Source organism: Streptomyces sp. NPDC051677 (genome assembly GCF_044453465.1).
Taxonomy (GTDB): Bacteria; Actinomycetota; Actinomycetes; order Streptomycetales; family Streptomycetaceae; genus Streptomyces.
Window position 1 is genome coordinate 163,210 of sequence record NZ_JBITCT010000003.1, and the last position, 165,136, is coordinate 328,345.

General features: G+C 72.7%; 133 protein-coding genes, 1 rRNA gene and 2 pseudogenes. 54 read left to right on the forward strand and 82 right to left on the reverse strand.

Annotated elements, in window-relative coordinates; translation table 11 throughout:
• The 4 genes from ACIBAF_RS05185 to ACIBAF_RS05200 all read right to left on the reverse strand — a co-directional run.
• Positions 1–3,276: tubulin-like doman-containing protein (locus ACIBAF_RS05185; RefSeq protein WP_399461726.1), on the reverse strand; the 3,276-nt coding region annotated here is incomplete at its 3' end.
• Between the two features lie 213 nt (positions 3,277–3,489).
• Positions 3,490–5,853: a VWA domain-containing protein gene (locus tag ACIBAF_RS05190; RefSeq protein WP_399461727.1), complete on the reverse strand. Its 2,364-nt coding sequence runs from the start codon at positions 5,851–5,853 to the stop codon at positions 3,490–3,492.
• 247 nt (positions 5,854–6,100) lie between these two features.
• On the reverse strand, positions 6,101–7,192 hold the full coding sequence (locus ACIBAF_RS05195; RefSeq protein WP_399461728.1) for a hypothetical protein: 1,092 nt from the start codon (positions 7,190–7,192) through the stop codon (positions 6,101–6,103).
• Positions 7,189–10,275 carry a hypothetical protein gene (locus ACIBAF_RS05200; RefSeq protein ID WP_399461729.1) on the reverse strand — a complete coding sequence of 1,029 codons (3,087 nt, stop codon included), beginning with the start codon at positions 10,273–10,275 and terminating at the stop codon, positions 7,189–7,191. The genes ACIBAF_RS05195 and ACIBAF_RS05200 overlap by 4 nt, the downstream gene beginning before the upstream one ends.
• Before the next feature lie 643 nt (positions 10,276–10,918).
• On the opposite strand from ACIBAF_RS05200, the gene ACIBAF_RS05205 reads away from it, so the two are divergent.
• The 4 genes from ACIBAF_RS05205 (at position 10,919) to ACIBAF_RS05220 (ending at position 17,387) form a co-directional block, all read left to right on the forward strand.
• On the forward strand, positions 10,919–14,785 hold the full coding sequence (locus ACIBAF_RS05205; protein WP_399461730.1) for a Pls/PosA family non-ribosomal peptide synthetase: 3,867 nt from the start codon (positions 10,919–10,921) through the stop codon (positions 14,783–14,785).
• Positions 14,786–14,862: 77 nt separating this feature from the next.
• Positions 14,863–16,215, forward strand: coding sequence for a M1 family metallopeptidase (locus ACIBAF_RS05210; protein ID WP_399461731.1), 1,353 nt, complete (start codon positions 14,863–14,865; stop codon positions 16,213–16,215).
• A 249-nt stretch (positions 16,216–16,464) separates the two neighbouring features.
• On the forward strand, positions 16,465–16,893 hold the full coding sequence (locus ACIBAF_RS05215; protein WP_399461732.1) for a VOC family protein: 429 nt from the start codon (positions 16,465–16,467) through the stop codon (positions 16,891–16,893).
• A gap of 62 nt (positions 16,894–16,955) precedes the next feature.
• Entirely contained in the window at positions 16,956–17,387 is a 432-nt protein-coding gene (locus ACIBAF_RS05220) for a YchJ family protein (RefSeq protein ID WP_399461733.1), read from the forward strand.
• Between the two features lie 53 nt (positions 17,388–17,440).
• Here ACIBAF_RS05220 and ACIBAF_RS05225 read toward each other — a convergent pair whose 3' ends face one another.
• A complete protein-coding gene (locus ACIBAF_RS05225) occupies positions 17,441–18,142 on the reverse strand; it encodes a FadR/GntR family transcriptional regulator (protein WP_399461734.1) in 702 nt (233 codons plus the stop codon).
• A gap of 141 nt (positions 18,143–18,283) precedes the next feature.
• Between ACIBAF_RS05225 and ACIBAF_RS05230 the strand changes: the two genes are divergently transcribed.
• The 4 genes from ACIBAF_RS05230 (at position 18,284) to ACIBAF_RS05245 (ending at position 22,118) form a co-directional block, all read left to right on the forward strand.
• Entirely contained in the window at positions 18,284–18,805 is a 522-nt protein-coding gene (locus ACIBAF_RS05230) for a gluconokinase (protein WP_399461735.1), read from the forward strand.
• 99 nt (positions 18,806–18,904) lie between these two features.
• On the forward strand, positions 18,905–20,302 hold the full coding sequence (locus ACIBAF_RS05235) for a GntP family permease (RefSeq protein ID WP_399461736.1): 1,398 nt from the start codon (positions 18,905–18,907) through the stop codon (positions 20,300–20,302).
• 10 nt (positions 20,303–20,312) lie between these two features.
• Positions 20,313–21,074, forward strand: coding sequence for an SDR family oxidoreductase (locus ACIBAF_RS05240; RefSeq protein ID WP_399461737.1), 762 nt, complete (start codon positions 20,313–20,315; stop codon positions 21,072–21,074).
• 15 nt (positions 21,075–21,089) lie between these two features.
• Positions 21,090–22,118: an L-idonate 5-dehydrogenase gene (locus ACIBAF_RS05245; protein WP_399461738.1), complete on the forward strand. Its 1,029-nt coding sequence runs from the start codon at positions 21,090–21,092 to the stop codon at positions 22,116–22,118.
• 208 nt (positions 22,119–22,326) lie between these two features.
• Here the strand turns inward: ACIBAF_RS05245 and ACIBAF_RS05250 are convergent, their stop codons facing one another.
• The 3 genes from ACIBAF_RS05250 to ACIBAF_RS05260 all read right to left on the reverse strand — a co-directional run bounded on the left by ACIBAF_RS05250 (position 22,327) and on the right by ACIBAF_RS05260 (position 24,989).
• Positions 22,327–22,950, reverse strand: coding sequence for a cytochrome b/b6 domain-containing protein (locus ACIBAF_RS05250; RefSeq protein WP_399461739.1), 624 nt, complete (start codon positions 22,948–22,950; stop codon positions 22,327–22,329).
• Positions 22,934–23,722 carry a molybdopterin-dependent oxidoreductase gene (locus tag ACIBAF_RS05255; RefSeq protein ID WP_399461740.1) on the reverse strand — a complete coding sequence of 263 codons (789 nt, stop codon included), beginning with the start codon at positions 23,720–23,722 and terminating at the stop codon, positions 22,934–22,936. Before ACIBAF_RS05255 ends, ACIBAF_RS05250 begins: the two co-directional genes overlap by 17 nt.
• Before the next feature lie 346 nt (positions 23,723–24,068).
• Entirely contained in the window at positions 24,069–24,989 is a 921-nt protein-coding gene (locus ACIBAF_RS05260) for a hypothetical protein (RefSeq protein WP_399461741.1), read from the reverse strand.
• Positions 24,990–25,444: 455 nt separating this feature from the next.
• On the opposite strand from ACIBAF_RS05260, the gene ACIBAF_RS05265 reads away from it, so the two are divergent.
• Genes ACIBAF_RS05265 through ACIBAF_RS05280 form a run of 4 tightly spaced genes read left to right on the forward strand, consistent with a single transcriptional unit; the run spans position 25,445 to position 27,639 of the window.
• Positions 25,445–26,338, forward strand: a complete 894-nt coding sequence (locus ACIBAF_RS05265; protein ID WP_399461742.1) for a DMT family transporter — start codon at positions 25,445–25,447, stop codon at positions 26,336–26,338.
• Positions 26,339–26,377: 39 nt separating this feature from the next.
• Positions 26,378–26,893 (forward strand): NUDIX hydrolase, encoded by a 516-nt coding sequence (locus ACIBAF_RS05270; RefSeq protein WP_399461743.1) that lies wholly within the window; start codon positions 26,378–26,380, stop codon positions 26,891–26,893.
• A 30-nt stretch (positions 26,894–26,923) separates the two neighbouring features.
• Positions 26,924–27,316, forward strand: a complete 393-nt coding sequence (locus ACIBAF_RS05275; RefSeq protein WP_319670274.1) for a DUF202 domain-containing protein — start codon at positions 26,924–26,926, stop codon at positions 27,314–27,316.
• Positions 27,313–27,639 carry a DUF202 domain-containing protein gene (locus ACIBAF_RS05280; RefSeq protein WP_399461744.1) on the forward strand — a complete coding sequence of 109 codons (327 nt, stop codon included), beginning with the start codon at positions 27,313–27,315 and terminating at the stop codon, positions 27,637–27,639. Before ACIBAF_RS05275 ends, ACIBAF_RS05280 begins: the two co-directional genes overlap by 4 nt.
• Before the next feature lie 145 nt (positions 27,640–27,784).
• On the opposite strand, the gene ACIBAF_RS05285 is transcribed toward ACIBAF_RS05280, so the two are convergent.
• Positions 27,785–28,750: an NADP-dependent oxidoreductase gene (locus ACIBAF_RS05285; protein WP_399461745.1), complete on the reverse strand. Its 966-nt coding sequence runs from the start codon at positions 28,748–28,750 to the stop codon at positions 27,785–27,787.
• 133 nt (positions 28,751–28,883) lie between these two features.
• Between ACIBAF_RS05285 and ACIBAF_RS05290 the strand changes: the two genes are divergently transcribed.
• Positions 28,884–29,915, forward strand: coding sequence for a phosphotransferase family protein (locus tag ACIBAF_RS05290; RefSeq protein ID WP_399461746.1), 1,032 nt, complete (start codon positions 28,884–28,886; stop codon positions 29,913–29,915).
• Positions 29,916–29,920: 5 nt separating this feature from the next.
• Positions 29,921–31,135 (forward strand): acyl-CoA dehydrogenase family protein, encoded by a 1,215-nt coding sequence (locus tag ACIBAF_RS05295; protein ID WP_399461747.1) that lies wholly within the window; start codon positions 29,921–29,923, stop codon positions 31,133–31,135.
• A gap of 88 nt (positions 31,136–31,223) precedes the next feature.
• On the opposite strand, the gene ACIBAF_RS05300 is transcribed toward ACIBAF_RS05295, so the two are convergent.
• From ACIBAF_RS05300 to ACIBAF_RS05325, 6 genes are all read right to left on the reverse strand, one after another.
• Positions 31,224–31,538: a hypothetical protein gene (locus ACIBAF_RS05300; RefSeq protein ID WP_399461748.1), complete on the reverse strand. Its 315-nt coding sequence runs from the start codon at positions 31,536–31,538 to the stop codon at positions 31,224–31,226.
• On the reverse strand, positions 31,535–38,314 hold the full coding sequence (locus ACIBAF_RS05305) for a polymorphic toxin-type HINT domain-containing protein (RefSeq protein WP_399461855.1): 6,780 nt from the start codon (positions 38,312–38,314) through the stop codon (positions 31,535–31,537). Before ACIBAF_RS05305 ends, ACIBAF_RS05300 begins: the two co-directional genes overlap by 4 nt.
• A gap of 215 nt (positions 38,315–38,529) precedes the next feature.
• On the reverse strand, positions 38,530–42,912 hold the full coding sequence (locus ACIBAF_RS05310) for a LamG domain-containing protein (RefSeq protein WP_399461749.1): 4,383 nt from the start codon (positions 42,910–42,912) through the stop codon (positions 38,530–38,532).
• 187 nt (positions 42,913–43,099) lie between these two features.
• Positions 43,100–43,693 carry a TetR/AcrR family transcriptional regulator gene (locus ACIBAF_RS05315; RefSeq protein ID WP_399461750.1) on the reverse strand — a complete coding sequence of 198 codons (594 nt, stop codon included), beginning with the start codon at positions 43,691–43,693 and terminating at the stop codon, positions 43,100–43,102.
• Between the two features lie 40 nt (positions 43,694–43,733).
• The gene (locus tag ACIBAF_RS05320; RefSeq protein WP_399461751.1) at positions 43,734–45,407 is read right to left on the reverse strand and encodes a class I adenylate-forming enzyme family protein; all 1,674 of its coding nucleotides are present in this window, start codon (positions 45,405–45,407) and stop codon (positions 43,734–43,736) included.
• Positions 45,404–46,168, reverse strand: coding sequence for an SDR family oxidoreductase (locus ACIBAF_RS05325; protein ID WP_399461752.1), 765 nt, complete (start codon positions 46,166–46,168; stop codon positions 45,404–45,406). The genes ACIBAF_RS05320 and ACIBAF_RS05325 overlap by 4 nt, the downstream gene beginning before the upstream one ends.
• A gap of 158 nt (positions 46,169–46,326) precedes the next feature.
• On the opposite strand from ACIBAF_RS05325, the gene ACIBAF_RS05330 reads away from it, so the two are divergent.
• Positions 46,327–47,646, forward strand: coding sequence for a serine-threonine protein kinase (locus tag ACIBAF_RS05330; RefSeq protein WP_399461753.1), 1,320 nt, complete (start codon positions 46,327–46,329; stop codon positions 47,644–47,646).
• 25 nt (positions 47,647–47,671) lie between these two features.
• Here ACIBAF_RS05330 and ACIBAF_RS05335 read toward each other — a convergent pair whose 3' ends face one another.
• On the reverse strand, positions 47,672–50,458 hold the full coding sequence (locus ACIBAF_RS05335; RefSeq protein ID WP_399461755.1) for a penicillin acylase family protein: 2,787 nt from the start codon (positions 50,456–50,458) through the stop codon (positions 47,672–47,674).
• Between the two features lie 220 nt (positions 50,459–50,678).
• Between ACIBAF_RS05335 and ACIBAF_RS05340 the strand changes: the two genes are divergently transcribed.
• Positions 50,679–51,281: a hypothetical protein gene (locus ACIBAF_RS05340; protein ID WP_399461756.1), complete on the forward strand. Its 603-nt coding sequence runs from the start codon at positions 50,679–50,681 to the stop codon at positions 51,279–51,281.
• A gap of 213 nt (positions 51,282–51,494) precedes the next feature.
• Positions 51,495–52,562, forward strand: coding sequence for an RNA ligase (ATP) (locus ACIBAF_RS05345; protein ID WP_399461757.1), 1,068 nt, complete (start codon positions 51,495–51,497; stop codon positions 52,560–52,562).
• 227 nt (positions 52,563–52,789) lie between these two features.
• On the opposite strand, the gene soxR is transcribed toward ACIBAF_RS05345, so the two are convergent.
• Positions 52,790–53,278 (reverse strand): redox-sensitive transcriptional activator SoxR, encoded by a 489-nt coding sequence (gene soxR / locus ACIBAF_RS05350; RefSeq protein ID WP_399461758.1) that lies wholly within the window; start codon positions 53,276–53,278, stop codon positions 52,790–52,792.
• An 86-nt stretch (positions 53,279–53,364) separates the two neighbouring features.
• On the opposite strand from soxR, the gene ACIBAF_RS05355 reads away from it, so the two are divergent.
• Positions 53,365–53,826 (forward strand): MaoC family dehydratase, encoded by a 462-nt coding sequence (locus ACIBAF_RS05355; RefSeq protein WP_399461760.1) that lies wholly within the window; start codon positions 53,365–53,367, stop codon positions 53,824–53,826.
• 19 nt (positions 53,827–53,845) lie between these two features.
• Here the strand turns inward: ACIBAF_RS05355 and ACIBAF_RS05360 are convergent, their stop codons facing one another.
• From ACIBAF_RS05360 to ACIBAF_RS05370, 3 genes are all read right to left on the reverse strand, one after another.
• A complete protein-coding gene (locus tag ACIBAF_RS05360; protein WP_399461761.1) occupies positions 53,846–54,472 on the reverse strand; it encodes a TetR/AcrR family transcriptional regulator in 627 nt (208 codons plus the stop codon).
• Positions 54,473–54,562: 90 nt separating this feature from the next.
• A complete protein-coding gene (locus ACIBAF_RS05365) occupies positions 54,563–54,805 on the reverse strand; it encodes a YiaA/YiaB family inner membrane protein (RefSeq protein WP_079663292.1) in 243 nt (80 codons plus the stop codon).
• 59 nt (positions 54,806–54,864) lie between these two features.
• On the reverse strand, positions 54,865–56,016 hold the full coding sequence (locus ACIBAF_RS05370) for an acyl-CoA dehydrogenase family protein (RefSeq protein ID WP_399461856.1): 1,152 nt from the start codon (positions 56,014–56,016) through the stop codon (positions 54,865–54,867).
• Positions 56,017–56,096: 80 nt separating this feature from the next.
• On the opposite strand from ACIBAF_RS05370, the gene ACIBAF_RS05375 reads away from it, so the two are divergent.
• From ACIBAF_RS05375 to ACIBAF_RS05385, 3 genes are all read left to right on the forward strand, one after another.
• Positions 56,097–56,738 (forward strand): TetR/AcrR family transcriptional regulator, encoded by a 642-nt coding sequence (locus tag ACIBAF_RS05375; protein ID WP_399461762.1) that lies wholly within the window; start codon positions 56,097–56,099, stop codon positions 56,736–56,738.
• 34 nt (positions 56,739–56,772) lie between these two features.
• Entirely contained in the window at positions 56,773–57,495 is a 723-nt protein-coding gene (locus ACIBAF_RS05380) for an ArsR/SmtB family transcription factor (RefSeq protein WP_399461763.1), read from the forward strand.
• Positions 57,496–57,593: 98 nt separating this feature from the next.
• Positions 57,594–58,520 carry a DMT family transporter gene (locus tag ACIBAF_RS05385; RefSeq protein WP_399461857.1) on the forward strand — a complete coding sequence of 309 codons (927 nt, stop codon included), beginning with the start codon at positions 57,594–57,596 and terminating at the stop codon, positions 58,518–58,520.
• Between the two features lie 4 nt (positions 58,521–58,524).
• Here ACIBAF_RS05385 and ACIBAF_RS05390 read toward each other — a convergent pair whose 3' ends face one another.
• From ACIBAF_RS05390 to ACIBAF_RS05430, 9 genes are all read right to left on the reverse strand, one after another.
• Entirely contained in the window at positions 58,525–59,616 is a 1,092-nt protein-coding gene (locus ACIBAF_RS05390; RefSeq protein ID WP_399461764.1) for a Zn-dependent alcohol dehydrogenase, read from the reverse strand.
• A 25-nt stretch (positions 59,617–59,641) separates the two neighbouring features.
• Entirely contained in the window at positions 59,642–61,030 is a 1,389-nt protein-coding gene (locus ACIBAF_RS05395; protein ID WP_399461765.1) for an aldehyde dehydrogenase family protein, read from the reverse strand.
• Positions 61,031–61,446: 416 nt separating this feature from the next.
• Positions 61,447–62,166 (reverse strand): class F sortase, encoded by a 720-nt coding sequence (locus tag ACIBAF_RS05400; protein WP_399461766.1) that lies wholly within the window; start codon positions 62,164–62,166, stop codon positions 61,447–61,449.
• Positions 62,153–62,923, reverse strand: a complete 771-nt coding sequence (locus ACIBAF_RS05405) for a hypothetical protein (protein ID WP_399461767.1) — start codon at positions 62,921–62,923, stop codon at positions 62,153–62,155. Before ACIBAF_RS05405 ends, ACIBAF_RS05400 begins: the two co-directional genes overlap by 14 nt.
• Before the next feature lie 104 nt (positions 62,924–63,027).
• Positions 63,028–64,278, reverse strand: coding sequence for an MFS transporter (locus tag ACIBAF_RS05410; RefSeq protein WP_399461768.1), 1,251 nt, complete (start codon positions 64,276–64,278; stop codon positions 63,028–63,030).
• 28 nt (positions 64,279–64,306) lie between these two features.
• Entirely contained in the window at positions 64,307–65,734 is a 1,428-nt protein-coding gene (locus tag ACIBAF_RS05415) for a CitMHS family transporter (RefSeq protein ID WP_399461769.1), read from the reverse strand.
• A 124-nt stretch (positions 65,735–65,858) separates the two neighbouring features.
• Positions 65,859–68,099, reverse strand: a complete 2,241-nt coding sequence (locus tag ACIBAF_RS05420; protein WP_399461770.1) for a molybdopterin oxidoreductase family protein — start codon at positions 68,097–68,099, stop codon at positions 65,859–65,861.
• Positions 68,100–68,181: 82 nt separating this feature from the next.
• Positions 68,182–68,799 carry a TetR family transcriptional regulator gene (locus tag ACIBAF_RS05425; protein WP_399461771.1) on the reverse strand — a complete coding sequence of 206 codons (618 nt, stop codon included), beginning with the start codon at positions 68,797–68,799 and terminating at the stop codon, positions 68,182–68,184.
• A gap of 64 nt (positions 68,800–68,863) precedes the next feature.
• Positions 68,864–69,412 (reverse strand): hypothetical protein, encoded by a 549-nt coding sequence (locus tag ACIBAF_RS05430; protein WP_399461772.1) that lies wholly within the window; start codon positions 69,410–69,412, stop codon positions 68,864–68,866.
• 161 nt (positions 69,413–69,573) lie between these two features.
• On the opposite strand from ACIBAF_RS05430, the gene hmgA reads away from it, so the two are divergent.
• From hmgA to ACIBAF_RS05450, 4 genes are read left to right on the forward strand one after another with little or no spacing between them, the layout of a single operon-like run.
• Positions 69,574–70,914 (forward strand): homogentisate 1,2-dioxygenase, encoded by a 1,341-nt coding sequence (gene hmgA / locus ACIBAF_RS05435; protein WP_399461773.1) that lies wholly within the window; start codon positions 69,574–69,576, stop codon positions 70,912–70,914.
• A 26-nt stretch (positions 70,915–70,940) separates the two neighbouring features.
• The gene (locus tag ACIBAF_RS05440) at positions 70,941–71,690 is read left to right on the forward strand and encodes a GntR family transcriptional regulator (RefSeq protein ID WP_399461774.1); all 750 of its coding nucleotides are present in this window, start codon (positions 70,941–70,943) and stop codon (positions 71,688–71,690) included.
• Positions 71,691–71,715: 25 nt separating this feature from the next.
• Complete coding sequence (locus ACIBAF_RS05445; protein ID WP_399461775.1) at positions 71,716–72,888, forward strand: type ISP restriction/modification enzyme; 1,173 nt, start codon at positions 71,716–71,718, stop codon at positions 72,886–72,888.
• A gap of 10 nt (positions 72,889–72,898) precedes the next feature.
• Entirely contained in the window at positions 72,899–74,155 is a 1,257-nt protein-coding gene (locus tag ACIBAF_RS05450; protein WP_399461776.1) for a CaiB/BaiF CoA transferase family protein, read from the forward strand.
• 73 nt (positions 74,156–74,228) lie between these two features.
• Here ACIBAF_RS05450 and ACIBAF_RS05455 read toward each other — a convergent pair whose 3' ends face one another.
• From ACIBAF_RS05455 to ACIBAF_RS05465, 3 genes are all read right to left on the reverse strand, one after another.
• Entirely contained in the window at positions 74,229–74,510 is a 282-nt protein-coding gene (locus ACIBAF_RS05455) for a hypothetical protein (protein ID WP_399461777.1), read from the reverse strand.
• Positions 74,511–74,636: 126 nt separating this feature from the next.
• Entirely contained in the window at positions 74,637–75,455 is an 819-nt protein-coding gene (locus ACIBAF_RS05460; protein ID WP_399461778.1) for an anti-sigma factor domain-containing protein, read from the reverse strand.
• A complete protein-coding gene (locus tag ACIBAF_RS05465) occupies positions 75,452–75,994 on the reverse strand; it encodes a sigma-70 family RNA polymerase sigma factor (RefSeq protein WP_399461779.1) in 543 nt (180 codons plus the stop codon). The genes ACIBAF_RS05460 and ACIBAF_RS05465 overlap by 4 nt, the downstream gene beginning before the upstream one ends.
• Before the next feature lie 210 nt (positions 75,995–76,204).
• Here ACIBAF_RS05465 and ACIBAF_RS05470 point away from each other — a divergent pair, with 210 nt between their 5' ends.
• The 4 genes from ACIBAF_RS05470 to ACIBAF_RS05485 all read left to right on the forward strand — a co-directional run bounded on the left by ACIBAF_RS05470 (position 76,205) and on the right by ACIBAF_RS05485 (position 82,982).
• On the forward strand, positions 76,205–77,713 hold the full coding sequence (locus tag ACIBAF_RS05470; RefSeq protein WP_399461780.1) for a DUF4331 domain-containing protein: 1,509 nt from the start codon (positions 76,205–76,207) through the stop codon (positions 77,711–77,713).
• Positions 77,714–77,861: 148 nt separating this feature from the next.
• Positions 77,862–79,607 (forward strand): tetratricopeptide repeat protein, encoded by a 1,746-nt coding sequence (locus ACIBAF_RS05475; RefSeq protein WP_399461781.1) that lies wholly within the window; start codon positions 77,862–77,864, stop codon positions 79,605–79,607.
• Positions 79,604–81,310, forward strand: coding sequence for a sulfite exporter TauE/SafE family protein (locus ACIBAF_RS05480; protein WP_399461782.1), 1,707 nt, complete (start codon positions 79,604–79,606; stop codon positions 81,308–81,310). Before ACIBAF_RS05475 ends, ACIBAF_RS05480 begins: the two co-directional genes overlap by 4 nt.
• A gap of 61 nt (positions 81,311–81,371) precedes the next feature.
• Complete coding sequence (locus ACIBAF_RS05485) at positions 81,372–82,982, forward strand: serine/threonine-protein kinase (RefSeq protein WP_399461783.1); 1,611 nt, start codon at positions 81,372–81,374, stop codon at positions 82,980–82,982.
• 4 nt (positions 82,983–82,986) lie between these two features.
• On the opposite strand, the gene ACIBAF_RS05490 is transcribed toward ACIBAF_RS05485, so the two are convergent.
• On the reverse strand, positions 82,987–83,793 hold the full coding sequence (locus ACIBAF_RS05490) for an SGNH/GDSL hydrolase family protein (protein WP_399461784.1): 807 nt from the start codon (positions 83,791–83,793) through the stop codon (positions 82,987–82,989).
• Between the two features lie 623 nt (positions 83,794–84,416).
• Between ACIBAF_RS05490 and ACIBAF_RS05495 the strand changes: the two genes are divergently transcribed.
• The 5 genes from ACIBAF_RS05495 to ACIBAF_RS05515 all read left to right on the forward strand — a co-directional run bounded on the left by ACIBAF_RS05495 (position 84,417) and on the right by ACIBAF_RS05515 (position 89,072).
• Complete coding sequence (locus ACIBAF_RS05495) at positions 84,417–85,247, forward strand: glycosyltransferase family 2 protein (RefSeq protein ID WP_399461785.1); 831 nt, start codon at positions 84,417–84,419, stop codon at positions 85,245–85,247.
• Positions 85,244–86,242 (forward strand): glycosyltransferase family 2 protein, encoded by a 999-nt coding sequence (locus tag ACIBAF_RS05500; RefSeq protein ID WP_399461786.1) that lies wholly within the window; start codon positions 85,244–85,246, stop codon positions 86,240–86,242. Before ACIBAF_RS05495 ends, ACIBAF_RS05500 begins: the two co-directional genes overlap by 4 nt.
• Positions 86,239–87,024, forward strand: a complete 786-nt coding sequence (locus tag ACIBAF_RS05505; protein ID WP_399461787.1) for a polysaccharide deacetylase family protein — start codon at positions 86,239–86,241, stop codon at positions 87,022–87,024. The genes ACIBAF_RS05500 and ACIBAF_RS05505 overlap by 4 nt, the downstream gene beginning before the upstream one ends.
• A gap of 163 nt (positions 87,025–87,187) precedes the next feature.
• The gene (locus ACIBAF_RS05510) at positions 87,188–88,282 is read left to right on the forward strand and encodes a DUF5925 domain-containing protein (RefSeq protein WP_399461788.1); all 1,095 of its coding nucleotides are present in this window, start codon (positions 87,188–87,190) and stop codon (positions 88,280–88,282) included.
• Between the two features lie 16 nt (positions 88,283–88,298).
• Positions 88,299–89,072 carry a DUF72 domain-containing protein gene (locus tag ACIBAF_RS05515; protein ID WP_399461789.1) on the forward strand — a complete coding sequence of 258 codons (774 nt, stop codon included), beginning with the start codon at positions 88,299–88,301 and terminating at the stop codon, positions 89,070–89,072.
• Positions 89,073–89,128: 56 nt separating this feature from the next.
• Here the strand turns inward: ACIBAF_RS05515 and ACIBAF_RS05520 are convergent, their stop codons facing one another.
• Positions 89,129–89,497 (reverse strand): GntR family transcriptional regulator, encoded by a 369-nt coding sequence (locus ACIBAF_RS05520; protein WP_399461790.1) that lies wholly within the window; start codon positions 89,495–89,497, stop codon positions 89,129–89,131.
• A gap of 72 nt (positions 89,498–89,569) precedes the next feature.
• Between ACIBAF_RS05520 and ACIBAF_RS05525 the strand changes: the two genes are divergently transcribed.
• Positions 89,570–90,496: a GNAT family N-acetyltransferase gene (locus ACIBAF_RS05525; RefSeq protein ID WP_399461791.1), complete on the forward strand. Its 927-nt coding sequence runs from the start codon at positions 89,570–89,572 to the stop codon at positions 90,494–90,496.
• Positions 90,477–90,986 (forward strand): DUF402 domain-containing protein, encoded by a 510-nt coding sequence (locus ACIBAF_RS05530; RefSeq protein ID WP_399461792.1) that lies wholly within the window; start codon positions 90,477–90,479, stop codon positions 90,984–90,986. Before ACIBAF_RS05525 ends, ACIBAF_RS05530 begins: the two co-directional genes overlap by 20 nt.
• 95 nt (positions 90,987–91,081) lie before the next feature.
• Here the strand turns inward: ACIBAF_RS05530 and ACIBAF_RS05535 are convergent, their stop codons facing one another.
• Complete coding sequence (locus ACIBAF_RS05535; RefSeq protein ID WP_399461793.1) at positions 91,082–91,696, reverse strand: class I SAM-dependent methyltransferase; 615 nt, start codon at positions 91,694–91,696, stop codon at positions 91,082–91,084.
• A 138-nt stretch (positions 91,697–91,834) separates the two neighbouring features.
• Between ACIBAF_RS05535 and ACIBAF_RS05540 the strand changes: the two genes are divergently transcribed.
• Positions 91,835–91,969, forward strand: a complete 135-nt coding sequence (locus ACIBAF_RS05540; protein ID WP_099937639.1) for a hypothetical protein — start codon at positions 91,835–91,837, stop codon at positions 91,967–91,969.
• A gap of 196 nt (positions 91,970–92,165) precedes the next feature.
• On the opposite strand, the pseudogene ACIBAF_RS05545 reads toward ACIBAF_RS05540, so the two are convergent.
• The 11 genes and pseudogenes from ACIBAF_RS05545 to ACIBAF_RS05595 form a co-directional block, all read right to left on the reverse strand.
• A pseudogene (locus ACIBAF_RS05545) lies at positions 92,166–92,426 on the reverse strand (GNAT family N-acetyltransferase); the annotation flags it as partial.
• 168 nt (positions 92,427–92,594) lie between these two features.
• Entirely contained in the window at positions 92,595–93,464 is an 870-nt protein-coding gene (locus tag ACIBAF_RS05550; RefSeq protein WP_399461794.1) for an esterase/lipase family protein, read from the reverse strand.
• Positions 93,465–93,630: 166 nt separating this feature from the next.
• Positions 93,631–94,605, reverse strand: coding sequence for a DNA polymerase thumb domain-containing protein (locus ACIBAF_RS05555; protein WP_399461795.1), 975 nt, complete (start codon positions 94,603–94,605; stop codon positions 93,631–93,633).
• The gene (locus ACIBAF_RS05560) at positions 94,602–98,090 is read right to left on the reverse strand and encodes a DNA polymerase III subunit alpha (protein WP_399461796.1); all 3,489 of its coding nucleotides are present in this window, start codon (positions 98,088–98,090) and stop codon (positions 94,602–94,604) included. Before ACIBAF_RS05560 ends, ACIBAF_RS05555 begins: the two co-directional genes overlap by 4 nt.
• A 216-nt stretch (positions 98,091–98,306) precedes the next feature.
• Entirely contained in the window at positions 98,307–99,389 is a 1,083-nt protein-coding gene (locus tag ACIBAF_RS05565) for a S1 family peptidase (RefSeq protein ID WP_399461797.1), read from the reverse strand.
• Between the two features lie 299 nt (positions 99,390–99,688).
• Positions 99,689–100,579: a slipin family protein gene (locus ACIBAF_RS05570; RefSeq protein WP_399461798.1), complete on the reverse strand. Its 891-nt coding sequence runs from the start codon at positions 100,577–100,579 to the stop codon at positions 99,689–99,691.
• 174 nt (positions 100,580–100,753) lie between these two features.
• Positions 100,754–101,662 carry a S1 family peptidase gene (locus ACIBAF_RS05575; RefSeq protein ID WP_399461799.1) on the reverse strand — a complete coding sequence of 303 codons (909 nt, stop codon included), beginning with the start codon at positions 101,660–101,662 and terminating at the stop codon, positions 100,754–100,756.
• A gap of 493 nt (positions 101,663–102,155) precedes the next feature.
• A complete protein-coding gene (locus tag ACIBAF_RS05580) occupies positions 102,156–103,190 on the reverse strand; it encodes an LLM class flavin-dependent oxidoreductase (protein WP_399461800.1) in 1,035 nt (344 codons plus the stop codon).
• 90 nt (positions 103,191–103,280) lie between these two features.
• The gene (locus tag ACIBAF_RS05585) at positions 103,281–105,032 is read right to left on the reverse strand and encodes an FAD/NAD(P)-binding protein (protein WP_399461801.1); all 1,752 of its coding nucleotides are present in this window, start codon (positions 105,030–105,032) and stop codon (positions 103,281–103,283) included.
• Between the two features lie 447 nt (positions 105,033–105,479).
• Positions 105,480–106,079 carry a GTP-binding protein gene (locus tag ACIBAF_RS05590; protein ID WP_399461802.1) on the reverse strand — a complete coding sequence of 200 codons (600 nt, stop codon included), beginning with the start codon at positions 106,077–106,079 and terminating at the stop codon, positions 105,480–105,482.
• A 123-nt stretch (positions 106,080–106,202) separates the two neighbouring features.
• The gene (locus ACIBAF_RS05595; RefSeq protein ID WP_399461804.1) at positions 106,203–107,411 is read right to left on the reverse strand and encodes a DUF5685 family protein; all 1,209 of its coding nucleotides are present in this window, start codon (positions 107,409–107,411) and stop codon (positions 106,203–106,205) included.
• A gap of 323 nt (positions 107,412–107,734) precedes the next feature.
• Between ACIBAF_RS05595 and ACIBAF_RS05600 the strand changes: the two genes are divergently transcribed.
• The gene (locus ACIBAF_RS05600; protein ID WP_079663254.1) at positions 107,735–108,172 is read left to right on the forward strand and encodes a cell division protein SepF; all 438 of its coding nucleotides are present in this window, start codon (positions 107,735–107,737) and stop codon (positions 108,170–108,172) included.
• 43 nt (positions 108,173–108,215) lie between these two features.
• Here the strand turns inward: ACIBAF_RS05600 and ACIBAF_RS05605 are convergent, their stop codons facing one another.
• Positions 108,216–109,406 carry an acyl-CoA dehydrogenase family protein gene (locus ACIBAF_RS05605; protein WP_399461805.1) on the reverse strand — a complete coding sequence of 397 codons (1,191 nt, stop codon included), beginning with the start codon at positions 109,404–109,406 and terminating at the stop codon, positions 108,216–108,218.
• A gap of 641 nt (positions 109,407–110,047) precedes the next feature.
• The gene (locus ACIBAF_RS05610) at positions 110,048–111,649 is read right to left on the reverse strand and encodes an MFS transporter (RefSeq protein WP_399461806.1); all 1,602 of its coding nucleotides are present in this window, start codon (positions 111,647–111,649) and stop codon (positions 110,048–110,050) included.
• A gap of 253 nt (positions 111,650–111,902) precedes the next feature.
• On the opposite strand from ACIBAF_RS05610, the gene ACIBAF_RS05615 reads away from it, so the two are divergent.
• Both ACIBAF_RS05615 and ACIBAF_RS05620 read left to right on the forward strand, forming a co-directional pair.
• Positions 111,903–113,069, forward strand: a complete 1,167-nt coding sequence (locus tag ACIBAF_RS05615) for a mannosyltransferase family protein (protein WP_399461807.1) — start codon at positions 111,903–111,905, stop codon at positions 113,067–113,069.
• A 216-nt stretch (positions 113,070–113,285) separates the two neighbouring features.
• Positions 113,286–114,338 carry a phosphatase PAP2 family protein gene (locus ACIBAF_RS05620; RefSeq protein WP_399461808.1) on the forward strand — a complete coding sequence of 351 codons (1,053 nt, stop codon included), beginning with the start codon at positions 113,286–113,288 and terminating at the stop codon, positions 114,336–114,338.
• Between the two features lie 164 nt (positions 114,339–114,502).
• Here ACIBAF_RS05620 and ACIBAF_RS05625 read toward each other — a convergent pair whose 3' ends face one another.
• From ACIBAF_RS05625 to ACIBAF_RS05635, 3 genes are all read right to left on the reverse strand, one after another.
• Positions 114,503–114,718 (reverse strand): I78 family peptidase inhibitor, encoded by a 216-nt coding sequence (locus ACIBAF_RS05625; protein ID WP_399461809.1) that lies wholly within the window; start codon positions 114,716–114,718, stop codon positions 114,503–114,505.
• Between the two features lie 391 nt (positions 114,719–115,109).
• Positions 115,110–116,399: an ABC transporter substrate-binding protein gene (locus ACIBAF_RS05630; protein ID WP_399461810.1), complete on the reverse strand. Its 1,290-nt coding sequence runs from the start codon at positions 116,397–116,399 to the stop codon at positions 115,110–115,112.
• Positions 116,371–116,925, reverse strand: a complete 555-nt coding sequence (locus tag ACIBAF_RS05635; RefSeq protein ID WP_399461811.1) for a hypothetical protein — start codon at positions 116,923–116,925, stop codon at positions 116,371–116,373. The genes ACIBAF_RS05630 and ACIBAF_RS05635 overlap by 29 nt, the downstream gene beginning before the upstream one ends.
• A gap of 135 nt (positions 116,926–117,060) precedes the next feature.
• On the opposite strand from ACIBAF_RS05635, the gene ACIBAF_RS05640 reads away from it, so the two are divergent.
• The 3 genes from ACIBAF_RS05640 to ACIBAF_RS05650 are packed head-to-tail and all read left to right on the forward strand — an operon-like array spanning position 117,061 to position 121,315.
• Complete coding sequence (locus tag ACIBAF_RS05640) at positions 117,061–117,531, forward strand: hypothetical protein (RefSeq protein WP_399461812.1); 471 nt, start codon at positions 117,061–117,063, stop codon at positions 117,529–117,531.
• Positions 117,531–120,650 carry an ATP-binding cassette domain-containing protein gene (locus ACIBAF_RS05645; protein ID WP_399461813.1) on the forward strand — a complete coding sequence of 1,040 codons (3,120 nt, stop codon included), beginning with the start codon at positions 117,531–117,533 and terminating at the stop codon, positions 120,648–120,650. Before ACIBAF_RS05640 ends, ACIBAF_RS05645 begins: the two co-directional genes overlap by 1 nt.
• Entirely contained in the window at positions 120,647–121,315 is a 669-nt protein-coding gene (locus ACIBAF_RS05650) for an ABC transporter ATP-binding protein (RefSeq protein ID WP_399461815.1), read from the forward strand. Before ACIBAF_RS05645 ends, ACIBAF_RS05650 begins: the two co-directional genes overlap by 4 nt.
• A gap of 57 nt (positions 121,316–121,372) precedes the next feature.
• Here ACIBAF_RS05650 and ACIBAF_RS05655 read toward each other — a convergent pair whose 3' ends face one another.
• Positions 121,373–122,083: a transglycosylase family protein gene (locus ACIBAF_RS05655; RefSeq protein WP_399461816.1), complete on the reverse strand. Its 711-nt coding sequence runs from the start codon at positions 122,081–122,083 to the stop codon at positions 121,373–121,375.
• A gap of 540 nt (positions 122,084–122,623) precedes the next feature.
• Here ACIBAF_RS05655 and ACIBAF_RS05660 point away from each other — a divergent pair.
• Positions 122,624–123,406, forward strand: a complete 783-nt coding sequence (locus ACIBAF_RS05660; protein WP_079663247.1) for a hypothetical protein — start codon at positions 122,624–122,626, stop codon at positions 123,404–123,406.
• A gap of 123 nt (positions 123,407–123,529) precedes the next feature.
• Positions 123,530–123,937 (forward strand): hypothetical protein, encoded by a 408-nt coding sequence (locus ACIBAF_RS05665; protein ID WP_399461817.1) that lies wholly within the window; start codon positions 123,530–123,532, stop codon positions 123,935–123,937.
• Between the two features lie 84 nt (positions 123,938–124,021).
• Here ACIBAF_RS05665 and der read toward each other — a convergent pair whose 3' ends face one another.
• The 5 genes from der to aroH all read right to left on the reverse strand — a co-directional run bounded on the left by der (position 124,022) and on the right by aroH (position 128,533).
• Positions 124,022–125,506, reverse strand: a complete 1,485-nt coding sequence (der, locus tag ACIBAF_RS05670) for a ribosome biogenesis GTPase Der (RefSeq protein WP_399461818.1) — start codon at positions 125,504–125,506, stop codon at positions 124,022–124,024.
• An 87-nt stretch (positions 125,507–125,593) separates the two neighbouring features.
• Positions 125,594–126,181: a lysophospholipid acyltransferase family protein gene (locus ACIBAF_RS05675; RefSeq protein WP_399461858.1), complete on the reverse strand. Its 588-nt coding sequence runs from the start codon at positions 126,179–126,181 to the stop codon at positions 125,594–125,596.
• Positions 126,182–126,237: 56 nt separating this feature from the next.
• Positions 126,238–126,924, reverse strand: coding sequence for a (d)CMP kinase (cmk, locus tag ACIBAF_RS05680; RefSeq protein WP_399461819.1), 687 nt, complete (start codon positions 126,922–126,924; stop codon positions 126,238–126,240).
• A 164-nt stretch (positions 126,925–127,088) separates the two neighbouring features.
• Positions 127,089–128,174 (reverse strand): prephenate dehydrogenase, encoded by a 1,086-nt coding sequence (locus ACIBAF_RS05685; protein ID WP_399461820.1) that lies wholly within the window; start codon positions 128,172–128,174, stop codon positions 127,089–127,091.
• Positions 128,171–128,533, reverse strand: coding sequence for a chorismate mutase (aroH, locus tag ACIBAF_RS05690; RefSeq protein ID WP_399461821.1), 363 nt, complete (start codon positions 128,531–128,533; stop codon positions 128,171–128,173). Before aroH ends, ACIBAF_RS05685 begins: the two co-directional genes overlap by 4 nt.
• Positions 128,534–128,638: 105 nt before the next feature.
• Here aroH and ACIBAF_RS05695 point away from each other — a divergent pair.
• Together ACIBAF_RS05695 and ACIBAF_RS05700 are read left to right on the forward strand one after the other, a co-directional pair.
• Positions 128,639–128,778 (forward strand): annotated as a pseudogene (locus ACIBAF_RS05695) (DUF6529 family protein); the annotation flags it as partial.
• A complete protein-coding gene (locus ACIBAF_RS05700) occupies positions 128,775–129,197 on the forward strand; it encodes a Rieske (2Fe-2S) protein (RefSeq protein WP_399461822.1) in 423 nt (140 codons plus the stop codon). The pseudogene ACIBAF_RS05695 and the gene ACIBAF_RS05700, both read left to right, overlap by 4 nt.
• Here the strand turns inward: ACIBAF_RS05700 and ACIBAF_RS05705 are convergent, their stop codons facing one another.
• The 11 genes from ACIBAF_RS05705 to ACIBAF_RS05755 all read right to left on the reverse strand — a co-directional run bounded on the left by ACIBAF_RS05705 (position 129,198) and on the right by ACIBAF_RS05755 (position 142,005).
• A complete protein-coding gene (locus tag ACIBAF_RS05705; RefSeq protein WP_399461823.1) occupies positions 129,198–130,220 on the reverse strand; it encodes an ADP-ribosylglycohydrolase family protein in 1,023 nt (340 codons plus the stop codon).
• The gene (locus ACIBAF_RS05710; protein WP_399461824.1) at positions 130,217–130,936 is read right to left on the reverse strand and encodes an NUDIX hydrolase; all 720 of its coding nucleotides are present in this window, start codon (positions 130,934–130,936) and stop codon (positions 130,217–130,219) included. Before ACIBAF_RS05710 ends, ACIBAF_RS05705 begins: the two co-directional genes overlap by 4 nt.
• A 102-nt stretch (positions 130,937–131,038) precedes the next feature.
• Entirely contained in the window at positions 131,039–132,196 is a 1,158-nt protein-coding gene (locus tag ACIBAF_RS05715; protein WP_399461825.1) for a pseudouridine synthase, read from the reverse strand.
• Entirely contained in the window at positions 132,196–132,765 is a 570-nt protein-coding gene (gene scpB / locus ACIBAF_RS05720; protein WP_399461859.1) for an SMC-Scp complex subunit ScpB, read from the reverse strand. The genes ACIBAF_RS05715 and scpB overlap by 1 nt, the downstream gene beginning before the upstream one ends.
• Before the next feature lie 53 nt (positions 132,766–132,818).
• Complete coding sequence (locus tag ACIBAF_RS05725; RefSeq protein WP_399461826.1) at positions 132,819–133,901, reverse strand: segregation and condensation protein A; 1,083 nt, start codon at positions 133,899–133,901, stop codon at positions 132,819–132,821.
• Between the two features lie 18 nt (positions 133,902–133,919).
• Entirely contained in the window at positions 133,920–134,510 is a 591-nt protein-coding gene (locus ACIBAF_RS05730; protein WP_399461827.1) for a hypothetical protein, read from the reverse strand.
• A complete protein-coding gene (locus ACIBAF_RS05735; protein WP_399461828.1) occupies positions 134,495–135,631 on the reverse strand; it encodes a ParA family protein in 1,137 nt (378 codons plus the stop codon). Before ACIBAF_RS05735 ends, ACIBAF_RS05730 begins: the two co-directional genes overlap by 16 nt.
• A gap of 414 nt (positions 135,632–136,045) precedes the next feature.
• Positions 136,046–137,170 (reverse strand): alanine dehydrogenase, encoded by a 1,125-nt coding sequence (gene ald, locus ACIBAF_RS05740; RefSeq protein ID WP_399461829.1) that lies wholly within the window; start codon positions 137,168–137,170, stop codon positions 136,046–136,048.
• A gap of 135 nt (positions 137,171–137,305) precedes the next feature.
• A complete protein-coding gene (locus tag ACIBAF_RS05745; protein WP_399461830.1) occupies positions 137,306–139,417 on the reverse strand; it encodes a tetratricopeptide repeat protein in 2,112 nt (703 codons plus the stop codon).
• Between the two features lie 186 nt (positions 139,418–139,603).
• Positions 139,604–140,230, reverse strand: a complete 627-nt coding sequence (locus ACIBAF_RS05750) for an NUDIX domain-containing protein (protein WP_399461831.1) — start codon at positions 140,228–140,230, stop codon at positions 139,604–139,606.
• A 92-nt stretch (positions 140,231–140,322) separates the two neighbouring features.
• Positions 140,323–142,005: a CTP synthase gene (locus ACIBAF_RS05755; protein ID WP_399461860.1), complete on the reverse strand. Its 1,683-nt coding sequence runs from the start codon at positions 142,003–142,005 to the stop codon at positions 140,323–140,325.
• A gap of 471 nt (positions 142,006–142,476) precedes the next feature.
• On the opposite strand from ACIBAF_RS05755, the gene ACIBAF_RS05760 reads away from it, so the two are divergent.
• Together ACIBAF_RS05760 and ACIBAF_RS05765 are read left to right on the forward strand one after the other, a co-directional pair.
• Positions 142,477–144,279 (forward strand): glycoside hydrolase family 15 protein, encoded by a 1,803-nt coding sequence (locus ACIBAF_RS05760; RefSeq protein WP_399461861.1) that lies wholly within the window; start codon positions 142,477–142,479, stop codon positions 144,277–144,279.
• Positions 144,280–144,544: 265 nt separating this feature from the next.
• Positions 144,545–145,927, forward strand: a complete 1,383-nt coding sequence (locus ACIBAF_RS05765; protein ID WP_399461833.1) for an FAD-binding protein — start codon at positions 144,545–144,547, stop codon at positions 145,925–145,927.
• On the opposite strand, the gene ACIBAF_RS05770 is transcribed toward ACIBAF_RS05765, so the two are convergent.
• Entirely contained in the window at positions 145,914–146,873 is a 960-nt protein-coding gene (locus ACIBAF_RS05770) for an LLM class F420-dependent oxidoreductase (protein ID WP_399461834.1), read from the reverse strand. The genes ACIBAF_RS05765 and ACIBAF_RS05770 overlap by 14 nt on opposite strands.
• A gap of 81 nt (positions 146,874–146,954) precedes the next feature.
• On the opposite strand from ACIBAF_RS05770, the gene ACIBAF_RS05775 reads away from it, so the two are divergent.
• The gene (locus tag ACIBAF_RS05775; RefSeq protein WP_399461835.1) at positions 146,955–148,598 is read left to right on the forward strand and encodes a PucR family transcriptional regulator; all 1,644 of its coding nucleotides are present in this window, start codon (positions 146,955–146,957) and stop codon (positions 148,596–148,598) included.
• Positions 148,599–149,025: 427 nt separating this feature from the next.
• Here ACIBAF_RS05775 and ACIBAF_RS05780 read toward each other — a convergent pair whose 3' ends face one another.
• Both ACIBAF_RS05780 and ACIBAF_RS05785 read right to left on the reverse strand, forming a co-directional pair.
• A complete protein-coding gene (locus ACIBAF_RS05780; RefSeq protein WP_399461836.1) occupies positions 149,026–150,144 on the reverse strand; it encodes a glycosyltransferase family 4 protein in 1,119 nt (372 codons plus the stop codon).
• Between the two features lie 208 nt (positions 150,145–150,352).
• Complete coding sequence (locus ACIBAF_RS05785) at positions 150,353–151,114, reverse strand: hypothetical protein (protein WP_399461837.1); 762 nt, start codon at positions 151,112–151,114, stop codon at positions 150,353–150,355.
• A gap of 120 nt (positions 151,115–151,234) precedes the next feature.
• Here ACIBAF_RS05785 and ACIBAF_RS05790 point away from each other — a divergent pair, with 120 nt between their 5' ends.
• Positions 151,235–152,440 (forward strand): NAD(P)/FAD-dependent oxidoreductase, encoded by a 1,206-nt coding sequence (locus ACIBAF_RS05790; RefSeq protein ID WP_399461838.1) that lies wholly within the window; start codon positions 151,235–151,237, stop codon positions 152,438–152,440.
• Positions 152,441–152,470: 30 nt separating this feature from the next.
• Entirely contained in the window at positions 152,471–153,367 is an 897-nt protein-coding gene (locus ACIBAF_RS05795; RefSeq protein WP_399461840.1) for an RNA polymerase sigma-70 factor, read from the forward strand.
• A gap of 39 nt (positions 153,368–153,406) precedes the next feature.
• On the opposite strand, the gene recN is transcribed toward ACIBAF_RS05795, so the two are convergent.
• From recN to ACIBAF_RS05815, 4 genes are all read right to left on the reverse strand, one after another.
• Positions 153,407–155,125 carry a DNA repair protein RecN gene (gene recN, locus ACIBAF_RS05800; RefSeq protein ID WP_399461862.1) on the reverse strand — a complete coding sequence of 573 codons (1,719 nt, stop codon included), beginning with the start codon at positions 155,123–155,125 and terminating at the stop codon, positions 153,407–153,409.
• 104 nt (positions 155,126–155,229) lie between these two features.
• A complete protein-coding gene (locus ACIBAF_RS05805) occupies positions 155,230–156,135 on the reverse strand; it encodes an NAD kinase (protein WP_079663221.1) in 906 nt (301 codons plus the stop codon).
• Positions 156,132–156,947 carry a TlyA family RNA methyltransferase gene (locus ACIBAF_RS05810; RefSeq protein WP_399461841.1) on the reverse strand — a complete coding sequence of 272 codons (816 nt, stop codon included), beginning with the start codon at positions 156,945–156,947 and terminating at the stop codon, positions 156,132–156,134. Before ACIBAF_RS05810 ends, ACIBAF_RS05805 begins: the two co-directional genes overlap by 4 nt.
• 7 nt (positions 156,948–156,954) lie before the next feature.
• On the reverse strand, positions 156,955–157,263 hold the full coding sequence (locus tag ACIBAF_RS05815) for a hypothetical protein (RefSeq protein WP_399461842.1): 309 nt from the start codon (positions 157,261–157,263) through the stop codon (positions 156,955–156,957).
• A gap of 42 nt (positions 157,264–157,305) precedes the next feature.
• Here ACIBAF_RS05815 and ACIBAF_RS05820 point away from each other — a divergent pair, with 42 nt between their 5' ends.
• Entirely contained in the window at positions 157,306–157,653 is a 348-nt protein-coding gene (locus tag ACIBAF_RS05820; RefSeq protein WP_399461843.1) for an SCP2 sterol-binding domain-containing protein, read from the forward strand.
• On the opposite strand, the gene ACIBAF_RS05825 is transcribed toward ACIBAF_RS05820, so the two are convergent.
• The 4 genes from ACIBAF_RS05825 to ACIBAF_RS05840 all read right to left on the reverse strand — a co-directional run bounded on the left by ACIBAF_RS05825 (position 157,637) and on the right by ACIBAF_RS05840 (position 161,766).
• Positions 157,637–158,503, reverse strand: coding sequence for an ABC transporter ATP-binding protein (locus ACIBAF_RS05825; RefSeq protein WP_399461844.1), 867 nt, complete (start codon positions 158,501–158,503; stop codon positions 157,637–157,639). The two genes, ACIBAF_RS05820 and ACIBAF_RS05825, sit on opposite strands and share 17 nt — an antisense overlap.
• Positions 158,500–159,558, reverse strand: coding sequence for a FecCD family ABC transporter permease (locus ACIBAF_RS05830; protein WP_399461845.1), 1,059 nt, complete (start codon positions 159,556–159,558; stop codon positions 158,500–158,502). The genes ACIBAF_RS05825 and ACIBAF_RS05830 overlap by 4 nt, the downstream gene beginning before the upstream one ends.
• On the reverse strand, positions 159,555–160,598 hold the full coding sequence (locus ACIBAF_RS05835; RefSeq protein ID WP_399461846.1) for a FecCD family ABC transporter permease: 1,044 nt from the start codon (positions 160,596–160,598) through the stop codon (positions 159,555–159,557). The genes ACIBAF_RS05830 and ACIBAF_RS05835 overlap by 4 nt, the downstream gene beginning before the upstream one ends.
• Before the next feature lie 139 nt (positions 160,599–160,737).
• Positions 160,738–161,766: an HAD hydrolase-like protein gene (locus ACIBAF_RS05840; RefSeq protein ID WP_399461847.1), complete on the reverse strand. Its 1,029-nt coding sequence runs from the start codon at positions 161,764–161,766 to the stop codon at positions 160,738–160,740.
• A gap of 73 nt (positions 161,767–161,839) precedes the next feature.
• On the opposite strand from ACIBAF_RS05840, the gene ACIBAF_RS05845 reads away from it, so the two are divergent.
• Positions 161,840–163,123 carry a DUF1015 domain-containing protein gene (locus ACIBAF_RS05845; protein ID WP_399461848.1) on the forward strand — a complete coding sequence of 428 codons (1,284 nt, stop codon included), beginning with the start codon at positions 161,840–161,842 and terminating at the stop codon, positions 163,121–163,123.
• 109 nt (positions 163,124–163,232) lie between these two features.
• Here ACIBAF_RS05845 and ACIBAF_RS05850 read toward each other — a convergent pair whose 3' ends face one another.
• The 3 genes from ACIBAF_RS05850 to rrf form a co-directional block, all read right to left on the reverse strand.
• Positions 163,233–163,988 (reverse strand): hypothetical protein, encoded by a 756-nt coding sequence (locus tag ACIBAF_RS05850; protein WP_399461863.1) that lies wholly within the window; start codon positions 163,986–163,988, stop codon positions 163,233–163,235.
• A complete protein-coding gene (locus ACIBAF_RS05855) occupies positions 163,880–164,647 on the reverse strand; it encodes a hypothetical protein (RefSeq protein ID WP_399461864.1) in 768 nt (255 codons plus the stop codon). Before ACIBAF_RS05855 ends, ACIBAF_RS05850 begins: the two co-directional genes overlap by 109 nt.
• Positions 164,648–164,844: 197 nt before the next feature.
• A 5S ribosomal RNA gene (gene rrf, locus ACIBAF_RS05860) occupies positions 164,845–164,961 on the reverse strand.
• Between the last annotated feature and the right edge of the window lie 175 nt (positions 164,962–165,136).

Consider the following 165,136-nt stretch of genomic DNA (forward strand, 5'->3'; position numbering starts at 1 on the left):
CCACTGGGGTGTGCCGGTCGCCGCCTCGGCGGGGGCCGGGCGGTGCCAGGGGTCCGGGGGCGCGGACGCCGGTCCGGGTCCGGGCTGGGGGGCGGGGTCGGGCGGGGTCTCGCCGGGGCGGTCGCGGACGGGTGCGGCGCCGCCGGTGAGGCGGCCCATGCGGGTCCACTCCTCCAGGGCGCGCAGCGTCGACTGGACGGCGTGGGCCTCGTTGGGGAACGCGAGGTCGAGGGCGCCGGGCAGGGACACAGACCAGAACTCCCGCAGCGGGCGCAGCCATTCGGCGATCCGGCCGCCGTACATCCGCTCCCGCTCGGCCAGCAGGTCGAGTTGGCGCGGCGCCACCTCGTGGACGAGCTTGAGGTAGAGGGGCGAGGGGCGGCTGCCGGAGGTGCCGAGGCCGTTGGGGAGGGTGTTCATCAGGACCCGGCAGTAGTCCTCGACGATGGCGTCCTCCTCCAGCAGCGCCCAGCGCTCGTAGGCGCGCAGCAGACTCGCCCAGCTGGAGACGCCGTCGCGGTGGTCGTCCAGCCGGAGGGTGAGGCCGGGGGCCTCGGGGCCCATCTCGTCGTGCAGGCGCAGGGTCACGCGCTGCGGGGACGCGGGGTCGCCCTGGACGTCGACCCGCCCGTTCCAGATCACGCACAGCAGGCGCTGCAGGATGTGCCTGCGGTCGTCGGGGGTGCAGGCCAGCCAGTCGTCCTGGTGGCCGAGCCGCTGCCGCCAGCGCAGGACGTCGTCGTCGCGGCGGTCCTCCTGGGCGCGGGCCCACTGCCGCATGACCTCGCGGGCGCCGGGCACCTCGGTCAGGCTCATCTCGCTGCGGAACAGCACGACGGTGATGGAGTCGGTGTCGACGGGCCGGAAGACGATGCTGCGGCGGCCCTTGGGCAGGTGGAGGGCCTTCTCCAGGTAGTCCTCCAGGACGGTGCGGCGGCCGTGGGTGCTGGGGTAGGTGATGAGGACCTTCAGGGGGCCGTTGCCCTCGGGGGTGAAGCCGGCCGGGAGGAGTCCGGCCAGCTTGTAGGTGAACTGCTCCAGCGCGGGCTTGCTGACGTTGCGGGCGGCCTGGCCCTCGCCGACGGCCGCGGACAGGAGCGTGCCCATGCTGGGCAGCAGCGGCTGGGCCCGCTGCTGGGCTCCGGGCTCGGCGAAGAGCTGCTCGACCCGCTTCTGCAGGACGGTCTTGACCTCCGAGACGGCGGCGGCCGGGTTGCGCCGCCCCGCGGTGAAGGCCGCCTCCCAGCGGTCGGCCGAGACCAGATGCGTCAGCAGGTCGGCCTCGTCGCCGCCGCGGCCGAGCTGGGCGCTCTCCACGAGCCGGTCGATGAGGTCCTCGTAGAAGTCGCGCAGGCTGTTCTGCGGGGGCAGCAGGTAGGAGACGCCGGCCCGGTCGTCGTAGAGCTCCTTCAGTCCGGCGGCCCAGGCCCGGGGTTCCTCCTCCAGGTGTTTGTCGAAGGCGTCGGCGAGCTGGCCGATGTCGTGCCGGAGGTCTTCCGCTGAGCGGCGCCAGCGGGGTTCCTGTTCGTCCCAGGCGCGGTGCCAGATGTCCTTGGCCCGCCACGCGTACCAGCGGTCCTGCTCGTCGAGGGCGGCGCGGACCTCCTCGTCGCCCCAGCGGGCCCGGGACAGTCCGCCGGCCCGGCGGCGGATGCGGGGCACGGACGGGGGCTGTACGTCGACGCCAGCCGGGCGGGACGGTTCCTGACGGCGGTTCTCCAGCATGCCGAGGAAGCCGAGTCCGGCGGCGCCGGGCTGTCCGGGCACGCCCTTGACGACCGCCTCCAGGCTCAACAGGTCGACCTTGCGCAGCAGTTGCTCGGCGGCCACCCGCGGCACGAACGCGTCGGCCAGCGCGGGCACCTGCCGCTTGAGGCGGGTTTCGAGGTCGCCGAGCAGGCGCTGCATCTCCTCCAGCCGGTCGCGCAGCGCCTGCTGGATCTCCGAGGTCCCCTTGGGCACCGGGTCCGGGTCGGGCACGGGCAGCGCCTCGCGCCGCCAGAGGGGCGCGATGCCGGCGGCGGTGAACATCTCGTGCACCAGGGAGCGGACGTCCAGGGCGGTGTGGGCGCTCGCGTCGGTGAGCCGTCGGACGGCCAGGGCGAGCATCCGGGCCGCGACCAGTTCGGCGAGCTCGTCGAGCGGGGAGGTCATAGCGGCGACCAGGCTGGTGGAGATGCCCCGGTGGCCGATGCCGGTGGCGGAGCGGGTGCGGCGGTCGACCTCGGCGTTGATGAAGTTGGAGGAGAACGTCTGGTCGTCGTGGTCGGTGCCTCTGGCGGTGTCGCCGAGGTCGGTGCCGATCAGCGACATCACCAGGGAGACCATGGAGCGGCGCAGGTCGTCGGGGCGGATGCCCGCGGTGGGGCTGAACAGGAAGGCCGTCGGGACGGTGCCGGTGCGCAGTCGGACCGGGTGCATCTGCGGGTAGCGCATGGCGGTCGGGTCGGGCCGGCCGGTGTCCCCCAGGTTGGCCTTGGGGTCCGGCACGTTCTGCTCGTCCACCAGCCGGGACAGGTCCACCACGGCGCGGGCGGCGTTGAGTTCGGCCCGGCGTCCGCCGCCCTTGCCCGGCGGGAAGGCCTTCGGCATGACGACCAGCGGGTAGACGCGGGCGGACAGCCGCTTCTCCTTGAAGACCTGACCGATCAGGTACAGGTAGTCCAGGAAGATCCCGGCGCCGGTGCCGCCCGCCACCGAGAACGCGACGAAGACGTCACAGCCGTTGAGGGGTCCGCCGCCCAGTTCGCTGAGTTCGCCGCCGGACAGGCCGATCGCGTCGATGGCCCGGCGCAGCGGGTCGAGCACCGGGGCCGGGCCGTCGCGCAGGGTGGCGAACAGGGCGGCGCGGCCGACGGTCGGCAGCTGTCCGGCGCCGCTGCGCAGCGGGGTGACCTTCGGTTCGTCCTCCACCGGGGGCAGCCAGCCGGCCACCTCCGTGCGGAGCACGGCCCGCAGCATCTGGGTGACCTCGGGCGAGCTGTCGAACTCGGCGGGCAGCAGGTCGTGGGTGGCGCGCGCGGTGCGGGAGTACGCCTGCCGCAGTGCCGGGTCGGCGCTGAGGTGGGGCAGCTTGGCGAGTTCGGCCTCGCTGTAGTCGGCGTACACGAACTGGACGCAGTCGGGCAGTTGGTGCGGGAGCCGGCGGCCGTCGCCGGTGAGGGCGGTGCCGTCGGGCCCGCAGAGTTCGGCGCGGAGACGGCGTTCGAGTTCGGCCCCTACCAGGCCGCCCGTGCCGCCCAGGCCGACGAACAGCATCGGCTGGAATATCTTCATCGGTGCGATCCCCTCCGCCCGGGCGGCGGTTGACGGCCCGGCAGCGTGTCTGTGTGGCCCGGCCGCCTGGGCGGGGCCGGTGGTGTGGTGTGCGCGGGAAGGCGGGACTGCCAGGGCTCCCGAGGACCCCGAGGCCCGAAAGCCTCAAGGGCCTCGGGACCTCGTGGCTTCAAGGGCCTCAAGGGCCTCAAGAGCGGGCGATCCGCCGTCCGGTCACAGATCGGGGTCGTAGGCGTCGGCTCCGGCGGCGGGCACCCGGGGGGTGTCGTCGTGGACGGCGCGTGCGGGGGTCTGCCCGTGCGCGTCCCGGCGCGGCCCGGGGGCCGTGCGTGCGGGACGGCCCGGGCGGGCGGGACGGTCGGCGGGTTCGGAGCGGCCGGGCCGGGGGAACGGCAGGCGCAGGCCCAGGCCGGCCGAGGGGCGCCGGACGCGGCTGCGGGTCGAGTCGACCTTCAGCCGCAGCTCGCCGGTGAGCGGCGCCGTCTTGCCGTACGCGATCGCGGTCCCGGAGTTCTCCGGGGTCCGCAGCCGGGCCATGCGCTGGGCGTCCCGGCGGACGGCGAAGCGGCCCTGCCGGTCCGGCACCAGCCGGGGGTCGGTGCCGACGCCCGCGACGACGCCGAAGCGGTACTCGGGGCCGTCCGTGCGCACCTGGATGGTGCTGACGGGCCGTTCGCCCTGGCCGTCCTCGTCCGGGACGAGCAGGGTGAGGACCAGGCCGCGCACGTTGTGGACGCGCTTGCGCTCCAGCAGCCGCCAGCCGGTCCAGGCAGCCGCGGCGACCAGCAGCAGGCCCAGGGTCAGCAGCAGTTTCCAGTGCTGTTCCGGCCAGCCCGGCATCGGTGTCACGCGCAGGGTCAGCAGCCGGGCGTCCAGCACCCGCGCCGGCTGCCCGGTGTCGTACACCACGAGCTTGGCCGAGACCGGGCCGGGGCGTACGCCGGATCCGACGCGCACCTCGGCCTGCACGGTCCGGGTCTGCCCCGGGTCGAGGTGCACCCGGGCCGGTGTAACGGTGAGGTCGCCCCGCGAGCTGTCCTCCAGGATGAGGTGCAGGACCCGTGCGCTCGTGGAGTCGTCGGACGCCTTCAGGGTCACCGGCACGCTCGCGCCCGGGTGCACGGTCGCGTCGGAGACGCCGACGTGGGCCTGCACCTGCGCGTTCTCCGCGGCCACGCCCGTCACGAAGGGCCGGTGGTCGGCGGTGAGCCCGATGGCGGTGAGCACGCCGGTCACCTTGAGGCGGTCGGTCGCCGTCCGCGGGATCGTGACGGCGCCGGTGAACCGGCCGTCGCCCGCGTGTTCGTCGTTGCCACGCCCGTCGTCGGCGAGCCGGACGGGCCGGGGGGTGAAGCCGGCGCCGTCGAGCGTGGCCGAGACCTTCAGTACGTCGAGGTCGGCCGGGTCGGCCACCGGCTCGCCGTTCCAGGTCTGGAGCTGGAGGCCGACGGTGGCCTGCTCGCCGGGGTGCGGGGTCGCGGGCGTCATGACGATCGACGAGCGCAGCGCGCCGCGCCACTGCACGCCCACGCTGGCGAGCCGGTCGCGGTGTCCTTCGGGCGCGCTCAGGTCGACCGTCCAGGTGCCGGGGCGCGGGGCGACGATGCGCAGCGACTCCACCTCCTGCTCGGCGCCGGTGAGGTCGTAGGAGGACACGCCGTCGTCGCGGGCCCCGTCGATCTCCTGGCCGCCGGGGGCGCGGATGCGCACCCTGACCGCCGGGTCGCCCTTGGAGACCACGATGGTGGCCAGCGTCGCCAGCGGGGAGATCCGCAGCTTGATCGTGGCGGGCGGGGTGTCCTGGGCGGTGGCCTCGTAGATCATGCAGCGGGCGCTCGCGAACGCCTTCTGGACCGCCTCGCCCAGCGCCGTGGAGTCCTTGACGACCTGGGACGTGGGCCTGGCCTGCGCCAGGTCGACGCAGGCGCCCTGGTAGCCGCCGGCGGCCATGGCGCGCAGCGCGTCCGGGTCGGGCGAGCCGAAGCCGAGCGGCCAGATCTGCACCTTGGCCGCCCGGGCCTCGGCGAGGGCCGCTCGCAGTTCCCGGCTGCCGTTGGCCTTGCGGCTGTCGGCGTCCGCGCCGTAGGCGGGGCTGTCCGAGACGTCCAGGACGCCGTCGGTGAGCAGGAAGAGGATCCGCGGGCCGGCGACCGACTCCTCGGAGAGGCGGGCGATGCCCTGCCGGATCGCGGCCGGGAAGTCGGTGCCGGTGCCCTCGCCCTTGCCGCGCCGGTCGAGCTTTCCGACGCAGTCGCCGATCTTCTCGCGGGCCACCGTGTTCAGGGCCGTGGGCGGGCACACCTCGTCGACGGCCTGCTGCTCGTCGTTGTCGGCGCTGGCGAAGCCGAGCACCGTCAGCCGCGAGCGGGGGGATATCTCGGCGAGCGCGATGCGCTGTGCGGCGTCCCGCTCCCGTTCCACGTCGGCGGCGCTCAGGCTGCTCGACTCGTCGACGGCGACGGCCAGGTTGATCGTGTCGGACGCGTCGCCGGCGGCCCGGCCTGCCGCCCCGGCAGCCCCGGGCGCGCCGGACGCCGGGACGCCGGCGCCGATCAGCAGCACCGCGGCGAGGAGCACGGCCGCGGCGCGGGCGGAGCGGCGCGCATGACCTCGCGTGCGCGCCGCGGGCGTGGCCCGATGCGCAGGACTGCGCGCAGGACGCTCGGGAAGCCCGGAAAGCTCGGGACGCGCACGAAAACCTCTCGAACATTTGCTTAGATATCGGACATCACCGCTGGACAGGTTCCCCACGTTCCCCACTTCGCCTTTCGACTGTGTCCCGCCGTACCCCGACCCCGGCCGCAGCGCGCCGCGGCCGGGTTGATCACCCCTGCGGACCCGGCGAACCCGGCGCCCCCGGCGTCGTGTTCCAGTAGTCGTCGTCGCGCCGCCTGCGCCGGTTTCCGCCGTCCGGGGCGGGCCGCTCGTCCGTCTCGCCGTCGAGGTCCGGCCACGGCGGGACGACGTCCTGGGGCTCCGGGCGGGCGCGCGGCGCCGGAGGCGGCGCCGGGAGTTCCCTCGGCGGCGGCACGAAGGGGCCGGGCACGGCCGGGGGCGGCTGGCCGCCCGGGGTCAGCGAGGCGAGGACCCTGGTCCGCAGGAACCCCTCCAGCTCTGGGCTGGTGATCCGGCCCTGGTCGAGCATGCGGAGGAAGAACTCCTGTGTCTCGCGGCGCCCCTGGGCCTCGTCCTCGCGCATCATGGCGATGACGTCGGCCACCTCCTCCCTGTTGCCCATGGCCATCAGGTAGGCGAGGCGGCCCTCCGCCGAACTGGTCGTCACCTGGTAGAAGTCCGCGAGGCGTTCGGTCACCGCCTGGTGCTGCGCGGCTTGTCTGCGCGCCTCGGCGACCTGGCTCTTGCGCATGTCGTCGGTGTCCACCTCGACGAACAGCTGGGTGCGCAGGCCCACATCGGCCCCGAGGCCGGCCCAGCGTTCGGCCTCGGTCTCCGCCAGGATGGCCTGGTTGGCCCGCTGCGCGTCCTCCACCGCGAACCGGCCGGAGACCTGCCGCAGCCGGGAGACGATCTCCGGTCCCAGGTCGCGCTCGACGCTGGCCAGACGCACCTCCGCGACGCGCTGGTAGTCCGTCACCTCCCAGCGCAGCGTCACCTTCGTCCGGAAGAAGGTGGCCCCGTCGGCCGCCGGCAGGTCGACGGTGAAGACCGTGGTGTGCCGCCCGCGGGCTATCTCGCAGACGCTGACGGGCCGCGCCCAGTAACGCCGGGGCACGAGTATCTGCGTGCCCTGCGAGGTCATCAGGCTGCATCCGCCTCCGTCGTAGTAGACGACCGAGGCGATCTCGGCGCTCGTCTGCTGGAACCTGCCGCTCCCCTGCAACACGCGTGCGCGCAGATAGGGCCCGGCGATGATGTCCGGCAGACCGTCGGTCCCCGGCTGCCCGTTGTCGGTCACGGCTGCTCCCCTCCTCGGCCACGCAGGCCTGCCCCCACCGCGTCGAGCACATGGCCGACGAAGCGTTCGTCCATCGGCTCGCCCGGGTCGGCGGCCAGCGCCTCCAGGACCCAGGTGAGCCGTTGCCAGTCCCGCTCCTCGCGGACGAGGAGGGGGAGGAACCACACGAGCGCTCGCAGCAGTTCGCCGCCCGCCGCCGACGCCGCGTCCTGTTCCGCCGCGCGCAGCCAGGACGACAGTCCGTCCTGGGCGCGCTCACCGGACAGGTGGCTGTCGAAGACCCGCCAGAGCAGTGCGGCCAGCGGACCGGCCGCCTCCGGCACCGTGACGGCGATCGCGAGCGCCAGGGGCCAGTCGCGCAGCCGGCCCAGCTCCGCGTCCACGGCCACGACGTCGGCGCGCGGCACGGCCGGGCGGCCCGGGACCGTCCGCCACAGCCCGGGGAACCGGACCCCGGCGGCCCTGCCCGTCGACGGCCCGACGCCCACCCGGCCCGGTCGGCGGGGCCTGCGGGCCCGGCCGGAGGGGTCGACCGGCGCCGTCGCGCCCTCGCTCGGCTCACCGTCTCGGTCGCCGTCGACGTCGCCCTCGACCTCGCCACCGCCGTCTCCGTCGCGCCGATCGCCGTGCGGGTCGAGGTCCGGGCCGGGGCCCTCGGGTTCCCAGTAGTCGTCGCAGGGCGCGGTGCACAGGCGTACGCCGGTCAGCAGGGCGAGCTCGCGGCGGTCTCCGGACGCCTCGACGGCCCATTCGCCCAGCAGGGTCAGCGTCTCGGCGGCCCTGCTGCCCGCGGCCAGCCGGGCCAGGGCGTAGGACGCGACCTGGAGGTGCCTGCCCTCGTCCCTGACGCCGAGGCGGCCGAGGAGTTCCACCGCGGTGCGGGTGTCGGGTTCGATCCTGCCGTGGCCGAGGGCCACTGCGGCCGTCCAGCGCAGACCGGCGTCGTCGGCGTGCGCCCACTCGTCCACGACGGCCCGGACCGCCGTCCGGTACGGCTCGCGGCGGCCGGCCTGGTCCAGGGCGGTGGCGGCGGCGTACCGCCTGCGGGCGGAGCGCGCGGAGGCGAGCGGGGAGAGGAGCCCGACGAAGCCGTATCCGGGGTCGGCGGTGCACAGTTCGCCGGCCGCGAGGGCGGCGCGGACCCAGACCTGGGGCCGGGGGTCGTCGGCGAGGGCGCGCAGCCAGCGGACGATCGGCGCGCGGGCCGCGTGGTGGCTCTGCCACACCTCGGCGAGCACCGCGCCGGCGAAGGCCTCCCCGCGGTAGCGGACCGTGCGCACCGGCAGCGGCACCCCGGCCAGGCTCTCGTCCTCGGTCTCGCCGAACTCGGCGCGGGCGGCGGCGAGAAGGCCGTCCCAGTCCTCTGCGAAGACCGGGCGTCCGGGTTCCTGGCCGGGGGTCCGGGCGGTCAGCAGTTCTCGGGCCAGCAGGTCGGCGGCGTCGGCGACCGCGCTGAACGCCTCGCCGTCCAGGACCGCCAGGGCCACCCGGAAGGCCGCCTGCCGCAGCAGGGCGCGGGTCGCCTCGTCGGGGCCGTCCGCGGCGGTCGGCCGGTGGCGGGCGTCGGCGAACCAGGCCCGGACCTGGGCGCGCGCCATGTCGCCGCAGTGGTCCAGGAGTTCGGCCCTGGTCAGCTCGCCGCGAAGGTGCCGTACGACGAGCGCCGCCAGGGCGTCGGTCTCGGCGGGACGGAGGTCGTCGAGGGGGATGCCCAGCGCCTGGCGCAGGAGGGGATGGCGCAGGATCCGCTCGCCCCTGTCCAGGGTCTCCGGGTCCGCCGCTTTCCCCTCTTCTCCCTCTTCTCCGTCTTTCCCCTCTTTCCCCTCTGCCGCCGGGCCGTCGGCGAGGCGTCGCGTCAGATGCCAGGACAGCAGCTCCGACGCGGGTGCGCAGGGGCAGCGCAGGGCGTGCCGGCCGGTCAGCAGGGCGCCGGCCGGGGTGGACGGGGAGGCGACCAGGACCGCGTACGCGTCCCGCCGGGCCAGGGCCGCGGCCAGGGCGTCCAGGTGTGCCTCGCTCGGCGGGGTCCAGTCGCCGGGCGCGTCGGGCAGGTGCAGGACGAATCCGCCGCCGGGCGCCACACGTCGGGCGACGGTGGCGGGGTCGCGGAGGATGTGGCCCAGCGAGGATGCGTCCAGGCGGGTCACCTGGCCGGGGGTCAGGTCGGGCGTGAGGCCGGGCGTGAGGCCGGTGTCCACGGGTCCGCCGGGAAGGGTGTCCCCGCCCGGGACGGCGCTCTCGTCGCCCTCGTCCGGGCGCGGGTTCCCCTCCGGGTCGGCGGGGACGGTGAGCCCGGTTCCGGCGGTGGGGCGGGCGGCCTTGCGGACGGCGCCGGTCAGCTCCTCCAGCAGGCACAGCGCGGTGGTCCGGCGTCCGGTGCCGGGCGGTCCCACGACGACGAGCACCCTGCGCTCCAGCAGCGCCTCCTTCAGGGCCTGGTAGCCCTCGGGGGCGCGAAAGGCGCTGCCGAGCCGTACGAGTTCCTCCTCCGGCACCTCGCCGAGGACGGCTGAGCCACTGTCGCCGGTGCCCACATAGACGTCGCCGAAGTGCGCGTGGCCGAAGCGGGAGCGGTCGAACACGCTGTTGTTGCCCCGGACGGTGAACCGGGCGCGCCCTTCGGAGCGGGACCGGTTGGCGGCCCGGGCGCCACCCGCGCCGCCGTCCGCCGCGAGGGGGTCCCGCATGGCCTCCCTGAAGCGCTCCCCCTCCCGCCGCTGCCTCTCCTCCCACTCGGCCCGTGCTCGCTCGGCAGCCTCGTCCTTGCCCTCGACGCCCCCGGACCCCTCACCCCGGTCACCGCGCCCGGCGTCACGGCTCCCCTGGCCGTCACGCCCGTCGCGGCCGTCACGTGCGGCGTCGCGGCCGTCACGTGCGGTGTCGTGGTCGTCGCGCCTGCCGTCCCGGTCGCCGCGTGCTCGGTCGCCGTCGGCACGCTCGTCGGCCCGGTCACGGTCGGCGTACCGCTCTTCGCCGGGCGGCCCGAGTCGGTCCCGTCCGGCCGGCTGTTGCTGCGGGACCTGCGCGGGGCCCGCGTGCGCCGCGCCCGCGTGCGCCGCCCCGCCGTAGCCCTCCGCCCTCACGCGGGCGCTCCGTCAGCACCCGCGCCCCATGTCTCTCGGCGCATGCGCGGTTTCGCGCCATCGGGCAGACCCCCCGGGGCCCGGCCCCGTACGTCCGCCCCCGTCAAGAACTGGTAGACAGCCCCGCCCGCCACCCGCATCGCCCCCGTCCTGCGTGAATGGGCATCAGCATTCCGGAATCCGGAGGGGCTGGATGCAGCCGTTCACACAATGCGATGCTCGCGCGGGAGCATTACCGGGAACGCGCGCCCCGGGCGCACGGACCGTCCCCGTCCGCACCACCTCACGCCCCTGGAAAAGCGGGCGCACGCACCGCCGATGACAGTGCGTCAAACCGAGGGCCGAACCGTGCGTCGAACCGTGTGGCGAGGCGCTGGCCAAACCGGTGCCATCCGGCTGAAACGGGCGTCCTCCCGCCGATGTGGGGCAACTCTCGCCGTCGCATTGATCATGCAGGTCAGAGCACTGGGGCCGGTCTGTTCCCGAGCCCCGAACGGCCTCCTCGAGTGGCCGGAGCAAACCGGCGACATTAGCGTCGTACTAAAATTTCCGGCTTGTTACGGAGCTGGACCGGACAACCCCAGGCAGACCTGCGGGCCCGCCGGCGCCCCGGAGGCTTCCGGGAACGAGACGCGAGGACCCGATGGCAGCGATTCACGAGGGCAGTGCTCTCGGCCTGCTCGACGACGAAATCCGCGCACAACTCGGTGACAGGGCACGTTTCTCGGGCGGCCCCGCCGCCTCTCCGCGCACGCTCGTCGACGTCTTCGACGCGTCCGTGCGGTCGTACCCGGACGAGCTCGCCCTGGACGACGGCGCCACGCCCCTCACCTACCGCGCCCTCGCCGTCGAGGTGGAGAACCTCCGGCGCCGGCTCGCCGCCGCCGGGGTCGGCCTCGGCGACCGGGTGGGCGTCCGCGTCCCCTCGGGCACCAACGACCTCTATGCAGCGATCCTGGCCGTCCTCGCCGTCGGCGCGGCCTACGTCCCGGTGGACGCCGAGGACCCCGACGAGCGGGCCGAGCTGGTGTTCGGCGAGGCGGACGTGCGGGCCGTCATCGGGGCGGAGCACGCGATCGCCGTCCACGGCACGTCCACGGCGGCCGCCGGCCGGCCGGGCACCGAGCACGACGCGTGGATCATCTTCACGTCGGGCTCCACCGGGAAGCCGAAGGGCGTCGCCGTCAGTCACCGCAGCGCCGCCGCCTTCGTGGACGCCGAGGCCGCGCTGTTCCTCACCGAGGAGCCGATCGGCCCCGGCGACCGGGTCATGGCCGGGCTGTCGGTGGCCTTCGACGCCTCCTGCGAGGAGATGTGGCTGGCCTGGCGGTACGGGGCCTGTCTGGTGCCCGTGCCCCGCTCTCAGGTCCGCAGCGGCGCCGACCTGGGGCCCTGGCTGGTCGAGCAGGAGATCACCGTCGTCTCCACGGTGCCGACGCTGGCCGCGCTCTGGGAGCCGGAGACCCTCAACGACGTACGGCTGCTGATCTTCGGCGGCGAGGCCTGCCCGCCCGAGCTGGTGCAGCGGCTGGTGACGGAGGGGCGGGAGGTCTGGAACACGTACGGGCCGACCGAGGCGACCGTCGTCGCCTGCGCCTCCCTGATGTCCGGCGAGGAGCCGATCCGGATCGGGCTGCCGCTGAAGGGCTGGGAACTGGCCGTCGTGGACGAGGCCGGGGAGCCCGTGCCGATGGGCGCCAGCGGTCAGCTGGTGATCGGCGGGGTCGGGCTCGCCCGGTATCTCGACGCCGAGAAGGACGCGGAGAAGTACGCCCCGCTCCCGTCGCTGGGCTGGGAGCGGGCGTACCGCAGCGGTGACCTGGTGCGGGCCGACGCCGAGGGGCTCGTCTTCCTCGGGCGGGCCGACGAGCAGATCAAGCTGGGCGGGCGGCGCATCGAGCTGGGCGAGGTGGACGCGGCGCTCCAGGCGCTGCCGGGCGTCGCGGGCGCCGCTGCCGCCGTGCGGACCGCGCGCAGCGGCAACCAGCTCCTCGTCGGCTATGTCGTCACACAGGACGGCTGGGACCAGGCGGCGGCCGTGGAGCGGCTGCGGGCCGAACTGCCGGCGGCCCTGGTGCCGCTCCTCGCGCCCGTGCAGGACCTGCCGACCCGTACGTCGGGCAAGGTCGACCGCAACGCCCTGCCGTGGCCCCTGGAAGGTCTGGAGACGGGCGGCCCGGCCGAGCAGCTCTACGGCACCGAGGCGTGGCTGGCGGAGCAGTGGACGGAAGTCCTCGGCATCCCCGTGTCCAGCGCCCGGGACGACTTCTTCGCGATCGGCGGCAGCAGCCTCGCCGCCGCCCAGCTGACGACGCGGCTGCGCACCCGCTACCCGAGCGCGGCCGTCCTCGACATCTACCAGCAGCCCACGCTGCGCAAGCTGGCCCGGCACCTGGAGGAGTCCGCGCAGGACGACGGGGCGGCCCGGGTCGTCGCCCCGGTGCCGCTGCGCGCCAAGGTCCTGCAGCTCCTGCTGCTCGTTCCGCTGTTCACGCTGCTGGGGCTGCGCTGGACGGTGCCGCTGACGATCGTCGGGAACCTGCTGCCCGCGTACGGCTGGCTGCCGACCGCCCCCTGGTGGCTGGTCGGCTCCGGCGCCCTGCTGCTGTTCAGCCCGCCCGGACGGCTCGCGATCGCCGCGGGCGGTGCGCGGCTGCTGCTGCGCGGTGTGCAGCCGGGCCGGTACCCGCGCGGCGGCAGCGTGCACCTGCGGCTGTGGACGGCGGAGCGGCTGGCCGAGTTCAGCGGGGCGACCTCGCTGACCGGGTCCTGGCTGGAGCGGTATGCGCGGGCGCTGGGCGCCAAGGTCGGTCCGGACGTGGACCTGCACTCGCTGCCGCCGGTCACCGGCCTGCTGAAGCTGGGCCGGGGCGCGGCGGTGGAGTCCGAGGTGGACCTGTCCGGCCACTGGCTGGACGGTGACCGGCTGGAGATCGGCCAGGTCAAGGTGGGTGCGCACGCCGTGGTCGGCACGCGCAGCATGCTGTTCCCGGGCGCCCGCGTCGGCAAGCGCGCCGAGGTGGCCCCCGGCTCGGCGGTCACCGGCCAGATCCCGACCGGGCAGCGCTGGGCGGGCGCCCCGGCCGTGAAGCTCGGCAAGGCCAAGCGCAACTGGCCCAAGGAACGGCCCGCGCGGGGCACGTACTGGCGGGTGATGTACGGCCTGACGGGTTTCGCGCTGACCTCGCTGCCGGTGCTGGCGGCGGGTGCGGCCCTGCTGGCGGCGAGCCGGTTCGTGGCGCCGGGCGACGGGCTCGGCGAGGCGCTGCGGGGCGCCGCGCTCGCCCTGGTGCCGGCCACGCTCGCCTTCGGGCTGGCGTACGCGGTGATGCTGCTGATCGCCGTACGGCTGCTGAGCCTCGGTCTGCGCGAGGGCACGCATCCCACGCACAGCAGGATCGGCTGGCAGGCCTGGACGGTCACGCAGCTCATGGACCGCTCGCGGGAGACGCTCTTCCCGCTGTACGCCGGGCTGGTCACGCCGGTGTGGCTGCGGCTGCTCGGGATGCGGATCGGCAAGGGCGCCGAGGTGTCGACCGTGCTGGCGCTGCCCAGCCTGACCACGGTCGGCGAGGGCGCGTTCCTGGCCGACGACACGCTGACCGCGCCGTACGAGCTCGGCGGCGGCTGGATGCGGATCGGGCGCGCGGAGATCGGGCGGCGGGCGTTCCTCGGCAACTCGGGGATGACCGCGCCGGGGCGCAGCGTCCCGGACGGCGGTCTGGTGGGCGTGCTGTCGGCGACGCCGAAGAAGGCGAAGAAGGGCAGTTCCTACCTGGGGCTGCCGCCGGTGAAGCTGCCGCGGAACACGACCGACGGCGACCAGAGCCGGACCTACGAGCCGCCCGCGCGGCTGCTGTGGGCGCGCGCGCTGGTGGAGCTGTGCCGGATCGTGCCGGTGTTCTGCTCGGCGGGACTGGCCGTGCTGACGGTGGCGGCGCTGTGCGCGCTGGGCGCCTGGGCGCCGCTGCTGGCCGGGTTCGTGCTGCTCGGGGCGGGTGCGGCGGGCGCGCTGCTCTCGATCGTCGCCAAGTGGCTGCTCGTCGGGCGGCACCGCAGCGGGGAGCATCCGCTGTGGAGCTCCTTCGTGTGGCGCAACGAGCTGGCGGACACGTTCGTCGAGGTGGTGGCCGTGCCGTGGCTGGCGGGCGCCGTGCCGGGCACGCCGGTGCTGACGGCCTGGCTGCGCGGGCTCGGGGCGCGGATCGGCCGGGGCACGTGGGTGGAGAGCTACTGGCTGCCCGAGTCGGACCTGGTGACCCTGGAGGACGGGGCGACGGTCAACCGTGGGTGCGTCCTGCAGACTCACCTCTTCCACGACCGGATCTTGCGGACGGATACTGTTGTTCTCCGTGAGGGCGCCACGCTGGGCCCGGGCGGGATCGTGCTGCCCGGCAGCACGATCGGGGCCCGTACGACCCTGGGTCCCGCGTCGCTCGTCATGGCCGCGGAGTCCGTCCCGGACGACACCCGCTGGCTCGGCAATCCGATCGAGGCATGGCGTCCCTGAGGGCGGGCCACCCGGCGTCGGCGGGCGGTGCGCCGGCACGGGGTGGTTCGAGCACAGGTCAGGGAGCGGACGGGGAAGTGGCAGTTCAGCAGGCGGTAGGTCCGGACCCGTACTTTCCGGGCAACGGTGACTCCCGGTATCGGGTGCACCGCTACGAGCTCGCGCTGGACTACCGGCCCGGGCCGAACCGGCTGTCCGGCACGGCGCGGATCAACGCGATAGCCGGGCGGTCGCCGCTCGCCGAATTCCAGCTGAATCTGGCCGACTTCAAGATCGGCCGGGTCCGGGTGGACGGGCGGCAGCCGCACTACACGCACCGGGGCGGCAGACTGCGCGTCCGTCCCGCGAAGCCGATCCGCGCCGGAGCGGCCTTCACGGTGGAGGTGCACTGGTCGGGCAATCCGAAGCCGGTGAGCAGCCCCTGGGGCGGGATCGGCTGGGAGGAGCTGGGCGACGGGGCGCTGGTGGCGAGCCAGCCCGTCGGGGCGCCGTCCTGGTACCCGTGCAACGACCGGCCGGCGGACAAGGCGTCGTACCTGATCTCGATCACGACGCCGTCGTCGTACTCGGTGGTGGCGGGCGGCCGGCTGCTGACGCGGACCACGAAGGCCTCGACGACCACGTGGGTGTACGAGCAGGCGGCGCCGACGTCGAGCTATCTCGTCGGGCTGTCGATCGGCAAGTACCAGACGGTGCTGCTGGGCGATCCGGGGCTCGGCGGCGTCCCGCAGCACGGGCACATTCCGGCGCAGCTGCTGGCGGAGTTCTCGCGGGACTTCGCGCGCCAGCCCGGGATGATGCATCTCTTCCAACAGCTCTTCGGGCCCTACCCGTTCGACGAGTACGCGGTGGTGGTGACGGAGGAGGAGCTCGATGTCCCCGTCGAAGCACAGGGGTTGTCGCTGTTCGGCGCCAACCACGTGGACGGGGCGCGGGGTTCGGAGCGGCTGGTGGCGCACGAGCTGGCACACCAGTGGTTCGGCAACAGCGTGTCCATCGCCGACTGGCGGCACATCTGGCTGAACGAGGGGTTCGCGAAGTACGCGGAGTGGCTGTGGTCGGAGCGGTCGGGCGGTCGCAGCGCGCAGCAACTCGCCGCCGCCGCCCACCGGTTGCTGTCCTCGCTGCCGCAGGACCTGCGCCTGGCCGACCCCGGCCGCAAGTCGATGTTCGACGACCGGCTCTACGAGCGCGGCGGCCTCACCGTGCACGCGCTGCGCTGCGCGATGGGCGACGACGCGTTCTTCCGGATGCTGCGCGCCTGGCTCGGCCTGCACCGCGGCGGGTCGGTGACGACCTCGACGTTCACCGCCCACGCGGCACGCTTCGCACCGGAGCCGCTGGACGACCTGTTCGACGCGTGGGTGTACGGGACGTCGCTGCCGCCGCTGCCGGTCCCGTCGGCGCCACGGGGCGCGGAGTCGGCCTAGAGCAGGCTGAGAACAGGCCTGGAACAGGCTTAGAACAGGCCTGGAACGGCGTTGTCTCGGCCCGTGGTGATCACTAGGGTCGGTCGGGTGACTGCCGGGTCGGCCATGGGCCATGCACGAGTGGGGTTCCCGGCCTCGGCGTGAGCGCGAGGCGGGCAAGGGCCCCGCCCCCGTTTCCGAGTCTTTCTGCCCGGCGCCCGTCGCGGCGCCCGTCCCAGCGGATCCCCAGACCCGGAGACACACACCCGCATGCCGAACGAACAGCAGTATCCGTACGCGCCCGAACAGCCGGCGGCCTCCGTCCAGTTGAACCACACGGCCGTCTACGCCAGGGACCGGCAGCTGTCCGCCGAGTTCCTGGCCGTGATCCTGGGGTTGGAGGTCGGCGCTCCCTTCGGGCCGTTCCTCCCCGTCGACCTCGGCAACGGCGTGACGCTCGACTACTACGAGAAGCGTGACGAGCCGATCCAGTCGCAGCACTACGCGTTCCTCGTGCCCGACGAGCGGTTCGACACCATGATCGCCCGGCTGGCAGCGGTCGGCGTCACCTACTACGCCGACCCCGGCCACACCGAACCCGGGCAGATCAACCGCCTGTTCGGCGGTCGCGGCGCGTACTTCGACGACCCGGACGGCCACAACATGGAGATCATGACCCGGCCCTACGCCCGCCCCTAGCCGAGGTCCGTCAGGCCCCGCCGTCCCCCCCGGCCGGTCCGGGGTGCGTCCCGACCGGCACAATGACGACCATGTCCCGACGCACCGCCCGGCCGCGACAGCGGGCCTCCGCCGCACCCACCGCCTGCCCCTGTGGTCTGGGCGAGCCGTACGAGGCCTGCTGCCGCCGCTACCACTCGGGCGCCGAAGCCGCCCCCACCGCCGAGGCGCTCATGCGGTCGCGGTACAGCGCGTTCGTGAAGGGGGACGCGGGGTATCTGCTGCGGACCTGGCATCCGCGGACGCGGCCGGAGCGGCTCGAGCTCGATCCGGGGATGCGGTGGACGGGGCTGGAGATCCTCGGCACGGCCGACGGGAGCGCGTTCCACACCACCGGGACGGTGGAGTTCCGGGCGTCCTACCGGGGCGGTGCGCTGCACGAGCGCAGCCGGTTCGAACGGGTGGCCGGGGCGTGGGCGTACGTGGACGGGGAGTTCCCCGAAGAGCTCGCATGACCGGATAGGCCGAACTGCCCGAACAGCCCGAACAGCGCCCCGTCAGGCCGGTGTCACGGCGCCAGGATGTCCAGTTCGTGGAGGGCGCCGACCGTGATCTCGCGGGTGAGGTGCTCCGCGCGGGCCGCGTCGCCCTCGCGGACCGCCTCCGCGACCTGGACGTGCAGGGTGACGGCGGCCGGGTCGGGGTCCTCGAACATGACCTCGTGGTGGGTGCGGCCGGCCAGGACCTCCGCGACGACGTCGCCCAGGCGGGCGAACATCTCGTTGCCGGAGGCGGCCAGGATCACCCGGTGGAAGGCCATGTCGTGGACGAGGTAGCCGTCCAGTCTGTGGCCGCGTGAGTTCGCCACCATGCCGAGCGCGCACTCGGTCAGCTCGGCGCACTGCTCCGCCGTGGCGTGCTTCGCCGCCAGCCCCGCCGCGACCGGCTCGATCGCCGAGCGCAGGACGGTGAGCGAGCGCAGCTGGTGCGGGCGGTCGGCGCCGGCCAGGCGCCAGCGGATGACCTGCGGGTCGTAGACGTTCCACTCGGCTTTCGGACGTACCGTCACGCCCACCCGGCGGCGGGACTCGACCAGGTGCATGGACTCCAGGACGCGGACCGCCTCGCGCATCACCGAGCGGGAGACGTCGAAGCGTTGGGCCAGCTCGTCGGTGCGCAGGACGCTGCCCGGCGGGTATTCGCCCGCGGTGATGGCGGGACCCAGGGCGTCGAGTACTTGGCCGTGCAGACCCCGGCCCGGAGTGGTCATGCACTCAGAGTACGGGGTAGATCACGGAGCCAAAAAGTCAGACTTATTCGTCACAGACTCTTGAATTGGTCGTACCTAATCGGATTCAGTGTCGTCGGCGTCCAACGACGTCAGGTGTCGAGGAAGACAGCGAGGCAACAGATGCGTACCCCCCACGTCGTCGTGGTGATGGGCGTCGCCGGCACGGGCAAGACCACCATCGGTCCGCTGCTCGCCGCCCGGCTCGGCGTCCCGTATGCCGAGGGCGACGACTTCCACCCGCCGGCCAACATCGCCAAGATGTCGGCCGGCACCCCGCTCGACGACGACGACCGGTGGCCGTGGCTGGACGCCATCGGCGCCTGGGCGGACGGGCGGGCCGGGCTCGGTGGGGTGGTCAGCTGCTCGGCGCTGAAGCGGTCGTACCGCGACCGGCTCAGGGCCGCCGCCCCCGGCGTCGTCTTCGTGCACCTGGCGGGCGACCGCGCGCTGATCGAGGACCGCATGGCGCACCGTCAGGGTCACTTCATGCCGACCGCGCTGCTGGACTCGCAGTTCGCCACGCTCCAGCCCCTCCAGGCGGACGAGGCGGGCGTCGCGGTCGACGTCCGCGGCACGCCCGAGGAGATCACCGACCGGGCCGCGAGGGCGCTCGACGAGCTGCCCGACGCCCGGCCCCGGTAACCACCCCCCGAACCACCCCGCACCACCCGCACCACCCGCTCCACCCGCTCCACCCCGGCAACACCCCTCCCCCATCCCCATACCTGCAAGGGAACTCCCGTGACCAGACTCAGCGTCGAGATGCTGGCAGCGGACACCGCCGAGCCCATCACCTCGGCCGGCCACGCACAGCTGGGCATCGCCGTCCTGGCGGGCATCGCTGTGATCGTCCTGCTCATCACCAAGTTCAAGCTGCACGCCTTCCTGGCGCTGACCATCGGCTCGCTCGCGCTGGGCGCGTTCGCCGGGGCGCCGCTCGACAAGGCCATCGCCTCCTTCACCACCGGCCTCGGCTCCACCGTCGCCGGCGTGGGCGTACTGATCGCGCTGGGCGCGATCCTCGGCAAGCTGCTCGCGGACTCCGGCGGCGCCGACCAGATCGTCGACACCATCCTCGCCAAGGCCGGCGGGCGCTCGATGCCGTGGGCGATGGTGCTGATCGCCTCGGTGATCGGTCTGCCGCTGTTCTTCGAGGTCGGCGTGGTGCTGCTGATACCGGTCGTGCTGATGGTCGCCAAGCGCGGCAACTACTCGCTGATGCGGATCGGCATCCCGGCGCTGGCCGGTCTGTCGGTGATGCACGGCCTCGTCCCGCCGCACCCCGGCCCGCTGGTCGCGATCGACGCGGTCGGCGCCAACCTGGGCGTCACCCTGGCGCTCGGCGTGCTCATCGCCGTCCCGACGGTCGTCATCGCCGGTCCGCTGTTCTCCCGGATCGCCGCCCGCTGGGTGGACGTCCCCGCCCCCGAGCGCATGATCCCCCAGCGCCCGTCGGAGGACCTGGAGAGAAGGCCCGGCTTCAAGGCCACGCTCGCCACGATCCTCCTGCCGGTCGTGCTGATGCTGTCCAAGGCGCTGGTCGACATCGTCGTGGACGACAAAGAGAACACCGTGCAGCGCGTCTTCGACGTCGTCGGCTCGCCCCTGATCGCGCTGCTGGCCGCCGTCCTCGTCGGCATCTTCACGCTGGGCCGGCCCGCGGGCTTCAGCAAGGAGCGGATCTCTCAGCTCGTCGAGAAGGGGCTCGCGCCGATCGCGGGCATCCTGCTGATCGTCGGCGCGGGCGGCGGCTTCAAGCAGACGCTGATCGACTCCGGTGTGGGCCAGATGGTCCTGGACATCTCCAAGGACTGGTCGATCCCGGCCCTGCTGCTGGCCTGGCTGATCGCGGTGGCGATCCGGCTGGCGACCGGCTCGGCGACCGTGGCGACGATCTCCGCGGCCGGCCTGGTCGCGCCGCTCGCCGCCGACATGTCGACGACGCACGCGGCCCTGCTCGTCCTGGCCATCGGCGCCGGCTCGCTCTTCTTCAGTCATGTCAACGACGCCGGGTTCTGGCTGGTGAAGGAGTACTTCGGGCTCAGCGTCGGCCAGAACATCAAGACCTGGTCGGTCATGGAGACCATCATCTCCGTGGTCGCGGGCGGCCTGGTCCTGCTCCTCTCCCTCGTCGTCTAGGGGGACGGGGATGAGTCACCCGCTGTTCGACATCAGCGGCCGGACCGCCCTGGTCACCGGCTCCAGCCGGGGCATCGGCCTCGCGCTGGCCCGGGGCCTGGCGGAGGCCGGCTGCACGGTGGTCCTCAACGGACGCGACGCCGAGCGCCTGGCGCGGGCCGCCGCGGAGCTGCCCGGCGACCGGGTCCACGTGGCCGCCTTCGACGTCACCGACGGCCCGTCGGTGGCCGCCGGGATAGCGGACGTCGAGGACCGGGTCGGCCCGCTCGACATCCTGGTCAACAACGCGGGCATGCAACTGCGCGCCCCGCTCCTGGAGTTCACCGACTCCGACTGGCACCGGATCCTCGACACCAACCTCACCAGCGCGTTCCTGGTCGGCCGGGAAGCTGCCCGCCGGATGACGGAACGCGGCCACGGGAAGATCGTCAACATCTGCTCGCTGCAGAGCGAGGTGACCCGCCCCGGCATCGCGCCCTACGCGGCTGCCAAGGGCGCGCTGAAGATGCTCACCAAGGGCATGTGCGCCGACTGGGGGCCGCACGGCGTGCAGGTCAACGGTCTCGGCCCCGGCTACATCGAGACGGAGTTGACGCGGCCTCTCGTCCGGGACGAGGAGTTCAGCGCGTGGGTGCGGCGCCGCACCCCGGCCGGACGCTGGGGCCGCACCGAGGACCTGGTGGGCGGGGTGCTGTTCCTCGTCTCTCCCGCGGCGGACTTCGTCAGCGGGCAGGTGCTGTACGTGGACGGCGGTATGACGAGTGTGCTCTGAAGGGGCGTGAGACGGATGCTGGGTTGTGTGATCCACGGTCGGGGCGACCTGCGCGTCGAGGAGTTGGCGTCCCCGGCGCCCGGCCCGGGCGAGGTGCTCGTCGCCATCCGCTACGGCGGGGTCTGCGGCTCCGACCTGCACTACTGGCGGCACGGCGGGGTCGGCGACTTCCGGCTGACGGAGCCGATGGTGCTGGGGCACGAGGTGGTGGGGACGGTGGTCGCCCACGGCTCGGCCGGCCCGCCGGGCCTGCGTCCCGGCACGGCCGTCGCCGTGCACCCCGCCACCCCGTGCGGGGTGTGCCCGGAGTGCGCTGACGGGCGGCGCAACGTCTGCCGCGACACCCGCTACCTCGGCAGTGCGGCCCGGACGCCGCACGTCCAGGGCGGGTTCGCGGCAGAGATCGTCGTCCCCGCCGAACAGGTGCGGGCGCTGCCGCCGGGGCTGGATCCGCGGCGGGCCGCGCTCGCCGAGCCCCTGTCGGTGGCGTTGCACGCGGTGCGGCGGGCCGGGCCGGTGGCCGGCCGGCATGTGCTGGTCACCGGCGCCGGGCCGATCGGCTGCCTGGTGGTCGCGGCGGCGAAGGCGGCCGGCGCGGCCCGGGTGACCGTGACCGACCTGCTGCCCGCCGCCCTCGGGTACGCGCGGACGGCCGGCGCCGACACCGTCGTACGGGCCGACGAGCCGGGGGATCCCGGGTGGCCGGCGGAGGTGGACGTGGCCGTCGAGGCGTCCGGGGTGGCCGCCGGGCTCGACACCTGCCTGCGGCTGGTGCGGCGCGGCGGGGTCGTGGTGCAGCTCGGCATGCTGCCGCCGGGACAGAGCCCGTTCGCGGGGAACCTGGTGGTCAGCCGGGAGATCGAGCTGCGCGGGGCGTTCCGCTTCGACGCCGAGTTCGACGACGCCCTGGCCCTGCTGGCGGCGGAGTCCGCCTTCGACGGGCTGGTCAGCGCGGTGGTTCCGGTACGGGAGGCGGAGTCGGCGTTCGCGCTGGCCGCCGACCGGGGGCGCTCGTGCAAGGTGCTGCTGGACTTCGGCGGCTGAAGGTCACCTCGCGTGCCGGGGGCGGCCCACGAGGGAGTCGAGGATGTCACGGGCGGCGGTCAGGTCATCGATCGTCGCCGTGACCCGCGCCCGTTCCCGCGCGATCGGGTCGAGGAGTTCCGGGCGCCTGCCGACCAGGACGACGTCCGGGCCGGCGGCGCAGCGGACGATCTCCGCGAAGGAGCGCCGGCCAGGGCGGGTTTCGCCCTCAGGGGCGCCACAGGCGGTGTTCCCGTTCGGCCCAGGTGCGGCTCACCGAGCCGGTGCGCATGCCGCGGCGGGCCTCCGGGTCGCCCAGGGCCATGCCGATGTGGCCGGCCAGGACGACACCGACGGTCAGGGCCAGCCAGTCGTGGACGAAGGTCGCGCTGGTGCGCCACATGATCGGGGTGAGATGGGTGAACCACATCAGCAGACCCGTGCCGAGCATCACGAGGGTCGCCCCGGCGATCCAGGCCGCGTAGATCTTCTGCCCGGCGTTGAACTTGGCCGCGGGACGCGACTCCCGGCGTTTGTCCCTGCGCAGGGCCGCGCCCAGCCAGCGGCGGTCGTGCGGGCCGAAGCGGTTGAGGTGTCCGAGGTCGGCGCGGAAGGCGCGGGAGGCGAGGCCCGCGAGGACGGGCACGGGCAGGGCGAGGCCCGCCCACTCGTGGACGCGGACCACCAGCTCACGGCGGCCCACGAGCTGCGCGAACTCGGGGATGTACAGGAAGGCGGCCGTCACCACGCACACGCCCATCAGCAGGGCCGTGGTGCGGTGCACCCACCGCTCGGCGCGGGTGAAACGGCGCACGGTCGGGGCGCCGGGCGGCGCCTCAGCTCGTAGGCTCATCGTCCCGTCCGTTCGACCGGCCGACCCAGGCGTCGACGTCGTAGCCGCGGTTCTCCCAGTAGCCGGGCTTCACCTTCTCGGTGACGGTGATGCCGGAGAGCCACTTGGCGGACTTGTAGAAGTACATGGGCGCGACGTAGAGGCGGACGGGGCCGCCGTGGTCGTGGCCGAGGTCCTTGTCCTGCATGCGCAGCGCGACGAGGACGTCGGCGCGGCGGGCCTGGGCCAGGGTGAGGCTCTCGGTGTAGGCGCCGTCGAAGCAGGTGAAGCGGATCGCGCCGGCCGTGGCCTGCACGCCGGCCGCGTCGAGGAGGGCGGAGAGCCGGACGCCCTCGAAGGGGGTGCCGGGGACCCGCCAGCCGGTGACGCACTGGACGTCCTTGACCATCCGGGTCTGCGGCAGGGCCTTGAGGTCGGCCAGGGTGTAGGCGGTGGGGCGGTCGACCAGGCCGTCGACGGTGAGCCGGTAGTTCGTGGCGTTCCTGTGCGGGACGGAGGAGGTCACCGAGTAGTAGCGGAAGCCGCCGCCGTTGGGGAGCAGGCCGGTGAGGCCGGTGGGGTCCTTGTCGGCGGCGCTGCCGAGGAAGGCCTCCAGGCCGCGCTGGAGCGGGGGCGCGGCGACGACCCCCACGGCGCCGAGGGCGAGGGTGCCAAGGAAGACACGGCGCCCGACGGGGGCGCCCCGGTCGCGGGACGCCGCGGGGCCTCCGGACGGCTCTGGCGGACCGGCCGGCTCGGGCGGACCGGCGGGCCCGGGCGGACCGGACGCCACGGGGGCTCCGGACGGCTCGGGCGGACCTGCGGGCCCGGGCGGACCGGACGCCACGGGGGCTCCGGACGGCTCGGGCGGACCTGCGGGCCCGGGCGGGCCGGACGCCACGGGGGCTCCGGACGGCTCGGGCGGACCTGCGGGCCCGGGCGGGCCGGACGCCACGGGGGCTCCGGACGGCTCGGGCGGACCTGCGGGCCCGGGCGGGCCGGACGCCACGGGGGCTCCGGACGGCTCGGGCGGGCCGGATGGTTCGGGGTTCACCTTTCCATTCGAGCACTCGGGGGCCCGGCGGGGCCAGCGATCCAGGGTGGCCGTCAGAATTCCGTCATCACTTCTCACCCCGTTTTCAGACGTCGCGGACGGCGGCGGCGCGGGCCGCGTGGAACGCCGCGTACGGGTCGCGGTGCGGGTAGGACCAGGGCTCGGGGGTGGCGTGCCGTCCGATGCGGTGGAAGAGGGCGGCGGCCTCGGCGCCGCTGCCCTCGCAGACCTTGGCGTGGGCGAGGAAGTTCAGGTCGATCAGATGGCGGGGGTGGCCGTCGTGCTCCCGGCCGTCGTGCTCCCACTCCAGCCACCAGTCGAAGGCGGCCTTCATCACGTCCCGGGCCCGGCCGTCGCGCCAGTGCCCGCAGGCGGCGGGGTCGGCGGGCGCGAAGCCGTGCGCGGCCAGGACGCGGTAGCGCTCGGCGTGGGCGACGACCGGGAGGATGGCCAACGGGGAGTCGGCGGGCGCCTGCTCGGCGGCCCAGGCGGCGAACTCGTAGACCTCGTGCAGCGGGTCCGGGCCGCCGTCCGCGCGGCGCTCGGCGAGCCGGGCGACCATCAGGTGGTGGGCGTGGTGGTGGTCGCGGTGCCGGGAGCGGACCTCCTCGAAGATCCGGACGGTCTGCGGCCCGGCGTCCCGCTCCAGCAGGAGGAGGCCGAGCCAGGGCGTGGGGTCGGCGGGCGCGAGCGCGGCGGCCCCCCGGCAGGCCGCCCGGGCGACGGCTGGGTCCTCCTTGCCGCGCAGCGCCCGGGTGACCCGGGCCAGGGCGAGCAGGACGGCGGCGTCGGCGCAGCCGGGTTCGTCGAGCAGCCACTCGTGGGCCCAGGCGGCCGCGTACGGATCGAGGGCGAGGACGGCGACCCGGTGTGCGCGGCGGTCCCAGTCGTCGCCGGTGCGGGCGAGCAGGGCGCGGGCGGGCTGTCGGCGGCCCTGGGCCAACGCGGCGCGGGCGGCGCCGAGTCGGGTGTCGTCGAGGGCCGGGTCGGAGGTCGGTAAGGGCACCGCGGGACTTCCTCGTGTTTCCTCGGCGGCTGCTCTGGCGTCGGCCCGCGAGCGGCCGATCACTCACAGCAAATCCGTAGCCAGCGCTTACCGTCAAGCGCAGGAAATCCGTGACAGGTGTCAACTACCGTTCAGTGCGGGGAACTTGAGGATTCTCCACCCCAGATGGGACCCGCCGCGGCCGAGGGGCGACGGTCTCGGTGTGGCGTACGCCATGGCGTGGCACGGCCGCAGCGCACACCATGGTCGTACGGCCGCCGCGCACCCCCGGCCCCGCCCCCGGGTGCCCGCGGCCGAGTCAACCGCCCGGTTCCGGGTACTCCCGGAAGCAGGCGACCGGATAAACCCCGGAGCACAGTTCTGGGCACTCCCAGGGGCACTGAGGGCGCCGGGACGCTACAGTCGGCCCCTACGCACCCCGTCCGTGGTCCGACCGGATGATCGAGGTACGCAGCGTGTCGGTTCTGGTTCTGGTACTCGCCGTGAGCGCCGCCTGCTGCCTGGGCTTCGGGTTCGTGCTCCAGCAGAACGCGGCGCAGAAGGCGCCGCTCGGCGACTTCCTCTCGCCGCGGCTGCTGCTCGACCTCATGAAGGTGCCGCGCTGGCTCGGCGGCATCGGCCTGATGGTGGCCGGCATGGTGCTGGGCGCGATCGCGCTCGGTCAGGGCGAGATCTCCCTGGTGGAACCGCTGCTCGCGACGAACCTGCTCTTCGCCCTCGCGCTCTCCCGCCACCAGACGAAGCAGTCGCTGGGCCGCCAGGGCTGGGCGGGCCTGGCCCTGCTCGCGGGCGGGGTGACCACCTTCATCGTGGCGGGCGAGCCACGCGGCGGCAGCGCCGTCACGGATCCGCTGCGGCACTGGCTGATCATCGGCGTGATGATCGGAACGGCCCTGCTGCTCACCACGTACGCCAAGCGCTCCCGGCTGAGCGCGGGCCCGGTGCTGCTGTCCCTCGCGGCCGGCCTGCTGTACGGCGTCCAGGACGCGCTGACCCGGGTCAGCGGTCAGCGTTTCTCCGCCGACGGCCTCGCCGAGCTGCTGACTGGCTGGCAGCCGTACGCGGTGCTCGCCCTCGGGGTGACCGGGCTGGTGCTGGTGCAGAGCGCCTTCGAGACGGCGCCCCTGCGGATGTCGCTGCCCGCGCTGACCGCGGCCCAGCCGCTCGCCGGGATCATCTGCGGGGTCGGCTTCCTCGGCGACCGGCTGCACACCGACACCGGCGCGCTGGCCTGGGAGGCGGCGGGGCTGGCGGCGATCGTCGCGGGCATCGTGCTCCTCGGACTGCACCCGGCGATGCCGCGCGGCACGGCGCCGCGCGAGCAGGTGCCGGACTTCCAGGCGCAGTAGCCCAGTAGCCCGAGGCCGGGCAGCTGCTTGGATGGGTCCATGAGCGCTGCTGACGAGATCCTCGACATCGTCGACGAGAACGACCGCGTCGTCGGACAGGCCCCGCGCGGGCAGGCGTACGCCGAGGGGCTGCGCCACCGCTGTGTGTTCATCCAGGCCAGGGACGCCGAGGGCCGGATCTTCGTGCACCGCCGCACCCCGACGAAGCTGGTCTTCCCCTCCCTGTACGACATGTTCGTCGGCGGGGTGGTCGGCGCGGGCGAGAGCTACGACGACGCGGCCCTGCGGGAGGCCGAGGAGGAGCTGGGCGTGAGCGGTCTGCCCCGCCCGGAGTTCCTCTTCTCCTTCCTGTACGAGGACGGCGCCGCCGGGAGCTGGTGGTCGGCCGTCTACCAGGTCCGCTGTGCGCTGCCGGTGAACCCGCAGGCGGAGGAGGTGGCCTGGCACGACTTCCTGCCCGAGGAGGAGGTCGAACGGCGCCTGTCCGGATGGGCGTGGGTGCCGGACGGGCTCGCGGCGTACCACCGGCTCCGGGAGCACCGTGCGGCGCGCTGAGCCGGGCGGGCGACGGGTAGGGTCCTGCGGGTGATCGAGTTCGTACAGAACGTCCGGTTGTGGTTCGCGCCCGAGCAGATCCGGGAGGAGGGCAGCACGCCCGACTACCGGTTCTCGCTGGCGAACGAGCGCACGTTCCTGGCCTGGCTGCGCACCGCGCTCGCGCTGATCGGCGGGGGCTTCGCGGTGGACCAGTTCCTGCCGGACCTGCGCTGGGGCTGGCGGGTCGGGCTGGCGCTCGCGCTGCTGGCGGCGGGCGTGCTGTGCTCCCTGCGTGCGGTGAACCACTGGATGCGCTGCGAGCGGGCGATGCGCCGGGGCGAGGACCTGCCCGCCTCCCGTTTCCCGGCGCTGCTGGGCGTGCTGGTCGCGGTGGTGGCCGTGGCGATGGTCGTGGTGGTGCTGGTGGGGTGGGAGGGGTGAGCGGCGAGGTGCTGCCTCCGGCGCGCGACCCCGGGCTGCAGCCCGAGCGGACCCGGCTCGCCTGGCGGCGGACGACGCTCGCGAGCACCGTGGCCGCCGTGCTCGCCCTGAAGGCCGCGCTGCACGGCGGCGCGTCGGTGCTGGGGATCCTCGCCGGGGCGCTGGCCTGCGGTCTGTGGCTGGCCTTTCTGCTGCTCGCCCATCGCCGGATCCACGCCCTCGCCGCCACGTCGAGTCCGGCGGCCCTCGCCCCGCGGCACGCCACGGCGGCGGCGCTGTGCGCGGTGGCCACGGCGGTGTGCGCCGTGGCGCTGGTCCTCTGAACGGCACCCCTTCTACCCGACGCCCGCCCCCGCCCCCGCGTCTTCCTCGTCCCAGTCCACCGTGACCACGATCTTGCCCCGGGCACGGCCCCGCCGACTCGGCCCGTGGGCGTCGGCCGCGCGCTGAATCTGAACCGCGCCCCCTCTACCCGACGCCCGCCCCCGCCCCCGCGTCTTCCTCGTCCCAGTCCACCGTGACCACGATCTTGCCCCGGGCACGGCCCCGCCGGCTCAGCCGGTGGGCGTCGGCCGCGTGCTGGAGCGGGAAGGTCTCGCTGACGTGCACGGACACCACGCCCTGTTCCGCCAGTTCCGCCAGTCGGGTGAGGTCCTCGGCGTCGGGCCGCACCCAGTAGTACCGGCCGCCGTAGCCGAGGACGTCGCCGTCGACGATCGACACCAGCCGCCCTTCCGGGGCCAGCAGGTTGGCGGAGACCTTCAGGGTGTCGCCGCCGACCGTGTCGAAGGCCGCGTCCACGCCCTCGGGGGCCAGCCCGCGCACCCGTTCGGACAGTCCCTCGCCGTAGGTCACGGGCTCGCCGCCCAGCGAGCATACGAAGCCGTGGTTGACCTCGCTCGCCGTACCGATCACCCGGGCGCCCAGATGCCGCGCGAGCTGCACGGCGATGGAGCCGACGCCGCCCGCCGCCGCGTGCACCAGCACGGTCTCGCCCCGCTTCACCCGCAGGGCCCGGGTCAGCACCTGGTAGGCGGTGAGCCCGGCCAGCGGCAGGCCCGCGGCCTCCTCCCAGGTGAGGTTGCGCGGCTTGCGGGCGAGGGTGCGCACGGGGGCGGCGACGTACTCGGCGAAGGTGCCGCGGGAGAGGAAGTCCTCGCGGACGTAGCCGATGACCTCGTCGCCGGCCGCGTACTCCGTGACGGACGCCCCGAGCTGGACGACGACCCCCGAGACGTCCCAGCCGGGCACCACCGGGAACACGGCGTCGAGGATCGGGTCAAGGCTCCCCTCGCGGCACCTCCAGTCGACGGGGTTGACGGCCGCCGCCCGGACCTTCACCAGCACGGCGTCGGGGCCGACCTTGGGGTCGCGGACGTCCCCGTACACGAGCGTCTCGGGGCCGCCGTAGCGGGCGTAGCTGATGGCCTTCATGGGTCCGACCCTCCGGGGCGCCGGCGCGCCGCGCAAGCCGGGTCACCCGATATGTTGGGTGCTACCACTGGACTCCATACCGACCGGTCGGCATGATGGGCAGGTCCCGTTCACCCGTCCGTAGGAGCGACGCATGAGCCCCGACCACCCACCCGGACTCGACCTCGACCGGCTGCGCGCCCTCCTGGAGCGCGAGCGTCCCGGTCTGGTGCACGGCCCTCTCACCGGCCGGCTGATCGAGGGCGGACGGTCGAACCTCACCTACGCGGTCTCCGACGGCGAGGCGAAGTGGGTCGTACGGCGGCCTCCGCTCGGGCACGTCCTGGCCACCGCGCACGACATGAAGCGCGAGCACCGGGTGATCAGCGCCCTGCATCCGACGAGCGTGCCGGTGCCGCGTCCGGTGCTGCTGTGCGAGGACCCCGAGAACGAGGCGGCGCCCGGGGCGTCCTTCTACGTCATGGAGTTCGTCGACGGCACCCCGTACCGCACGGCCGACGAGCTCGTCCCGCTCGGCGAGCAGCGCACCCGGGACGCGGTGCTGTCGCTGGTGGACACACTGGTCGAACTGCACGCGGTGGACCCCGCCGAGGTGGGCCTGGCCGACTTCGGCCGGCCCGAGGGCTTCCTGGACCGGCAGCTGCGCCGCTGGGGCAAGCAGCTGGACGCGTCCCGCAGCCGCGACCTGGCCGGGATCGACGAGCTGCACGCGGCGCTCGGCCGGGCGCTGCCCTCCTCCCCCGCGCCGGCCGTCGTGCACGGCGACTACCGGCTCGACAACGTCCTGATCGGCTCCGACGACCGCATCAAGGCCATCCTCGACTGGGAGATGTCGACGCTCGGCGACCCGCTGACCGACCTGGGCCTGCTGGTGATGTACAGCGTCCCGCTGGAGCTGCCGGACTCCCCCGTCTCCACGACCGCCTCGGCCCCCGGGCACCCGTCGCCGGCCGAGCTGGTCGAGCGGTACGCGGCGCGCTCCGGGCGGGACGTCTCGGCGGTGTCCTGGTACACGGCGTTCGCCTGGTTCAAGCTCGCCGTGATCCTGGAGGGCATCCACTACCGCTACACGCTCGGCCAGACCGTCGGGCGCGGCTTCGACCGCATCGGGGACCTCGTCCCCGTCTTCATCGAGCACGGCACGACCACTCTCCAGGAAGGCTGACCGGCATGGACTTCGCGTTCGACGCCCGCACCGAGGAACTCCGCGCCAAGCTGCTCGCCTTCATGGACGAGTACGTCTACCCGGCCGAGGCCGTAGCCGAGGAGCAGCGCGCGCTGCTGGCCTCGCCGTGGGACACCCCGGCGGTGGTCGGGGAGCTGAAGGCCGAGGCGCGCAGGCAGGGCCTGTGGAACCTCTTCCTGCCCGACGCCGAGCACGGCGCGGGTCTGACGAATCTCCAGTACGCGCCGCTGGCCGAGATCACCGGCCGCTCCCCGCAGCTCGCGCCCACGGCGCTGAACTGCGCCGCGCCGGACACCGGCAACATGGAGGTGCTCGCGCAGTTCGGCGACGACCGGCAGCAGAAGCAGTGGCTGGAGCCGCTGCTGGCGGGCGAGATCCGCTCGGCGTTCGCGATGACCGAGCCGGAGGTCGCCTCCTCGGACGCCACCAACATCACCACACTGATCGAGCGCGACGGCGACGACTACGTCATCACCGGCCGCAAGTGGTACATCTCGGGGGCGATGAACCCGGACTGCAGGATCTTCATCGTGATGGGCAAGACGGACCCCGAGGGCGCCGACCTCCGCCGTCAGCAGTCCATGGTGCTGGTCCCGCGCGACACCCCGGGCGTCACGGTCGAACGGGCCATGAAGGTCTTCGGGTACGAGGACCACTCCCACGGCGGCCACGCCGAGGTGGTCTTCGACCACGCGCGCGTGCCGGTGACGAACCTGGTCGGCGAGGAGGGCGGCGGCTTCGCCATCGCTCAGGCCCGGCTCGGCCCCGGCCGGATCCACCACTGCATGCGGCTGATCGGCATGGCGGAGCGGGCGATCGAGCTGATGTGCCGCCGGGCCGTGTCCCGGGACGCCTTCGGCAAGGCGCTGGCCCAGCAGGGCGTGGTCCACAACTGGATCGCGGACGCGCGCGTGACGGTCGAGCAGCTGCGGCTGCTGGTGCTGAAGACCGCCTGGATGATGGACACCGTCGGCAACCGGGGCGCCCACTCGGAGATCCAGGCCATCAAGATCGCGACGCCGCGCGCGGTCGTCGACATCATCGACCGGGCGATCCAGCTGCACGGGGCGGGCGGCGTCAGCCAGGACTTCCCGCTGGCCGAGCTGTACGCCGGGGCCCGCACGCTGATGATCGCCGACGGTCCGGACGAGGTGCACCAGCGGTCGCTGGCGCGACGGGAGCTGAAGAAGTACCTGTGAGCGGAGGTACCTGCGAGAACCAGGTACCCGTGAGCGGGAGGAGCCCCGCCGGAACCTCTTGGGTTCCGGCGGGGCTCCTCCCGCTTTCTCAGACCGCGAGCAGGGCGCTCTCGATCGCGTGCCGAAGGTGCGGCCGCGCGTCGCCCGCGTCGGCCTTCTCCAGCAGCACCGACAGGAAGTCCGCATCGGGGTATCCCTGCGCCCCGTCGTCCTTCAGCGCCCGCACCTGCGACCAGATGGCGATCATCATCTCGTTGCAGGCCTGGGCCTGCCGCATCCCTTGCGGCTGGTCCCCGACGAACGCATCACGTGCCGAGATGCCGAGACGGTGGCCCATGACCAGCAGGAACGTCTCCTTGGACGCCGAGTTCAGAACCTCGAGGAACCTCTCTCGGATGTTCACTGGTCCATGTCCCAGAAGTCCTCGTCCGACATGGGCCGAGAGCTGCCGTAGGTCTCGCGCGGCAGCGAGTCGACGTCGTACCCACGTGAGCGCAGCACCGCGATTCTGGTGTTTCCGTTCATGATCGTTCCATCCGGCTTCGCGATCAGCGGCTCGTGCGCTCCCGGCCTGAGCGAGTGGACGATGTCCTTGGTGTCCTGCTTGTGCCAGAAGTCGAGCGAGCTCCTGTCGAGCGAGCTGTCCGGGTGCAGCGACTTCAGCGGCGGGTCGCACGGGGTGGCGTTGTGCACGAGCACCGGCGTCTTCCCGGCCAGCACATAGTACGTGTGCAGGTCGGCGACGGTGACGTTGTGCACCGTGGCCTGCTCGGTCCACCGCCGGACCGCGGTGATCCGTACCTCGGTCCCCTTGGAGGTGCGGAGCAGTTCGCCCGCGGTGAGGTCGGTGGCGTTGATCCACTTGCCCAGTGCCGGCGCCCAGAACGGGTGGCCGTCGGTCGCGGTGACCGAAGCGGTCGCCTTCTCGCCGTCGACCTCGAGGGCCAGGGTGATCCCGACCAGATGCTTCAGGCCCTTGCCGGTGATCTCGGCGGTGACCGTCTTGACGGTGGTGCGGCCGGTCTTCGGGTCCGTGGCCAGGACCTTGTCGCCGGTCTTCACCTCCTCGATCGGCTTGGACGTGCCGTCCGCCATGAGGACTTCGGTGCCGGGGAGGAAGCTGTTGCACGGCCGTGGGCGTTCCGCACCCGCCGCTCCGCCCAGGTACGCCAGCAGGACGTCGCCGATGATGCCCTCGATGACCTTGCCCCGGGCCACCTCCTTGGCCTCTTCGTCGCACTGGTCGGCGTGGTAGGCGCAGTAGGTGGCGGCGATCTCCTTGGCCACCGCCGGATCGGCGTCGTCCCCCTTGTCGAGGATGTACTTGTACGCCTGCCGGCAGCCTTCACGCCCGTAGCAGGCGCTGCCCTTCTCGGCGCTCTCGTAGACCGGGTTGTCCCAGAAGTCGTCCGAGAACTCCCCGATCATGCTCCGGGAGAAGTAGTCGGACAGCTTGGCCATGTCGTTCGTGACCGGCGTGTTCGACGCCACCCACGCCCGCTTGCGGGCCTGCTGCCGCTTGTAGATGTTGCCGCGGTGGTAGTCGGACGTGCCCGTCTTCGGGTCGTAGCCGACCTCCTGCTGCTGGTGCTTGCTGCAGTACTTGACGTCGTACTGGCAGGAGTTGGGCCGGGAGCCGATCTCCGTGCCCGCCGGGTCGGAGTGGGTCAGCGGGTTGTTGTCGGCGTAGGTGTAGCCGTGCATCTGCTGCGGGTCGGTGGCCGTGAAGAGCGGGTCGACCGACAGGAAGCGGCCCGTCGCCGGGTCGTACTCGCGGGCGCCGAGGTGGGTCAGGCCCGTCGAGGCGTCGACGGCGCCCCCGACGAAGCCCCTGGTGCCGGGCCAGGTGGTGGGCTCGGTCCCGCGGAGGTCGCCGAAGGGCTTGGTGCGGCGCTGGCCGAGGGCCTGGCTGGTGGCGTCGACGGACAGCTGGCCGGTGCCGTGGTGGTCGGCCAGGGTGAAGGAGATCTTGCCGTCGTCGCTCTGGACGGCCTGGTGGCCGCCGCCGAGGTCGAAGTAGCGGGTGCCCTTGGCGGTCGTGGCGCCCTTGGCCAGGGTGATTTCGGTGGCGCCGAGGTAGAGCGTCGTCTCGGTCGGGGTGCGGCCGATCAGCCGGTTGCCGTCGGCGTCGTACAGGTACTCGGTGATCTTGTCGCTGCCGCCCTCCACCGGCTGGGTGACCTTCGCGAGGTGGCCCTCGGCGTCCCAGAGAAGCGTCTGGGAGGTGCCGTCGCCGAGCTGCCGGGTCTGGGTGTCGCCGATGGCGTCATAGGTGAAGCTGTCGGTGGACTTGACCGTGCCTGCGGTGGTGTCGACCGAGCTCAGCTTGTGCGAGCCCGGCTTCGGGTAGGTGTAGACGCGCTTCGTGTCCGACCCGCCGGCGGTGGTGCTGTGTCCGGTCTCGGTGAGCCGGTTGCCGACCACGTCGTAGGTGTAGGAGTCCCAGTAGGGGGCCGGGCCGCCCAGCACGCCGGTGACGGGGGCGCTCGCGCAGGCCGTGGTGGACTGCGTCCACGCCTCGGTCGTGCGGCCCAGGTAGTCGTAGGCGAAGCACTGGTTGTCGGTGCCGGAGCGTGAGGTGTCGGAGACGGACAGGACGTTGCCCGCCTCGTCGTACTTGTAGGTGTTGTACTGGTCGACGCCCGCGACGTCCTGACGGTCGACGCGCGAGGTCGCCAGCCGCTGGGTGCCCCACTCGTAGGCGTTGGTCTCGTACGTCGTCTTGCCGCCGTTCGCGGCGAAGGAGTACTGCAGCGGCTTGCCCGTGAAGCTGTAGGACGTCGAGCCGGTCAGGTTCTGCGGGCCGCTGACGCCGACGGGCCGCAGCGTGCCGTCCTCGTAGGTGTAGGCCACGGTGTTCGCCGCCAGCGCGCCCGCCTTGGGGTAGCCGACGCCCTGCACCGTGCCGGAGGCGTTGTACGTGGTCGCCGACAGGTAGGTGCCCTGGAGCGCGCCCTCGGTGGAGGGGATGGTCACCTGGGTGCGCAGCGGCCGGTAGAGCCGGTCGTAGGCGAGCACCTTGGTGCTGTACGCCTGTCCGCCGCTGTAGCGGACGGACTCCGCGAGGTGGCCCTTGGCGCCGCTGACGGTGTCGTAGACCCACTTGGCGCGCAGGGTGCCGGTGGCGGAGTTCTCGCGCAGTTCGGTCGGGCGGCCCTGGCCGTCGTAGACGTGGGCGAGGACGGTGCCGCGGGCGTCCTTGGCAGTGGTCGCGAGCCCGCGGTCGTCGTAGTCGGTGTGGCCGGCGCCCTTGTCGGGGTCGGTGGTGTCGGTGAGCCGGCCCAGCAGGTCGTACGTCCACGTCCAGGCGTTGCCGGCCGGGTCGGTGACCCGCGTCAGCTCGCCGCGCGGCGAGTAGCCGTACGACGTGGTGTCGTAGGCGGCGTCGGCGGCGCGCGCGTGGAGTTCGCGGACCTCGGTGTTCTGGCCGCGTGAGTCGGTCAGCGTGGTGGTGGCGGCGCCGCCGACCGGTGGGATGACCGTGGTGCGGTCGCCGCCGTAGATCGTCTTCGTGACGCCGAGGACCGTGCCGCCGTCGCCGTTGCCGGCGACCTTCTTCAGCTCGGTCTCGCGGCCGAGGCCGTCGTAGGCGTGCCAGCTCTGCGTCTCCACGCTCAGCGCGTCGTCCACCTTGAACAGGGTCGTGGAGGGCGCGGTGGTGTCGGTGTAGTAGGAGGCGAACTCCTTGGCGGTCAAGCCGCGTTCGTCGTAGAAGGTGTCCGTCAGGAGGGCGCCGCCGTTCGGACCCGGCGCCTGGGTCTGCCGGGGGCGCAGGAAGCCGTCGTACAGGACGTACGAGGTGTTCTGGGCTCCGTTGTCACCGATGGTCTTCGTGCCGATCGCGACCGGCTTGCCGTCGGCGATGGTGTAGGCGAACTCGTAGCTCGGGGTCTGGCCGGTGGTGCGGTCCGGGAGCCACACCTTGGTGTTGCGGCCCAGCGGGTCGTACGCGTACGTGGTGACCTTGCCGTTGGTGTCGGTCTCGGTCAGCGGCTGGCCGCGCAGCGCCTCGAAGGTCTGCGAGGTGGTCGTGGCGGTGCTGCTGTCGCCCGGCGTGACGGGCGGCATGGTGACCGTGGTGCCGGTGGCGAAGCCCGAGGTGGGGGTGAACACCGTGGTGGTGGTCCGGCCGTCGGTGCGGGCGGTCCGGGTGAGCGCGCCCGCCGAGGTGACCGCGACGTCCGCGGTCAGATCGGTGGAGGTGAGCATGCGGCCGTAGGAGTCGAACGTGGAGCTCGACTCCAGGTAGACGGCGGTGCTGCCGTCGTACTTCTTGAGCTTGGCGACGCGGGTGGCGTCGCCCTTCGTGGCCGCCGCGCCGTAGGCGCCGCCGTCGTAGGCGGTGCGGGTGTCGGCGAGGACGTCGGCCGGGCGGCTGGTGGCGGCGGCGCACGCCTTGGCCACCGTCTCGACGCGCACCGGGGTGTTGAGGACTGCACTGCCGGCGACGTACGTGGTGCGGGTGCACTGGTCGTCGGCGGCGGTGCCGGTGTCGCCGGCGTCGTCGGTCTGGGTGACCTGGCCGGTCGCCGGGTCGAAGGTGTCGGTGGTGGAGGTGGTCCGCCAGGCGGCTCCCGCCCCGTCGTCCAGGGAGGTCCAGGTCCTGGCGTTCTCGGTGCCGCTGAAGTCGGCGGTGACGGCGCCCCAGTCACGGACCTTCTTCGCGGTCTCCTTGTGCCACGGGCGGCTCACCGTCTTGGACAGCACCTTGCCGCCGGGGCCGGAGTAGTTGACGGTCTTGTAGGCGAACCCGGCCGTCGAGGAGTGGTCGGTGATCGGGTCGCCCTCGCCGGATCCCAGGGTGACGCTGACGTCCTTGGCGCCGCCGGAGGCCGTCTTGCGGTCGCCGTCCATGCCGCGCAGGAAGTAGGAGTCGGTCTGCGACTTCATGGCCGGCGCGCCGCCCTGGCCGCCGGTGCGCACCCGTACGTGGCCGTAGCCGCGCCAGTCGGACCAGGTCTTGAACTTGTCCTTGGTCATGCCGTCGGCGTCGTCGTAGTGCCAGGCCGCGCCGTCCAGGTAGTCGTACATGGTGACCTGGTCGGGGGCGCCGCCCGTGCGGTCCGTCGAAGTGACCGTGTCCACCACGTACTTGTTGAACCACTGCCGCTCGGGGTCGGTGGTGGAGCTGCCGCCGATGTACTGCGGGAAGCAGCGGGTGGTGTTGGTCTCGGGGGTCGGCAGCGCGTTCGCGTCGCACACCGGGGCCGAGTAGCCGACGTCGATCTGACCGCCGGACTCGTCGGCGACGCTGGACAGCCGGGCCTTGATGAAGGGGGCCCACCCGTCGCCGGTCTTGTCGAGCCGGTTGGCGAGCTGGGTGTAGGCGAAGGTGACCTTCGGCAGGGTGATCGAGGCGGTGCCGTCGTAGCCGGTGCGCTGCACGGAGTCCAGCAGCAGCTGGTAGTCGATGTCGGCCTGGCCCCAGCGGTGGGCGAGCTTGTAGCCGTCGACCTTGCTGTAGGCGCCGGAGACGAGGACCTCGGTCGTGACGTCGGTCAGCCGCTTGCGGGTGAAGAAGGCGGGCGAAGAGCGGCCGTTGTCACAGTCGGCGCCCGCCTCGCAGTTCAGGTCCCACGGGGTGTCGTACCAGTAGAAGGCGTCCTTGCTGATCGAGGAGCAGTCGGTGTGGCTGTCGGGGAGGCAGCGCTCGGAGCTGGTGAAGTCGACCTTGGCGAGCGCCTTCGTCGAGTAGACGGCCGTGGACTTCAGGCCGTACTCGATGCGGTCCAGGGTGCCGCCGCGCACGTACGGGGTGTCGTCGGCCGCCTTGAGGTTGCGGCCGTAGGAGTTGGTCTCCTTGTCGTAGTAGTAGGCGACGGCGTTGCCGTGCGTGTCCACGACGTAGTCCAGGTTCCAGCGCCAGCCCTGCTGGCACCACGAGTCCGCGAAGGCGGCTGCGTGGCAGGGCTCCCCGGAGTCGTCGCCGTAGACGGGGACGGTCCAGGCGGAGTCGGTGGTCTCGCTGCCGCTCGCCCAGCCGGGCAGCCGGTTGTAGCCGAAGTAGTACTGCGTGCCGTCGGGCGTCGTCACCCGCCAGTACTCGTCGTTGCGGGCGCCGTTGGAGCGCACGTCCGACGACGAGCCGTAGATCCGGTCGACCTTGGTGCCGTCGTCGTCCTTCAGCTTCCAGGAGTTGGCGCCGCTGGGGACCAACTCGCCGCCTGCGCCGTTGAGTTGCAGCACGGCGTTGTCGTAGCCCCAGCACAGGTCGCCGGGCTCGTTGCCGTCGGCGTTCTTGACGTCGTCGTCGGAGCAGCTCTTGTAGCGGCGCTCGATGTAGCCGGGCGACAGGTCGAAGCCGTCGCCGACCCAGGAGGACTGGTTGTTGGTGTTGCCGGTGCGGCCGTCGACCCCGCCGGAGGAGTACGACAGCGAGAGCTTCGGGGCGAGCCCGCCCGGCACCTGGGGCACCGCCATCGGGTACGACCAGGCGAAGGAGCCGCTGTTGAGGTCGGTGCTCCAGTTCGCGGACGCGGACAGTGAGGTGGCCTTGAAGTCGCCCAGGCCGCTGCCGGAGCCGGCGACCGCCGCGAGGACGGTGGTCGAGGAGGCGCTGAGGGTGACCGCCTTCGCGGTCAGGGTCTTCGTCTCGGGGTCGTTGACCGTGTCGACCGGCCTGGCGGTGCGGCAGCGCGCCTGCTGCGGGGTGCTCAGCACACAGGCCGGCAGTTCGACGAGCCGCAGCCGGTCGGCGTAACCGCCGCCGTACGCCCCGGCGAAGGAGGAGTAGTCCAGGCCCGCGCGGACCTGACCGGCGTCCTTCGCGCTGCCGGCGTGCAGCGTGAAGACCGGGCCGTCGACGCCGGCCTTCTTCGCGAACGCGCGGTCCAGGACACGGGCGGCGACCGTGCCGACGGCCGCCTTCTTGGTCGCCTTGCCGGCCTTGTCGCCCATGACCTGCGCGTCGAGCGTCAGCGCCAGGCCCTTGACCCGGGGCGCGGACTTCGTCGCCGCGGTGGCCGGCGTCTTCGACAGGTCGACCGTCGCCGCGCCGGGCTTCGGCCAGGCGGTGGCCGGGGCTTCCTGCGGGGTGCGGGGGGTCTTCATGACCTTGCGGGGCACGGCCTTGCCCGCCGGGCCGCCGGCGAGCGGCTTCTCGGCGGCGGGCAGTGCGGGCTTGTGCCAGCCGTCGGCGAGGGCCGGGGCGGCGACGCCCTGGAGCAGGGTCGCGGTCATCACCGTGGCGGTGGCCAGGGCGAGCTTGCGTCGGGGGGTGCGCAACGGTCCTCGTGGGGTGCGCAAAGGTCGCAGAAGGCGGAGAAGTCCGCGTGGTTCGGGTCTCATGGTCATCCCTCGTGGTCCACGGCCGGGTGGGTGGAGCGGGGTCGCCCCGCGACGCCCGGCCCTTCGTGCGGGGCCGGGCGTCGCGGGGGATGGGTGGACGGACGGGATCAGTCGTCGCCGGGTACGACGGTCGCCACGCCCGGCATGCCGACCGCGAGCCGGCTGATCTGCGCGTCGCTCAGCGCACCCTGGAAGGTCCACAGGTCCGACACGGTGCCCGGGAAGTACTCGCCCCAGGTGGTGGCACCGGTCTTGGCGCGGCCGAGCTGGAGGTTCTGCGCGGCCTTGAACGTCACGACGTTCTCGCCGGACGAGTCGATGTCCGTGCAGCCCGCCATATCGGGCTCGCCGTTCTCGTCGGCGTCGGCGCAGGCGACGTCCTGGAGCTCGCCGTTGACGTAGAGCCGCAGGTCGCGGGCGAACCCGTCGTAGACGACCGCCAGGTGGGTCCAGTCCTGGACGCTGTAGAACTGTCCGTTCTCCACCTGGGTGGCGGTGGCGGTGGAGCTGTCGGCGTCGGCGGTCTCGATGCGCCAGCGTCCCGGGTCGGCGCCGCCGGAGCCTGGCACATACCGGACCGCGAAGGCGCTCTTGGTCGTGCCGGGTGCGCTGAGCAGGGTGACGTTCCCGGTGGGCTGGGCCGCGGCCTGGACGAAGCCGCTGACGGTGAAGCTGGCGCTGGTGTCGACGGTCGGGACGCCGGTCGCGGTGGCCGCGTAGTCGTCGACGCCGTCCAGCGTCAGACCGCCGTCCACCCAGCCGGAACCGGTCGCGGCCCCGTTGTACAGGGTCATGCCCGCGCCGGTGGCGGAGGCGTCCGGGGTGATCTGCGGGCTGCCGGCGGCCGACTCGAACTTCCAGCGGGCGCCGACCAGCGGACGCTGCTTGAACAGCTGACGCACCTCGTCGGCGGACACGGCCCGGTCGAACAGCCGGACGTCGTCCGTGTCGCCCTTGAGGGGGCTGCTCACGGCCCCGGCCGTGGTGAGGCCGCTGCCGATGGTGAGCGGTCCCTCGGAGGACCAGCGGCTCGTGAAGGCGGAGCTGGCCTGCAGGACGCCGTTGACGTAGAGCAGGAGCTTGCCGGCGTCGGCGTCGTAGACGCCCACCACCTGGTTCCACTCGCCGAACCGGCCCGCCGCACAGTTGGTGTTCGCGGCGCAGACGGTCTGGGTGGCGCGGACCAGGGCCGCGTCCGCGGTGTCGGCCTCCGGCCGGGTGAAGACCCAGCCGCCCAGCGCCGAGGAGTGGTAGAGCTCGAAACTCCTTCGTACGGAGCCGAGTTGGGAGACCGCGATCATGGACCGGGCCTCCTTGTCCTTGGGCAGCCGCACCCAGGCCGAGACCGCGAAGCTCTGGAAGGTGTCCAGGACCGGGCGGCCGGTGGTGGCGTAGTCGTCCACGCCGTCGAACGTCAGGGCACGTCCGTTGACACCGGCGGCGCCGGCGGTGGCGCCGCCCTTGAGGACGGCGTCGGTGGCCTGGCCGCGGCCGGTCACGGCGGTGGCCGCGGGGTCGGTCTCGTCCAGCGGCCAGACCAGCTTGGCCGCCCGGCCGGTGTCGACGGGCTGCTTCGCGGCGAGCTTGGTGACCTGGGCGTCCGTCAGCTGGTAGTCGAAGAGCTGGACCTCGTCGAGCGAGCCGGGGAAGAAGTCGGCGAGCGTGCCGTAGTGCTTGCCGGCGCCCAGGATGGTGCCGCCCCGGGCGTCCCAGGGGGTGGTGAACGCGGCGCTGCCGACGAGCTTGCCGGCCACGTACAGCCTGATCTGGTGGTTGGGGTTGTCGAAGACGCCGACCAGGTTGGTCCACTCGCCGAGGCGGGCCGTGGTGCACGCGGTGTCGCCGGCGGCGCAGGCGGGCTGGACGGCCCGGGAGGCCGTGCCGCCGGAGGAGGCGTCGTCGGCGTGCCGCAGGAAGACCCAGCCGCCCAGCGCCGAGGAGTAGTAGATCTCGAAGCCGCTGTGGTTCTGGCCGGGCTGGGACAGCGCGACGCTGGGGTGGCCCGGGTCGGCGCCGGGCAGCTTGGCCCACAGCGACACCGAGAAGCTCTTGCCGGTGTTGAGGACCGGGGAGTCGGTGGCGGCGTAGTCGTCGGTCCCGTTGAACGACAGGCCCGCTCCGGAGACGCCGGGCCCGCCGGGTGTGGCCCCGTGCAGGGTGGCCGGCCAGTCGCCGCCCGCCCCGGCCGCGGCGCTAGCCCCGGCGTTCTCGTCCATCTGCCAGGCCAGCCGCTCGGGTTGGCCGGAGCGGACCCGGAAGGTGTAGGTGGTGGGCTCGGAGCCGTTGCCGGCCGCGTCGAAGGCCTGCGCGGTGATGAAGTTGACGCCCGGCTTCGTCGGCATGAACGAGATCGTCTTGACGCCGCCGCCCGAGGTGGTCAGCACGTTGGCGCTGCTGGGCGCCGCGTTGACGCCGAACCAGTACTTGGTGACGTCGGTGGAGGTGGTGTCGACGGAGAAGGTGCCGTACCGTCCGACGCCGTCCCACCAGGGGTCGTCCGGGTTCTCGGGGTCGGACGCGCCGTACTGTGCGGAGCTGATGGTGGGTCCGACCGGCACGGAGGTGTCGTACATGAAGTGGCAGCCATGGGAGCCGGTGTAGCTCCAGGCGGACCACTGGGCGCCGTCGTAGGAGTGGACGTGCCACTCGACGTGCTTGTTCTTGGGGATGCTGCTGGGCAGCGGGAGCGAGAAGTCGGAGCCGCTCTTCTTGCTGGTGGTCCTGGCCGAGGTCCAGCGGGCCTTCCAGCCGGCGCCGTCGCCCGCGTCCCAGGACGCCTGGAACTGCACGGAGACGGCGTCCCCGTCGGGGTCCGTGACGTCGTTGGCGCGGATCGTCGCGGCGGAGCGGATGCGCACCATCTTGTCGGAGGCCACGCAGGGGCCGCCCGGGCTCATGGTGAGCTGGGAGAGGGTGATCTTGTTCGGTGCGCGGTTGTAGCGCACGCGCAGGTAGGCGTCGTCGGAGAACCGCTTCCAGGTGTAGCGGTCGCCCTCGTCGCTGGCGCGCATGCCGAGGGTGATGCTGGACCACTTCTTGGCGGCGGCGTCGGCGACGGCGTCCTTCACGTCGAACTCCGCGTCGGCGGCGGCGCAGCCGTCGGCGCCGTAGGCGAAGCTGACGGTCTTGAGCCGGTCGATCCAGAAGTCGGAGTTGTCCTGGCTGTTCCAGGTCGTGGACGAGGAGATGCCCTTCGTCCGCCAGAGCTGGACCTCGCGCTTCTGGCAGGAGGCCGCGTGGGTCTCCCGGACGACGAACTCCGCGGACAGGATGGACCGGCCGGCGAACTTCGTGGTCGGGATCTGGTAGAAGAGCCGCTTCACGTCGTAGGGGGCGCAGTAGTCCCAGCCGCAGTAGCCGAGGCCCGCGTCGGGGTCGCCGTTGAACTTCCACTGCGGGGAGCTCGCCCAGTACCGGGACACCATGGTCCAGGAGGTGGCCTTGGGCGAGTACCACTGCGGGTCGATGTAGACGGGGTAGACGGTGTCGGAGCCGTTCAGCAGCGCCTTGTCCGGGGTGAGGACGAGGGCGTCCTGGCCGGCGGCGACGTCGACGCCGACGCGCTCGACCCGACCGGACTCCGCGGCGGTGGGCTCGTCCTCGGCGCCGGCTGCCGGGACGGTCGGCGCGTCCGTGGCTGCCGTCGCCGTCCGGGCGGCGGTGCGGGCGAGGGCCGTCGTCACGGCGGAAGCGGCCCCCGTCCGGGTCGTCGTCCGGGCGCTCGCGCGGTCGGCGGAGGCGGTGGCCGGTGCTGCGCCCTCGGCGACCGGGCTGGAGTCCCACATCACGGGGGTGGGCGCCTCGAAGACGACTCCGCCCGCGCCCTTGTCGACGGCCCTGAGGCCGCCGGTCGGCGTCTCGGCCACGGCCATGCCGTCGGCGTTCAGTTTCAGCCGCAGCTCGGCGAGCGCGCTGCTGTGCGCGGCCTCGGCCGACTTGACGACGAGGAGCTGGGTGAAGCCGTCGGGGCGCGCCCCGAGGCGCAGGTCCACGTCCGGCAGGATGTCGGGGTAGACGGCCGTGTCGCCGTCGAGTCGCGGTGCGGGCACGGCGCCGGGCCAGGAGAGTTCGAGCGTGCGGCCCGCCCGCTCCAGGCGCACCAGCGGGCGGCCCGTGCCGCCGCCGGAGAACTCCAGGCCGACGGTGGCCGCCTTGGGCGCGACCATGCCGCCGTCGGCCTTGGCCAGCGCGGTGTCGATCGCCTGCCAGCCGCCGTTGATCCGGGTCCGCACCGGGCGCAGGTACTCCCGCGCCTCCAGGTGGCCGTCCGCGGTGGCGTACACATCGCTGCTCTCCCCGCGCAGCGAGGCCACCTCGACGCTCTTGCCGGATCGTTTCGCTGCCGCGATGGCCTCCTCCTCGGAGGCCGCGGACGCGACGCCCGCGCCGCTTGTCGTCCCGCTTGCCGTCCCGCTCTTCGCGGCCGGCGCGCCGGTCTGCGGCCGGGCAGTCGCCGTCGGGACCGCTCCCATCTGCAACAGCCCGGCCACCAGGGCGACCCCTAGGCCGAATACCGCCCCACGGCCGGCTCTCGGCCGTTTTCTGCCACCACTCGACATCCGTTCACACTCCCCCGCTTTGGCATGATCAGCTCATGGCGCGCGTCAACGTACGATCGGATCATGGCGCGGGGGTGAAGCGTCAACAGCGGAACGGTGAACTCCGGGTAAGGGCGAGTCAGGGGCGCAGGGCCCGCAGCAGCAGGTCGGCCAAGTGATCGGCGACCTCCTGCGGGCTCATCGGACCGTCCGGGCGGTACCAGGTCGACAGGTGGTGCACCGACCCGAAGTGGTAGTCCACGACCAGGTCGGCCGGGGTCGCCGCGGAGAAGACACCGGCCTGCTGGCCCTCCTCCACGAGCGCGCGGAAGCGTTCGTGGTAGCGTCGGCGCTCGGCACGGACCTGCTTGTTCTTCTCGGAGCTCAAGTGGTGCATCGAGCGGAAGAAGATCATCGCGTCGTCGAGGTTCTCGATCGTCGTGATGACGACGTCCGCCGCCGCGCCCCGCAGCCGCTTCTCGATCGGCTCGTCGGCGTTCGCGAAGGCGTCCAGCCGCTCCTGCTGGACGCGCAGCACGCGCGCGTACACCTCGTGCAGCAGATCGTCCTTGGAGCCGAAGTAGTGGTACAGGGCCCCCTTGGTGACGCCGGCCGCCTCGACGATCTCCTGCACCGAGGTGCGGTCGTAGCCCTGCTCGGCGAAGAGCCGGGTGGCGGCGGCAAGGAGCCGTTGCGGAACAGGAGCCTCCGCACCGTCCGTCGTCCTGGGCACTGCCGCCACCTGCCTTCCTCGATGCATCACTGACTTCGCGCTACTGACCGTCCTGCACGCGGGAACGCAGTTCCCGACGGAGGATCTTCCCACTCGCCGTCTTGGGCAGGTCGGGCAGGATCTCCACCTGGCGCGGGTACTTGTAGGCCGCCAGTCTGTCCTTGCAGTAGGCGGCGAGCGTACCGGCATCCGCGTCGGCCCCCGGACGCAGGCTGATGTACGCCTTCACGGTCTCCCCGCGGTACCCGTCCGGCACCCCGACGACGGCCGCCTCGCGCACCGCCGGATGGGTGTACAGCACGTCCTCGACCTCGCGCGGCCACACCTTGAAGCCGGACGCGTTGATCATGTCCTTCTTGCGGTCGACGACGTACAGCCAGCCCTGCTCGTCCATGAACCCGATGTCACCGGTCCGCAGCTCGCCGTCGGGGAAGGTCTCGGCGGTGGCCTCGGGCCGCCGCCAGTAACCGGGCACGACCTGCGGCCCCCGGACGACGATCTCCCCCTGCTCGCCGAAGGGCGCCTCCGCGCCCTGCTCGTCGACGATGCGTACGACGGTGTCGGGCCCGGGAAGACCGACGGCGAGGGTCCCCGAAGCCGGATCGACCGGCGCCTCCAGCTGCGGCGGGACGGAGGCGCAGGGCGCCGTGCACTCGGTGAGCCCGTAGCCGTTGCGGATGTACGGCCCGAAGCCGGCCCGGAACTTCTCCACCAGAGCCGGCGGCACCGGCGCGCCGCCCGAGGAGATGTTCACGAAGGAGGAGAAGTGCTCCCGGGTGGCGGCGGGATGGGCGGCCAGCGCCATGAAGGCGGTGGACGGGCCGACCGTGTAGTTCGGCCGGTGCTCGGCGAACGCCTCCAGCACCACGCCCGCCTCGAAGCGGTACGTCAGCACGAGCGTGCCCGCGCTGTTGAGACAGGCGCCGAGCTGGCAGACCAGGCCGGTGATGTGGAACAGGGGCGCGAGCGCGTAGTACACGGGCGCCTCGGGCAGGGGCAGCCCGGTGCGCTGCCGCTCGGCGTTGAACATGATGTTGCCGTGCGTGTTGGCAGCGCCCTTGGGGGCCCCGCTGGTGCCCGAGGTGTAGCTGATCAGGGCGATGTCGGCGGGGGCGGCCGCGCGGCCCTCGGGCGCCTTGTGCCCCGCGCGGGCGACGGCCGTCAGATCGTCGGCGTCCGCGGCCTGCGGCAGCCGCTCGAACGTCAGCACGCGCGCGTCGCCGCCGGTCTGGAAGTCCAGCTCGCAGCCGGTGAGCACGATCCGCACCGGCGAGTTCGCGGCCGTGTCCCGCAGATACCCGTCCCAGGCCCGGTCGGAGCAGATCAGCGCGGCCACCTCGCCGTCCCGCAGCACATGGGCGACCTCCCCCGACTTGTACATCGGGTTCACGGGCACGACCGTCGCGCCCGCCTTCCAGGCGCCCAGCAGGGCGAGGACGAAGTGCGGGGAGTTCTGCAGCAGGACGGCGACCCGGTCGCCGCGCCGAAGGCCGCGGGCGGCGAGGTGACCGGCGACGGAGTCGCTGAGCTCGTCCACCTCGCGATAGCTGAGCCGTCCGTCGAAGTAGGCGAGGCAGGTGCGGTCGGGGGCCTCGGCGACGGACCTGCGGAAGGCGTGCACGAGGGAGTCGGCCGGGTCGATCGGGGCGCGCTGGGCGTCGTCGAGGAGGGCCAGCCAGGGCTTGGCCGCGTATCGGGAGGCAGGCGTGGTCACTCGGCGGCCTCCCACTTCTGCTGAAGGTGGTTCATGTTGGTCAGCCAGCGGTCGGGGTCGGCGGCCCGCACCTGGTAGTACCCGGCGACCTCCGGGTGCGGCAGGATCAGGAAACGATCCTCCGCGATCCCCCTGAACAGGGCGTCCGCGACGTCCGCCGGCTCGATCGCGGTCGGCTTGAGCACCAGGTCGCCCGCGCTGCCGGTGGCGTCCAGCATGTCGGTGCGCACACCCTGGGGACAGATCGCGTGGACGCTGATCCCCCGGTGGCGGTAGGTCAGCGACAGCCACTCGGCGAACGCGTAGGCGCCGTGCTTGGTGACGCTGTAGGGGGCCGCGCCGATCATGGTGAGCAGCCCGGCCGCCGACACGGTGGAGACGAACCGCCCCCGGCCGCGCTCCAGCCACTCGGGCAGCAGCGCCTGGGCCGCCCGGACATGAGCCATGACGTTGACGTCCCAGGCCAGTGCCCACACGGCCGGGTCGGCCGCCTCCGAGCCGCCCGAGGCGACCCCGGCGTTGGCGCAGTACACGTCGACGGCGCCGCCGAGCGCGTCCCGGGCCTGCTCGACGATGCCGGCGGCGTCCCCGGGGACCGCGATCCCGCCGATCTCGTCGGCGACGGCCTGCGCCCGCCCGGCGTCCAGGTCGTTGACGACGACCCGGGCCCCCTCGGCGGCGAAGCGGCGGGCCAGCGCGGCCCCGATCCCGCCTCCCGCTCCGGTCACGACGACCCCGGCATCCTGCACGGCTCCCACCATCGGTCTCCTTCGACACGAAGCGATTCGGCTCGAGCGCCAGACTAACCGGTCGGTATGTATCGGGAAAGGGTCGGCTGCGTGACGTATGGCCAATCGCGCCTGTTGGCAGGACGATGCGCGCACTCGGCGCACTGCTTCGGGGGACGAGGGGGCCTGTCATGGCGGATCCTGCGATGAGCGTGACTCCCTACTGGGAGCTGACCTTCGACGCCGACGGGGACGTCGACGGCGGCCGGCGGGACCGGCTGCTGAGCGACGTGAAACGGCACGGCGTCCATGACCTGATCGTCTTCTCGCACGGCTGGAACAGCGACCGCTCCGGCGCGACCCGGCTCTACAGCCGCTTCTTCGACCCGATCCCCGCGCTCGCCCCGGCCGCGAAGATCGGTTACGTAGGCGTCGTATGGCCGTCGATGCGGTTCTCGGACGAGCCGATCCCCGACATCCCGCGGTCCGTGGCCGCCGACCCCGCGCGCTGCCCGGCGCTGGACGAGGACACCCGGCACGCCCTCCTGGAGACCTTCCCCGGCCGGGCCACGGTCGTCGACCAGATCGCGCGGATGCTGGAGCAGCGGCCGCCCGAGGAGGCCGAGCTGGAGGAGTTCGGGCGGCTGGTGCGGCTGCTGGTGGACGTGGTGCCGCCGGGACCGCAGGCGTTGTTCGCGGCGGACACCCTGGCGGAGGGGGTGCCGCAGGACGAGCCGGAGATGTTCACCGGGTCGACGGCGACGGCCTGCGAGGAGTTCGCGCGAGCCCTGGCCGGACTCGAATCCCCTGGTGGCGCCGAGGAGTTCAGCCTCCCCAACCCGTGGGACGGGGCGCACGAGCTGCTGCGTCAGGCGACGTACTACGCGATGAAGCGGCGTGCGGGGACGGTGGGCGAACGGGGACTCGGTCCGTTCGTCGGCCGACTGGCGAGCGTGGCGCCCGGCGTCCGCGTGCACCTGGTGGGGCACAGCTTCGGCGGGCGGCTGGTGTCGTTCGCGCTGCGCGGGCTGCCCGAGGGGGTGCGCACGGTGAAGTCGGTGACGCTGCTCCAGGGCGCCTTCTCGCACTACGCCTTCGCGACCAGGCTGCCGCACGACGCGCGCGCGGGAGGGCTCCTCCAGGGCCAGCAGAACCGCATCGACGGCCCCCTGGTGTGCTGTTACTCCTCCTTCGACGCGGCGCTGGGCACGATGTACCCGCTGGCCTCCCGGATGGCGGGCGACGCACGAGGGGCGGTCGAGGAGTTCGGCATCGGGGCCGCGCTGGGCGCCAAGTGGGGTGCGATGGGGCACGACGGGGTGCAGGCGGTACCGGGCACCCGCGCGTGCACCCTCGCCGAAGCGCTGGCCGCTCCCCTGCCTGCATCGGGCTGCGTGAACGTGGACGCGGCGGCCGTGGTCCGGCGCGGCGGGGCGCCGTCCGGGGCGCACAGCGACATCGTGCACCCCGAACTGGCGCGGTTGGTGCTGGCGGCGGGCCGGATCCGTTAGGACGCGCCCCGCCGCCGCTCACGGCCTACCGGTGTGAGGTGAACTCCACCACCTGCTGGAAGGTGGGTCGGTTCTGCCAGCTGATGTTGCCGTGCTTGATGCCGCCCAGGGTGCGCTGGACGATCGAGTCGGCGCACCACTGGTTGCCCGCCGCGCACAGGGCGTCGCCGGGGTAGACCTGGGCCGCTGTCTTGCCGGCCGCCGTCTTCAGCGTGCTGATCAGGACGTCCCGGCAGCCGCTGAGGGTGCCGCCGCCGCAGTACTTCTGCGTCAGCCCGCCCTGCACGCTCTCCCCGAGCACGGCCCGGATGTCCTTGTCGACATAGCTCCACCAGCCGTACTGGAAGGAGCTTCCGGCGTGCGCCCCGGTCGGGCCGTGGGCGGCCGACGGGGACTCGTCGACGGGCAGGTTGGCGGTGAACGCCGTGTACAGGCCGGTGCCGAGACCGGGTTCGAACTCGGCCTTGACCAGCAGCGGCCACCAGGCGTCCAGGATGCGGATCGCGTCGGCGTCGGCGTACGTCTTCGAACCGGCCGTGGTCTCCGTGCGCTTGCCGCCCGCCGTCAGCCAGGTCTGCAGCTTGGTCACCGCGGCCGCGGCCGTGGTGTCGGTGACGGTGGAACTGTTGATCACCTTCAGCAGGTCGGGCAGGACGTCCTCGGCGCGCAGGTCCACGAGCGCCGCCTCCGCCATCGCCTTCGTCAGCGAGGCACGCGTGACGCCGCCGGCCGCGACCAGCTTCTTCACCCGGTCCTCCAGCAGGTTGCCGCGGTGCACGGACCCGTCGCCCCAGGAGGCCGTCGCGTAGTCCTTGGCCTGCTTGTTGTTCCAGGAGATGTAGTAGTCCTGGTCGATGGAGTTGGGGTGCGCCGAGGCCGGGGTGTACTCCGCCGTGTTGGTGGCCGGCACCCAGTTCTTCCACTCGTAGGCCGCCTGCGCCCACACCGGGAACTCGGCGTCGACGCCGCTCGCGCGCACCGGGTTGTTGCCGCTGTTGTAGTAGGCGGTGTGCGTGGAGTCGGCGTAGAACCAGTTGAAGGTGTAGTTGATGTGCTGCACCGCGCTCTGGAAGGTCTGCGGGCTCTTGACGTAGTCCGGGTCGTTCAGCATCTGGAAGCCGATGATCGAGTCGGCCTCGTGCATGTACGACGAGCGCAGGGTGGTGTAGGCGACCTTCTTGCCGCCCACGGTCGCCCGGGACTCCACGGGTCCGTACTTGGTGCGGTAGACGCGCATCGTGTACGAACCGGCCGCGGTGCCGTCGGCGGTGGTCGGCTTCCAGGCGTTCTTCTGTTCGACGACGTCCATCGCCGTGCAGACGCCGTGGTACAGGTAGTGGTAGTCGTCCTGGCACAGTTCGACCGCGTAGGAGTCGATGATGTCCTGGCCGGAGGTCGTGGCGCTCCACGCGTAGTCCTGGCCGCGGCCGAGTTCGACGTACATGCTCAGCCCCGCGAACGAGGCGCCGCGTGCGCTGATGCCGGGCCCCTGGATCTCCTGCAGCATGAGCAGCTGCGGGGCGAAGTAGCCGGTCTGCGGCCCGAAGACGGCGATGGGGTGACCACTGGCCGTGGCCTTCCCGCTCACCACGAGGGCGTTGGACATGCCCCGCCTGGCCGAACTGAGGGCGGTCGCGGTCGCCTTGGCGGAGGCCGCGGTGGCGCTCGCGGCGGCCCCGGTGCCCGTGGCGTCGTAGATCAGCGGCTCCGCGGTCACCGAGCCGGCGTCGGGCAGCGCCTCGCCCTGCGGGCTCGCGGGCTTGGCGGCGTACGGGAAGCTCTCGCCGTTGTGGACGGTGAGGACGGCCTCGGGATCGTTGCGCTCGCGGAACGCCTCCCAGGCCTGGGTGCCCTGTGTCACGCCGTACTTCTCCTGCGCGGCGAGCAGCGAGATCGCGTTGTTGACCTCGCCGCCGCCCCCGGAGCCGAAGAGCGCGCCGATGACCGAGCCGAGCGCCACCAGGTCGGTGATCTTGAAGTGATCGATGCTGCCGGCGTTGGTGATTGAGTCCTTGTGGCCGGTCAGGACGTATTCACCGGGGAAGTAGCGGCCGCTGTCGGAGGCGTCGATATAGGCGTTGACGCCGGCCAGGTAGGCGTTGGCGTCGTCGAGAGCCTGCTTGCCGCGGGCGCCGTTGGTGGCGATGGCGTTGTCGATCTGGGCCTGGAGGTCTGCCTCGGTGTACGGAGCGTTGCGCCAGAACTGCTGTTCCAGACCCTGGTTGGAGGGGTCGCCGCCCGCGAAGGCGGTGAGCTGTCCCCGGCCGACGTGCCGGAAGACGTCCATGAGCCACAGCCGGTCCTGGGCCGCCGCATACCCGGCGCCGAACTCGGTGCCGTATCTGGTGGTACCGGTGATGTGCGGCACGCCCGTCTTCTTGTCGCGGACGATCGTCACGTCGCTGCGGCCCGCGGGGCTCAGGGTGGAGGCGACTTGATCGGAAGGCACGCCGAACGACGCGTCGTTGAAGAACGTGTTGATCGTGGCGTTGGTGAGCGTCGAGTAGCCCTTGGCCAGGTTGGCGTAGGGGCCGAGCTGGTCCTCGGCGTGGTCGGGCTGGGTGCCGAAGGCCTGGTTGAGGAGGACCTGCGCGAGGGTGGCGTTGCCGTTCTCGCCGGGCGGCAGGATGTCGGAACACTGTCCGCCGCAGTAGTCGTTGGCGGTCGTGGCCTCGGCGGCAACCGCAACTTGGGAAAGGGGCGACAAAAGACCGGCAATCAGAGCGCATACGGATGCGGTCTTCAGGAACCCGGGGAATCTGCCGGGAGTTCTCAGTCTGTCGAGAGTGGTACGGGGGGTTCGCCGTGGCATCGGCTGCTCCTAGCGACGGGGGTCGGCGGAAGGTTACCGCCGGTATCCCCGGGATTGAAGATGAACATGCGTCACTTTTCAGAGTCGCCACAGCGGACCGGGAGGTCATCGGAAATCGGATGGAGCCGAATCGCGTGTCGATACGTCTATTCGACGACGTCCGTACGACGACGCCGAAGTGACCGAAGTGCAGGTGCAGATGTGACGGAGGTGCAAGGCGATGGCCGGTTTCCGGAGTCTGGCGAGACAGGTGCGAGACCCCCGCTGCGATCTGGCGCTGCGGCGGTACTCCCTGCGCAAGTGCCTTGAGCGGTTCGCCCCCTACGGGCACCGGGCGACCTGGGACCACCTGTCCTCGCGGGCCGGGTTCGGACCCGAGGACCGCTCCCCCGACCCGGCGCGGCTCGTGGCCGCGTTGGACGAGTTGGAGGAGGCGCGGGCCGTGTGGCTGGCCTACGAGGTCGAGTTCGCCGAGCGCCGCAAGAAGGAGAAGCACGACGGGCTGCGCAGGCCCGGCAGTGTGGACGACTGGCACCGGCTGACCTGGGGCGGTTTCGGTGTCGCCTGGTGCGACGACCCGCGGCTGCACCCCCGTGAGCCGCTGGCCGAGGTACTGCGCAGGCTGATCGCCGCACTGGAGCGCGACCCGGGCTCGGGCTGCCCGGTGTGCGGCGGCGAGCGGCTGCCGTGGAAGTACGACCTGGATCACGAACCGTCGGCGGGTCCGGTCTGCGCGGACTGCGGAATTCTCGTCCCGCGCCCCGTACTCACGGCCGAGGCCCTGGCGTACGCCAGGCGCGGACGCCTGCTGGTGTCGGCCTGACACCAGCCTGAGCTCTGCCCAAGGACGGCCGACGCGGGCCGCCCTGAGAGCACGGCGGGGGTGCGCCGGGGATGCCGCACCCCCCGTTTCGCCGGCGAGTCGGGAAGAGCCCGGGAACGCTACCAGTCGCAAATCGGGTCGCTCCACCCTTTTCCAGCCGGGGACAGTGGGGGTCGATGACCACAGACCCCCCGACTCCCTGAAGGAGCCCCGATGTCGACGCTGCGCGTCACCGCAGAAGTGCTGACGGTCCACGAGCACCCCAACGCCGACGCCCTCGAACTGGCCCAGGTCGGCCTGTACCGGGCCGTGGTCGCCAAGGGCGCGTACCGCACCGGCGACGCCGCCCTCTACATCCCCGAGCAGTCGGTGCTGCCCACCGAGCTGGTCGAGGAGCTGGGGCTGACCGGGCGGCTGGCGGGCAGCAGGTCGGACCGGGTCAAGGCGGTGCGGCTGCGGGGCGAGCTGTCCCAGGGCATCGTGTGCCGGCCGAAGGCGCTGGCCGACGTCGACCTGGCGCAGGCGGCGGCGGAGGGCGCCGACTTCGCGGAACGTCTCGGCATCGTCAAGTGGGTCCCGCCGATCCCCCCGACCATGAACGGCGACGTCGAAGCCGCCCCCGACCTCCTGCCGTGGGTCGACATCGAGAACATCCAGCGCTATCCCGGCATCTTCGAACCCGGCGAACGAGTGGTCGTGACGGAGAAACTGCACGGCTCGGCCTGCCTGCTGACCTATATGGCGGACGACGACCGCGTCCACGTCTCCTCGAAGGGCTTCGGCGCGAAGTCCCTCGCCCTGGTGGAGGACCCGCGCAACCTGTACTGGCGGGCGATCCGCGGCCACGGCGTCGCCGAGACGGCAGCCCGCCTGGCCTCCCGGCTCGGCGCCCGCCGCATCGGCGTCTTCGGCGAGGTCTACGGCGCGGGCGTGCAGGACCTGACCTACGGAGCGGACGGCCGCAGCGACACCCTCGGCTACGCGGTGTTCGACGTGTCGGCAGAGATCGACGGCGAAATCCACTGGCTCGACGCCTCCGACCTCCTGACCGGCGAACTCCCCCTGGTCCCCCGCCTCTTCGAGGGCCCGTACGACAGCGCCCACATCCTCACCCTCGCCACCGGCCGAGAAACGATGTCCGGCCGCGAACTGCACCTGCGCGAGGGAGTGGTGATCCGCCCCTCGACCGAGCGCTACAGCCCGACAACCGGCGGCCGAGCGATCGCCAAGGCAGTAAGCGGCGCCTACCTGACCCGAAAAGGCGGCACCGAGTACGAGTAAAAAACACCACAACGCTCCCGAGGCCGCCGACGCACCGGGAGCGGGTCGCGGTGGTGCGGCGGCCCGTCGCTCAGCCCGTCACAGCCAACCCCACGGTGAAACAGACAGCCGTACGCCCAACACGCGACGGGCTCGCCGCACCACCGCGACCCCGACCCACCCACCGCGCCAAGGCGCTCCGGCGCTCTGGCGCTCTGGCGCTCTGGCGCTCTGGCGCTCTGGCGCTCTCAGCACTCCCGACAGGCGCGCTCACGCGCAGGCTGCCGCTCCACCAACAGCCGTGACCCGGAGGCCCGTTCGCCGAACACGTCGTCCGGATTGGACAGCACGCACGTGGCGAGGGACAGACACCCGCAGCCGATGCAGTCCGTGAGGTGATCGCGCAGCCGGTTGAGCTGCTTGATGCGCTCGTCCAGCTCCGCACGCCAAGCCTCCGACAGCCGGGCCCAGTCCGCACGGGTCGGCGTGCGCTCCTCGGGAAGTTCGGCGAGGGCCGCACGAATGGTGGCCAGGGGAATCCCGACCCGTTGCGCCGCCCGCACGAAGGCGACCCGCCGCAGCGTGTCCCGGTGGTACCGCCGTTGGTTGCCGGCGGTGCGCCGACTGCTGATCAGGCCTTTTGACTCGTAGAAGTGCAGGGCGGAAACGGCGGCGCCGCTGCGCGCGGCGAGCTGGCCGACCGTGAGCTCATGGATCTTCTCGGGAATCTGCGGCACCCCTCGAACCCTACCGGCCGCATCCGCTAGCATGCTAAGCAGTCGCTTAGCAGAGAGCATGACGCCGCACGAGAGGGCCGAGACACATGGCAGAGCCGAGGATCTTCACATCCGCCGAGGAGCTGAAGGCGGCGGTGGGCGAGCAGCTGGGCCACACCGACTGGCTGGAGGTCGACCAGAAACGGATCGACCTGTTCGCGGAGGCCACCGGCGACCACCAGTGGATCCACGTCGACCCGGAGAAGGCCGCCGCCGGCCCGTTCGGGACCACCATCGCGCACGGCTACCTCACCCTCTCCCTGCTGCCGCTCTTCGGCCCCCAGCTGATCAATGTCGAGGGCGTGAAGATGGGCGTCAACTACGGGACGAACAAGGTGCGCTTCCCGTCCCCCGTCCCCGTGGGCTCACGCCTGCGCGCCACCGCGACGATCACCGGCGTCGACGACGTACCGGGCGGCGTCCAGGTCACCGTCGCCTTCACGGTGGAACGCGACGGCGGGGACAAGCCGGTGTGCGTGGCGGAGTCCGTGTCCCGGTACTACCTGTAAGCCCCCGGTGCGGGCGGGCTCACTTCGCCGCACCCACCATCCGCAGCACGAGGTCGGCGTACAACGCGCCGACCTCGTCAGGCGTACGGGACCCGTTGACGTTGAACCAACGGGCCACATCGATGCACAGGGACAGCACCGCCAACGTCGTCCCCCGCACGTCCGGCACGTCGAACTCGCCGCTCGCCACGCCCTCCTCGATGATCCCGCGCACCTCGGCGTCCACCTGCCGACGCAGGTCGAGGATCTCCGCGCGGGCTTCGGGACCGAGCGCGTCCAGTTCGTACTGGACGACCCGCGCCGTGGTGCGCCGCCCGGCGTGCCAGCGGACGAAGGAGCTCACGGCCTCCGCGAGCCGCCGGGTGGCGTCGCCCTCGCCGGCGGCCGCCGTGCGCAGGATGTCCAGCGCCCGGTCGTGACCGATCCGGCTGATGCGGTGCAGCAGCTCTTCCTTGGTCTTGTAGTGGATGTAGAGGGCGGCCGGGCTCATCCCGGCCCGGCCCGCGATGTCCCGGGTCGTCGTCGCGTGGTAGCCGCGCTCGGCGAAGGCCTCCACGGCGGCGACGAGCAGCCGCCGGGCCGCGTCAGGGGTGACCTCTTCCCACGGCTCGATCTCGCCGCCGGCCGTCTCCTCCGCCGTACTCATCGCTGACTCGCCCCTCTCGGTACAGGAGCTCCACCATACCGCCGAACCTGAGCGCTCGCTTAGCCCGCCCGCTCAGAGCCTCCCGAAGGGTCAGAGCTTCTCGAAGGGGCTGTACACCCGGCCCGCCGCGTCCTGCTTGTCCCTGATCACCTTGGCCAGGGTGAACGCGGACGTGACGAGGTACAGGACGGCGATCGCGAGGAAGCCCCGCACCCAGGCGTCGGCGTTCAGCTTGAAGATGCCGATGGCGGTGGCCGCCATGGCGACGGCGAAGGACGCGACCGCCTGGCCGTAGAAGGCGGCGGTGCTCTGCTTGACGGGTGTCTCACTCATGGGGGAAGCCTCGCCGGGCGAGACCGCCCCCACCATCCGTCCCCCTACTCAGAAGGTACTCAGAACGCCGAGACCCCCGTCAACGCCCGCCCGATGAGCAGCTTCTGGATCTGACTGGTGCCCTCGTAGAGGGTCATCACCCGGGCGTCACGCAGGAGCTTGCCCGCCGGGTACTCGTCGATGTAGCCGTACCCCCCGAAGACCTGGAGGGCGTTGTTGGCGGCACGCACCGCCGCCTCGGAGGCGAAGAGCTTGGCCTTGGAGGACTCCACCGCGAACGGCAGCCCCCGGTCGATGAGATCGGCGACCCGCCAGGTCAGCAGCCGAGCCGCGTCGACGTCGACCGCGATGTCACTGATCAGCTCCTGCACCAGCTGATGCCGGGCGATGGGCTTGCCGAACTGCTCCCGCTCCCCCGCGTACCGCACCGCCGCGTCCAGGGCGGCCTGCGCGATGCCGACGCAGCCGGCCGCCACCGACATCCGCCCCTTGGCCAGCGCCGACATGGCGACGGAGAACCCCTTCCCCTCGGGCGCCAGCATCGCGGAGGCGGGCACCCGGACGTCGTCGAGCACCAGTTCGGCCGTCGCCTGGCCCCGCAGACCGAGCTTGCCGTGCAGGGTGCGGCGGCTCAGCCCCGGCGTGTCGGTCGGCACGAGGAAGGCGGAGACCCCCTTGTGCCCCGGCGCGTCGGTCGACCGGGCGAACAGCAGCACGACGTCCGCCCAGGTGCCGTTCGTGATGAACATCTTCGTGCCGTTGACGACGTACTCGTCGCCCTCCCGCACCGCCCGGGTCGAGAGGTTCCCGGCGTCCGAGCCGGTGCCGGGCTCGGTCAGCCCGAAGCAGCCGACGGAGGCGCCGGACGTCAGCCCCGGCAGCCAGCGCCGCTTCTGCTCCTCGCTCCCCCACGCCGCGACGCTCTTGGCGACGAGCCCCAGCGAGACGGAGACGATCCCACGCACGGACGAGTCCCCGCGCCCCAGCTCCTCCGTGACCAGGCAGTACGCGAGATGGTCGCCGCCCGAGCCGCCGTACTCCTCGTCGATGGTCAGGCCGAGGAAGCCGACCTCGCCGAGCTTCTTCACGATGGACCGGTCGACGTCCTCCGCACGGTCCCAGGCGACGACGTGCGGGGCGATCTCGCGGTCCACGAACTCCTTGGCAAGCCGCCGGACGGCGGTCTGCTCCTCGCTGAGCCCCAGGTTCACCACGAGATCACCTCACACCGGAAAGTCGTCCATTAAATTAGCACTGCTAGTTTCTGTTGCGCAGCCCTACTATGAGCGCCATGGCCCGACCGCGCAAGCCCCTCCTCAGCACCGACCTGATCGTCGAGACCGCACGGACGCTCGTGGACGCGGAGGGCCTGGCCGCCGTCTCCACGCGCCGGCTCGCCGCCGAACTGGGGGTGAGCGGGCCCTCGCTGTACAACCACTTCCGCACGAAGGACGAGATCCTGGAGGCCGTCGCCGACTCGGTGAGCGCCCAGGTCGACCTGTCGATGTTCGAGGACGGCCGAGCGTGGCGGACCGCGCTGCACGACTGGGCCGTCTCCTACCGCGCGGCCCTGCGCGACCACCCGAACATCGTCCCGGTGCTCGCCCAGGGGCCCGGCCGCCGTCCCGCCGGCCTGCGCCTCGCCGACGCGGTGTACGGCGCGATGGTCCGCGCCGGCTGGCCGCCCTCGCAGGCCACGTCCATCGGCGCGCTGATGCGGTACTTCGTCATGGGCTCCGCGCTCGGCTCGTTCGCCGGGGGCTTCGTCGACGACCGGACCGCCTACGACCCCGCCGACTACCCGCACCTGGGACAGGCCCACCTGCTCGCCGAGCAGCAGGAGAAGATCGACGAACGGGCGTTCGAGACGGGCCTCATGGCGCTCCTCGACGGGCTCGCACAGCAGTACGAGCAGGTGCGGCGGCCCACCTGAGACACTTCGGCCGACGCCGAAGCGTCCGTGCCCCATGCTGGGACGCATGACCTCCAGGCACCCCCAGGCAACCCGGCTGGCCCGGCTCGCCGGGCTGATCGCCGACGAGACGCGGGCCGCGTGTCTGCTGGCGCTGCTCGACGGGCGGGCCTGGACCGCGAGTGAGCTGGCGCGGCACACGGGCGTCGCCGCGTCGACGCTGAGCGAGCACCTGGGCAAGCTCGTCGCGGGCGAACTGATCAGCGAGGAACGGCAGGGCCAGCACCGGTACGTGCGGCTCGCCGACGCCCGGGCCGCACAGCTGGTCGAGGACCTGGCCGCGCAGGTGAGCCCCGGTGACGTCGTACGGCCGCGCAGTCTGCGGGAGGCGGGTGCCGGGTCGGCGATGGCCCGCGGCCGCACCTGCTACGACCACCTGGCCGGGCGGCTCGGCATCGCGGTCACCGACGCGCTGACCGCGCGCGGGCTGCTGCGTCAGGACACGGGGTTCGCCCTCACGGACGAGGGACTCGGCTGGTTCGACGCGGCCGGCATCGCCCTCGACCGCGGGACCCGCCGACCGCTCGCCCGGGCCTGCCTCGACTGGACCGAGCGCCGTCCCCACCTGGCGGGCGCCGCCGGCGCGGCCCTGTGCCGGCATGCCCTCGACACGGGATGGTGCGTGCGCATCGGCTCGGAGCGCGCCGTGAAGGTGACCCCGTCGGGGGAGCGGGCGCTGGGAGAGCTGCTGGGCATCGACGCGGTCGCCCTGCGGTGAGCCGTGCCGGGCCGCCAGAGGACTGATCACCGCGCCCCGGGCGCCGGTCCGAAATCCGCGAGCCTCGTCTTCCCTTCCCTCCTAGCCTCAGGAGCATGATGAACGTCTCCACGACCACCCGCCCCACCCGCCGTACGGAGTTGCTCGCCGCCGGGGCCGCCACGGTCACCGTCGTGCTGTGGGCCTCCGCGTTCGTGGCGATCCGCAGTGCGGGCGACGCGTACTCGCCGGGGGCGCTGGCGCTCGGGCGGCTGGTCTGCGGCGGGGTGGTGCTGGGCGTCATCTGGGCGGTACGGCGGGAGGGATGGCCGCCGAGGCCCGCGTGGCGTGGGATCGCCGTGTCGGGCGTGCTGTGGTTCGGGTTCTACATGGTCGCCCTCAACTGGGGCGAGCAGCGGGTGGACGCGGGGACGGCGGCCCTGGTGGTCAACATCGGCCCGATCCTCGTCGCGTTGCTCGGCGCGCGGCTGCTCGGTGATGTGATGCCGCCGCGGCTGCTCGCGGGGATGGCGGTGTCGTTCGCCGGCGCGGTCACGGTGGGGTTGTCGATGTCGGGCGGGGGCGGGTCGTCGGTGCTCGGGGTGGTGCTGTGCCTGCTCGCCGCCGTCGGCTACGCGTGCGGGGTCGTCGCGCAGAAGCCCGCCCTGGGCCGGGCGAGCGCGCTGCAGGTGACGACGTTCGGGTGTCTGGTCGGGGCGGTGATGTGTCTGCCGTTCGCCGGGCAGCTGGTGCGCGAGGCGGCCGAGGCGCCGCTGTCCGCGACGCTCGACATGGTCTACCTCGGCGTCTTCCCGACCGCGCTGGCCTTCACCACGTGGGCGTACGCCCTGGCCCGGACGAGCGCGAGCCGCATGGGAGCGACCACGTACGCGGTGCCCGCGCTGGTCGTCCTGATGTCGTGGCTGGTGCTGGGCGAGGTGCCGGGGCTCCTCACCCTGGCGGGCGGGGCGCTGTGTCTGGCGGGGGTCGCGGTGTCGCGGTCGAGGAAACGCGTCGTGCGTGCCGTGGCCCCGGACTCGGTGTGAAACGTCAGAAAGTGACCACCGCCCGTCCGCCCCTGCCCGCCAGCATGTCGTCGAAGGCCGCCGGGATGTCCTCCAGGCCGATGCGGTCCGTCACCAGGGCGGTCAGGTCGAGGCGGCCCGCGCGGACGTGGTCCGCCAGGACCGGCAGGTCCTTCGCCGGGTCGGAGTTGCCGTAGACGCAGCCGGAGAGGGTGCGGCCCCAGTGGAAGAGTTCCAGGGCGTTGAAGGTGACCTGCTGGTCCTTGCCGCCGATGCCGACGACCGTGGTGCGGCCGCCGCGCCGGGTGGACTCCCAGGCCGTGCGGATGGTGACGGCGCGGCCCACGCACTCGACCGCCACGTCGACGCCCTGCTTGCCGGTGAGGGCGCGGATCTCGCGGGCGGTCTGGGCGGGCTCCGCGGAGGCGACGACGTACTCCGTGGCGCCCGCCGCCCGCGCCAGCTCCTCCTTCGCCGGGGAGACGTCGACGGCGACGATCGTCGAGGCGCCGGCGATCCGGGCGGCCTGGAGGGCGGCGAGGCCGACTCCGCCGGCGCCGAAGACGGCGACCGTCTCGCCGGGCAGGACCCGCGCGCTGTGGTGGACGGCGCCGTAGCCGGTGAGGACCGCGCAGCCGAGGAGGGCCGCGTCGGTGAGGGGGATGCCGTCGGGCAGGGGCAGCGCGCAGGAGGCCGGGACGACCGTCTCCTCGGCGAACGCGGCGACGTTCAGCCCCGGGTGGAGGTCCCTGCCGTCGGTCGTGCGGGCGTACACCTCGGCGGCTCCGCCCAGGGCGTTGGCGCACAGCCAGACCTCGCCGAGCGAACAGGTGTGGCAGCTCCCGCAGGACGGCGCCCAGTTGAGGACGACCTGGTCGCCGGGCGCGAGGTGTTCGACTCCCTCGCCGACGGAGACGACCGTGCCCGCGCCCTCGTGCCCGAGGACGGCCGGGACGGGCACCCGCATGGTGCCGTCGGACAGGGACAGGTCGGAGTGGCAGACCCCGGCGGCGGCGAGCCGGACCCGGACCCGGCCGGGGCCCGGGTCCGGGAGCTCGATCCCGGTGATCTCCAGCGGTGCCCCGATGGCGGGCAGTACGGCGGCGCGGACGGCCATGGTCGGCTGCCTTCCTTGGAACCGGTCAGAACTGCAGGGACTTGGTCTGGAGGTACTCGGTGAGGCCGTGCGCGCCGAGCTCCCGGCCCACGCCCGACTGCTTGTAACCCCCGAACGGGGCAAGGGGGTTGAACCGGCCGCCGTTGATGTCGACCTGGCCGGTGTCCATCCGGCGGGCGAAGGCCACCGCCTCCGCCTCGTCGCCCGCCCAGACGGCGCCCGCGAGCCCGTAGACCGTGCCGTTGGCGATCCGCAGGGCGTCCTCCTCGTCCTCGTAGCGCAGGATGGTCAGGACCGGGCCGAAGATCTCCTCCTGGGCGACGGCCATGTCGGGCGTGACGTCGGCGAAGACGGTGGGGCTGACGAAGTAGCCCTGTTCGCGCGGGGATTCGGGGCCGCCGGCGACCAGCCGGGCGCCCTCCGCCACGCCCTGCTCGATGTAACCGCGCACCCGCGCCCGCTGCTTGGCGCTCACGACCGGGCCGATGCGGTCGCCGTACTTGCCGGCCGCCGCCGCGGCGAGCTCGACCGCCGTGTCGTACTGGTCGCGGTGGACGAGCATCCGGGTCCACGCGCTGCACGTCTGGCCGGAGTTGGACATCACGTTGGCGACGCCGACGTTGACCGCCCGGGCCAGGTCGGCGCTCGGCAGGATGACGTTGGCGGACTTGCCGCCGAGTTCGAGGGCCACCTTCTTGACCGCGGCGCCGGCCGTCGCGGCGATCCGCTTGCCCACAGCCGTGGAGCCGGTGAAGGAGACCAGGTCGACGCCGGGGTGCTCGGCGAGGGCCTGTCCGGCGACCGGGCCGAGGCCCGTGACGAGGTTGAAGACACCCGCCGGGACGCCGGCCTCGTGGACCGCCTCCGCGAACAGCTGCGCGACGAGCGGGGTGTCCTCGGCGGGCTTCAGGACCACCGTGCAGCCCGCAGCGAGGGCCGGGGCGACCTTGGCGACGATCTGGTGCAGCGGGTAGTTCCAGGGGGTGATCGCGCCGACCACGCCGACCGGCTCGTGGTGGACGGTCGAGTTGCCGACCCGCTCCTCGAAGGGGTGGGTCGCGGCCAGCTCGGCGTAGGAGCCCGCGACCGCGATCGGCAGGGCCGCGTGGACCGCCTGGGAGAAGGCCAGAGGGGAGCCGAGTTCGGCGGTGACCGTCTCGGCGATCTCGTCCTTCCGGGCCGCCAGGGCGTCCCGGAGGGCGCCGAGCCGGGCGGCGCGCTCGGCGGGCGCCGTGGCCGCCCAGGCGGGCAGCGCGGCGCGGGCGGCCCGTACGGCGGCGTCGACGTCCTCGGCGCCGGCCGCCGGGACACGGGCGATCACCTGCTCGACGGCCGGGTCGACGACCTCGATCACGTCCTGGCCCGCCGCCGGGCGCCAGGCGCCGTCGAGGTAGATGCCGTCGTGTGCCTTCATCGCGTTCCCTCCGAGCGGTCCTCGTCGTCCGCGCCCCAAACTAGCGTCGTTAGTTTTCTGACGCCAGTGCCTCCGCACCCGTCCAGGTCGGGCAGCCCCGCCGGGGCCGGGCTGATGCGGTCGCCGTGCCGGTCGAAGACGAAGAGGTGGGCGATGCCGACGATGCCGTACCGGAGATCGAAGTCGGGGATGGTGCTCGGCGGGCACGGACGGCGCGCCCCGCTCCGGCGGCTCGTCCGGGACCACGTCCGGGCCGGCCCGCAGACCGCCCGCCCCATCCCGCAGCCGGCCAGGACCCTGCCCTCGCGGCGCCGGCGGCGGGGCGGCTGCGGGAGCCGGGGAAAGAGACGGGGCCGGATCGGACGCTTCCGTCCTTCGGGCGAGAAACCGGACTGCCTGATTCGACGGGCGCCGGGTCAGCGGGTCGCCGTCAGATGGGCGAAGACGACGACGTTGCTTGTGTATCCCGTGGCCCGCCGGAAGAGGCCGCCGCAGGTGAGTACGCGCAGTTCGGGGCGCTTGCTCGGGCCGTACACCTCCTTGTCGGGGAAGGTGGCCTTGTCGAAGACCCGCACCCGGTCGACGGTGTAGACGGCGGTGCGGCCGTCGGCGCGCCGGGCCTCGATCCGGGCGCCCCGGGGCACGCGCGCAAGGGCGGCGAAGACCGCGGGGCCGGTCTTGGTGTCGCGGTGCCCGACGACTACGGCGGTGCCCCGCTCCCCCGGGGTGGGGCCGCCCGCGTACCAGCCGACGAGCTTGGGCTTGTCGAGGGGCGGGGTGCCGAGGTGCCGGTCGGGGCCGAGTCGCAGGGGCACGATCGGCGCTTCGATGCCCAGGGACGGCACGCGCAGGGTGGTCGCCGGGGACCGGGGCAGCGGGCGCGGAGGGGGCTTGGGCCGCTCGGACGGCTTCTCGCTCGCGCTGCGGCCCGCTTCGTCCGCGCCGTCCCCGGGGGCCGCGTCGGCGGGCGTCCCGTCGGACGCCGCCGCGCCGGCCCGCGCCGGTGCGACCGGGGCGTCGGGCCCGCCGCACCGGACTCCGACCGTCACCAGGACGACCGCGAGCACGGCCGTCCTGGTGAGGCGAAAGGCACGAGTCCGGTACCAGGGCCTGCGTGCGCGCCTACGCGGCGCCATGGTTGCGCCGGCGGATCAGTCGGAAGTACGCGACTGAGCCCACGGCCACCAGCCCGACGGCCGCGGCGCCGGCCAGCGGGGTGAAGGACGCGGAGGTGTCGGCGAGGCCGCCGCCGCCGGCGTGGACGCCGCCCTCGGGGCCGCCCTTCTCGCCGCTCCACGTGCCGCCGCCCTGCTGACGGTCGTCCTGGCCCCGGCCGTTCTGGCCGCCGCCGTTCTGGCCGCCGCCCGGGCTGTTGGAGGCGGTGGCCTCACGGCCGTCGTCGGTGATCGGACGGTTCGGGCCCTGGTTCTCGTTCCTGGCCCCGTCGCGCCGGTTCTCCCTGCAGTCGATCTTGAAGACCTTCACCTTGGGCGAGGGCACCGCGGGGGCGCCCGGGGCGGCGGCGATGCTCCACTCGAGCGTGTACGACCCCTCGGCCAGCCCCAGCGTGTCGGTGTGCCCGGCGCCGTCGGTGAGGGCGATGTTGCCGTTCACCGTGGCGGTGTCGGGCGCCGGGGGCCGCGCCTTGATGGTGTAGGCGACGGTGGTCAGCTCGCCGAAGTTGGCGGCGTCGAGGTAGAACCGGCAGGCCACCGGGTCGTCCTTGGAGACGCCGGGGGGTACCTGCTCACGGTGGATCCTGATGTCGCCGGCCTCCCCCACGGCCACGGCGGTCGGGGCCGAGAGGCAGGTGAATCCGGCCGCGGCGAGCACGGTGAGAGCCGTGACGCCGAGGCGGGAGCCGAGGGCGGGCGGGAGCGTCGAGCTGGACATGCGCATTCCTCCGAGTCAGGACGATTTTCATACAAATCGTTCTTGGCACCTGACTCTCTTTCACATCGACGCCCCCGGCTGTGGGAGCGCCGCCCGACGCGCCGTCAGACATCGCTCGACCGGCGCAACCCCGTCCGGGGCCGCCGCCCAGGCCTCCGGTCCGCCTCCGCCCCGCCCTCCCCTCGCGGGTCCCCCGGCGAGCGCAGCGCCACCCCCGACGACAGCAGCAACAGCGCCCCCAGCATCACGAACGGCGCGGCCACGCCCGCGACCCCGGCCACCAGACCCGCGGCAGCGGGCGCGGCGACCTGGCCGAGCCGGTTGCCGGTGAGGCGCAGCGCGAGGGCGGTGGAGCGGGCGCCGTCCGGGGCCGCCTGGACGACCGTCGTCATGGACAGCGGCTGCCCCACGCCGAGGCAGAACCCGAGCACCGCGAGGATCACCCCGAGCGCCCAGACCGGCGCCGGCAGCGCGATCGCCGCGCAGAGCAGCGCCGCCAGCAGACAGGTCACGGTGAGCAGCAGCGTCCGGCCCAGCAGCCGCAGCAGCGGGGTGAGGACCAGCCGGCAGGCTATGGAGGCGGCCGCGCGGACGCTGAGCAGGACGCCGACGACCGACGGCGCGATGCCCCGGTGTTCGCCGACCACCGGCAGATAGGCGGTGAGGATGTCGGTCGCGGACAGCACGGAGAGGCTGATCAGGATGCCGGCGGGGACGCCCCGCGTGTGCAGGATGCGCCCGACGGAGACCCGATCGCCTTGCGCGGTACGGGACTTGGGCGTCGTGTCGCGGTGCTCGATGCGCCACAGCGAGGTGAAGGCGACCGCGCAGCCCGCCCCCGCGACGAGCAGGGCGAGCGCGCTGCTGCCCGCCATGTCGTCGCCCCCGATCAACGCTCCGGCCGCGACGGGCCCGACCAGTTGGCCGAGGGAGGCGCCGATGGTGAAGTGGCCGAAGTTGCGGTCCTGTTCGTGCGGCGCGGACTGGCGGGCGACGAGCGACTGGGAGCCGATGACGAAGCAGAGATGGCCGAGGCCCATCACCCCGCTCCACAGCGCCATCGCCCAGAGGGAGCCCGCGAGCCCGCTCAGCACACAGCCGCCGGAGATGAGCACCACGCCGACGGGCAGCAGGGGCGCGCAGCGGCCGTGGTCGGTGCGCCGGCCGAGCGGGACGGCGGCGAAGAGCGGAAGCAGCGCGTACACGCCCGCGATGACGCCGATCGCCCGCTCGTCCGCGCCGAGAGCGAGGGCCCGGTAGGAGACGGCGGGCCTGGCCATCGACACCGCCCCCTGCGCGAAGCCGAAGGCGATGACGAGACGGAGCAGCCAGCCGCGGTTCCTGCCGGGCCTCACAAGTTCCTCCAGATTCTCGGCGGACGGGTCAGACGATCCCGAACAGCAGGCCTGCGCCGAGGATCACCAGGCAGGTCAGCGCCGCCCACTTCACCACGAAGCGCGTGTGGTCGCCGAACTCGACCTTCGCCATGCCGACGAGGACGTAGACGGCCGGGACCAGCGGGCTCGACATGTGCAGCGGCTGACCGACGAGCGAGGCGCGGGCCATCTCCAGCGGCGTGACCCCGTGGGCGGCGCCGGCCTCGGCGAGGACCGGCAGGACGCCGAAGTAGAAGCCGTCGTTCGACATGAAGTAGGTGAGCGGGAGGCTCAGGACGCCGGTGACGAGGGCCATGTGCGGGCCCATGCCGTCGGGGATGACGTCCACCATCCACTTGGCCATGTGGTCGACCATGCCGGTGCCCTGCAGGACGCCGGTGAAGACGGCGGCGGCGAAGACCATGCCGGAGACGTTGAGGACGTTCTCGGCGTGGGCGGCGAGCCGGGCCTTCTGGTCCGGGATGTGCGGGAAGTTCACGGTGAGCACGAGCGCGGCGCCGAGCAGGAACAGCACCGGGATCGGCAGCCACTCCATGATCATGGCGGTCAGCAGCGCGACCGTGAGCAGCGCGTTGAACCAGTACAGCTTGGGGCGCAGAGTGGCGCGGTGCGGGTCGAGGCCCTGGAAGCCGTCGTCGGGCTCGTCGTCACCGAGGGCGGCGGCGCCGGAACCGGCGGCCGGGGCGGCGCCCTTGTCGGCGCCGGAACCGCCGGAGCCGCCGGAGCCCACGAGAACGGTCTCGGTCTGCTCGACCTTCTCCTCGATCTTCTCCTCGACGAGGACCTCGTCCAGCGTCAGCACGCCGAGCCGGGTGCGCTCGCGGCGGCCGAGGACGTAGGACAGGACGAAGACGAAGAGCAGGCCCACGGCCAGAGCCGGGATCATCGGCACGAAGATGTCGCTGGCGTCCAGCTTCAGCGCGGTGGCGGCGCGGGCGGTCGGGCCGCCCCAGGGCAGCGTGTTCATCACGCCGTTGGCCATGGCGGCCACACCGGTCATCACGACCAGGCTCATCTTCAGGCGCTTGTACAGCGGGTACATCGCCGAGACGGTGATCATGAAGGTGGTGGAGCCGTCGCCGTCGAGGGAGACGATCGCGGCGAGCAGCGCCGTGCCGACGACGATGCGGAGCGGGTCGGCCTTGCAGAACTTCAGAATGCCCCGAACGATCGGGTCGAAGAGGCCGACATCGATCATCACACCGAAGTAGACGATCGCGAACATGAGCATCGCCGCCGTCGGGGCGAGGCTGGTGACGCCGTCGATGACGTAGTCACCGAGCTTGGCGCCCTTCCCGACGAAGACGCAGAACAGTGCCGGGATCAGCACGAGCGCCGCGATCGGCGACATCTTCTTCAGCATGATCAGGACCAGGAAGGTCGCGATCATGGCGAAGCCGAGGATGGTCAACATGAGTGGATACCTAACGTTCGCCCTTGAACATCCCACCTGGGGGTCGGCGGTGCGTTGACGTTAGGTCCGTTCAAACGGTGTTAACAAGACGTTGATGCGCGAGCAATAAGCGCAAAACTCCAGGTCACGGCTTTGTGATGATCGCCGCGACCTCGATGGGCACTCCGTTGAGGACCGCGTTGCCCGACAGCGGGTCCAGCAGACTGCCGTCGAGCAGCTGGTTGACGTTGACTCCGGGGTCGACGGCGGCATGGCTCAGCCGGGTGCCGGGCCGGTCGTGGCCCCAGCCGTGCGGCAGGCTCACCACACCCCGGCGCACGCCGTCGGTGACCTCGGCCTTCACGGTCACCTCTCCCCCGGCGCCCTTCACCCGCACCCGGGAGCCGTCCTCGACGCCCAGCCGCTCGGCGTCCTCGGGGTGGACGTGCAGGGTGCAGCGGTTGGTGCCGCCGGTGAGGGCGGGGACGTTGTGCATCCAGCTGTTGTTGGACCGCAGATGGCGGCGCCCGACGAGGACGAGCCCGTCCGGCCGCCGCCGCAGTCCCTCGCGCAGGCGCGGGAGATCGTCGACGATCGGCTGCGGGAGCAGCTCGATGCGCCCGCTGCGGGTCTTCAGCGGCTGCGGCAGCCGGGGCTGAAGCGGTCCGAGGTCGATGCCGTGCGGGTGGTCCAGCAGGGCGGCGAGGCTCAGGCCGTCGGGGCGGGCGCCGAAGCCGTCGCCGTAGGGGCCGAGGCGCAGCATCATGTCGAGGCGGCGCTCGGGGCCGCTGACGCCGGTGAGCAGGGCGGCGAGTTCCTGCGGGTCGCGGCCGTGCACGGGCGAGTGCGGTTCCCCGACGGCCTTGCCGAGGGTCTGGCCGATGACCAGGTCGTCGACGGCGGACGGGTCGGCGCCGTGCATCCCGGTGGCGGCCAGGGTCAGCCGGGCGAGGATCTCGGTCTCGGCCATCCGGCCGGGCTCCAGCGGGACGGCCGGGCGGTTGTAGCGGACCTGGTTGCGCACGGCGAGGGTGTTGAAGGCGAAGTCGTGGTGCGGGCTCTGCGAGGGCGGCGGAGGGGGCAGCACGACGTCGGCGTGGCGCGAGGTCTCGTTCAGGTACGGGTCGACGCTGACCATGAAGTCGAGGGAGTCGAGCGCCTTGTCGAGCCGGTCGCCGTCCGGGGCGGACAGCACGGGGTTGGCGGCGACCGCGACGAGCGCGCGGATCGGCTCGCCCTCCTCGGTGGCGGTGTCGATCTCCTCGGCGAGCGCGGACAGCGGCAACTCGCCCTTCGCCTCGGGGTGTCGGCTGACCCGGGAGTGCCAGCGCGCGAGCTGGAAGCCGTGGCCGGGCCCGGCCGGGCGGGGGGTGCGGTCGGTGGCGGCCTGCGGGAAGAGCGCGCCGCCGGGCCGGTCCAGGTTGCCGGTGAGGATGTTGAGGACGTCGACGAGCCAGCTGGCGAGGGTGCCGTACGGGACCGTGCAGCTGCCGATGCGGCCGTAGACGGCGGCGGTGGGCGCGGCGGCGAGTTCGCGGGCGAGGGCGCGGATGAGCGGAGCCTCCACGTCGCAGGCGGCCGCGACCGCTTCGGGCGTGAAGTCCCGTACGGCTTCGGCGAGTTCGTCGAGGCCTTCGAGGTGGGCGGTCAACTCGCCGGGGGCGACGAGGAGTTCCTCGAACAGCACCTGTGCCATGGCGGCCAGGAGCAGTGCGTCCGTGCCCGGCCGGATCTCGATGTGGCGGTCGGCGAGCTTCGCGGTGCGGGTGCGGCGCGGGTCGATGACGGTGAGGGTGCCGCCGCGGGCCTTGAGCGCCTTGAGCTTGCCGGGGAAGTCGGGGGCGGTGCACAGACTCCCGTTGGATTCCAGGGGGTTGGCGCCGATGAGCAGGAGGTGGTCGGTGTGGTCGAGGTCCGGCACCGGGATCGCGTTGGCGTCGCCGAAGAGCAGCCCGCTGGAGACGTGCTTGGGCATCTGGTCGACCGTGGAGGCGGTGAACAGGCTGCGGGTGCCGAGGCCTGCGATCAGGACGGGCGGGTAGAGCGCGCCGGCCATGGTGTGCACGTTGGGGTTGCCGAGGACGATGCCGACGGAGTTCGCCCCGTACCGCTCGACCACCGGCCGGATCCCGGCGGCCACCGCGTCGAAGGCCTCCTCCCAGGTGGCCTCGCGCAGCTCCCCGTCCCGGCGCACGAGGGGTGTCCGCAGCCGGTCGGGGTCGCTGTCGACGGCGCCGAAGGAGGCGCCCTTGGGGCAGATGAAGCCCTTGCTGAAGACGTCCTCCCGGTCGCCGCGGGCGCCGGTGACCGTCGTCCCCTCGATGGTGAGGGTCAGCCCGCAGGTGGCCTCGCACAGGGGACAGATTCGCAGGGCGGTGCGGGACACGGGTCCTCCTGGGGGCGGCGTTGCCTTCTCCCGGTGAGCATACCGACCGGTATGAACGAGGGGGAGGGTTCGGCCGCGTCCGTCAGTCCAGCGTCCGCGCCAGATACGCCCGCAGCAGCTCCCGCGTCTCGTCGATCACCTTCGCGTCGCCCTCCGGATCCACCCGGAAGGCCAGGTGGACGAGGGTGTCCGCGGTCTCCACGGCGATCAGGAAGGTGCGGCGCAGATCGTCGTCCACCTCGCGGACGAGGTAGCCGGAGAGCAGCTCGGTGAGACGGTCGGCGACCCGGTGGTTGGGTTCGGCATCCCGGGCGCCGACCGGGATCTGGTTGCCGAAGTCGACGAGGGAGAAGCCGGGCGCGGTGCGCTTCATCGCCAGGTACTCGTCCAGCACGGCGTCCATGGCGGCCCGCCAGTCGCCCGGCCCGGCCCCCTTCAGCCGGTCGGTGACGCGCTCGGAGTAGCGCTCCAGGTTGCGCTGCGCGAGCGCGTCGGCCATCTGCCGCTTGTTGCCGAAGAAGCGGTAGACGGAGCCGATGGGAACACCGGCGCGCTCGGCGACGGCGCGGGTGCTCAGGGCGTCGTAGCCGACCTCGTCCAGCAGGTCGGCGCAGGCGTCGAGGATCCTGGTCAGCCGTTCGGCGCTGCGCCGCTGCACGGGCGCACGACGAAGCGATGTCGCTTGGGGCACGGACTTCATGATGCCTTTCCGCCGCTGCCTGGTGAACCTCGCCCCTGAATACGGAGAAAGATGCCTGATGCACTCATGGCGACGGCGATCCGGTCGGGGATCCGGTCGCGGACCCGGCGGGCGACGGCTCCGACTCCGTGACGTCCGCCGTGGCCTGCACCGGCTTGCCGTCCACCGCCCACACCGTGCCGTCGTCCGCGTACAGACGGGCGGTGACCTCGTGGGTGCCGTGCGGGAGGAAGCCGGCCGGGATGCGGTATGCCGGGCCGCGCAGGTCGGCGACCTGCCGGTCGTCGACGTAGAGCCGGGCGATGCCGCGGCCGGTGACCGCTTTCTGCGGCGCCCCGGTCGGCGAGAAGCGGAAATGGGCCAGTTTCAGCCGCACGTCCCAGCCGCCGTGGGCGTCCGGCTGGACCTCCACGCCGACCTCGGGCGCCCCCTTCTTCGCGACCTCGCGGTAGTGGCGCCCGTCGTCGTCCGTGTGGTCCAGCACCTTGCCCACGGGCGAGGGCGACGCCACGGTCCCCTGCTCGTGCGCATCACTGGAGCTGCAGCCCACGGATCCGGTCAGCAGCAGGACACAGACCGCGAGCGCGGCAGGGAGGGCACGCGTCCACGACATGCTCGGGACACTAGAGCACCGGTCCGACACGCGGATCCCCCTGGAGTCTGGTTCTGGCCGTGCCGTGATCGTCCTTCAAGAGGAGGACCGGCGGCCCCCTTGCATCCACGAAAACGCAATCCTACGGTGATGCATAGGAATCAGCGCGCAAGGGAGCGACGATGAGCAGCGGGGACGCACGCAAGACGGCCGAGGGGCTGACCTACCTCTCCGGGTTCGGCAACGAGCACGCCTCCGAGGCCGCCCCCGGCGCCCTGCCCGAGGGCCGCAACTCGCCGCAGCGCGCCCCCCTCGGCCTGTACGCGGAGCAGCTCAGCGGCACGGCGTTCACCGAGCCGCGCGCCCACAACCGCCGCTCCTGGCTGTACCGGATCCGCCCGTCGGCCGCACACCCGGCGTTCACCCGACTCGGCGACGGCGCCCTGCGCACCGGGCCCTTCACACAGACGGTCCCCGACCCGAACCGGCTGCGCTGGGACCCCCTGCCCGAGCCGTCCGCCGGCACGGACTTCCTGGCCGGAGCGTGGACCCTCGGCGGCAACGGCGACGCCGCCCAGCGCACCGGCATGGCCGTGCACCTGTACCACGCGAACGCCTCGATGGACCGCGTCTTCAGCGACGCCGACGGGGAGCTGCTGATCGTCCCCGAGCGGGGCGGGCTCCTGCTGCGCACGGAGTTCGGGCTGCTGCACGCCGAGCCCGGCGAGATGGCGCTGATCCCGCGCGGGGTCCGCTTCCGCGTCGATCTGCTGGACGCCGCGGCCCGCGGCTACGTCTGCGAGAACTACGGCGCCCCGTTCCGCCTCCCCGACCTCGGCCCGATCGGCGCCAACGGCCTCGCGAACGCCCGCGACTTCCGGGCGCCCGTCGCCGCGTACGAGGACGTCGAGGGCCCGGTGGAGGTCGTCAACAAGTTCTGCGGCCACCTCTGGGGCGCGACCTACGGCCACTCCCCGCTCGACGTCGTCGCCTGGCACGGCAACCATGTGCCGTACGTGTACGACCTGCGCCGCTTCAACGTCATCGGGTCCATCTCGCACGACCACCCCGACCCGTCGATCTTCACGGTGCTGACGTCCCCGTCCGACACCCCGGGCCTGGCCGGAGTGGACTTCGTGGTCTTCGCCCCGCGCTGGCTGGTCGGCGAGGACACCTTCCGGCCGCCGTACTTCCACCGGAACGTGATGAGCGAGTACATGGGCCTGATCGAGGGCGCGTACGACGCCAAGACGGCCGGAAAGGGAGGCTTCGTGCCGGGCGGGGGCTCGCTGCACAACATGATGTCGGCGCACGGCCCGGACCGGGAGACGTTCGACCGGGCGAGCGCCGCCGAGCTGAAGCCGCAGAAGATCGACGACGGGCTGGCGTTCATGTTCGAGACGCGCTGGCCGCTCACCCTCACCCCGCAGGCGGCCCGTGCGGACCATCTGCAACCGCGCTACGACGACGTCTGGCAGGGCCTCGAACGCCACTTCCGCGCGTCGGACAGCACATTGCACTGAACGTTCCCGACCGGTACGGATAGCCCGTGACCTCCTTCGCCCCGGACTCGATCGTCCTCACCCGCAAGCTGCCGCTCTGGTACCAGGTGTCGCAGTCGCTGCGCGCCTCGATACTCGGCCGCTCGGCCCGGGACCCGCTCCGGCTGCCCACCGAGGAGCAGTTGGCGGGGCACTACGGGGTGAGCGTGCTGACGATGCGGCAGGCCCTGAAGGAACTGGAGGACGAGGGACTGATCACCCGGCACCGGCGGCGCGGCACGTTCATCGAGCCGACCGCGCAGCGGGGCACTCCCGTCCGGCTGCTCGGCTCGGTCGACGCGATCGTGGCCCAGCAGTCCGGCATGGCGACGCAGCTCCTCGCGCACGGCCGCGCGAGCGTCCCCGCCGAGGTCGCCGAGCACTTCCCGGACCTCGCCGAGGTGGCGACGTACCACCGTCTCAGAAGCGACGAGGAGACCGGCGAGCCCACCAACCACGCCCGCAACTACGTGCGTCCCGAGCTCGCCGACCGCATCGATCCCGACGACCTGGTCCGCTGGCCCATGACGAAGGTGCTGCGGGACGTGGTGGGCGCCGACATCAGCCGGATCACGGACACGGTGGAGGCCCGGCTCGCGGACCCGGAGACCGCCCAGCTGCTCCGGGTCCCGCTGCTGAGCCCGATCCTGCACTACACCGGCGTCACCTACGACGCGGCCGGGCGGGTCCTCGACGCGGCCGTCATCCACTACCGGGGTGACCGTTTCTCCTTCACGGTCACCCTCGACGCGACGTGACCGGCCCCGGGGGAGCCGTCGTACCATGCCACGCGTGACGCCCGACGACGCTCCGCCGCTGGCGGACCTCATGCCGTGGTCCGTCGCACCGCCGCGGCTCGGCCGGGGGTGGCCGGCGGCGCCCGACCCGGCGTCCCTGAAGGCCCGCTGGGACACCCTGGTGAAGGCCGAGGGCGACGACCGCGAGGCCCTGTTCGAGCCGACCCGCGCCCGCACCCTGCACACCGCGGTCGGGCAGCTCCCGGGCCGGGCGGGCGGCGGCACGGAGCGGCTCGTCCGCGCCTTCGGCCCCTGCCCGGAGCCCGTACGGGTCCTGGCGGCGCCCTTCGACGAGCAGTGGCTCATCCCCGACCACCGGCTGATCGACGCGGCCCGCCCGGAGCTCTGGCGGGTGGCGGACGACGCGCAGGTGTTCGTGGTCGAGACGCCCCAGACTCCCCGGTGGCCGCTGCTCGCGACCTCCCTGCTCCCCCTCCTGCGCCCGGGCCGCATCCGCCCGCTGTACCGGCGGCCGGGCGGCAGGGAGCCGAACCTGGCGCCGGGCCTGCTGGACCGGCTCGGGCGGCGGCTCGGCCACTCCCCCGATCCGGTGGACCTCCTGGCGTGGACCCTGACCGCAGTCCGCCCCGATCTCACCGTCCCGCTCACCGGGGACCGCGAACTCTGGGCGCGTGGCGTCGAGTCGGGCCACCGCGCCCTGTGGCTGCTGCGCCGGGACGGCGAGCGCCCCAAGCTGCCCGGCGGCCGCCGCCCCTACGTGCGCGCCCCGCTCCCGGCCCGCCCCCGCACCCTGCACTACGACCGCGACGAGGAGGCCCTCCACCTGGACGAGGGCCGGGTCTCCCCGGTCCCGCCCGAGGCCTGGGACTTCGAGGCGGACACCGGCGAGCGGGTCCTGGAGCGGTGGTTCGCGGCGCGGACCGCGCAGGAGGCGGAGCCGGGCGCCCTGGCCGCGATCCGCCCGGCGACCTGGCAGCAGTCGTGGACCTCCGAGCTCCTGGAGCTCATCACGGTGTTGGCGCTGCTGGCGGAAGTCGGCGCACGCCGGGCGGAGTTGACGGTACCGGAGACGGACGCGGTCACGGCGGCGGAGCTGCGCGCGGCGGGCGTCCTGCCGGCCCCGGACTCGGCACGCCGGCCGGCGACGGTCCTGGACCACCACGAGGAGGGCCCGGAGGGCCAGGTCGCGCTGATCTAGCATCCACCCCATGGACCCCCTGGACCAGCTCCCGCCGCCGCCTGGACCGTCTCCCCTGCCGTCTCCCCTGCCGTCTCCCCTGCCGCTGCCCTTGGAGGGCCTCACCGTCGTCGCCGTCGAGCAGGCCGTCGCGGCGCCGTTCGCCACCCGGCAGCTCGCCGACCTCGGCGCGCGGGTGATCAAGGTCGAGCGGATCGACGGCGGTGACTTCGCGCGCGGCTACGACACCGCCGCCGGCGGTCTCGCCTCGCACTTCGTGTGGTGCAACCGGGGCAAGGAGTCCCTCGCCCTGGACCTCAAGGACCCGCGGGGCCTGGACGTCGTACGGCGGCTGATCGCGGAGGCGGACGTGTTCGTGCAGAACCTCGCGCAGGGCGCGGCGGCCCGCCTCGGCCTGGACGCGGCCACCCTGTGCGCGGCGCACCCGCGGCTGGTCGCCGTGGACATCTCGGGGTACGGGGCGAGCGGGCCGTACGCGGACAAGCGGGCCTACGACATGCTCGTGCAGTGCGAGGCGGGGCTGGTGTCGGTGACCGGGACGCCCGAGCAGCCGGTGAAGGCGGGGATCCCGGCGGCGGACATCGCGGCGGCCATGTACGCCTTCTCGGGCGTCCTGGCGGCGCTGGTGCGGCGCGGCACGACCGGGCGGGGCGGTCCGGTGGAAGTGTCGATGCTGGATGCGCTCGCGGAGTGGATGGGGCATCCGCTGCACCATGCGATGCACGGGGGCACTCCCCCGGCCCGCACCGGTCTCGCCCATGCCGTGATCGCGCCCTACGACGCGTACTTCACCGCCGACGGCGGGCGGGTGCTGCTGTCCGTGCAGAACGACCGGGAGTGGCGGCGGCTGGCCGAACAGGTCGTCGGACGGCCCGAGTTGGGGACGGATCCGGCGTATGCGACGAACGCGGCACGGGTGGCGAACCGGGAGCGTACGGACGCACTGGTGGCGAAGGCGCTGGTCGCGCTGGGCGCCGACGAGGCGCTGGCGCGGCTGGAGGGCGCGGGGATCGCGTGCGCACGCCTGCGGGATCTGCCCGAGCTGGCGGAGCATCCGCAGCTGGCGGCCCGTGAGCGGTGGCGGGAGGTGGGGACGCCGGTCGGGCCGTTGCGGGCGCTGCTGCCCCCGATCACGCTGCCGGGCGGGGAGGAGGCACGCATGGGGGACGTGCCCGCGCTCGGGGAGCACACCGAAGCAGTACTGCGTGCCGTGGGGATGACGGACGAGGAGATCGCAGCGCTGCGCCGGGACGGTGTGGCCGCCTGAGCGCGGGACTCAGTACGTTCAGTGCGTTCAGTGCGTTCGGTACACGTTCAGCACACGAGGACGTGCCGGCCGGTCAGTGCTTGTTGCCGCCGAACAGCGAGCGGCGCAGTCGGCGCAGGGGCGCGAAGAGCGAGACACGGCTCACCCGTGCCCGCGTCGTCTTGGAGCCGAGATCGCGCATGGGCTCACGTGCGGTCAGCTCCCGCATGAGCGAGGTCGCCTCAGCCGTCTCCCGCTGTGGGATGGCGGGGCCCGCCAGCACCGAGAGATGGCGGTCCAGGCGCGAACTGGTCGCGCTGCTCCCGCAGGTGATCGCAGGGACCCTCGCCCTGCTGCGCATCGTTATCTGTTCCATGTCACTCCCCACCCGTACGAGTCCACCCGGCCCGGGCAGGGTAACCCTATCGCCCCGTCGCGGCACACGTGTATCGAGCTCACAGGATTCACCTTCCCCGTAAGGGGGTTGACGACTCCTCTCCGATCACTCTCCGAATCCAACCGATTTCAGGGTGAGTTGGACAACCGGCTGTGTGGTGGGCTGTGGTGATCCACCGTCGGGCTCGACGGTGACAGCGAGTGACGTCGCCGCCTTGTCGAGACCGGTGGCGACCAAGGGCGTGTCGCCGTCGAAGAGCCCGAGGGAGCGTGGTTGCGCGCCCGGGCGCATGAGCCACAGCTGATGCACCCGTCCGGTGGGCAAGCCCCCGTATCCGCTCAAGGTGACGATCGCCTGCGCCTCCGAAGCGGAGGCGATCACTCCGATACTGCGGCCCTGGGTGTCCTTGCCGGTGCTCGCCCGCGCGTCCGGAGCTGCGAGAACGTGGGCGATCTCACGTGACTGGGCGCGCTCGGCGTCCAGCCGGTCCTGGGTGCGCCCGGCCTGGACGGCGAAGAGCGAGGCCACGACGAGGGCCGCGGCGGCGGTGGCCGTGGCGAGCGGCACGAAGAGGGGGCGGCGCGCACGAGGCGCACGGGAGCGTTTCGGCGGCGGCTGTGTGCCCCAGACGTGCGGAGGCAGTTGGGGCGAGTGCTCCCGCACCGGCGCACGCGAGGTCTCCTGCGGCGTTCTCTGGACGGCGGCCAGCACCCGGTTGCGCATCGCGGCCGGCGGCGGCGCGGCCTGGGACCAGGCGAGCCGGACGGCGTCCTCGGCCAGCGCCCGCACCTCTGCGGAGCAACGGTCGCAGCCCTTCAGGTGCTTCTCGAACCGGCGGCGCTCATCGGCTTCGAGGGCGTCGAGCGCGTAGGGAGCGGCCAGCGAGTGCAGGTCCTCGCGGCGGAACAGGCCGAACACACTCATGCGGCGCCTCCCAGGCACTCGCGCAGCCGCGTGAGCCCGTCACGCATCCGTGTCTTCACCGTGCCGAGCGGCAACGAGAGCTGGTCGGCCACTTCACGGTACGTGTAGCCGTCGTAGTAGGCGAGCGTCACGGACTGCCGCTGAAGCGCCGTCAGCCGGCCCAGGCAGCGGCGGACCAACTGGCGTTCCAGGCCCGCCTCGACCTCCTCCGCCACCTGGTCGAAGGCGGGGTCGTGGTAGCGCCGGGCCTCGCGCTGCTCGCGGTCGACGGCCGCGCGGGCGCTGCGCACCCGGTCGACGGCACGGCGGTGGGCGAGGGTGAGGATCCAGGAGAGGGCGCTGCCGCGGTTCGGGTCGAAGCGGCCGGCGGAGCGCCAGGCCTCCAGGAGCACCTCCTGGGCGACCTCCTCCGACTGCGCGGGATCCCTGACGACCCGGCGCACGAGCCCGAACACCGGCCCGGACACCAGCGCGTAGAGCTGTTCGAACGCATGCTGGTCGCCTCGCGCCACGAGCACCAGAAGCTCGTCCGCCTCCATGCGGTCCCCCTCTCTGCGGCCGCCGCACCCGGGCCGCCCCGTCACACCAGGCATTCGCAACGAACACACCTCCGTCTGACTGGTACGGATCAGCTGGCCGGAAACGCGGGTGAGCAGGAAATAAAAAGTTTTTTGGATCCGACCAATCCGAACCCGCCCTCCGCTCCGTATCTCTGTCCGTCAGGCAAGTTGGCACAGAGGACGGACGGCATGACAGCTATCTCGCGGAGCGGCAACGGACGCAGGAGCGTCGCGACCCTCATATGCGGTGCGTTGGCCGCCGGGGGGCTCGCAGCCGCCGGCGCCGCCACGCTGGCTCCGGGGGCGGCCTACGCCTCCAGCCACCGTGAGGCCCCTCTCATCTCGGGGACCCCGCAGTACGACAACACGGACCTCTACGCGTTCGTCAGCCCGGACCACCCGGACACGACGACGATCATCGCGAACGTCATCCCCTTCGAGGAGCCCGGGGGCGGCCCGAACTTCTACCAGTTCGCCGAGGACGCCCAGTACGACGTCCGCATCGACAACGACGGTGACGCCAAGGAAGACCTGATCTTCCGCTACACCTTCAAGACGAACGTCAAGAACCGGAAGTCGTTCCTCTACAACACCGGTGTCGTCGACAGTCTCGAAGACCCCGACCTGAACGTCACGCAGACCTACGACCTGGAGCTGATCAAGCTCAAGAAGGGGAAGGTCGAGCACGAGACCAAGCTCGCGGACGACGTGCCGGTGGCGCCGTCCAACGTGGGCAAGGCCTCGATGCCGAAGTACTCGAAGCTGCGCGACGAGGCGATCTACAAGCTGTCCAACGGCTCGAAGACGTTCGCCGGCCAGGCCGACGACCCGTTCTTCGCCGACCTGCGGGTCTTCGACCTGCTGTACGGCGGTGACCTCTCCGAGGTCGGCAACGACACCCTCAAGGGCTACAACGTCAACACGATCGCCCTTCAGGTGCCGAACGACCTGATCGCCGAGTCGAAGCACCAGCCGATCGTCGGCATCTGGTCGACCACCCAGCGCGAGAACGCCGAGGGCTACTACACGCAGGTCTCGCGGCTGGGCAACCCGCTGGTCAACGAGGTCGTCAACCCGATCAAGGACAAGGACAAGTTCAACGCGTCCAAGCCCAAGGACGACGGCCAGTTCCTGAAGAACGTCACCAACCCCGAGCTGCCGAAGCTCATCGAGGCGATCTACAAGATCAAGGCCCCGAAGGAGCCGCGCAACGACCTCGTCGACGTGTTCCTGAAGGGCGTCAAGGGCCTCAACCAGCCGGCCTACGTGACGCCTTCGGAGGAACTGCGCCTCAACACCTCCATCAAGCCCGCCGCCAGCCCCAAGCGGCTCGGCGTGCTCGACGGTGACAACGCGGGCTTCCCGAACGGCCGCCGCCTCACCGACGACGTGATCGACGCCTCGCTGCAGGTCGTCGAGGGCGAGCTGGTCGGTTCCAAGAACGACCTGGGCGACGCGGTCGACAAGAACGACAAGGACTTCGAGAAGTACTTCCCCTACATCGCCCTGCCGACCGAGGGTTCGCGCGGCGCGACCGCCAAGGGCGGCGCCGACGTCAAGAGCCAGCTCGGCGACGCCCTCACGGGCTCCGACGACAACACCGCGCTGATCGCGTCCTCCGCGGGCGCCGGCGCGGCGGGCATCCTCCTCATCGGCGGTGGGCTGATGTGGTGGCGCGGGCGGCGGCGCGCCTACTAGGCCCTGCTGCGAGACGGGCCGGGGAGAATCCTGCGCTCCCCGGCCCACCCCACCGACTGGCGCGGCCCGCGTACTCATCCCCCACGACGCGGGCCGCGCCACCCCCACGCGAGCAGGCTGATCCACCCCAGGCGACCTAGGAGAGGGCATGTCCCCGCGGACGAACGACGGCGAACCGGAGCGGGCGGCCTCCGGCCGACCGGCAGCGGCTTCAGACCGACCGACACCGAACGCCGGTCCGGTGCCCCAGGACGCCGTGCACGAGCCGGAAACCGGGGACGCGACCACTGCGCACGATCCGGCGGAGCCGGAGACCGCGCCGGGGACCGCGCCCACGACCACCGCCTCCGAAGGCGCCGCCACCGAGGCCACCACCGCCGAGGCCACCACCGCGGAGGGCGACTCGGCCGAGGGCGACTCGGCGGAGGCTGAGGTCACCGACGCCGCGGAGGCCGTCAGCCCCCTTACGCCCCTCGCCGACGCGAACAGCGTGACCGAGAGCGGCACTGCCGCGCGCGGCGACGATCGGGTCGCCGCCGTGCGTCGTGTCGGCGCCGCGGGGCGGCGCTGGCGGGGCGTTCAACTCGGGGCCTGTGCCGCGATGTTGGCCGTCGCGCTCACCGCAGGCGCGATCGCGCTGGGGGCCGCGCGGGACGGGAAGGACGTGCCCGTCGCGACCGCCGCCGCGGTCTCCCCGGGGCTCCTCGCCAGTGGCGACCTCGACTCGGGCATCACCGCGCTCCAGGCCCATCTCCGCGCCCAGCCCAAGGACTTCGGCAGCTGGGCCACCCTCGGACTCGCCTACGTCGAGCAGGCCCGCACCAAGGGCGACCCCTCCCGCTACCCGCAGGCCGAGCAGGCCCTGAAGCGGTCCCTCGCCCTGCGCCCCGACAACGACCAGGCCCTCGCCGGCCGGGCCGCCCTCGCCGCCGCCCGGCACGACTTCGCCAACGCGTTGAACTTCGCCGACCAGGCGTTGAAGCAGAACCCGTACAGCGAACGCGCCCTGTGCTCCCGCATCGACGCCCTCGTCGAACTCGGCCGCTACGACGACGCCGAGCAGGCCGTGCAGACGGCCGACGAACGGCGGCCCGGCGTACCGGTGTTCACCCGCTACGCCTACGTCCACGAGCTGCGCGGCGACGTCACCACCGCCCGCCGGGTCCTGGACCGGGCGCTCGCCGCCTCGACCTCCCCCGGCGACATCGCCTACGTCGCCTCCCAGCTCGGCCAACTCGCCTGGAACCAGGGCGACTACCCCACCGCGCTCACCCACTACGCCCGCGCCCTCGCCGCCGACGAGAACTACCTCCCGGCGCTGGAGGGCCGCGCCCGCGCCCAGGCGGCGAGCGGTCAACGGGCCGAGGCCATCAAGGGGTTGGAGCTCATCGTCACCCGGTATCCGCTCCCCGGCCCGCTGGTGGAGCTCGGTGAGCTGTACGAGTCCCGGGGCGCCCAGGGCGACACCGCGAAGGCCCAGGACCAGTACGCCCTCGTCGACGCGTGGACCGCGATCGCCCGCGCCAACGGCGTCAACGCCGACCTCGACACCGCGCTCGCCGCCGCCGACCACGGCGACCGGGCGACGGCCCTGCGCGCGGCCCGCGACGACTGGTCCCGCCGGCACACCGTGCACACGGCGGACGCCCTCGCCTGGGCGCTGCACGTCAACGGCAAGGACGCCGAGGCGCTCCCCTACGCCCGGCAGGCCACGGCCACCGGTTACCGCAACGCGGCCTTCCTCTACCACCGCGGTGTGATCGAGAAGGCCACCTCCCACCCCGCCGACGCCCGTACCCACCTCTCCGCCGCCCTGAAGCTGAACCCCGGCTTCTCCCCGCTGGGCGCCCGCGAGGCCCGTACGGCACTCAAGACGCTGGAGGCGAGCAAGTGAGGTCGCGTCGTCGTCTGTTCGCCTCCTGCGCGGCCGTGTTCACGGCCGGCTGCGCGCTCGCGCTGGTTCCTTCCGCCGGCGCGAGCGCGCACCCCCTCGGCAACTTCACCGTCAACCGCTACGACGGTCTCGTCGCCGCCCCGGGACACCTGCGCGTCGACCACGTCGAGGACCTCGCCGAGATCCCGGCGACCCAGGCGAAGCCGGACATCAAGCGGCTCGGGATGACCGAGTGGGCCCGGCAGCGGTGCGCGACGGCCGCGAGCGGCAGCAGGCTCACCGTCGACGGCCGTGCCGTCACCCTCGCCGCGGGCGGCGCCAAGGCGGTCGTACGGCCCGGTCAGGCGGGACTCGACACCCTGCGCGTCGAGTGCCGGCTGACGGCCCCGCTGCCCGACGAGGACACCGTCGCCCTCGGCTTCCACAGCGAGGGCGCCACCAGCGGCCCCGGCTGGCGCGAGATCACCGCCCGCGGCGACCGTATGACGCTCACCGACTCCGACGTGCCGAAGAAGTCGGTCTCGGGCGAACTCACCAGCTATCCCAAGGAGTTGCTCTCCTCCCCGGCCGACACCTCGACCGCGTCCGTGACGGTGCGGCCCGGTGGCGCGGCCCTCGTCGAGGACAAGCGGGACGCGCCGGCCGCGTCCGTGCTGCCGCGCGGCGCCGACCGCTGGACGCAGGCCCTGGACGACCTGGTCGCCCGGCAGCACTTCACCGTCGGTTTCGCCGCGCTGGCCCTGGTGATCGCCGTCGGCCTCGGCGCGATGCACGCCGTCGCGCCCGGGCACGGCAAGACCATCATGGCGGCGACGGCGGCCGCCCGGGGCGGCAAGGCCCGGATGAAGGACGTCCTGCCGCTCGCCGCCTCCGTCACCATCACCCACACCCTGGGCGTCGTCGCCCTCGGCCTCCTCGTCACCGCCGGTTCGGCCGCGGCGCCGTCGGTGATCGCCTGGCTGGGCCTGGCGAGCGGCGCGCTGGTGCTCTTCGCGGGCGCGAGCCTGGCCCGCCGGGCCTGGCGCAACCGCGGACCCGGGCACGGCCACGGACACGGCCACGACCACGGGCATGAGCACGGCCACGACCACGGGGACGGACACGGCCACGATCACGGCCCTGACCACGGACATGATCACGGCCACGACCACGCGCCTGCCAAGCCCCCCGCCCGTCAACTGGCCCTCGTGGGCGGCCCCACCCCGCACACGCATGCCCATCACGCCCCTGAGCCCGCCCAAGACCATGGTCACGACCATGACCACAGCCACGATCACCACGAGCACCACGAGCACCACGAGCACGACCACACCCACACGCACACCCACGGCGGCCACACCCACACCCACGCCGTCGCCCCCACCCTTCGCGGCACCATCCTGCTCGGGTTCGCCGGCGGCATGGTCCCCAGCCCGTCCGCCGTGGTCGTGCTGGTCGGCGCGGCGGCGCTCGGTCAGGCCTGGTTCGGGCTGCTGCTCGTCGTCGCGTACGGCGTCGGGCTCGCGCTGACCCTCACCGCCGCCGGGTTCGCCGTCGTCAGGCTGGGTGCGGGGGCGACCCGCCTGCTGGACCGGCAGCCGCGCTGGACGACCCACCCGGCCGTGACGCTCGTCCGCCGCAACATGCCCCTGTGGTCCGCGTTCCTCGTCGTCGCCCTCGGCGCCGGACTGGTGCTCAAGGGGGCCGCATCCGTACTCGGCTGAGCTACGTTTGGGGAGTTGCGGAGGTTTTCGCCCGGATACGAAGAGCGGAATGGGGGGCGCGGTGTCCGAAGAACCGGGCAGTGAACGTCTGATCGCGGGCCGCTACCGTCTGCTGACCCCGCTCGGCGAGGGCGGCATGGGAACGGTGTGGCGGGCCCATGACGAGGTGCTGCACCGCGAGGTCGCCGTCAAGGAGGTGCGCGCCCCGCACGGGCTGTCGGCCTCGGACGTCGAGCGGATGTACGCCCGGCTGGAGCGCGAGGCCTGGGCCGCGGCCCGGGTCGCGAACCGGAACGTCGTGACGGTGTACGACGTGGCCACGCAGGACGGCCGGCCCTGGATCGTCATGGAGATCGTGCGCGGGATCTCCCTCGACGAACTGCTGGACGCGGAGGGACCGCTGGAACCGGCGCGGGCCGCGCACATCGGGGCCGAGGTGCTGTCCGCGCTGCGGGCCGCGCACGAGGCCGGGGTGCTGCACCGGGACGTGAAGCCGGCGAACGTGCTGCTGTCGAACGACGGCCGGGTGGTGCTCACCGACTTCGGCATCGCGACCGTCGAGGGCACCTCCGCGCTGACCATGACCGGCGAGGTCATCGGCTCCCCCGAGTTCCTCGCGCCGGAGCGCGCGCTGGGGCGTACGCCGGGGCCCGAGTCGGACCTGTGGTCGCTGGGCGTGCTGCTGTACGCGGCGGTCGAGGGCAACTCCCCGTTCCGGCACGACACCCCGCTGAGCACCCTGCGTGCGATCGTCGACGAGGAGCTGCCGCCGCCGTACCGGGCGGGGCCGCTGGCGCCGGTGATCGAGGGGCTGCTGCGCAAGGATCCGGCCCAGCGGCTGCCGGCCGACAGGGCCGAGCACGACCTGCGGATCGTCGCGGCGGGCGGCGACCCGTTCGCGGACGCGGCCGGTGCGACGGCGCAGGCGCCGTACACGCCGTATCCGCCGACGGTCGCGACCCCCGCCGAGCCGCTCCGTCAGGGGCCGCCGACGCCGCCCCAGCCCTGGACGGCGGCCCCGGCGACGACCGGCTCGAACCAGCCGGAGCGCAACCGGCGCGCGGGTGTGGTCCTGGTCGTCGGGGTGGCGGTGCTGGCGCTGGCGGTCGCCGGGCTGACGTACGGGCTGCTGAACCGTGACGACGGCAGCGGCGGCGGCACCGGCGGCGTCACCAACAGCGCTACGGAGGTCGCGAGTTCGCCTGCGACGCGGCCGGAGTCGAGCAAGGAGACCAGCGAGTCGCCGAGCCCGAGTCCGAGCGAGAGCGCCTCCTCCGAGGCGCCGGCGCAGACCGTCGCGGTCACCGTCAGCGGCGCGCACACCGAGTACTCCGGCTCGTGTCCGCCGGCGGAGGCCGACGCGCCCGCCTTCACGGCGACGATCACCGTGGGGCAGCTGCCCGCGACGGTGTCCTACCGCTGGGTGACGAAGGACGGCGAGCTCTCCGGGCAGACCTGGAAGACGCTCGAGTTCCCGTCGGGCGGGGGCAAGTCCAAGCAGGACAAGGTGATCGTGTCGACGTACGCGCAGAGCGGGACGTACGAGAACGCGATCGGCGTCGAGGTGCGGGAGCCGGTGAAGGCGACGTCCGACTCGGTGCCGTTCTCGGTCACCTGCGAGGAGGAGACCCCGTCGACCGGGGCCTCCTCCTCGCCCTCGCCGTCCGAGTGAGCGCTCAGGCCGCGCTGTTCAGGACCGGCAGGTAGCCACCCGACTGACCGGATGCGGTCGGGTGGTAGGACTCGCCGATGTTGAGCAGGTTGAGGCTGTGCAGCCAGGAGCTGCCGGAGCAGATCTCGTGACCGGTGAACGGGGTGCGGACGTCGCCGAAGGCGAAGCCGTGGGCTGCGGCGCGCTTCGCGGTCGCGGCGTCGAGGTAGTCCGCCGCGGCGTTGATGGCGGAGCGCTTGGTGTCGGACAGGCCCAGGCAGAGCGTGCCGAGGTCGTAGAAGCGGGGGTAGCCGATGACGACCACGTGCGCGTTGGGCGCCTTGGCGCTGATCGTCGAGTAGACGGTGTCGAGTTTGCCGGGGAGCGTCGAGTCGACGTAGGCCTTGGCGGTGTTGATGCGGTTGAGGCAGGTGCTGTCGGAGCCGGTGACACAGGTCGTCATGACGTCGGCGAAGCCCGCGTCGTTGCCGCCGACGGTGAGGGAGACCAGGCCGGTGGAGGAGTTCAGGCCGCCGAGCTGGTTCGCCAGAACATCACCCGTACGAGCGCCTGAACAGGCCGCGAAGGTGAACGAGGCGGGGGCGTGGGCGGCGTTCCAGAGGTACGGGTACGCCTTGGTGCTGCGCTTGCAGTCGCCGCTGGAGCTGATGTAGCTGCCCGCGCCGACGCCGGAGGAGTAGGAGTCGCCGAGCGCCGCATAGCCGCCGGTCGCGGCTGGTTGGGACGCGTGCGCCGAGGCCGCCCCGGTGAGGGCGGCGCCGACGGCGAGGAGGAGCGAGCTGACGAATACGACAAGTCGGGAACGTCTCATGGAACCTCCCTTTAGCAGGATCTCTGCCACAACTGTCGTAGCAACTACGCGTGTTGACGGGAAGTGTCCATGCCAAGACTTTCTGTGCCCTGACGGGATCGTTCACGGCCTCTTTTCGCTCGCCTTATTGCGTGTCCACATCAGACTTACTGACAGCCCCTCAACTCCCTTTTCTCTCAAAGCCGCACATCCGTTCTGGTCGGGACGCATCATTCTGTAACGGTCAAACGAACAAAAAGGTAAGGGAGCCGCCAAGGGCTTGCCATCCGGGCTTAATCATCAATACCGTCATACTTCTCACTCGCATCGGACCGTCGGCATCGGCTCCAGGGGAGGGCTCAGGGACCGCGGCGGCATCCGGGGCGAGAGCGCGGTAGGGGGGTGCCGAGCTCGGTGTCCGCAAGGGCGACCGGGCCGTGCCGCGCAATCGGCCGCCGTCTTTCGCCGGTGGCCGGTCAGCTTTGCCAGCTCACCCGGCGTGCGCGCAGAGCGTGCCGCCATGTCGTGCTGTACGGCCGTGGCCGTGCCGTTCGTGGGTGAGACACCAAACCCCCCTTTCGAACCGGACATGGATTCCGGGCCGCCCAGGGGCGGGCGGCCCACCGGACGAGAGGGACCAACTCATGAGTTCCGTTCTGCAGCCGGCGACCTCGGGCGAGGATCTTCAAGGCCCACAGGCCGTCGACAAGTACCGGCCCATCTCCTCTCACCTGGCCATCGCTCCGCCGGTGAGCGTGGTCATCCCCGCGATGAACGAGGCCGAGAACCTTCCGTACGTCTTCAAGACCCTGCCGGACTGGATCCACGAAGTGGTCCTGGTCGACGGCAACTCCACCGACGCCACCGTCCAGGTCGCGCGTGAACTGTGGCCCGGCGTCAAGGTCGTCGGCCAGCAGGGCCGGGGCAAGGGCGACGCCCTGATCACCGGCTTCGAGGCGTGCACCGGCGACATCATCGTGATGGTCGACGCGGACGGCTCGGCCGACGGCAACGAGATCGTGTCGTATGTCTCCGCCCTCGTCTCGGGCGCGGACTTCGCCAAGGGCTCCCGCTTCGCCAACGGCGGCGGCACCGACGACATGACCTTCATCCGCTGGCTCGGCAACCGGGTCCTGTGCGCCATCGTCAACCGCAAGTTCGGCGCCCGCTACACCGACCTGTGCTACGGCTACAACGCGTTCTGGCGGCACTGCCTGGACAAGGTCGAGCTCGACTGCACCGGCTTCGAGATCGAGACCCTGATCAACATCCGGGTCGTCAAGGCCGGACTGAAGGTCCAGGAGATCCCCAGCCACGAGTACCTGCGCATCCACGGCGTCAGCAACCTGCGCGCCGTCCGCGACGGGCTGCGCGTCCTGCGGGTGATCCTCAGGGAGCGGTCCAACCGGCGGGCGCTGCGCCGCCTGGTCCGCCGCTCGCCGATGCTCGACTCGGTCCGGGGGGACGCGTCTTGAGCACGATCGACGTCTCCGTCGTCGTCTGCGTGTACACCGAGGACCGCTGGGAGGACATCCTCGCGGCGGTCGCCTCGGTGCGCGCGCAGACCCACCCGGCCCTGGAGACCCTGCTCGTCGTCGACCACAACCCGACGCTCCTGGACCGGCTGAGAAGCGAGTACAAGGAGACCGACGAGGTGCAGGTGCTGCCCAACGCGGGCCCGCGCGGTCTGTCGGCCGGCCGCAACACCGGCATCGCCGCCTCGCACGGCGAGGTGGTGGCCTTCCTCGACGACGACGCCGTCGCCGAACGGGACTGGCTGCGCCGGTTCGCCGACCCCTACTCCGACCCCCGGGTGCTCGCCGTGGGCGGCCGGGCGGTGCCCGTGTGGTCGTCGGGGCGGCGGCCCGACTGGTTCCCCGAGGAGTTCGACTGGGTGGTGGGCTGCTCCTACCGGGGCCTGCCGCCCGGCCGGGTCCGGGTGCGCAACATCCTCGGCGGGAACGCCTCCTTCCGGCGCAGCGCGTTTCAGTTCGTGGGCGGCTTCGCCACCGGCATCGGACGCGACGGCAGCAAACGGCCGATGGGCGGCGAGGAGACGGATCTGTGCATCCGGCTCAGCCGCGCGAGACCCGACGCGATCCTGCTGATGGACGACCGCGCGGTGATCCACCACAAGGTGCCCGAGGGGCGCGAGCGCTTCGGGTACTTCCGCACGCGCACCTACGCCGAAGGCCTGTCCAAGGCGCTGGTCGCCCGCAGCGTCGGCGTCGACAAGGGGCTGGAGACCGAACGCCGGTACACCACCCGGGTGTTGCCGGCCGGTGTGGTCCGCGGGCTGCGCGACCTGCTGCTGGCCCGCCCCGGCGGGGCCCGGCGGGCGGGCGCGATCGTCGCCGGGGTGCTGCACGCGGCCGGCGGGTACGTGGTCGGCAGCATGCGGGCGCGCAGGGCGGGGACGACGTTCGCCGTGGTGCCGATCTCCCTGGACGACGTGGAGCGGGCCGCATGACGCCGGAGCGCGTGCCGATCCTCATGTACCACGCGGTCGCCGCCGACCCCGGCGACGCCACCCGCACGCTCTCGGTCACCCCCGAGGCGTTCGCCGAGCAGCTCGCGGTGATCGCGGACCGGGGCCTGACCCCGCTCACCACGGCGGACCTGGCGGCCCGCTGGCGGGCGGGCCGGCCGCTGCCGGACCGCCCGGTGCTGATCACCTTCGACGACGGCTACGAGGGCGTGCACCGGCACGCCCTCCCGGCCCTGGCCGAGCACGGCTTCCCGGCCACCCTGTTCGTCTCCACCGGCTGGATCCGGGGCGCCTACGACACCGGCGGCGGCCTGGACACCATGCTGGACTGGCATCAGATACGCCGACTGGCGGACGCGGGCGTCGAGATCGGCGGCCACAGCCACACCCACCCGCAGCTCGACCAGCTCGACGACGCGACGCTGCGCGCCGAGCTGACCCGCTGCCGGGACATCGTCGCCGACGAACTGGGCGCCCTGCCCGTGTCGTTCGCCTACCCGTACGGCTACTCCAGCCGCCGGGTGCGGGCGGCGGTGCGCGGCCACGGCTTCGCCCAGGCGCTCGCGGTGGGCAATTCCCTCGCCCGGCGCGCTCAAGGGCCGTACGCCCTGCGGCGGGTGACGGTACGGCGGGCCACGGACGCCACGGAGTTCGAACGGCTGCTCGACGGCCGGGCGATCGGCCGTACGTTCGCCCGGGACCGGGCGCTGACCAAGGGGTACGCCGTGGTCCGGCGCACCCGGCGACTCCAGCGACTGGTGTGAAGGGGTGGCCCCGGCGGAGCCCGTCGGGGCCACCCCGCACGACCCGGACCTGTCGGCCGCACCCGGGACACGGGGCGCACCGGACACATCCGACACACCGGGCACACCACGCGCACTGCGGAAACCGGGTGCAGACGGGGCCCGCGTGCCGGATCATGGCCGCATGTCTGCCCAGCCACAGGACGCTCTGCCGATCCGGCTCACCGTCGACGACTCCGACTCCCCGTCCGATGTCGTCGACGCGCTGTTCCTCGGCCGCTTCGCGACGGGCGAGCAGCCGTACTCGCACGCCGCGAACATCGACCGCGTACGCACCGGTGCGACCCTGCTGCCGCCGCACGCCCGCGTGCTGCGCGTCGCCCGCGACGAGGACCGCAGCGCCACCCTGGCCGAGGGGGACGGCTGGACGCTGCTGGTGTCCCGCTGGAACCGCGGCGCCGACGTCACGGTCACCGCGACCACCGCCGAACTCGCCGCGAAGGTGCTCGACGAGGCCACCGAGGGCGCGGCGGACGAGCCCGAACCCCAGCCGGAGAACGTGACCATGGGGTTCTGGTACGTCTCCCCGCGGCGCGGCCCGCACCGCACCACCCGGCAGATCTCCGCGGGCACCTGGGACGAGGTGCGCCCCAACTACACGGCCCCCGTCGCCGAGGCGTTGGACCGTCTGATGGGGACGACCCCCGAGGACATCGCGGGCCGGCTGCTCCTGTTGCACGGCCCGCCCGGCACCGGCAAGACCTCGGCGCTGCGCACCCTGGCCCGGTCCTGGCGGGAGTGGTGCCAGGTGGACTGCGTCCTCGACCCCGAACGGCTGTTCTCCGACGTCGGCTATCTGATGGACATCGCGATCGGCGAGGAGGACGGCACGGGCAAGGGCCGCTGGCGGCTGCTGCTCCTGGAGGACTGCGACGAGCTGATCCGCGGTGAGGCCAAGCACACGGCGGGCCAGGCGCTGTCGCGGCTGCTGAACCTCACCGACGGCCTGCTCGGCCAGGGCCGCAACGTCCTGGTGGGCGTGACGACCAACGAGGACCTGGAGCGCCTGCACCCCGCCGTCGTCCGCCCCGGCCGCTGTCTGGCCCGGATCGAGGTCGGCCCGCTGACCCGGGGGGAGGCCGTGGACTGGTTGGGCACGGAGGAGGGCGTCGGCCGCGAGGGCGCGACGCTGGCGGAGTTGTACGCACTGCGCCGGGGCACCTCCCCGACCTCGCTGCCGGAGCCCCGGGGGCGGTCGGACGCGGGACTGTACCTGTAGGTGTTTTGATGGAGGTATGACGCTGTACGTCGGCACGTCGGGCTGGCAGTACAAGGACTGGAGGGGCGTCCTGTACCCGGCCGACGTGCCCGTGCGGCGGTGGCTGGAGGAGTACACGGAGCATTTCGCCACCGTCGAGATCAACAACGCCTTCTACCGGCTGCCGTCGCGGGAGACGTTCGCGTCCTGGTCCGAGCGGGTGCCGGCGGACTTCACGGTCGCGGTGAAGGCGAGCCGCTATCTGACCCACATCAAGCGGCTGAAGGACCCCGAGGAGCCGGTGCACCGGCTGATGACCCACGCGGCCGGCCTCGGCGCGCGGCTCGGCCCGGTCCTGCTCCAGCTGCCGCCGACCCTGCGGGCCGACGCCGAGCTGCTGGACGCCTGTCTGTCCTGCTTCCCCTCGGGCACGCGGGTCGCGGTGGAGCCACGTCACGACTCGTGGTGGACCTCCGAGGTGCGGGACGTCCTGCGATCCCGGGGCGCTGCCCTGTGCTGGGCCGACGTCCTCTCCCGCCCGGTCACCCCGCTGTGGCGGACCGCCGACTGGGGCTACGTCCGCTTCCACCAGGGCCGCGCCCAGCCGTGGCCGCGCTACGGGCAGCGCGCCCTGGAGAGCTGGGTCGACCGCATCGCGACGACCTGGCGGGACGGGGACGACGTGTACGCGTACTTCAACAACGACCCGGGCGGCGCGGCGGTCGGGGACGCGGCGCTGTTCGGCAGGACGGCGGAGCGGGCGGGCCTGACGGTGACCCGCACCCCTCGCGCCCTCGCGGCACGCGGCTGATCACGCCCGGCCGATCACGACCGGTCGATCACTCCTGGTCGGTCACTCCTGACCGGTCACTCCTGGTAGGCCGCCCGCAGGGCGTCCCGTACGGCCGCCGACGCCTGCTCCTGGGTGAGCCCGAGCCGCCGCACCCGCTCGGCGTAGGCCTGCGCCGCGGTCGCCGCCTCACGCTCCGCCGCCGACCCCGCCGCGGCGACGAACGTGCCGCCCCGGCCCCGGGTCTCGATCACCCCGTCCGCCTCCAGCGCCCGGTACGCCTTGGCGACGGTGTTCGCGGCGAGGCCGAGCGACTCGGCCAGTCCCCGCACCGTCGGCAGGCGGTAGCCGACCGGCAGCGCTCCCGACCGCGCCTGCCCGGAGATCTGCGCCCGCACCTGCTCGTACGGCGCGGCGCTCTCATCGATGTGGATCTTCAAGGTCACGGGCCGATTGTCCCGTACCCACCGCGAAATTGAGAGGCACGGGGACGCCGCTCCCCCGTAGCGTCCGTTCACATGACCGTCATCGTGCGCGCTCTGCGCCCCGACGCACCCGCAGACATCGAGGGCTTCATCCGGGTCCGGCACCTCGCTCTGCCTTACGTGTTCTTCAGCCCTGCGTCCGTGCTGCACAGCCTCGCCCTGTCCCCTCCCGACGCCCACGCCAGCAAGCTGGTCGCGGTGGAGGACGGCGAGGTCATCGGAACGGCCCAGGCAGGGCTCGCCCATGAGAGCCCCGAACCCGGGCAGGGCTCGCTCAACGTGTACGTGGACCCGGCGCGCACCGGACGCGGCGCGGGCGCGCTGCTGGTCCGCACGGCGGAGGAGCATCTGTCGGCGCACGGGGCGACGAAGCTGTTCAGCTGGGTCCTGGACGAGCCGGGCAACCGTGCCTTCGCCGAGCGCCGCGGCTACCGGGCGAGCCGCTCCTCTCACTTCCTCCGCCTGGACCTGGCCCACGCCACGCTGCCGCCGCGCCGAGAACCCCCGCCCGGCGTCGAGCTGCGCACGGCCGCCGACTTCGCCGACGACCCGCGCCCGCTGTTCGCCCTGGACGCGGACACGGCGTCGGACGAACCGAGCGACATCGACACCGAGTTCACGGACTACGAGGCCTGGGTCGACGAGTACTGGAAGCATCCCCACCTGAACCTGGACCTGACCTCGGTCGCCGTGGCCGACGGCCGTCCGGTCGCCTTCAGCGTGGCCCACACCGAGGGCGATCGCTACAGCACGGGCATGACCGGCACCGCCCGCACCCACCGCGGCCGTGGCCTGGCGAAACTCGTCAAGAACGACTCGCTGCACCGCGCCCGCGCCGCGGGGTGCCGCAAGGCCTGCACGGGCAACGACGCGGACAACGGGCCTATGCTCGCGATCAACAAGTGGTTCGGGTACGAGATCTGCGCGACGGAGGTGCGGTATGTCCGCGAACTCGGCTGAGCCGGCTGCCCCGGTGCGTGCGGTGGACGTCGTCCTGGTCAAGGGCGGCCGGACGAAGATCCGTTACGCGGCCGAGCTGCTGTCGGACGACGGCGCCAGGATCGCCGTGCGCGCCCCCTGGGCCGGTGACGGCGTACGCGACTTCGGGTTCGTACGGTTCGAGGCGGGTGACGTCTTCACCGAGTACTACTGGCGGGACCGCTGGTACGCGGTGAAGGAGGTCCGCGACCGGGCGGGCGCCCTGAAGGGCTGGTACTGCGACATCACCCGCCCGGCCACGCTCTCCGGCGCCGAACTGACCGTCGAGGACCTCGACCTGGACCTGTGGCGCTCCGCCGACGGGACGGACGTCCGGCGGCTGGACGAGGACGAGTTCGAGGAGAGCGGGCTGGCGCGGACCGACCCGGCGGCAGCGGCGGCCGCCGTGGCCGCTCTGAACGAGCTGGAGACACTGGCGCACGACGGCGACTTCGAGGCCCTGCTGGCGTGAGGCCCTGCTGGCGTGAGGCCCTGCTGGCGTGAGGGCCTGCTGGCGTGAGGGCCTGCGGGTCCAGCTGCGTCGGGCGGTTGCGGCGGGCGGCTGCTTCACACCGTCGCCACCACCGCATACCGCTCGTCGTCCACGGCCCGGCCCCACAGTCCCGCGTCCTGCGACAGCCGTTCCACGCGCGCGTGCTCGGTCAGCGGGGCCAGCAGGGCGGTGAGCCGGTCCGCCGGTATGCCGACCGGGGCGACGGTCCCCCAGACGCCCTCGACCAGCACGAGCCGACCTCCCGGCCGCAGCAGGTCGCGCCAGTGCCGCAGGGCCCGGGCGGGGTCGGGCAGGGTCCACAGCACATGCCGTACGAGCACGGCGTCGAAGCGCTGCTCGCCGACCGGGGGCGCCGCCGCGTCACCGAGGAGGAACACCGCGTCACGCCCGGCGAGTTTGGCGCGGGCCAGGTCGATCATGGGCGGGGACAGGTCGACCCCCGTCACCCGGTGTCCCTGTTCGGCGGCGAGGAGCGACAGGCTGCCGGTGCCGCAGCCGAGGTCGAGAACGTCACCGCCGCGGTCGGGCAGCCAGGTGCGCAGCCGCCGGGCCCAGGCGGCGCGCACCTCGGGGTCGCGCAGGCCGTGGTCCGGCTCCTCGTCGAAGGCGGGCGCCGCCGCGTCCCAGTCGACGCCGGCCGAAGTCGCTTCGTCACTCTTTTTCATCATGTGCCCAAGAGTGACACCCACCACTGACACTCGAATCGTGACAGCCGCCACTGACAGATCGGGGGCGATGAGGAACTCTCCCCGAAAGGGTCTACCTCCGTGAGAACGCGGAACCCGGTGGCCCTGAAGGAGGCAGCCATGCGCCGTACCACCGTGCAGAAGCCCCTGAAGAAGACGGACTCCCGCCGGCTCCGCGACGAGGCCGAGGAACGGCCCGCCGGGCGCCCCGAGGTGCGCAAGGACATCGCACGCACCTGGTGGCCGGACGGGTGAGAGACGCCGCACGCTGCAGGCTGTCCGCGTCGCGGCGGGACACGCCGGAGGGGTGGCATTGCGCAAGCAGTCGAGCGCCCGTGAACCTCAGCTCGCAAGGGCTGGAATCTCTCGCTGTCAGGCGAGGGAGGATGTCAAATCATCGCGTTCGTGCAGATCCTGAACGCCGCAGCGTCCACCCCTACACCCTCACTGGGGCGTCGGGGCAGACGGCGATGCTGTCGAGGAACAGGTGGTCCGCGAACGCCTCGACCACCACCAGGCCGACCACCGCGCCGCCGACCGGATCGCCGGTGACGTACACCTTCCCCGCGGCCACGTTCGCCGCGTGGTCCGCCTCCATGGGCTGCGGCACGCGCCCGATGCGCTCGATGCAGTGCGTGTACGCGGCGTCCGTGACGGCTTTCACCGCCGGCACGTCGGCCGCGGTCGCGGGCCGGATCTCCTCACTCGTCATGCCGTGCACGCTACCTACCTGAGCTGAGGCTCAGCACGTCCTTAAGGGGACCCTAAAGATCGCCGCCGACCGCCCCCAGCAGGCGTTTTCACGGTTTCTTGGCCTTGCGGACTCCGGGGCCTGACCGGCGGCTCAGGTCGGACAGGCCCCGGCGGGACGGTCCGCGGGTCAGCTCAGGGCGGACGCGCAGGTGGTGGGGGCGGCGTGGGCCGGGTCGAGCGCGTTGGCCACCTCGTGGAAGGCGATCCGGTCGAACAGCCCGATCGCCAGATGCTCGGAGAGGTCCAGCGGGCACAGGTTCTGGAGCAGGACGTTGTGCACGTCGGAGCCGCTGAGGTACTGGGTGCGCCACGGCGTGACCACCTCGTCGTGCTGGGTGGCGATGACCGTGTAGTGGACGCCGGTGACGGTGTCGCCGCCCGCGTTGAGCCTGGTGAGGAAGTCCGACCCGACGATCTGGTCGGCGAGGCCGGGAGTGGCGGCGGAGAGCAGGTCCTCGGCGCCCGGGAAGTAGGGCAGCAGGTTGGTGAGTCCGCTGAGGGTGGTGCCGTGGTTGCTGGGGGCGAGGCCGACGAGCGCGTTCACCTTGGCGGCTCCGCCGAGGAACTTCAGGTAGTGACGGGGCATCATGCCGCCCTGCGAGTGGCCGACGAGGTCGGCCTTGGCCGCGCCGGTCGCGGTGAGCACCTTGTCGACGAAGACGGAGAGCTGGCCGGCCGAGGCGTCGATGGGGCCGAGTCCGTCGAAGAGCGGAACGCCCGGGAGCCGGCCGTAGTCCATGGAGAAGACGCAGTATCCGCGGACCGTCAGGTAGGGGGCGAGGGCCAGCCAGTTGTCGACGGAGTTCCCGAAGGTGCCGGGCACGAGGACGACGGGGCGGGGGTGGGCGGTGGAGGGCTTGCAGCGGTAGTCGTTCCAGCCGCTCGACGGGGCGGTCGCGGCGGAGTCGGCGTGGGCGGCGGTGGCGGGGACGGTGGCGGCCGCGGCGGCCAGCAGCAGTGCGGCAAGCGGTCTGAGCACGCGCTTCCAGGGCAGCATCGGGTGATCTCCTTGCGGCTCAAGGGAGGTGCGATGGCCTTACCCTGTGATCCGGATCACGAGGATGCTGTTCATTCGTCAAGTTACGGTCGAGTAGCTGAAGTGTGAAGTTACGCGTCAGTAAAAACTTCCAGTGGTAGTAAGCGGCGTTCAGGGTGACCGATCGTCACGCCGCCAGCGTTCCCGGCTTCACCGCACCCGGGCCGAACTTCGCCCGCACCCGGTCGGCCACCTCCTCGACCCGGCGGACCTTCTCGTCGACGGGGTCGAAGGTGAGCTGGTAGGAGGCCTGCTCGGCGGGGCCGAGGGCCTCCGCGCGCAGGGCGATCGCACGGACCCGGGCGCGCTGCAGACCGAGCGCCTCATACAGACCGTATGCCGTCCTCGTCAGGGCCGCGGAGTGCGCGGTCGGCTCTTTGAGGGTGCGGCTGCGGGTCGTGGCGGAGCGGGGGAGGTCGGCGTAGCGCACGGTGAGGGTGAGGGTGCGGCAGACCTTCTCCAGGGCGCGCAGCCGGGCGCCGAGTTCCTCGGCGGCCGAGAGAAGCGCGCGGCGGTGCCGGTCGGGGTCCAACTCGTCCAGAGGGAAGGGCCGTTCGGTGGCGAGGGACTGGGAGACGGCGTTCGGGACGACCCGGCCGCGGTCGATGCCGTTCGCCTTCTCATGCAGGTCCCGGCCCGTCTTCGCGCCGACCAGGCGCTGAAGCGTGGACAGGGGCGCGGCGGCGACCCGGCCGAGGGTGTCGAGGCCGTACTCGCACAGGGTGCGGGCGGTCGCCGTGCCGACGCCGGGCAGCGCGGTGACGGGCTTCTCGGCGAGGAACTCCAGCACCTCGCCCTCGGGGACCGCGCAGGTCGCCCCGGGCCGGGCGGCCCGCAGCGCCATACGGGCCGCCAACGGGCCGGGGCCGGCGCCGATCACGCAGTCGACCCCGTACCGCGCGAGCGCCCGCACCCGGATCACCGACGCCAGCTCCACCGCGCTGCGCCCGAAGTACCGTTCGGCGCCCCGTAGATCGGCCAGCGCCCCGTCCGGCGGCAACGCCTCGACGACCGGTGTGAACTCCTCGAGGAGCCCGAGCAGTTCAGGAAAGGCCACCTCGCGCAGCGGAGGCAGCTGGAAACGTACGCAGAGGATGGTCATCCCGCACTCCCCGGACTCTGGTGCCACAACTTCCGTACGGTTGAAGGCCCTTGTGAGGCCTCCTGTCCCGCGGGCCGCAGATCGGCCCACGGGTGGAGTTCGTATCCGGTGGGCAGCTGGATCCGCCTGCCTCCCGTGGGGTCACCGGCCGCTGCCGGCGCCGGCTCCGGTGCCGAATCCGACGCCGGTGCCGGCGTGGACGTCTGCGCCGGTTTGGCCAGCCGTGCCGCCACCTCGTCCAGCCCGCCCTCGGCGCGCAGTTCGACCAGTTCGGCGAGGTTCCAGGCGGCGGCGCCCACCACGCTGAGACTGCGCGGACCGCGCCGCTGCACCACCCCGCGCACCAGCAGCAGCCAGGAGTGGAAGACGGTATGGGCGCAGGCGTCGTGGGAGTCGTCGAAGAAGGCGAGGTCGACCAGGCCCGTGCCGTCGTCCAAGGTGCTGAAGATGACCCGCTTGCCGGACCGGATCGGCGGGGTCTGGGTGGCCGCCTTGGCGCCCGCGACCAGCACGGTCTCCCCGTGCCGGGCCTCCCGCAGCCGCCGCGCCGGGACCACGCCCAGTTCGTCGAGGAAGGCGCGGTGGTCGTCCATCAGGTTGCGCGAGGCGTCCATGGACAGCACGCCCAGCTCGGCGCTGAGCCGTTCGGCGGAGGACAGGTCGGGCAGCCCGGCGGAAGCCGTCTTGCGTCCACCGGCCAGGGGGAGTTGACCGCCGCCCGCGCCCCGGGCCCCCCGGTGCAGCTCGGTCACGTGCAGTTGCAGATCACGTCGGTTGGCGCCGAACGCGTCCAACGCGCCCACCTGCGCGAGCCGCCCGGCCAGCGGACGACTCGGCCGGGCCCGCTCCCAGAAGTCGAGCAGCGAGGCGTACGGCTGTCCGTCCGCGATCCGTGCCGCCTCTGCCTCGCTGATGCCGTGCACGTCGGAGAGGGCCAACCGCAGCCCCCAGACCCCTGATTCAGACACCAGTTCGATACGGTGAGCGACTCCCGAGCGGTTCACGTCCAGCGGCAGGATCGGCACCCCGCGCCGCCGCGCGTCCGCCAGCAGCAGCCGCTTCGGGTACATCCCGGGGTCGTGCGTGAGCAGCCCGGCGTAGAAGGCGGCCGGGTGGTGCGCCTTCAGCCACGCCGACTGGTACGTCGGGACGGCGAAGGCGACCGCGTGCGCCTTGCAGAAGCCGTAGGAGCCGAAGGCCTCGACGATCTCCCAGGTCCGCCGAATCGTTTCCGCGCTGTATCCGTTCGCCGCCGCGTGCTGTGCGAACCACACCTTGATCCGCCCCTGCGACTCCGGGTCGGACAGCCCGCGCCGCACCCGGTCCGCCTCGCCGCGCCCGCAGCCGGTCATGATCGCGACGATGTCGATGATCTGCTCGTGGAAGACGACGACCCCGTAGGTGTCCCGCAGCGGCCCCTCCAGGTCCGGGTGCGGATACCGGATCGGCGCCCGCCCGTGCCGCGCCTCGATGAACGGCCGCACCATGTCGGCGGCGACCGGGCCGGGCCGGAACAGCGAGATGTCGACGACCAGGTCGTGGAAGGTGGCCGGCTGCAACCGCCCCACCAGGTCCCGCTGTCCCGGCGACTCGATCTGGAAGCAGCCCAACGTCTCGGTGGACCGGATGAGCCGGTAGGTCGCCGGGTCGCCGCCCTCGACCGCGTCCAGGTCGATCCGCTCCCCCGTCGTGCGCTCCACCTCCGCCACCGCGTGCGCCATCGCCGACTGCATCCGCACGCCCAGCACGTCCAGCTTGAGCAGCCCGAGGTCCTCGACGTCGTCCTTGTCGAACTGCGCCATGGGGAACCCCTCACCGCTGGTCGGCATGACCGGCGTACGGGAGAGGAGCGACGCGTCGGAGAGGAGCACCCCGCACGGGTGCATGGCGACTCCGCGAGGGAGGGCGTCGAGGGCCTCGACCAGTTCCCAGAGCCGTCCGTACTTCTCCTTCTCCCCCGCGAGCGCCTTGAGTTCGGGCAGCTCCTCCAGGGCCGCGCGGGCGTCCCGCGCCCGGATGTGCGGGAAGGACTTGGCGACGCGGTCGATCTCGGCGGGGTCCATGGACAGGGCCGCGCCCACGTCCCGGATCGCATGGCGGACCCGGTACGTCTCCGGCATCGCCACCGTCGCGACCCGCTCGGCGCCGAAGCGGCCGATGATCGCGCGGTAGACCTCCAGGCGGCGCGCGGACTCCACGTCGATGTCGATGTCGGGCAGCACCACCCGCTCCTTGGACAGGAAGCGCTCCATCAGCAGCCCGTGCGCGACGGGGTCGGCGTGGGCGATGCCGAGGAGATGGTTGACGAGGGACCCGGCGCCGGAGCCGCGCGCGGCGACCCGGATGCCCATGTCCCGTACGTCGTCGACGACTTGAGCTACCGTCAGGAAGTAGGAGGCGAAGCCGTGGTGGGCGATGATGTCCAGCTCGCGATGCATCCGCTCCCAGTACGTGTGCCGGTCGGCGTAGCCCCGCAGGACCATCCCCGCCGCCGCCCGCGAGGCCAGCGTCCGCTGGGCGGTGCGGCGGCCGGCGCCGACGAGGTGCGGCTCGGGGAAGTGGACGGCGCCCATGCCGAGGTCGTCCTCGGGGTCGACCAGGCACTCGGCGGCCGTCACCCGGGTCTGCTCCAGCAGCCGGTGGGCGACGTCCCGCCGGAAGCCCGCGGCCTCCACGATCCGCTCCGCCGCCCCGAGCATGGCGTCCGCGCCCTTGAGCCAGGCCTCGCCCGAGTCGAGCTCCTTGGTCGGGTCGATGGGGACGAGCCGGCGGGCGGCGTCCAGGACGTCCGCGACCGGGCCCAGACCGGGGTCGGCGTACCGGACGGCGTTGCTGAGGACGGGCCGGATCCGCTGTTCGGCGGCGAAGCCGACGGTACGGGCGGCAAGGCGCAGGGAGCCGGGCCCGGTGCCGGTGCGCCCGTGCCAGACGGCCTCCAGGCGCAGGGCGTCGCCGTACACCTCCCGCCAGGGGGCGAGGAGCTTCGCGGCCCGGTCCGGACGGCCCGCGGCGAGCGCGCGGCCGACGTCGGAGGCGGGACCGAGCAGGACGGTCAGGCCGGCGCCGTGGTTGTCGGCCCAGGGCAGCACCGGGACGCCCTCGGCCCGCTGGGCGGCGGTCACGATCCGGCACAGGTCGGCCCAGCCCCGGGCGCCGTCACGGGCGAGGAAGGTGACGCGGGGTGTCGACTCGTCGACGAAGACGCCGCCGCGCACGGGGGTACGGCGCCTGTCCCGTCGTACGGACGCGTCGTCCTGCGGGCGCTCGGGGGGCGCCGCCGCCAGGTCCACCCCGAACAGCGGACGCACGCCCGCCTTCGCGCAGGCCTTGGCGAAGCGGACCGTGCCGGCGAGGGTGTCGCGGTCGGTGAGGGCGAGGGCGTCCATGCCCCGCTCAAAGGCACGCTCGGCCAGCCGGTCCGGGTGCGAGGCGCCGTAGCGCAGGGAGAACCCGGAGACGGTGTGCAGATGCGTGAACCCTGGCACACGCACCTCCCGCGATCCCACTCTCGAACACCAGTTCCTAAATCCCTCACCCCCACCATAGACCAATTCTCGAACATCTGTACGACTGCCATTCGAACGCCTCTCACCTGCGAAAACACCGCGGACGACAGACGGAAGCAAGCAGACGTAAGCAAGCAGACGGACAGCAGAGGTCCCGCCCCCTTGTGCGGGGGCGGGACCTCTGTGAGCGGGGTGTCAGCCGATCCGGGTTCCCGTGGCCGACAGGGCCTCCGTCACCGGTTGGAAGAACGTCTCCCCGCCGGAGGTGCAGTCGCCGCTGCCGCCCGAGGTCAGGCCGATGGCGTTGCTGCCCGAGAAGAGCGAGCCGCCGCTGTCGCCGGGCTCGGCGCAGACGTCGGTCTGGATGAGACCGTTGACGATGTCGCCGTTGCCGTAGTTCACCGTGGCGTCCAGTCCGGTGACCGTGCCCGAGTGGACGTGGGTGGTCGAGCCGCTGCGGGTGACCTTCATGCCGACGGTGGCCTCGGCGGCGCCGGTGATCCGCTGGGCCGAGCCGTTGTAGAGGTCGACCTCGCTCGGGTGGTCGACGTCGGCGGTGTACCTGACCAGGCCGTAGTCGTTGTCCGGGAAACTGGAGACCTCATTGGCGCCGATCTGGGCGCCGGAGGAGTCCGACCAGGTGGAGATGGCGTCGGTGCAGTGCCCGGCGGTCAGGAAGTACGGCTCGCCGCCCTTGACCACGTTGAAGCCGAGCGAGCAGCGCCCGCTGCCGCCGGCGATGGCGTCGCCGCCGGCGATGAAGGGTTTGAACTCCCCCTTGGTGCGCTGGAGTTCGGCCGTCTTGCCGAGTCCGTCGACGACCTTGGCGAGCTTGGCCCACGCGGTGTCGGAGACGGTGCGGTCGGCGGTGACGACGACCTTGTTGGCCGTCGGGTCGGTCACCCAGGCGGTGCCCGGGACGGTCGCGTCCGCCTTGAGCGTCGTACGGGCTCCGGTCAGTTCGGCGAGGGAGTTCTCGACGAGTCTGGCCTTGGCGCCGGCCGCCTCGACGGTCTTCGCCGCGCTCTCGTCGAGGACGTTCACCACGAGACTCTTGCTCTGGGCGTCGTAGTACGTGCCCGCCGCGTCGACGCCGAGGGCCTCGCCGAGCGTCGAGGCGAGCTTTCCGGCCGCGAGGGCCGAGAGGACGGCGGGCTGCGGGGTCTTCGCAGGTTCGCTGGCGTTCGCAGTCTGGAAGGTGACTCCCGCCGCGACGAGCGCGGCGACACCCGCTCCCGTCATGACCGCCCGCCGCCTGGGTATACGTCGGTGCTGCAACTCGCGTCCTCCTGTGGGGGTCGGCCCGGACGGTTGTGGGGACCGCGGCGGGCCGGAAGGCTGGTTGACGGGCGCCCACTCTTCCGAACGGCACAGGGAGCACACAAGGTCGCCTTCAGGACGCGCACAGGGTGAGCACCGCGCGCCCTTCACGCCTTCACCACCCCGCGCACCACCCCACGCACCACAGGAGAGCCGCAGAAGAGTCGCAGGAGGGACGCGGGAGGAACGCGGGACGGATACCGAGGATTCGCACTGCAAATGCTACGCGTGAGTAACCATGTACGGTCCGGTGAGGTCTAGTCCTGACCGGATTTCATCTCCGGCGCGGGCGGCCCCGATGCGGGCGCCTGCGATGCGGGCGCCTGCGATGCGGGCGTTTCCGGGGCGGGCGTTTCCGGAGCGGGCGGGGCGGGCGGCGCGGGCAGCGACTGCTGGGCCCGTTCCAGGAACCGCAGCAACTCCACCGGGAACGGCAGCACCAGCGTGGAGTTCTTCTCGGCGGCCACCGCCACCACCGTCTGCAGCAGCCGCAGTTGGAGGGCGGCGGGCTGCTCGGACATCTCCTTGGCGGCCTCGGCGAGCTTCTTCGACGCCTGGAGCTCGGCGTCGGCGTTGATGACCCGGGCCCGCCGCTCACGGTCGGCCTCGGCCTGCCGGGCCATGGACCGCTTCATCGTCTCGGGCAGGGAGACGTCCTTGATCTCGACCCGGTCGATGGTCACGCCCCACTCCACGGCCGGGCTGTCGATCATCAACTCCAGCCCCTGGTTGAGCTTTTCACGGTCGGCGAGCAGATCGTCCAGCTCGCTCTTGCCGATGATGGACCGAAGGGAGGTCTGGGCCATCTGGGAGACCGCGAAGCGGTAGTCCTCCACCCGTACGACCGCCTCGGCCGGCGAGGTCACCTTGAAGTAGACGACGGCGTCGACCCGGACCGTCACGTTGTCCCGGGTGATGCCCTCCTGCCCCGGCACCGGCATCGTGACGATCTGCATGTTGACCTTCCGGAGCCGGTCGACGCCCGGAACGATCAGGGTGAGCCCGGGTCCGCGCACCTCGGGCCGCAGCTTCCCGAGCCGGAAGACCACGCCCCGCTCGTACTGCTTGACGACCCGCGCCGCCGCCGTCGCGTACACCGCTCCGGCGGCCACGAGCGTGGCTCCCGCCGCCACCAGTTCCTCGACCATGCCGGCCCCCAAGGGTCCGAAGTCCGAAGTTCGAAGTCCGAGCACTCCCGCGCATCACTGCCGGTACTCCGACGGTAACCCCGCCCCTGGACAAGAGCGAGCCCCCGCACGCCAGTTGCGTACGGGGGCTCGCCCCTCGATCGCGAAGCTAGTGGAACGCGACGGACGAGACCGTCAGCCGACGCTCACGCCGTAGTAGCTCAGCGCCTCGGTGACCGGCTGGAAGAAGGTCGTGCCGCCGGAGCTGCAGTTGCCGCTGCCGCCGGAGGTCAGACCGTAGGCCACGCTGCCGCCGTACAGCGGACCGCCGCTGTCGCCGCCCTCGGCGCAGACCGTGGTCTGGATCATGCCGTAGACGACGTCGCCGCCGCCGTAGTTGACGGTGGCGTTCAGGGCGGTGACCCGGCCGCTGTGGGTGCCCGTGGTGGAACCGCGGCGGTAGACCGTGGTGCCGACGCTCGGGGTGGCCGCGCTGGAGATCGTCTGGCTGCCGACCGAGCTCGGGTGGGCGACCGACGAGTTGGTGTACCGCACCAGGGCGAAGTCGTTGGTCGGGAAGCTGTAGCTGACGTTCGTGCCCAGCGTCGAGCTCTGGCCCGAGTTGGAGTACCAGGTGGAGGCGACCTCACCGCAGTGGCCGGCGGTCAGGAAGTAGTAGGTGCTCCCGCTGTGCACGTTGAAGCCGAGCGAGCAGCGGTAGCCGCCGCCGTAGATGGCGTCGCCGCCGGTGATCAGCTTCTTGAACTGGCCCGGCGTGTGCTTGATCGTGAGCGCGCCGGCGTTGCTGCCCGCCTGCTCCTTGATCTTCGTGATCTCGGCCTGCGACACCGTGCTGTCGACGGTGACGACGAGCCGGTTGGTCTTGCTGTCGACGGCCCAGGCGGTGCCCGGGACGTCCGCGTTGAGCACCGAGGTGCTCGCGCTCTTGAGCTGCGCGGTGCTGAAAGTGGCGGTGTCGGCAGCGTTCGCGTTGGGGATCGCGATGGCGGCCGCGGCCACGAGACCGGTGGCTACGGCGGTCAGCCGGATCCGTCTCGAGATGCCGCTCGTGGGGGTGGTGGGGGTGGTGCGCTTGATCCTCACGTTTCGTTCCCTCCCAGGGGAAGTCGGGGGCCCGTCGTGTGGGGTCGGGGCCCGTGAGGCGCAGCCAGGACCGACGTTCGTCCGAATTCCGGACACGCCGTGACCCTGACAAGCGCTGAGGGGGAGTATTCGGCCGAACGGACGGTCGGCGCAAGGGCGCCTTTCGGCCGTCAGACCTTCATCGAGCTGCGGGAGTCGAGTCCTCCCGCAGCCCTCCTGCACACCGCTTACAGCCCCTCTTGCCCCAGCTCAGACCGGGTTGCGCCCTCCTGCCTCGACCACCACGTCACAGGTGTTCCCCGGCGGCGCGGCGGGACAGCTCAATACGAGGGCAAGGCGCACGGAGGCAGTACAGAACGTCGACGCCGACCTTCGTGCGTCCGTCCGCGTCGGGTGCGCCGGGGCGCGCCACGCCGGATGTCCGGAAGTCGACCGTCCGGATAGCCCTCCGGGCAGGAACGGCGCCGGGTCGGTCTCGGGCAGCGGCCCGACCTCATGGCGCTCCTCCCACGTACTGGTGGGCGGGCCGGGTCAGTCCCAGGTGCTCGCGGAGCGTGCTGCCGGGATAGAAGGTGCGGAACAGGCCACGGTGTTGCAGCAGCCCCACCGTGCCGTTGACCAGGCGCTCCAGGTCGCGGCGCGGTTCGACGGGGGTGAGGTGGAAGCCGTCGACGGCGCCGTCCTGGTGCCAGGAGCCGATCAGGTCGGCGAGGTCGACCGGGCCGCCTCGGTAGAGCGGGCCCTGCACACTCGGCCGGGGGCCGCCTCCGCCGTGGCCGGGTTCGGCGGCGTGCTCGCCGTCGCCGAGGTCGATCAGCAGGCTCGCCAGGACCCGCAGGGAGTCGGGGTCGCGCCCGAACCCGGCCGCGTCGGACCGCAGTTGATCACGGACCGCCCGGGCCTGCGCGGAGCTCGTCGCGCACACGAGGGCCACGTCGGCGTGGCGGGCGGCGGTGGACCGCGCGTGTCCCTCGGTGGCGTCGACGACCCGCACGGGGTGTCCCTGCGAAGGTTGCGAAGGTCTGGGCACGATGGAAGGACCCGGCGCCGGGAACGTCGAGCCGGTGAAGTCGACACGGTGCGGCGTGTCGCGGTCGATGAAGCGGCCGGTCGGCGCCTCCCGTGTCCCGGCGTCGTCCTGCCGGCCGTCCCACGACTTCGCGGCCACCTCGACGAGTTCACGGGCCTGCGTCGTCGACACGTCGATCCGCCAGCCCGCCCGGCCCCGGCTGACCCGGTCGAGGGCGGCGATCGTCGCGTGGACGTCGAAGGGCTCGGTATGGGTGGCGGTGAGCGTGGGCACCAGTCCGACGCGGTGCGTGGCGGGCGCCACCTGAGCGAGGACGGCCGGTGCGTCCAGGCCGGGCCGGGCGAAGGCGTCGTCCAGCGTCACGAAGTCGAGCCCGCCGCGCTCGGCGAGCCGCGCCAGCTCGACCTGGGGGCCGGCGTCGTGCACCCCGGGCAGGTCGACCGCGGCGGCCAGGTGCAGCAGGCCCCGGCCGCGCGATGAGGCCGACGATGAGGTCATGGGGAGAACCCTTTCTGTGACGCTTCTCTGGGGACGCGCGCTTCTCTGGGGCGCTTCGAAATGAACCTGAGTCGTCCGAACGGAACCGGTTCACCCGACGGCGTCTGCGCCCAGGTCCCGCAGGAACACCAGGACGGCCCGCGCGGTGGCGTCGTTCTGCCGGAACGCGGGACCGCCCGTGCGCGGCCGGGTGAAGGCGCCCGGCGTCCGTCCGTCGGTGTGCGGCCCGAGCGCGAAACGCCGTGGGTGCGGCCGGCCGGCCCGGTCCAGGACCCGCCCGTCGGCACGGTCCACCCGCAGCAGCCCGTCCGCGGTCTCGTCGGCGCCGTCGGCGTGCAGTGCGCGCAGCAGCGGGTCGAGGGCGCGCCGGAGCGTCGGCTCGGGCAGCCGGGCCTCCACCAGTGCCCGCGCCTTGACCGAGAAGCCCGGCACGGTCGCCCCGGACGCCCGGAACACCCCGTCCTCGGCGCGTACGGCCAGGTCGGCGCCGACGAACCTCAGCACCCCCGCCCGGGACAGCGCGAGCAGCTGGCGCAGCCGCGGTCCGGGCGGCCCGGAGGCGAGGTAGCTGAAGAACCCGTGCCACCGGGGCCCGATGTCCCCGAGCCGGACCAGCTGCCCGTAGACGGACAGCAGGCCGAGGAACACGGCCAGGTCGGGGCTGTACGCGGCATCGTGACGGCGGGCGAGGTCACCCTCGACGTAGCCGCGCAGCCCCTCCTGGAACTCCTCGAAGGTCCCGTACGTCACCGCGTCCAACGGCCGGTCCAGCGCGGCCAGGTCGAGCCGGTCCCGCGGATCGGGCACGGCTGACGTCACCAGCGCATCCCGCTCGGCCCCCTCGGACGCGGCCGCGTACTTCTCCTCGAAGTCCGTCCAGGCCATCGCGGTCCGCTCGGCGTGCACGGTGAACAGCCGGTGGTAGTGGGCGAAGCCCAGCTCCTTCTCCACCAGCGGCCACACGTCCCGCCGGAAGTCGAAGCCCTCGGGCCGCGCGAGCAGCCCGTCGATCTCGGCGGGCCCCAGGAACCGGGGCAGCGGCGGCCGCTCCCCCGTCCAGTCGTAGCCGATCTTCGAGTGGTACGGCACTCCGCGCCGTGACCCGACGTACAGCACCGGCTCCCGCCCCGACGGCACGTACGCGTCCCCTTCGTACCGTCCGCCGCGTCCCTCGGTGAGCAGCACCATCAGGTCGACGAAGGCGAGCCCGAAGCCGCGCACGAGGACGGGTTCCCCCGGCCGGAGTGCGGACAGGTCGCTGTCGGCGGTGAAGTCGGGCGGGAGATGGACGAGATCGTGCTCGCGCGCGTATGCCGCCAACGCGCGCTGTTCCTCGTCGAGTTCGGCGTCGAGATGGCCGAGGGCGAGGACGACGAGGTCGGCGAGCAGGGGGCCGGGGCGGCCTTCCAGCCACACCTGCTGGCGTCCCTCGCGGGAGCCGCTCACCCGCAGGGCGCGCCGTGGGTGGTGATGGACGGCGACGGACGGGGGGAGGGCGGCGACGGCCTGTTCGTGGACCCAGCGCAGATAGGAACCCTGGATCTGCCGGTCGGCGAAGGTGCGCCCGTCGAGGCCGGCCCACTCGTGCAGTGTGGGTCCGGGCCGCACGGGCCCGGCCATCTTCACCGTCTCGTCGGTGAACATGGTGACGTCCTCGGCGTGCGAGTTCATCCACAGCAGCGGCGACTGGTCCGCCCGCCAGATCCGCCCGGCGCCCGGCGGATGCGGGTCGACGAGATGGATGTCGAGGCCCGAACCGGCATGCCCGGCATACAGCTCGGGCGCGTTGGCGGCGATCCGCTCGATGAGACCGGTCCCCCGCGGGCCGGCCCCGACGATCACGAGAGACCGCCGCGTCGGATGAGTCGGGTGAACCGAGCGAGTCGGATGAGTCGAGTGAGTCGTCGGGGGTCGGGCTGGGGGTACGACAGGGGGCTCGGAAGGCATGCGAAGGCTCCGTGACACGGGTGGGCGCCTTCACCACACGGCAGGAGATACGGCCGAGCCCCTCAGCAGGGCCGTACAGCGAGAGTACGGGGGCGTTTCCCCTCACTGTCAAGGCTGTCCGAACTGTGAGCCGTACGTCTCAGCTCAGTTGACGGGTAACCGGAGACCTGTTCCACTTGGCCCATGCATCCGCAGCAGTGGCTGGTCACCCGCTCCCACATCGACTTCGGTCGCGTGTGGTCCTGTTCCTGTTGAGCTGACCCACTGCGCGCCCCGGTTTCCGGGCGCCTCTTCGCGTTGCCGCCTCGCCAGTTCCGCCTTCACCCACGCACCGCCCTCCCCTCATCCTCGCGCCACGACAGCCCGTCGCCGGGGCGCGGCCCGCGCCCCGATCACCCGATCCATCAACGCGCCCAGCACATCCCGCACGGACCCCCGCTCCCGCGCGTCGCACTCCAGCACGGGAACGTCCGCACCGAGCCCCAACGCCTCCCGGACCTCCTCCAGTTCGAACCGTTCGGCCCCGTCGAAGCGGTTCACCGCGAGGACGAACGGCGCGCCGTGGGCCTCGAAGTAGTCGAGCGCGGGGAAACACTCCTCGATGCGCCGGGTGTCCGCGAGGACGACCGTTCCCAGCGCGCCCTCCACCAGGTCGTCCCACAGGAACGAGAAGCGGTCCTGTCCGGGCGTCCCGAACAGGTACAGCGCGATGGTCGGATCGAGTCTGATCCGCCCGAAGTCGAGCGCGACGGTGGTCGTCGTCTTGGACTCCACGCCCTCCAGGGAGTCGACCCCCACCGACACCTGCGTCATCGCCGCTTCGGTGCCGAGCGGGTCGATCTCGGAGACAGCCCCGATGAAGGTGGTCTTGCCGACCCCGAGGCCCCCGCTCACCACGATCTTCACGGCGAGCGGAACGGTCTTGTCAGAGCGCCCGGGCATGGTCCCTGGTCCTTTCGAGCGTCCGCGTCCTTGGCGGGAGATACGTCCCGGGGACGCTCACCGCTCACCGTGACGGCGTCCGCCACGGACGATGAGCACCCCCACACGGGACGTGACGCCACGTCAGCACGAACAGTCGCAGGCACAGCACTCACAGCATTCGCACGCCTCGCAGCAGCCGCAGTCGCAGTCGCAGCCGTCGCTGCACCACCCCTCGCGCCTCCTCCGCGACCACGGCCCCTCGAACTCGTCGGCGCAGCACACCTTGCAGGTGCAGCACAGGCCGAGCGCGACCGCGCACCCGGCCCAGAAGCCCCGCTTGTCGGGGCGCGGCGGCTCACCGCCGTAGGGGTTGCCGGGGGGATTGCCGTAGGGGTTGCCGGGCGCGTTCGGATCCGCCGGCCCCTGGGGGGCGTATGGCCCGGTGGGCGGCCCGAAGGCTCCCTCCGGGCTGTGCGCGTGCCCGCACGAGGAGGTGCCGAACGCCCGGTCCACCGACCGTCCCAGCTCGTGCGCGAGCAGCAGATGCGCCAGCCTGCCGTCGGCGAACTCCACGTCGCGCAGGGCGAGCCGGATGCCGTGCAGGGCGTCGTCGGCGAGCCGGCGGGCCTCGGCGAGCGGGGTGTCCGTGGCCGTCAGCGGGTTCCAGGCGCCGGCCGCGGCATCCGCCGTCCGGTCCTCGACGGCGTCCAGCAGATGCGCCAGCCGTCCGAAGAGGCGGCCGGCCTCGGCGAGCGGCGCGGCGTTGCCCGGCCGACCGGCCAGGACGGCGGTGTGCGCGAACGCGGCGGCGGTGGCGGTCTCGGTGGGCTCGGTGACGGCGAGCAGCGAGGTGCCCGGTCCGGCGAGCGCCTCGATGCCGACCTGCCGGTCCACCGCGTCGACGAGGACGGCCGTGTCGAAGCCGACGGCGGCCCCGCCGCGTTCCCCGGCCCGCCCCCAGCTCGCGGCGACCCGGCGCGCGGCGACGGCGACCGGCCGCCGCGCCAGCAGGCCGTCCCCGTCGGCGACGTGGTCGCGCACCTTGGCCGAGGCGAGCACCAGCGAGACGGCGGCCGCGAGCCGGGCGCCCTCACCCTGCGCGATGGACGCGGTGCGCATCCCGCGCAGCGGACACGGTCCCGCCGTCCGCCGCCACCCACCGCCGGTGGCCCGCTCGGCCTGAGCTTCCGTCAGAACCGATATGAGCAGACCGTCGTAGTTGGTGACCACGCGCGCGAACTGTCCGTGGTCGCCGCGCAGTGCGAGACAGAGCCCGCACAGGTGCGCCATCCACTGGGTCTTGAGGCTCTCTCCGAGCCGGTGACTGCACGGCCTGACAATTCCGAACACGACAACCCCCGTCGTCTTTGGGACATTGAGCTGCCGCATGGTATCGGCATGCTATCGACCGATTGTCATGTCGGATCGGGGGTACTTGGTTCACCCGGACGCACCGTGCGTCACCCATCCGCCACGAAGAATCATATTTCACTCACAGTCAGCAGCCGTATGCGGTACGACCCTTGGGAGACGCGGGCTCTCGACGGATTCGCTGTGCACCAGTACCGTCACAAACCCCCCGCGCGGCGTCTATCCACTTGGCGCGACATCCGCATCATGGACGACCATGGGGAATGCGGAAAGCAGAAAGACCGCTGTGAGAGGAGGCGTCCATGGGATCGGTGCGCAAGGCGAGTGCCTGGCTTGGCCTCGTCGACGACAACGATGACGAGCGTTACTACGACGACGACTATTCCGAGGGGACCGACTCCGGGGACGCCTGGGTCACCGACCCCCGCGTGAAGGTGGCCACGGACACGGCCGAGGAGAAGGGCCGCCGGATCGGCACCGTCACCCCGGACAGTTTCCGGGACGCGCGGGCGATCGGTGAGCTGTTCCGTGAGGGTGTGCCGGTCATCATGAACCTCACGGCCATGGAGCCCGGCGACGCCAAGCGCGTCGTCGACTTCGCGGCCGGGCTGATCTTCGGCCTGCGGGGTTCGATCGAGCGGGTCTCCACCCGGGTGTTCCTGCTGACCCCGTCCAACACGGAGATCGTGAACGGCGATCCGGCCGGGCGCCGAACGGACGGCTTCTTCAACCAGAGCTGAGGCAGGGCCGCTCACCGGCCCTGCCCCGGCCCCGGGGGTCGGGTCAGCGGAAGGCGTCGAGTCCGGTGAGCGCCTTGCCCAGCACGAGCTGATGCATCTCGACGGTGCCCTCGTAGGTGAGCACCGACTCGAGGTTGGTGGCGTGCCGCATGACGGGGTATTCGAGCGAGATCCCGTTGGCGCCGAGGACGGTACGGGCGGTGCGGCAGATCTCGATCGCCTCCCGCACGTTGTTGAGCTTGCCGAAGCTGACCTGCTCGGGACGCAGGCGGCCGGCGTCCATGCGCCGCCCCAGATGATGGGCGAGCAGAATCCCCTTGTGCAGCTCGACCGCCATGTCGGCGAGCTTGGCCTGGGTGAGCTGGAACCCCCCGATGGGCCGCCCGAACTGCTCCCGGGTCTTCGCGTACTCGACAGCGGTCTCGAAACACGACCGCGCCGCTCCCATCGCGCCCCAGACGATCCCGTAGCGCGCGTGGGACAGACAGCTGAGCGGGCCGCGCAGCCCGGTGACCTCCGGCAGCACGGCGTCGGCGGGCAACCGTACGTCGTCGAGGACGAGTTCGCTGGTCACGCTGGCGCGCAGGGACCACTTGTGCTTGATCTCGGGGGCGGCGAACCCGGGGGCGTCGGTGGGCACGACGAACCCGCGGATCCCTTCCTCCGTCTGCGCCCACACGACGGCGACGCCGGCGACGGACCCGTTGGTGATCCACATCTTGCGCCCGCTGAGCACCCAGTCCCCGCCGTCGCGCTTGGCGTACGTCCGCATGGCGGCGGGGTCGGACCCGTGATCGGGTTCGGTGAGCCCGAAGCACCCGATGACCTCGCCGGCGGCCATGCGGGGCAGCCACTGCTGCTTCTGCGCCTCGGAGCCGAAACGGTGGACGGCGTACATGGCGAGGGATCCCTGCACGGACACGAGGGACCGGATCCCGGAGTCGGCGGCTTCGAGTTCGAGGCAGGCGAGGCCGTACTGCACGGCGCTGGCGCCCGCGCATCCGTATCCGCTGAGCGACATCCCGAGCGCCCCGATCCCGCCGAGCTCGCGTGCGAGCTCCCGGATGACCGGCAGCTCCCCGCGCTCGTACCACTCCGCGACATGGGGCAACACCCGGTCCGCGGCCCAGCGCCGCACGGTGTCACGGACCGCGAGATCCTCCGGCTCCAGCAGATCGTCGAGCCCGAGCGGGTCGGCGGGGTCGAAGGGCGGCAACGTCGAGGACGCGGACATGAGAAGGCCTCCGAAAAACTAGCACCGCTAGTCACACCATCCCCCGAGACGTTACGACCCAGCCCCCCACAAGTCCACCCCACCCCCACCAACAGCACCGCTCCACCAACGACACCAGACCAGCCCCGCCGAACGGCCCAGGCCCCACCCACGAGCAAGACCCCACCGACAGACCGGAACCCGCCCTGCCCACGAACAAGGCCCCACCGACAGACCGGAACCCGCCCTGCCCACGAGCAAGACCCCACCGACAGACCGGAACCCGCCCCATGAACGGACCGGGCCCACCACGGATCAGGACCCGCGCCGACAGGCCGGGACCCGCCGATGAGGCCGGGGCCCGGTCCACGGGCCAGGGGTCGCCGATGAGACCGGGACCCGCCGACAGGCCAGAACCCGCCGATGAGGCCGGGAGCCGGTCCACGGGCCAGGGGTCGCCAATGAGGCCGGGACCCGCCGACAGGCCGGGACCCGCCGACAGGCCAGAACCCGCCGATGAGACCTGGAGCCGTCCACTGGCCGGGAGCCGCCGATGAGACCTGGAGCCGGTCCACGGGCCGGGAGCCGCCGATGGTGGGCGAGTTTCGCGGGCGACGTGCACCTCTTGTCCAAGGGTCACGGGCGGTGCGTGGGTGGGAGAACTACACCGAGACGCGGGACTCCGCGACTTCCCTGGGCTTCGGCAGCTCCACCGCAGGGGCCTCGCACTGCATGACCCGCGGCAACCGCAACGCCATCACCGCCCCCAGCAACAACAACCCCGCACTCACCGCCAACGTGACATGCAGCCCGTGCACGAAGGAATCCCGAGCCGCACTACGCAGGGCGCCCCCTGCCGACCCCCCGAGCCGCCCGGCCACCTCATACGCCTCGCCCAGCGAATGCCCCGCCGCCGCCGACGCGGAATCCGGCACCCCGGGCACGGACGCCACCCCGGGCGAATACGCCGCGTTCATCACGCTTCCGAGCAGCGCGATCCCGATCCCCGCCCCCAACTGGTACGACGTCTCCCCGATCGCCGCCGCCCCGCCCGCCTGCTCCGACGGAGCCTCGCTCAGCATCGACTCGTACGCCGCGAACAACGTCGTCTCCAGCCCGAAGCCCAGCAGCAGGAACCCGGCCAGCAGCAGCCCCGCGTTGTCCGACCCGCCCATCGCGGTGAGCGTCAGCACCGCGACCGCCGTGAGCACGAACCCCCCGCACACCATCCGCCGCGGCCCGAACTGCCGCAGCAGCCGGGCCCCGGCCAGCCCCGCCGCCATCGCGGCGAAGGTCAGCGGCAGCAGCCGTAGACCCGTCTCCAGCGGGGACAGCCCCAGCACCAGCTGCAGGTACTGCGCCGCGATCAGCTCCAGCCCCACCAGCGCCAGCATCGCCAGCACGATGCATCCCACCGACGTGCTGAACGCCGGCCGCCCGAACATCCGCAGGTCCACCAGCGGATGGACGCGACGCCGCTGACGTCGTACGAACCACACGAGCAGCGCCGTGCCCGCCGCCAGCGGCAGCACGGTGAACGGGCCCACTTCGCCGGCCCCCAGCCGCTTCACGCCCAGCACGACGGCGAACAGCCCGGCCGCCGCCGTCAGCGCGCCGACGACGTCCCACGGGCCGTCCCCCGCGCCCCGCGACTCGGGCAGCAGCAGCCGCCCCACCGGCAGGCTGACCAGCATTAACGGGATGTTGACCAGGAAGACCGAACCCCACCAGAAGTGTTCGAGCAGGAAGCCGCCGAGCAGCGGACCCACCGCCGCACCCACCGCGGCCACCGCGCTCCAGATGCCTATCGCGAGCGCGCGCTCACGCCGGTCGGGAAACACCTGCCGCAGGATCGACAGCGTCGCCGGCATGATCATCGCGCCGCCCACGCCCAGCAGCGCCCGCGCCAGGATCAGCACCTGCGCACTCCCGGCGAACGCCGCCAGCGCGGAGGCGACGCCGAACAGGGCGTACCCGAGCAGCAGGATCCGTCTGCGGCCGACCCTGTCGCCGAGCGTGCCGAAGAGGATCAGCAGCGAGGCGCAGACCAGCGGATACGTGTCGACGATCCAGAGCAGCTCGATGCCGCCGGGCCGCAGGTCCTCGGTGACGGCGGGCACCGCCACGTGCAGCACGGTCGCGTCGACGGCGACCAGGAGCAGGCTGACGCACAGCACCACCAGGACGACCCAGCGGTTGGCACCGGCACCGGCCCCGGCCGCCCGCCGGCGCAGCGCAGCGGCGGCCGTGGTCGTCCCGGACATGTACGTACCTCCCAGGTGATCCCTCGGTCCGGCGGGCTCACGGGGTGGGGACTCCCCGCGACTCGGCCGGAGAGGAGCGGTGGTCTCCGGCCCGCGCAAACGAACACGAGTGGAACGCAGCGTACGCGAGTTCGCGCCAGGGCCACGTGGCGGACCTCTCACCGTCCACCGGCAGCCATGTGGCGTACGCCACTCCCCGCCCCACAGTCGCCGGCGGTCCGCGGCGCCGAGCACGCCGTCGATAATCGAGCCCGTGACCGATCTTGAGACGCGCGTGACGCCCCCCGGCTCCGCGGCCCTGCGCCGGGCGGCCCCCGCCCTGCTGGGGTACGCGGCCGTACGCGCCCTGGGCCTGCTGGCCCTCGCCCTGTGGAGCGCCGCCCGCGACAAGAACGCGTACACGCTGCTGACCGCCCGCTGGGACGCCCTCTGGTACACGAGGGTCGCCGAGCTGGGATACGGCTACGAGGTCCGCCTGCCGAACGGCGACGTCCACTCCAACCTCGCGTTCTTCCCGCTGCTGCCCTGGCTGGAAAGACTTCTGCACGCGGTGACCCCGCTGTCGTACGCCGACGCCGGTTTCGTGGTGTCCCTGCTCGCCTCGCTCGCCGCGGCCGGCGGGATCTTCGCCGTCGCCGATCACGTGTACGGCCGCCGCGCGGGGGTCTGCGCGGTGCTGGTGTGGGCCGTCCTGCCCGTCGGGATCGTGCAGTCGATGGCGTACAGCGAGTCGCTCTTCACCGCGCTGGCCGCCTGGTCGCTGTACGCGGTGCTCACCGGCCGGTGGGTGACCGCGGGGGCGCTCGCGTCGTTGTCCGGGCTGACCCGCCCGGTGGGGCTCGCGGTGGTCGCCGCGGTGTGGGTCTCGTCGGCGGTCTCGTTCGCGCGAACCCGCAGCGCAGCGCCCGAGCCCGGCGCGCATGCCGCCCGCCGCGCCCTCGGCATGGTTCTCGCCCCCCTCGGCGCCGCCGGATACGTCCTGTGGGTCGGCCACCGCACCGGCAAGGGCCCCCTCGGCTACCTCGACGTCCAGGCGGGCTGGCGCAACGGCTTCGACGGCGGGTACGCCTTCGCCCGCTTCGTCGCCGACAAGTTCACGTCGTTCCCGTCGGCCCTCGCCGGCCTCGGACTGATCGTCGGCGTCGCCCTGCTGCTGTGGCTGTACGTCGTCGGCGTACGGCAGGGTCAGCCGCTCCCGCTGGTGGTGTACACGGGTGTGGTCCTCGCGCTCGCCCTGTGCGCGTCGAGCTACTTCGGCTCCAAGCCGCGCCTGCTGCTGCCCGCCTTCCCGCTGCTGTTCCCGCTCGCCGTGGCCCTCGCCCGGCTGCGGACGCCCAGGTCGGCGCTGGTGGTGGCGTGCGCCGCGGTGGCTTCGGCCGTGTACGGCGCGTGGTGGCTGAACGGCTCGGGCCCTCCGTAAGAGAAGTAAGAGGACTCCTGCTTTTCGGTGAACCTTTTCACGAGTTCCCTAAAACCATGCTGTCGAATGATCAAAGGAATTACAGGGAACGGTGAACCGTCGATTAGTGATTCCAGAGGAATTAACACCCCTTTGAGAGCAATCCCACATCACATCGTCATCACAAACCGACGGAATCGGCCGGGTCTCGAGCTCACTCGCTGTAACGTCGTTTAGGTGCGTACCGAACAAAACCTCACCCGTCTGGACCGGGTGTTCGCGAGGCTCGACCGTGAGCCGGAACGACCGGCCCACATCGATGTGCCGAAGATGAGCCGGCACCGGGTCGCCCTGCTCGTCGCGACCCTGGCGTTCTATCTGGCGATCGTGTGGCTCGTGGTGATCACCTCGTGGCTGGTCCGCCTCGACTGGCAGGTCATGTTCTTCCGGCCGTACCAGCAGTGGCCGGAGATCCACGCGTTCCTCGATTACTACGTGGTCCTGGGCCAGCGCGGCCCGACCGCCGTGATGGTCGCCGCCTGGCTCGGCTGGAGATCCTGGCGTCAGCACACCCTGCGCCCGATGCTCACGCTGGGCGCCTCGCTGCTGCTGCTGAACATCACCGTCGGCGCCGCGAAGCTCGGCATGGGGCGGCTCGGACCGCACTACGCGACCACCATCGGCTCGAACGAGATGGGCCTGGGCGGCGATATATTCCCCAGCGGCCACACCGCCAACGCGGTGGTGACCTGGGGAATCCTGGCGTATCTGGCCTCCACGCCGAGGGCCCGCCGCTGGCTGTCCGCCACGTCCGCGGTGGTCTCGCTCGGCGTCGGCCTCACCACCGTCTACCTCGGTACGCACTGGCTGAGCGACGTGGTGCTGGGCTGGGCCGCGGGTCTGCTGGTCCTGCTGGCGCTGCCCTGGTGCGAGCCGCTGATCGCCCGCGCCGAGGTCTCGATCTTCGCCCTGCGCGACCGCCGGCGTGCGCGCCGCGCGGGCACGCTCCCGACTCCCCTTCCGGTTCCGGCGGCCCCCGCCCCCGTCGCCGTGTCCGTGCCGCTCAAGCCGCGCGCCACGGTCCAGGGCGAGCCGCCCGCGGCGCACGAGCCGGTCGCTCCGGCGCGTTCGCCGCGCGCGCCGGTCTACCTGGCCCCCGGCCCGCACACGACCCGCTCGGAGCGCACCCCGGTCACGCCGGTCGGCAGCCGCCGTCCGCCGCACGCCGACCGCCTTCCGCGCGGCACGACGGCCTCGGCGGCGGCCGCCCGCCCCCTGACGGGCGGCTGACCTCCGCGAACGCCGCCCCACGACGGCGGGACCCCGGTACGCACACACCGGTCCCGCGTACGAAGGCCCCGGTTCCCGAAGCCAGGAACCGGGGCCTTCGCCGTACCTCTCTCAGCCCTTCAGGACGTCTCAGCCCTTGCCGACGTCTCAGCCTTCCAGACGTCTCAGCCCTTCCAGGCGCGGACCACGCGACCGTCGCTCACCTCGAAGTTCAGCCGCCCGAAGCGGTACTCCATGGTGACGATCGTGCCGGGCGCCAGCGAACGCACCGTCGACCACCCCCGTTCCCGCGCGAGCCGCTCGGCCCGTGCGGCCTCGAGGCCGACATAGCCGTCCGGATTGTCCTGGGGCTCCGCTGGCGGAGTGGGATTCGGTGCCATACCGCCACGCTAGGCCGCGAGCCGCGCTCCGGGAACCCCGGACCGGTGCCGTGGATCACTCCGGTCACACTTCTGTCACAGGATCACGACACGTGTTTCGACCGCCGGGACATGAGTTCCCGTGCGGCGGTCCGTCACACGTACGGGCGGTTCAGTACGCCTTCCGCATGTATTCGAACGCAATTCCCGCGTGTCGTGCCGGCCCCGCGAATAACCCGGTGGAAAACGCGCGGAGAACCGTCCACCAACCCCGCCGCATTTCGATTCCGCGCGGGATCGCGGAGCTGACTGCTCATAGGAAATGCACGGCTTCCCCACACGGCCTCCCTACGCCCCCGGGCGGGTCGGCGCGCGCCGCGGGACCCCGTCTCAGGGCATGTGGGCCAGTGTCTCAGGGCGGCGTGTAGGCCAGTTGCGGTACGTCGAAGCAGGTGGTCGTCATCTCCCCCTGGGCGACCCATCCCCTGCCGTCCTGCCAGCGGGCGACCGACAGACACGTCCGCCGCGTCCTCGGCGGTTCGGCGAGCCGCTCGAACCGCACGGGGAGCAGCAGCCCGTCGGCGTCGTACCCCTGGCTGCGGTTCATGAAGGCGTCGACGCACGCGCGCGTGACGTTCCCGCCGCACGACTTCGCCGCCCGGGTGAACCACATCGCGGCGGCCCACCCCTCCAGTTGCCACTGGGAATGCGTCTTCAGCCCCCTGGTGGCGTCCCGGAACTCCCGTACGGCCTGCTGCGAGGTGTCCTCGTAGTTCCGGCTGGCTCCGGTGACCCACAGGGCGTTGCGGCAGTTCGGGGAGTCCTTGTAGTCCTCGGGGACGGTGGAGGTCCAGTTCTGCACGTTCGTCACCTTGGCGGTGACCTTCGCGCCGACCTCGTCCATCGCCTCGCACAGCTGGGCGTTGCCGTGCGTGTCCAGGGCGTCGAAGACGAGGTCGGCGCCCTGGTCCTTCAGGTCGGCCGCGGCGGCGCGGAAATTGGGCAGCGCGAAGTCGACCTGCTCGCCGACGACCCGGTAGCCCTCGGCCTTCAGACCGCGCTCAAGCAGTCTCGCGTAGGCGGCGGACGCGGACTGGTTGTAGGAGACGACGGCCGCCGTGCGGGCGCCGTGCTCGCGCTTGAAGTAGCGGTAGACCTCGGTGCCGCCGTACAGCTTCCCGTCCCAGCCCGGGACGCCGTCGCGGGGTGCGAGGCTGCCGTAGACGCCGTACAGGTGCGGCCAGGTGTCGTAGGCGGCGCCGATGGGCTGGCCGCCGATGTCGGGCACGCGCGCGTGGGACACCCGGGACGCGCCCGCGTAGTCCAGGGCGGTGGTGGCGACCAGGGCGACGACCTTGTCCTCGTCGAGCAGCCGGTGCACGCAGGTGTTGTCGCCGACGCCGCTGCCGCCGTCGTCGCAGAGCCGCACCTCCACGCGGCGGCCGTCGACGCCCCCGCGCGCGTTGAGGCGGTCGAAGTACGCCACGGCGCCGTCGCGGGGGCCGGTGAAGGCGCTGCCGCCGACCGGGCTGGTGGCGCTGGTGATGACGCCGACGCGGATGACCGCCGGCGCGGGCGTCGGGGGTGTCGTCCGGCCGTGCTCGAAGTCGCTCTCCGGCAGCCGGCTGCCGCAGGCCGCGCTCAGCAGGAGCAGCAGCGCGGCGCCGACGGTCTCAGCAGCCCGGAACCGACGACGAGCCATCGCCGCTCAGCCGGACCAGCGCGCAGAGCGCGGTGACGGACACCTTCCAGGTGCCGTTCTGCAGGACGGCCTTGCCGGAGGCGTGCGGCAGGGCGGCCGCGCCGTCGAGGGTCAGGGTGTATGTCACGGTCGCCTCGGTCGGTGAGGTGAACTCGACCTTCTCGACCTTCGCCGCCACCTGTCCGCCGCGCTGGTCGCCGCTGAACGCCTGCAGCACCGGGCCCATCTGCTCGCCGTTCTCCAGGACGGCCTGCTTGTCGCGGGTGGGGGTGGCCGGGTCGAAGAACTTCTCCCAGTTCTGCCGGATCTGCCGCTCGGCCGTCGCCGGGTCCGCGGGCGCGGTGGCGGGTGTGGTGGCGGACGGGGTGGCCGGTGCGCTCGTCGCCGGGGGCGTGCCGGAGCTGCTGGAGCCGCCCCCGTCGTCGCCGCAGGCCACCAGAACCGGACCGAGGAGGAGTATGAGGGCGGTCGTCAGTGCCGCGCCACGCCGTGCGTTCCCCCGACTGAGGTCGCTCCCGAGAACCATCTGGCTCACCACCGGGTGTCGGTCCGGGCGTGCGCGCCCGGTCCTTTCAGGGTCAGCTTGCAGAAGGCATAGTGCAAGCCATTGGCCGACATGGACAGCCGACATGGACAGACGTATGACATGTGGGAGCCGTAGATGCGGACAGGACGACTGCGGACCGTGCACCCCGTCCTGTGGGCGGGCTGGGCCGCGCTGGCCGCGGGGGCGGTGCTGTGCGCGGTCGGCTGGTACGGCGTCTCGGGTGAGCGTTTCGCCGAACGGCAGCTCCCTTACCTCGCCTCCTGCACGATCCCCGGCGCCGCGCTGATCGTCGCCGGGGCGGTCCTGCTGACGCACGGTCGCGCGTACGCCGCCACCGCGCGCGTGGAGGAACTGTACGAGCTTCTGGTGGCCGCCGAGCCCGCGCCGGCGCAGGAGTCGGCGACGGCTGCGCCCGTCGCGGTCAGCGGCGAGTCGCGGATGGTGCCCGGCGGCACGCTGTGGCACCGCGCGGACTGCCCGCTGGTCGCCGGCAAGACGTCGGCGGTGCCGGTGGACGGCAAGCTGCTGGCGAGCGGCGACCTCGCCCCGTGCCCCATCTGCGAGCCGGACGCGGCGGACGCCTGATGTCCTCCCTCACCTACGACCTCACGCTCGCCGGTCTCTCGGTCGGCAGCGCCGCGGCGCTGACCGGGATCGGCCTGATCGTCACCTACCGGGCGACCGGGGTGCTCAACTTCGCGCACGGCGCGATCGCGATGGTGAGCGCGTATGTGCTGCGCCAGTGCGTGGTGGGGTGGGGCTGGCCCCTGTGGCCGGCAGCGGCGGCCACGCTGCTGGTGTTCGCGCCGGCCGTCGGGGTGCTGCTGGAACGGTTCGTCTTCCGTCCGCTCGCGGTCCTCGGCGGCGACCCGGCCCAGACGCTCGTCGCGTCCCTCGGGGTGTTCGTGCTGCTGGTGGGCGGGGCGGCGCTGGTGTGGGGGCAGGGGGCGCGGGACGACGCTCCGCAGCTGGTGTCGGCGGATCCGTGGGGGCAGCTGGCCGTGGTGCTGGTCCTGGCGGCCGGCGTCGGTGCGGTGATCCGCCGGACCCGCTTCGGGCGGGAGCTGCGGGCCGTGGTCGACGACCGGGAGCTGGCCGTGCTCGGCGGGATCGACGCGGACCGGGTGGCCTCGGCGGGCTGGGCGTTCGGGGCGTTCACGGCCGGTCTGACGGGCGTGCTGCTGGCGCCGTACGTGCGGCTGGACCCGTACGGGCTGCCGCTGCTGGTGATGGAGGTCGTCGCCGTCGCGGTGGCGGCGCGGATGCGCCACCTGCCGGTCGCGGTGGCGGTCGCCCTCGGCATCGGGATCGCGCAGAGCCAGCTGACCCGGCTGCACCCGACGGGGTGGGGCGCGCCGCTGCTGCAGGCGGTCGACGCGAACCTGTTCGTGGTCGCCCTTCTGATCGCCGCGCTGGTCCTGCCCGGCGTCGGCGCCCGCGACGCGCTCCCGCGCGCGGAAGCCGCCCGCGTCACGGCGCCGCCGGGCGCCTGGATCGTGGCCGGGGTGCTGTTCCTGCTGCCGCTCGGCCTGGCGGGCTCCGACCTGCACACGGCCGTCCAGGTGCCGGCCCTGGGCGTGATCCTGCTGTCCCTGGTGGTGGTCACCGGCTGCGGCGGCCAGATCTCCCTCGGGCAGGCGGCGTACGCGGGCCTGGGCGCCCTGTTCACGGCGCTGCTCGCGGCCGGGCGCTTCCCGGCGCTGCCCCGCCTCCCCGAACTGCCGGCACTGGCCGTGGCGGTCCTCCTGGTGGCTCCTCTGGGCCTGCTGACCGGCCGGCCCGCGATCCGCCGCCACGGCCTCGCCCTGGCCCTGGCGACGTTCGCGGTGGGCGTCGGGGTGAGCCGCTTCGTCTTCGCCCAGCCGTACGCCACGGCCGGGCTCGCCCTCGGCCGCCCGGCCGGCTTCGACGGGGACCGCGCGTACTACGTCCTGGAGCTGGCCCTGCTGACGGCCGCCCTGCTGGCGACCCGCGCACTGCGCCGGGGCCGTACCGGACGCGCTCTGGCGGCGATGCGCGACCACGAGCAGGGCGCCTCCGCGGCGGGCGTGCGGGTCCCGTCCCTGAAGCTCCTCGCCTTCGTCGCGGGCGCCGCCCTGGCCGCACTCGGCGGCGCCCTGCTCGCTGTCGGCCTGCGGGCCTTCGACGCGGCCGCGTACGACCCCGTACGCGGCCTGCTGTGGTTCGCGGCCGTGCTCGTCCTGGGCGCCGACAGCCCCCTGAGCGCCCTGGCCGCGGCGGCCCTGCTGGTGGGCCTGGACGCGGGTGCCCGAGGCGGAGTGGCGGCGGCGCTGGTGGGGCTCCTGGCAGCCCTGGTGGGCCGGTTCCCGGACGGGCCGTACAGCGTGCTGCGGGCGGTGGGCGAGCGGATCGGCGTGCCGAGGGGCGTGCAGGCGCGGCAGGGCGCGGTGCTGACACCGCTGGGGATGCGGGTGCGGGCGAGGTTGGCGTGGGCGGGAGGCGCCGTCGAGGCGGGAGCGGCCGGCAGAGGTACGGCGGTCCGTCCTGGCGGTGCGGGTGCAGCGGGCGCATGGGACGGCGCCGAACCGGCCGCCGCACCCGGCAGTCCACGTGCGGCCCGCCCACCGGACAGTGCGGACATGGTCGCCCCGGCCCCGACAGACACCGCCCGTCGCCCCGCCACCGCACCCGGCAGTCCACGTGCGGCCCGCCCACCAGACAGTGCGGACATGGTCGCCCCGGCCCCGACAGACACCGCCCGTCGCCCCGCCACCGCACCCGGCAGTCCACGTGCGGCCCGCCCACCGGACAGTGCGGACGTGATCGCCCCAGCCCCGACAGACACCGTCCGCCGCCCCGCCGCCGCGCCGGGCGGCCGGGACGGCCAAGGCGACCGGGGCGACCAGGGCGGCAGCCCCGGCAGCGGGCCCGGCGGAGCGCCCGCGGACGCCGCCTCGCGCCCGGTGGGCGTCTCCCCCACGGCGCCGCGCTCGGCGGTCACCCCGCCCACCCCCTACCGCGCACCGCCCTTGCCGCCGACCCCCGAGCCCCTCCTCACGGCCCGTCGTCTCCGCGCCCGCTACGGCGGTTTCACCGCGCTGGACGAGGTCGGGCTCGATGTAGCGGCCGGGCGGATCGCCGCCGTCGTCGGGCCCAACGGGGCCGGGAAGAGCACGCTGTTCCACTGTCTTGCCGGCACCCTGCGTCCCGCGCGCGGGCGGGTGCTGTTCGAGGGGCGGGACATCACCCGGCTCCCCGCGCACGCCCGCACCCGGCTCGGGATCGCCCGGACCTTCCAGCAGTCGGCGGTCTTCCCGTCGCTGACGGTGGCCGAGAACGTCCGGGTCGGCGCCGAGCAGGGGCGGGTCGTCGATCCGGCGGCCGTGGAGCGGGCGTTGGCGCTGTTCGGGCTCGACGGGCCGGTCCGGGCGCTGCCCGCCGCCGGGCTGCCCACCGGCACGCTGCGCCGGGTCGAGCTGGCCCGGGCGTTCGCGGGCAGCCCGCGCGTGCTGCTGCTCGACGAGCCCGCCGCCGGTCTCGACACCGCCGAGGTGACCGCGCTCGCCCGGGTGCTGGGCGCGCTGGCCGCCGAGGGCGCCGCCCTGCTCGTCGTCGAGCACGACCTCGACCTGGTCGCCGGCCTCGCCGACGTCGTACACGTGATGGCGGCCGGCCGGATCGTCGCCTCGGGGCCGCCCGACCGCGTCCTGGACGCCCTGCCCGCGCGGGAGGCTCCCGCATGACGATCTCCCTGCGGCACGCGCGCGTGCGCTACGGCCCCCTCGAAGCCCTGCACGGCGTCACCCTCACCGCGCCCGCCCCCGGCCTCACCGTCCTGCTGGGCCGCAACGGCTCCGGCCGTACGACGACGCTGCGGGCGCTGGCCGGGGTCGTCCCCCTCTCCGCGGGCGCCGTGCTCTGGGACGGGACGGACGTGACCCGCCTGCCCGCGTTCGAGCGGGCCCGGCGCGGACTGTGCCTGGTTCCCGAACGGCGGGCGGTGTTCGGCTCACTGACCGTGCGGGAGAACCTGGAGCTCGTCGCGGCGGACCTCCCGGACCGCCTTCCCTACCCCGAGCTGGAGCCGCTGCTGGCCCGCCGCGCCGGCGCCCTCTCCGGAGGCGAGCAGCGCATGCTCGCCCTCTGCCGCGCCCTGCCGTCACCGGCACGCGCACGCGTGGTCCTCGTCGACGAGCCGACCCGGGGCATGGCCCCGTCGGTCGCGGCCCGCACCTACGACCTGCTGGCCTCGCTCGACGCGTGCGTGGTCCTCGCCGAGCAGCGGCTGCCGCCCGCGCTGCGCGGCCGACGGGTCTTCGTCCACGAACTGCGGCGCGGAGCTGTCGTGTTCAGCGGCGAGGCGGCCGAGTGGGCGGCACGCAGTGCAGCGGGGACCGTACAGCCGTAGTGGCCCCACCCGGTCGTCGAACCGGATGGGGCCACTGGGTCCCGGAGGGGGAACGGGTCAGAGCACGAGGCGCTGTCCGGGCACGATCAGGTCGGGATCGCCGCCGACGACGGCCTTGTTGGCGGCGTAGACCCGCTGCCAGGTGAGCCCGTGCCGGGACGCGATGGTGCTGAGGGTGTCGCCCTGGCGGACGGTGTAGTCGCCGCGGGACGTACCGCGCGAGGTCTGGCTCGTGGAGCGCTCCGCGGCCGTCGAGGAACTCGACTTCGAGGAGTCGGAGTAGGACTTCGAGGAGTTCGACGAGTTCGAGGAACCGGACGACTTCGAGGAACCGGACCTGGAGGAGCTCGACTCGGCGGAGCTCGACGTACCGGAGGACGAACCGTTCGACGGAGCGCTGCCGGACGCTCCGGCGCGCGCCGAACAGGTCGGCCATGCGCCCCACCCCTGTGCCTTCTGCACCTTGGCGGCAACGGAGATCTGCTGTGCCTTGCCGGCCTTGTCGGCGGTGGACGCGTAGGCGGTTCCGCCGTACGCGGCCCAGGTGGAGGCGGAGAACTGCAGCCCGCCGTAGTACCCGTTGCCGGTGTTGATGTGCCAGTTGCCGCCGCTCTCGCACTGGGCGATGCGGTCCCACACCCCGCTGTCGGCCGCCGCGGCGTTGCCGGTCGCGGACAGCAGTCCGAGGGGGGCGAGCAGAACCGCCCCGGCGAGGACCGCCGTCTTGAGCGACGACTTGCGGGTGTGGTTATCGGCACATTCGGACATGTAGATCCCTCTCTACGGACCCGGGCTCCCCCTGGCCGGAGCGCATCGGCCGCGCAGGGACGCGGTCGTCGCGCTCCGCCCCGTCCGCCGACGGTCGTGCTGCGCGTTGTCTGGCTCTGCGCGGCCGGCGGACGTACCCGAGCGGTGCTCGTTGCACACGGCGGAGCAATCTAGGGATCCTGACGACCTGTTATCAACCAACTCCCTGTTGTCCCAGGCCAGTTAGCGGTTACCGAAGGTAGCGGCCAATTCCGGCCACCTACTTCATTCGCTCATTTCATGATTTGTCGACGAGGCGCTCGAACAAACTGTGAGTCAGTTCACCGGGCCAAGTTCCGTGACCTCTCCGTTACTTGACATGGAGTGGCATATTCCGCACGCAGCGTGACGACGCCTGCAGGATGGTTCGATTCCGTTCGCCGTGCAGCGTGACTCCCGCCACAGATCGCCCGTTGTCATCTTCATGAGCCGGGGATCGACCCGGACCACGAGCCGGAGCCACCCGGACTCGCCCACGCACCGCATCCGAGGGAGCCACCCGTGCCGCGCATGCTCGACGTCAGCGACGAGGTACGCGCCGAGATCGGCGACGAAGAAGCCGACCGGCTGCTCGCCGGAGACAACGCCCCGGGCAGTTACGACTGCACGTCCTGCCGCACCCCGGGCGACTCCGAGAACGAGCGCACCAGCACCGTGCTGTTCATCGGGGACGAGACCGCCGTCCTCGCCTTCGCCCACGCGACCTGCCTGCCCTCGCAGGTCGTCCAGGTCACCGAGGAGCAGCTCCAGGGCGCGGTCCGCTCCATCAGCGGCGACACCGTCGACCTGGACCCCGACAAGGTCGTGCCCGAGCAGGCCGTGCTCGGCGTGACCAGCGGACTCGTCCTGATCGCCGGGGAGTTGCACCCCGCGCTGGTCGTCGAGCCGACCGCGCCCATCGTGCGGCCCGGCACGACCGGCGCCGGCGACGACTTCCTGCCCCTCCTCATCGAGCAGGGCTTCATGCCGCTGAGCGAGCTGACCGAGGTGCCGCCGGTGCAGCACGGCTGGTCCGTGCTGCTGGCGATGGGGCAGCTGCACGCCGTCCTCCAGCCCTCGGCGACCGGCGGGCAGCCGGTCGCCTGGTGGCAGGCGCACCAGCCGCTGCAGGTGACGGAGGGGTGGCGGGCCGCCGCCAACAAGCACCAGCAGGTACTGATGTTCGCGGCGCCGGTCGGCTCGATCGGGCGCCAGCCCAGGGAGGACCTGCTGCGGGACGCGCTCGACAAGGCCGCGGCGAACGGGCAGTTGGTGGGAGCGGCTCTTCCGCTCGCCGGTACCTGAGTCCGCCCCGGGGCGGGGACTGCGATGCACGGCGGCTGAAAGGTCGTCTGAACCGCAGCCCCGCGCCCCTTCGGGTGCGCCGCACAACCGCATCTCTTCACGTCACGCGTCGTTTGGACATACGTGCACACCTACGACGTTCCCCGCCGCCCGTCCTACCAGTCGATCCCGTCCGCGCGACCGGCTCAGGACTCCCAGGGCGGCCCATCGGCCACGCCGATCTACGACGCTCTCTACTCCGAGTACGTCAAGACGTTCCGCTCGCTGCCGGGTGACCGCAGCGGCGAGGACGAGCTGGGGTTCACCGCCTTCGGGAACATCCCGCACAGCACGGGCTCGTACGCGCCGCCCCGCCCGGGGTCGTTCAGCAGCTCGTACAGCGCCTACAGCGCGGGGGCGCAGAGCGCGCGGCACGGGATCGGGCAGCAGTCCCAGTGGCAGCGGGTCGGGCAGATCGGCCAGCAGCCCACGCCCACCGCGATGCACCACGTTCCGGCGGCACTCCCGCCAGCCCCGAGAAGGACCTTCTGACCAGGTCCGACCAGGGGCGATGGCGTCCGAACACGGCTGGAGGGCGGCACCCGTGACGGGTGCCGCCCTCCAGTCATGTCACCGCTACTTCTTCCTGTTGGCGCCGCGCTTCTCGCGCACCCGCACCGAGATATGGATCGGCGTCCCCTCGAAGCCGAACTCCTCGCGCAGCCGACGCTCGATGAAGCGCCGGTAGCCCGCCTCGATGAAGCCGGAGGCGAAGAGCACGAACCGCGGCGGCTTGGTGCCGGCCTGGGTGCCGAAGAGGATGCGCGGCTGCTTGCCGCCCCGGATCGGGTGCGGATGGGCGGCTACCAGCTCGCCGAGGAAGGCGTTGAGACGGCCCGTCGGGACGCGGGTCTCCCAGCCGGCCAGGGCGGTCTCGATCGCCGGGACCAGCTTCTCCATGTGCCGCCCGGTGCGCGCCGAGACGTTCACCCGGGGCGCCCACGCCACCTGGCCGAACTCGGTCTCGATCTCGCGCTCCAGGTAGTAGCGGCGCTCCTCGTCGAGGGTGTCCCACTTGTTGTAGGCGATGACGATCGCGCGGCCCGCATCGACGGCCATGGTGACGATCCGCTGGTCCTGGACCGAGATGGACTCGGAGCCGTCGATCAGGATGACGGCCACCTCGGCCTTCTCCACGGCGGCCGCGGTGCGCAGCGAGGCGTAGTAGTCGGCGCCCTGCTGGAGGTGGACGCGCTTACGGATGCCCGCCGTGTCGACGAACTTCCAGGTGACGCCGCCGAGTTCGATCAGCTCGTCGACCGGGTCCCGGGTGGTGCCCGCCATCTCGTTGACGACGACGCGCTCCTCGCCCGCCACCTTGTTCAGCAGCGAGGACTTGCCGACGTTCGGCCGGCCGATGAGCGCGATGCGGCGCGGCCCGCCGACCACGGCGGCGAAGCTCTGCTCGGGCGCCTCGGGCAGCGCCTCCAGGACGGCGTCCAGCATGTCGCCGGTGCCGCGGCCGTGCAGCGCGGACACGGGGTGCGGCTCGCCGAGGCCCAGGGACCACAGGTAGGCCGCGTCGGCCTCGCCGCTCGGGCCGTCGACCTTGTTGGCGGCGAGCACGACGGGCTTGCCGGCCTTGCGCAGCAGTCGGACGACGGCCTCGTCGGTGTCGGTGGCGCCGACCTTGGCGTCCACGACGAAGACGACGGCGTCGGCCGCCTCGATCGCGTACTCGGCCTGCGCGGCCACGGAGGCGTCGATCCCGAGGACGTCCTGCTCCCAGCCGCCGGTGTCGACGACCTTGAAGCGGCGGCCCGCCCACTCGGCCTCGTAGGTCACCCGGTCGCGGGTGACGCCGGGTTTGTCCTCGACGACCGCCTCGCGCCGCCCGATGATCCGGTTGACGAGGGTCGACTTGCCGACGTTCGGGCGGCCGATGACGGCGAGGACCGGCAGCGGCCCGTGACCGGCGGCCTCGATCGCCCCCTCGACGTCCTCGAGGTCGAAGCCCTCGATCGCGGCGAGCTCCATGAACTCCGCGTACTCGGCGTCGCCGAGCGCCCCGTGATCGTGCTCGAAGCCGTCCGAGCCGTCGGGCTGGGTGTGGTCGTTCATGAAGTCCGTACCTCGTCGTTCATTCGTGGTGATCGGTGGAGCACCCGTTTCGTTCGGGTTGATCCACTACTCGGTATTCAGTGTCGCTCAGCGCCCGGTGAGGCGCCTGGCGTTTTCCAGGTGGGCGGCCAGCTGCTTCTGGATGCGTTCGGTCGCCTCGTCCAGCGCCTTGCGCGTACGCCGTCCGCTGCCGTCGCCCGCGTCGAACGGGTCGCCGAAGACGACGTCGACGCGGGAGCGCAGCGGGGGCAGCGCCTTTATCAACCGTCCGCGCCGCTCGGAACTTCCCAGCACCGCGACGGGCACGATCGGCGCACCGCTGCGGACCGCGAAGTAGGCGAGCCCGGCGCGCAGGGCGGCGAAGTCGCCCTCGCCCCGGGTGCCCTCCGGGAAGATCCCGAGGACCCCGCCGTTCTCCAGCACGCCCAGCGCGTGGGTGATCGCGGTGCGGTCGGTGGTGTCGCGGTCGACCTTGATCTGGCCGACGCGGGTCATGAACGGGCCGAGCGGGCCGACGAACGCTTCCTTCTTGACCAGGAAGTGCGACGCCCGGGGCGCCACGCCGATGACCATCGGGCCGTCGACGATGTGGGAGTGGTTGACCGCGAAGATCACCGGGCCGCTCGCGGGCACCTTCCAGGCGCCCAGCACGCGCGGCTTCCACAGCCCGTACATCAGGCCGACGCCGATCCGCCGCCCGATCTCGGCGCCCCTCTCGGTGGGCAGTTCGCTCACTTCGCGGCCCGCTTCTCCTCGACGAGGGTGACGACGCACTCGATGACCTGGGTCAGCGTCAGCTCGGTGGTGTCCACCTCGACGGCGTCGTCCGCCTTGGCGAGGGGGGAGGTCTTGCGGGAGGAGTCGGCCGCGTCCCGCCGGATCAGCGCCTCACGGGTGCTGTGGACGTCCGCGCCCTTCAGCTCTCCGCTGCGGCGGGCCGCGCGGGCCTCCGGCGAGGCGGTGAGGAAGATCTTCAGGCCGGCGTCGGGCAGGACGGTCGTACCGATGTCCCGGCCCTCGACGACTATCCCCCGCGGCGCGGAGGCAGCCAGCGACCGCTGCAGCTCGGTGATCCGGGCCCGCACCTCCGGTACGGCGCTCACCGCGCTGACCTTGGCGGTGACCTCCGGGGTGCGGATGGGCGCCGACACGTCCGTGCCGTCGACCGTGATGGTCGGGGCGGCCGGGTCGGTCCCGGAGACGATCTCGGGCTTGCCGGCGACGGCGGCGATCGCCGTGGGGTCCTCGATGTCGATCCCGTTGTTCACCATCCACCACGTGATCGCCCGGTACTGGGCGCCGGTGTCCAGGTAGCTCAGCCCGAGCCGGGCGGCCACGGCCTTGGACGTGCTCGACTTGCCCGTGCCGGAGGGACCGTCGATGGCGACAATCACGGGCTGGGCGGCGCCGTTTTCCACGGGGGGACACCTTCCTGGTGCGAGGCGGTGGAGGTACGGGGCGCGACTGTGCCCCGCACAAGGTTACCGGCCACGGGTCACTCGTCCGGCCGCGGCTTCCTGGCACCGCCCGACGCCGCCGACCCGGCTGCGCTTCTCGACGCCGCACCGGCGTCACCGGGCGCCTACTGCCGGATCGCCCAGCCCCTCTCCCGCAACGCCGCCGTGAGAACCGGCGCCGACCTCGGCTCGACCATCAGCTGCACCAGACCCGCCTGCTGCCCGGTCGCGTGCTCGATGCGAACGTCCTCGATGTTGACGCCCGCCTGCCCCGCGTCCGCGAAGATCCGGGCCAGCTGCCCCGGCTGGTCGTCGATCAGCACCGCGACCACCTCGTACACCCGCGGAGCGGCCCCGTGCTTGCCGGGGACACGGACCTGGCCCGCGTTCCCGCGGCGCAGGACGTCCTCGATGCCGCCGGCGCCCTCGCGGCGCTTGACGTCGTCGGAGGACTGCAGGGCGCGCAGGGCCTGCACCGTCTCCTCCAGGTCGGCGGCCACGTCGGTGAGCAGGTCGGCGACCGGCCCCGGGTTCGCGGACAGGATGTCGATCCACATCCCGGGTTCGGAGGCGGCGATCCGGGTGACGTCCCTGATGCCCTGCCCGCACAGCCGTACGGCGGCCTCCTCGGCGTGCTCCAGGCGCGCGGCGACCATGCTGGAGACCAGGTGGGGCATGTGGGAGACGAGCGCCACAGCACGGTCGTGGGCGTCCGCGTCCATGACCACCGGGACGGCCCGGCAGTGCGAGACGAGCTCCAGGGCGAGGTTCAGCACCTCGGTGTCGGTGTCCCGGGTCGGGGTCAGCACCCAGGGGCGGCCCTCGAAGAGGTCGCCGGTCGCGGCCAGCGGCCCGGACTTCTCCCGCCCCGACATGGGATGCGTGCCGAGGTACGTCGACAGGTCGAGGCCCAGCGCCTCCAGCTCACGGCGCGGCCCGCCCTTGACGCTGGCCACGTCCAGATAGCCGCGGGCTGCCCCGCGGCGCATCGCGTCGGCGAGGACGCCGGCGACATGGGCGGGCGGGGCGGCGACGATCGCGAGGTCGACCGGGCCCTCGGGCTCCGCGTCGGTGCCGGCGCCGAGCGCGGCGGCCGTACGGGCCTGCTCGGGGTCGTGGTCGGCGAGGTGGACGACGACGCCCCGCTGGGCGAGGGCCAGGGCGGCGGACGTGCCGATCAGCCCCGTTCCGACGACGAGCGCGGTCCTCACTGGGCGATGTCCTTGCGCAGGGCGCCCGCGGCGCCGAGGTAGACGTGGTTGATGTCGGCGCGCGGCCGGTCGGACTCGATGTGCGCGAGGATGCGGACGACCCGCGGCATGGCGCCCTCGATGTCGAGTTCCTGGGCGCAGATCAGCGGCACGTCGACGATGCCGAGCCCCCGGGCCGCGGCCGCCGGGAAGTCGCTGTGCAGGTCGGGCGTGGCGGTGAACCAGATGCTGATGAGGTCGTCGGCGCTCAGGGAGTTCCGCTCCAGGACGGCGGTGAGCAGGGCCGCGACCTGCTCGTCCATGTGCCCGGCCTCGTCGCGCTGAAGTTGGACGGCTCCCCGGACCGCTCGTACCGCCACGGCGCTGCTCCTCGCTGAAGTGCTGATGTACGGCTCTTGGCACGTCCAGCCTAGTCAGCCCACGCGGGACCGGTGCGCGTCGCCCGACCGCTGAGACACTCGGGGGAAACGCGCGTTATGCGGCGCTCCCTCCCGAGTTGTTTCGTCTTCGGCGTCTTCGGTGCCAAGATGCTGGTGCTCCGTTCGGAGCGACACCGCCGCCCTCGGCCCTCTGGTTCTTCCGCACCTTCGGAGTGACGACATGACTCTCCCCGCGACACGGCGCACGGTCCTCCTGGCGACGGGCGGCGCGGCAGCGGCTGCGGCGCTCACGGCGGGCTGCGGCGACAACGGCGACAGCGGCTCGTCGTCCTCGTCCGAGAGGTCCTCGGCCGGCGGCCGGGAACTGGCGAAGACGACCGACATCCCCGTCGGCGGCGGCACGGTCTTCGCCGACGAGAAGGTCGTCGTCACCCAGCCCACGAAGGACGACTTCAAGGCCTTCTCCGCGATCTGCACCCACATGGGCTGCACGGTGAACACGGTCGCGGACGGCACCATCGACTGCCCGTGCCACGGCAGCAAATATCACATCGCCGACGGCTCGGTGGCCGGCGGCCCGGCGCCCAAGCCGCTGCCCGCGAAGCAGATCACGGTCACGGGCGGCACGATCAAGCTGGCGTGATCACTGGTCCCAGAGCGCCCCGAGCGTCATCAGCTCCCCGTGGTACTCGATCCGGTCCGCCCACTGCGTCGGCCAGGCGTCGGCCCCGGCGTACGCGCCCGCGAAGGCGCCCGCCAGACAGGCGATGGAGTCGGAGTCCCCGGACGAGCAGGCGGCCCGGCGCAGCGCGGTCACCGGTTCGTCGGGGAACAGCAGGAAGCACAGCAGGCCGGCGGCCATGGCCTCCTCGGCGATCCACCCCTCCCCCGCCGCCAGGCACGGGTCGGTCTCGGGCGATGGATCGCGCAGCGTCTGCTCAAGGCGTTCCAGCACGCCCAGGCAGTCGTCCCAGCCGCGCGCGATGAAGTGCTCAGGGGTCGGGTCCTGGCTGCGGGTCCACAGGTCGCCGAGCCAGCGGTGGTGGTAGCGGGAGCGGTTGTCGAGGGCGTACGCGCGCAGCAGCCCGAGCAGGGCGGCCGGATCGGCGCCGTGCGCGAGCAGCCGCACGGCGTGGGCGGTGAGGTCGGAGGCGGCGAGCGCGGTGGGGTGCCCGTGGGTGAGGGCGGACTGCAGCTGGGCGGCCCCGGCCCGCTGCTCGTCGCTGAGGCCGGGGGCGAGGCCGAGGGGGGCGACGCGCATGTTGGCGCCGCAGCCCTTGGAGCCGATCTGGCTGGCGTCCTGCCACAGGCGCCGGTCGTCCTTGAGGAGGTCGCACGCGGTCAGGCAGGTCCGGCCCGGGGCCCGGTTGTTGTCCGGTGACTGGTACCAGTCCACGAACTCCTCGCGCAGCGGCCGCACCAGCGACGTCGGCACGAGCAGCCCCCGGTCCATGGCGGTCCGCAGAGCCCGCCCCACCGCGAGGGTCATCTGCGTGTCGTCGGAGACGAAGGCGCGCTTCGGCAGTTCCATCTCCCGCCACGGCCCGCACTTGGCGAGGATCGACGGGACGTCGTTGAACTCGGTCGGAAACCCGAGCGCGTCCCCCAGGGCGAGCCCCAGCAGGGACCCGGTGGCGCGCTTCCTGACGGTGGTGGAGGTGGTCATGCGGAACGTCCTTCCCGGGGCGGTCGCAGCAGGGGCGGGTGGAGCGCGGTGGCGGCGCCCGCGCGGTAGAGGGCGGCGGGCTTGCCGCGTCCGCCGGTCAGACGTGCGGCGCCGGGCACGGCCTCGACGAAGCCGGGGGTGGCGAGCACCTTGCGCCGGAAGTTGGGCCGGTCGAGCCCGGTCCCCCACACCGTCTCGTAGACCTGCTGGAGCTCCCCGAGGGTGAACTCGGGCGGGCAGAAGGCGGTCGCGAGGCAGGTGTACTCGAACTTGGCGCCGACCCGGTCGTGGGCGTCGGCCAGGATCCGGTCGTGGTCGAAGGCGAGCGGTTCGACGGCGTCGTACGGCAGCCAGCGCGCCTGGGCCGCGTCGCCGCCGCCGGTCGGCTCGGGGGCGTCGGGCAGCAGGGCGGCGAACGCGACGGAGACGACCCGCATCCGGGGGTCGCGGTCGGGCTCGCTGTAGGTGCGCAGCTGCTCCAGGTGGAGCCCGGAGACGTCCTTGAGGCCGGTCTCCTCGGCGAGCTCGCGCCGGGCGGCGGTCTCCGCGGACTCGTCCGGCAGCACGAAGCCCCCGGGCAGCGCCCACCGGCCGGCGTACGGCTCGTGGCCCCGCTCGACGAGCAGGACGTGCAGGACGCCTGCCCGCAGGGTCAGGACGGCGAGGTCGACGGTGACGGCGAAGGGCTCGTGGGCGTGCTTGTCGTAGCCCGGCATGACGAACACCCCCTTTTAATAGTCACCACGACTATAAAAAGGGGGTGCGGTCATGCACAAGCCCTTGAAGCTTCAGGAGTCGCTAAAGGCCGCAAAGCCGCCTTACAGATCGACTTCCTTCATGAGCATGCCGACCTCGGTGTTGGACAGCCGGCGCAGCCAGCCCGACTTCTGGTCGCCCAGGGTGATCGGGCCGAAGGCGACGCGCACCAGCTTGTCGACCGGGAAGCCCGCCTCCGCCAGCATCCGGCGCACGATGTGCTTGCGGCCCTCGTGCAGGGTCACCTCGACCAGGTAGTTCTTGCCGGTCTGCTCGACGACCCGGAAGTGGTCCGCCTTCGCGTACCCGTCGTCCAGCTGGATGCCGTCCTTGAGCTTCTTGCCCAGGTCGCGCGGGATCGGGCCCACGATGTGCGCGAGGTAGACCTTCTTCACGCCGTACTTGGGGTGGGTCAGCCGGTGCGCCAGCTCGCCGTGGTTGGTGAGCAGGATCACGCCCTCGGTCTCGGTGTCGAGCCGGCCCACGTGGAACAGCCGAGTCTCACGGTTGGTCACGTAGTCGCCGAGGCACTGACGGCCCTCGTTGTCCTCCATCGTGGAGACGACGCCGGCCGGCTTGTTCAGCGAGAAGAACTGGTACGACTGCGTCGCGACCGTCAGGCCGTCGACCTTGACCTCGTCGTTCTCCGGGTCGACCCGCTTGCCCTGCTCGAGCACGATCTCGCCGTTGACCTCGACCCGCGCCTGCTCGATCAGCTCCTCGCAGGCCCGCCGGGAGCCGTAGCCCGCGCGCGCGAGGATCTTCTGCAGCCGCTCGCCCTCCTGCTCGGCGCCCGGGAAGGTCTTGGGCAGCTTGACGTCCTTCTTGCCCGCGTACCGCTCGCGGTTGCGCTCCTCGGCCCGCGCCTCGTACTCACGCGAGGTCGCCGGGACCGAACGGCCGCGCCCGGTGCCCTGGCCCTGCTTGGGCCCGCCCTTGGCGCCGCCGCGCGCGGAGGCGCCGCGCCCGGACTTGGGCCCCTCGTGGGTGCCGCCCGGGCCGACGTCGTAACGCCGCTCTTCCGGGCGCGGCTTCCTCGGCCGGCCGCCGCCCTGCTGGTCGTCGCGGGCGTTCCCGGCGCCGCGGTAATTGCCGCGGCCACCGCTGCTCCCGCCACGGCCACCGCTGCTCCCGCCGCTGCTCCCGCCGCGGCCGCCGCTGTTGCCACCACGGCTCCCGCCGTTGTTTCCGCTGCTGTTCCTGCCGCTGCTGCTTCGCATCAAAGTTCCGTCTTGTCGTCTGCGTCCTCGGAATCCGGAGCGTCCGGATCGAACGACGGCACGCCCTCCTGGGTCTCGGCCTCGATCGCCGCCGCCTCCGGGAGGAAGGGCGCGAGCTCCGGGAGCTCGTCCAGACCGCGCAGGCCCATCCGCTCCAGAAAGTAGTTCGTCGTCACGTACAGGATCGCACCTGTTTCGGGTTCCGCGCCCGCCTCCTCGACCAGACCGCGCTGGAGCAGCGTGCGCATGACGCCGTCGCAGTTGACCCCGCGCACCGCGGAGACCCTGCTGCGGCTGACCGGCTGGCGGTACGCGACGACCGCCAGGGTCTCCAGCGCGGCCTGGGTGAGCCGGGCCTGCTGCCCGTCCAGGACGAAGCCCTCGACGGCCGCCGCGTACTCGGGCCGGGTGTAGAACCGCCAGCCGCCCGCGATGAGCCTGAGCTCGAAGCCCCGCCCCTGCACGGTGTACTCGTCGGCCAGCTCGCGCAGCGCGTCGGCGATCTGCCGCCGGGGCCGCTGGAGGATCTTCGCGAGGTGCTCCTCGGTCGCGGGCTCGTCGACGACCATCAGGACGGCCTCCAGGGCCGGCTTGAGGTCCAGTGCGGCGACGCTCTCCTCGCTCACGTCTTCGTCTCCTTCTCGGGCTCCTCGGGCGGCCGGTCGAACTCGTCCGTGACCGTCGGCTGCTCGTCGCCGTCCCCGCCGGTCCAGCGCACCAGCAGCTCCCCGAGCGCGGTCTCCTGGTCCAGGGCGACGGCCTTCTCCCGGTACAGCTCCAGCAGCGCCAGGAAGCGGGCCACGACCGTGAGGGTGTCGTCGGTGTCCTCGACGAGCACCCGGAAGCTGGCCTCGCCGAGCTCCCGCAGCCGGGCGACGACGATCTGGGCCTGTTCCTGCACGCTCACCAGCGGCGCGTGGATGTGGTCGACGTACACCTGCGGCTTGGCCTTGGGCTGCATCGCCTTGACCGCGAGCTTGGCGAACCCCTCCGCGCCGATGCTGATGACCACCTCGGGCAGCAGCTCGGCGTGGTGCGGTTCGAGGCCGACGGTACGGGGGTAGCGGCGGGCCTCCCGCTCCAGCCGGTGCGTGAAGATGTCGGCGACCTGCTTGTAGGCCCGGTACTGCAGCAGGCGGGCGAACAGCAGGTCCCTGGCCTCCAGCAGCGCCAGGTCGGCCTCGTCCTCGACCTCCGCGGCCGGCAGCAGCCGGGCCGCCTTCAGATCGAGCAGGGTGGCGGCCACGACCAGGAACTCGGTCGTCTGGTCCAGGTCCCAGTCCGGCCCCATGGCCCGGATGTGCGCCATGAACTCGTCGGTGACCTTGGACAGCGCGACCTCGGTGACGTCCAGCTTGTGCTTGGAGATCAGCTGGAGGAGCAGGTCGAAGGGCCCCTCGAAGTTGGCGAGCCGGACCTTGAAGACTCCGTCGGGGGTTTCCTGGGACGCGGGAGCTTCCCGAGGCTCGGCGGCTGCCCGGGGCTCAGGGGCTTCCCGGGGCTCGGAAGGGGGTGGCGGAGCAACCGTTTCCGCAGCCTCGGGTACCGGCTCCTCCTCCACTGGAACCGGCACGGGCACCGGACCTGGCACCGGAGTCGGGGCCGGAACCGGAGTCGGATCAGCCGCCCCCGGCCCCCGCCCCAGCGCACGCCGACGGCCGGCTGCTGCGCCGGGGCCGGGGGCTGGGACGTCGTTCGAGGTCATGGCCCCCGCAGGCTACCGCTAGCGCCCGCGCAGTCGTCGTACGAGGATGCTCGCGTCCCCGCGGCTCTCCAGGTCGGCGAGGACCACGGCGACCGCCTCGCGGACGATGCGCCCCCGGTCCACGGCCAGCCCGTGCTCGCCGCGGAGCACCAGCCGGGCGTGCTCCAGGTCCATGAGCTCCTCGGCGGAGACATAGACGGTGATCTTCTCGTCGTGCCGCTCCCGGCCGCTGGGCCGCCGGGCGGCCGCCCGGCCCCCGCGCTTGCGCGGCTGCCCCTCGCCGGAGGCGTCGGCGGCAGAACCTTCCTGCGCGCCCTGACGGCGCTCCGAGCGCTCCCCGGCGGCGCCCCGGGTACGGGACTCCCCGGCGTCGCCCGGGCCCGCCTCGGCCGCCGCGTGCTCGGCGCCCTCGCCGTCACCGCCCTGCGCGGGCACGGCCTGCGGCGCGTCCTGCGCACCGCCGGCCGCCACCCCGTCGCTCTCGCCGGCCGGCGCGGGCACCCGCGCCTCGCCGTTGGCGGAGCGCCGGGGCGCGGACGGCTGGAGCGCCATTCCCCCTGTCGTACGGAAGAGTTCGTCGGCCCCCGGCAGACTCACTCGGCGTGACACCGGGCGAGCACCTCCCTGGCGAGCTGACGGTAGGCGGCGGCGCCGACGGAGTTGGAGGCGTACGTGGTGATCGGCTCACCGGCGACCGTGGTCTCCGGGAAGCGGACCGTGCGCCCGATGACCGTGTGGTAGACGTGGTCGTCGAACGCCTCGACGACCCGTGCGAGCACCTCACGGCTGTGCACGGTGCGCGAGTCGTACATCGTGGCGAGGATCCCGTCGAGCTCCAGCTCCGGGTTGAGCCGCTCCTGGACCTTCTCGATGGTCTCGGTCAGCAGCGCCACACCTCGGAGGGCGAAGAACTCGCACTCCAGCGGCACTATCACCTTGTGCGCCGCCGTGAGGGCGTTGACGGTGAGCAGACCGAGCGAGGGCTGACAGTCGATGACGATGTAGTCGTAGTCGTCCATCAGCGGCTTGAGCGCACGCTGGAGCGTGGACTCGCGCGCGACCTCGGAGACCAGCTGGACCTCGGCGGCTGACAGGTCGATGTTGCTGGGCAGCAGGTCCATGTTGGGGACCGCCGTCTTCAGGAGCACCTCGTCCGCCGCCATGCCCCGCTCCATGAGCAGGTTGTAGACGGTGAGGTCGAGCTCCATCGGATTGACGCCGAGACCGACCGACAGCGCGCCCTGCGGGTCGAAGTCCACGAGCAGCACGCGACGGCCGTACTCCGCGAGCGCGGCGCCCAGGTTGATGGTCGACGTCGTCTTGCCCACGCCGCCCTTCTGGTTGCACATCGCGATGATCGTCGCGGGACCGTGTTGGGTCAGCGGGCCCGGGATCGGGAAGTACGGCAGCGGGCGTCCGGTCGGACCGACGCGCTCACGGCGCTGTCGGGCCGCGTCGGGCGCGAGCGTGGCCGCGTACTCCGGGTCCGGCTCGTACTCGGCATCGGGATCGTAGAAGTGCCCGTCGGGCAGTTCGTCGTAGTCGGCGAAGTGGTTGTGGGGCGCGCCACTTCCGTCGCCGGCCATGGCGTTCACGTGATGGCCATCCATGCTCTGGGGTGCTGGCTGAGCCAATAGGGGGCTGGTCTGGCTCTGATGGGCTGCGAAGGTTCGGACAGCGACGGAGCCGACAGCCTCGAGCCCCGCGGAACCCGGGCCCCGCGTAGGCATTCCTGGATGACCACCCCCGGGAGAAAATGTCGACTCATTCACAAGTCGTCTTACCTCCTTGGTGACCAGGAAACTTCTAGACAAGGTCAGCGTGGCACCATGCCGACGGTTGGCGACTCTATGGCGTGTCGGGCGTCCGCAGCAACACAATCCGCCGGACCCGGCCCGATGTGTCGGCAATGAAACATCCCGCTGTCAAGGGCGTACGGCCGTCGCACGGCAGGTTTCACCGGTGTGCGAATCGGTCGAAGGGTTACGTTCGAGGCGAGTTGACCGAGAGCCGCAAAGTGACCATACACACATCCGGCCGGACCTTGTCGGGCAAGGTCCGGCCGGGTGCGCGAGGTTGACGGACTCTGTTGACGTATCGCTTTTTCCCGGCGCGGACTTGGCCGTTCGGCGGGGTCGGGCGGCTCAGCCCAGCAGGGACTCCAGCTCCACGTGCTCCAGTCCGTGCGCCTCTGCGACCTCGCGGTAAACGACCTTGCCGTCATGGGTGTTGAGGCCCTTGGCCAGCGCGGGATCGCGGCGCAGCGCCTCCACCCAGCCCCGGTCGGCGAGTTCGACGATGTAGGGCAGCGTGGCGTTGGTGAGAGCGTAGGTGGAGGTGTTGGGGACCGCGCCGGGCATGTTGGCGACGCAGTAGAAGACGGAGTCGTGGACCGGGAAGGTCGGCTCGGCGTGCGTGGTCGGACGGGAGTCCTCGAAGCAACCGCCCTGATCGATCGCGATGTCGACAAGGACACTTCCCGGCTTCATCCGGGACACGAGCTCGTTGGTGACGAGCTTCGGGGCCTTGGCGCCCGGGATGAGGACCGCGCCGATGACGAGGTCGGCGTCCAGGACGGCCTTCTCGAGCTCGAAGGCGTTGGACATGATCGCCCGGACCTTGGTGCCGAAGACCTTGTCGGCCTCGCGCAGCTTGTTGATGTCGCGGTCGAGCAGCGTGACGTGGAAGCCCATGCCGACGGCGATCTGCGTGGCGTTCCAGCCGGAGACGCCGCCGCCGATGACGACGGCCCGCGCCGGCTGGGTGCCGGGGACGCCGCCGGGGAGCACGCCACGGCCGCCGACCGAGCGCATCAGGTGGTAGGCGCCGACCTGCGGGGCCAGTCGGCCCGCGACCTCGGACATCGGGGCGAGCAGCGGCAGGGCCCGGCTGGGGAGCTCGACGGTCTCGTAGGCGATCGCCGTGGCGCCGGACTCGATGAGGGCGTCCGTGCACTCCTTGGAGGCGGCCAGGTGCAGGTAGGTGAAGAGCGTCTGGTCCTTGCGGAGACGGTGGTACTCCTCGGCGATGGGCTCCTTGACCTTGAGCAGCAGGTCGGCGGCGGCCCAGACCTCGTCGGCGGTGTCCAGGATCTGGGCGCCCTCGGCGATGTACTCCTCGTCCGGGATCGACGAGCCGAGGCCGGCGCCCCGCTCGATGACGACCTGGTGGCCGTGGCGCACCAGCTCGTGCACACCGGCGGGGGTGATGGCCACCCGGAACTCGTTGTTCTTGACCTCGCGGGGGATGCCGACCTTCACGTCGATCACGGTCCTTGGCTCAGAGGGTGTGGGGGTACAGCGAGACATACCCGGAGGTATAGGGCACACCGGGATGCACCGCAGGAGAACGTGCGGCAGAGCCAGTCTAATGAAGGCGTTCCCGCTGTCTAGCCTTTCATTGCATCAATCTCCAGCGGGTGTACTACGGATTTCGCAGGTGTTAGCGCCGTGTTCCAGCCGTTCTGCCTGTCCTGGCCGCTCGGACGGCTCCGGCCGCTGCGGCCGCTCCGGCTCCGGACCGCGGTCCGGGAGCTCCTCTCCCAGGATGCGCTCGGCCGCGCCCCGGTGCAGGCGGGCCTCCACCGGGTCGCCGAGGCGCTCCAGGGTGTCGGCCAGCCTCAGCTGCACGGCGGCCTGCAGACGCGTGTCCTCAGCCCGCCGGGCCCACTCCACGGCCTCCTGACAGGTCCGCAGCGACTCCGCGGGGCGGCCGGCGTACTCCTGGACCCTCGCCAGCTCGCTCAACGCCCGGGCGTGCGCGCCGACATCGCCGTTCTTGCGGTGCCCGGCCGCCGCGGCCCGCCAGGCCCGCTGCGCCTCGCCGTAGCGGGCCGCGTAGGTGTGCGCGGTGGCGATCCGGCCGTAGAGGCGGGCGGCGTCCGGGCGCTCGTCGCGCGCCAGGCGCTGGGCGAGGGCCCGGCCGAACCAGTCGGCGGCCCTCTCGTAGTCCCCGAGCTCCAGGTGCGCGCCGCCTACGGATTCCATCGCGCGGCCGATCGCGTAGGGGTCGTTCGCCTCCCGTCCGGCGTCCAGCGCGGCCCGGTAGCGCACCAGCGCCTCCGCGGTGCGGCCGGTGCCGGCGTCCACGTCGGCCAGGTTCAGCAGGGCGGCCGCCCGCTCCCGGGGCAGGCCTCGCCGCTCGGCGACGTCCAGGACGAGCTGGTGGATGCCGTACAGGTCGGGTGCGGCGCCCTGGGTGCCGAAATGCGCGACCATCGCCCTGACCAGCTGGGACATCAGGCGGCGGGCGAGGGTGTCCAGCTCCCCGTCGGCGACCGCGAGCCGGGCCGAGGCGAGCAGGGCCGGGCGGCGGGCCCGCAGCCAGTCGGCGGCCGCGCGCGGGGTGGGGAAGCGCAGCGCCCGGGGCATGCCCTGGAGCTTCTCGCGGGCCTGGGGGTTGTCGGTCTCGGTGACGGCCCGGCAGGACTGCAGCAGCCGAACCGTCCGCTCCAGCATGCGGGCGCGGGCCAGCTGGAGCTCGGCCGGGCGGTCCTGCCTCTCGGCGGCGGCGCGCAGCAGCGGGTACAGGCAGCCGGGGACCTCGTACTGGGGCAGCGGGGAGTCCACGGCCCGCAGCAGACCGAGCGCGGTGAGCTCGTCCAGCGCGGTGTGGGCGGCGCCCACCGAGCAGCCGGCGAGCGCGGAGGCGGTGTGCGGGTCGGCGAGGCCGGCCGGGGCGAGGCAGAGCAGGCGCAGCATCCGGGCGACGGGGGCGGGCAGCGCGGCGTGCACGAGCCGGAAGACCCGGCTGAGGGGGGTCCCCTCGTCGCCCTCGGCGTTGAGCTGCTTGGCGAGGTCGGCGACAGCGGCCTGGGGGCGGGCGGCGAGCCAGCCGCCCGCCAGGATCAGCGCGGCGGGCTGGCCCTGGCAGGCCTCCACGAGGTTCTCGGCGGAGCGCGGGTCGACGGTGATGCGGACGGAGCCGGTGTACCCGGTCAGCAGGTCGAGGGCGGACTTGGTGTCCAGGCCGCCCAGGGTGCAGGGGCGGACGTCCGCGATGCCGGTGAGCGGTCCGGCGGAGACGGCGACGAGCAGGCACTCCGGGGTGTCGGGGAGGAGCGCGTCGACCTGTTCGGCGCCGGTCGCGTCGTCGAGCAGGAGCAGCGCGCGCCGCTCGGCGAGGGCCTCGCGCAGCAGGGCCGCGAGGTCGTCCTCGTCGGCGCCGGGCGGGGTCGGCACCTGCAGCGCGGCGAGCAGTTCGCGGGCGGCGCGCTCGACCGGCACGGGCGTGCCGTCGGGCTCGGCGAGGCGGGCGCGCAGCACGCCGTCCCGGTAGCGGTCGGCGACCTGCCGGACGAGTTCCTCGGCGAGCGCCGTACGCCCGGAGCCAGGTCGGCCGGCGATGAGCAGGACCCGCGCGCGCGGAGCCTTCTTCCCGGAGATGGTGTCCAGCCCGGCGCGTTCGATGTCGGCGCGCAGTTCCTTCAACTCCCGGGTGCGGCCCAGGAAACGGCCCTCTGGTGCAGCGTGTCCCGACAGCTGCACGCCGCCTGTGTCCACTGCCTGATCCGTCACGGGCCACACTCCCGTCCCACCGCACGCGCAAGCCCGCCGGGACTCCGGATCGGGCGATTCCAGAGCCTAGTTCACGCTCTGCGACGTTCCGGGAGGAGCACGGCGGGCAGGGCGGGGAGGTCCCCCGATCGGATCAGCCGATCGTCACACTGTCGACGATCCGAGCGGGTTTCGGCCCGGCTGCGTTCAGGCCTCGAACGGACGCGCCGGCCAGGGCGCCTCCGCCGGACGCAGCGCGCCCTCGCCGTCCCCCGCGCGGGCGGCCGCCAACGACAGCACGCCCACCACGAGGCAGTTGTTGTGCACGTCGCCCGCGAGGACCGCCCTGACGAGCTCGCCGACCGGCACGCGCGCGTGCTCCATGTCGGCCTCCTCGTCCTCCACCGCGAAGCGCTCCCCGTCCGCCTCGGACAGGCCCCGGGCGAGGAAGATCCGCACGGACTCGTCACATCCGCCGGGAGTCGTGTACACGTCGGTGAGCACCCGCCAGTCCTCGGCCTTGACGTGCGCCTCCTCGTACAGCTCGCGCTGGGCCGCGTGCAGCGGGTTCTCGCCGGGCACGTCGAGCAGTCCGGCCGGGATCTCCCACAGCTTCTGCCGCACGGGGTGGCGGTACTGCTTGATGAGCAGCACCCGGTCCTCCTCGTCGAGGGCGAGGACGGCCACCGAGCCGGGGTGGACCTGGTAGTCCCGGTGGGCCACCGAGCCGTCGGGCATGACCACCTCGTCGGTGCGGACGGAGGTCTTGTTGCCCACGAAGGGGGTCTGGGTGGCCCGGATCTCCCACGCCTCGGGGGTGTCCTTGATCGTCATGCCGTGCGTCCTTCCACGTGCCACCTGCGCAAACGAAAACCGGGGCGCCAACCCTTGAAGGTTTGCACCCCGGCCACCGTACAACCGGTGTGTTACTTCGAAGCCTTCCCCGCCTCGACCGTCCGCTGGACCGCCGCCTTCACCAGGCCGGCGAACAGCGGGTGCGGACGCGTGGGCCGCGAGCGCAGCTCGGGGTGCGCCTGCGTGGCGACCAGGTACGGGTGGACGTCACGCGGGTACTCGACGTACTCGACGAGCTTGCCGTCCGGCGAGGTGCCGGAGAACAGGATGCCCGCCTTCTTCTCCAGCTCGGCGCGGTAGGCGTTGTTCACCTCGTAACGGTGCCGGTGCCGCTCCTCGACGTACTCCTTGCCGTCGTACACCTCACGCACGATGGAGCCCTCGGCCAGCTTGGCCGGATACATGCCCAGGCGCATCGTTCCGCCCATGTCGCCCTCGCCGGCGACGATGTCGAGCTGCTCGGCCATGGTGGAGATGACCGGGTGGCCGGTGGCCGAGTCGAACTCGGTGGAGTTGGCGTCGGGGATGTCGGCCAGGTTGCGCGCGGCCTCGATCACGATGCACTGCAGGCCCAGGCAGAGACCGAGCAGCGGGATCTTGTTCTCGCGGGCGTACCTGATCGCGCCGACCTTGCCGAGCACACCGCGGTCGCCGAAGCCGCCCGGGATGCAGATCCCGTCGACGTCCTCGAGCTGCGCCTTGGCGCCCGCCGGGGTCTTGCAGTCGTCCGACGTGACCCACTTGATCTTCACGCGGGCCTTGTTGGCGAAGCCGCCGGCGCGCAGCGCCTCGGTGACCGAGAGGTAGGCGTCGGGCAGGTCGATGTACTTGCCGACGAGAGCGAGGGTGATCTCGTGGTCGGGGTTGTGGACGCGGTCGAGCAGGTCGTCCCAGGTCGTCCAGTCCACGTCGCGGAACGGCAGGTCCAGCTTGCGGACGACATAGGCGTCCAGGCCCTCGCCGTGCACGGTCTTGGGGATGTCGTAGATCGAGCGGGCGTCAGGGCAGGCGACCACGGCCGCCTCGTCGACGTCGCACATCAGCGAGATCTTGCGCTTGATCGCGGTCGGCACCTCGCGGTCGCAGCGCAGCACGATCGCGTCCGGCTGGATACCGATGTTCCTCAGGGCCGCGACCGAGTGCTGGGTCGGCTTCGTCTTCAGCTCACCGGACGGGCCGATGTAGGGAAGGAGAGAGATATGGACCACGAACACGTTGTCCCGGCCGACCTCGTGCCGGACCTGGCGGACGGTCTCCAGGAACGGCAGCGACTCGATGTCGCCGACCGTGCCGCCGACCTCGGTGATGACGACGTCCACCTCGTCCGTCGCCATCCGGCGGATGCGATGCTTGATCTCGTTGGTGATGTGCGGGATGACCTGCACGGTGTCGCCCAGGTACTCGCCGCGCCGCTCCTTGGCGATCACCGTGTTGTAGACCTGGCCGGTCGTGACGTTGGCCGAGCCGTCGAGGTCGCGGTCGAGGAACCGCTCGTAGTGGCCGATGTCCAGGTCGGTCTCGGCGCCGTCGTTCGTGACGAACACCTCACCGTGCTGGAAGGGGTTCATCGTGCCGGGGTCGACGTTCAGATACGGGTCGAGCTTCTGCATCACGACGCGCAGACCCCGGGCCTTGAGCAGCATGCCGAGGCTGGAGGCCGTCAGGCCCTTGCCGAGAGAGGAGGCGACACCCCCGGTGACGAAGATGTGCTTGGTCGTCGTGGCTTTGCTGTTTCGAAAAGCAGCGGGCTGCATGGCCAAGAGGGGGCTCCCGTGGTCGCGATTTGGGGGTGCGGTTCGGGGGCGTCGAGACCACCGGTCCACGGGCTACCAGGGTATCAGCGCCTCGGAGACCTGGCTTCCGGCCACGCTCCGCGCACGGACCGACACGCGCGGGCGCTCCCGCACCGGTTCCTCACCCGTTGCTCACCCGTTCGGCCCACCCGCGTTGTCGGGAGCGGCACGCAGATCATCTACGTGCGTCGTATCCTGCTCGGACACTCGCTGCCGAGCCCGGCCGGACAAGACGGCACACCCCCGCCCGTATCCCCCCGGAACAACGAGAGCTCGTCAGTTCGTTGAGCAATAATCGGCGTTTTGCCTGTACGGGTGAGCGACTGCTTTGCTTCACCGCTCAACGACGCATTACAACGACCCCTTGACCGCAATAAGCGACAGCCCCCTATCTTTCACGGGGGTGACGTGGCCGTTCGACTGGAGTTGCACGTGGCCGGGCGCATCGAAGACTACGCACTCATCGGAGACATGCAGACCGCTGCCCTGGTCTGCCGTGACGGGACAGTGGACTGGCTGTGCCTGCCCCGCTTCGACTCGCACGCGATCTTCGCCGGTCTGCTCGGCACGGAGGAACACGGATTCTGGCGGCTGGGCCCCGCGCACGCCTCCGACGCGCAGCCGCCGCGCGCGGCCCGGCGCACCTACCGGGGCGACTCGCTGATCCTGGAGTCCGAGTGGGACACCCCGCGCGGCACGGTCCGGGTGACCGACTTCATGCCCCCTCGTGACGGCGCGCCCCAGCTGATCCGCATCGTCGAGGGCGTCTCGGGCCGTGTCCCCATGCGCTCGGCCCTGCGGATGCGGTTCTCCTACGGCCGGATCGTCCCGTGGGTGCACAAGCACGAGGGCCGTACGGTGGCCGTCGCGGGCCCGGACTCGGTGTGGTTCGACACCGACTGCGAGACCTACGGCAAGTCGCTGACGACGTACGCCGACTTCACGGTCGCCCCCGGCGACCGGGTCGCGTTCACCATCTCGTGGGAACCCTCGCACAAGCAGCCGCCGGCGCTGCCGGAGCCGGAGCAGTCGCTGCAGGCCACGGAGGACTTCTGGCGCGAGTGGGTCGAGCACTGCACGTACCACGGCCCCTACCGTGAGGCCGTGATCCGCTCGCTGATCACGCTGAAGGCGCTGACGTACGCGCCGACCGGCGGCATCGTCGCCGCGCCGACCACCTCGCTGCCCGAGGACATCGGCGGCGTCCGCAACTGGGACTACCGCTACACCTGGCTGCGCGACGCGGCGATCACCCTGTCCTCGCTGCTGCGCACCGGCTACCGCGAGGAGGCCCGCGCCTGGCGCGAGTGGCTGCTGCGCGCGGTCGCCGGCGACCCCGAGAACCTGCAGATCATGTACGGCATCGCGGGCGAGCGCGAGCTGGGCGAGGCCGAGCTGGACTGGCTGCCGGGCTACGAGAACTCCGGCCCGGTCCGGGTCGGCAACGGCGCCGCGCACCAGCTCCAGCTGGACGTGTACGGCGAGGTCACCGAGGCCCTGCACCTGGGCCACATGACGGGCCTGGCCCGCAACGACTACGCCTCCCTGCTCCAGCTCAAGCTGATCCGCTACCTGGAGCAGCACTGGGACGAGCCGGACGAGGGCATCTGGGAGGTGCGCGGCCCGCGCCGCCACTTCGTGCACTCCAAGGTCATGGCCTGGGTCGCGGTCGACCGCACGATCAAGCTGATCGAGTCGGGCGACGCGGACGGCCCGCTGGAGAAGTGGCGTGAGCTGCGCGACGACATCCACCGGGACGTCTGCGAGAAGGGCTACGACAAGGAACGCAACACGTTCACGCAGTCCTACGGCTCGAAGGAGCTGGACGCCTCGCTGCTGCTCATCCCGCAGATGGGCTTCCTGCCGCCGGACGACAAGCGGGTGATCGGCACCATCGAGGCGATCCAGCGCGAGCTGTCCACCCCGGACGGCTTCATCCTGCGCTACCCGACCTCGGGCGGCGACGAGGGCGTCGACGGCCTGCCCGGCGACGAGGGGGCCTTCCTGGCCTGCTCGTTCTGGATGGCGGACGACCTCGCGATGATCGGCCGGGTGGACGAGGCCCGCAAGCTGTTCGAGAAGCTGCTCTCCCTGCGCAACGACCTCGGGCTGCTCGCCGAGGAGTGGGACCCGCGCCTGAAGCGCCAGGTCGGCAACTTCCCGCAGGCTTTCAGCCACGTCCCCCTGATCGACACGGCCCTGCGTCTGACGGCCTCGGGTGCCTACGGCGGCTGAACAGGACCGTCAAGCCGCGCCCGCCCAGGACCTGTCCGGCCGATCAAGTCGCAGGAGAGCGACGGCGCCTGTCCGATGCCGGTGAGCGGGGTCTGGTGCGTGCAGCTGCAAGGCGGAGGAGGGCGTCGACGCGATGGGGGTCCCTCCCGCTCGAGCGCAGCCGAGAGTGGGGGAGCGCGTGCCAGACCCCGCGTCTGCGACATGATCGGCCGGACAGGTCCTAGGCTGGGAAGTCCAACAGCCCCTGCACGAAAGGGGGCGCCTCATGGCCTCCCCGTCGAAGGCGGGCGCGGCCCTCGCCGCGCTGCGCGAGGATCTGGTCGGCGACGTGTTCGCCCCGGGGGATGCGGGCTACGACGAGAACCGCACGGTGTTCAACGCGATGATCGACCGGCGCCCGGCTGTGATCGCCCAGTGTGTGGACGAGTCCGACGTGGTGCGGGCCGTGCGTTTCGCCCGTGACCTGGACCTGCACATCGCGGTGCGCGGCGGCGGGCACAGCGTCGCCGGCCAGGCGCTGGGCGACGGGGCCGTGGTGGTCGACCTGCGGCACCTGCGCGCGGTCACGGTCGATCCCGCGGGCGAGGCGGCACGGGTCGCGGGCGGCGCCCTGATGAGCGACCTGGACCGCGCCTGCCAGCCCCACGGCCTCGCCACGACCGGCGGCCGGGCCTCCACCACCGGCGTCGGCGGCTTCGTCCTCGGCGGCGGCACGGGCTGGCTGGACCGGTGCTGCGGGCTCGCCGCCGACAACCTCCTCGGCGTCGAACTCGTCACGGCCGACGCCCGCCGGGTGCACGCCAGCGCCGACGAGAACCCCGACCTGTTCTGGGCCCTGCACGGCGGCGGCGGAAACTTCGGCGTCGCCACCTCCCTCACCCTGAAGCTGTACGAGCTGCCCGAGTTCTCCATCGCGCTGGTCCTGTACCGGCCCGAGCACGGCCGCGAGGTCGTCCGCACCTACCGCGACGTCATCGAGTCGGGTCCCGACGAGGCGGCCGGGGGCGTCCTGTTCTTCACCGGCCCGCCCGAGGAGTTCGTCCCGCCGCACCTGGTCGGCACGCTGGTGTGCGGTGCGCTGCTGACGTACGCGGGCGCCGAGGAGGACATGCGCAAGCTCGCCGAACCGCTGCTGGCGCTGCCGCACGAGACGGAGATCGTCGGGGCGATGCCGTACGCCGACGTGCAGTGCATGCTCGACGATCCGCCGGGGATGCGGAACTACTGGTCGGCCGAGTACCTGACGGGCGTGCCCGACGCCCTTGTGGACGTCTTCTGCGCCCGCGCGGACACCCTGCCCGTGGGGACGGGCACCCAGCACGTGCTGTGGCCGCAGGGCGGCGCGATCGCCGCCGGCCCGGCCGAGTACCCGGTGCCGTTCCGCAGCGCCCCGTGGGCGGTCCACCCGTTCGGCATCTGGGAGGACCCGGCGGACGACGAGGCCTGCGTCCGCTGGGTGCGCGACGTCCGCGCCGACGCCCGCCCGTGGAGCACCGGGGACGTGTACCTGAACTTCATCGGCGACGAGGGCGCCGACCGGGTCGTGGCGGGCCTGGGCGCCGAGAACGCCCGGCGCCTCGCGGATCTGAAGCGGCGCTACGACCCCGACAACGTGTTCCGCTTCAACCACAACATCAGGCCGACCTGAGCGCCGTCAGCGTCCGCTCTCCCGCCGGATCACCGGCCGTCGCCGGGACCAGCGCGATCTCGTCGAGCCCCGCCTCGGCATAGGCGTCGATCCGGGCGCGTACGGCGTCCAGGTCGCCCACCAGGCCGACGGTGGCCGCGGCCGCCGGGGGCAGGGCGCGGACCAGGACGGCCCGGTCGGCGCCGGCCGCGGCCAGCTCGACGGCCTCGGCGAAACCGGCCCCGGCGAACACCTCGCGGTACCCGGGCACGGTCAGGTATCCGGCGATGCTGCCGAGGACCTGGACGAGCGCCACCGGTTCCGGGTCGACGGCCGCGGGCAGCCAGGCGGCGAGCACGGGCGGCGTACGGCCCGCTTTCCCGGCCGCCGCGTCCAGCTTGGCGCGCAGCTCGCGCACCTGCTCCGGCGAGACGACGTCGAGCAGCATCCGGTCGGCGTGCGCGGCGGCCGTGGCGATCGCACGGTCCCCGAACGCGGCCACGGTGAGCGGTCCGCCCGGCGGCGGGAGCCGGCGCCGGAAGGCGCTGCCGGGCGCCACCGGCTCACCGGGCCGGGCGTGCAGCAGCGCCCGCACGGCTGCCGCGGTCTCGTCGAGGACGGCGGCGGGACGCGTCCGGGGCCGCCCGTGCACGCCCTCCACCACCCGCTTGCTGGACGTGCCCAGCGCCACGCCGACGGCCCGTCCGCAGGTGACGGCGGCGACCGACGCGACGCCGCGGACGAGGGTGTACGGGTCGCGCACGGACACCGGCACCGGTCCCGCCGTCAGCACCGCCCGCTCGGTGACCCGGCCGAGGGCGGCGGCCAGCACGAACGCGTCCCAGGTCGGCCCCTCGCCCGCCCACACCTCCCGGTAGCCGAGCCGGTCGGCGAGCGCCGCGACCCGCAGCGGCTCCTCGACCGGGCTGTCGTCCTCACGGGCCACGGCAACCACGCTGAAGTCCATGGGCCGCAGCTACCCGGCCGCGCACCGTCCAACCCGGTCCGTGGATGTCGCCGGCACGTCCGCCCAGGTAGCGTCCGCTGCATGGACAGCCGCACGGACCACCGTTACGACAGCCAGGGCGCCGGCATCACCGTGCAGCGTGCGCTGGAGCTGCCCGGCCTGCGCAGCGGCCTGCCCGAGATCCTCGCGGGCGCCGACCGGCTGGACCGCACGGTGCGCTGGGTGCACGCGGGCGAGGTCCCGAACATCGCCTCGCTGCTCAAGGGCGGCGAACTGCTGCTGACCACGGGCTACGGCCTCGGCACCCGGCCGGTCGAACAGCGGGCGTTCGTGCGCACGCTGGCCGAGCGGGGCATCGCGGCCCTGGTGATCGAGCTGGGCCCGCGCTTCACCCGGCTGCCCGCCGCCCTGGTCGAGACGGCGCGCTCGACCGGCCTGCCCCTGGTCCAACTGCACCGCGAGGTGCCGTTCGTGACGGTCACCGAGGAGATCCACACCGAGATCGTCAACGGCCACTACGCGCTGCTCCAGCGGGCCGAGGAGGTGCACCGCCGCTGTACGGAGGCCCTGCTGGGCGGGGGCGGGATCCCGCAGGTGCTGGGCATCCTGGCGGACTTCAGCGGCAACCCGGTGTTCCTGGAGACGACCGACGTCCAGCTCCTGTACGCGGCCGGGGAGGGACCGGAGGGCGCGGATCCGCTCCAGGTGTGGGAGGGGCTGCGCGACCCGCACAAGGACGCGCCGCCGCCCTCCGGTTCGGTGCTGGTGGACGTGCCCGGCGGCGGGCCGGGGGCGGGGTCGGTGCGCGCCCGGCTCGTGCTGCTGCCCGTGCGCGCCCCGCTTGCTCCGGTGCACCGGATCGCCGCCGAGCGGGCGGCCGGGATCCTGGCCGTGGTGCTGATGCAGGCCCGCCAGGAGGAGGAGCTCGCGGCGCGCGGCCGGGGCGACTTCCTGACCGACCTCGCCGAGGGCCGGATCGCCGCCGAGGACGCCCCGGCGCAGGCGCGCGTCCTCGGCTTCCGGCCGGGCGCCGGTCCGTTGCTGCCGGTCGTGATGCGGCTGGGCGACGGCATCTCCCCCGGCGGGGGCTGGGCGGTGCTGGCCCGGGCGGTCGCGGAGGAGCTGGCGTCGGTGGGCGTGCCGGTGCTGCTGGGCGTGCGGCCGGTGGAGGGCCGGGTGCCGGTGCTGCTGGGGCTGCGGTCGGAGTCGGAGCGGTCCGCGGTCGCGGACCGGGTGGCGGCGGCGCTGCGGGCCGGGGTGGAGCGGGCCGGGATGCAGCGGCCTGGGGCCCAGCCGCCGGTGGTGGTGGTCGGGGTCGCGGGCGGCTGGGCGGCCGCCTCGGCGGGCCTCAGGCACGCGGCGGAGACGGCGACCGCCGCACAGGGCCTGCCGGATCGCCCCTGGTACGACGCCCGTCGCCTCGACATCGACCTGCTGCTGTGGCGGCTGCGCGAGCACCCCGACCTGGCGGCCTTCGTGGACCGTGCGATCGGCCCGGTGCGCGCCCACGACCACCGCTCCAAGCCGCCGTTGCTGCCCACGCTGGAGACGTACCTGGCGCACGCGGGCCGCAAGGCGGAGACGGCCCGGGAGCTGCACCTGAACCGCCAGACGCTGTACAACCGCCTGGCCCGTATCGGCGAGTTGCTCGGCACCGACCTGGACGACCCGCAGACGGTCCTGGCGTTGAGCCTGGCGCTCCGGGCACGGCGGCACGTGCCGTGAGGCAGGACGCACAGGCCGTGAGGCAAGGTGCACGGGCCGTGAGGCAAGGTGCACGGGCCGGGGGTCATGGCGCATGGGCCAGGGGGTCATGGCGTATCGGCCAGGAGAGCAAGGCGCACGGGCCAGGGGAGCAAGGCGCACGGGCCAGGGGAGCAAGGCGCACGGGCCGGGGGAGCAAGGCGCACGGGCCAGGGGAGCAAGGCGCACGGGCCAGGGGAGCAAGGCGCACGGGCCAGGGGAGCAAGGCGCACGGGCCAGGGGAGCAAGGCGCACGGGCCGGGGGAGCAAGGCGCACGGGCCGGGGGTCATGGCGCATGGGCCAGGGGAGCAAGGCGCACGGGCCGGGGGTCATGGCGCATGGGCCAGGGAGTATGGCGTATCGGCCAGGGAGTATGAGGCGTGAGGGGCGAGGCGTGCGGCCGGGGGCTCAGATCATCGGCCGGGGCTGCGTCAACTCGTCGTAGACGCTGAGCACTTGGGCGACGGTCTCGTCCTCCGTGGGCCAGGTGGCCGCCTGCCGGGCGCCCATGTCCCGCAGGAGTGCGCGGCGTTCGGGGTCGCCGAGGAGTCGTGCCACGGCGGCGGCGAAGGCCTCGGCGTCGTCCGGCGGTACCAGTTCGGCCGCGTCGCCGACGAGTTCGCGGACACCGCCGGTCAGCACCGCGACGAGCGGCACGCGCGCGTGCAGGGCCTCCTGCGCCAGGACCGACCGTGACTCCCCGCCGCCCGGCAGCAGCGCGAGGTCGGCGGCGGCGAGCAGCTCGCTCACGTCGTCCCGCCGCCCGAGCAGCCGGACCGGCAGGTCCTCGTCCTCGATACGGCGCTGGAGCTCCGCCCGCTGCGGCCCCTCCCCCGCGATCGCGACCAGCGGCCCGGCGTCCAGTCGGCGCCAGCTGCGCGCGGCGTCCAGCAGGAGGTCGTGCCCGCGGTGGCGCTCCAGGGAACCGACCGCCATGAGCAACGGGCGTCCGACGGCGCCGAGTTCGGCGCGCAGTTTGGAGGCCGGCTCCTCGTGGCCCTCGCCCCGGCGGGACCGGGGCAGCGCCACGGCGGCGAGCCGCGCGTCGCGGGCGCCCGTCCGGCGGGCCCGGTCCACGAGGTCGGACGTGGTGCCGAGGACCACGGCGGCCGTCCTCGCGACCCGCCGTTCCAGCAGCCGCAGCAGGTGGGCGCGGGCCCCTTCGGCGTGCGCCCGGTTGTGCCAGGTGACGACGAGCGGGGTGGTCCGGCCGCTGAGCGCGAGGACGGCCCGGAACGAGGCGTGCAGGCCGTGCGCGTGGACGAGGTCGGCGTTCGTGCAGGCCGCCCGGAGCGCCGCCACGGATCCCGGGTCGCTGCTGCGCGGCACGTGCACGTGTTCGGCTCCGGCACCCGTGAAGTCATGAGCGCGATCGGCCTCGACCGGGGCGCACACGGCCACTCGCACGCCCCGCGCGACGAGCCCCGCGGTCAGGGAGCGCACGTGCGCGCTGCTGCCGGCGTTGCCGCCGCCCAGCACCTGCACGGTACGCAGCGGCGACTGGCCGTGCGGTGAGTGGCTGCTCACGTGGCCGGGGCTCCTGATTCGGCGTCGGACGGTCACGAAGAAACGTACAGAAGGACCGGCGGAGGGGTGGACCGCTGACGTTCCTCCAGGTACTACGCCCAAGGATGCCAGCACGTACGGGTGTTCCGTGCCGCCGAGCGGCCCGGCACCCGGCCACAGAGCCCCCTTCATCACCCACACGAGTGAGGGAAACCGGGGTTCCGTTCGATTACCGGAGGGCGGACCTCGCTACCTCGCTCACCCGCTCCCCATACACCGCTGCGGCCACGACGGCGGCGGCGTGCGCGATCAGGCCCGCGCGCCCGTTGCCGGCCGCCACCGCCGCCCCGAGCAACGCGCCCAGCGCGTGCGCCCCGCTGTCGCCGAGCATCTCCCGCCCGCCCAGGTCCTCGGGCAGCACCGCCGTCGCGGCCCCGACCGCCACCGCCGACAGCTCCCCGGCCGCCCCCGCGCGCAGCGACCCCGGCGCGCCCAGGGCGAGCACCACACCGGCGGCCCTCGCGGGGCGTACGTCCACGAGGTTGACGAAGTGCGCGGCCCCGGCGATCACCACGCCCGCGAGCACCTTGTCCAGCGGCCGCTCCTTCAGCAGCGCCCCCGCGACCAGCCCGGCCGCCGAGATCCCGACCAGCTTCACGGCCCCGCTCGTGACCTCCCCCTGCCGCAGCGCGCCCAGGTGCGCCCGGAAACCGCGCCGTGGATCGCCGACGCCGACGACGTCGTCGTACGCCCCGCAGGTCCCGGCGGCGGCCACGGCGAGCGCGGCGGCCGGAGTCACCCGTGCGGCCGCGACCGCCGTGGCCAGAGCGGTGGCGGGGCCGGAGTACAGCCCGACCGTCCGCCCCGTGTGGTTCTCCCGCTCCCACTGCTCCCGACCGCCCGGCGCCGCCGCGCGCAGCGCCGCCGTCGTCGCCCGCGTCAGCAGCGCAGCCGCCGCGAAGGCCGCGCCCCGTCCCCTTCGTATGACCATGCCCTCACCTTAGGGAAACGGCCCGGACGACCCGGGCGAAGAAAAAACATCGAGCGCGCTGTCACAACCGCGGACCCTGCGGTGTCTTGAGGCCGAACCCCTGGAAACGGAGGACACACCATGAGCGAGAACACCGATGTGATCGTGATCGGCGGCGGATACGCCGGCGTCATGGCCGCCAACCGTCTGACGCAGCGCGCCGACGTGACCGTGACCCTGATCAACCCGCGCCCGACGTTCGTCGAGCGGATCCGACTGCACCAACTGGTGGGCGGGACCCATGACGCGGTCGTCGACTACGACAAGGTCCTGGCCGCGGGCGTGCGGCGGGTGGTCGACAGCGTGACCAGGATCGACGCGGCCGAGCGCGGCGTGACCCTGGCGAGCGGCGGCACGCTGCACTACGACTACCTGGTCTACGCGGTGGGCAGTGGCAGCGCCGACCCGCGCGTGCCCGGAGCGGCCGAGTTCGCCCACCCGATCGCCACCCTGGAGGACGCTCAGCGGCTGCGGCCGGCCGTCGACGCGGCGCCCTCGACGGCCCCGGTGACCGTCGTCGGCGCCGGCCCCACCGGCATCGAGACCGCCGCCGAGCTGGCGGAGACGGGCCGCGCCGTGACCCTGGTGTGCGGCGGGGTGCTCGGCCCGTACCTGCACCCGCGGGGCCGGCGCTCGGTCGCCCGGCGGCTGGCCGCGCTCGGGGTGAACGTGCTCGAAGGCCCCGACGCGAAGGTGACCGCCGTGACGCGCGACACCGTGCGGCTCGGCGACGGCCGCGAACTGCCGAGCGGGGTGACCGTCTGGACCGCCGGGTTCGGCGTCCCGGACCTGGCCGCCCGCAGCGGGCTGAGCACCGACGCGCTGGGCCGCCTGCTCACGGACGAGACGCTGACCAGCGTGGACGACGCCCGTATCGTCGCGGCCGGGGACTCGGCGGCGCCGTCGGACCTGCCGCTGCGGATGAGCTGCCAGGCCGCGATGCCGCTGGGCGCGCGAGCCGCCGACACGGTGCTCAGCCGGATCGCCGGCGAGCGGCCCTCGCCCCTCAACCAGGCGTTCGCCGGCCAGTGCATCAGCCTGGGCCGACGCGCCGGCATCTTCCAGTTCGCCCACAGGTACGACGTCGCGGTGTGGTTCCACATCGCCGGTCGCCCCGGCGCGAGGATCAAGGAGTTCGTCTGCACCGGCATCGTGGGGCATCTGGCCGGCGAGGCATCGAAGCCCGGTTCCTACCGCCTGCACCGCGTCTCAGGAGGCGACCAGCGCCGGCTGCTGCTGGAGGGCCGGCGCGGCGAGACCCGGGCCACCGCCGACCAGAACGCCTAGGCCGCGCACGAACAGGGGAGAGACCCAGACATGAGCGAGCACGCCACCGACCCGGCGACCGAGTCCTTCGTCGCCCACCGCAACCTGCTCTTCACCGTCGCCTACGAGATGCTCGGCTCGGCGGCCGACGCCGAGGACGTCCTCCAGGAGACCTGGCTGCGGTGGGTCGAGGTCGATCTGGGGCAGGTGCGCGACCAGCGCGCCTACCTGGTCCGGATCACGACCCGGCAGTCGCTCAACCGGCTGCGCACGATGAGCCGCCGCAAGGAGGCGTACGTCGGCCCGTGGCTGCCCGAGCCGCTGCTCACCGCCCCGGACGTGGCCGAGGACGCGCTGCTCGCCGAGAGTCTGTCGATGGCGCTGATGCTCGTCCTGGAAACGCTGTCGCCGACCGAACGCGCCGTCTTCGTGCTGCGCGAGGTCTTCGACGTCGGCTACGACGAGATCGCGCCCGCCGTCGGCAAGAGCCCTGCGGCCGTCCGCCAGATCGCCCACCGCGCCCGCCGGCACGTCGATGCCCGCCGTCCTCGCCAGGCGGTCTCCGCCGACGAGACGCGGGCGGCTCTGGAGTCGTTCCGGCAGGCCCTCGACACCGGCGACCCGCAGGGCCTCCTCGACGTGCTCGCCCCGGAGGTCGTCCTGGTGAGCGACGGCGGCGGCGTCAAGCAGGCCGCGCCGCGGCCGATCACCGGCGCCGACAAGGTGGCCCGCTTCGTCATCGGAGTTCTCGCCAAGAACGGCGGCCCGCTCACCCTCGCCCCCACCGTGGTCAACGGCAGCCCCGCCCTCGTCGCCCACCTGGGCGGCGAGCTCGACGGCATCATGGCGATCCGGGTCGAGGACGGCCGCATCACCGGCCTGTACTACGTCCGCAACCCGGCCAAGCTGTCCCGCGTCGCCGCCGAGACCCCGCTCACCCTGAGCTGAGCCCCCGCTCCCCAGGGCCACCGGTCCTTCGGGCCACCGCTACGCGTCCGCGCGAGCGGTGGCCAGCAGCTCCTCCGCGTGCGCCCGGGCCGTCTCGGAGTCCTCCTGTCCGGCGAGCATCCGCGACAGCTCCCGGATCCGCTCCTCGCCCTCCAGGACCTTGACGCCGGACCGGGTCACCGACCCGTCGTTGGTCTTCTCCACCAGCAGCTGCCGGTCGGCGAAGGCGGCGACCTGCGGAAGGTGGGTGACGACCACGACCTGCGCGGTCTTCGCGAGCCGCGCGAGGCGCCGCCCGATCTCCACCGCCGCCTTGCCGCCGACGCCGGCGTCGACCTCGTCGAAGAGGTACGTCGGCACGGGGTCCGTGCCCGCGAACACGACCTCGACGGCGAGCATCACGCGCGAGAGCTCACCGCCGGACGCGCCCTTGGCGATGGGCCGCGGCGGGGCGCCCGGGTGCGGGGCGAGCAGCAGCTCGACCTCGTCCACGCCGGCCGGCCCGTAGGCCACGGCCCGCCCGCCGACCTCGACGCCCTCGGGGTCCTCGGTCTGCCGGATGTCGAACGACACGCGCGCGTGCGGCATCGCGAGGGACGCCAGCTCGGCGGTCACGGCGGCGGCGAACCGCTCGGCGGCCTCCGTGCGCGCGTCCGTCAGCGCCTGCGCCAGCCCGCCGAGTTCGGCCCGCAGGGCGTCGCGTTCGGCGGTCAGCTCGTCGATGCGCTCGTCGTCGCCGTCCAGCTCGGTGAGCCGGGCGGCGCTCTGCTCGGCCCAGGCCAGCACGGAGTTCACGTCCTGCCCGTACTTGCGGGTGAGCGCGGTGAGCGAGGCCCGCCGCTCCTCGACGGCCGACAGCCGCAGCGGATCGGCGTCGAGGTCGTCGGCGTACCCCGCGAGCTCGCCCGCCACGTCGCCCAGCAGGATCCCGATCTCGCCGAGCCGGTCGGCGAGCGCGGACAGCGCCGGATCGTGCGACCTGACGGCCTCCAGGGCCCGCTGCGCGCCCGCGACGAGCGTGGCGGCGTCGATGCCCTCCGGGTCCTCCGGGTTGCCCGCCAGCGCGGCGTGAGCGGCCGTCGCGGCGGACGACAGCGCCTCCGCGTGCCCGAGCCGCTCGGCCTCCTCCGCCAGCTCCACGTCCTCCCCGGCGCGCGGTTCGACGCCGGCGATCTCGTCGAGCCCGAAGCGCAGCAGGTCGGCTTCCTGAGCCCGTTCACGCGCGCGCGTGACGATCTCCTCCAGCTCGACGGCCACCGCCCGCAGCCGCCGGTAGGCCTCGGTGTACTTGGCGAGCGGCACGGTCACCGCGTCCCCCGCGTACCGGTCGAGGGCCTGCCGCTGCCGGGACAGCTTCAGCAGCCCCTGCTGGTCGGTCTGCCCGTGCACGGCCACCAGTTCGTCCGCGAGCTCGGCGAGCACCCCCATGGGCACGCTCCGCCCGCCGACGTGCGCCCGCGAGCGCCCCTCGGCGGAAACGGTACGGCTGATGAGCAGCGCCCCATCGTCGAGCTCGGCCCCGGCCTCCTCGGCCCGCAGGACCACCGAGGCGCCCGCGGGCAGGGCGATCCGCCCCTCCACGACCGCCTTCTCGGCGCCGATCCGCACGAGCGCCGGGTCGGCGCGTCCGCCCAGCAGCAGCCCGAGGCTGGTGACCACCATGGTCTTGCCCGCGCCGGTCTCACCCGTGACGGCGGTGAAGCCTGGCGACAGCTCGACGACCGCGTCGTCGATGACTCCGAGCGACCGTATCCGCATCTCCTCCAACACGGAGAAGACCTTACGAGGTCGGGGGCAGGAAGTGCGAGGCACCCCGTCACCCGGGCGAGTGGACCTGCCCGGGGGACGCGGTGAGCCGACCGCTAGTGCCGGGCGCCCCGCCACCCCGAAACGGGCAGCGCGAACTTCGCCACCAGCCGGTCGGTGAACGAGGCGTGGTGCAGCCGGGCCAACCGCACCGGCACCGCGCCCCGCCGCACCTCCACCCGGGCCCCCGCGGGCAACTCGACGGTCCGCCGCCCGTCGCACCACAGGACGCCCGGCGGAATATGCGGCAGCACCTCCACCGCGAGCACCGAGTCCGGCGAGGTCACCAACGGCTTCGCGAACAGCGCGTGGGCGCTGATCGGCACCATCAGCAGCGCCTCGACCTCGGGCCACACCACGGGCCCGCCGGCGGAGAACGCGTACGCGGTGGAGCCGGTCGGCGTCGACAGGACGATCCCGTCGCACCCGAACCCGGTGACCGGCCGCCCGTCGATCTCCAGCACGACTTCGAGCAGCTTCTCCGCGCCGGCCTTCTGCACGGCCGCCTCGTTGAGCGCCCAGTCGGTGTGCACGATGTCCCCGTTGCGGTGCACGACGACGTCGACGGTCATCCGCTCCTCGACCTCGTACGCCTTCGTCACCACCCGGTCGACGACCTTGTCGAGGTCGTCGCGCTCGGCCTCGGCGAGGAACCCGACGCTGCCGAGGTTGACGCCGAGCATCGGCACGCCCGACGCCCGCGCGAACTCCGCGCCGCGCAGCAGCGTGCCGTCACCGCCGAGGACGATGAGCAGCTCGCACCCCTCCAGGCACTGCGGGGTGGCCTCGGAGACCAGCTCCACCTCGTCGGGCAGCGGCAGGTCGGCGGCCTCGTACTCCAGGACGCGCACCCCGATGCCCTCGCGCAGCAGCCCCTTGACCACCAGCTCGGCGCTGCGAATGGCCGCGGGCCGCCCGGTGTGGGCGAGCAGGAAAACAGTACGAGCTCGGTTCTGAGTCAACGCGGCCCCTCCGCAACTGCACGGTCAACATCGGCCGGGTCGAGGGCAGGCGCCCCGGCCCGGAGCCACAGAAAGTACTCGACATTGCCCGAGGGCCCGGGCAGCGGACTGGCGGTCACGCCCTTCACCCCGAGCCCCAGGTCCCACGCCTTCCCGGCCACGCCCCGCACGGCTTCCGCCCGCAACTGCGGACTGCGTACGACACCCCCGCTGCCGAGCCGTTCCTTCCCCACCTCGAACTGCGGCTTGACCATCATCACCAGGTCCGCGTCCGGCTTGGTGCACCGCGCCAGGGCGGGCAGGACCAACCCGAGCGGGATGAAGGACAAGTCCCCCACGACAAGATCCACAGGCTCCCCATCGATCGCTTCAAGCGTCAACTCGCGTACGTTCGTACGGTCCTTGACGGTGACGCGTTCATCGCTCTGGAGAGACCACGCGAGTTGTCCGTATCCGACGTCCACGGCCACGACCTGCGCGGCCCCCGCCCGCAGCAGCACATCGGTGAACCCGCCGGTCGACGCCCCGGCGTCCAGCGCCCGCCGCCCCTCCACCACGAGCCCCCGCGGCACGAACGCGGCCAGCGCGCCGGCGAGCTTGTGACCGCCCCGGGACACGTAGTCGGGGTTGTCCTCGTCGACGGCGACGACGATCGCGGCGGCGGTCTCCACCTGCGTGGCGGGCTTGGTCGCGACGGTCTTGCCGACGGTGACCCGCCCGGCGGCGATCAGCTGCCCGGCATGCTCACGCGAACGTGCGAGCTTGCGGCGGACCAACTCCGCGTCCAGACGGCGACGTGCGACTCCTGCCACGTTCGGTTCAGCTCCTACTGCCGTACGACGAGAGGGGCGCCGGAGGTCCCGGGCGGGCGTCGAGCGCGGTGAGCGCGTCACGCAGCCCCCGGTGTACATCCTCGTACACCTCGACGTGGCCGTCGGTGGCGAGGTGGTCGGCGTCGGCGAGGCGGTCCAGACGGGCGTCGACCTCGGCGTCACCGGTGGGCGTGCGGGGCACGTTCAGCGGGGCGGGGGCTGCGGGGTCGTCCTCCGGCGCGGGCTCCGCCGGCAACGTCTCCGGCAGCGTTTCCGCGCTCGCCTGCGGCTCCGCCTCCGGCACTGTGTCGCTCATGCCCAGACGCTACCTCGAACCGCTGGGGTACCGTCGGTCGCGATGGCCACGATCGAGGAGTGCCGCGCCGCACTCGAGAAGCTCTCCGACAGCATGGGCAGCGCCGAAGGGAACGTCCGGGCGGCCGCGGCCCTGGACCGTTCGGTGAGCTGCCGGATCACCGATCTGGACGTCACGTTCGTCGGCCGCATGACGGGCGGCCGGATCGTGGTGCAGGACACCCTGCAGGGTCCTCCTCGGGAGAAGGCCGAGATCAGGCTGACCATGACCGGCGACGACCTGGTCGCCCTGGTCGCCGGCGAGCTGAACTTCGCGAAGGCGTGGGGCTCGGGCCGGGTGAAGCTGGAGGCCGGCCTGCGGGACCTGTTCCAGCTCAGGAAGCTGCTGTGACGCTCTCCCGCGCACGTGCCTTCCGGGCCGCCGGCACCACCAGCGGCGTGCCCGTCTCCGGGTCCTCGATGACCTGACAGCGCAGCCCGAAGACCTCCTGAACCAGATGGGCCGTGACGACGTCGTTCGGCGCGCCCTCGGCGATGACCTCGCCGCCCTTGAGCGCGATCAGATGGGTGGCGTAGCGGGCGGCGTGGTTGAGGTCGTGCAGGACGGCGACGAGCGTGCGCCCCTGCTCCTCGTGCAGCTCCGCGCACAGGTCCAGGACGTCGATCTGGTGCTGGATGTCGAGGTAGGTCGTCGGCTCGTCGAGCAGCAGCAGCGGGGTCTGCTGGGCGAGGGCCATCGCGATCCACACGCGCTGCCGCTGACCGCCGGACAGCTCGTCGACGTACCGGTCGGCGAGCTCGGCGACCCCGGTCTGCGCCATCGACTCCTGCACGACCCGCTCGTCCTCGGCCGACCACTGCCGCAGGATGCCCTGGTGCGGGTAGCGGCCGCGGCCGACGAGGTCGGCGACGGTGATCCCGTCGGGCGCGATCGACGACTGCGGCAGCAGCCCCAGCGTCCGTGCGACCTTCTTCGCCGGCATCGACTGGATGACCTGCCCGTCGAGCAGCACCCGGCCCGTGGACGGCTTCAGCATCCGCGACAGCGCCCGCAGCAGCGTCGACTTGCCGCAGGCGTTCGGGCCGACGATCACGGTGAAGGAGTTGTCGGGAATCTCCACCGACAGCTGTTCGGCGATGACCCGCTGGTCGTAGGCGAGGGTCACGTTCTCGGCGGAGAGGCGGTTCACGGTGCTCCTTCGGTGGTTCGTCCCTCGGTTTCCGAGGGGGGTGGTGCTCATATCCGGCCGGCCTTGCGCTCGGTGACCAGCAGCCACAGCAGGTAGAGCCCGCCCAGCACGCCGGTGACCACGCCCACGGGCAACTGTCCGTCGCCGAACACCCGTTGTGAGGCCCAGTCGGCGGTGACCAGCAGGGCGGCGCCCATGCACAGGGACGGCACGAGGTTCGGCCCGGGCGAACGGGTCAGCCGCCGGGCGAGCTGCGGCGCGGTGAGCGCCACGAAGCCGACGGGGCCCGCCGCGGCGGTGGCGGCCGCGGTGAGCAGCACGGCGGCCACCATCAGCAGCAGCCGCACCCGCTCCACGCGCACGCCCAGCGCAAGGGAGACGTCGTCGCCCATCTCCATCATCCGCAGCCCCCGCGCGTTGGCGAGGACGAGCGGCACGAGCACGCAGGCCAGGATGAGCAGCGGCCAGACCTGCTTCCAGTCCCGGCCGTCGAGCGTGCCGGTCATCCACACGACCGCGCGTGCCGCGTCGACGAAGTCGGCCTTGGTGAGCAGGTATCCGTTGACCGCCGTCGCGACGGCCGAGACGCCGATGCCGACGAGCACCAGCCGGTACCCGTGGACGCCCCGCTTCCACGCCAGCAGGTAGATCAGCGCCCCGGTCACCAGCCCGCCGATCAGCGCGCCGACGGTCACCTGGGCGGCGCTGCCGGAGAACAGCACGATCATCACGAGCGCCCCGGCCGTCGCCCCCTGCCCGAGGCCCAGCACGTCCGGACTGCCCAGCGGGTTGCGTGACACGGCCTGGAACAGCGCACCGCCGAGCCCGAGCGAGGCGCCGACGAGCAGCCCCACCAGCACCCGCGGCAGCCGCAGGTCGTTGACGATGAACTCCTGCCCGGCGTCGCCGTCGCCCAGCAGCGTCCTGATGACGTCTCGGGACGAGATCGGGAAGTCGCCGGTGCCGATCAGCACCACGCTCGCGGCGAGCGCGGCGACCGCCAGCAGCACCACGACGATCAGCGCCCGCGGATCCAGCCGGACGGACAGCCCGCCGGGCGTGCGCACCGCACGCGGGCCACGAGGGGTCTTCTGCGCGGTCTTCACAGCTGGGCCGTCCTCCGCCGTCGTACGAGAAAGATGAAGACCGGGCCGCCGATGATCGCGGTGACGACGCCCACCTGCACCTCGGACGGCCGCGCGACGACCCGGCCGACGACGTCGGAGCCGAGCAGCAGCACCGGCGACAGGATCGCCGCGTACGGCATGATCCAGCGCAGGTCGGGGCCGGTGAACGAGCGCACGACGTGCGGGACCATCAGCCCGACGAACACGATCGGCCCGCAGGCCGCCGTCGCGGCGCCGCACAGCACGGTCGCCGCGAGCATCGACAGCGCCCGGGTCCGGTTCAGGTGGGCGCCGAGCGCCTTGGCCGTGTCGTCGCCCATGGCCACGGCGTTCAGCGGCCGGGCGAGCGCGAACGCGAGGAGCGTGCCGACGACCAGGAAGGGCAGCACCTGCCAGATGGTCTCGTCGGTCGCCGAGGACAGCGAACCGACCGTCCAGAAGCGCATCCTGGCCAGCGCCGCGTCATCCATGATCATCACGGCTTGGAGGTAGCCGTAGAGCGCGGCGCTGATCGCGGTGCCGGCGAGCGCGAGCCGCACCGGCGTGGCCCCCCGGCTGCCGCCGAGGAACCAGACGAGCGCCCCGACCGCGGCCGCCCCGAAGAAGGCGAACCACACATAGCCGGTCAGGCTCGTGACACCGAAGTAGGTGATGGCGGTGACGACGGCGGCCGAGGCGCCCGCGTTGATGCCGAGCAGCCCCGGGTCGGCCAGCGGATTGCGGGTCAGCGCCTGGAGCACCGCCCCGGACAGCCCGAGCGCGGCTCCCACGAGCAGTCCGAGCACGGTCCGCGAGAGCCGCTCGTCGACGACGACGTCCGCGTACGTCCCCGAGTCCTCGAAAACCCCGTGCCAGACCTGCGCGACGGACAGCTCCTTGGCCCCGACGGCGATGCTCGCCACCGCCACCAGCACCAGGACCGCCACGGCGGCAAGAAGTCCGACGGACCGCACCGCCCGGTGGTTCGGGGGCGCGGAAGCCGTCTCCGCGCGCTGCTCGGGAACGCTCTCAACCAACACCCAGTTAGGTTAACCTACCCTCCCCTTCTCCTTCGATCCCTGGTTCATGACCGTTGCCGGGTTCACAGGTTCGGGCCTCTCAACCGCCCACCGACCCAGGCGGACTCAACGGGCTTGGCTCATACCGGCTCACACGGACTCACAACCCCAGCCGCGCCAGCGCCTTCCCCCCGTCCGACCCGCAACTCCCGTCCCCCGCCGCCGTCCAGGCCGCCGCGCACAGCGCCCGCAGCCCGTCCAGGGCATCGCCCTCCCCCTCCAGCTCCAGGCGGTCCGCCCCCGCGGTCGCCGTCCAGCCACCGCACCGGAAGCCCTCGCCCGCCACGCCGACCTCCGGCTGCCCGGTGAGCAGTCCGCGCAGATCGTTGTCGACATACGTCGGACGGTGCTGCGGCGGCGCGGCCAGCAGCTGCGCCCCGTCGGTGACACCGGTCAGGACGAGCAGCGAGTCGACGTTCCCGTTGAACGCCCCCTCGATGTCCGTGTCCAGCCGGTCCCCGACGACCAACGGCCGCTCGGCGCCCGTGCGCAGGATCGTCTCCCGGTGCATGGGAGGCAGCGGCTTGCCCGCGACCTGCGGTTCGGCGCCGGTCGCGATCCGCACGACCTCCACCGCCGCCCCGTTGCCCGGCGCGATCCCCCGCCCGCTGGGAATCGTCAGGTCGGTGTTGGACGCGAACCACGGCACTCCGCGCGCGACGGCGTAGGACGCCTCCGCGAACCGCCCCCACGGCAGGTCCGGCCCGCCGAACCCCTGCACCACGGCAGCCGGATCGTCGTCCGCCGACTCCACCGGCACCAACCCGCGCTCACGCAGCGCGACCCGCAGCCCCTCCCCGCCGATCACCAGCACCCGCGACCCCGCCGGCACCTGCTCGCTGATCAGCCGCGACACCGCCTGCGCCGAGGTGATGACGTCCTCGGCGCCTGTCGGTATCCCCAGCTCGGTGAGATGCCCGGCGACCGTGTCCGGCGTCCGCAGCGCGTTGTTGGTGACGTACGCGAGATGCATCCCGCCCGCCCGCGCCACGGCCAGCGACTCGACGGCGTACGCGATCGCGTTGCCACCCGCGTACACCACCCCGTCCAGGTCGAGCAGCGCCGTGTCGTACGCCTCGCTCAGGGCCTGCCCACTGCCCTCGGGCCTCGTCCTGACGCTCCGGCTCATTCCACATCGCTCCTCGTTCGGTCCGCTTTCCCCCGATCATCCCGCATGCCACTGACACACGTACGATGCCGGGATGAACACAGCAGGTCACCCTGAGGCAACGGCGCCCCGAGGCCTGGAACTCACCCCGTTCCGAGGCCTGCGCTACGACCCCGACCGGGTCGGCAGTCTCGCCGCCGTCACCTCCCCGCCGTACGACGTCGTCGTCCGCCCCGACGGCCTGCACCACCTCCAGGACGCGGACCCGTACAACATCGTCCGGCTGATCCTCCCTCAGGCCACCACCCCCACGGCCCGCACCGAACTGGCCGCCGACGCCCTGCGCCGCTGGCTGTCCGAGGGCATCCTGACGGCCGACCCCGAGCCCGCCCTGTACGTCTACGAGCAACGGCACCCGGACGGCATGCTGCAGCGCGGCCTCATCGGCGCCCTGCGCGTCTCGGAGCCGTCGGAGGGGATCGTCCTTCCGCACGAGGACGTCATGCCGCACATCGTCGCCGACCGCGCGGCCCTGATGCGCGCCACGCAGGCGAACCTCGAACCCCTGCTCCTCACCTACCGCGGCAACGGCACGGCGGCCGAGATCGTGGACCGCACGGCGGAGCGCCCCCCGCTCCTGTCCACCACCACGGAGGACGGCTACAGCCACCGCCTCTGGGCGCTCACCGACCCCGCCGCGACGGCCCTCGTCCAGGCCGACCTCGCCCGCCACCAGGCTCTCATCGCCGACGGCCACCACCGCTGGGCGACCTACCTCCGGCTCCGTGCCGAGCACCCGTCCCCCAGCCCCTGGGACCACGGCCTGGTCCTCCTGGTCGACACCGCCCGCTACCCCCTGCGCGTCCGCGCCATCCACCGCCTCCTGCCCGGTCTGCCGGTCGCGCAGGCTCTGGCCGCGCTCGACGGCCGTTTCCGCGTCCGACGTCTGGAGGTCCCCCTCCCGGAGGCCCTCGACGCTCTGGCGGACGCGGCCGGCGCCGGCAACGCCTTCCTCCTGGCGGGCGACGGCGCCTTCCACCTCCTCGACCGGCGGGCCCCGACGCTCCTCGACCGCACGATCCCCGCCGACCGTCCGACGGCCTGGCGGACCCTGGACGCGACGGTCCTGCACGCCACGCTCCTCGACCACATATGGCACATCCCCGAGGACGACCCGACCCGCATCGCCTACATCCACGACACCGCGGCGACGGTGAGGAAGGCGGAACGCGACGGGGGTACGGCAGTCCTTCTCCACCCCGTCCGCGAGGAGGTCGTCCGCGACCTCGCCCGCCAAGGCATCACGATGCCCCGCAAGTCGACGTCGTTCGGCCCGAAGCCGGCCTCGGGCCTGGTCCTGCGCGCACTGGACCTCTGAGCACGCGGAACCCGGAACCCGAACGCCCTGAACGCCCTGAACGCAGGAAGGGGCGGGAACCGGTGCACTGCACCGGTTCCCGCCCCTTCACCTCACTGCCTTCAGTGCCTCAGTCCTCGTCGCGGTCGGCCTCGTCCTCGGCCTTCTCCACGACAGTTCCCTCGGTCTCGGCCTCGGTCTCGGTCTCGTCGAGGGCGTCGACGAAGTCCACGCCGTCCAGCTCGGCGAGCCGGTCCGAGGCGTCCGTGCTGCCGTCCCGGTCGGCCTCGACGGCCTTCGCGAACCACTCCCGCGCCTCACCGTCACGCCCGGCGGCGAGCAGTGCGTCGGCATACGCGTACCGCAGTCGCGCGGTCCACGGCTGGACGGAGTTGGAAGCCAGCTCGGGGCTCTGCAGCGTCACGATCGCCGCGTCCAGCTGCCCCATGTCACGCCGGGCGCCGGCCGCGACGAGCCGCATCTCCACCTGGCCGGCCTTGTCGAGCTTGTTCACCTCGGGAGCGCCGGCCATGTCCAGCGCCTTCTCCGGCCGTCCGAGGCCGCGCTCGCAGTCGGCCATGACGGGCCACAGCTCGACGCTGCCCGTCATACGCCGCGCGGCCCGGAACTCGGCGAGCGCCTCGCTGTACTTCTGGTTGGCGTACGCGGCGAACCCGCCCGCCTCCCGCACGGCGGCGACGCGCGAGGCCAGCCGCAGGGCCACCTTGGAGTAGGCGTACGCCCCCTCGGGATCCTCGTCGATCAGCCGGGCGACCATCACCAGGTTCTTGGCCACGTCGTCGGCGAGCGTCTTGGGCAGGCTCTGCAGCTCCTGCCGTACGTCCTTGTCGATCTCCTCGCCGGTGACGTCCTCCGGGATCGGCAGCCGTTTGATCGGCTCACGGTCCCGGTCCCGCTCGTCACGGAAACGGCTGCCGCCGCCACGCCTGTCGTCCCGACGGTCGTCGCGCCCGTCACGGCCCCGGAAACCACCGGGCCGCCCACCGCGGTCGTCCCGCCGGGGGCCACGGTCGTCCCGCCCACGGAAGCCACCACGGTCATCGCCCCGACGGTCGTCACGGCGGTCGTCACGCCGGTCGTCCCGGCGGAAGGGAAGACGCTCGCCGCGGTCGTCGCGGCGGAAGGCGGGCCGGTCCCCACGGTCGTCGCGACGCGGCCCACGGTCCCGGTCGTCACGCTGGAACGCCGGACGAGACCCACGATCGCCCTCGCGCCGGTCATCCCGCCGGTCATCCCGCCGATCGTCACGACGGCCGTAACCACCGCGGTCCCGATCACGGTCACGATCCCCGAAGCCGCCACCACGATTGTCATCGCGACGGAACCCACCACGGTTGTCGTCACGGCGGTTGTCGTCACGCCGGTCATCGCGCCGGAAGGCGGGCCGGTCCCCACCACGGTCACCACGCTCACCGCGGCCACGGTCGTCACGACCGCGGTCATCACGGCGATCGTCTCGACGGACGTAGCCTGCACGGTCGTTGTCGCGGCGGAAGCCGCCACGGTCCCCGCGGTTGCCGCCACGATCGCCGCGGTCCCCACTGTCCCGTCGCCGCTGGTCGCGCTCCGGTCGGTCGTCGGGAGAGTTGGTGGACATCGGTGACTCCTGTCTTCGGTACCGCATATATTCTCGCGCACCCGGGTACCCGGCGCGCTCCAGAAAAACAAAAAGGACCCTTGGTCCCAGCTGAACGCTGGGACCAAGGGTCCTTCCAAAGATTGTTCGGCGGCGTCCTACTCTCCCACAGGGTCCCCCCTGCAGTACCATCGGCGCTGTAAGGCTTAGCTTCCGGGTTCGAAATGTAACCGGGCGTTTCCCTCACGCTATGGCCACCGAAACCCTAATGGTTTCGAGCGAACAAGCACACTTTTTACTTGTTTTCAGCTCTAGCCGGCAACAGTCGTTGCCTCAGAACTAACACAGTGGACGCGAGCAACTGAGGACAAGCCCTCGGCCTATTAGTACCGGTCAGCTTCACCCATTACTGGGCTTCCACATCCGGCCTATCAACC

Bases quoted from the DNA above. Each gene is read 5' to 3' on its own strand.
- ACIBAF_RS05675 (WP_399461858.1), bottom strand. From the start codon at position 126,181: ATGTACGGGCTGTGGAAGCCGCGCGTGCTGGGCGCCTGGAAGGTGCCC.
- ACIBAF_RS05535 (WP_399461793.1), bottom strand. From the start codon at position 91,696: ATGATGAAAAAGAGTGACGAAGCGACTTCGGCCGGCGTCGACTGGGAC.
- ACIBAF_RS05450 (WP_399461776.1), top strand. From the start codon at position 72,899: ATGGACCCCCTGGACCAGCTCCCGCCGCCGCCTGGACCGTCTCCCCTG.
- ACIBAF_RS05365 (WP_079663292.1), bottom strand. From the start codon at position 54,805: ATGAGTGAGACACCCGTCAAGCAGAGCACCGCCGCCTTCTACGGCCAG.
- ACIBAF_RS05345 (WP_399461757.1), top strand. From the start codon at position 51,495: ATGTCGACGCTGCGCGTCACCGCAGAAGTGCTGACGGTCCACGAGCAC.
- ACIBAF_RS05580 (WP_399461800.1), bottom strand. From the start codon at position 103,190: ATGACCTCATCGTCGGCCTCATCGCGCGGCCGGGGCCTGCTGCACCTG.
- ACIBAF_RS05525 (WP_399461791.1), top strand. From the start codon at position 89,570: ATGACCGTCATCGTGCGCGCTCTGCGCCCCGACGCACCCGCAGACATC.
- ACIBAF_RS05515 (WP_399461789.1), top strand. From the start codon at position 88,299: ATGACGCTGTACGTCGGCACGTCGGGCTGGCAGTACAAGGACTGGAGG.
- ACIBAF_RS05510 (WP_399461788.1), top strand. From the start codon at position 87,188: ATGTCTGCCCAGCCACAGGACGCTCTGCCGATCCGGCTCACCGTCGAC.
- ACIBAF_RS05470 (WP_399461780.1), top strand. From the start codon at position 76,205: ATGACAGCTATCTCGCGGAGCGGCAACGGACGCAGGAGCGTCGCGACC.
- ACIBAF_RS05475 (WP_399461781.1), top strand. From the start codon at position 77,862: ATGTCCCCGCGGACGAACGACGGCGAACCGGAGCGGGCGGCCTCCGGC.
- ACIBAF_RS05550 (WP_399461794.1), bottom strand. From the start codon at position 93,464: ATGCTGCCCTGGAAGCGCGTGCTCAGACCGCTTGCCGCACTGCTGCTG.
- ACIBAF_RS05330 (WP_399461753.1), top strand. From the start codon at position 46,327: ATGGCGGATCCTGCGATGAGCGTGACTCCCTACTGGGAGCTGACCTTC.
- ACIBAF_RS05750 (WP_399461831.1), bottom strand. From the start codon at position 140,230: ATGACGATCAAGGACACCCCCGAGGCGTGGGAGATCCGGGCCACCCAG.
- ACIBAF_RS05630 (WP_399461810.1), bottom strand. From the start codon at position 116,399: ATGGCTCGTCGTCGGTTCCGGGCTGCTGAGACCGTCGGCGCCGCGCTG.
- ACIBAF_RS05775 (WP_399461835.1), top strand. From the start codon at position 146,955: ATGGACAGCCGCACGGACCACCGTTACGACAGCCAGGGCGCCGGCATC.
- ACIBAF_RS05335 (WP_399461755.1), bottom strand. From the start codon at position 50,458: ATGCCACGGCGAACCCCCCGTACCACTCTCGACAGACTGAGAACTCCC.
- ACIBAF_RS05645 (WP_399461813.1), top strand. From the start codon at position 117,531: ATGTCCTCCCTCACCTACGACCTCACGCTCGCCGGTCTCTCGGTCGGC.
- ACIBAF_RS05610 (WP_399461806.1), bottom strand. From the start codon at position 111,649: ATGTCCGGGACGACCACGGCCGCCGCTGCGCTGCGCCGGCGGGCGGCC.
- ACIBAF_RS05290 (WP_399461746.1), top strand. From the start codon at position 28,884: ATGAGCCCCGACCACCCACCCGGACTCGACCTCGACCGGCTGCGCGCC.
- ACIBAF_RS05230 (WP_399461735.1), top strand. From the start codon at position 18,284: ATGCGTACCCCCCACGTCGTCGTGGTGATGGGCGTCGCCGGCACGGGC.
- ACIBAF_RS05715 (WP_399461825.1), bottom strand. From the start codon at position 132,196: ATGCGAAGCAGCAGCGGCAGGAACAGCAGCGGAAACAACGGCGGGAGC.
- ACIBAF_RS05605 (WP_399461805.1), bottom strand. From the start codon at position 109,406: ATGTCCGCGTCCTCGACGTTGCCGCCCTTCGACCCCGCCGACCCGCTC.
- ACIBAF_RS05705 (WP_399461823.1), bottom strand. From the start codon at position 130,220: ATGACCACCTCCACCACCGTCAGGAAGCGCGCCACCGGGTCCCTGCTG.
- ACIBAF_RS05495 (WP_399461785.1), top strand. From the start codon at position 84,417: ATGAGTTCCGTTCTGCAGCCGGCGACCTCGGGCGAGGATCTTCAAGGC.
- ACIBAF_RS05240 (WP_399461737.1), top strand. From the start codon at position 20,313: ATGAGTCACCCGCTGTTCGACATCAGCGGCCGGACCGCCCTGGTCACC.
- ACIBAF_RS05840 (WP_399461847.1), bottom strand. From the start codon at position 161,766: ATGAGCCGGAGCGTCAGGACGAGGCCCGAGGGCAGTGGGCAGGCCCTG.
- ACIBAF_RS05375 (WP_399461762.1), top strand. From the start codon at position 56,097: ATGGCCCGACCGCGCAAGCCCCTCCTCAGCACCGACCTGATCGTCGAG.
- ACIBAF_RS05285 (WP_399461745.1), bottom strand. From the start codon at position 28,750: ATGAAGGCCATCAGCTACGCCCGCTACGGCGGCCCCGAGACGCTCGTG.
- der (WP_399461818.1), bottom strand. From the start codon at position 125,506: ATGAACGACCACACCCAGCCCGACGGCTCGGACGGCTTCGAGCACGAT.
- ACIBAF_RS05785 (WP_399461837.1), bottom strand. From the start codon at position 151,114: ATGGTCATACGAAGGGGACGGGGCGCGGCCTTCGCGGCGGCTGCGCTG.
- ACIBAF_RS05770 (WP_399461834.1), bottom strand. From the start codon at position 146,873: ATGGACTTCAGCGTGGTTGCCGTGGCCCGTGAGGACGACAGCCCGGTC.
- ACIBAF_RS05455 (WP_399461777.1), bottom strand. From the start codon at position 74,510: ATGGAACAGATAACGATGCGCAGCAGGGCGAGGGTCCCTGCGATCACC.
- ACIBAF_RS05815 (WP_399461842.1), bottom strand. From the start codon at position 157,263: ATGAGCGACACAGTGCCGGAGGCGGAGCCGCAGGCGAGCGCGGAAACG.
- ACIBAF_RS05460 (WP_399461778.1), bottom strand. From the start codon at position 75,455: ATGAGTGTGTTCGGCCTGTTCCGCCGCGAGGACCTGCACTCGCTGGCC.
- ACIBAF_RS05225 (WP_399461734.1), bottom strand. From the start codon at position 18,142: ATGACCACTCCGGGCCGGGGTCTGCACGGCCAAGTACTCGACGCCCTG.
- ACIBAF_RS05540 (WP_099937639.1), top strand. From the start codon at position 91,835: ATGCGCCGTACCACCGTGCAGAAGCCCCTGAAGAAGACGGACTCCCGC.
- ACIBAF_RS05250 (WP_399461739.1), bottom strand. From the start codon at position 22,950: ATGAGCCTACGAGCTGAGGCGCCGCCCGGCGCCCCGACCGTGCGCCGT.
- ACIBAF_RS05390 (WP_399461764.1), bottom strand. From the start codon at position 59,616: ATGGCCGTCCGCGCCGCCGTACTGCCCGCCATCGGGGCACCGCTGGAG.
- ACIBAF_RS05205 (WP_399461730.1), top strand. From the start codon at position 10,919: ATGGCAGCGATTCACGAGGGCAGTGCTCTCGGCCTGCTCGACGACGAA.
- ACIBAF_RS05340 (WP_399461756.1), top strand. From the start codon at position 50,679: ATGGCCGGTTTCCGGAGTCTGGCGAGACAGGTGCGAGACCCCCGCTGC.
- ACIBAF_RS05710 (WP_399461824.1), bottom strand. From the start codon at position 130,936: ATGCCGGGCTACGACAAGCACGCCCACGAGCCCTTCGCCGTCACCGTC.
- ACIBAF_RS05795 (WP_399461840.1), top strand. From the start codon at position 152,471: ATGAGCGAGCACGCCACCGACCCGGCGACCGAGTCCTTCGTCGCCCAC.
- ACIBAF_RS05700 (WP_399461822.1), top strand. From the start codon at position 128,775: ATGACTCTCCCCGCGACACGGCGCACGGTCCTCCTGGCGACGGGCGGC.
- ACIBAF_RS05650 (WP_399461815.1), top strand. From the start codon at position 120,647: ATGACGATCTCCCTGCGGCACGCGCGCGTGCGCTACGGCCCCCTCGAA.
- scpB (WP_399461859.1), bottom strand. From the start codon at position 132,765: ATGGTCGTCGACGAGCCCGCGACCGAGGAGCACCTCGCGAAGATCCTC.
- ACIBAF_RS05530 (WP_399461792.1), top strand. From the start codon at position 90,477: ATGTCCGCGAACTCGGCTGAGCCGGCTGCCCCGGTGCGTGCGGTGGAC.
- ACIBAF_RS05305 (WP_399461855.1), bottom strand. From the start codon at position 38,314: ATGACCGCGACCCTGCTCCAGGGCGTCGCCGCCCCGGCCCTCGCCGAC.
- ACIBAF_RS05765 (WP_399461833.1), top strand. From the start codon at position 144,545: ATGGCCTCCCCGTCGAAGGCGGGCGCGGCCCTCGCCGCGCTGCGCGAG.
- recN (WP_399461862.1), bottom strand. From the start codon at position 155,125: ATGCGGATACGGTCGCTCGGAGTCATCGACGACGCGGTCGTCGAGCTG.
- ACIBAF_RS05725 (WP_399461826.1), bottom strand. From the start codon at position 133,901: ATGACCTCGAACGACGTCCCAGCCCCCGGCCCCGGCGCAGCAGCCGGC.
- ACIBAF_RS05490 (WP_399461784.1), bottom strand. From the start codon at position 83,793: ATGAGACGTTCCCGACTTGTCGTATTCGTCAGCTCGCTCCTCCTCGCC.
- ACIBAF_RS05220 (WP_399461733.1), top strand. From the start codon at position 16,956: ATGACGACCATGTCCCGACGCACCGCCCGGCCGCGACAGCGGGCCTCC.
- ACIBAF_RS05215 (WP_399461732.1), top strand. From the start codon at position 16,465: ATGCCGAACGAACAGCAGTATCCGTACGCGCCCGAACAGCCGGCGGCC.
- ACIBAF_RS05385 (WP_399461857.1), top strand. From the start codon at position 57,594: ATGAACGTCTCCACGACCACCCGCCCCACCCGCCGTACGGAGTTGCTC.
- ACIBAF_RS05360 (WP_399461761.1), bottom strand. From the start codon at position 54,472: ATGAGTACGGCGGAGGAGACGGCCGGCGGCGAGATCGAGCCGTGGGAA.
- ACIBAF_RS05655 (WP_399461816.1), bottom strand. From the start codon at position 122,083: ATGTCCGAATGTGCCGATAACCACACCCGCAAGTCGTCGCTCAAGACG.
- ACIBAF_RS05590 (WP_399461802.1), bottom strand. From the start codon at position 106,079: ATGCCCGGGCGCTCTGACAAGACCGTTCCGCTCGCCGTGAAGATCGTG.
- ACIBAF_RS05445 (WP_399461775.1), top strand. From the start codon at position 71,716: ATGCCACGCGTGACGCCCGACGACGCTCCGCCGCTGGCGGACCTCATG.
- ACIBAF_RS05325 (WP_399461752.1), bottom strand. From the start codon at position 46,168: ATGGTGGGAGCCGTGCAGGATGCCGGGGTCGTCGTGACCGGAGCGGGA.
- ACIBAF_RS05570 (WP_399461798.1), bottom strand. From the start codon at position 100,579: ATGGTCGAGGAACTGGTGGCGGCGGGAGCCACGCTCGTGGCCGCCGGA.
- ACIBAF_RS05600 (WP_079663254.1), top strand. From the start codon at position 107,735: ATGGGATCGGTGCGCAAGGCGAGTGCCTGGCTTGGCCTCGTCGACGAC.
- ACIBAF_RS05845 (WP_399461848.1), top strand. From the start codon at position 161,840: ATGAACACAGCAGGTCACCCTGAGGCAACGGCGCCCCGAGGCCTGGAA.
- ACIBAF_RS05245 (WP_399461738.1), top strand. From the start codon at position 21,090: ATGCTGGGTTGTGTGATCCACGGTCGGGGCGACCTGCGCGTCGAGGAG.
- ACIBAF_RS05755 (WP_399461860.1), bottom strand. From the start codon at position 142,005: ATGCAGCCCGCTGCTTTTCGAAACAGCAAAGCCACGACGACCAAGCAC.
- ACIBAF_RS05430 (WP_399461772.1), bottom strand. From the start codon at position 69,412: ATGTCGTGGACGCGTGCCCTCCCTGCCGCGCTCGCGGTCTGTGTCCTG.
- ACIBAF_RS05555 (WP_399461795.1), bottom strand. From the start codon at position 94,605: ATGACCATCCTCTGCGTACGTTTCCAGCTGCCTCCGCTGCGCGAGGTG.
- ACIBAF_RS05270 (WP_399461743.1), top strand. From the start codon at position 26,378: ATGAGCGCTGCTGACGAGATCCTCGACATCGTCGACGAGAACGACCGC.
- ACIBAF_RS05635 (WP_399461811.1), bottom strand. From the start codon at position 116,925: ATGGTTCTCGGGAGCGACCTCAGTCGGGGGAACGCACGGCGTGGCGCG.
- ACIBAF_RS05395 (WP_399461765.1), bottom strand. From the start codon at position 61,030: ATGAAGGCACACGACGGCATCTACCTCGACGGCGCCTGGCGCCCGGCG.
- ACIBAF_RS05625 (WP_399461809.1), bottom strand. From the start codon at position 114,718: ATGGCACCGAATCCCACTCCGCCAGCGGAGCCCCAGGACAATCCGGAC.
- hmgA (WP_399461773.1), top strand. From the start codon at position 69,574: ATGAGCAGCGGGGACGCACGCAAGACGGCCGAGGGGCTGACCTACCTC.
- ACIBAF_RS05400 (WP_399461766.1), bottom strand. From the start codon at position 62,166: ATGGCGCCGCGTAGGCGCGCACGCAGGCCCTGGTACCGGACTCGTGCC.
- ACIBAF_RS05735 (WP_399461828.1), bottom strand. From the start codon at position 135,631: ATGCCTACGCGGGGCCCGGGTTCCGCGGGGCTCGAGGCTGTCGGCTCC.
- ACIBAF_RS05790 (WP_399461838.1), top strand. From the start codon at position 151,235: ATGAGCGAGAACACCGATGTGATCGTGATCGGCGGCGGATACGCCGGC.
- ACIBAF_RS05640 (WP_399461812.1), top strand. From the start codon at position 117,061: ATGCGGACAGGACGACTGCGGACCGTGCACCCCGTCCTGTGGGCGGGC.
- ACIBAF_RS05405 (WP_399461767.1), bottom strand. From the start codon at position 62,923: ATGTCCAGCTCGACGCTCCCGCCCGCCCTCGGCTCCCGCCTCGGCGTC.
- ACIBAF_RS05355 (WP_399461760.1), top strand. From the start codon at position 53,365: ATGGCAGAGCCGAGGATCTTCACATCCGCCGAGGAGCTGAAGGCGGCG.
- ACIBAF_RS05505 (WP_399461787.1), top strand. From the start codon at position 86,239: ATGACGCCGGAGCGCGTGCCGATCCTCATGTACCACGCGGTCGCCGCC.
- ACIBAF_RS05820 (WP_399461843.1), top strand. From the start codon at position 157,306: ATGGCCACGATCGAGGAGTGCCGCGCCGCACTCGAGAAGCTCTCCGAC.
- ACIBAF_RS05380 (WP_399461763.1), top strand. From the start codon at position 56,773: ATGCTGGGACGCATGACCTCCAGGCACCCCCAGGCAACCCGGCTGGCC.
- ACIBAF_RS05295 (WP_399461747.1), top strand. From the start codon at position 29,921: ATGGACTTCGCGTTCGACGCCCGCACCGAGGAACTCCGCGCCAAGCTG.
- ACIBAF_RS05425 (WP_399461771.1), bottom strand. From the start codon at position 68,799: ATGAAGTCCGTGCCCCAAGCGACATCGCTTCGTCGTGCGCCCGTGCAG.
- ACIBAF_RS05415 (WP_399461769.1), bottom strand. From the start codon at position 65,734: ATGTTGACCATCCTCGGCTTCGCCATGATCGCGACCTTCCTGGTCCTG.
- ACIBAF_RS05465 (WP_399461779.1), bottom strand. From the start codon at position 75,994: ATGGAGGCGGACGAGCTTCTGGTGCTCGTGGCGCGAGGCGACCAGCAT.
- ACIBAF_RS05825 (WP_399461844.1), bottom strand. From the start codon at position 158,503: ATGAGCACCACCCCCCTCGGAAACCGAGGGACGAACCACCGAAGGAGC.